At 42.7% G+C, this 230,686-nt stretch carries 221 protein-coding genes, 1 pseudogene and 1 other annotated feature (2 of these 223 running past the window's edge); of the genes and pseudogenes, 188 read left to right on the top strand and 34 right to left on the bottom strand.

Translation table 11 applies throughout. The features are described from left to right. The 7 genes from AC6IZR_RS08255 to AC6IZR_RS08225 all read left to right on the top strand — a co-directional run. Positions 1 to 89, top strand: partial view of a DUF438 domain-containing protein gene (locus AC6IZR_RS08255; RefSeq protein WP_497848423.1) — the end only. It extends 1,258 nt beyond the left edge of the window; 89 of the gene's 1,347 nt are visible here — the last part of the coding sequence; its start codon lies beyond the left edge, outside the window; its stop codon occupies positions 87 to 89. 2 nt (positions 90 to 91) lie between these two features. Then, the gene (locus AC6IZR_RS08250; protein WP_070594357.1) at positions 92 to 346 is read left to right on the top strand and encodes a DUF1912 family protein; all 255 of its coding nucleotides are present in this window, start codon (positions 92 to 94) and stop codon (positions 344 to 346) included. Positions 347 to 526: 180 nt separating this feature from the next. Continuing rightward, positions 527 to 874, top strand: a complete 348-nt coding sequence (locus tag AC6IZR_RS08245) for a helix-hairpin-helix domain-containing protein (RefSeq protein WP_061455275.1) — start codon at positions 527 to 529, stop codon at positions 872 to 874. 266 nt (positions 875 to 1,140) lie between these two features. Further along, entirely contained in the window at positions 1,141 to 1,719 is a 579-nt protein-coding gene (locus tag AC6IZR_RS08240; RefSeq protein ID WP_497848422.1) for a flavin reductase family protein, read from the top strand. After that, positions 1,706 to 2,266: a GNAT family N-acetyltransferase gene (locus AC6IZR_RS08235; RefSeq protein WP_497848421.1), complete on the top strand. Its 561-nt coding sequence runs from the start codon at positions 1,706 to 1,708 to the stop codon at positions 2,264 to 2,266. The genes AC6IZR_RS08240 and AC6IZR_RS08235 overlap by 14 nt, the downstream gene beginning before the upstream one ends. Then, positions 2,266 to 2,844 carry an AAA family ATPase gene (locus AC6IZR_RS08230; RefSeq protein ID WP_497848420.1) on the top strand — a complete coding sequence of 193 codons (579 nt, stop codon included), beginning with the start codon at positions 2,266 to 2,268 and terminating at the stop codon, positions 2,842 to 2,844. Before AC6IZR_RS08235 ends, AC6IZR_RS08230 begins: the two co-directional genes overlap by 1 nt. Next, positions 2,837 to 5,488, top strand: coding sequence for a valine--tRNA ligase (locus AC6IZR_RS08225; RefSeq protein ID WP_497848419.1), 2,652 nt, complete (start codon positions 2,837 to 2,839; stop codon positions 5,486 to 5,488). Before AC6IZR_RS08230 ends, AC6IZR_RS08225 begins: the two co-directional genes overlap by 8 nt. Before the next feature lie 72 nt (positions 5,489 to 5,560). Here AC6IZR_RS08225 and AC6IZR_RS08220 read toward each other — a convergent pair whose 3' ends face one another. Further along, a complete protein-coding gene (locus tag AC6IZR_RS08220) occupies positions 5,561 to 6,175 on the bottom strand; it encodes a TVP38/TMEM64 family protein (RefSeq protein WP_003011758.1) in 615 nt (204 codons plus the stop codon). 182 nt (positions 6,176 to 6,357) lie between these two features. Here AC6IZR_RS08220 and AC6IZR_RS08215 point away from each other — a divergent pair, with 182 nt between their 5' ends. The 10 genes from AC6IZR_RS08215 to AC6IZR_RS08170 all read left to right on the top strand — a co-directional run bounded on the left by AC6IZR_RS08215 (position 6,358) and on the right by AC6IZR_RS08170 (position 13,644). Then, entirely contained in the window at positions 6,358 to 6,885 is a 528-nt protein-coding gene (locus AC6IZR_RS08215) for a YqeG family HAD IIIA-type phosphatase (protein WP_497848947.1), read from the top strand. A gap of 2 nt (positions 6,886 to 6,887) precedes the next feature. Then, positions 6,888 to 7,994 (top strand): ribosome biogenesis GTPase YqeH, encoded by a 1,107-nt coding sequence (gene yqeH / locus AC6IZR_RS08210; RefSeq protein WP_049472983.1) that lies wholly within the window; start codon positions 6,888 to 6,890, stop codon positions 7,992 to 7,994. Between the two features lie 218 nt (positions 7,995 to 8,212). Next, on the top strand, positions 8,213 to 8,524 hold the full coding sequence (gene yhbY / locus AC6IZR_RS08205; protein ID WP_003005853.1) for a ribosome assembly RNA-binding protein YhbY: 312 nt from the start codon (positions 8,213 to 8,215) through the stop codon (positions 8,522 to 8,524). Positions 8,525 to 8,545: 21 nt separating this feature from the next. Next, positions 8,546 to 9,178, top strand: a complete 633-nt coding sequence (locus tag AC6IZR_RS08200) for a nicotinate-nucleotide adenylyltransferase (RefSeq protein WP_003012335.1) — start codon at positions 8,546 to 8,548, stop codon at positions 9,176 to 9,178. Beyond that, positions 9,175 to 9,771, top strand: a complete 597-nt coding sequence (gene yqeK / locus AC6IZR_RS08195) for a bis(5'-nucleosyl)-tetraphosphatase (symmetrical) YqeK (protein ID WP_049506414.1) — start codon at positions 9,175 to 9,177, stop codon at positions 9,769 to 9,771. Before AC6IZR_RS08200 ends, yqeK begins: the two co-directional genes overlap by 4 nt. After that, entirely contained in the window at positions 9,772 to 10,272 is a 501-nt protein-coding gene (locus AC6IZR_RS08190; RefSeq protein ID WP_070586384.1) for a cysteine hydrolase family protein, read from the top strand. It abuts the gene before it with no gap. Positions 10,273 to 10,286: 14 nt separating this feature from the next. Then, complete coding sequence (gene rsfS, locus AC6IZR_RS08185) at positions 10,287 to 10,640, top strand: ribosome silencing factor (RefSeq protein ID WP_049474402.1); 354 nt, start codon at positions 10,287 to 10,289, stop codon at positions 10,638 to 10,640. Positions 10,641 to 10,962: 322 nt separating this feature from the next. Further along, positions 10,963 to 11,703 carry a class I SAM-dependent DNA methyltransferase gene (locus tag AC6IZR_RS08180; RefSeq protein WP_277754530.1) on the top strand — a complete coding sequence of 247 codons (741 nt, stop codon included), beginning with the start codon at positions 10,963 to 10,965 and terminating at the stop codon, positions 11,701 to 11,703. Between the two features lie 6 nt (positions 11,704 to 11,709). Continuing rightward, positions 11,710 to 12,807 (top strand): nucleotidyltransferase, encoded by a 1,098-nt coding sequence (locus AC6IZR_RS08175; RefSeq protein WP_070586386.1) that lies wholly within the window; start codon positions 11,710 to 11,712, stop codon positions 12,805 to 12,807. Positions 12,808 to 12,927: 120 nt separating this feature from the next. Next, positions 12,928 to 13,644 carry a YebC/PmpR family DNA-binding transcriptional regulator gene (locus tag AC6IZR_RS08170; protein ID WP_003005873.1) on the top strand — a complete coding sequence of 239 codons (717 nt, stop codon included), beginning with the start codon at positions 12,928 to 12,930 and terminating at the stop codon, positions 13,642 to 13,644. Between the two features lie 52 nt (positions 13,645 to 13,696). Here the strand turns inward: AC6IZR_RS08170 and AC6IZR_RS08165 are convergent, their stop codons facing one another. Genes AC6IZR_RS08165 through AC6IZR_RS08150 form a run of 4 tightly spaced genes read right to left on the bottom strand, consistent with a single transcriptional unit; the run spans position 13,697 to position 16,464 of the window. Continuing rightward, complete coding sequence (locus AC6IZR_RS08165; RefSeq protein ID WP_070586387.1) at positions 13,697 to 14,023, bottom strand: DUF5960 family protein; 327 nt, start codon at positions 14,021 to 14,023, stop codon at positions 13,697 to 13,699. Then, positions 14,004 to 14,375: a hypothetical protein gene (locus AC6IZR_RS08160; protein WP_070586388.1), complete on the bottom strand. Its 372-nt coding sequence runs from the start codon at positions 14,373 to 14,375 to the stop codon at positions 14,004 to 14,006. The genes AC6IZR_RS08165 and AC6IZR_RS08160 overlap by 20 nt, the downstream gene beginning before the upstream one ends. Then, entirely contained in the window at positions 14,372 to 15,784 is a 1,413-nt protein-coding gene (locus AC6IZR_RS08155; RefSeq protein WP_480993228.1) for a Y-family DNA polymerase, read from the bottom strand. The genes AC6IZR_RS08160 and AC6IZR_RS08155 overlap by 4 nt, the downstream gene beginning before the upstream one ends. 2 nt (positions 15,785 to 15,786) lie before the next feature. Further along, the gene (locus AC6IZR_RS08150; RefSeq protein WP_070586390.1) at positions 15,787 to 16,464 is read right to left on the bottom strand and encodes a helix-turn-helix domain-containing protein; all 678 of its coding nucleotides are present in this window, start codon (positions 16,462 to 16,464) and stop codon (positions 15,787 to 15,789) included. Between the two features lie 159 nt (positions 16,465 to 16,623). Here AC6IZR_RS08150 and asnA point away from each other — a divergent pair, with 159 nt between their 5' ends. The 14 genes from asnA (at position 16,624) to trpB (ending at position 29,352) form a co-directional block, all read left to right on the top strand. Next, on the top strand, positions 16,624 to 17,616 hold the full coding sequence (gene asnA / locus AC6IZR_RS08145) for an aspartate--ammonia ligase (protein WP_003005888.1): 993 nt from the start codon (positions 16,624 to 16,626) through the stop codon (positions 17,614 to 17,616). A 96-nt stretch (positions 17,617 to 17,712) separates the two neighbouring features. Then, positions 17,713 to 18,252: a 16S rRNA (guanine(966)-N(2))-methyltransferase RsmD gene (rsmD, locus tag AC6IZR_RS08140; RefSeq protein WP_037607783.1), complete on the top strand. Its 540-nt coding sequence runs from the start codon at positions 17,713 to 17,715 to the stop codon at positions 18,250 to 18,252. Beyond that, entirely contained in the window at positions 18,242 to 18,730 is a 489-nt protein-coding gene (gene coaD / locus AC6IZR_RS08135; protein ID WP_070586391.1) for a pantetheine-phosphate adenylyltransferase, read from the top strand. Before rsmD ends, coaD begins: the two co-directional genes overlap by 11 nt. Next, positions 18,714 to 19,796, top strand: coding sequence for a SepM family pheromone-processing serine protease (locus AC6IZR_RS08130; protein WP_031575886.1), 1,083 nt, complete (start codon positions 18,714 to 18,716; stop codon positions 19,794 to 19,796). The genes coaD and AC6IZR_RS08130 overlap by 17 nt, the downstream gene beginning before the upstream one ends. Before the next feature lie 162 nt (positions 19,797 to 19,958). Further along, on the top strand, positions 19,959 to 20,669 hold the full coding sequence (gene ccdA2 / locus AC6IZR_RS08125) for a thiol-disulfide oxidoreductase-associated membrane protein CcdA2 (RefSeq protein WP_070586392.1): 711 nt from the start codon (positions 19,959 to 19,961) through the stop codon (positions 20,667 to 20,669). Between the two features lie 26 nt (positions 20,670 to 20,695). Continuing rightward, positions 20,696 to 21,019 (top strand): hypothetical protein, encoded by a 324-nt coding sequence (locus AC6IZR_RS08120; RefSeq protein ID WP_070586393.1) that lies wholly within the window; start codon positions 20,696 to 20,698, stop codon positions 21,017 to 21,019. A 56-nt stretch (positions 21,020 to 21,075) separates the two neighbouring features. Further along, complete coding sequence (locus tag AC6IZR_RS08115; RefSeq protein ID WP_497848946.1) at positions 21,076 to 21,636, top strand: redoxin family protein; 561 nt, start codon at positions 21,076 to 21,078, stop codon at positions 21,634 to 21,636. Positions 21,637 to 21,647: 11 nt separating this feature from the next. Then, complete coding sequence (gene msrB, locus AC6IZR_RS08110; RefSeq protein ID WP_497848418.1) at positions 21,648 to 22,769, top strand: peptide-methionine (R)-S-oxide reductase MsrB; 1,122 nt, start codon at positions 21,648 to 21,650, stop codon at positions 22,767 to 22,769. Positions 22,770 to 22,827: 58 nt separating this feature from the next. Continuing rightward, positions 22,828 to 23,562 (top strand): response regulator transcription factor, encoded by a 735-nt coding sequence (locus tag AC6IZR_RS08105; protein ID WP_223325774.1) that lies wholly within the window; start codon positions 22,828 to 22,830, stop codon positions 23,560 to 23,562. Then, positions 23,559 to 25,271 carry a cache domain-containing sensor histidine kinase gene (locus AC6IZR_RS08100; protein WP_497848417.1) on the top strand — a complete coding sequence of 571 codons (1,713 nt, stop codon included), beginning with the start codon at positions 23,559 to 23,561 and terminating at the stop codon, positions 25,269 to 25,271. Before AC6IZR_RS08105 ends, AC6IZR_RS08100 begins: the two co-directional genes overlap by 4 nt. Positions 25,272 to 25,555: 284 nt before the next feature. Next, the gene (locus AC6IZR_RS08095) at positions 25,556 to 26,131 is read left to right on the top strand and encodes a YutD family protein (protein WP_045759156.1); all 576 of its coding nucleotides are present in this window, start codon (positions 25,556 to 25,558) and stop codon (positions 26,129 to 26,131) included. A gap of 6 nt (positions 26,132 to 26,137) precedes the next feature. Continuing rightward, positions 26,138 to 27,226, top strand: coding sequence for a dual-specificity RNA methyltransferase RlmN (gene rlmN, locus AC6IZR_RS08090; protein ID WP_497848416.1), 1,089 nt, complete (start codon positions 26,138 to 26,140; stop codon positions 27,224 to 27,226). After that, complete coding sequence (locus AC6IZR_RS08085) at positions 27,213 to 27,740, top strand: VanZ family protein (protein WP_070586397.1); 528 nt, start codon at positions 27,213 to 27,215, stop codon at positions 27,738 to 27,740. Before rlmN ends, AC6IZR_RS08085 begins: the two co-directional genes overlap by 14 nt. A 67-nt stretch (positions 27,741 to 27,807) precedes the next feature. Continuing rightward, positions 27,808 to 28,043: a binding site (T-box leader), on the top strand. Between the two features lie 121 nt (positions 28,044 to 28,164). Beyond that, positions 28,165 to 29,352 (top strand): tryptophan synthase subunit beta, encoded by a 1,188-nt coding sequence (trpB, locus tag AC6IZR_RS08080; protein WP_342984172.1) that lies wholly within the window; start codon positions 28,165 to 28,167, stop codon positions 29,350 to 29,352. 7 nt (positions 29,353 to 29,359) lie between these two features. On the opposite strand, the gene AC6IZR_RS08075 is transcribed toward trpB, so the two are convergent. Beyond that, positions 29,360 to 30,019: a prepilin peptidase gene (locus tag AC6IZR_RS08075; protein ID WP_497848415.1), complete on the bottom strand. Its 660-nt coding sequence runs from the start codon at positions 30,017 to 30,019 to the stop codon at positions 29,360 to 29,362. 87 nt (positions 30,020 to 30,106) lie between these two features. On the opposite strand from AC6IZR_RS08075, the gene AC6IZR_RS08070 reads away from it, so the two are divergent. Both AC6IZR_RS08070 and AC6IZR_RS08065 read left to right on the top strand, forming a co-directional pair. Next, complete coding sequence (locus tag AC6IZR_RS08070; protein WP_003017930.1) at positions 30,107 to 30,325, top strand: YqgQ family protein; 219 nt, start codon at positions 30,107 to 30,109, stop codon at positions 30,323 to 30,325. Continuing rightward, entirely contained in the window at positions 30,325 to 30,708 is a 384-nt protein-coding gene (locus AC6IZR_RS08065; protein ID WP_070666476.1) for a rhodanese-like domain-containing protein, read from the top strand. The genes AC6IZR_RS08070 and AC6IZR_RS08065 overlap by 1 nt, the downstream gene beginning before the upstream one ends. A 43-nt stretch (positions 30,709 to 30,751) precedes the next feature. On the opposite strand, the gene AC6IZR_RS08060 is transcribed toward AC6IZR_RS08065, so the two are convergent. After that, the gene (locus AC6IZR_RS08060; RefSeq protein WP_497848414.1) at positions 30,752 to 31,477 is read right to left on the bottom strand and encodes a 16S rRNA pseudouridine(516) synthase; all 726 of its coding nucleotides are present in this window, start codon (positions 31,475 to 31,477) and stop codon (positions 30,752 to 30,754) included. A 178-nt stretch (positions 31,478 to 31,655) separates the two neighbouring features. Between AC6IZR_RS08060 and typA the strand changes: the two genes are divergently transcribed. The 14 genes from typA (at position 31,656) to AC6IZR_RS07990 (ending at position 47,061) form a co-directional block, all read left to right on the top strand. Next, positions 31,656 to 33,503: a translational GTPase TypA gene (typA, locus tag AC6IZR_RS08055; RefSeq protein ID WP_003017941.1), complete on the top strand. Its 1,848-nt coding sequence runs from the start codon at positions 31,656 to 31,658 to the stop codon at positions 33,501 to 33,503. A gap of 23 nt (positions 33,504 to 33,526) precedes the next feature. Further along, positions 33,527 to 33,781, top strand: a complete 255-nt coding sequence (locus AC6IZR_RS08050; protein ID WP_003017963.1) for a DUF3165 family protein — start codon at positions 33,527 to 33,529, stop codon at positions 33,779 to 33,781. A gap of 83 nt (positions 33,782 to 33,864) precedes the next feature. Beyond that, positions 33,865 to 35,214: a UDP-N-acetylmuramoyl-L-alanine--D-glutamate ligase gene (murD, locus tag AC6IZR_RS08045; protein WP_497848413.1), complete on the top strand. Its 1,350-nt coding sequence runs from the start codon at positions 33,865 to 33,867 to the stop codon at positions 35,212 to 35,214. A 1-nt stretch (position 35,215) separates the two neighbouring features. Further along, entirely contained in the window at positions 35,216 to 36,298 is a 1,083-nt protein-coding gene (locus AC6IZR_RS08040) for a UDP-N-acetylglucosamine--N-acetylmuramyl-(pentapeptide) pyrophosphoryl-undecaprenol N-acetylglucosamine transferase (RefSeq protein WP_301356217.1), read from the top strand. Then, entirely contained in the window at positions 36,282 to 37,508 is a 1,227-nt protein-coding gene (locus tag AC6IZR_RS08035; RefSeq protein ID WP_371507749.1) for a cell division protein FtsQ/DivIB, read from the top strand. The genes AC6IZR_RS08040 and AC6IZR_RS08035 overlap by 17 nt, the downstream gene beginning before the upstream one ends. Positions 37,509 to 37,650: 142 nt before the next feature. Beyond that, positions 37,651 to 39,039 carry a cell division protein FtsA gene (ftsA, locus tag AC6IZR_RS08030; RefSeq protein WP_003017956.1) on the top strand — a complete coding sequence of 463 codons (1,389 nt, stop codon included), beginning with the start codon at positions 37,651 to 37,653 and terminating at the stop codon, positions 39,037 to 39,039. A gap of 15 nt (positions 39,040 to 39,054) precedes the next feature. Continuing rightward, positions 39,055 to 40,320 carry a cell division protein FtsZ gene (gene ftsZ / locus AC6IZR_RS08025; protein ID WP_003005955.1) on the top strand — a complete coding sequence of 422 codons (1,266 nt, stop codon included), beginning with the start codon at positions 39,055 to 39,057 and terminating at the stop codon, positions 40,318 to 40,320. Positions 40,321 to 40,322: 2 nt separating this feature from the next. Beyond that, positions 40,323 to 40,991 (top strand): YggS family pyridoxal phosphate-dependent enzyme, encoded by a 669-nt coding sequence (locus AC6IZR_RS08020; RefSeq protein WP_070586406.1) that lies wholly within the window; start codon positions 40,323 to 40,325, stop codon positions 40,989 to 40,991. A gap of 9 nt (positions 40,992 to 41,000) precedes the next feature. Further along, entirely contained in the window at positions 41,001 to 41,630 is a 630-nt protein-coding gene (locus tag AC6IZR_RS08015; RefSeq protein ID WP_003005962.1) for a cell division protein SepF, read from the top strand. Between the two features lies 1 nt (position 41,631). After that, positions 41,632 to 41,895 carry a YggT family protein gene (locus AC6IZR_RS08010; RefSeq protein ID WP_003011858.1) on the top strand — a complete coding sequence of 88 codons (264 nt, stop codon included), beginning with the start codon at positions 41,632 to 41,634 and terminating at the stop codon, positions 41,893 to 41,895. A gap of 6 nt (positions 41,896 to 41,901) precedes the next feature. Beyond that, positions 41,902 to 42,693 carry a YlmH family RNA-binding protein gene (locus tag AC6IZR_RS08005; RefSeq protein ID WP_070586407.1) on the top strand — a complete coding sequence of 264 codons (792 nt, stop codon included), beginning with the start codon at positions 41,902 to 41,904 and terminating at the stop codon, positions 42,691 to 42,693. Positions 42,694 to 42,702: 9 nt separating this feature from the next. Continuing rightward, positions 42,703 to 43,521, top strand: coding sequence for a DivIVA domain-containing protein (locus tag AC6IZR_RS08000; RefSeq protein WP_462128586.1), 819 nt, complete (start codon positions 42,703 to 42,705; stop codon positions 43,519 to 43,521). A 252-nt stretch (positions 43,522 to 43,773) separates the two neighbouring features. Then, a complete protein-coding gene (gene ileS, locus AC6IZR_RS07995; RefSeq protein WP_070586409.1) occupies positions 43,774 to 46,566 on the top strand; it encodes an isoleucine--tRNA ligase in 2,793 nt (930 codons plus the stop codon). A gap of 60 nt (positions 46,567 to 46,626) precedes the next feature. Next, positions 46,627 to 47,061, top strand: coding sequence for a GNAT family N-acetyltransferase (locus AC6IZR_RS07990; RefSeq protein ID WP_070586410.1), 435 nt, complete (start codon positions 46,627 to 46,629; stop codon positions 47,059 to 47,061). An 80-nt stretch (positions 47,062 to 47,141) separates the two neighbouring features. Here the strand turns inward: AC6IZR_RS07990 and AC6IZR_RS07985 are convergent, their stop codons facing one another. From AC6IZR_RS07985 to AC6IZR_RS07975, 3 genes are all read right to left on the bottom strand, one after another. Next, complete coding sequence (locus AC6IZR_RS07985; RefSeq protein WP_021152773.1) at positions 47,142 to 47,444, bottom strand: DUF1827 family protein; 303 nt, start codon at positions 47,442 to 47,444, stop codon at positions 47,142 to 47,144. Between the two features lie 67 nt (positions 47,445 to 47,511). Beyond that, positions 47,512 to 47,961 carry an NUDIX hydrolase gene (locus tag AC6IZR_RS07980; protein ID WP_497848412.1) on the bottom strand — a complete coding sequence of 150 codons (450 nt, stop codon included), beginning with the start codon at positions 47,959 to 47,961 and terminating at the stop codon, positions 47,512 to 47,514. 264 nt (positions 47,962 to 48,225) lie between these two features. Next, positions 48,226 to 50,484, bottom strand: a complete 2,259-nt coding sequence (locus AC6IZR_RS07975; RefSeq protein ID WP_070586412.1) for an ATP-dependent Clp protease ATP-binding subunit — start codon at positions 50,482 to 50,484, stop codon at positions 48,226 to 48,228. Positions 50,485 to 50,732: 248 nt separating this feature from the next. Between AC6IZR_RS07975 and AC6IZR_RS07970 the strand changes: the two genes are divergently transcribed. The 5 genes from AC6IZR_RS07970 to AC6IZR_RS07950 all read left to right on the top strand — a co-directional run bounded on the left by AC6IZR_RS07970 (position 50,733) and on the right by AC6IZR_RS07950 (position 55,162). Continuing rightward, a complete protein-coding gene (locus AC6IZR_RS07970) occupies positions 50,733 to 50,963 on the top strand; it encodes a DUF1797 family protein (RefSeq protein ID WP_003005989.1) in 231 nt (76 codons plus the stop codon). 165 nt (positions 50,964 to 51,128) lie between these two features. Then, positions 51,129 to 51,983, top strand: a complete 855-nt coding sequence (locus tag AC6IZR_RS07965) for a bifunctional methylenetetrahydrofolate dehydrogenase/methenyltetrahydrofolate cyclohydrolase (protein ID WP_070586413.1) — start codon at positions 51,129 to 51,131, stop codon at positions 51,981 to 51,983. Positions 51,984 to 51,996: 13 nt separating this feature from the next. Then, positions 51,997 to 52,770, top strand: coding sequence for an HAD-IIB family hydrolase (locus tag AC6IZR_RS07960; RefSeq protein WP_497848411.1), 774 nt, complete (start codon positions 51,997 to 51,999; stop codon positions 52,768 to 52,770). A 52-nt stretch (positions 52,771 to 52,822) separates the two neighbouring features. Continuing rightward, on the top strand, positions 52,823 to 53,698 hold the full coding sequence (locus AC6IZR_RS07955; RefSeq protein ID WP_497848410.1) for an NAD(P)H-hydrate dehydratase: 876 nt from the start codon (positions 52,823 to 52,825) through the stop codon (positions 53,696 to 53,698). A 9-nt stretch (positions 53,699 to 53,707) separates the two neighbouring features. Further along, the gene (locus AC6IZR_RS07950; protein WP_497848409.1) at positions 53,708 to 55,162 is read left to right on the top strand and encodes a glycoside hydrolase family 32 protein; all 1,455 of its coding nucleotides are present in this window, start codon (positions 53,708 to 53,710) and stop codon (positions 55,160 to 55,162) included. Between the two features lie 57 nt (positions 55,163 to 55,219). On the opposite strand, the gene AC6IZR_RS07945 is transcribed toward AC6IZR_RS07950, so the two are convergent. Both AC6IZR_RS07945 and AC6IZR_RS07940 read right to left on the bottom strand, forming a co-directional pair. After that, entirely contained in the window at positions 55,220 to 56,494 is a 1,275-nt protein-coding gene (locus AC6IZR_RS07945) for a 2-hydroxycarboxylate transporter family protein (protein ID WP_373106252.1), read from the bottom strand. Positions 56,495 to 56,515: 21 nt separating this feature from the next. Further along, the gene (locus tag AC6IZR_RS07940) at positions 56,516 to 58,138 is read right to left on the bottom strand and encodes a malolactic enzyme (RefSeq protein WP_195311577.1); all 1,623 of its coding nucleotides are present in this window, start codon (positions 58,136 to 58,138) and stop codon (positions 56,516 to 56,518) included. A gap of 171 nt (positions 58,139 to 58,309) precedes the next feature. Here AC6IZR_RS07940 and AC6IZR_RS07935 point away from each other — a divergent pair, with 171 nt between their 5' ends. From AC6IZR_RS07935 to metG, 13 genes are all read left to right on the top strand, one after another. Then, positions 58,310 to 59,194, top strand: coding sequence for a LysR family transcriptional regulator (locus tag AC6IZR_RS07935; RefSeq protein ID WP_497848408.1), 885 nt, complete (start codon positions 58,310 to 58,312; stop codon positions 59,192 to 59,194). Positions 59,195 to 59,346: 152 nt separating this feature from the next. Beyond that, entirely contained in the window at positions 59,347 to 60,687 is a 1,341-nt protein-coding gene (gene xseA / locus AC6IZR_RS07930) for an exodeoxyribonuclease VII large subunit (RefSeq protein ID WP_373106254.1), read from the top strand. Next, the gene (locus AC6IZR_RS07925) at positions 60,665 to 60,877 is read left to right on the top strand and encodes an exodeoxyribonuclease VII small subunit (protein ID WP_003006013.1); all 213 of its coding nucleotides are present in this window, start codon (positions 60,665 to 60,667) and stop codon (positions 60,875 to 60,877) included. Before xseA ends, AC6IZR_RS07925 begins: the two co-directional genes overlap by 23 nt. Then, entirely contained in the window at positions 60,874 to 61,749 is an 876-nt protein-coding gene (locus tag AC6IZR_RS07920; RefSeq protein WP_497848407.1) for a polyprenyl synthetase family protein, read from the top strand. The genes AC6IZR_RS07925 and AC6IZR_RS07920 overlap by 4 nt, the downstream gene beginning before the upstream one ends. Further along, entirely contained in the window at positions 61,742 to 62,560 is an 819-nt protein-coding gene (locus AC6IZR_RS07915; RefSeq protein ID WP_497848406.1) for a TlyA family RNA methyltransferase, read from the top strand. Before AC6IZR_RS07920 ends, AC6IZR_RS07915 begins: the two co-directional genes overlap by 8 nt. Further along, complete coding sequence (locus AC6IZR_RS07910; RefSeq protein WP_003006022.1) at positions 62,550 to 62,984, top strand: arginine repressor; 435 nt, start codon at positions 62,550 to 62,552, stop codon at positions 62,982 to 62,984. Before AC6IZR_RS07915 ends, AC6IZR_RS07910 begins: the two co-directional genes overlap by 11 nt. A 6-nt stretch (positions 62,985 to 62,990) precedes the next feature. Beyond that, on the top strand, positions 62,991 to 64,649 hold the full coding sequence (recN, locus tag AC6IZR_RS07905; protein WP_049506966.1) for a DNA repair protein RecN: 1,659 nt from the start codon (positions 62,991 to 62,993) through the stop codon (positions 64,647 to 64,649). Between the two features lie 20 nt (positions 64,650 to 64,669). Then, positions 64,670 to 65,398, top strand: a complete 729-nt coding sequence (locus AC6IZR_RS07900; protein ID WP_497848405.1) for a metallophosphoesterase — start codon at positions 64,670 to 64,672, stop codon at positions 65,396 to 65,398. Positions 65,399 to 65,487: 89 nt separating this feature from the next. Continuing rightward, positions 65,488 to 66,321: a DegV family protein gene (locus AC6IZR_RS07895; protein WP_497848404.1), complete on the top strand. Its 834-nt coding sequence runs from the start codon at positions 65,488 to 65,490 to the stop codon at positions 66,319 to 66,321. A 110-nt stretch (positions 66,322 to 66,431) separates the two neighbouring features. Further along, entirely contained in the window at positions 66,432 to 66,707 is a 276-nt protein-coding gene (locus AC6IZR_RS07890; protein ID WP_003006038.1) for an HU family DNA-binding protein, read from the top strand. Between the two features lie 453 nt (positions 66,708 to 67,160). Then, complete coding sequence (locus AC6IZR_RS07885) at positions 67,161 to 67,607, top strand: Fur family transcriptional regulator (RefSeq protein ID WP_003006041.1); 447 nt, start codon at positions 67,161 to 67,163, stop codon at positions 67,605 to 67,607. Between the two features lie 144 nt (positions 67,608 to 67,751). Beyond that, positions 67,752 to 68,444, top strand: a complete 693-nt coding sequence (locus AC6IZR_RS07880) for a phosphoglycerate mutase (RefSeq protein ID WP_003012031.1) — start codon at positions 67,752 to 67,754, stop codon at positions 68,442 to 68,444. Positions 68,445 to 68,603: 159 nt separating this feature from the next. Further along, the gene (gene metG / locus AC6IZR_RS07875) at positions 68,604 to 70,595 is read left to right on the top strand and encodes a methionine--tRNA ligase (RefSeq protein ID WP_497848403.1); all 1,992 of its coding nucleotides are present in this window, start codon (positions 68,604 to 68,606) and stop codon (positions 70,593 to 70,595) included. 327 nt (positions 70,596 to 70,922) lie between these two features. Here the strand turns inward: metG and AC6IZR_RS07870 are convergent, their stop codons facing one another. Together AC6IZR_RS07870 and AC6IZR_RS07865 are read right to left on the bottom strand one after the other, a co-directional pair. Continuing rightward, positions 70,923 to 71,129, bottom strand: a complete 207-nt coding sequence (locus tag AC6IZR_RS07870; protein ID WP_003006064.1) for a helix-turn-helix domain-containing protein — start codon at positions 71,127 to 71,129, stop codon at positions 70,923 to 70,925. 10 nt (positions 71,130 to 71,139) lie between these two features. Then, complete coding sequence (locus AC6IZR_RS07865) at positions 71,140 to 71,661, bottom strand: DUF2975 domain-containing protein (RefSeq protein ID WP_049472929.1); 522 nt, start codon at positions 71,659 to 71,661, stop codon at positions 71,140 to 71,142. Between the two features lie 248 nt (positions 71,662 to 71,909). Here AC6IZR_RS07865 and AC6IZR_RS07860 point away from each other — a divergent pair, with 248 nt between their 5' ends. The 4 genes from AC6IZR_RS07860 to AC6IZR_RS07845 all read left to right on the top strand — a co-directional run bounded on the left by AC6IZR_RS07860 (position 71,910) and on the right by AC6IZR_RS07845 (position 78,699). After that, positions 71,910 to 73,172, top strand: a complete 1,263-nt coding sequence (locus AC6IZR_RS07860; RefSeq protein ID WP_497848402.1) for a DUF6287 domain-containing protein — start codon at positions 71,910 to 71,912, stop codon at positions 73,170 to 73,172. A 16-nt stretch (positions 73,173 to 73,188) separates the two neighbouring features. After that, positions 73,189 to 74,172, top strand: coding sequence for a Gfo/Idh/MocA family protein (locus AC6IZR_RS07855; RefSeq protein WP_497848401.1), 984 nt, complete (start codon positions 73,189 to 73,191; stop codon positions 74,170 to 74,172). A gap of 353 nt (positions 74,173 to 74,525) precedes the next feature. Continuing rightward, the gene (locus AC6IZR_RS07850; protein WP_497848400.1) at positions 74,526 to 75,461 is read left to right on the top strand and encodes a metal ABC transporter solute-binding protein, Zn/Mn family; all 936 of its coding nucleotides are present in this window, start codon (positions 74,526 to 74,528) and stop codon (positions 75,459 to 75,461) included. A gap of 7 nt (positions 75,462 to 75,468) precedes the next feature. Continuing rightward, positions 75,469 to 78,699, top strand: coding sequence for a pneumococcal-type histidine triad protein (locus AC6IZR_RS07845; protein ID WP_497848399.1), 3,231 nt, complete (start codon positions 75,469 to 75,471; stop codon positions 78,697 to 78,699). A gap of 232 nt (positions 78,700 to 78,931) precedes the next feature. Here the strand turns inward: AC6IZR_RS07845 and AC6IZR_RS07840 are convergent, their stop codons facing one another. Further along, positions 78,932 to 80,116: a DUF2974 domain-containing protein gene (locus tag AC6IZR_RS07840; RefSeq protein WP_497848398.1), complete on the bottom strand. Its 1,185-nt coding sequence runs from the start codon at positions 80,114 to 80,116 to the stop codon at positions 78,932 to 78,934. 169 nt (positions 80,117 to 80,285) lie between these two features. On the opposite strand from AC6IZR_RS07840, the gene AC6IZR_RS07835 reads away from it, so the two are divergent. The 5 genes from AC6IZR_RS07835 (at position 80,286) to AC6IZR_RS07815 (ending at position 84,933) form a co-directional block, all read left to right on the top strand. Further along, a complete protein-coding gene (locus AC6IZR_RS07835) occupies positions 80,286 to 80,963 on the top strand; it encodes a response regulator transcription factor (protein WP_004219907.1) in 678 nt (225 codons plus the stop codon). After that, positions 80,956 to 81,930, top strand: a complete 975-nt coding sequence (locus AC6IZR_RS07830; protein ID WP_201037331.1) for a sensor histidine kinase — start codon at positions 80,956 to 80,958, stop codon at positions 81,928 to 81,930. The genes AC6IZR_RS07835 and AC6IZR_RS07830 overlap by 8 nt, the downstream gene beginning before the upstream one ends. 114 nt (positions 81,931 to 82,044) lie before the next feature. Next, positions 82,045 to 82,173, top strand: coding sequence for a hypothetical protein (locus AC6IZR_RS07825; protein ID WP_260314290.1), 129 nt, complete (start codon positions 82,045 to 82,047; stop codon positions 82,171 to 82,173). 15 nt (positions 82,174 to 82,188) lie between these two features. Beyond that, positions 82,189 to 82,947, top strand: coding sequence for an ABC transporter ATP-binding protein (locus tag AC6IZR_RS07820; RefSeq protein ID WP_497848397.1), 759 nt, complete (start codon positions 82,189 to 82,191; stop codon positions 82,945 to 82,947). Then, positions 82,948 to 84,933 (top strand): FtsX-like permease family protein, encoded by a 1,986-nt coding sequence (locus AC6IZR_RS07815; RefSeq protein WP_371476252.1) that lies wholly within the window; start codon positions 82,948 to 82,950, stop codon positions 84,931 to 84,933. Between the two features lie 124 nt (positions 84,934 to 85,057). Here the strand turns inward: AC6IZR_RS07815 and AC6IZR_RS07810 are convergent, their stop codons facing one another. Continuing rightward, positions 85,058 to 85,321: a SemiSWEET family transporter gene (locus AC6IZR_RS07810; protein WP_003012241.1), complete on the bottom strand. Its 264-nt coding sequence runs from the start codon at positions 85,319 to 85,321 to the stop codon at positions 85,058 to 85,060. A gap of 288 nt (positions 85,322 to 85,609) precedes the next feature. Here AC6IZR_RS07810 and AC6IZR_RS07805 point away from each other — a divergent pair, with 288 nt between their 5' ends. From AC6IZR_RS07805 to AC6IZR_RS07745, 13 genes are all read left to right on the top strand, one after another. Continuing rightward, complete coding sequence (locus AC6IZR_RS07805) at positions 85,610 to 85,867, top strand: SemiSWEET family transporter (protein WP_003006102.1); 258 nt, start codon at positions 85,610 to 85,612, stop codon at positions 85,865 to 85,867. A 259-nt stretch (positions 85,868 to 86,126) separates the two neighbouring features. Further along, entirely contained in the window at positions 86,127 to 86,504 is a 378-nt protein-coding gene (locus AC6IZR_RS07800; protein WP_070589570.1) for a YbgA family protein, read from the top strand. Beyond that, positions 86,505 to 86,870 carry a TIGR02328 family protein gene (locus tag AC6IZR_RS07795; RefSeq protein WP_254741196.1) on the top strand — a complete coding sequence of 122 codons (366 nt, stop codon included), beginning with the start codon at positions 86,505 to 86,507 and terminating at the stop codon, positions 86,868 to 86,870. A 126-nt stretch (positions 86,871 to 86,996) separates the two neighbouring features. Next, positions 86,997 to 89,990 (top strand): type I restriction endonuclease subunit R, encoded by a 2,994-nt coding sequence (locus AC6IZR_RS07790; RefSeq protein WP_497848396.1) that lies wholly within the window; start codon positions 86,997 to 86,999, stop codon positions 89,988 to 89,990. Positions 89,991 to 90,386: 396 nt separating this feature from the next. Continuing rightward, positions 90,387 to 91,283: a DUF8370 family protein gene (locus AC6IZR_RS07785; protein ID WP_497848395.1), complete on the top strand. Its 897-nt coding sequence runs from the start codon at positions 90,387 to 90,389 to the stop codon at positions 91,281 to 91,283. A 129-nt stretch (positions 91,284 to 91,412) separates the two neighbouring features. Further along, complete coding sequence (locus AC6IZR_RS07780) at positions 91,413 to 92,648, top strand: restriction endonuclease subunit S (protein ID WP_497848394.1); 1,236 nt, start codon at positions 91,413 to 91,415, stop codon at positions 92,646 to 92,648. Positions 92,649 to 92,811: 163 nt separating this feature from the next. Then, on the top strand, positions 92,812 to 93,177 hold the full coding sequence (locus AC6IZR_RS07775; RefSeq protein ID WP_497848393.1) for a type II toxin-antitoxin system RelE/ParE family toxin: 366 nt from the start codon (positions 92,812 to 92,814) through the stop codon (positions 93,175 to 93,177). Then, positions 93,167 to 93,460: a helix-turn-helix domain-containing protein gene (locus tag AC6IZR_RS07770; protein ID WP_021144391.1), complete on the top strand. Its 294-nt coding sequence runs from the start codon at positions 93,167 to 93,169 to the stop codon at positions 93,458 to 93,460. Before AC6IZR_RS07775 ends, AC6IZR_RS07770 begins: the two co-directional genes overlap by 11 nt. Positions 93,461 to 93,481: 21 nt before the next feature. Next, positions 93,482 to 95,083, top strand: coding sequence for a type I restriction-modification system subunit M (locus AC6IZR_RS07765; RefSeq protein WP_497848392.1), 1,602 nt, complete (start codon positions 93,482 to 93,484; stop codon positions 95,081 to 95,083). 115 nt (positions 95,084 to 95,198) lie between these two features. After that, complete coding sequence (locus tag AC6IZR_RS07760) at positions 95,199 to 96,134, top strand: Rpn family recombination-promoting nuclease/putative transposase (protein ID WP_497848391.1); 936 nt, start codon at positions 95,199 to 95,201, stop codon at positions 96,132 to 96,134. Between the two features lie 153 nt (positions 96,135 to 96,287). Then, complete coding sequence (locus AC6IZR_RS07755; protein WP_485768900.1) at positions 96,288 to 97,211, top strand: L-lactate dehydrogenase; 924 nt, start codon at positions 96,288 to 96,290, stop codon at positions 97,209 to 97,211. A gap of 245 nt (positions 97,212 to 97,456) precedes the next feature. Continuing rightward, positions 97,457 to 98,443 (top strand): Rpn family recombination-promoting nuclease/putative transposase, encoded by a 987-nt coding sequence (locus AC6IZR_RS07750; protein ID WP_485768880.1) that lies wholly within the window; start codon positions 97,457 to 97,459, stop codon positions 98,441 to 98,443. Between the two features lie 303 nt (positions 98,444 to 98,746). Further along, positions 98,747 to 99,286 carry an NADPH-dependent FMN reductase gene (locus AC6IZR_RS07745; protein ID WP_004219679.1) on the top strand — a complete coding sequence of 180 codons (540 nt, stop codon included), beginning with the start codon at positions 98,747 to 98,749 and terminating at the stop codon, positions 99,284 to 99,286. 29 nt (positions 99,287 to 99,315) lie between these two features. Here the strand turns inward: AC6IZR_RS07745 and AC6IZR_RS07740 are convergent, their stop codons facing one another. Further along, positions 99,316 to 100,011 (bottom strand): VIT1/CCC1 transporter family protein, encoded by a 696-nt coding sequence (locus tag AC6IZR_RS07740; RefSeq protein ID WP_023917522.1) that lies wholly within the window; start codon positions 100,009 to 100,011, stop codon positions 99,316 to 99,318. A gap of 276 nt (positions 100,012 to 100,287) precedes the next feature. Further along, a complete protein-coding gene (locus tag AC6IZR_RS07735; RefSeq protein ID WP_201036849.1) occupies positions 100,288 to 101,682 on the bottom strand; it encodes an MFS transporter in 1,395 nt (464 codons plus the stop codon). Between the two features lie 322 nt (positions 101,683 to 102,004). Here AC6IZR_RS07735 and AC6IZR_RS07730 point away from each other — a divergent pair, with 322 nt between their 5' ends. The 6 genes from AC6IZR_RS07730 (at position 102,005) to AC6IZR_RS07705 (ending at position 109,067) form a co-directional block, all read left to right on the top strand. Further along, a complete protein-coding gene (locus AC6IZR_RS07730; RefSeq protein WP_070586456.1) occupies positions 102,005 to 103,297 on the top strand; it encodes a PTS transporter subunit EIIC in 1,293 nt (430 codons plus the stop codon). Further along, a complete protein-coding gene (locus AC6IZR_RS07725; protein ID WP_070586458.1) occupies positions 103,284 to 104,141 on the top strand; it encodes an alpha/beta hydrolase in 858 nt (285 codons plus the stop codon). Before AC6IZR_RS07730 ends, AC6IZR_RS07725 begins: the two co-directional genes overlap by 14 nt. 83 nt (positions 104,142 to 104,224) lie before the next feature. Continuing rightward, positions 104,225 to 105,343: a DUF4767 domain-containing protein gene (locus AC6IZR_RS07720; RefSeq protein WP_070586460.1), complete on the top strand. Its 1,119-nt coding sequence runs from the start codon at positions 104,225 to 104,227 to the stop codon at positions 105,341 to 105,343. Positions 105,344 to 105,556: 213 nt separating this feature from the next. Then, the gene (locus AC6IZR_RS07715) at positions 105,557 to 106,126 is read left to right on the top strand and encodes a hypothetical protein (RefSeq protein ID WP_003006147.1); all 570 of its coding nucleotides are present in this window, start codon (positions 105,557 to 105,559) and stop codon (positions 106,124 to 106,126) included. Positions 106,127 to 106,303: 177 nt separating this feature from the next. After that, positions 106,304 to 107,071 carry an ABC transporter ATP-binding protein gene (locus AC6IZR_RS07710; protein ID WP_070450405.1) on the top strand — a complete coding sequence of 256 codons (768 nt, stop codon included), beginning with the start codon at positions 106,304 to 106,306 and terminating at the stop codon, positions 107,069 to 107,071. After that, positions 107,064 to 109,067 (top strand): FtsX-like permease family protein, encoded by a 2,004-nt coding sequence (locus AC6IZR_RS07705; protein WP_049514854.1) that lies wholly within the window; start codon positions 107,064 to 107,066, stop codon positions 109,065 to 109,067. Before AC6IZR_RS07710 ends, AC6IZR_RS07705 begins: the two co-directional genes overlap by 8 nt. Before the next feature lie 99 nt (positions 109,068 to 109,166). Here the strand turns inward: AC6IZR_RS07705 and AC6IZR_RS07700 are convergent, their stop codons facing one another. After that, entirely contained in the window at positions 109,167 to 111,131 is a 1,965-nt protein-coding gene (locus AC6IZR_RS07700; protein WP_347111746.1) for a peptide ABC transporter substrate-binding protein, read from the bottom strand. Between the two features lie 262 nt (positions 111,132 to 111,393). Between AC6IZR_RS07700 and AC6IZR_RS07695 the strand changes: the two genes are divergently transcribed. The 17 genes from AC6IZR_RS07695 (at position 111,394) to AC6IZR_RS07615 (ending at position 127,174) form a co-directional block, all read left to right on the top strand. Continuing rightward, the gene (locus AC6IZR_RS07695; protein ID WP_003012258.1) at positions 111,394 to 111,723 is read left to right on the top strand and encodes a PadR family transcriptional regulator; all 330 of its coding nucleotides are present in this window, start codon (positions 111,394 to 111,396) and stop codon (positions 111,721 to 111,723) included. Then, entirely contained in the window at positions 111,717 to 112,517 is an 801-nt protein-coding gene (locus AC6IZR_RS07690) for a hypothetical protein (RefSeq protein ID WP_347111747.1), read from the top strand. The genes AC6IZR_RS07695 and AC6IZR_RS07690 overlap by 7 nt, the downstream gene beginning before the upstream one ends. Next, a complete protein-coding gene (locus tag AC6IZR_RS07685) occupies positions 112,514 to 113,344 on the top strand; it encodes a hypothetical protein (protein WP_485786187.1) in 831 nt (276 codons plus the stop codon). The genes AC6IZR_RS07690 and AC6IZR_RS07685 overlap by 4 nt, the downstream gene beginning before the upstream one ends. A gap of 282 nt (positions 113,345 to 113,626) precedes the next feature. After that, complete coding sequence (locus AC6IZR_RS07680; RefSeq protein WP_201036856.1) at positions 113,627 to 115,018, top strand: APC family permease; 1,392 nt, start codon at positions 113,627 to 113,629, stop codon at positions 115,016 to 115,018. A gap of 78 nt (positions 115,019 to 115,096) precedes the next feature. Beyond that, positions 115,097 to 116,448, top strand: a protein-coding gene (locus tag AC6IZR_RS07675) for an IS3 family transposase (RefSeq protein ID WP_152903631.1) whose coding sequence is annotated in 2 segments (ribosomal slippage) — positions 115,097 to 115,538 and positions 115,538 to 116,448 — 1,353 coding nt in all. Because the reading frame shifts where the segments join, the coding sequence is not laid out codon by codon here. Positions 116,449 to 116,564: 116 nt separating this feature from the next. Next, entirely contained in the window at positions 116,565 to 116,801 is a 237-nt protein-coding gene (locus AC6IZR_RS07670; protein ID WP_000141913.1) for a DUF2829 domain-containing protein, read from the top strand. Next, on the top strand, positions 116,794 to 117,492 hold the full coding sequence (locus AC6IZR_RS07665) for a 3-oxoacyl-ACP reductase (protein WP_373105303.1): 699 nt from the start codon (positions 116,794 to 116,796) through the stop codon (positions 117,490 to 117,492). The genes AC6IZR_RS07670 and AC6IZR_RS07665 overlap by 8 nt, the downstream gene beginning before the upstream one ends. 383 nt (positions 117,493 to 117,875) lie before the next feature. Beyond that, on the top strand, positions 117,876 to 118,535 hold the full coding sequence (locus AC6IZR_RS07660) for an ABC transporter ATP-binding protein (protein WP_049486387.1): 660 nt from the start codon (positions 117,876 to 117,878) through the stop codon (positions 118,533 to 118,535). 4 nt (positions 118,536 to 118,539) lie between these two features. Then, positions 118,540 to 119,742: an ABC transporter permease gene (locus tag AC6IZR_RS07655; protein ID WP_373105306.1), complete on the top strand. Its 1,203-nt coding sequence runs from the start codon at positions 118,540 to 118,542 to the stop codon at positions 119,740 to 119,742. Between the two features lie 99 nt (positions 119,743 to 119,841). Then, a complete protein-coding gene (locus tag AC6IZR_RS07650; protein ID WP_373105308.1) occupies positions 119,842 to 120,339 on the top strand; it encodes an NUDIX hydrolase in 498 nt (165 codons plus the stop codon). Continuing rightward, complete coding sequence (locus AC6IZR_RS07645) at positions 120,336 to 120,776, top strand: ASCH domain-containing protein (RefSeq protein WP_134974710.1); 441 nt, start codon at positions 120,336 to 120,338, stop codon at positions 120,774 to 120,776. Before AC6IZR_RS07650 ends, AC6IZR_RS07645 begins: the two co-directional genes overlap by 4 nt. Positions 120,777 to 121,155: 379 nt before the next feature. Beyond that, on the top strand, positions 121,156 to 122,535 hold the full coding sequence (glmU, locus tag AC6IZR_RS07640; protein WP_195915418.1) for a bifunctional UDP-N-acetylglucosamine diphosphorylase/glucosamine-1-phosphate N-acetyltransferase GlmU: 1,380 nt from the start codon (positions 121,156 to 121,158) through the stop codon (positions 122,533 to 122,535). 9 nt (positions 122,536 to 122,544) lie between these two features. Next, positions 122,545 to 123,090 (top strand): NUDIX hydrolase, encoded by a 546-nt coding sequence (locus AC6IZR_RS07635; RefSeq protein WP_003006238.1) that lies wholly within the window; start codon positions 122,545 to 122,547, stop codon positions 123,088 to 123,090. A gap of 11 nt (positions 123,091 to 123,101) precedes the next feature. Then, positions 123,102 to 123,437 carry a cell wall synthase accessory phosphoprotein MacP gene (gene macP / locus AC6IZR_RS07630; RefSeq protein ID WP_023917587.1) on the top strand — a complete coding sequence of 112 codons (336 nt, stop codon included), beginning with the start codon at positions 123,102 to 123,104 and terminating at the stop codon, positions 123,435 to 123,437. Positions 123,438 to 123,461: 24 nt separating this feature from the next. Then, the gene (locus tag AC6IZR_RS07625) at positions 123,462 to 124,154 is read left to right on the top strand and encodes a 5'-methylthioadenosine/adenosylhomocysteine nucleosidase (protein ID WP_373105311.1); all 693 of its coding nucleotides are present in this window, start codon (positions 123,462 to 123,464) and stop codon (positions 124,152 to 124,154) included. A gap of 162 nt (positions 124,155 to 124,316) precedes the next feature. Continuing rightward, a complete protein-coding gene (gene nth / locus AC6IZR_RS07620) occupies positions 124,317 to 124,940 on the top strand; it encodes an endonuclease III (RefSeq protein WP_003006251.1) in 624 nt (207 codons plus the stop codon). Positions 124,941 to 125,206: 266 nt separating this feature from the next. Continuing rightward, a complete protein-coding gene (locus tag AC6IZR_RS07615; protein WP_373105314.1) occupies positions 125,207 to 127,174 on the top strand; it encodes a peptide ABC transporter substrate-binding protein in 1,968 nt (655 codons plus the stop codon). A 191-nt stretch (positions 127,175 to 127,365) separates the two neighbouring features. On the opposite strand, the pseudogene AC6IZR_RS07610 reads toward AC6IZR_RS07615, so the two are convergent. Beyond that, positions 127,366 to 127,458 (bottom strand): annotated as a pseudogene (locus AC6IZR_RS07610) (bleomycin resistance protein); the annotation flags it as partial. Between the two features lie 107 nt (positions 127,459 to 127,565). On the opposite strand from AC6IZR_RS07610, the gene AC6IZR_RS07605 reads away from it, so the two are divergent. Next, positions 127,566 to 128,219, top strand: coding sequence for a hypothetical protein (locus AC6IZR_RS07605; protein ID WP_223325333.1), 654 nt, complete (start codon positions 127,566 to 127,568; stop codon positions 128,217 to 128,219). 84 nt (positions 128,220 to 128,303) lie between these two features. Here the strand turns inward: AC6IZR_RS07605 and AC6IZR_RS07600 are convergent, their stop codons facing one another. Together AC6IZR_RS07600 and AC6IZR_RS07595 are read right to left on the bottom strand one after the other, a co-directional pair. Continuing rightward, on the bottom strand, positions 128,304 to 128,690 hold the full coding sequence (locus AC6IZR_RS07600; protein WP_021152848.1) for a bleomycin resistance protein: 387 nt from the start codon (positions 128,688 to 128,690) through the stop codon (positions 128,304 to 128,306). Between the two features lie 11 nt (positions 128,691 to 128,701). Next, the gene (locus tag AC6IZR_RS07595; protein ID WP_155125152.1) at positions 128,702 to 129,529 is read right to left on the bottom strand and encodes an exodeoxyribonuclease III; all 828 of its coding nucleotides are present in this window, start codon (positions 129,527 to 129,529) and stop codon (positions 128,702 to 128,704) included. A 135-nt stretch (positions 129,530 to 129,664) separates the two neighbouring features. On the opposite strand from AC6IZR_RS07595, the gene AC6IZR_RS07590 reads away from it, so the two are divergent. The 17 genes from AC6IZR_RS07590 to AC6IZR_RS07510 all read left to right on the top strand — a co-directional run bounded on the left by AC6IZR_RS07590 (position 129,665) and on the right by AC6IZR_RS07510 (position 147,819). Next, positions 129,665 to 130,117: a DUF3290 family protein gene (locus tag AC6IZR_RS07590; RefSeq protein WP_023917599.1), complete on the top strand. Its 453-nt coding sequence runs from the start codon at positions 129,665 to 129,667 to the stop codon at positions 130,115 to 130,117. Beyond that, positions 130,114 to 130,746, top strand: coding sequence for a DUF421 domain-containing protein (locus AC6IZR_RS07585; protein ID WP_023917601.1), 633 nt, complete (start codon positions 130,114 to 130,116; stop codon positions 130,744 to 130,746). Before AC6IZR_RS07590 ends, AC6IZR_RS07585 begins: the two co-directional genes overlap by 4 nt. Before the next feature lie 140 nt (positions 130,747 to 130,886). After that, complete coding sequence (pbp2b, locus tag AC6IZR_RS07580; RefSeq protein WP_497848390.1) at positions 130,887 to 132,938, top strand: penicillin-binding protein PBP2B; 2,052 nt, start codon at positions 130,887 to 130,889, stop codon at positions 132,936 to 132,938. Positions 132,939 to 132,948: 10 nt separating this feature from the next. After that, complete coding sequence (recR, locus tag AC6IZR_RS07575; RefSeq protein WP_070845403.1) at positions 132,949 to 133,545, top strand: recombination mediator RecR; 597 nt, start codon at positions 132,949 to 132,951, stop codon at positions 133,543 to 133,545. Positions 133,546 to 133,621: 76 nt separating this feature from the next. After that, positions 133,622 to 134,668 (top strand): D-alanine--D-alanine ligase, encoded by a 1,047-nt coding sequence (locus AC6IZR_RS07570; protein ID WP_497848389.1) that lies wholly within the window; start codon positions 133,622 to 133,624, stop codon positions 134,666 to 134,668. Positions 134,669 to 134,941: 273 nt separating this feature from the next. Continuing rightward, positions 134,942 to 136,312 carry a UDP-N-acetylmuramoyl-tripeptide--D-alanyl-D-alanine ligase gene (locus AC6IZR_RS07565; RefSeq protein ID WP_485777054.1) on the top strand — a complete coding sequence of 457 codons (1,371 nt, stop codon included), beginning with the start codon at positions 134,942 to 134,944 and terminating at the stop codon, positions 136,310 to 136,312. After that, positions 136,302 to 136,913 carry an NUDIX hydrolase gene (locus AC6IZR_RS07560; protein ID WP_049483657.1) on the top strand — a complete coding sequence of 204 codons (612 nt, stop codon included), beginning with the start codon at positions 136,302 to 136,304 and terminating at the stop codon, positions 136,911 to 136,913. The genes AC6IZR_RS07565 and AC6IZR_RS07560 overlap by 11 nt, the downstream gene beginning before the upstream one ends. A 29-nt stretch (positions 136,914 to 136,942) precedes the next feature. Beyond that, complete coding sequence (locus AC6IZR_RS07555; RefSeq protein WP_497848388.1) at positions 136,943 to 137,644, top strand: YwaF family protein; 702 nt, start codon at positions 136,943 to 136,945, stop codon at positions 137,642 to 137,644. Between the two features lie 25 nt (positions 137,645 to 137,669). Then, the gene (locus AC6IZR_RS07550) at positions 137,670 to 138,359 is read left to right on the top strand and encodes a YwaF family protein (RefSeq protein ID WP_497848387.1); all 690 of its coding nucleotides are present in this window, start codon (positions 137,670 to 137,672) and stop codon (positions 138,357 to 138,359) included. Positions 138,360 to 138,371: 12 nt separating this feature from the next. Further along, the gene (locus tag AC6IZR_RS07545) at positions 138,372 to 139,052 is read left to right on the top strand and encodes a YwaF family protein (protein ID WP_497848386.1); all 681 of its coding nucleotides are present in this window, start codon (positions 138,372 to 138,374) and stop codon (positions 139,050 to 139,052) included. Positions 139,053 to 139,112: 60 nt separating this feature from the next. Then, the gene (locus AC6IZR_RS07540; protein ID WP_497848385.1) at positions 139,113 to 140,426 is read left to right on the top strand and encodes a DUF2207 domain-containing protein; all 1,314 of its coding nucleotides are present in this window, start codon (positions 139,113 to 139,115) and stop codon (positions 140,424 to 140,426) included. Then, positions 140,390 to 141,037, top strand: a complete 648-nt coding sequence (locus AC6IZR_RS07535; RefSeq protein WP_497848384.1) for a DUF2207 family protein — start codon at positions 140,390 to 140,392, stop codon at positions 141,035 to 141,037. The genes AC6IZR_RS07540 and AC6IZR_RS07535 overlap by 37 nt, the downstream gene beginning before the upstream one ends. 201 nt (positions 141,038 to 141,238) lie before the next feature. After that, entirely contained in the window at positions 141,239 to 142,786 is a 1,548-nt protein-coding gene (locus AC6IZR_RS07530; RefSeq protein ID WP_497848383.1) for a peptide chain release factor 3, read from the top strand. A 79-nt stretch (positions 142,787 to 142,865) separates the two neighbouring features. After that, the gene (locus AC6IZR_RS07525; RefSeq protein WP_003015210.1) at positions 142,866 to 143,246 is read left to right on the top strand and encodes a PH domain-containing protein; all 381 of its coding nucleotides are present in this window, start codon (positions 142,866 to 142,868) and stop codon (positions 143,244 to 143,246) included. A gap of 40 nt (positions 143,247 to 143,286) precedes the next feature. Continuing rightward, the gene (locus AC6IZR_RS07520; protein ID WP_070666301.1) at positions 143,287 to 144,195 is read left to right on the top strand and encodes a magnesium transporter CorA family protein; all 909 of its coding nucleotides are present in this window, start codon (positions 143,287 to 143,289) and stop codon (positions 144,193 to 144,195) included. Between the two features lie 804 nt (positions 144,196 to 144,999). Continuing rightward, positions 145,000 to 146,571 (top strand): degradosome RNA helicase CshA, encoded by a 1,572-nt coding sequence (gene cshA / locus AC6IZR_RS07515; RefSeq protein WP_155199423.1) that lies wholly within the window; start codon positions 145,000 to 145,002, stop codon positions 146,569 to 146,571. Between the two features lie 354 nt (positions 146,572 to 146,925). Next, the gene (locus tag AC6IZR_RS07510) at positions 146,926 to 147,819 is read left to right on the top strand and encodes an aldose 1-epimerase family protein (protein ID WP_155199424.1); all 894 of its coding nucleotides are present in this window, start codon (positions 146,926 to 146,928) and stop codon (positions 147,817 to 147,819) included. Between the two features lie 16 nt (positions 147,820 to 147,835). On the opposite strand, the gene AC6IZR_RS07505 is transcribed toward AC6IZR_RS07510, so the two are convergent. The 3 genes from AC6IZR_RS07505 to AC6IZR_RS07495 form a co-directional block, all read right to left on the bottom strand. Continuing rightward, on the bottom strand, positions 147,836 to 148,099 hold the full coding sequence (locus AC6IZR_RS07505) for a GIY-YIG nuclease family protein (protein WP_045759230.1): 264 nt from the start codon (positions 148,097 to 148,099) through the stop codon (positions 147,836 to 147,838). Next, the gene (locus tag AC6IZR_RS07500) at positions 148,089 to 148,835 is read right to left on the bottom strand and encodes a tRNA1(Val) (adenine(37)-N6)-methyltransferase (RefSeq protein ID WP_045759231.1); all 747 of its coding nucleotides are present in this window, start codon (positions 148,833 to 148,835) and stop codon (positions 148,089 to 148,091) included. The genes AC6IZR_RS07505 and AC6IZR_RS07500 overlap by 11 nt, the downstream gene beginning before the upstream one ends. Before the next feature lie 234 nt (positions 148,836 to 149,069). After that, entirely contained in the window at positions 149,070 to 151,409 is a 2,340-nt protein-coding gene (locus AC6IZR_RS07495) for a cation-translocating P-type ATPase (protein ID WP_497848382.1), read from the bottom strand. Between the two features lie 175 nt (positions 151,410 to 151,584). Here AC6IZR_RS07495 and AC6IZR_RS07490 point away from each other — a divergent pair, with 175 nt between their 5' ends. The 14 genes from AC6IZR_RS07490 to AC6IZR_RS07425 all read left to right on the top strand — a co-directional run bounded on the left by AC6IZR_RS07490 (position 151,585) and on the right by AC6IZR_RS07425 (position 168,007). Further along, the gene (locus tag AC6IZR_RS07490; RefSeq protein WP_497848381.1) at positions 151,585 to 152,331 is read left to right on the top strand and encodes a lysophospholipid acyltransferase family protein; all 747 of its coding nucleotides are present in this window, start codon (positions 151,585 to 151,587) and stop codon (positions 152,329 to 152,331) included. Positions 152,332 to 152,397: 66 nt separating this feature from the next. Beyond that, the gene (locus AC6IZR_RS07485) at positions 152,398 to 153,066 is read left to right on the top strand and encodes a helix-hairpin-helix domain-containing protein (protein WP_021152867.1); all 669 of its coding nucleotides are present in this window, start codon (positions 152,398 to 152,400) and stop codon (positions 153,064 to 153,066) included. Beyond that, positions 153,047 to 155,293 carry a DNA internalization-related competence protein ComEC/Rec2 gene (locus AC6IZR_RS07480; RefSeq protein WP_497848380.1) on the top strand — a complete coding sequence of 749 codons (2,247 nt, stop codon included), beginning with the start codon at positions 153,047 to 153,049 and terminating at the stop codon, positions 155,291 to 155,293. Before AC6IZR_RS07485 ends, AC6IZR_RS07480 begins: the two co-directional genes overlap by 20 nt. A 75-nt stretch (positions 155,294 to 155,368) precedes the next feature. After that, positions 155,369 to 155,971, top strand: coding sequence for a DUF805 domain-containing protein (locus tag AC6IZR_RS07475; protein ID WP_497848379.1), 603 nt, complete (start codon positions 155,369 to 155,371; stop codon positions 155,969 to 155,971). A gap of 23 nt (positions 155,972 to 155,994) precedes the next feature. After that, positions 155,995 to 157,029 (top strand): DNA polymerase III subunit delta, encoded by a 1,035-nt coding sequence (holA, locus tag AC6IZR_RS07470; protein ID WP_497848378.1) that lies wholly within the window; start codon positions 155,995 to 155,997, stop codon positions 157,027 to 157,029. An 88-nt stretch (positions 157,030 to 157,117) separates the two neighbouring features. Then, the gene (gene sodA / locus AC6IZR_RS07465) at positions 157,118 to 157,723 is read left to right on the top strand and encodes a superoxide dismutase SodA (RefSeq protein WP_497848376.1); all 606 of its coding nucleotides are present in this window, start codon (positions 157,118 to 157,120) and stop codon (positions 157,721 to 157,723) included. A gap of 210 nt (positions 157,724 to 157,933) precedes the next feature. After that, on the top strand, positions 157,934 to 159,406 hold the full coding sequence (locus AC6IZR_RS07460; RefSeq protein ID WP_480993164.1) for a helicase HerA-like domain-containing protein: 1,473 nt from the start codon (positions 157,934 to 157,936) through the stop codon (positions 159,404 to 159,406). A 98-nt stretch (positions 159,407 to 159,504) separates the two neighbouring features. After that, positions 159,505 to 160,572: a serine hydrolase gene (locus AC6IZR_RS07455; protein WP_497848375.1), complete on the top strand. Its 1,068-nt coding sequence runs from the start codon at positions 159,505 to 159,507 to the stop codon at positions 160,570 to 160,572. Between the two features lie 159 nt (positions 160,573 to 160,731). Further along, positions 160,732 to 161,421 carry a Crp/Fnr family transcriptional regulator gene (locus tag AC6IZR_RS07450; protein ID WP_041826265.1) on the top strand — a complete coding sequence of 230 codons (690 nt, stop codon included), beginning with the start codon at positions 160,732 to 160,734 and terminating at the stop codon, positions 161,419 to 161,421. Positions 161,422 to 161,658: 237 nt separating this feature from the next. Next, positions 161,659 to 162,888 (top strand): arginine deiminase, encoded by a 1,230-nt coding sequence (arcA, locus tag AC6IZR_RS07445; protein WP_003017680.1) that lies wholly within the window; start codon positions 161,659 to 161,661, stop codon positions 162,886 to 162,888. Positions 162,889 to 162,972: 84 nt separating this feature from the next. Next, on the top strand, positions 162,973 to 163,989 hold the full coding sequence (gene argF, locus AC6IZR_RS07440; protein WP_003006350.1) for an ornithine carbamoyltransferase: 1,017 nt from the start codon (positions 162,973 to 162,975) through the stop codon (positions 163,987 to 163,989). Between the two features lie 85 nt (positions 163,990 to 164,074). After that, positions 164,075 to 165,019 (top strand): carbamate kinase, encoded by a 945-nt coding sequence (gene arcC, locus AC6IZR_RS07435; protein ID WP_003011576.1) that lies wholly within the window; start codon positions 164,075 to 164,077, stop codon positions 165,017 to 165,019. A gap of 124 nt (positions 165,020 to 165,143) precedes the next feature. After that, positions 165,144 to 166,655, top strand: a complete 1,512-nt coding sequence (locus AC6IZR_RS07430) for a YfcC family protein (protein ID WP_156671696.1) — start codon at positions 165,144 to 165,146, stop codon at positions 166,653 to 166,655. A 17-nt stretch (positions 166,656 to 166,672) separates the two neighbouring features. Continuing rightward, positions 166,673 to 168,007, top strand: a complete 1,335-nt coding sequence (locus tag AC6IZR_RS07425; RefSeq protein ID WP_497848374.1) for a dipeptidase — start codon at positions 166,673 to 166,675, stop codon at positions 168,005 to 168,007. A 29-nt stretch (positions 168,008 to 168,036) separates the two neighbouring features. Here the strand turns inward: AC6IZR_RS07425 and AC6IZR_RS07420 are convergent, their stop codons facing one another. Continuing rightward, positions 168,037 to 168,507, bottom strand: a complete 471-nt coding sequence (locus AC6IZR_RS07420) for an arginine repressor (protein WP_009732532.1) — start codon at positions 168,505 to 168,507, stop codon at positions 168,037 to 168,039. 11 nt (positions 168,508 to 168,518) lie between these two features. Beyond that, entirely contained in the window at positions 168,519 to 169,547 is a 1,029-nt protein-coding gene (gene queA, locus AC6IZR_RS07415) for a tRNA preQ1(34) S-adenosylmethionine ribosyltransferase-isomerase QueA (RefSeq protein WP_003006367.1), read from the bottom strand. Between the two features lie 307 nt (positions 169,548 to 169,854). Here queA and AC6IZR_RS07410 point away from each other — a divergent pair, with 307 nt between their 5' ends. From AC6IZR_RS07410 to AC6IZR_RS07360, 11 genes are all read left to right on the top strand, one after another. After that, positions 169,855 to 170,562 carry a glucosamine-6-phosphate deaminase gene (locus tag AC6IZR_RS07410; protein WP_497848373.1) on the top strand — a complete coding sequence of 236 codons (708 nt, stop codon included), beginning with the start codon at positions 169,855 to 169,857 and terminating at the stop codon, positions 170,560 to 170,562. 188 nt (positions 170,563 to 170,750) lie between these two features. Next, a complete protein-coding gene (locus AC6IZR_RS07405; protein WP_497848372.1) occupies positions 170,751 to 172,097 on the top strand; it encodes a DUF1958 domain-containing protein in 1,347 nt (448 codons plus the stop codon). Between the two features lie 70 nt (positions 172,098 to 172,167). Next, positions 172,168 to 173,340, top strand: a complete 1,173-nt coding sequence (locus AC6IZR_RS07400) for an MFS transporter (protein ID WP_497848371.1) — start codon at positions 172,168 to 172,170, stop codon at positions 173,338 to 173,340. A 167-nt stretch (positions 173,341 to 173,507) separates the two neighbouring features. Continuing rightward, positions 173,508 to 174,083: a hypothetical protein gene (locus AC6IZR_RS07395; RefSeq protein ID WP_371494661.1), complete on the top strand. Its 576-nt coding sequence runs from the start codon at positions 173,508 to 173,510 to the stop codon at positions 174,081 to 174,083. A 73-nt stretch (positions 174,084 to 174,156) separates the two neighbouring features. Continuing rightward, on the top strand, positions 174,157 to 175,107 hold the full coding sequence (locus AC6IZR_RS07390; protein WP_371494659.1) for a competence protein CoiA family protein: 951 nt from the start codon (positions 174,157 to 174,159) through the stop codon (positions 175,105 to 175,107). A 72-nt stretch (positions 175,108 to 175,179) separates the two neighbouring features. After that, the gene (pepF, locus tag AC6IZR_RS07385) at positions 175,180 to 176,982 is read left to right on the top strand and encodes an oligoendopeptidase F (RefSeq protein ID WP_497848370.1); all 1,803 of its coding nucleotides are present in this window, start codon (positions 175,180 to 175,182) and stop codon (positions 176,980 to 176,982) included. Between the two features lies 1 nt (position 176,983). Then, complete coding sequence (locus AC6IZR_RS07380) at positions 176,984 to 177,703, top strand: O-methyltransferase (protein WP_497848369.1); 720 nt, start codon at positions 176,984 to 176,986, stop codon at positions 177,701 to 177,703. Positions 177,704 to 177,775: 72 nt separating this feature from the next. Beyond that, the gene (prsA, locus tag AC6IZR_RS07375) at positions 177,776 to 178,720 is read left to right on the top strand and encodes a peptidylprolyl isomerase PrsA (RefSeq protein WP_485787440.1); all 945 of its coding nucleotides are present in this window, start codon (positions 177,776 to 177,778) and stop codon (positions 178,718 to 178,720) included. 253 nt (positions 178,721 to 178,973) lie between these two features. Next, entirely contained in the window at positions 178,974 to 179,459 is a 486-nt protein-coding gene (locus tag AC6IZR_RS07370; protein WP_497848368.1) for an LURP-one-related/scramblase family protein, read from the top strand. 24 nt (positions 179,460 to 179,483) lie between these two features. Then, entirely contained in the window at positions 179,484 to 182,102 is a 2,619-nt protein-coding gene (gene alaS / locus AC6IZR_RS07365) for an alanine--tRNA ligase (protein WP_371494651.1), read from the top strand. A 224-nt stretch (positions 182,103 to 182,326) separates the two neighbouring features. Further along, positions 182,327 to 183,675 (top strand): IS3 family transposase gene (locus AC6IZR_RS07360; protein WP_497848367.1). Its coding sequence is split into 2 segments (ribosomal slippage): positions 182,327 to 182,759 and positions 182,759 to 183,675, totalling 1,350 coding nucleotides; the frame shifts between segments, so codons are not numbered across the junction. A gap of 122 nt (positions 183,676 to 183,797) precedes the next feature. Here the strand turns inward: AC6IZR_RS07360 and nrdF are convergent. The 3 genes from nrdF to nrdH all read right to left on the bottom strand — a co-directional run bounded on the left by nrdF (position 183,798) and on the right by nrdH (position 187,373). Beyond that, positions 183,798 to 184,757 (bottom strand): class 1b ribonucleoside-diphosphate reductase subunit beta, encoded by a 960-nt coding sequence (gene nrdF, locus AC6IZR_RS07355; RefSeq protein WP_037608336.1) that lies wholly within the window; start codon positions 184,755 to 184,757, stop codon positions 183,798 to 183,800. A gap of 123 nt (positions 184,758 to 184,880) precedes the next feature. Continuing rightward, positions 184,881 to 187,040, bottom strand: a complete 2,160-nt coding sequence (nrdE, locus tag AC6IZR_RS07350; protein ID WP_371494649.1) for a class 1b ribonucleoside-diphosphate reductase subunit alpha — start codon at positions 187,038 to 187,040, stop codon at positions 184,881 to 184,883. A 114-nt stretch (positions 187,041 to 187,154) separates the two neighbouring features. After that, positions 187,155 to 187,373 (bottom strand): glutaredoxin-like protein NrdH, encoded by a 219-nt coding sequence (nrdH, locus tag AC6IZR_RS07345; RefSeq protein ID WP_368403703.1) that lies wholly within the window; start codon positions 187,371 to 187,373, stop codon positions 187,155 to 187,157. A 476-nt stretch (positions 187,374 to 187,849) separates the two neighbouring features. Here nrdH and AC6IZR_RS07340 point away from each other — a divergent pair, with 476 nt between their 5' ends. The 24 genes from AC6IZR_RS07340 to AC6IZR_RS07225 all read left to right on the top strand — a co-directional run bounded on the left by AC6IZR_RS07340 (position 187,850) and on the right by AC6IZR_RS07225 (position 217,558). Next, complete coding sequence (locus AC6IZR_RS07340) at positions 187,850 to 188,113, top strand: phosphocarrier protein HPr (protein ID WP_003006411.1); 264 nt, start codon at positions 187,850 to 187,852, stop codon at positions 188,111 to 188,113. A 4-nt stretch (positions 188,114 to 188,117) separates the two neighbouring features. Beyond that, positions 188,118 to 189,851, top strand: a complete 1,734-nt coding sequence (ptsP, locus tag AC6IZR_RS07335; RefSeq protein ID WP_497848366.1) for a phosphoenolpyruvate--protein phosphotransferase — start codon at positions 188,118 to 188,120, stop codon at positions 189,849 to 189,851. 330 nt (positions 189,852 to 190,181) lie between these two features. Continuing rightward, positions 190,182 to 192,089: a 1,4-alpha-glucan branching protein GlgB gene (glgB, locus tag AC6IZR_RS07330; RefSeq protein ID WP_497848365.1), complete on the top strand. Its 1,908-nt coding sequence runs from the start codon at positions 190,182 to 190,184 to the stop codon at positions 192,087 to 192,089. A 50-nt stretch (positions 192,090 to 192,139) separates the two neighbouring features. Continuing rightward, a complete protein-coding gene (locus tag AC6IZR_RS07325) occupies positions 192,140 to 193,282 on the top strand; it encodes a glucose-1-phosphate adenylyltransferase (protein WP_014713084.1) in 1,143 nt (380 codons plus the stop codon). Next, positions 193,272 to 194,408 (top strand): glucose-1-phosphate adenylyltransferase subunit GlgD, encoded by a 1,137-nt coding sequence (gene glgD / locus AC6IZR_RS07320; RefSeq protein WP_023917696.1) that lies wholly within the window; start codon positions 193,272 to 193,274, stop codon positions 194,406 to 194,408. Before AC6IZR_RS07325 ends, glgD begins: the two co-directional genes overlap by 11 nt. Then, positions 194,408 to 195,835, top strand: coding sequence for a glycogen synthase GlgA (gene glgA / locus AC6IZR_RS07315; RefSeq protein WP_003006424.1), 1,428 nt, complete (start codon positions 194,408 to 194,410; stop codon positions 195,833 to 195,835). The genes glgD and glgA overlap by 1 nt, the downstream gene beginning before the upstream one ends. Before the next feature lie 233 nt (positions 195,836 to 196,068). Continuing rightward, a complete protein-coding gene (locus AC6IZR_RS07310) occupies positions 196,069 to 202,023 on the top strand; it encodes a ZmpA/ZmpB/ZmpC family metallo-endopeptidase (protein ID WP_497848364.1) in 5,955 nt (1,984 codons plus the stop codon). Positions 202,024 to 202,251: 228 nt separating this feature from the next. Further along, a complete protein-coding gene (locus AC6IZR_RS07305) occupies positions 202,252 to 202,452 on the top strand; it encodes a F0F1 ATP synthase subunit C (RefSeq protein ID WP_003006433.1) in 201 nt (66 codons plus the stop codon). Positions 202,453 to 202,485: 33 nt separating this feature from the next. Further along, the gene (gene atpB, locus AC6IZR_RS07300; protein WP_024055550.1) at positions 202,486 to 203,199 is read left to right on the top strand and encodes a F0F1 ATP synthase subunit A; all 714 of its coding nucleotides are present in this window, start codon (positions 202,486 to 202,488) and stop codon (positions 203,197 to 203,199) included. A gap of 19 nt (positions 203,200 to 203,218) precedes the next feature. Continuing rightward, positions 203,219 to 203,713, top strand: a complete 495-nt coding sequence (gene atpF / locus AC6IZR_RS07295; protein ID WP_004219970.1) for a F0F1 ATP synthase subunit B — start codon at positions 203,219 to 203,221, stop codon at positions 203,711 to 203,713. Next, positions 203,713 to 204,249, top strand: coding sequence for a F0F1 ATP synthase subunit delta (locus tag AC6IZR_RS07290; protein ID WP_024055549.1), 537 nt, complete (start codon positions 203,713 to 203,715; stop codon positions 204,247 to 204,249). The genes atpF and AC6IZR_RS07290 overlap by 1 nt, the downstream gene beginning before the upstream one ends. Before the next feature lie 15 nt (positions 204,250 to 204,264). Further along, positions 204,265 to 205,770: a F0F1 ATP synthase subunit alpha gene (gene atpA / locus AC6IZR_RS07285; protein WP_003006447.1), complete on the top strand. Its 1,506-nt coding sequence runs from the start codon at positions 204,265 to 204,267 to the stop codon at positions 205,768 to 205,770. Positions 205,771 to 205,785: 15 nt separating this feature from the next. Then, entirely contained in the window at positions 205,786 to 206,667 is an 882-nt protein-coding gene (locus AC6IZR_RS07280) for a F0F1 ATP synthase subunit gamma (protein WP_201036914.1), read from the top strand. Positions 206,668 to 206,752: 85 nt separating this feature from the next. Further along, positions 206,753 to 208,159: a F0F1 ATP synthase subunit beta gene (gene atpD / locus AC6IZR_RS07275; protein WP_003011794.1), complete on the top strand. Its 1,407-nt coding sequence runs from the start codon at positions 206,753 to 206,755 to the stop codon at positions 208,157 to 208,159. Between the two features lie 13 nt (positions 208,160 to 208,172). Continuing rightward, complete coding sequence (locus AC6IZR_RS07270; protein ID WP_003002471.1) at positions 208,173 to 208,592, top strand: F0F1 ATP synthase subunit epsilon; 420 nt, start codon at positions 208,173 to 208,175, stop codon at positions 208,590 to 208,592. 96 nt (positions 208,593 to 208,688) lie between these two features. Further along, positions 208,689 to 208,919: a DUF1146 family protein gene (locus AC6IZR_RS07265; protein WP_003006458.1), complete on the top strand. Its 231-nt coding sequence runs from the start codon at positions 208,689 to 208,691 to the stop codon at positions 208,917 to 208,919. Between the two features lie 66 nt (positions 208,920 to 208,985). After that, complete coding sequence (murA, locus tag AC6IZR_RS07260; protein WP_045759256.1) at positions 208,986 to 210,269, top strand: UDP-N-acetylglucosamine 1-carboxyvinyltransferase; 1,284 nt, start codon at positions 208,986 to 208,988, stop codon at positions 210,267 to 210,269. After that, on the top strand, positions 210,259 to 210,447 hold the full coding sequence (locus AC6IZR_RS07255; RefSeq protein ID WP_003006464.1) for a DNA-directed RNA polymerase subunit beta: 189 nt from the start codon (positions 210,259 to 210,261) through the stop codon (positions 210,445 to 210,447). Before murA ends, AC6IZR_RS07255 begins: the two co-directional genes overlap by 11 nt. 83 nt (positions 210,448 to 210,530) lie before the next feature. Continuing rightward, positions 210,531 to 211,370 carry a DNA/RNA non-specific endonuclease gene (locus tag AC6IZR_RS07250; RefSeq protein ID WP_497848363.1) on the top strand — a complete coding sequence of 280 codons (840 nt, stop codon included), beginning with the start codon at positions 210,531 to 210,533 and terminating at the stop codon, positions 211,368 to 211,370. A gap of 81 nt (positions 211,371 to 211,451) precedes the next feature. Then, entirely contained in the window at positions 211,452 to 212,174 is a 723-nt protein-coding gene (locus AC6IZR_RS07245) for a M57 family metalloprotease (RefSeq protein ID WP_118095714.1), read from the top strand. A gap of 104 nt (positions 212,175 to 212,278) precedes the next feature. Continuing rightward, positions 212,279 to 214,186, top strand: a complete 1,908-nt coding sequence (locus tag AC6IZR_RS07240) for an ABC-F family ATP-binding cassette domain-containing protein (protein WP_497848362.1) — start codon at positions 212,279 to 212,281, stop codon at positions 214,184 to 214,186. Next, on the top strand, positions 214,187 to 215,062 hold the full coding sequence (locus AC6IZR_RS07235; protein ID WP_023917710.1) for an XRE/MutR family transcriptional regulator: 876 nt from the start codon (positions 214,187 to 214,189) through the stop codon (positions 215,060 to 215,062). It abuts the gene before it with no gap. A gap of 21 nt (positions 215,063 to 215,083) precedes the next feature. Further along, positions 215,084 to 216,262, top strand: a complete 1,179-nt coding sequence (locus tag AC6IZR_RS07230; RefSeq protein ID WP_023917712.1) for an MFS transporter — start codon at positions 215,084 to 215,086, stop codon at positions 216,260 to 216,262. Positions 216,263 to 216,370: 108 nt separating this feature from the next. Continuing rightward, the gene (locus AC6IZR_RS07225) at positions 216,371 to 217,558 is read left to right on the top strand and encodes an MFS transporter (protein WP_003017733.1); all 1,188 of its coding nucleotides are present in this window, start codon (positions 216,371 to 216,373) and stop codon (positions 217,556 to 217,558) included. A gap of 23 nt (positions 217,559 to 217,581) precedes the next feature. On the opposite strand, the gene AC6IZR_RS07220 is transcribed toward AC6IZR_RS07225, so the two are convergent. From AC6IZR_RS07220 to murT, 3 genes are read right to left on the bottom strand one after another with little or no spacing between them, the layout of a single operon-like run. Then, the gene (locus AC6IZR_RS07220; RefSeq protein WP_118397074.1) at positions 217,582 to 217,866 is read right to left on the bottom strand and encodes a LapA family protein; all 285 of its coding nucleotides are present in this window, start codon (positions 217,864 to 217,866) and stop codon (positions 217,582 to 217,584) included. 10 nt (positions 217,867 to 217,876) lie between these two features. After that, on the bottom strand, positions 217,877 to 218,665 hold the full coding sequence (gene gatD / locus AC6IZR_RS07215; RefSeq protein ID WP_497848361.1) for a lipid II isoglutaminyl synthase subunit GatD: 789 nt from the start codon (positions 218,663 to 218,665) through the stop codon (positions 217,877 to 217,879). Next, entirely contained in the window at positions 218,665 to 220,008 is a 1,344-nt protein-coding gene (gene murT, locus AC6IZR_RS07210; protein WP_497848360.1) for a lipid II isoglutaminyl synthase subunit MurT, read from the bottom strand. The genes gatD and murT overlap by 1 nt, the downstream gene beginning before the upstream one ends. Positions 220,009 to 220,111: 103 nt before the next feature. Here murT and cdaA point away from each other — a divergent pair, with 103 nt between their 5' ends. The 11 genes from cdaA to whiA all read left to right on the top strand — a co-directional run bounded on the left by cdaA (position 220,112) and on the right by whiA (position 229,522). After that, on the top strand, positions 220,112 to 220,960 hold the full coding sequence (gene cdaA / locus AC6IZR_RS07205; RefSeq protein ID WP_049499304.1) for a diadenylate cyclase CdaA: 849 nt from the start codon (positions 220,112 to 220,114) through the stop codon (positions 220,958 to 220,960). Continuing rightward, positions 220,957 to 221,706 (top strand): CdaR family protein, encoded by a 750-nt coding sequence (locus AC6IZR_RS07200; protein WP_003017810.1) that lies wholly within the window; start codon positions 220,957 to 220,959, stop codon positions 221,704 to 221,706. The genes cdaA and AC6IZR_RS07200 overlap by 4 nt, the downstream gene beginning before the upstream one ends. A 23-nt stretch (positions 221,707 to 221,729) precedes the next feature. Further along, positions 221,730 to 223,079: a phosphoglucosamine mutase gene (gene glmM, locus AC6IZR_RS07195; protein WP_118095709.1), complete on the top strand. Its 1,350-nt coding sequence runs from the start codon at positions 221,730 to 221,732 to the stop codon at positions 223,077 to 223,079. A 47-nt stretch (positions 223,080 to 223,126) separates the two neighbouring features. Beyond that, entirely contained in the window at positions 223,127 to 224,452 is a 1,326-nt protein-coding gene (locus AC6IZR_RS07190) for an Ig-like domain-containing protein (protein ID WP_497848359.1), read from the top strand. Between the two features lie 117 nt (positions 224,453 to 224,569). Beyond that, the gene (locus AC6IZR_RS07185; protein WP_003011566.1) at positions 224,570 to 224,701 is read left to right on the top strand and encodes a DUF4044 domain-containing protein; all 132 of its coding nucleotides are present in this window, start codon (positions 224,570 to 224,572) and stop codon (positions 224,699 to 224,701) included. Positions 224,702 to 224,734: 33 nt separating this feature from the next. Continuing rightward, on the top strand, positions 224,735 to 226,048 hold the full coding sequence (obgE, locus tag AC6IZR_RS07180) for a GTPase ObgE (protein WP_023917726.1): 1,314 nt from the start codon (positions 224,735 to 224,737) through the stop codon (positions 226,046 to 226,048). A gap of 51 nt (positions 226,049 to 226,099) precedes the next feature. After that, positions 226,100 to 226,264 carry a hypothetical protein gene (locus tag AC6IZR_RS07175; protein ID WP_003006512.1) on the top strand — a complete coding sequence of 55 codons (165 nt, stop codon included), beginning with the start codon at positions 226,100 to 226,102 and terminating at the stop codon, positions 226,262 to 226,264. Between the two features lie 18 nt (positions 226,265 to 226,282). Then, positions 226,283 to 226,666 (top strand): RidA family protein, encoded by a 384-nt coding sequence (locus AC6IZR_RS07170; RefSeq protein WP_497848358.1) that lies wholly within the window; start codon positions 226,283 to 226,285, stop codon positions 226,664 to 226,666. A gap of 77 nt (positions 226,667 to 226,743) precedes the next feature. Continuing rightward, positions 226,744 to 227,634: an RNase adapter RapZ gene (gene rapZ, locus AC6IZR_RS07165; protein ID WP_009732574.1), complete on the top strand. Its 891-nt coding sequence runs from the start codon at positions 226,744 to 226,746 to the stop codon at positions 227,632 to 227,634. Further along, complete coding sequence (locus AC6IZR_RS07160) at positions 227,631 to 228,608, top strand: YvcK family protein (protein WP_497848357.1); 978 nt, start codon at positions 227,631 to 227,633, stop codon at positions 228,606 to 228,608. The genes rapZ and AC6IZR_RS07160 overlap by 4 nt, the downstream gene beginning before the upstream one ends. Further along, positions 228,605 to 229,522 (top strand): DNA-binding protein WhiA, encoded by a 918-nt coding sequence (gene whiA, locus AC6IZR_RS07155; RefSeq protein WP_497848356.1) that lies wholly within the window; start codon positions 228,605 to 228,607, stop codon positions 229,520 to 229,522. The genes AC6IZR_RS07160 and whiA overlap by 4 nt, the downstream gene beginning before the upstream one ends. A 299-nt stretch (positions 229,523 to 229,821) precedes the next feature. Here whiA and AC6IZR_RS07150 read toward each other — a convergent pair whose 3' ends face one another. Continuing rightward, positions 229,822 to 230,686, bottom strand: the 3' portion of a protein-coding gene (locus tag AC6IZR_RS07150; RefSeq protein ID WP_497848355.1) for an NAD(P)/FAD-dependent oxidoreductase. The gene runs 104 nt beyond the window's last position; 865 of the gene's 969 nt are visible here — the last part of the coding sequence; the start codon falls outside the window, past its right edge; its stop codon occupies positions 229,822 to 229,824.

Raw genomic sequence — 230,686 nt, 5'->3', positions numbered from 1 at the left:
CTGGAGACTTTCAAGGTGTCTTGGAATATGTTCAGGACATTCAACCTTATCGGGAGATCGATACGGATTTTTATAGAGGAATGGAGTAAAGATGAGTTACGAAACAGAGTTTATGAAGGAGTTTGAGGAGTGGATCAAGACCCAGGTCATGATCAATGAAATGGCTCTAGAAGAAAGTAAGAAGGTTTTTGATGAAGACCAGGATGAACGAGCTAAAATCGCGATGATTCGCTATGAAAGCCGTTTGGATGCTTATCAGTTCTTGCAAGGGAAGTTTGAAAATTTCCATGCTGGAAAAGGATTTCATGATTTACCAGATGGCCTCTTTGGTAAAAGAAAATATTAAAATGGTCTTATTGAAGGCGTTTTACTGGCTGGATTTATCTGAAAATTGAGCAATGACTTGATTTTTTAAGGGATTGTGATACAATAAAAAAGTTGAAATGACATCAACGGATTATTGAATGGAATTATGGTGATGAAACCTTGTTGCCTTAGGAATTGATCACTGAATTTAGGAGGAAAAATGGCAAAGAAGAACGTAAACCGTGCGAAACAATACAAACATCAAAATAGACATCTTTTGAAAAAAGCTGTCGCAACTGTAACTGCAGCTGTTAAAGAAGCACCTAAAAAAGTTGAGAAAGCTACAAAAGCAGTAGCGAAAGAAGTGAAACAAGTGGCTTCTTCAGTGGAAGAATTTGCTGCAAGTTTGGAAGGTGTGGCACTTGATCGTGCGCAAACATTCTATGATGAAGGTATTCGCTCTGTTGCGGACTTCGCAAACTGGACAGAGAAAGAGTTGTTGGCCCTTAAAGGAATCGGCCCAGCTACTATCAAAAAATTGCAAGAACTTGGTGTCAAGTTTAAATAATCGCTTTTGTGATTTCTTGCTATTTCCAGGAAAACTTGATAAAATGAACCTGTTAGAGGTGTTTTGAGTCCCACATTTTACAGAAAGTGGCGGTGCTGAGAAGTCCACAAATGTGTCAAAACTGGTAGCTAATGGATGAAAATGAAATATACAAAGTTGCGGGCGCTGCCCGAAATTGGGTGGTACCGCGGATAAACACATTCGTCCCTGTCATGTAGATGGCAGGGGCGATTTTTCTTTTCCACCCCTAGCCAAAGGAGCTTGTCATGAAACAATCTTTTAAAACCAGCAAACTCTATTATGGTTTTCCTATCTTCATCTTAGGGTATCAGGACCAGAACTTTGGGCATAATATCACGACCTGTAGCTCCTCTTATAGCCTGGGTGATTGGCTTGTCATCGGGGTTGGTGCTGAGGAAAATGCGGCTGACCAGATTAAGCATTATCGACAGTTTACTGTGAACATTCCTACTGAACATCTCATGCTTGAGATGGAGCAGGCTGGCTTTATCAGCCATCGGGAAAAGTTGAAACACCTGGGGCTTGACTACAAGATTTCTGAACGGACCCATGCACCGATTTTGGAGGCTTGTCCAGTCGTATTGGACTGTCAGGTAGATCGGATTATAGAGGAAGATGGTATCTGCCATATCTTTGCTAAGATTCTCGAGCGACTGGCTGATCGAGAGCTCTTAGATGACAAGGGGTATTTTAAAAATGATCGTTTTGCGCCGACTTACTTTATGGGGGACGGCCATCAGCGCGTTTATCGTTATCTAGATGACCGAGTCGATCCTATGGGAATCTTCATCAAGAAAGCGAGGAAGAAGGATGACAAGAACTGAATTGCCCGAACGAATCGAAACGGAGCGTCTCGTTTTACGAGTCCGTACAGTGGCGGATGCTGAGGATATCTATGCCTACGCTAGTCTCCCAGAGGTTTCTTATCCAGCGGGCTTTCCGCCCGTCAAGACCTTGGAAGATGAGATCTATTACCTAGAACATATCCTTCCAGAGCGCAATCAAAAGGATAATCTTCCAGATGGTTATGGCATTGTGGTCAAAGGAACCGATAACATCGTCGGCTCTGTTGATTTCAACCATCGCCACGAAGATGATGTACTTGAGATTGGCTATACCTTGCACCCCGATTATTGGGGACGAGGTTATGTACCAGAAGCAGCGCATGCTTTGATTGATTTAGCTTTTAAAGAACTGGGGCTTCATAAGATAGAATTGTCTTGCTTTGGCTACAATATCCAAAGTCAACGAGTTGCGGAAAAATTAGGATTTACCCTTGAAGCTCGTATCCGAGACCGCAAAGATGCTCAAGGTAACCGCTGTGACAGTCTGATATATGGATTGCTGAAGAGTGAGTGGGAGGTGGATTGATGCATGTTTTCATCATTGGAGCTCCAGCTTCAGGGAAAATGACCATTGGTCAGGAACTTTCGAAACTCACCGGTGCGACTCTCTTTTTCAACCATCAACCAATTGATTTCGCACTCGAAATCTATCAAGATTTTACAGAGGAAATGTGGGAATTTGTTCGTGGAATTAACTTTTCTTTTCTTGGAACAAGCGCCAGGAATCATCGGTCGGTGATTTTAACAGGCGTAATTGACTTTTCAAATCAATACCAGCTGATGTATTTGAAGAATATTCAAGATTTGTTAAATGAGTATCATCAAGAGATTCTTTTTGTTGAATTAGAAACGTCTCTTGAGGAGCGCTTACGTCGAAATCGGACGGAGAATCGGTTGAAGTATAAGCCCTTGAAACGGTATGTTGAGGTATCTGAAAGAGAGATTTTAGAGACTGATAAAATGAATCAACTTAATTCCCAAAAGCAACCGAGTGGTCTTCACCACTACCTTAAAATTGATAATACGAATATGTCCGCAGAAGAAGTTGCAAAGCAGATTCAAGAAAAAATAAAAACAATAGAGAAAGGACACACACATGTCTAAAGAACTTTCACCTAAATACAATCCAGCCGAGGTTGAGGCTGGTCGTTACCAAAAATGGCTTGACGAAGATGTTTTCAAGCCTTCAGGCGATAAAAAGGCGAAGCCTTATTCAATCGTTATTCCACCACCAAACGTAACTGGTAAACTTCACCTTGGTCACGCTTGGGATACAACTTTGCAAGATATCATTATCCGTCAAAAACGGATGCAAGGTTTCGATACACTTTGGCTTCCTGGTATGGACCATGCTGGTATTGCCACTCAAGCTAAAGTAGAAGCCCGTTTGGCTGAAGACGGCATCTCTCGTTATGACCTGGGGCGTGAGAAATTCCTCGATAAGGTTTGGGAATGGAAAGACGAGTATGCCACTACTATCAAGCAACAATGGGGTAAGATGGGGCTCTCTGTAGACTACTCTCGCGAACGTTTCACGCTTGACGAAGGGTTGTCAAAAGCCGTTCGTAAGGTCTTTGTAGAGCTCTACAAGAAGGGCTGGATTTACCGTGGTGAATTTATCATTAACTGGGATCCAAAAGCTCGTACAGCCCTTTCTGATATCGAGGTTATTCACAAGGATGTGGAAGGTGCCTTCTACCACATGAACTACATGTTGGAAGACGGTTCACGTGCCCTTGAAGTAGCAACAACACGTCCTGAGACTATGTTTGGGGATACTGCCGTAGCGGTTAACCCAAATGATGACCGTTATAAAGATTTGATTGGTAAAAATGTTATCTTGCCAATCTTGAACAAGCCAATCCCAATTGTTGGGGATGAACATGCAGACCCTGAATTCGGTACTGGTGTGGTGAAAATCACTCCTGCCCACGACCCGAATGACTTCTTGGTTGGTCAACGTCATAATCTTCCGCAAGTGAACGTTATGAACGATGATGGTACCATGAATGAATTGGCTGGTGAATTCAACGGCATGGACCGCTTTGAAGCTCGTAAGGCTGTTATCAAGAAGTTAGAAGAAATCGGTGCGCTTGTTAAGATTGAGAAGATGACCCACTCAGTTGGTCACTCAGAGCGTACTGGAGTTATGGTTGAGCCACGCTTGTCTACGCAATGGTTCGTGAAGATGGATCAATTGGCGAAAAATGCTATCGCCAACCAAGATACAGACGACAAAGTAGAATTCTACCCACCTCGTTTCAACGATACCTTCCTTCAATGGATGGAAAATGTCCACGATTGGGTTATTTCTCGTCAGCTCTGGTGGGGTCACCAAATCCCTGCCTGGTACAATACTGAGGGTGAAATGTATGTCGGTGAAGAAGCACCAGAAGGCGACGGATGGAAGCAAGATGAAGATGTCTTGGATACTTGGTTCAGTTCTGCCCTCTGGCCATTCTCAACTATGGGCTGGCCTGATGTCGACTCAGAAGACTTCAAACGTTACTTCCCAACGTCAACCTTGGTAACAGGGTACGACATCATCTTCTTCTGGGTGTCTCGTATGATCTTCCAATCATTGGAATTCACTGGACGCCAACCATTTAAGAATGTCCTTATCCACGGTCTCATTCGTGACGAGCAAGGACGTAAGATGTCTAAATCACTCGGTAACGGTATTGACCCAATGGATGTTATCGAGAAATATGGTGCCGATGCCCTTCGTTGGTTCCTTTCAAATGGTTCTGCACCAGGTCAAGACGTGCGTTTCTCTTATGAGAAAATGGATGCGTCTTGGAACTTCATTAACAAGATTTGGAACATTTCTCGCTATATCCTCATGAACAATGAAGGTTTGACCTTGGATGCGGCACGTGAAAATGTAGCTAAAGTGGCTGCTGGCCAAGCAGGTAACGTAACAGATCGTTGGATTCTCCACAACCTCAATGAAACGATCGGTAAGGTCACTGAAAACTTTGATAAGTTTGAATTTGGTGTAGCTGGTCACATCCTCTACAACTTCATTTGGGATGAGTTTGCGGATTGGTATGTTGAGTTGACTAAGGAAGTGCTTTACAGCGATAACGAGGACGAAAAAGTTATCACTCGTTCTGTCCTTCTTTACACTTTGGACCAAATCTTGCGTCTCCTTCACCCAATCATGCCATTCGTAACCGAAGAAATCTACGGCCAAATCTCTGAAGGAACAATCGTGACTGCGGAATACCCAGTAGTTCGTCCAGAATTTGAAAACGAAGAAGCTGCAGCTGGCGTTGAGGCTCTTAAAGACGTGATTCGCTCAGTACGTAACTCACGTGCAGAAGTGAACGTAGCACCAAGCAAACCAATCACTATCTTGATTAAGACAAGCGACAGCAAGCTTGATGCTTTCTTCAATGATAATGTCAACTACATCAAACGCTTCACAAACCCAGAACACTTGGAAATTGCAGCAGATGTAGCAGTACCTGACTTGGTTATGTCCAGCATCATCACAGGGGCAGAAATCTACTTGCCACTTGCTGACCTTCTTAATGTTGAAGAAGAATTGGCTCGTCTTGAAAAAGAATTAGCCAAATGGCAAAAAGAACTGGATATGGTTGGTAAGAAGCTCTCTAACGAACGCTTCGTAGCCAATGCCAAACCAGAAGTCGTCCAAAAAGAACGCGACAAACAAGCCGACTACCAAGCGAAGTACAACGCGACAGTCGCACGTATCGATGAGATGAAGAAACTCGTTAAATAAACACAGAAACACGGCGGTATGCCGTGTTTTTTTGTATGATTCTGTAAGAGAAAAAGTTTAAGTAATCTATTTTTAGACCATTTTCCAGAAATAATCGATGATATAGGTCAGGCCGTAGGTGTAGATGACGAGGGTGATAGGTTTGCAGAGAATAATAATGGTCATGTAGCGTTTGAAGGTCATATTGGTCAGACCTGCCAGCATACAGATGAAGTCAGCGGGACTAACCGGCCAGATCATCATGAAGATAAAGAAGCGATCGAACCGCTTGCCTTCATTGAGCCAGCCAATGTACTTGTCGTAAGTCTTCTGGCTGACCATGGATTGGACGAACTTAGGCCCGTACATTCTGGCTAGGTGGAAGATTATGGCACAGCCAATGACGATCCCGATGTAATTGTAAATGGTCCCGATAATATGACCATAGATGAAGACACCTGCTACAGATGTCAGGGCGCCGGGAATAATAGGGACCACTGTCTGAAGGATCTGAAGAAAGATAAAGAGAGGTGGTCCAAAAATACCTGCTTGCAAAATAAAGGCAGACAGAGTTTCCTTGGATTGAAGGATGCCAGAAAAGTAGGCCCAGATACAAAATGCCAAGGTCCCGAGGGCCCCAATGATAGACGACCAATTAATGATGCGCTGGAGAAGAGGAGAGACCTCTTTTAAGCTTGTTTGTTTCATAAAAAATTCCGAGTTCTTTTTCTTCTACTATATCATGTTTTTGGAACTTTGTAAGGATTTTGTCTATTTTTTGAGTAGTGAAAGCGACCTGATTGGAGTCTGTCGCTGTTTTAGTCGTGAAGCGGGTGCAAAATGGGCCTTTTTATGCTACAATGAAAGGAGTATAAAAAATGGAGAAAAACGTGTCAATCGAAAATTACAAACCAGATTTTGCGGTGGAAGCAGCTTATGATCTCACCGTTGCAGACTTGAAAAAACAGGGTATCAAGGCGGTCCTTGTGGATTTGGATAATACCTTGATTGCTTGGAATAATCCGGATGGAACTCCTGAGATGCGCCAGTGGTTGCATGACCTTCGTGATGGAGGGATTCGGGTTATTGTGGTGTCTAATAATAGTCCCAAACGGGTCAAGCGCGCTGTTGAGAAATTTGATATTGACTATGAAGCCTGGTCACTCAAGCCCTTTACTTTTGGGATTGATCGTGCCCTCAAACGTTTCCACTATGAGAAAAATGAAGTAGTCATGGTCGGGGATCAACTGATGACCGATATTCGGGCAGCCCATCGTGCAGGCATTCGTTCGATTTTGGTCAAGCCTTTGGTCGAGCATGACTCGATCAAGACGCAGATCAACCGGGCGCGTGAACGCCGGGTTATGAAGCAAATGGCCGAAAAATATGGTCAAATTGTATATAAAAAAGGAATTTAAAAATGGAAGAATTATTCTGTATTGGCTGTGGAGCCCCCATTCAGACAGAAAACAAAGAAGGGCTAGGCTATACTCCCCAATCAGCTCTTGAAAAGGGCTTGGAAACAGGCGAAGTCTATTGCCAACGCTGTTTCCGTCTGCGTCACTACAATGAAATCACAGATGTGCATCTGACAGATGATGATTTTCTAAAGCTCCTTCACGAGGTAGGAGATAGTGATGCACTCGTGGTCAATGTAGTGGATATTTTTGACTTTAATGGCTCCGTTATCCCTGGCCTACCACGCTTTGTAGCAGGAAATGATGTCCTCTTGGTCGGGAACAAAAAAGACATCTTGCCTAAGTCTGTCAAGGATAGCAAGGTGACCCATTGGTTGATGGAGCGGGCCCACGAAGAGGGGATGCGTCCTGTCGATGTGGTCCTCACCTCTGCTCAAAACAAGAGCGCGATCAAGGACTTGATGGAAAAGATTGAGCAGTACCGCAAGGGACGTGATGTCTATGTGGTGGGGGTGACTAACGTTGGGAAATCGACCCTCATCAATGCGATTATCCAAGAAATCACTGGGGATAAGGATATCATCACGACTTCTCGCTTCCCAGGAACGACACTGGACAAGATCGAAATTCCATTGGACGATGGATCCTACATCTACGATACACCAGGGATTATCCATCGTCACCAGATGGCTCATTACTTGACAGCAAAAAATCTCAAGTATGTCAGCCCTAAAAAGGAAATCAAGCCTAAGACTTATCAGCTCAATCCAGAGCAAACCCTCTTCTTGGGTGGTCTGGGACGCTTTGACTTTATCAAGGGAGAAAAGCAAGGTTTCACCGCCTTTTTTGACAACGAACTCAAGCTTCACCGAACTAAGCTCGAAGGAGCGACCGCCTTTTATGACAAGCATGTCGGTGGTCTATTAACACCCCCTAATAGCAAGGAAAAAGAAGAGTTCCCACCCTTGGTTTCTCATGAGTTTACCATCAAGGACAAGACAGACCTCGTCATCTCAGGACTCGGATGGATCCGCGTCAATGGAGAAGCCAAAGTAGCCGTCTGGGCACCAGAAGGCGTTGCCGTCGTTACCCGCAAAGCTATCATTTAAAAATTTGAAAGGAAATAGTTTCTTTATAGACTGGGCGAGTGCAACGAGCCTAGAAAGGATACTTTTCGCTGTGGTGAAAGCCTAAGTAGATATTTTACTACTTAGGCGCGGAAAATTTGAGACTTTAGGCTCAAATTTAAGTCATGGAACTCCGCTAGGAGGTCGCTGACGACCGCCACCACATCAGAAAAGTATCAAAAAAGAAACAATGAAAAAACATGACATTAACATCTAAACAACGGGCTTTCCTCAATAGCCAAGCCCACAGCCTCAAACCCATTATCCAAATAGGGAAAAATGGGCTCAATGACCAAATCAAAACCAGTGTGCGCCAAGCGCTTGATGCGCGCGAACTGATCAAGGTGACTCTTCTTCAAAATACGGATGAGAATATCCATGAAGTAGCAGAAATCTTGGAAGAGGAAATCGGTGTGGAAACTGTCCAAAAGATTGGTCGGATTCTCATCTTGTTCAAACAATCAAGCAAAAAAGAAAATCGTAAAATTTCAGCGAAGGTAAAAGAAATTTAGGACATCGAGGAGAGCAAACCTATGGCAATTGAACTATTGACTCCCTTTACCAAGGTAGAGTTAGAGCCAGAGATCAAAGACAAGAAACGCAAACAAGTTGGTATTTTGGGTGGAAATTTCAATCCGGTCCACAATGCCCATTTGGTCGTTGCGGATCAAGTGCGCCAACAATTAGGGTTAGATAAGGTGCTCTTGATGCCTGAGTATGAGCCGCCGCATGTCGATGCCAAGGGGACGATTGCAGAGCATCATCGCCTTAAGATGCTGGAATTAGCCATTGAAGGCATTGAAGGTCTGGAAATCGAGACGATCGAGCTCGAACGGAAAGGCATTTCCTATACCTATGACACCATGCTCTTGCTCAATGAACGCGATCCAGACACAGATTATTACTTCATTATTGGTGCAGATATGGTGGATTATTTACCAAAATGGCACCGCATCGATGAATTGGTGGAGATTGTACAATTTGTCGGGGTACAGCGACCACGCTATAAGGCAGGGACTTCTTATCCGGTGATCTGGGTGGATGTTCCTCTAATGGACATCTCCTCTAGTATGGTGCGTGATTTTGTGGCCAAAGGCCGGACGCCGAATTTTATGTTGCCAAAACCAGTCTTGGACTACATCAAGAAAGAAGGATTGTATCAATGACCTATGAAAACTATCTAGGCTTTTCTCGTGAGGTCTTGCTTGAAAAAATGCGCCAAATCCTGCCAGAAAAGCGGCTAACTCACTGTTTAGGAGTTGAGAAGGCTGCGCGTGACTTGGCCAAACGCTATGGGGCTGACGAAGAGCAGGCTGGCCTAGCAGGTTTGTTACATGACTACGCCAAGAAATTATCAGATCAGGAATTTCTGGACTTGATCGATCGCTATGAGCTGGATCCAGCATTAAAAAACTGGGGCAACAATGTCTGGCATGGGATGGTCGGGATTTACAAGATCCAAGAAGACCTCGGACTGACAGATCCAGCCATTCTTCGCAGTATTGAGATTCACACCGTGGGAAGTGGACAGATGTCGACCTTAGACAAGATTGTCTATGTGGCTGATTACATTGAGCACAACCGGACCTTTCCAGGGGTAGATCAAGCACGTGATATCGCCCAAGTCTCTTTGGATCGTGCCGTGGCCTATGAGACGGCTCGCACGGTCGAACACCTAGCCCACCAAGGATTGCCCATTTATCCCCAAACCCTTGAAACCTATAACGCCTTTGTGAAGTATTTGAAAGAGGAGCAGTGAGTGAAGACAGCTTTTATCATTATTGATGTACAAAATATCCTAGTGGAAACAGGTTTTGAGACAGAAAAGCTCTTAGAGAAGATCGCTTATTTGCAAGATCAGGCTAGAAAACAGCAGATTGAAATCATCTACATGCAGCATATTGAAACGCCAGAGGCTTTAACTTCGGAAGATTGGCAATTATCTCCTCTGTTGAAAAGACAAGAGAATGAAAAGGTATTTCAGAAGCGATACAATAGCATATTTAAAGAGACAGGATTAAAAGAGTACTTGGATCAACAAGGGATTGAACAACTGGTCCTGTGTGGTATGCAGACAGAATATTGTGTCGATACATCCGTCAAAGTGGGATTTGAATACGGCTACAAGCTGGTCATTCCAGAAGGAGCTGTCACAACCTTTGATGGAGAGGATATTCCGGCAGAAACGCTTAATGAATTTTATGAAAATATTTGGGCAGAACGTTTTGCGGATGTCTTAGATTACAAATCAATTTTTTAAGGAAAGAGGATTACATGAAAGAAAAAGAACTACTTGAACTAGTTGTCAAAGCAGCAGATGAAAAGCGTGCGGAAGACATTGTCGCTTTGGATGTTCAAAGCTTGACCAGCGTGACAGACTACTTTGTCATCACAAGCTCTATGAACAGCCGCCAATTGGAGGCTATTGCTGAAAATATTCGCGAGAAGGTCATTGAAGCTGGTGGGAATGCCAGCCACGTCGAAGGTGATTCAGCTGGAGGTTGGGTCCTTCTTGACTTAGGTGGTGTAGTGGTCCATGTCTTCTCAGAAGAAATGCGTGCCCACTATAACCTAGAAAAGCTATGGCACGAAGCAAGTGCTGTCGATCTTTCAGCAGCCTTAGCATAAGCAGGTAAACTCAGTTGGTAGCAACTGAGTTTTGTTGGTTAAATTGAAATTCTATGGAAAGAAAGGATGGGGCCTCGTGTTTGGTTAATTTGATAATTGAACACGAGCTAAAAGCTGTGAGAAAAAGAGTAACTTCCTTTGTATCTGACGATACGGCAGAAAGTCTCCTATTTTCTCTATGCTTTTAAGGCTCTTTGTATCTTAGAAAGGATTTGAACCCGTCCTGTAATCCTCGGAAAATAGATAGCTCTCCTTGGAGCTTAGCTCCATCGTCGTGCTCCTAATTTTCTATCGGATTACGGGCGGACTTGGTATCATGAATATGGCGACTTATGAAACGTTTGCGGCGGTCTACGATGCGGTCATGGATGACAGTCTGTATGATTTGTGGACGGATTTTTCCCTCCGCCATCTCCCAAAAACAAAAGATAAGAAAAAATTACTGGAATTGGCTTGTGGGACAGGGATTCAATCTGTTCGCTTTTCTCAAGCTGGGTTTGATGTGACAGGATTAGACCTGAGTGCTGACATGCTGAAAATTGCTGAAAAAAGAGCGGCTTCAGCTAAGCAGAAGATTGATTTTATCGAGGGCAATATGCTGGACCTGTCGCAAGCAGGCACTTATGATTTCGTGACTTGCTACTCGGATTCTATCTGCTACATGCAGGACGAGGTGGAAGTAGGAGACGTCTTTAAAGAAGTCTACAATGCCCTTAATGAAGATGGGGTCTTTATCTTTGATGTCCATTCGACCTACCAGACAGATGAGGTTTTCCCAGGCTATTCCTACCACGAAAATGCCGAAGACTTTGCCATGCTCTGGGATACCTATGAGGATGCGGCACCTCACTCGATCGTCCATGAGCTGACCTTCTTTGTCCAAGAAGAGGATGGCAGCTTTAGTCGCCACGATGAAGTTCATGAGGAACGCACTTATGAAGTTTTAACCTATGACATCTTATTGGAGCAGGCTGGCTTTAAATCTTTCAAATTGTATGCAGATTTTGAAGACAAAGAGCCAACAAAGACCAGCAAACGTTGGTTTTTTGTAGCACAGAAGTAGGAAAACATGACAGTTACAGGTATTATTGCAGAATTTAATCCCTTTCACAATGGTCACAAGTACCTGCTCAAACAGGCAGAAGGGCTGAAGATTGTTGCCATGTCTGGGAATTTTGTTCAACGTGGCGAACCTGCCATTGTAGACAAGTGGATTCGCACGCAGATGGCTTTGGAAAATGGAGCGGACCTGGTGGTCGAGCTCCCCTTTCTCGTGGCTGTTCAGTCGGCTGACCATTTTGCCAAGGGAGCGGTAGAAATCTTATCTCGCCTAGGAATCAACCAATTGACTTTTGGGACAGAAGAGGTCTTAGATTACCAAGCAATTGCGACTGTTTATTCGGAGAAAGAAACGGAAATGGAAGGTTTCCTGCGAAGTCTTTCAGACGATTTATCCTATCCACAAAAGACCCAAAAAATGTGGGAAACCTTTGCTGGAGTGGAGTTCACAGGAGATACTCCCAATCATATCCTGGGTTTGGCCTATGCCAAGGCTTGTGCTGGGAAGGGAATTGCGCTCAAGCCTATTCAACGCCAGGGAGCAGGCTACCATTCAGAAGAAAAAGAAGTGGCCTATGCTTCTGCGACTAGTCTACGCCTACACAAGGAAGATCAGGACTTTGTCGCTAGATTCATGCCCAATAGTCAACTCTTTCAGTCAGCTCCACAGGTATCTTGGGAGAATTTTGACCAACTGCTCCGTTATCAAATCCTAACCCATCCAGATCTGACACAGATTTTTCAGGTCAATGAAGAACTGGTCAATCGGCTAAAGGATGTGGTTCGAAGTGCTAGTTCTGTGGAAGACATGGTGGAGAAAGTCGCAACCAAGCGCTATACTAAGGCGCGAGTGCGCCGCATCTTGACCTACATCTTGGTAGGGGCAACGGAACAAGCCCTTCCCGACGCCATTCATGTCTTAGGTTTTTCCGCAAAGGGACAAGCTCATCTCAAAGGCTTGAAAAAATCAGTAGAAATCGTGACCCGAATTGGTAAGGAACCTTGGGATGCTTTGACCCAACAAGCGGATCAGGTGTATCAACTAGGCCATCCCCAACTGCCAGAACAGATCTGGGGCCGGGTGCCAGTGAGGGTGGAAGATAAATAAAGGGTGAATAGTCGAGCAACTCCAATTGGAAGGATACGCAAAAAACTCTTCCAAGTCTTGTGATTTGTGATATAATATAAAAGATTGAAAATAATTTGAAAAAATTTAAGGAGAATCCTCATGGGACGTAAATGGGCCAATATTGTTGCCAAGAAAACTGCCAAAGATGGTGCCAACTCAAAAGTATATGCTAAATTTGGTGTGGAGATCTATGTAGCTGCTAAAAAGGGTGAACCAGATCCAGAACTAAATACTGCTTTGAGATTCGTTATTGACCGTGCTAAACAAGCGCAAGTGCCAAAACACGTGATTGATAAAGCGATCGATAAGGCAAAAGGAAACACTGACGAAACCTTTACAGAAGGACGTTACGAAGGATTTGGACCAAATGGTTCGATGTTGATCGTTGATACTTTGACTTCAAACGTTAACCGTACAGCTGCCAATGTCCGTGCTGCTTTTGGTAAAAACGGTGGGAACATGGGAGCTTCAGGTTCTGTATCTTACCTCTTTGACAACAAAGGTGTTATCGTCTTTGCTGGTGATGATGCCGATGCCATCTTTGAGCTTTTGCTTGAAGCAGATGTTGATGTAGATGATGTCGAAGCAGAAGAAGGAACAATCACTGTTTACACTGCACCAACTGATCTTCACAAAGCGATCGTTGCTTTGCGTGAATCAGGTGTCGAAGAATTCCAAGTAACAGAATTGGAAATGATTCCTCAATCAGAAGTTGAGTTGTCAGGTGAAGATTTGGAAACATTTGAAAAACTTTACAGCGTTCTTGAAGACGACGAGGACGTACAAAAAATCTACACAAACGTAGATGGATTCTAATCACTCGTAAGGACTGTAGTGAATTCCATAAATCAAGAAAAAGGATAGCTTCTCAGATCAAGCTATCCTTTTTCTCTGTCTGATGAGGATCTATCTTTTGTAAGTGATGTCCTGTATAAGCGTAAATACGGGTCAGGGGTGATTGGGAGAGTGTGGAAACCTTAAAATAGAAATAATGGTCTCGATGATCCCGACTTTTGGTGTGGTGAAGACGAAAGTAGTTTCGCTGGCCTGCTGCCATAGAGTGGAGAATATCGTCTTCTAAAAAGACGAGCGGCGTAGAAGTAGCGGCCCACTCGTAAAAGTCCGTCTCAAATTGGTGGTAATTCTCCGAAAAATAATCAAATTGTAATTCGTGTTTAGTCTGAATAGGTTTCATACGGTGTTTCCTCAGATTCAATAAAAATGATAGAGTCTACGAGGAGACGGTGGTAGTGGCCGTCGCTTTTGAGAAGAACCTCAGAAGCAGATAAGGTGTGAATCGAACCTGTGTAGGTTGCAAATTGATTCCCCTCTAGAGTCGTAATCGAGATCGTCGTTTGTTGTTGAAAGGCCTGCTCCAGCAGCTGGATCTGCTCGGCAAGTGGAAGAACCGTGAGCTGACTGCGGTCAATTTCTTTTGTATGCAGGGCGGTTGTGTGCTCGGATAAAAAGAAGCCAGCCCATTTGGCCATGCCACGATCTTGAAATTCGCGGGCGGATTGATAAGGGAGATAAGAACGGTCGATCATGTTAATCCATCTAAGCCTCCTGCGGAATGTCCGCCTGTTAGTTTACTACGTGCAATGGCGCGTGAGTTTTCTAGTAATGAGGAGCCTTTCTGAAGAGAGGTAAAGCCAAATTGATCCCGAATGCGGTCAATGGTCTGCTGAAGTTTCTCCTCTTTTTCCAGGGTTACTGGGTCATCAAAGAGAGAAAAGAGTTGAAGAGACTCTTCGACAAGTTCTCCATAAAAAACGCCGATCTGCCGAATGGCGCCTCCTTCGTACTTGGAGCGAAAGAGCCGCAGAACCGTATCGGATAAAACCTTGGTGGATTGGGTAGGCTCAATCTTTTGCTGGCAGTGAATGGACGGAAGTCCCTCGATTTTGGAGTAGGAGGCATGAATGGAGACCAGTTGGGTCTTCTTTTTTTTCCGTCGCAAGCGAATAGCCACCTGTTCAGCCATCTCCCGAAACACCAGTTCAATGTCGGCTTGTAGATGGTAGTCATAGGGCAAGATTTGAGAGTTACCAATGCCTCGTGATTTCGGACGATAAGGCTTGTGGACATTGCTTTCATCAATACCATGAGCATGGAACCAAAGTTGCAGACCCATGACTCCGAATTCTTTCTTTAAGAGATCTGGGTGAGCTTGAGCCAGTTCGGCAATAGACGTGATCCCGATCTTTTGCAATCGCTTTTCAGTACGACGTCCAATGCCCCAAAAATCAGTAAGCTGGGGCAGTTTCCAGACCTTGCTTTCTACATCTTCATAAGACCAATTGGAGCGCATATTTCGGCAATGCTTGGCTTCATTGTCCAAGGCTAGCTTGGCAAGAAGGGGATTGGCATTGCTGAGGCCGATGGTAGAGTAGATTCCAGTTTCCTGCCAGATCCTTTTTTGGATCCTGGCAGAAAGGAGATCCAGTTTCTCCTTTCGAGAGAGGGAGGAATCTGGAATAAAATAATTTAAAGAAGAAGTCAGATCGATAAAGCCTTCGTCAATCGAGTAAGGGAAAATATCATCTGGTGCCGCAAATTCCTGAAAGACTTTTTGAATCTCCATATTGACCTGAATGTAGGCATTCATCCGTGGTGGCACAATCAGGGTCCTCTTAGCCCAGGATTCAATGGATGCAATAAAGACTGGATCTGTGGGCAATCCTTGCTTTTTAGCGGCGTAGCTATTAAATTTTCTGGTTTTGAGGTCAAAAGGTAGGTCGTAGCTACGGCTGACATTTTTCTTGCCGAAGACTTGTTTGAAAACGGGAGAGCTCGCCAAAATCAGGCCGGCTGAATTGTCGCTCCGACTCATGACGCAAAGGGAAGTCGTCAAGGGGTTGAGCCCCAGACGGACACATTCACAGCTAGCATAAAAACTTTTCATATCCACAAAAGCAATATCAGAATGAGGCTCACGTGAATAATCAAATAGCATATTTAAACCTCGAGTGGAAGAAAATGCCCGACTACAATGCCGACGATTTTGGGCTCGTCTTCATAGGGAGCAAATAAATCGTCGTAATCAGGGTTGATGGATTCTAAGCGCAAGCCCTCCGCTTCCCGATAGACTTTCTTGATGTAGGTTTTTCCATTCCAGATGAGGGCGTAGACAGCCCCATCATAGTCAAAGCCAGTCTGCTTCATGAGGGCAACAGAGCCATTGGGATAAAGAGGTTCCATCGAATCTCCGGATACCCAAGAAGCGAAATCGTGCTGGATCTCTTGATCAAAATAGACAGTTTCATAGTCCGTTTCGTTGTCATAAAAGGTGTGTCCTAAACCGGCTGCTAGTTCAATCGAAAGAACCTTATAAGCAGTCAAGGAAACAACTTTTTGCTGCTGTTCCAATAACTGGCTGGCCAACTGGTCGACTTTCTTTTGATGAGGTGGGGTTAATAAAGGGTAGGTGTAGAGTGCGGAGTCTTTGTTAATAAAGTAGTCCTCTTTAACGGAGAGGCGCTTGGCCAACCTCCTGAGATTTTTTTCGTGTGGCTCCGATAAGCCATTCTCCCAACTGGAGTAAGTCTTGCGAGAAATCTTGAGATCCTCGTAGACATCTGCTTGGGTCAAGCCTTTTTCCAGGCGTCTTTCTTTTAGTTTTTTTGCATCAAACATGTCGCTTCTCCTATGTAACGTTTTAAAAGTTACGTATAGTTTATCAAAAATGAATCCTTTTTGCAAGAGAAAAATTCAGTTGAAAACGAATGAAAAGACTTGATTTTGATTGAAAAAAGAGTATAATCATTTCTAAAATGTCTATAAATGAGGAACTATATGAAAAAAAGTTTTATCCACCAACAAAAAGAAATTTCGTTTGTTAAAACGACGTTTACGCAGTATTTAAAAGATAAATTGGACATCATTGAAGTCCAAGGACCGATTTTGAGCAAGGTCGGAGACGGGATGCAGGATAACCTTTCTGGGATTGAACATCCGGTATCTGTAAAGGTCCTTCAAATTCCTGATGAGACTTATGAAGTCGTGCATTCACTTGCAAAATGGAAACGCCATACCTTGGCACGTTTTGGTTTTGGCGAAGGAGAAGGTCTCTTTGTCCATATGAAGGCTCTTCGTCCAGATGAAGATTCGCTAGATGCCATCCACTCTGTTTATGTAGACCAATGGGACTGGGAAAAAGTCATCCCAAATGGTCAACGCAACATCGCCTACCTCAAGGAAACGGTTGAAAAAATCTACAAGGCGATTCGTTTAACAGAACTAGCAGTAGAGGCGCGCTATGATATTGAGTCAGTTCTTCCAAAACAAATTACCTTCGTTCACACAGAAGAATTGGTGGAACGCTACCCAGATTTAACTCCAAAAGAGCGTGAAAATGCCATTGCCAAAGAATTCGGAGCCGTTTTCTTGATCGGGATTGGTGGAGAGCTTGCAGATGGCAAACCACACGATGGACGTGCCCCTGACTATGATGACTGGACAACTGAGTCTGAAAATGGCTACAAGGGCTTGAATGGTGATATCCTCGTCTGGAATGACGTTCTAGGTTCAGCCTTTGAGTTGTCTTCAATGGGGATCCGTGTCGATGAAGATACGCTTCGCCGTCAAGTTGCGATTACAGGGGACGAGGATCGTCTCCAATTAGAGTGGCACAAGGCCTTGTTAAATGGTCTCTTCCCACTCACGATTGGTGGAGGGATTGGACAATCTCGTTTGGCTATGTTCTTACTTCGTAAGAAACATATCGGTGAAGTCCAAACCAGTGTCTGGCCTCAATCTGTCCGCGATGAATATGAAAATATCCTATAAGGAAAGAAAGAGTCGAGCAGAGTGCTCGGCTCTTTTAATTGTCGCTTGACCATATCAAATCGCAATTTTCTGATTTTTTTTGGTATAATGGTCCCTATGAAAATAGTATCTGGAACCTATGGGGGACGCCCCCTCAAAACACTTGAAGGAAAAACAACCAGGCCGACTTCTGATAAGGTCAGAGGGGCCATGTTCAATATGATTGGTCCTTACTTTGATGGTGGAAGAGTGCTGGATCTCTATGCTGGAAGCGGTGGGCTCTCTATCGAAGCAGTTTCTCGAGGCATGTCAGAGGCTGTTCTAGTAGAACGAGATCGTAGAGCGCAGGAGATTGTAGCAGCCAATATTGCCATGACCAAGGAAAAGGAACGATTTCAACTGCTAAAAATGGAGGCCAAGCAAGCCTTGGGGCTTCTAACGGGTACCTTTGATTTGGTGTTTTTGGATCCTCCTTATGCCAAGGAAGAGATTGTCCGCGACATCGAAACCTTGTGCGAGCGTCAACTCTTGTCAGAGGACATCATGATTGTGTGTGAAACCGATAAACACGTAGAACTTCCTGAGGAAATCGGACAAGTGGGAATCTGGAAAGAAAAAATCTATGGAATTAGTAAGGTAACAGTATATGTCAGATAGAAATGGATTGTTTACAGGATCGTTTGATCCGATTACCATTGGGCATGTGCAATTGATCGAGCGAGCTAGTCGCTTGTTTGACCGTGTCTATGTCGGAATTTTTTATAATCCGGAAAAAGTCGGACTCTTTTCCATTGAGCAGCGCGTGCGCATGGTGGAAGGGGCCTTGGCTCATTTGAAAAATGTTGAAATTGTGACGTCAACTCAAGAATTGGCTGTGACAGTGGCGCGCAATCTTGGCGTGGTGACCTTGATCCGGGGCTTGCGCAATGCACAGGATCTGGTATACGAAGCCAATATGGATTATTTTAATCACCAGTTGGCGCCTGAATTGGAGACTATTTATCTCTATGCCCAGCCTCCTTACCAGGCCATTAGTTCAACGCGTATTCGAGAGTTGCTGGCTTTTCAGCAGGATATCTCACCTTATGTCCCAGAGAGTGTAATGGAGGAAATCAAAGATGACACAAGCGAATAAACCAAGCTTGACCCCTAAAAAGAAAAAAGGCCGATTGAAAGAATACCGATGGCCGATTGCAGGCGTTCTCTTCTTGCTCCTCTTGCTAGCTGCTTTTGTGATTCGCCTTCCCTATTATATTGAAATGCCAGGAACGGCAGAAGACATTCGATCCGTCATGACAGTCGATGGAAAAATGGATACCAAATCAGGATCTTATGACTTTGTAACCGTAGCAGTGAAAGAAGCGACCCCGGCTGATTTGATCTATGCTTGGGCGACCCCTTTTACAGATATCTACTCTGCCAAGGATATGACAGGCGGTAGTTCGAGCCAAGAATTTACGCGGATTAACCAATTCTATATGGAAACCTCGCAAAATATGGCCATCTACCAAGGGTTAAAGACAGCTGGAAAAGAAACCCAGATGGACTTTCTTGGTGTTTATGTCATGCAGGTAGCAGATGACTCGACCTTTAAGGGAATCTTGAACATTGCGGATACCGTCACCGGTGTGAATGGCAAGACCTTTAAGAGTTCCAAAGAATTGATTGACTATGTCGGTTCTCAAAAAATTGGCGATCCCGTTTCAGTGACCTATATTGAGGATGGACAAACCAAGACCGCAGACGGAAAAATCATCAAATTGTCCAACGGGAAAAACGGAATCGGGATTAGCCTGATCGACCGGACTGAAGCCAAAGGCGATGTTCCTGTCCAGTTTGCGACTCAAGGAATTGGTGGACCAAGTGCCGGTATGATGTTTAGCCTAGCCATCTACACTCAAGTGGCTGATCCAGATCTTCGTCAGGGACGCCATATTGCAGGGACAGGAACTATTAACCAAGATGGAACGGTTGGTGATATCGGTGGGATTGACAAGAAAGTCGTCGCAGCCGATAAAGAAGGAGCAGAAATTTTCTTTGCCCCTAATAACCCTGTTTCCAAAGAAGAAAAGAAAGCCAATCCCAAGGCCAAATCAAACTATGAAACAGCTAAAGAAGCAGCGAAACAAATTCATTCGAAGATGAAAATTGTCCCCGTCAAGACCCTTCAAGACGCTATTGATTATTTGAAGAAGAAGTAGAAGTATCTTGCTAGATCAGTCTCGTACTTGAAAGTACGAGGTAGAGTTGGCAGATAGGAAGATTCACCTTCTAATCAAATTCAAGTTTTTGCTTATCAATCTCTCTATTTTTAGAGGGATTTTTTCTTTATACTGGTATCAGAAAGAAAGGGAGGTAGTGAAATGATTCAAACCAGTTTGTTTTCCATTTCAGTATTCTTAGCGGGAGTTCTATCCTTTTTCTCCCCATGTATTTTGCCACTGATGCCAGTCTATGTAGGGATTCTATTGGATTCTGAACGTGTGAAAACTGTTCGGATTTTTGGAAGAGATATTTCTTGGTATGGCTTGGTGAAAACTCTTTGTTTTATCGCAGGTCTATCAACTGTTTTCCTGATTCTAGGATACGGTGCAGGGGCCCTTGGGCAGGTGCTTTATGCTCCATGGTTTCGCTATCTGCTAGGAGGGATTGTGATCTTATTAGGGATTCACCAAATGGAAGTGATCAATCTGAGACAACTCCAAAAACAAAAGACCATCCAACTCAAAAAGAATCGGGAGCGCAATGAATTCTTCAATGCTTTTCTGATAGGGGTTACCTTCAGTTTTGGTTGGACCCCTTGTGTCGGACCAGTTTTGAGTTCTGTTCTAGCCATTGCCGCTTCTGGAGGAGATGGTGCTTTACAAGGTGCCTTCCTGATGCTGGTCTATACATTAGGGTTGGCGCTACCCTTCTTAGTCTTGGCCTTGGCTTCTAGCTGGGTTCTACAACATTTTGCTAAACTCAAGCCCCACATGGGAACCTTGAAAAAAATTGGTGGTGCCCTCATCATCTTGATGGGTATCTTGCTGATGCTTGGAAATCTTAATAGCCTCGCATCTTTGTTTCACTAATCTTAAAGGATTAAAGGAGAAAAATCATGAAAAAAATTCTTACACTAACCATTGCTACGCTTAGCCTCGTTACTTTAGCAGCTTGTTCTGGTCAAAAATCGGATTCAGATATGAAAAAAACGGACGATAGTAGTATGATGAAGAAGGACGATATGAAGAAGGATGATATGAAGGATTCATCCATGTCCGATGATAAAATGAAAAAAGAAGACATGAAAGATTCATCTATGATGTCTGACAGCAGTTCTGAAATGAAGGACGATATGAAAAAAGATGAGATGAAATCTAGCGATTCAGAAATGAAAGACGAAAAGAGTGGATCATCGGATATGAAATCAGACAAGGAATAAAAGAAGGGAGAGGTCATCTGAGGATGACTTTCTCCTTGTTTAAAGAGGTGATAATGATGAAAAAATTAGCTTTAGTAGCTGTAGGAATCTTGTGTACTGGACTTTTGGGGGCTTGTTCGAGTAAAGGAATGGCTACTTCCAATAAGGATATGGGCCAACAAACAGCCAAAGCTGGGGATAGGCAAACATCTGGCAAGAAAGTGAAGGAGTTTAGCCTGCAAGGAGTGGATGGCAAGACCTACCGCTTGTCTGATTACAAGGGAAAGAAAGTTTACCTCAAATTTTGGGCTTCCTGGTGCTCTATTTGCTTATCGACATTAGAGGATACCAATGAGTTAGCAAAAGAAGAGGCAGGTAAGGATTATGTGGTCTTATCCGTTGTAGCTCCAACTTTTAATGGCGAAAAATCAGCAGCAGATTTCAAAAACTGGTACCAGTCTTTGGATTACAAGGATTTCCCAGTCTTGCTGGATAGTAAAGGGGAGCTGCTAAAAGAGTATGGGATTCGGTCTTATCCATCGGCACTCTTTATCAATAGTGATGGGACTTTATCGAAAAGTCATATCGGCTATATGAATAAAGAGGATATCCTCAAGACCTTAGAGAACATGCAGTAAGGAGATAGACAATGGAAACAAAATGGAAAGTGTTTGCTATTCTTCTCATTGCCTTATTATCGATTGGTTTCTTTTTCTTTAGTAAGGGATCAAACGGAATGGATCAATCAGAAACAAGCACTGAGATGATTAAAAAAGCATCGATGAGTCAGACTCCAATAGCCAAAAAGGAAACAAAGGAAACGGTTGATCCAAAGGATCAGCGCGAAATTTATTTGGCTGGTGGTTGCTTCTGGGGTGTAGAGGAATATTTCTCCCGTGTTCCAGGTGTGATCGATGCTGTATCAGGCTACGCTAATGGAAAGGGAGAAACGACCAAGTATGAATTAGTCCCTCAAACAGGCCATGCCGAAACAGTTCACATCACTTACAATGTCAAGAAGGTATCTCTGAAAGAATTGCTCCTGCATTATTTCCGGATTATCGACCCAACGTCGAAGAATCGTCAAGGAAATGATCAAGGAACACAATACCGAACAGGTGTCTATTATGTCTCTCAAGAGGACCTTCCAACCATTAACCAAGTCTTTGAAGAGGTGGCAAAAAAATACGACAAACCGTTAGCAGTGGAAAAAGAGCCACTGACCAATTTCATCAAGGCTGAGGACTACCACCAGGATTATCTAAAGAAACATCCGAATGGGTACTGCCATATCGATGTCAATCAGGCTTCTTATCCTGTTATTGATGCTAGTCGCTACTCTAAGCCAAGCGATGAGGAAATCAAAAAGAAGTTATCTCCTGAAGAGTATGCGGTGACACAAAAAAATGATACCGAACGGGCCTTCTCCAATCGTTACTGGGATCAGTTTGATGCCGGTATTTATGTAGATGTCGTGACCGGTGAGCCGCTCTTTTCCTCTAAGGATAAATTTGATTCTGGTTGTGGTTGGCCAAGTTTCAGTCGGCCTATTAGTCCTGATGTGGCCATCTATAAGGAGGATAAGAGTTTCAATATGACTCGGACAGAAGTTCGGAGCCGTGTAGGAAATTCTCATCTGGGCCATGTTTTTACCGATGGTCCCAAGGAAAAAGGCGGCCTTCGCTATTGCATCAATAGTTTGTCTATTACCTTCATTCCCAAAGCAGAAATGAAAGAAAAGGGCTACGGTTATTTATTGGACTACGTCTGAGACATTTGGAACCATAATTTGCTATAATAAGTATAGCAAAGACAAGTAGGTGAAAGACATGTATGCGATCATGATTGTGGAAGATGAAGAGCTTATCCGGCAGGGACTGACTTCCTTAGTGGATTATGAACAGTTTGGAATGACCGTCATCAACCAGGCAGAAAATGGCCGTGAGGCCTGGGAGAAGTTTCAAGAGCAACCAGCCGACATCCTTCTAACTGATATCAATATGCCACAAATGAACGGCTTGGATCTGGCCCATCTCGTCAAGGAGAAGTCTCCGTCTTGTCATATCATTTTTTTGACGGGTTATGATGACTTTGAGTTTGCGAGGAAAGCCATCAAGTTAGGTGCAGATGATTATTTGCTGAAGCCTTTTTCAAAAGATGATATTGAAGAGATGTTAGCAAAGGTGAAGGGAAAACTCGATCAAGAGCGAAAAAAGGCGCAAGTCGAAGATTTGGTCAGTCATGGTTATTCGACAGACTTGGAAGAAGCCATTCATGCTCGTTTAGCAGACTCTCAGTTAACTCTAAAGGATCTGGCCTATCAACTTGGTTTCAGTGCCTCTTATCTAAGTGTATTGATCAAGAAAAAATTGGGACTCCCCTTCCAAGACTACCTCATCCAGGAGCGAATGAAGAAGGCTCAACTCTTGCTTCTCACGACAGATCTAAAGATTTATGAGATCGCCGATCAGGTTGGTTTTGAAGATATGAACTATTTTTCTCAACGCTTTAAGCAGGTGGTTGGGGTGACACCAAGGCAGTACAAAAAAGGAGAGCATGAATGAAACGATATCCCTTGCTGATTCAGCTGGTCCTCTACTTTTTTCTCTTCATTCTCCTACTTTTTGGTCTCATCGGTAGCCTTTACTATCAAACGAGTTCAGGGACGATCCGCCAGCTAACGGAACGGACGACAAGAAATAGTATCGATCAAAGCAGTCAGTTTATCACCTCTTATCTAAAAAAATTAAAGCAGACGACAACGGTGCTTAGCAAGGAACAGGCTGTTCGCCAATTTGCCCAAGACAAGAGTGCGGATCAAGAAACGGTTCAACACTTGATGCGAACGATGATAGAAACGGATCCGGACCTGGTCTCAGCGGTCTTGGTGACCAAGGATGGACGTCTGGTAGCGACAGATTCCAAAATCAGCATGCAGACTTCCTCAGATATGATGAATGAAAGTTGGTATCAAGAGGCGATTAAGGAAAGAGCCATGCCAGTTTTGACGCCAGCTCGAAAGGAATCCTTGACCTCGGAAAAAGAAAAATGGGTGGTTTCTATTACCCAAGAAGTGGTCGATCAGGCTGGTCAAAATCTCGGAGTAGTACGCTTGGATATTGGCTACGATAGCCTTCAGGCTTACTTGGATCACCTTCAACTAGGGAGACAAGGCTTTAGTTTTATCATTAATCAAAAGCATGAGTTTGTCTACCATCCTAAAAAGGCGGTCTATTCCTCCAGCCAAGAAATGCAGGCCATGCAGCCCTATATTGCTGTGACAGATGGCTATGCTAAAGGAGGACAGAATTTTATCTATCAGGTTCCGATTCCAGATAGCGATTGGACCTTGATTGGAGTGGCTTCACTTGAAGGACTTCAGATGCTGCAGTCGCAACTCCTGTACTCTTTCATTGGTCTAGGATTACTAGCTTTGATCATGTGTTTGATAGGGATCGGCTTTGTTCTGCGTTTGTGGATCAAACCCTTACAAGACCTTCAGACTATCATTTTGAGGATTGGAGCAGGAGATGCTCACGTGAGGGCTGCAGCCAAAGGATCTCCAGAATTGGTGGCCCTCGCTCAAGCTTTTAATGCCATGTTGGACCAAATCGATCACCTCATGCAACAGGTCAAGGAAGAGGAACAGAACGCACGGCGGTACGAGTTGCGGGCACTTTCTGCTCAGATAAATCCGCATTTCCTCTACAATACTTTGGATACGATTGTCTGGATGGCAGAGTTTAACGATAGTCGGCGCGTGGTCGACATCACCAAGTCTTTGGCCCAATATTTTCGACTGGCTCTCAACCAAGGCCAGGAACAAATCCTACTGAGAGATGAAATCGACCATGTCCGCCAGTATCTTTTCATTCAGAAGCAACGTTATGGTGAAAAGCTCAATTATGAAATTCTAGAAGATGAACGGTTGGTCGACTATCAGCTCCCCAAATTAGTGCTTCAACCCTTAGTGGAAAATGCGATTTACCATGGCATTAAAGAGATCGATCGGCCAGGTCTCATTCGAGTGACAACTGAAGTCAGTGGAGACTACGCCTGCGTATCGATTTTTGACAATGGACGAGGGTTTGATCGATCAGAATCAACAGACCAAACCCTTCTTCGTTTAGGAGGTGTTGGCTTGAAAAATGTGGACCAACGATTGCATCTTCAATTTGGCGAAGCCTATCATATGGAGATTGATTCTAAGGCCAATAGCTATACCAAAATTACTCTTTTTTTGCCACTTGCATCCGGCAATGAATATTCATAGAGGCTGGGACAAAAGTCCTAGCCTCTCAATTATTTTTGGATTGTCGAGCAAGACGCAGTGGTTGAGTGGGCTCTACTACGTTGATTTCATCAGCTTTTACAGCCCTACTCAACTGTGCGGAGGTGGGACGACGAAATCGAATTGTAACGAGTTACCGATTTCTATCCCACTCTCTTTTTGCTCTCAAAGGAATTTCAACTCTTTTCTAGTCAAATCTGACGCAAGTCATCAAATTTATGATAAAATAAAGTGTTACAGTAAATAGATTTTGATGAAGGAACACTATGCGAAAAGAGATTGACCCTGAATTATATAATTACAATAAATTTCCTGGACCTGTCTTTCATCAGGTAGGAGACCAAATCCGTTCAGAAAACCTCTCCTTTGAGCTCTTGAAAAATGAGAAGGAAGCTTTTGATGCGACTGTTTTTGGTCAGCGATTTTCTGAGATTTTAACCAAGTTTGATTACATTGTTGGTGATTGGAGCAATGAGCAGTTGCGCTTGCGTGGCTTCTATAAGGAAGAGCGCGATGTTGCAACGATGGATAAATTAAGTCGCTTAGACGATTATTTGTTAGAATATTGTAGCTATGGTTGTGCTTATTTTGTCCTTGAAAATAAGGAACCTCATCGTGCTTCTTTTGATAAGAAATCACCGGTCAAAAAAGCTCAATCAGAAGAAAGAGAACCTAAAAAGCGTTCGCGTAATCGCAAACAAAAAGATCGTTTCCAAAAACGAGAACGCGACAAGGGACAACCAGCCAAAAACTCGAAAAAAACAAGACCGTCTGCTGAGACTAAAAAGACAACGAAGACAGACAACAAACGTCATTTTGTGATTCGACAAAAAGAGGAGTAAGAAAGAATGAAACCATCCATTTATAGTTTAACACGCCAGGATATGATTGATTGGGCGGAAGAAAACGGCGAAAAGAAATTCCGTGCAGCACAAATCTGGGAATGGCTCTATCGCAAACGCGTCCAGTCCTTCGAAGAAATGACCAACCTTTCTAAGGACTTGATTGCGAAGTTGAATGATCAGTTTGTCGTCAACCCACTCAAGCAACGGATCGTGCAAGAGTCAGCAGACGGGACGGTCAAGTACCTCTTTGAATTGCCAGACGGCATGTTGATTGAAACCGTCTTGATGCGTCAGCACTACGGTTTATCTGTCTGTGTAACGACTCAAGTAGGATGCAATATTGGTTGTACCTTCTGTGCTTCTGGTTTGATCAAAAAACAACGCGATTTGAACAATGGGGAAATCGTGTCTCAAATCATGTTGGTGCAAAAATACTTTGACGAACGTGGCCAAGACGAACGGGTCAGCCATATCGTTGTCATGGGGATCGGAGAACCATTTGACAACTATAACAATGTCTTGAAATTTATCCGGACGGTCAACGATGACAAGGGATTAGCGATTGGTGCTCGTCATATTACCGTGTCAACTTCTGGTTTGGCTCATAAAATTCGTGACTTTGCAAATGAAGGTGTGCAGGTCAATTTGGCAGTGTCTCTTCATGCTCCCAACAATGACTTGCGCTCTAGCATCATGAAGATCAACCGCGCTTTCCCAATTGAAAAATTGTTTGCGGCGATTGAATACTATATTGAGACTACGAACCGTCGGGTGACCTTTGAGTACATCATGCTCAATGAAGTCAATGACGGGGTCGAGCAAGCCTTAGAGTTAGCAGAATTGCTCAAGAATATCAAGAAATTGTCTTATGTTAACTTGATTCCTTACAATCCTGTCAGTGAGCATGACCAATATAGCCGGAGTCCAAAAGAACGGGTCATGGCCTTCTATGATACCTTGAAAAAACAAGGTGTTAACTGTGTAGTGCGTCAAGAGCACGGTACAGATATTGATGCTGCCTGTGGCCAATTGCGTTCAAATACCATGAAACGGGACTGGGAGAAAGCGATTGTTGAACATGCGCAACCTTAAACAAGGGCTGATGGATCATACAGAACTAACAAAAAGAGGAAGAAGGCTGTTACGGAGTGGCAGCTTCTTCTATTTTATCCTCTTGTGTTTGATGTGTTTTTTGCCCCAACAGCCAGAGCCAGGTATGGAAACACCGGGTATTCAACATTTCGGTCGTATCGTCGTTCTGCTAGTTCCTCTTAATTCGGTGATGAATCTTGGCCAGATTACCAGTGTCCTCCAACTCATTAAGGTCATCCTCCAAAATATAGCCAATATCTTTTTGTTAAGCCCGCTGGTCTTTCAACTTCTCTGGCTATGGCCCTGGTTGAGGAGCCGCAAACGGGTCTTGTGCTTCGGCTTTGCGATGAGCTTGTGGATTGAATGCAGCCAAGTTCTGTTAGATCTCTTGTTTGATGCCAATCGTGTCTTTGAGCTAGATGATTTGTGGACCAATACCTTAGGAGCTTATCTGGCTTATTTAGGCTTTCAGTATTGCAGAGCACGATTGCTAGCAAAAAATGGGGAAATGTAAAATCCGAACATTTTAGTGTCTTTTTGAAATTTTTGTTGACAAAGTCAGAAGCGGGAGCTATAATAGTTTCAAGACATCAGAAAAGTAGAGATTTTTCTCACTTCCAGGGAGCTTGTGGTGATTGCGAACAAGCAGTGGTGAATCTTGAAATGGGCTGATGCGTTTATGATAATGAATTTGAAACAATAAAAATTCGGTGAGCACACCTTATCGTGCACCCTGTTGTTAGACAGGTCAGAGATGTAGGAGAAAGAATATCTTCCTACAATTGAGGTGGCACCGCGGTATCGAATCGTCCTCACACAGATTTTTCTGTGTGAGGTTTTTTGTATCTCAAAGGAACCCAGTGAGACTGCAGCTCAAAGGGCCCGCGAGAGAAAAAGATCATAAACAGGATTGAAGATATAGAAAAGAGGACACAATCATGACAGAAACAAAAGGCTATTTCGGACAATTTGGTGGATCTTTCGTACCAGAACCCATTCAAAACTTGCTCAATCAATTAGAGGAAACTTTTGAACAATATAAAAATGATCCAGAATTTATCGCAGAATATAAACATTATTTGAAAGACTATTCTGGACGGGAAACACCGCTCTACTTTGCGGAAAGTTTGACAGAGCATTTAGGTGGGGCAAAAATTTATTTGAAGCGCGAAGACTTGAATCACCTAGGTTCACATAAATTGAATAACGTTTTGGGGCAAATCCTCTTGGCTAAACGCATGGGCAAAACGCGCGTGATTGCTGAAACAGGAGCCGGTCAACACGGTGTAGCTACAGCAGCTGCGGCAGCTAAGTTCGGTATGGCCTGTGATGTCTACATGGGGGCAGAAGACGTGGAACGCCAACGCTTGAATGTCTTCCGCATGGAAATGATGGGGGCAACCGTCCATGCGGTTGAAACCGGGACTAAGACCTTGAAAGATGCCGTTGATGCGGCGTTTGGAGCATGGATGGCGGATCTGGATGCCTTTTACGTTTTGGGTTCTGCTGTTGGACCTCACCCTTACCCAACCATTGTGCATGAATTCCAAAAAGTAATCAGTGAAGAATCTAAACGTCAAATCTTGGAAAAAGAAGGCAGTTTGCCGGATTATGTGATTGCCTGTGTCGGTGGTGGCTCTAATGCCATTGGTGCCTTTTCTGAATATGTCGCAGAAGAGGAAGTCGGCTTGATTGGGGTAGAAGCAGCTGGACATGGCTTGGACACCGATCAACACGCAGCGACCATGACCAAAGGGACTATCGGTGTGGTTGATGGTATGAAGACCTATGCTGTCTTTGGCGAAGATGGAAAAGTAGCGCCAGTTTACTCGATCTCTGCTGGTTTGGACTACCCAGGGGTTGGCCCGGAGCATGCTTTCTTTAAAGATTCTGGTCGTGTCGAATATGTAGCAGCGACAGATGATGAAGCAGTAGAAGCCCTTCTTCTTCTCAGTAAGACAGAAGGAATTCTCCCAGCCATTGAAAGCTCACACGCGATTGCAGAAGCGGTTAAACGTGCTCCAAAACTGGATAAAGACAAGATCATCATCATCAACGTTTCCGGACGTGGGGACAAGGACGTAGCTGCCATCGCCGATTATCTAGAAGCGAAGGCTGCAAAATAAAAAGAATTTATCTGCAAAATATCGTATAAAGCAGTAAAGCGTGATAACTGAGAAAGAGACAGGGAACAAAGGGAATCCGGTCTCTTTCTTTTTTGAGAGCAAAGACGAGAATGCCTAAGATGGATGCGATCTGAATGAGAAAGAGGATCTTGGTAGAGGAAAAGGTTAGCGAGAAGGTAGCGAGTAAGAGGAAATCCCCCGCCCCCATTCCAATAAAGAAAAAGTGAGCTCCGATCGCAAGGAGTAAAAAGACCAGCATGAGGAGATTACTACCAGATAAAAAGAGGGCCAAGGCGTGGAGACAGCACCAGATGACCAAGGGGTATTCCATAAAGCGTAGGTCATAGATGGCTAAGACGGCAGCTCCCAGTAGTGTTAGAAGTTGAGGCAGAGAAAGGAAACCATTGGCGTAGGCTAAAAAGAGCAGGCCACTCCAGACCTCAAAAAGGCAGTACCAAAATGGATAGGTCTGATGACAATAGCGACAGCGAAAACGATGCAGGAGTTGTGAGAGAATGGGGATGAGATCCCAAACGCCAAGGACGTGCTGGCAGTGATCGCAATGACTGCGAGGAGCGAGAATGGATTGGTTTGGGAAACGATCGACAACTAGTCCCAAAAAAGAGGCGATACAAGTACCGATGGTAAAAAAATAAAAGTTGATCATACTTATTTATTCGTAAAGCAATCGAAAAATTTCATCATTTGCTTGAAAATCTTGTAAAGCCTTTCTAAATTTGATACAATAATGAACATGAAAAACCTGTATGATGTTCAACAATTTTTAAAACGTTTTGGAATCATCATTTACGTAGGGAAGCGCCTCTATGACATCGAATTGATGAAAATTGAGCTTCAACGTCTTTATGATGCAGGCCTGATGGAGCGGCTCGATTATTTAGAAGCCGATACCGTTTTAAGAAGAGAACACAAGCAAGAATTAGAATTTTTGAAAAAGAGTGAGGTAGAGTGATGGGAAATATCATTGTTTGGTTGGCTATTTTAGGAGTATTTGGATGGATGGCGTTTAATTATTTCCGCATCCGTAAAGCTGCTAAATTTGTGGATAATGCGACTTTTGAAGAGCTGATTCGTCAAGGGCAGTTGATTGACTTGCGAGAGCCAGCTGAGTTTCATGCCAAGCATATTTTAGGAGCGCGCAACATTCCTTCTACTCAGTTGAAGTTGAGTCTTGCAGCCTTGCGCAAAGATAAACCGATTTTGCTTTATGAAAATAGCCGTAGTTCGCGTGTAACCAATGCGGCTCTCTATCTTAAGAAACAGGGCTATACAGACATTTATGTCTTGTCTTATGGTCTTGATTCTTGGAATGGGAAAGTGAAAAAAGACGCTTAATAAAAAGAGCTCTAACTGCACAAAGTGTGTGGTTAGAGCTTTTTTATCTCGTTTTTTCAAGAAAATCTTTGACCCATGTGAGCTCCACCTCATTCAAAGGCCGACTTTCTCCAGGAGCTAACTGAGGATCCAAGGTGAAGGGACCAAAAGATAAGCGTTTTAAGGTCATTACTTTGACCCCAATGGCTAAAAACATCTTTTTCACTTGGTGGTATTTTCCTTCTGAGATTCGGACCTGGGCCTTGCTGTAGCTGGGGGTACTTTCTAGAATGGTCAAGGAAGCCGGCTTGCAGATAGGACCGTCTGTGAATGAAATCCCATTCTGAAATTGCTCGATGTGGGCTGCATAAAGCGGACCATTGACTTCTACCTCATAGACTTTCTCCACATGGTATTGAGGATGGAGCAATTGAAAGCCTAAGGGACCATTATCTGTGAGGAGGAGAAGACCACTGGTATCGCGATCGAGGCGACCAAGTGGATAGAGGTCTGGGTACTCTTGCTGGGGGTCCACTAGCTCGATCACCGTTAGATGGTGGGCGTCTCTTTTGGCGGTCACGGCTCCAATTGGTTTATGGAGCATGTAGTAGTGGTGACGCGGTTCTTGAATGATCCGTTCCCCGATTTGAATCTGTTGGAGTCCAGGGTCGATGTTTTGGGATAGCTTTTGAGCTGGTAGGTGATCGACCAAGATTTGCCTTCGGGCCAAAAGTTGTTTGATGTCTTTACGAGCGTAGTGATGGTCTGCCATCAATTGATCTAATCTCATGGGAGCCTCTTTTTCTGAAATTCTTATCATCAGTGTATCATGAAAAGAAAAGGAAATCGAGTCGGAGAAAAGAAATGAAGATGAAAACATTTACAACTAGCTGAACTGTGTTTTTTAGATAGGACTGTGGTATAATTGTTCAGTTAGAAATATTATTTAAAATTTTATAGAGGAAATCATGACAAAATTAAGAGAAGATATTCGTAACGTTGCGATCATTGCCCACGTTGACCATGGTAAAACAACCTTGGTAGACGAATTGTTGAAACAATCGCACACCTTGGATGAACGTAAAGAATTGCAAGAACGTGCAATGGACTCAAACGATCTTGAAAAAGAACGTGGGATTACTATTCTTGCTAAAAATACAGCCGTTGCTTATAACGGAACTCGAATCAATATCATGGACACACCAGGACACGCGGACTTTGGTGGAGAAGTGGAACGGATCATGAAAATGGTGGATGGGGTTGTATTGGTCGTAGATGCCTACGAAGGAACCATGCCTCAGACTCGTTTCGTATTGAAAAAAGCCTTGGAACAAGATCTTGTTCCGATCGTTGTAGTCAACAAAATCGATAAACCATCTGCTCGTCCAGAAGAAGTTGTAGATGAAGTTCTTGAACTGTTCATCGAATTAGGTGCGGATGATGACCAATTGGAATTCCCGGTTGTTTATGCATCAGCGATCAACGGAACCTCTTCACTTTCAGATGATCCAGCTGATCAAGAGCACACAATGGCACCGATCTTTGATACCATCATTGATCACATCCCAGCTCCAGTTGATAACTCAGATGAGCCCCTTCAATTCCAAGTATCCCTGCTTGATTACAACGACTTCGTTGGACGTATCGGTATCGGACGTGTCTTCCGTGGTACTGTAAAAGTTGGGGACCAAGTAACTCTTTCTAAATTGGATGGAACGACTAAGAACTTCCGTGTTACCAAACTCTTTGGTTTCTTTGGTTTGGAGCGTCGTGAGATTCAAGAAGCTAAAGCGGGTGACTTGATCGCTATCTCTGGTATGGAAGATATCTTCGTTGGAGAAACGATCACACCGACAGATGCAGTTGAAGCTCTTCCAATCCTTCACATCGATGAACCAACGCTTCAAATGACCTTCTTGGTTAACAACTCACCATTTGCTGGTCGCGAAGGAAAATGGGTAACTTCTCGTAAAGTCGAAGAACGCTTGCAAGCAGAATTGCAAACAGATGTCTCTCTTCGTGTTGACCCGACTGACTCACCTGATAAATGGACAGTTTCAGGACGTGGGGAATTGCACTTGTCTATCTTGATCGAAACCATGCGTCGTGAAGGATATGAATTGCAAGTATCTCGTCCAGAAGTTATCATCAAGGAAATTGATGGAGTCAAATGTGAACCATTTGAGCGCGTACAAATCGACACACCAGAAGAATATCAAGGATCTGTTATTCAAAGCCTTTCTGAACGTAAAGGTGAAATGTTGGATATGATCTCAACTGGTAACGGTCAAACTCGCTTGGTCTTCCTTGTTCCAGCGCGTGGTTTGATTGGATACTCAACAGAGTTCTTGTCAATGACACGTGGTTACGGAATTATGAACCACACCTTTGATCAATACTTACCAGTGATTCCAGGAGAAATCGGTGGACGCCACCGTGGTGCTCTTGTTTCAATCGATAACGGAAAAGCAACGACTTACTCCATCATGTCTATCGAGGAACGTGGTACGATCTTTGTCAACCCAGGTACAGAAGTTTACGAAGGAATGATCATCGGGGAAAACTCTCGTGAGAACGACTTGACCGTAAACATTACGAAAGCAAAACAAATGACCAACGTTCGTTCAGCTACCAAGGACCAAACAGCGGTCATCAAGACTCCTCGTATCTTGACCTTGGAAGAATCTCTTGAGTTCTTGAACGACGATGAGTACATGGAAGTAACACCTGAATCCATCCGTTTGCGTAAACAAATCTTGAACAAAGCAGAACGCGAAAAAGCAAATAAAAAGAAAAAATCAGCTGCTGCTGAATAATACTGAAAGAAAGGAGAAACAAAATGGTCTATTTTATCTTAGGGATTTTGATTCTCCTTTTTTATCTTTTTATGACACCAAAAAGCATCCGTGGCACGTTAGATAGTGTGGTATTGGTTATTTTGATCGTCTCGATTATCGTTCTCACTTGCCTTGCTATTTTTCAAATTTTTCAATTACCATCTGAATTTTTTGTCGGTGCCTTTCTCGCCTCTATTGGTTATCTAGCTTTAGTGGATATTTCAAAAATGACAACCAAACAGAAAAATAAACGATGACGTGATTTTTAAAGCCCTTTGGGCTTTTTAATTTTGCTAAAAAAAGGTAAAATAGAGAGTGATAAAAATGGAGCGAAGAAATCATGAAATTTGTGAAACAATTTGAAAATAAAAAGGTTCTTGTATTAGGTTTGGCTAAGTCAGGCGAGTCAGCTGCCCGTTTGTTGGATCGCTTAGGAGCGATTGTGACCGTCAATGATGGCAAACCTTTTGAAGAAAATCCAGCAGCACAAAGTTTACTGGAAGAAGGGATTAAAGTTGTGACAGGAGGCCACCCTCTGGAGTTGTTGGATGAAGACTTTGCGGTCATGGTCAAAAATCCAGGAATCCCTTATACGAATCCGATGGTCGAAAAAGCGCTTGAAAAGGGTATTCCAGTCCTTACTGAAGTAGAATTGGCTTATCTGATTTCGGATGCGCCAATTATTGGGATTACAGGATCAAACGGAAAAACGACGACGACAACCATGATCGGGGAAGTCTTGACGGCTGCTGGTCAAGGTGGTCTATTGTCTGGGAATATTGGTTTTCCAGCCAGTCAAGTCGCACAAACAGCGACAGAAAAGGAAGTTCTGGTCATGGAATTGTCTTCTTTCCAATTGATGGGAATTGAAGCCTTCCATCCAGAGATTGCAGTGATTACCAACCTCATGCCAACCCATATCGATTATCATGGTTCTTTTGAAAATTATGTAGCCGCTAAATGGAATCTTCAAAAGAATATGACAGAAAAAGATGTCATTGTATTGAACTTCAATCAAGACTTGGCTAAGGAACTCGCTACAAAAACCAAGGCAAGGGTCCTTCCATTTTCTACAATCGAAAAGGTGGACGGTGCTTATTTGGAAGATGGACTTCTCAAGTTTAAGGGAGAAGTTGTTATGCGAGCAGATGAACTGGGGGTTCCAGGTAGCCACAATGTAGAAAATGCCTTAGCAACGATTGCTGTTGCAAAAGTCCGGGGTGTGGAGAATGAGGTCATTAAAGAAACCTTGTCAGCCTTTGGGGGTGTAAAACACCGCCTTCAATATGTGGATGAAATTCAAGGTGTCAAATTCTATAATGATAGTAAATCGACCAATATTTTAGCAACACAAAAAGCTCTTTCTGGTTTTGATAACAACAAGGTGATTTTGATTGCAGGAGGGCTCGATCGTGGCAATGAATTCGATGAATTGGTGCCTCATATTACAGGTCTAAAGGAGATGGTGATTCTAGGGGAATCAGCTCCACGAGTGAAACGCGCAGCCGATAAAGCAGGCGTCCCTTATGTCGATGCGACAGATGTAGCAGATGCTACAAAGAAAGCCTTCGACTTGGCTAGCCCTGGAGATGTTGTGCTACTAAGTCCTGCCAATGCCAGCTGGGATATGTATCCGAATTTTGAAGTGCGTGGGGATGAATTCCTTGCTACAGTAAAAGGGTTGAAATAAGATGAAAAAAATAATGTTTACTGGTGGGGGAACCGTGGGACATGTGACCCTTAATCTCCTCTTGATTCCAAAATTTATCGAAGATGGATGGGAAGTCCATTATATTGGGGACAAAAAAGGAATCGAATACCAAGAGATCAAAAAGTCTGGATTAGAGGTACGATTCCATTCGATTGCAACAGGGAAATTGCGTCGCTATTTCTCTTTCCAAAATATGATGGATGTTTTCAAGGTAGCTTGGGGAACGCTCCAGTCCATTGCAATCCTGCTTCGTGTGCGCCCACAAGTCCTCTTCTCAAAAGGGGGATTTGTATCGGTGCCACCGGTGATCGCAGCCCGTCTCACTCGTGTACCTGTCTATATCCATGAGTCTGATCTTTCTATGGGATTGGCCAATAAAATTGCTTATAAATTCGCTACCAAGATGTACACGACCTTCGAGCAAGCTCATGGTTTGACAAAGAGTGCGCATATCGGTGCGGTGACCAAGGTCACAGATCCTGTTTCTCCAACTTCAGAAGTTTTAGAAGAAAAAACAAAAGGATTTCGAAAAGAGTTGCCGACCCTTTTATTTGTCGGAGGATCAGCAGGTGCGCGTGTCTTTAATGAATTTGTGACAGAGCATCAAGCAGAGCTCTTGCAACAATACAATATCATCAATTTGACAGGCGATTCAACATTGAATCAGGCTGAGGGTGGCTTGTATCGAGTAGATTATGTAACCGATCAGTATTTGCCCATGCTCCAGAAGGCCGATTTAGTGGTGACTAGAGGTGGGGCCAATACCTTGTTTGAACTCTTGGCCATGAATAAACTCCACCTGATTGTACCGCTAGGAAAAGAAGCCAGCCGTGGCGATCAGATTGAAAATGCCCAGTATTTTGTGGATAAAGGTTATGCAGAGCAATTGCAGGAAGATCAATTGACGCTCGAAACCTTTAATGAAACCATTCAAGAAATGTTGAAGCAAAGCCAAGTCTACCACCAAGCAATGGAAAAATCGACGGAACTCCTTTCACTAGACGATTTTTATGGCCTGCTTCAAAAAGATATCAGTAAGGGAAAAGATGACGGACGACAATAAAAAAACACCAACGGATGACAAAATTACAGAATTGTCAGCCTGGCAAAAAAGAAATAAAGAATATTTAGAAAAAAAAGCCTTAGAAAAAACGGAAGAGTCTAAAGCTGTGGAAACTGAAAGAGAAGAAGCAAAAGAAAACGAAGATCTTTCAGAAAAAGAAATAGCTTCTGTCTCAGAGGAAGAAACTGACGAAATAAAAGAGTCTGAAGAGGAAAATAAATCTGAAGTCGAAGAGGATCCAGAAACGGATGGGGAAAGTTCAGATGGAGAAAAATACGATCCAGCTATAGAGGAGCTAGATCATTTAGAGAAGCAAGTGAAAAAGCCTTCATTTTTTGAACGCTTGAAGACGAAAAAATCGAAGAAGGAACCGGCAGTGGCAAAACGTCATATCTATCGTGCCCTTCCTGTTTTAGGGATTAGCTCGTTGGTTGCACTTCTTTCTCTTTATTTCTTAAGTCCTTTATCTACACAAAAAGTGATTGAATTTTCTGGAAACAAAGTGGTTGATCAGCAACAATTGTATAAAAAAAGCCAGATCAAAGAAGAAGATTATACTCTGACGACCTTTATTCATAAGTCGATTTATGAACAGAATATGAAAGCAGCTAGCCCGTGGATCAAAGAAATACATATGAATTATCACTTTCCAGTGACCTTTAAGGTCAATGTGACAGAACATAAAGTGGTTGCTTATTATGTTACGGGAGAAGATCACTACCCAGTATTAGAAAATGGTGAGGTGGTTGAAATAGTCACTCCAACGTCTGAATTACCGTCTTCTTATATTAGTTTGAAGTTTTCAGATCGGGAATTGATTAGACAATTTGTAAAAGAAATGTCGTCCATTTCCTCTTCAATCACCAATGGTATTGTTTCTGTTGATTTGACACCTAGTAAGGTAACGAAGGATCTGGTGACTATTACCATGAAAAATGAAAATAAAATCTTGATTCCTATTTCGCAAATTAACCGAAAACTTTCTTACTACAAGGCTATCAGTAAACAATTGGATGATGCTTCAACTATTGATATGGAAGCAGGAATTTTCAGCTATAGCGAACAATCGATCGCGGATGCGAAAGAGCAGGCTGAAAAAGAGAAGGCCGAAAAGGAGAAAGCTGAAGCTTCCGAAAACCAAGGGGAACATTCTGAGGAATCAACGCAAGAGTCAAATACAGAGGGACAGAATCCTTCAGGAAATGACTAAAGCCCATAAATTATCTCAAATAATTAAAGAAAAAATGTCCATTTTAGGCTTCTTTGTGATATAATGAAGTTTGGATAGTTCTAACCAAAAGGGCTATAAATAGATGTAAAGTGAAAACAAATAAAGAGAGAGGACTGGTGTAATGGCTAGAGACGGCTTTTTTACAGGTTTAGATATCGGTACTAGTTCAATAAAAGTATTGGTGGCAGAACATGTCAACGGAGAAATGAATGTAATTGGAGTCAGCAATGCAAAAAGTGCTGGCGTCAAAGATGGAATTATAGTAGATATCGAAGCTGCTTCAACTGCAATTAAAAATGCAATCAGCCAAGCTGAAGAAAAAGCAGGGATTTCAATCAATCTAGTCAATGTTGGGTTGCCTGCAAACTTACTACAAATCGAAGCAACTCAAGGAATGATTCCAGTCACAAGCGATTCGAAAGAAATCACAGATGCAGATGTTGAAAATGTTGTCAAATCTGCACTCACAAAAAGTATGACACCGGATCGTGAGGTAATCACCTTCATTCCTGAAGAATTCACAGTAGATGGTTTCCAAGGAATTCGCGATCCACGTGGAATGATGGGAATCCGACTTGAAATGCGTGGACTTCTTTATACAGGGCCACGTACCATTTTGCACAATTTGCGTAAAACAGTTGAACGTGCAGGCTTACAAGTTGAAAACATCATTATTTCACCGCTTGCGATGATCAAAACAGTCTTGAACGAAGGTGAACGTGAATTCGGAGCAACAGTGATTGATCTGGGTGGTGGCCAAACAACAGTAGCATCTGTTCGTAGCCAAGAACTTCAATTTACAAATATTTACCAAGAAGGTGGCGATTACGTTACCAAAGATATTTCTAAGGTATTGAAGACTTCTCAAAAATTGGCGGAAGGCTTGAAGTTCAACTACGGTGAAGCCTATGTTCCATCTGCTGGAAACGAAGTATTCCATGTAGAAGTCATTGGTGAAGTAGAGCCAGTTGAAGTTACAGAAAAGTACTTAGCTGAAATCATTTCGGCACGTATCAAACACATTTTTGAGCAAATCAAACAAGATCTCGAGAGAAGACATTTATTGGATCTTCCTGGAGGTATTGTGATTATCGGTGGAGGTGCGATCCTTCCTGGTGTTGAAGAATTGGCTCAAGAAGTCTTTGGTGTAAATGTAAAATTATTTGTTCCAAATCAAATTGGAATTCGCAATCCAGCCTTTGCCCACGTGATTAGTTTGTCTGAATATGCAGGCAATTTGACAGATGTGGACATTCTTGCTCAGGCTGCTGTGCATGGAGACCAACGTCTTCGCCAGCAACCAATTCAATTTGATCGACCAGCTCAACCTCAAGCACAACCGCAACCTGCTATTCCAGCACAACCGGTAGTACCAGCTTACAATGCTGAAAAGATCGAATCTCCAGTAGCTGCACCAGAAATTCCTGCAGCGAATAGTGATAGCAATCAAGAACAAAAAGCTACATTCACAGACCGAATGAAAAATTTAATCGGTAATATGTTTGATTAAGGAGTGTAAGTATTTATGACATTTTCATTTGACACAGCAGCGGCACAAGGTGCAGTAATTAAAGTAATCGGTGTCGGTGGCGGTGGCGGTAACGCCATCAATCGTATGATTGACGAAGGCGTTGCCGGTGTAGAATTCATCGCAGCTAATACAGATGTTCAAGCACTTTCAAGTGCAAAAGCTGAAACAGTTATCCAATTGGGTCCAAAATTGACTCGTGGATTGGGTGCTGGAGGTCAACCTGAAGTTGGTCGTAAGGCAGCTGAAGAAAGCGAAGAAGTATTAACAGAAGCTTTGCAAGGTGCAGACATGGTCTTCATCACTGCAGGGATGGGTGGTGGATCTGGTACAGGTGCTGCACCAGTCATCGCTCGTATTGCCAAAGCTGTAGGTGCTTTGACAGTAGCAGTTGTCACTCGTCCATTCGGGTTTGAAGGTTCAAAACGTGGCAACTTCGCTATTGAAGGGATCAACGAACTTCGCGAACATGTAGATACATTGTTGATTATTTCTAATAACAACTTGCTTGAAATTGTAGACAAGAAGACACCGCTTCTTGAAGCTTTGAGTGAAGCAGATAACGTTCTTCGTCAAGGTGTTCAAGGGATCACTGACTTGATCACAAGTCCTGGATTGATCAACCTTGACTTTGCAGACGTGAAGACTGTTATGGAAAACAAAGGAAATGCCCTCATGGGTATTGGTGTTGGTAGCGGTGAAGAACGCGTTATCGAAGCGGCTCGTAAAGCCATTTACTCTCCACTTCTTGAAACTACAATTGATGGTGCAGAAGACGTGATCGTCAACGTAACAGGTGGTTTGGATATGACATTGATCGAAGCTGAAGAAGCTTCAGAAATTGTGAACCAAGCTGCAGGTCACGGAGTGAATATCTGGTTGGGTACATCTATTGATGAATCTCTTAAAGATGAAATCCGCGTGACGGTTGTTGCAACTGGTGTCCGTCAAGACAAGGTAGAACGCGTTAGCGGAATTGCTTCCTCACAACGTCCTTATAAAACAGGACCACGTGAACAACGCCCACAAGCTGCACCATTTGACCGTGAATTTGATTTGAAACAAGATGTTGAATTGCCAACAACTCCAAGTCGTCCAGCGGTAGAACCAAACCGTGGCTCAGCCTTTGGTGATTGGGATATTCGTCGTGAGAATATCGTTCGCCAAACTGAACCAACATCAACACATCAAGTTGATCGTTACGTAGATTCATCTTCAGATGATGATGAATTGGAAACACCACCATTCTTCCGGAATCGTTAATCATGAATCTGGTAGAGAATGCTGATCTTGTCCGGCAACAAGTAGAAACAGCAAGAAACAAAGCTAACCGTCAAGATCAAGTTAATGTGATAGCCGTCACCAAGTATGTGGATGTTGCCACAGCAGAAGCACTGGTGAAAACAGGTATCCAACATATTGGTGAAAATCGTGTCGATAAATTCCTAGAAAAGTATCAAGCTCTAAAAGAGTATGACCTCACTTGGCACTTGATTGGGAGCCTACAACGGCGGAAAGTAAAAGACGTGATCAATCTCGTCGATTACTTTCATGCCTTGGATTCGGTGAAGCTGGCTCAAGAAATTCAAAAGCGAGCAGAACACCCGATCAAGTGTTTCCTCCAAGTGAACATTTCTGGTGAAGAAAGTAAGCATGGATTTGCACCCGATGAACTGGATGATGTTTTAGCGGAAATTGCACAGCTGGACAAAATTGAAATTGTTGGTTTAATGACGATGGCTCCTTTTGAGGCTAGTCAAGAAGAGTTGCAGGATATTTTTTCAAAAACTCACCAACTTCAGAAACAACTAGAAAAGAAACAATTAAAAAATATGCCTTTTTCAGAACTAAGTATGGGTATGAGTCGTGACTTTGAAGTAGCCATTGCGAACGGAGCGACTTATGTAAGAATTGGGACATCATTTTTTAAATAGGAAAGAACTATGTCATTAAAAGATAAATTTAACAACTTTATTGACTACTTCACAGAAGACGGTGAAGAAGTAGAAGTTCGCGAGGCAAAAGCAGCTGGGGCGGAAACACAACCAGTTCCACAGCCACAGCCGACTCCTCAAGTGACTTCTCCACGTCCACAGATTAGTCAAAGAGAACCAGTAAAACCAAAACCGACTCCTGTCGCACCTGTTACGACTCCAGTGTCTACAGCGGCAGTGAAGGAACCTGTTTCAACAACGAAAAATACATCTGAAAATATTACTCGCTTGCATGAACGTCAACGTGAATTGGCTGCTAATCGTGCGAATACAGATGAAAAGATTACCATTGATGTACGCTATCCCCGCAAATACGAGGAAGCGACTGAAATTGTTGATCTATTACTATCTAATGAGAGTATCTTGATTGACTTCCAATATATGACTGAAGTACAAGCACGTCGTTGTTTAGATTATTTGGATGGGGCTCGTTATGTTTTAGCAGGAAATCTTCGTCGTGTTGCAAGTACCATGTACTTGTTGACTCCAATTAATGTAGTCGTTAACATTGAAGATATCCGCCTTCCAAATGATGTGGAAGTGACAGAATTTGACTATGATATGAAACGTAATCGTTAAGATGGTTATCTTTCAATACTTATCCAATATCATTCAAATCTATTCCATCATTCTTGTCATCTATGCCTTACTATCTTGGTTCCCTGGGGCACCTCAGAGTACTCTTGGACAAATGGTTCACCGCCTAGTTGAACCATTTTTGAGCCTTTTTAGAAAGTTACCATTGCAGTTTGGGGGCTTGGATTTTACAGTTCTAGTAGCACTTTTGGTCTTGAACTTGATGAATCAGTTATTAGCCCGCTTGTTCCTACTTTTGATTGGATAGAATACGATGGGACAGACAGAGATTTATCAACATTTCAATCGCGAAGATCACGAATTCATTGATCGTTGTATTGAATTGTCTGAAAGAGTGGTGGAACGCTATTCTGTTGAGGTGACGGGTTTTTTAAACCCTCATCAGGTCACTATTTTACGAAATGTCGCGGCAAGCTACCAATTACAGGTCTTTGCTTCCAGTGATGAGCAGAAAATGGAGTATGCCAAGGTTATCGTTGCTCCGGATTATTACCAATTAGATCCAAGTGACTTTGATCTGGCCCTATTGGAAATGGTCTATGCTTCAAAATTTCATCACTTGACTCATTCCCAGGTACTGGGGACCATTGTTCACCAATTAGGTGTGGAGCGCAAGTCCTTTGGAGATATTCTGACAAGTGATGGAAAGATCCAAGTATTTGTTGAACAGCGTTTTGTTCACTATTTCATGGATCACATCCAGAAAATTTCTCGGGTACCTGTTAAGCTGAGGGAAGTTCCTCTCTCTGAACAAATGATCATAGAGGAAGAAAGCCAGCACCGAGATATTCTCGTGTCGAGTTTTCGGTTAGACAAGGTGATTGCTGGAACCTTCAAGCTTTCGCGCTCACAAGCTAGTCAGTTGATTAGTTCTGGTCTAGTGAAAGTTAACTATGCGACTACTTCCAATGTTAGCTATGCTGTAGGTCTGAATGATTTAGTCAGTGTCCGACGCTTTGGGCGTCTTAAAATTGTTTCTGAAAATGGTATTTCAAAGAGTGGAAAATATAAAGTAACTGTTGAAATACTCTTAAGTAAAAAATGAGGAGGAGTTATGGCTCTTACTGCTTTAGAAATTAAAGATAAAACTTTTGGCGTTAAATTTAGAGGGTATGATGCGAACGAAGTAGAAGAATTTCTAGATATCGTTGTTCGCGATTATGAAGATCTTGTTCGTTTAAATCATGATCAAGAAGCAAAAATTCAAGCTCTTGAAGAACGCTTAAACTATTTTGATGAAATGAAAGATTCATTGAGTCAATCTGTTTTGATTGCACAAGATACTGCGGAACGTGTCAAACAAGCCGCTAACGAACGTTCTGAAAATATTGTTCGTCAAGCTGAACAAGATGCACAGCACTTAGTGGATGAAGCAAAACAAAAAGCAAATGAAATCCTTCGTCATGCAACGGATAATGCCAAGAAAGTTGCAGTTGAAACGGAAGAATTGAAAAACAAGACACGTGTCTTCCATCAACGTTTGAAATCAACCATCGAAAGCCAATTGAGCATTATCGATACGCCTGAATGGGATGAAATTCTTCGTCCAACTGCTATGTATATTCAGACAAGTGATGAAGCTTTCCGTGAAATTGTGGAAAAAGCTTTGGGTGAATCAGTGCACCATCATCCAGAAAATGAGAATATCGATTTGACTCGTCAATTCTCTCCAGCTGAAATCGAAGAATTGCAAAAACGCATCGAAGCAGCTAATTTAGAATTGGGTGCAACACAAGCGTTTGAAGGTTTGAATGAAAAAGTTCAATCCGCTTTAGAAGAAGCAGAGCACGCTCGTCATGAAAATGAGGCGGTTGTTGAGGAACCGGTTCAACCAGAAGACGAAACGAATCGTGAATCTGTCAATATTTTATAATTTTGTAAAAACAGGTCCATTAATGATAGGTCTAGCGAGCAGATGATGGTGGAAGGTCTGCACTCCCTCTTAATGGATGATCCTTTTACAGTATTCGTTCTGAACCCTTGAGTAAGAACGGACGTTTCCCTCGTTACGGGATGAGAGGAGAAGGTCGCTTGCGACTTCTCGAACAAAGGTGGTACCACGAGCAATCGTCCTTTTTAGGATGCTCGTGTTTTTTTATAGCTTTTAAATCAATAAGGAGACATAATGAAACTCAAAGAAACATTGAATCTTGGAAAAACAGCTTTTCCAATGCGGGCTGGGCTTCCAACGAAAGAACCTGTTTGGCAAAAAGAATGGGAAGATGCAAAATTGTATCAACGCCGTCAAGAGTTGAATGAAGGGAAACCGCATTTTACCCTTCATGATGGCCCTCCGTATGCCAACGGAAATATTCACGTGGGACATGCCATGAACAAGATCTCAAAAGATATCATTGTTCGTTCCAAATCTATGTCAGGATTTTACGCCCCTTATATTCCAGGTTGGGATACCCATGGTTTGCCAATTGAGCAAGTCTTGGCTAAACAAGGTGTGAAACGTAAAGAAATGGACTTAGTTGAGTACCTGAAACTCTGTCGTGAATATGCGCTTTCTCAAGTAGATAAACAACGCGAAGACTTTAAACGCTTAGGTGTTTCAGGTGATTGGGACCATCCTTATGTAACCTTGACGCCTGACTATGAAGCAGCACAAATCCGCGTCTTTGGTGAAATGGCCAATAAAGGCTATATCTACCGTGGAGCTAAGCCAGTTTACTGGTCTTGGTCTTCTGAATCAGCCCTTGCTGAAGCAGAAATTGAATACCATGATTTGGTTTCAACTTCCCTTTACTATGCGAACAAAGTTAAAGATGGTAAGGGTGTCCTAGATACAGACACTTACATCGTTGTCTGGACAACAACTCCATTTACGGTTACAGCTTCTCGTGGATTGACGGTGGGTGCAGAGTTTGATTATGTCGTAGTAAAACCTGCTGGATCTGACCGCAAGTACGTCGTAGCCTCTGAACTCTTACCAAGTCTTTCTGAAAAATTCGGTTGGGAAAATGCTGAAGTCCTTGCGACTTACCAAGGGAAAGAATTGAACCATATCGTGACAGAACATCCATGGGATCCGGAAGTGGATGAATTGGTGATCCTTGGTGAGCATGTAACCCTTGATTCAGGTACTGGTATCGTCCATACTGCTCCTGGTTTTGGTGAGGATGACTACAATGTAGGGATTGCCAATGGCCTCGAAGTTGCTGTTACTGTTAATGAACGCGGAATCATGATGGAGAATGCTGGTCCTGACTTTGCAGGTCAGTTCTATGACAAGGTTGTTCCAACGGTTATCGAAAAACTTGGAGATTTGCTCCTTGCTCAAGAAGAAATCTCTCACTCTTACCCATTTGACTGGCGTACGAAAAAACCAATCATCTGGCGTGCCGTGCCACAGTGGTTCGCTTCTGTATCAAAATTCCGTCAAGATATCTTGGACGAAATTGAAAAAGTGAAATTCCACTCAGAATGGGGGAAAGTGCGTCTTTATAACATGATTCGTGACCGTGGTGACTGGGTCATCTCTCGTCAGCGTGCCTGGGGTGTGCCCCTTCCAATCTTCTATGCAGAAGACGGAACACCAATCATGACAGCTGAAACCATCGAACATGTAGCGCAACTCTTTGAAGAACATGGTTCCATCATCTGGTGGCAACGTGAAGCGAAAGACCTCTTGCCAGAAGGATTTACGCATCCTGGTTCACCAAATGGCGAATTTACAAAAGAAACAGATATCATGGACGTCTGGTTTGACTCAGGTTCATCATGGAATGGGGTTGTAGTTAACCGTCCAGAACTCAAATATCCAGCTGATCTTTACCTGGAAGGTTCAGACCAATACCGTGGTTGGTTCAACTCATCTCTTATCACTTCTGTGGCGAACCATGGTGTAGCGCCTTATAAACAAATCTTGTCTCAAGGTTTCGCCTTGGATGGTAAAGGTGAGAAGATGTCTAAATCTCTTGGAAATACCATCGCTCCAAGTGATGTTGAAAAGCAATTTGGTGCTGAAATCTTGCGTCTCTGGGTAACCAGTGTAGACTCAAGTAATGACGTGCGTATCTCAATGGATATCTTGAGCCAAGTGTCTGAGACTTACCGTAAGATCCGTAACACGCTTCGTTTCTTGATTGCCAATACATCTGACTTTAACCCAGCTGAGGATGCAGTTGCTTATGACGAGCTTCGTTCAGTGGACAAGTACATGACCATTCGCTTTAACCAGCTTGTCAAGACCATCCGTGACGCTTATGAAAACTTTGAGTTCTTGACGATCTACAAGGCACTTGTTAACTTTATTAACGTTGATTTGTCTGCCTTCTACCTGGATTTTGCCAAGGATGTTGTTTACATCGAAGGAGCGAAATCCCTCGAACGCCGTCAAATGCAAACAGTTTTCTATGATATCCTTGTGAAAATCACGAAACTCTTGACGCCAATTCTTCCTCACACTGCTGAAGAAATCTGGTCCTATCTTGAGTTTGAAGCAGAAGACTTCGTTCAATTGTCAGAATTGCCAGAAGCAGAAACGTTTGCCAACCAAGAAGAAATCTTGGATACTTGGTCAGCCTTCATGAACTTCCGTGGTCAAGCTCAAAAAGCCTTGGAAGAAGCGCGGAATGAAAAAGTGATTGGTAAATCACTTGAAGCTCATTTGACGGTTTATCCAAATGAAGTTGTGAAAACACTTCTTGGAGCTGTTGATAGCAATGTTGCTCAACTCTTGATTGTTTCCGAGTTGACCATCGCAGAAGGACCAGCTCCAGAAGGTGCAGTGACCTTTGAAGATGTCGCCTTTACGGTTGAACGTGCAGCTGGTGAAGTTTGTGATCGTTGCCGTCGCATCGATCCAACAACGGCTGAACGCCACTACCACGCAACCATCTGTGATCACTGTGCAAGCATCGTCGAAGAGAACTTTGCAGACGCAGTCGCAGAAGGATTTGAAGCAAAATAATAAGACGTGAAAAATCGCAGGGAGAGGGTCTCCTTGCGACTTTTCAATAAAGAGGAAGTTATGTGGTACCAGAAAGAATTTAAGGAACTAGAACTGAAAGAGTTTTACGAGATCGTTCAGCTGCGATTAGAGACCTTTGTCGTGGAACAAACTAGGATCTACAATGATCTCGATGATGTTGATTATCGATCTATCCACCTTTTTCATCAAAATAGGGAAGGACGTGTGGATGCCTATGCTCGCATATTCGAAACGGGGCTGACGATTCATTTTGGCCGAGTGGCTGTTGCCAAAGGCAGTCGTGGTCAAGGACTAGGAAAGGCTATGGTAGAGCAAATTTTGAACCTGTGTGAACAGAGATTTCCTGGACGGACCATTGAAATTGAGGCTCAAGAGCAGGTGGTCGGCTTGTATGAAAAGTTAGGTTTTCAAACGGTGAGCGAACCCTTTATCTTGGCTTCTACCCCTCACGTAAAAATGATCTATCAGAAATAAAGAATCCTTTCATCTCATGATTGAGGTGAAAGGATTTTTTTGGAAAAAGATACCAAAGAAAAAAGCAAGGCAAATTGGCCTTACTTAGTAATTGGAAAGGAAATTTCAATTAGTTTATCGGAGTAGAGGGTTTTAATAGCGGATTGGTCAATGTTTTGAAGATCAATCTTACGTTTTAAAAAGAACTCACGAATTAATTCTACTTCAGTTTCACGAATAGCACGGTGTTTGTTACTGATCAATAATTCATAGTGGGTTGGGGCTTGTGTAAAAACAACATCAGTATTGCCCGCGGAATAAACCTCGACAAGCAAGGCGTCAGTGCTGGCAAGTTGGCTCTTGACCAGTGCAGCATGACTATTGGTGGTATTAATGAGCTTCATATGAGTTCCTCCTGACCTCTATCTTCATTTATTATAGCACTTTTTTTTATTTTGTGAAAGAAGTCCTTTAGTTTTTATGGGCAATTTTCCACTGTTCAATGCCCCATTTATGACTGCCTCGTTTGAGTTTTTCGATCGCTGCCTCTACTGGGAACCAAGCAAGATTGTTAAAATCTTCCAGTGGTTTTTGAGTTTCTGTGTAGTCGACGACTTCATAAATATAGGCAGGATTGTAGTAGTAGGTATCCCGGTGGCTAGAATAAAAATACTCGTCTGCTTGGCCATAGTATCGCCCTAAAATAGCAGTAAAGCCTAATTCTTCGATCAGTTCCCGTTTCAGAGCTTGCAGGTGATCTTCACCCGCCTCGATTTCCCCGCCAGGTAAGAACCAAGCTCCATTTGGAGCTTGAACGAGGATGATCTGATCCTGGTCCTTATTGGGAATAACAGCGTAGACACCATAGCGGTTCACATACGCAACATCTTGTTTCTTTTCACCAAAACTTGGAATGGTCATGGTTTTCTCTTTTCTTACTTTTTCATCATTATATCATATTTTTTAGCAAAAATCTGGAGGGAAAAAAGAAAGAGAGTGGGACAGAAATCGGTAATTCGTTAGAATTCGATTTCGTCGTCCCACCTCCGCACAGTTGAGTAGGGCTGTAAAAGCTGATGAAATCAGCGTAGTAGAGCCCACTCAACCACTGCGTCTTGCTCGACAATCCAAAAATAATTGAGAGGCTAGGACTTCTGTCCCACTCTCTGAATGTACATTTACTGATTATGATTCTGAATTCTTTTCGGCCGTCTTGTGAACAGCTTTGATGCTAATATTCCCATTGCTGGTCATGACGGCTTTGAGTTGTTTCTCACTTGGATGTTCCAGGTAATAATCGGTAATGGCATCTTCGATATGGTCTTGGATGGTACGACGGAGTGGGCGGGCCCCCATTTTTGGATCGTAACCCAGATCGACCAATTTTTCTTTGACCTTCTCTGTTACATCCAGATGAATCTCATTCTGTGCGAGACGTTGATTGACTTCATCGAGCATAAGGGTAACGATTTGGAGAAGGTTTTCTTTTGATAGAGGTTGGAATTCAATGATGCCATCAAAACGGTTCATGAATTCAGGGCTAAAGAAATTCCCGAGTTCTCCCAGTACAGAGTTGGTTCGACCTTCGCGAGCAGCTCCAAAACCAACATTGGCCTCAGCTTTGCCGGTTCCAGCATTAGAGGTCATGATGATAATGGTATCTTTAAAGCTGACGGTACGGCCTTGACCATCTGTCAAACGGCCATCATCTAAAACTTGCAAGAACATGTGCATGACATCTGGATGGGCTTTTTCCACTTCATCCAACAACACGAGGGAGTATGGATTGCGACGAACCTTTTCCGTTAGTTGTCCAGCTTCATCGTAGCCAACATAGCCCGGAGGAGCTCCGACTAGTTTCGCTACGCTATGTTTTTCCATGTATTCGCTCATATCAAAGCGGATCATATTGTCTGCAGAGCCAAAGAGCTCGATCGCCAATTGTTTAGACAATTCGGTCTTTCCGACACCGGTAGGTCCGACAAAGAGGAAGCTTCCGATCGGACGGTTAGGTGATCCTAGGCCAACACGATTGCGTCGAATGGCTTTCGCAATTTTATCCACTGCATCATCTTGACCGATCACATGGGTTTTCAAATCAGAAGCCAGATTGATCAATTGAGATTGTTCTTTTTCTTTCAAATCACCAACAGGAATATTGGTCTTTTGTTCAACGATGTGTTCAATAGTTTTTTCACTGATGACAGGGGTCTCCTGATCAGTGACATGTTGACCTTGCATTTCCTTGTATTTCGCGATTTGGTCACGGAAGTAGGCTGCTTTTTCAAAGTCTTCTTCGCGGGTTGCTTGAGCTTTGAGGTTTTCCGCTTCAATCAAGCGCTGGTCGATCACTTTTGGATCCACAAAGTTTAGGGTCAGGTTCATCTTAGACCCCGCTTCATCCAACAAATCAATGGCCTTGTCTGGCAGGAAGCGATCTTGGATGTAGCGGTTTGACAGAATAGCTGCCGCTTCGATGGCCCCGTCTGTATAGTGGACGTGGTGGTAGTCTTCGTATTTTTTCTGGATGCCCTTGAGGATGGTGATGGTTTCTTCAACCGTTGGTTCATCGACCTTAACGGGCTGCATCCGACGTTCCAAGGCCGCATCTTTTTCAATGATACGGTATTCATTGAGGGTAGTAGCCCCGACTAATTGGAGTTCTCCTCGCGCTAAGGCTGGTTTGAGGATATTTCCAGCGTCCATATTGCCCTCACCAGCTGATCCTGCGCCAACAATTTCATGGATTTCGTCGATGAACAGAATAACATCTTCGCGTTGACGAATTTCATCCATTAATTTTTGCATGCGTTCTTCGAATTGACCACGGATGCCTGTGCCCTGAACGAGGCTCACGACGTCTAGGCGGATGACTTCTTTTCCTTGCAATTTATGTGGAACGTCGCCATCAACGATTTTTTGAGCCAGGCCTTCCACAACGGCAGTCTTTCCGACACCAGGTTCTCCGATCAGAACCGGATTGTTCTTGGTTCGACGGTTGAGAATTTCGATGACACGGATAATCTCTTCGTCACGGCCAATGACAGGGTCAATATCCCCTTTGCGGGCAATTTCTGTGACATTGATGCCGAACTCTTCTAACAGCCCTTTTGGCTTTTGAGGGCGTGCTTGACGAGGGTCTTGACCACCACCACGGTTATTGTTTTGGCCGTAGCCGCCACCTCCATAACTGCCTCCGGATTGAGTTGGAGGGGTTTGAGGTTCTTGCGGACTTTGGAAGTTTCCAAGGTTATTGAAGAAATCTTCAAAAGGATCTCCAGTGAGTTGGCTCCGTTGGGTCATGCCCTTCAAGAAGCTGTTATTTGGGTCTGTTTTCATAATTTTATAGCAATTTTGACAGAGGTCTACTTGCTGCTGACGTCCATTTACATTTGTATATAAATGGATGGTTGATTCATTTATTTTACAATTTTGACAAAGCATATACATACCTCACAGTAGGTTTTTGATGGTTTTCCATCAAGAGACGAGCCTATTTTCAAAAGGTCAAAAATAGTCAAAGATTTATAGTTTCATTATATCAGTATTCTAGAAGTTTGCAAGAATTTGCTACGGAATGTCGCTAAGGAGTGAAGAAGAGAGTAAATCAATGGAAAAATGTGAATTTTTATTGGAAGAGCTTTCTCTTTTATGATAAAATAGGAGAGTAGAAAGTAAAGAGGAGAAATAAAATGGAATCACATTTAGTACGGATTATTAACCGTTTGGAGACGATGACAAAAGACGGTGGAAACTTGAAACGTAATTTTGAACGTGACGGTGTTGTTGTCGCTGAAGTAGCCTACAACCACAATGAAGAAGAAGGTTCAACCTTTACACTTCGTGATGTTGAAGCGCGTGAAACCTATACATTTGATAGCATTGATTTAATTGCAATGGAAATTTATGAATTGCTTTACTAAGCAGCTGTGTGGATGAGTTTGGGGTGGTCTCAAGCTCATTTTTTGTCCATCTGGCTATAGTTTTCGTCTATAAGAAATTCTAATTAGGAACAGTTAGGTTTGAGAGTTGAAATCTGCTATAATAGAGAGGACTATTTTCATTACTTGACTAGAAAGAGAATTGACATGACGACAATCATTGATGGGAAGGCGCTCGCTACAAAATTACAGGGTGAGATTGCGAAGAAAACAGCACGATTAAAAGAAGAGACAGGAGTTGTGCCTGGCCTCGTTGTCATCGTGGTAGGAGATAATCCAGCTAGCAAAATCTATGTAAGAAATAAAGAGCGTTCTGCTATTGCGGCAGGCTTTCGGAGTGAAGTGAGACGACTTCCTGAAAGCATCAGCCAAGCTGAATTATTAGAAGTGATCGAACACTACAATCAAGATCCCCTTTGGCATGGGATTTTAGTGCAGTTGCCACTGCCTAAGCATATCGATGCGGATGCAGTCCTTTTAGCCATTGATCCGACAAAAGATGTGGATGGCTTTCATCCATTGAATATGGGACGTTTGTGGGCTGGAAATCCCCTCATGGTGCCTTCAACTCCCGCTGGGATCATGGAGATGTTCAAAGAGTACGGGATTGATCTAGAAGGGAAGCGAGCAGTCGTAATTGGTCGTTCCAATATTGTTGGAAAACCAATGGCGCAGTTGCTCCTTGCTAAAAATGCGACAGTAACCTTGACCCATTCCCGGACCCATCATCTGCCTAAAATTGCTAGAAGAGCAGATATCTTGGTTGTTGCGATCGGTCGTGCGAAATTTGTAACAGCAGACTTCGTGAAAGAAGGCGCCGTCGTTATTGACGTCGGAATGAATCGCGATGAGAATGGCAAATTGTGTGGGGATGTCGATTTTGACTCTGTTGCACCTTTGGCCAGTCATATTACCCCGGTACCAGGAGGGGTTGGTCCTATGACCGTCACCATGCTGATGGAGCAGACCTACGAAGCAGCTGTTCGTGCCTTAAAAAAATGAAAGTGTGAACAAGATGAAGTTTGTATTTGATTTAGATGGAACCCTGTCATTCGATGGTGTCACAATCGATGATGAAATCAAACAGGTCTTATTGAGAGCAGAAGAATTTGGCCATGAAGTTGCCTTTGCTTCTGCACGTTCTTACCGGGACTGCTTGGGTCTTTTAGGGGATCCATTGAGTCAGCAACTCGTGATTGGTTTAAATGGTGGATTGGCCTATCGTCAGGGGCAATTGGTATATGAGGAACAATTGGACAAGGATGTGTATCGGGAAGTCCTTGGCTTTTGCCGCCATTACAATCTACCATTTTTTGTGGATGATACCTTTGATTATAGCGGACAGATTTTGGAAAAGATTCCTTTTGTTGCTAATGTAGATCCCCTCAAGAAAGCCCAATATCGTTCATTAGAGGAGCTGACAGATCCGATTAAGGTCGTGATCTATATGGGTGGCCATGAGGAGCTCGTGGATGAGATTATCGAGCGGATCGAAAAGACAGATAAGGCCCATATCCGCTATCATGCGCATGAAAAATGCATCTATCTCAATCCAGCAGACACGCATAAAGCGATAACAGTAGAAGAACTCTGCGGAGAAAATTTCGTGGCTTTTGGTAATGATCAAAACGATATTGAACTCTTTGAAAAAGCTATTTATGCCGTTCAAATTGGCGATTTTCCATCCCTTCGGCCTTACGCTGATGATCAATTAGTGGCCAAGCAAAATCATCCACAAGCTGTTGCTGCTAAGATCTTGCAAGTCTTCGCAGAATTTAGAGGAAAATAAAAGAAGGAGGGGGAGTCGTGGCTTCTCCTTTTTCGCAAGAAATGAGGAAGATATGAAAAGAGTTCAGAAAGAAGAGATCCAGCGCGTCATTGTGAAGCGCCCAATGACGTCATATAAAGGAGATTTTGGTCGTCTGCTCCTGATTGGAGGAACCTATCCCTATGGGGGAGCCATCATTATGGCAGCGATCGCTGCGGTTCATAGTGGAGCGGGCTTGGTCACTGTTGCAACAGATCCTGACAATCTGACGGCCCTTCATAGCCATCTTCCTGAAGCCATGGGCTTTGATCTAGCGGATCATGAACTCCTTTGTGAGCAAGTGCAAAAAGCTAGCGTGATTTTAGTAGGGCCGGGCTTAAAGGAATCTAATGAAAACCAAGGAGTCTTACAAACGATTTTTGAGCAGGTCTCTAGGCATCAGGTTCTGATTTTAGATGGAGGTGCTATTAGTCTTTTTGCGACCTCTCAGTTTGACTTGCCAGAAGCTCAGTTAGTCTTTACCCCTCATCAAAAAGAATGGGAAAAACTATCGGGACTTGATCTAGCAAGCCAGACAGAAGAAAAGAGCCAAAGAGCAGTACAGAACTTTCCTGAAGGGACTGTCATAGTAGAAAAGGGGCCTCACACACGAATTTGGACAAGTGGGAAGGAAGAGGGCTATCAGCTAGATGTTGGTGGTCCTTACCAAGCAACAGGTGGCATGGGAGATACCTTGGCAGGGATGATCGCGGGGTTTGCAGGTCAATTTCCACAGGTTGGACTCTATGAGCGCGTGGCAGTCGCGACCTACCTTCATTCAGCTATTGCTGAAGACTTGAGCAAGGAGGCTTATGTGGTTTTACCGACAACCATCAGCAAAGAAATTCCCAAATGGATGAAGAAGTGGAGTGACAAAAATCAGGCAACCAGCACTGAAAATAGGAAATAGGTGAAAAGTATGAAGGAAAGCATTCGGAAAGCAAATCAGTATATCGATGAAAACAGGGAGAAGGTTGATCAGCAATATAGAGGGGCATTTCATTTGCTACCTCCAATTGGCTGGATGAACGATCCTAATGGTTTTGTTTATTTCCGTGGAGAATACCATTTGTTTTACCAATTCTATCCCTATGATAGTGTTTGGGGGGCCATGCATTGGGGGCATGCCAAATCAAAAGATCTTCTCCATTGGGAAGAACTGCCAGTAGCATTAGCGCCAAGTGAAAGCTATGATAAGGATGGCTGCTTCTCGGGTAGTGCTATCGTGAAAGACGACAAGCTCTACTTGCTGTATACAGGTCATGTAGACGATGAGGAAAAGCGCGAAGAAACTCAGTGTCTTGCGGTGTCGACGGATGGCATTACCTTTGAAAAAATCCCCACTAATCCAGTGATTCATGTGCAGCATATTGATGGTATCGCAGATATTGCTGATTTTCGTGATCCCAAAGTCTTTGAATACCAAGGAAGCTATTATACTGTAGTTGCTTCCAAAACAGTAGATGATCGAGGGCAAATTCTCTTGTTTGCGTCAAGTAATCTAGAGGACTGGAGCTTTAAATCAGTCTTACTGGAAGGTGAAAAAGGGCAAGGTATCATGTGGGAATGTCCGGATTTCTTCCTCTTAGATGGTAAATGGGTCTTGATTCTGTCTCCCATTGAAATGGAAAGACAGCAAGAAAAATACTGGAATTTAAATTCGACTGTTGCCTTTATCGGTGACATGAATTGGGAAACGGGTCAGTTTGTTGTCGATTCATATGATGAAATTGATGGTGGCTTGGACTTCTATGCTCCTCAAACTTGTCAAGGACCAAATGGCGAACGATACATGGTTGCTTGGATGCAAATGTGGCAACGTTCCATCCCTAGTCATGACTTAGGTCATGGTTGGGCAGGAAGCATGACGGTTCCTAGAAAATTATGTTTGAGAGACGGAAGATTGGTTCAGGAATTACCTGAGTCTGTGAAAGATCACTTCCTTGTAGAGAATGCGCCAGAAACCATTGCAAAGGGCAATCAAATCACGATCCCAGCTAGAGGGAAACAAACCTTGTTTGAGATAGGTGCTAAATCAGGTCGCTCCTTTATCCTAAGCTATGGGAATGAATCTGATGCTGATAGTACCTTGCAATTGATTTACGATGCCTCCAATAAACGCTTTAGCTTGAGTCGAGATCAATTTGGACACCTCATTTCTGGAAAAGAAAGCCCAGAAATTCAATCAAGATGGATTCAGTTGGATGGTGAAAAGGATCATCATTTCTCGATTCTTCGAGATACCAACTCAATTGAAGTATTCGTGGATGGTAAAACTCTATCAATGACCTTTTATGAAACGACTGAGAATCCTGTCTATACCTTCAAAGCAGATGAAGGGGTCGGTTTAGTTGTAAAAACATATCAAAAATAGGTATATAAAAATCTCCTAAAGAACAAAAAGACAAGTCGCAGGACTTGTCTTTTTGTTTTAGGATAGGACGGAAGCGAGGAGTCCTCCGAGAATGAGGATGATAGCCCCGCTCAGTCGGTTGGCCATTTGGGCGAAGGCGATCATTTCCATACGATCAGATGCAGAGAGCACGGCGATATTTCCGGTTCCTCCCATAGAGTTATTGATCATACCAGATCCGATAGCAGTCTCAACAGGATACAATCCAACCAATTTTCCGATCAAGGCAGATGCAAGCCCCATAGCTACTACAGAAGTCAAGCTAAGGAGAATGAACTGCCAAGTCATCGCTTTCGCAAGAGTTGTAAGGTCAATCAAGGAAAGACCGATCCCAGCTAGGACTGCATGGGTGAGATTGGTCATAATGACTTGGTTAAACATGACCACACAGTTTTCCAAAGGTTTTGGAACAGCATTGAATGCTTTTAGGATAAACACAATGATAATCATGAAGGCATAGCTGTGAATTTTTGGAACAAAGGCATTGCAGATGACCCCAAGAAGAAAAATACTAAAGGCAAACATCATACCAACCCCGATTTGGGTTGGATCAAGTATGAGCTTTTCTTTCTTCAATTCATCTTTATTGACAGGAATCAAGACGCCGTGACCATTGTAGGGGCTGTCTGCAAAGACCTTAACAATCATCACCGCTCCGATAATGGCAAGGATATTACCCAGTGTGGTAGCCGGTGCCAATTGAGAGAAGATGGCTGCTTGGCTTCCATGGAGATTGGCAGCATAGATCTTCGAAAGAGGCAGGATTCCAGCTCCCATGCCCCCTACCATTTGAGGGAAGGATACATAAAGGATCGAGTGTCCAAATCCTTGCCCCAAAAGAGTTCCAACGATTCCAACAGAGAGAGCACCAATGGCCATGGTGACCAAGGAAACAGGAATAAAACGAGCAGAAGCTTTCACCAAGAGATTGCGATTCATCCCTAGAATAGCTCCACAAATCAAGGCTGCGATATAAAAATCAAGAAAGCCAAATGAATCTCCCAAGAAGCCCTTGGTGGCTGTGATAATGTTTGCTGGAATAACATGAAAGGTCGCTAGAAGAGTAGCTCCTAGTAGGGTGAAAACGGATCCTCCACCTAGGTAAGAATTCATGATTGGAAGTTTCTCACCGATAAAGTAGAGTAGGTGCCCCATGACGACCAAAAGGAGGGTTAATCCAAGCATATTGAGTGGGAGTTTCCCCATAGCAATCGTCACCGCGAGAACGATGACGATGAATGCATATAGAGGGAGACTGACACCGGAAATTTTGATTTCATTCAATTTTTTCATGGTTGTTCAGTCAGCTCCTTATTAGTATTTAGGATACCATTTAAGATCACGTACAGCTTTTGCCATATCTGTTTCTTTGGCTTGTGCAAGACCTTGTTCTTGGGCTTTCTTAGCAACAGCTTCTGCCACCTTGATAGACACATCAGCCACATATTGGAATGGTGGAAGGACTGGCGCACCTGGTTGGCCTGGATTGACAATACCTGACAATGAATGAGCAGCTGCCCCAATCATTTCATCTGTCAACAATTTGGCTTCAGATGCCAACATACCAAGACCAAGACCTGGGTAGATCAAAGCGTTATTGGCTTGACCGATTTCGTAGTCCACACCTTTGTAGCTGATGGTTCCTGAAGGGACACCGGTAGCGACAAAGGCTTTACCGTCTGACCATTCGATGACTTGTTGGGCTGTTGCTTCCAATTTTTTGGTTGGGTTAGAAATTGGGAAGATAACTGGGCGTTCAGTGTTTTCACACATGGCTTCAACGACTTCTTTAGTGAAGGCACCTGGGTTTGTAGAAGTTCCGACCAAGATCGTTGGTTTTACGGTTTTGATCACTTCAAGAAGGTTGGTCATATCGCCTTTACCTTCGAAGTCAGAACGTTTCTTAGCAAATGGTTTTTGAGCTGGCGTCAAATCTTCCATATCATCAAACAAAAGACCTTGTTTATCGATCATGAAGAAACGTTTGTAAGCTTCTTCTGGAGAAAGACCTTCTGCAACCATTTCAGCGTGAACACGGTCTGCGATACCAGCACCAGCAGAACCACCACCATAGCAAAGGTAAACTTGGTCTGTCAATTTTTCGCCAGTGATATCCATAGCTCCAAAGATACCGCCCAAGACAACAATACCAGTACCTTGAATATCATCGTTGAAAGTTGGAATTTCTGTCTTGTAACGGTTCAAGATATCAGCTGCATTTGAACGACCGAAGTCTTCCCAGTGAAGGTACAATTTAGGGAAAAGTTTTCCAGCTGTTTGAACAAATTGATCGATAAAGGCATCGTACTTTTCACCACGAACACGTTCATGACGGTTTCCAAGATACATTGGATTGTTCAACAATTCTTCACGGTTGGTACCAGCATCGATGACAAGAGGCATAACGCAAGCTGGATCAATTCCGGCTGCAGCCGTGTAGACCATGAGTTTTCCTACAGAAATGTCAACCCCTTGGACACCCCAGTCACCAATACCAAGGATTCCTTCTGCATCAGTTGCAACGATCAAGCGGATATCGCGATCGCCAGCCGCATTTTTCAATGTTTCTTCGATATTTTCTGGGTGGTTAATATCAAGGTAAGCTGCATATTGTGGGTCTACAAAGAGTTCAGAATATTGTTCAATGGTGTCTGCGATCACTGGATCATAGACGATTGGGTTGAACTCAACGATGTGTTGGTTAAAGAGGTAGTAGAAAAGAGTACGGTTTGTATTGAAAATTTCCATCAAGAAAAGACGTTTTTCAAGGTCTGATGGTTTGCGCAAGAAATGTTGGTAAGCTTGTTCAGCTTGTTCTTCGATGCTTTGAACATATGGAGGAAGAAGACCAATTAGTCCAAGTTCTTTACGTTCTTCCATTGTGAAAGCAGTTCCTTTATTAAGGAATGGATTGTTTAAAATTTCATGTGATTTCATTGCGAAATACTCCTCATAAATAATTTATCTGTAAGATTTTTCTCACGCAAGCCATTATAGTCTTCTGTGTTTCTTATAGTCAACTTCCCTTATCCTTATAAAAAAATTTTATAAGTAAGGCTTTTGTGTTAGAATGAAGGAAATGGAAATTGTAGAAATAGAGGGATGCAGATGAATATCCGGGACTTGGAATATTTTTATCAACTGTCGAAGCTAAAGTCTTATACGGACGTGGCGCATTATTTTCAAGTAAGTCAACCAACTGTGACCTATGCCATCAAGCGATTAGAGGACCACTATGGGTGCCAGTTGGTAGAAAAATCGTCTTCTAATCGTGTTTTGCACCTGACTCAGACGGGGAAGGTCCTAGCCAATCACGCGCGAGAGATTTTAATCGAAATCGAAAAGACGGAAAAAGCCGTTGAACGAAGTAAAAAGAATCTGTTGCGCATTGGGCTACCGCCCTTGATCACCAGTGATATCATGAAAAAATTTGGTACGCATGATGAAGAGCTTGAGATTTTTCGTCAATCGCAATTGGTGCAATTAGGTTCCAGGGATTTGATGCGATTGTTGGTGCGTGGTGATTTAGATTTTAGTCTATTGGGAAGCTTAGAGCCTATCTCGCACGCGCATTTGACCAGTCAGCTCTTATATAAGAAAGAATTTTTTGTGATTGTTTCGAAAGATCATCCACTAGCAGATCGCAAAGAAATTTCTTTTAAGGAGGTCTTAGAGGAGACCTTCATTTTGTTGGATGAACACCATGTGCACATGACTGCTTTTAAACGCTTGAATGCTCGCTTTGACGACTTGGCACAGTCTACTGTTGTCTTGACTGATTCCAACTTGGTTTTGAGTTTCATCGAAGAAAATTTAGGGATTGGCCTCATGACCGATCTGACTCTTTTTCCAGAATATCCAAATCTTGTCAAAATTCCGCTGGTTGAAGAGGAAAAAACAGTCTTCTATATTAGTTATGCCTACCCAAATGAAGGGGAACCCCAAGCACTTCTTAGCTCCTTTATTGAACGATTAGAGAAGTGTGAAAAATAGGGAAGCTGGTTTAAAATAGACCAGTAGAAAGTGACTTGAATAAAATGAGGCTTGGAGAGAAAGGAAATTCATGATTTCGCTTTGTCTGCCAGCCTTTTTTGGTGTTTTTTGGTATAATTAAACTTGATCATATTCTGTAGAAAGGAGTTCCTATGTCCAACTATTTATCCGTATCCAGTCTGACCAAATACCTCAAGTTAAAATTTGATAAGGACCCCTATTTGGAGCGGGTCTATTTGACAGGTCAGGTCTCGAATTTTCGGAAGCGTCCCAATCACCAGTATTTCTCTCTAAAGGATGAAAAGGCTGTGATTCAGGCGACTGTTTGGGCTGGGATCTATAAGAGTTTTGGCTTTGAGCTAGAAGAAGGCATGAAGATCAACGTCATTGGACGGATTCAGCTTTATGAACCAAGTGGGAGTTATTCCATTGTCATCGAAAAGGCGGAGCCAGATGGGGTAGGGGCCTTAGCCATCCAATTTGAGCAACTCAAGAAAAAGTTGACCGAAGAAGGGCTTTTTCAGGATCGGTGGAAGCAAGCTCTACCGCAATTCCCAAGAAAGATCGGGGTGGTCACTAGTCAAAGTGGGGCCGTGATTCGCGATATTATCACAACGGTGAGCCGTCGTTTTCCTGGTGTGGACATCGTGCTCTACCCGACCAAGGTCCAGGGAGAAGGCGCTGCAAGTGAGGTGGTTGCTAATATCCAGAAAGCCAATGCTCGGACGGACCTAGATGTCTTGATCATCGGTCGTGGGGGTGGTTCGATTGAAGACCTCTGGGCCTTTAATGAAGAGCCAGTTGTGCGGGCTATTTTTGAGTCTAGAATTCCCATTATTTCCAGTGTGGGACATGAGACAGACACGACTCTAGCAGATTTTGTAGCGGACCGACGAGCCGCTACTCCGACGGCAGCAGCTGAATTAGCCACTCCGGTGACGAAATTAGATCTCTTGTCGCATTTACAAAAGCAGGAGAATCGCATGGCAACAGCCATGTCCAATCGTTTGGCCTATAATCGAGAACGTTTGGCCAAATTAAGTCAATCGGTTATTTTTAGACAGCCTGAAAGACTCTATGATGGCTACCTGCAAAAGATTGACCAGTTGCAATTGCGCTTGAAACAAGGGATGCGGGATGCTTATGGACAAGGGGCCAATCAGCTACAAGGTCTGCGTCATCGCTTAGAAGCTATGTCTCCATTGCATCGTATCGAGCGTTATCAAGACCGTGTTCTCCAAGATAAGAGGATCTTAACCAGTCGAATGGAACAAGTCCTAAAAGAGCAAAAGGTCAAGGTGCAAGGTTTATCAGAAGCCCTCTTGATGCTGGATACCAGTCGGATTATTGCGCGTGGCTATGCCATGGTCAAGCAAGACGATCAAGTCTTGGATTCGGTTGCGAAAGTAAAAGAAGGAGACCCGCTGTCCCTCATCATGAGAGATGGCCAGTTAGAAGTAGAGGTAAAACATGTCGAAAGAAAAGAAATTTGAAGAAAATTTAGCAGATTTGGAAGCCATCGTCCAAAAATTGGAGAGTGGTGATGTGGCTCTTGAAGAAGCGATTACAGAATTCCAAAAAGGAATGAAGTTGTCAAAAGAATTGCAAGATACCTTGGATCAAGCAGAGAAAACCTTGGTCAAGGTCATGCAAGCAGATGGTACTGAAGCGGATCTAGCATGAGACAAGAAGAAAAAAGAAATAGAGTAGAGCAAGCGATTCGCTCTTTTTATGAGGAAAAATCCATCGCCCCCCATTTAGTGGACTCGGTCCTTTATTCGATCCAGGCAGGTGGAAAACGTCTGCGCCCAATGCTTCTTCTAGAATTGTTAGAAGCCTTCGGACAGGAGTTGACAGAGGCTCATTTTCAGGTGGCAGGGGCTTTGGAGATGATCCACACAGGGAGCCTTATTCATGATGATCTACCGGCCATGGACAATGACGATTACCGTCGGGGCCAATTGACCAACCACAAGAAATTTGGAGAAGACTTGGCGATTTTAGCAGGAGATGCACTTTTCCTCGATCCCTTTGGAATGATAGCCGCGAGTGACCTTTCAGATGCGGTCAAGGTCTCTTTGATCCTTGAGTTATCAGATGCTTCCGGTAGTCGCGGAATGGTAGCTGGCCAAGTCCTTGATATGGAAGGGGAGCACAAACAGCTCACACTAGCAGAGTTGCAGACCATCCATGCTAATAAGACAGGACGACTCCTTGCCTATCCATTCATCGCAGCAACCTCGATTTTAGAATTGCCAGCAGACATTGGTCAGCTCTTGGAAACAATCGGGAAAAAATTAGGGCTGGCTTTTCAAGTACGGGATGATATTTTGGATTTGGTCGCTGATTTTGAAGCTCTAGGTAAGACTCCTCAAAAGGACTTAGTGGCAGAAAAATCGACCTATCCAGCCCTCTTGGGATTGGAAGAATCAAAAGCTTTGCTTACAAGCGAATTAGACGTTTGCGAGGACTTGTTGGATCAGATTACAGCTGCTTGCGACTTTGATCCGCAAGCAATCAAGAAATTAATAGAAGGATTACGAATAGATGGCTAAGGAAAGAGTGGATGTATTAGCCTATAAACAAGGCCTATTTGATACCCGCGAACAAGCCAAAAGAGGGGTGATGGCAGGCCTTGTCGTTGCCGTTATCAATGGTGAGCGCTTTGATAAACCGGGTGAAAAAATTGATGAAGCGACCGAGTTGAAATTAAAGGGTGAAAAGCTCAAGTATGTCAGCCGCGGCGGACTCAAATTAGAAAAAGCCTTGAACCAATTTGGCTTAACTGTGGAGAATAAAATTGCGATTGATATTGGAGCTTCTACAGGTGGCTTTACAGATGTCATGTTGCAAAATGGAGCCAGCCAGGTCTTTTCGGTGGATGTCGGGACCAATCAGTTGGCCTGGAAATTGCGCAATGATCCTCGGGTAGTCTCTATGGAACAGTTCAATTTCCGCTATGCCCAACCAGATGATTTTGAAGCGACACCGAGCTTTGCGAGTATCGATGTCAGCTTTATTTCCTTGGACTTGATTCTGCCAGCTCTTCATCGGATTTTGGCAGAAAATGGACAAGTGGTTGCGCTAGTTAAACCTCAGTTTGAGGCAGGACGCGAGCAGATCGGAAAAAATGGGATCATTAAGGATCCTAAGATTCATTTAGCCGTTCTTGAAAAGGTCGCTGCATTTGCAGGGACACATGGCTTTGCGGTAATGGGAGTGGCTTATTCCCCTATCCAAGGAGGCCATGGCAACATCGAATTTTTGATGTATCTAGAAAAAAAAGAAGAGAAAACAAAGCCAACTACAGAGCAACTGGAGGCTGTTGTGGAGCTGGCACACAAGGAATTTAAACATGAAGAGTAAGAATATCAGATTAGAAAAAATTCGTCGTTTCATTCGCGATCATGAAGTGGGGACGCAAGAAGAGATCGTCGAACATTTGAAAGAAGAAGGCATCTCAGCAACCCAAGCGACGGTGTCACGGGATATCAAAGAATTGGGCATCGTAAAACGCCCTCTGAAAGACATGACCTATGTCTATGAATTGCCACGTAAGCACCACCAAGGGATCGGGATGATCGAAAGCAATATTTTGTCTCATCGTCGCATGGGAGAATATGTCAATTTCACCATGGTTCCAGGGACAGCGCCTTTAGTCAAACGTCGCTTGCGGGAGATTTATAAGGAGCATATCTTTAGTATTGTTGCAGATGATGATACGATCTTACTGATCGCCTATTCAGCTCCAGAAGCAGAGAATATCCTCAAATCAATCTTTGGGTGGTAAGAGCCTATGCTATTAGAAATTTCGATTAAGAACTTTGCCATTATCGAAGAGATTTCCTTAAATTTTGAAAAGGGAATGACGGTACTGACAGGGGAAACAGGTGCAGGGAAATCCATCATTATCGATGCCATGAACATGATGCTGGGAAGCCGTGCAACGACGGATGTCATTCGACACGGAGCCCCAAAAGCGGAAATCGAAGGGCTCTTCACCGTTGAGAGCAATCGCCACCTGACAGCTCTCTTTGAAGAGCAAGGACTAGAGTGGACCGATGAATTGATCATTCGTCGAGAGATCCTGCAAAATGGACGAAGTGTCAGCCGGATCAATGGTCAGATGGTGAATTTATCTGTCTTAAAGGCAGTCGGTCAACATTTGGTGGATATCCATGGCCAGCATGATCAGGAAGAACTCATGCGGCCCCAATTGCATATCGCTATGCTGGATGAATTTGGGGATGCAGCCTTTTTCCAAACCAAAGATGCTTATCGTCAAACCTTTGAAGATTACAAACGTCTGCGCAAACAAGTAGTGGAACTTCAGCGCAACCAGCAGGAAAACAAGGCCCGTATTGAGATGTTGGAGTTTCAAATTGCAGAGATTGAGGCAGCTGCCTTGGAAGTGGATGAGGACCTGCGTCTGGAGCAAGAACGCCAACGCCTGCTCAACCACAAGATGATTGCAGATACCCTAACCAACGCCTATACTATGCTGGATGCAGAAGAGTTTTCGAGCCTCTCCAATGTTCGCTCAGCCATGAATGATCTGGAAAGCATTGAAGAATATGATCCCAGCTACAAAGAGCTCTCAAGCCAGCTATCTGAAACCTTCTATGCCCTTGAGGATATTACCAAGCGCTTAGAAGATGTGGTAGATGGTCTGGAGTTTGATGGCAATCGCCTCATGCAGGTGGAATCGCGTTTAGATTTGATCCACTCCATCACGCGCAAGTATGGTGGCCAAGTCAAGGACGTCTTGGAATACCTGGCGCAAATCACCAAAGAATATAGTCTCCTCACCGGCAGTGACCTCTCGTCTGAAGACTTGGAAAAAGAACTCAAACGTTTGGAAAAGAGTTTGGTCACCTTGGCTCAAGACTTGAGTGATCAGCGGCATGCTTTGGCCCAAGCTTTGGAAAATGAAATCCAGCAAGAATTGGCAGACCTCTACATGGACAAGGCGCGTTTTCAAGTGCGTTTTAGTAAGGCTAAGTTTAATCGTGAGGGAAATGAAGCTGTCGAATTTTACATTTCGACCAACCCAGGTGAGGACTTTAAACCCCTTGTCAAGGTAGCATCCGGCGGAGAATTGTCACGTTTGATGTTGGCCATTAAGTCGGCTTTTTCTCGAAAAGAAGGAAAAACCAGTATCGTCTTTGACGAGGTGGATACAGGAGTCTCTGGGCGCGTGGCCCAAGCTATCGCAGCGAAAATTCATAAGATTGGTCAAAATGGCCAGGTGCTTGCTATTTCTCACCTGCCTCAAGTCATCGCTGCAGCAGATTATCAATTCTATATTGAGAAAATCAGTGATGAACACTCAACTGTATCTACTGTGCGTTTGCTCAATAGAGAAGAACGAATCGAAGAAATTGCCAAGATGCTGGCAGGAGAGGATCTAACGGAAGCTGCCCGTCAACAAGCAGAGCAACTTCTCAAGCGTTAAGAGAAAGAAGGTTTGAAACAATGTCAACATACTTTGTAGTCGGAGATATTCACGGAAAAGCACAAATGCTAGAAGAGCTCATGACAGAGTGGGATGGAAAAGCCCAATTGGTCTTTTTAGGAGATTTGATAGATCGAGGCGAAAACAGCAAACGATCGATTGAAATCGTAAAAGACTACGTAGACCACCACGGAGCTGTTTGCCTTTCCGGGAATCACGAGTACATGTTTTTAGCCTGGTTGGACAATCCAGAAGAGCGTTATGATCACTACCGAAGAAATGGTGGCGATACGACCATCAACTCTCTGTTAGGCCGGCCACTCGATGCTCCTGTAGATGGCATTGCGGATGCGCAAGCAGTAGAGAGTACCGTCCCTGACTTGGTGGCCTTCATCCGCAGTCTGCCCTTTGACTATGAGACAGAAACCTATTATTTTGTCCATGCTGGTGTGGATCTAACCCTTGAAAATTGGCGAGAAACCAGTGATTACCAAAAAGTCTGGATCCGAAAACCATTCCATGAAGCGGAGAATCATACAGGCAAATGGATCGTCTTTGGCCATACACCGGTCTATGGACTGCTTAATGAGCCGGTCGGTACTGAAAATCTTTGGATTTCAGAGCAGAAGATGGGCGTTGATGGAGGCGCAGTCTATGGTGGAGTCCTCCATGGATTGCTCTTGGATGATCAAGGCATCGTCCATGACCATGTCCTTCACAATACAGGTTTTTCTGCTACAGACGACTGAGGGAGCAGGAATGGTTATCTTTCACTGCAAAACCCCGTGTTTTTTGATATAATGAAAGCAAAACATTCTTAGGAAGAGTATAGAAATATATGGCAAATATTAAAATAGTTACAGACTCATCTATTACAATTGAGCCTGAAGTGGTTAAAGAATATGGCATCACCATTGTGCCACTTTCTGTTATGGTAGATGGAGTCCTTTATTCTGACAGTGAGTTGGGTGAAGGGGACTTCTTGCGCTTAATGCAGTCTAGTAAAAATCTTCCAAAGACCAGCCAACCACCTGTTGGAGTCTTTGCGGAGATTTATGAAAACCTAGCAGCAGACGGAGATCATATTGTTTCGATTCATATGTCCCATGCCTTGTCAGGAACAGTAGAGGCAGCTCGCCAAGGGGCAACCTTGTCAGGAGCAGAAGTAACTGTGATTGATAGTGGCTTTACAGACCAAGCCATGAAGTTTCAAGTGGTTGAGGCAGCTAAGTTGGCTAAAGAAGGAGCAGATCTAGACACTATTTTAGCTCGTATCGAAGAAGTCAAAGAAAAAACTGAATTGTACATTGGCGTATCTACCTTGGAAAATCTAGTTAAAGGTGGTCGGATTGGTCGTGTTACCGGACTTTTGAGCTCGCTTCTTAACATCCGTGTGGTGATGGAAATGAAGGACCATCAATTAGAACCAATCGTCAAGGGACGTGGAAACAAGACCTTTAAGAAATGGTTGGATGAATTGGTAGAGAAACTTTCCCATAGTAAGGTGGCTGAGATCGGGATTTCTTACGCAGGGACACCAGAATGGGCTAATGAAATGAAGGCTCAGTTGCAATCGCTCGTTGAAAAAGCAATCCCAGTTCTCGAAACTGGATCGATTATTCAAACCCATACAGGTGAGAATGCATTTGCAGTTTTGGTGCGCTACGAATAAGCTGAATAAATGTTTGAAAAAACAGGTTTAGTACTTGACCTAAAGGCTTTTTTTAGATATTATAATACTGTTAAGGCGTAAAGCCTAAAAAAATTTGGAGGATTTGTTAAATGGCTAACAAACAAGATTTGATCGCAAAAGTGGCAGAAGCTACAGAATTGACTAAAAAAGATTCAGCAGCAGCTGTTGATGCTGTATTCGCAGCAGTTTCAGAATACCTTTCAAAAGGTGAAAAAGTTCAATTGATCGGTTTCGGTAACTTCGAAGTTCGTGAACGTGCAGCTCGTAAAGGTCGCAACCCACAAACTGGTAAAGAAATCAAAATCGCAGCTTCTAAAGTTCCAGCATTCAAAGCTGGTAAAGCTCTTAAAGAAGCAGTTAAATAATTGCATTTTGAAAAGCCATCCTAGATTTCTAGGGTGGTTTTTTTGTTGGACAGCTCTATAGGATAAGGGTATAATAGGAAAAAAGAAAGAGAGAAAAGACCATGAGATTCATTTTAGGCCTCTTTGCCTTGTTGTTTATCCGACCTATTTTGTTTCTATTGAAAGGGCTGTGGCTTGTACTGGAATTTTGCTTTATGATACTCGTGGTCAAAATGATCCTAGGAACCGTGCGCTGGATGACCAGTTGGATCGGTTGAGAGTAGATGAATCTATTTCAGGCTCGTGAATCAATGTCCCCTGGACATAAACTCGCTTTTCCATTTTAGGCTCGTGAAAAAAATGTCCACTGGACATTTTTTTTAATTAAAAGCATTCTAAATAGTGATTTATTTTGAAACATGATATAATAAGGGTAACGAATCGATTAAATCATATTGGAAAGGGGGGATCATAGTGAACGCATTGCATCGTCATGAAGAAGAGCGCGTGGAAGAAGTCTTGCAAAATTTACGTGCCAAGGGCATTCGGATTACCGATACCCGCAGAGCAGTTCTTTCCTATTTAGTGGCGAGTCATGAACATCCAAGCGCTGAGAAGATCTATCGTGATTTATTGCCTCAGTTTCCAAGCATGAGTCTAGCAACTGTCTACAACAATATCAAGGTTTTAATTGATGAGGGGGTTGTCTCTGAGATCAAGGTTCGCAATGATACCACGACCTATTTTGATTTCATGGGGCATGACCATTTGAATGTGGTGTGTGAAAAATGTGGCCGTATCGCAGATGTGGACATCGAAGTACCAGATCTTCGCGAAGAAGCAGCGAGTCAAAGTGGTTACCAGATCACCAAGACCCAGATGACGGTCTATGGTATTTGCCCCGACTGTCAGAAAAATTAATGTGAGAGAAACCAGAGCCGTCAGGCTCTTTTTTGTGAGAAATTGCACTTTTCTATGGTCGCCACTAGATTTTTCACTGAAAATCTAGTAGAATAGAATAGATAAACGGGGGAAACCTCGGAGAATAAAAAGGAGATCCATCTAATGGTAAAATTGGTTTTTGCTCGCCACGGTGAGTCTGAATGGAACAAAGCTAACCTTTTCACTGGTTGGGCTGATGTTGATTTGTCTGAAAAAGGTACACAACAAGCGATCGACGCTGGTAAATTGATCAAAGAAGCTGGTATCGAATTTGACCAAGCTTACACTTCAGTATTGAAACGTGCGATCAAAACTACTAACTTGGCTCTTGAAGCTTCTGACCAATTGTGGGTTCCAGTTGAAAAATCATGGCGCTTGAACGAACGTCACTACGGTGGTTTGACTGGTAAAAACAAAGCAGAAGCTGCTGAACAATTTGGTGATGAACAAGTTCACATCTGGCGTCGTTCTTACGATGTATTGCCTCCTGCAATGGACCGTGATGATGAACACTCAGCACACACTGACCGTCGTTATGCTTCACTTGACGATTCAGTGATTCCAGATGCTGAAAACTTGAAAGTTACTTTGGAACGTGCCCTTCCATTCTGGGAAGATAAAATCGCTCCAGCTCTTAAAGACGGTAAAAACGTATTCGTAGGAGCACACGGTAACTCAATCCGTGCTCTTGTTAAACACATCAAACAATTGTCAGATGACGAAATCATGGATGTGGAAATCCCTAACTTCCCACCATTGGTATTCGAATTTGACGAAAAATTGAACGTTGTAAAAGAATACTATCTTGGTAAGTAAGATAACATAATTTGTTATCCATAAAAAAAGCTGACTTCGGTCAGCTTTTTTGCTTGTCTTCCTTAGATCCTAGCTGGTTTTGGGTTTTCAGGGTCTCCTAAAAATGTTATAATAGAGTGTTACTAAATTGGGTTCCATTAGCCCTGAAAGGAAAAGAAAATGACAAAATCATTCTACATCACAACCCCTATCTATTACCCATCTGGTAAATTGCATATTGGTTCAGCTTATACAACGATCGCCTGTGACGTTTTGGCGCGTTACAAACGCATGATGAACTACGATGTCTTCTACCTGACTGGTCTCGATGAGCACGGTCAAAAGATCCAGCAAAAAGCAGAAGAAGCTGGGATTACGCCACAAGCTTACGTAGATGGGATGGCCGTTGGAGTGAAAGAACTCTGGCAATTACTTGATATCTCATATGATAAATTCATCCGTACGACAGACGACTACCATGAAAAAGTAGTGGCTCAGGTCTTTGAACGCTTGCTTGCGCAAGACGACATCTACCTGGGTGAGTACTCTGGCTGGTATTCAGTCTCTGATGAAGAGTTCTTTACAGAAAGCCAATTGGCTGAGGTATTCCGTGATGAGAATGGCAAGGTCATCGGTGGGGTAGCCCCATCAGGCCACGAAGTAGAATGGGTCTCCGAAGAATCTTACTTCCTTCGCCTCAGCAAATACCAAGACCGTTTGGTTGAATTTTTCAAATCCCAACCTGATTTCATCACGCCAGACGGCCGTCTCAATGAAATGTTGAAAAACTTCATCGAGCCAGGTTTGGAAGATTTGGCGGTATCTCGGACAACCTTTACTTGGGGAGTTCCAGTTCCATCTAATCCAAAACACGTGGTCTATGTATGGATTGATGCCCTTCTCAACTACGTGACAGCTCTTGGTTATGGTCAAGAAGATCATGAAAACTTTGATAAGTTCTGGAACGGAACCGTCTTCCACATGGTCGGAAAAGACATCCTTCGTTTCCACTCCATCTACTGGCCAATCCTTCTTATGATGTTGGATATCAAATTACCAGAACGCTTGATTGCCCATGGTTGGTTTGTCATGAAAGACGGCAAGATGTCTAAGTCTAAAGGGAATGTCATCTACCCAGAAATGTTGGTGGAACGATTCGGCTTGGATCCACTTCGTTACTACCTCATGCGTAGTTTGCCAGTTGGTTCTGATGGGACTTTCACACCAGAAGACTACGTGGCTCGCATCAACTATGAATTGGCTAATGACCTTGGAAACCTCCTCAACCGGACGGTAGCCATGATCAATAAATACTTTGGTGGCCAAGTTCCAGCTTATGTCGAAAATGTCACTGCATTTGATGCTGATTTGGCTAAGGTGGTTAAAGAAAACATCGCTGAATACCACAAGCAAATGAATGCAGTTGATTACCCACGCGCTTTGGAAGCCGTATGGAACATCATCTCTCGGACCAACAAATACATTGATGAGACAGCTCCTTGGGTCCTCGCTAAAGAAGATGGCGACAAGGAACACTTGGCAGCAGTCATGGCTCACTTGGCAGCTAGCCTTCGTGTCGTGGCTCACTTGATCCAACCATTCATGATGAACACCTCAAATGCCATCATGGAACAACTTGGCTTGGGCTTGGACTTCGATCTTGAAAACTTGACCCTAGCAGGCTTCCCTGAAAATGTCACAGTGGTTGCCAAAGGAACTCCAATCTTCCCACGTCTCGACATGGAAGAAGAAATTGCCTACATCCAATCTCAAATGACTGCTGGAAAACCACAAGAAAAAGAATGGATTCCAGAAGAAGTGGAACTCAAGTCTGAAAAAGATGAGATCAAATTTGAAGATTTTGACAAGGTTGAAATCCGTGTAGCAGAAGTCAAAGAAGTGGAACGTGTCGAAGGATCAGATAAATTGCTTCGCTTCCGCCTAGATGCAGGAGATGGCGAAGACCGTCAAATCCTCTCTGGTATCGCGAAATTCTATCCAAATGAACAAGAATTGGTCGGCAAGAAACTCCAAATCGTGGCCAACCTCAAACCACGGAAGATGATGAAGAAATATGTCAGCCAAGGTATGATCCTTTCCGCAGAACACGGAGATCAATTAACAGTCTTAACTGTTGATCCATCTGTACCAAATGGAAGCATCATCGGCTAAACGATAGACAAAGAAAAAATCATCTAAAAAACTTTCCTTAGGTGAGTACGGACGTCAGCGAACTTCGAAGAAGTTCCATGACTTAGTTTTGGACCCTAGGTTCCAAAACTCCCGAGTGCTAGAAACAATTGTGTTTCTAGCACTTTTCTCACGGCGGAAAGTTTCAGTAGATGATTGAATAATTCTTACGAATAAATTTTTTAATTTTTATAGAATTTATTTGATTTGTAAGGAAGAGCAGATTGTCTATGCTCTCAAGCACTCCCGCGGGAGTGCTTTTCTTGTGTCGATAAGGAAAGTCTCCAATTACATTTCTTAATACATGTCCTATTCATCTGGCCGGTATTCCAGGATATCTCCTGGCTGGCAGTCGAGTTCTTTGCAAATGGCTTCAAGGGTGGTGAAGCGGATAGCTTTGGCCTTACCGGTTTTGAGAATGGAGAGGTTAGCTGTCGTGATGCCGATTTTATCGGCTAGCTCATTGGATTTCATTTTCCGCTTGGCCAGCATGACATCTAGATTGACGATAATCATGGCACCCTCCTTAAATGGTTAGCTCATTTTCTTCAGCAATCTCAATACCTCTCTCTAAAATCTTGCCAGAGACCCAGACGATTGGAACGGCAAGGAGAAGCCCTGTGTTAAAGGTAAATTGGAAAGTGAAGGGAAGGAGATAAGCATTTCCACTGGTTTCAAGTGTGCCAGACATAAAGGACAAGACCAAGAGAATCTTCCAAGCTCGGTTGCAAAGATCAATGTTGGAGTGAGAAAAGATCTTTTCTTGGTAGAGATTTTGGAGGAAGCTGCGAATGGTGATGAGAAGGTAAATATAGATAGCGCTTGAGGCTAGTGGGAAGAGCAACTGCCAGAGAGGTTGCGGATGTTTGGGGAAGAGCTGGATGCCATTCACATCAAAGGACAAGCGTCCAGTTTGAATGAGATCTTTAAACACTCCCATCCGTGAAAGCAGGTGGACGACCAGTGCAGCCAGGGTCATAAAGCCACAGAAGTAAATGAAAGCCGTTAAGACTTCAATGACATTTTTTAAGGTTTTTGAGTTTTTCATCGCAAGCCTCCTTGAAGTTTATTTATTTTTCACTTATAGTATACTCCTTATAAAAAATTAGTCAATAAAAAAGTATCGAAAAACGATAAAAAAATAATGATAAACAAAATATTATTTTTGAGAAACAGGTATTTTCTACTCAAACTAGTCAGTTCAAACCTGGGAAACCACTACATAGAGGGGAATTTTACTATACTTTCGATTTAGGGTATACTAGTGTAAAGATCTTATTCCATGGAGGTAGTAAAATGAATCTTAAGTGGAAGAAAAAATACCTGGGGCCGATTTTGGGGCTGGTCGGAGCAGCTGTTCTGATCGGAGGAGTCTATCTCTACTCTAGTTCCAACATCCAACCAGACCATCAAAAGGAATTTAAGCAGACCAGCAAGAAGGTCACCAAGCCAAAGGAAAAAGCTATTGACTTGAGTGGTGACTATGTCTCTAATGAACGGGATGAAGCCAAAATCGAGAAAAAGGGCAAGGCCTGGAAGATCGATTACCAAACGGCTGACGGCAAGGTATCCGCTGAATTTAGTACGGATTGGAAGGTCGAAGGGTCTAATAAAGTTTCGACAGGCAAGATGAAAAAGTCCGATGGCAATACAGACTTTACAGTCACTGTTCGTGTCTTCAAATACAAGACAGACAAGAAACCTTTGATTACGGTCACCATGTCTGATAAAAATCCTGACCACGAGATGGTTTTTGCCAATCGGGAGGATTTTTTTAAATCGACAGATCCAAATGATGTCGTCCTTGATGGCAATCTCTCACCGTTTGAAGGTGCTTATTCCAATGATACCTATGAAAAGGAAATCGCAGATTCCGGTTTTAAACTTTATGGCTATACTCCAGAAGAGTATTACCAAAACAAGACCAATGCCTTTCCAAGTATTGTAAATGGGGAGACTGGCTGGACTTTCTGGAGCGGAGGCACTCGGGCAAGTTACCTGCTCAATAAAGAAAAAGAGCCTAAGAAGCGAAAAGGCTATTATGAAGTTTATTTCACTGGGGCCAATGCGACTGCGATCCAAGGGCAAGAGCAAACCTTGTACTTGATCCCAGCGGGTGTGACAGGTCCTGACGGAGTAGCTTCCCAAGAACGTCGGATTCTCTTTGGCGACGTGGCCTACCGTGATTACCATCTAGAGTGGTGGAAAGCTTATCCGCAACCGAAAAAAGAGAAAGACTTGGATATTGCGGCCATTAACGGAGGCGACTTCTCAAGCTTAGCTGGAACCTGGCGCAATGGCAAGGGAGCTGAAATCGTCATCCAAGCAGACGGAAAAGTTAAGGGTCAAGGCAGCCTCAAGGCTGTTGCGGACTCGGATAAGAAGAGCAAGATCCCTTATGTTGAGATGAAGATGGGTGAGACTGGTGCTGCGATTGGACTTCTGAAAATTGGTTTCCAAAATCCAGATGGAGACCAGTCTGATACCAGCAAGCCACGTCTAGTGGTCACTCAATCTGCAGGCAACTACCCGGCTGATCAATATTTCTACCGTCAATAAAAAAGGAGATTAAACCATGGGGCATTACATCAACTATAAGTGGGCTAGTCTTGGAACAGGCGTCATTGCCAATGAATTGGCGCAAGCCCTTGAAGCGCTTGGTGGGAAACTCTATTCCGTTGCCAATCGTACTTATGACAAGGGGCTAGCCTTCGCTGAGAAATACGGGATCGAAAAGGTTTATAAAGAGATTGACCAAGTCTTTGAGGATCCTGAAGTGGATATCATCTATATCTCAACGCCTCACAATACTCATATCCAGTATCTTCGTAAGGCCCTCGCAACTGGCAAACACGTGCTCTGTGAAAAGTCCATCACTCTCAACAGTGAGGAATTGGCAGAAGCGATAAAGCTTGCTGAAGAAAACCATGTCAAACCGGCAGAAGCTATGACCATTTTCCATATGCCTATTTATCGGAAACTCTCTGAAATTGTGGCAAGTGGCAAGCTGGGGCCTCTCAAGGTCATCCAGATGAACTTCGGTTCCTATAAAGAATACGACATGACCAACCGCTTTTTCAATCGCAATCTGGCAGGTGGGGCTCTACTGGATATCGGTGTCTACGCTTTGTCTTTCGTGCGTTGGTTTATGACCTCACAGCCGACAGAGATGGTTTCACAGGTTAAATTAGCTCCGACTGGTGTTGATGAACAAGCGGGTATTCTCCTTACGAATCGTGAAGGGGAAATGGCGACGGTGACGCTGAGTCTTCACGCCAAACAACCGAAACGTGGGACAATCGCTTATGACAAGGGCTATATCGAACTCTACGAATACCCGCGTGGGCAAAAAGCGGTTATCACCTATACGGAAGATGGTTCACAAGAAGTGATCGAAGCAGGAGAAACCGCTAAAGCCCTCCAGTATGAGGTCCTCGATATGGAAGCAGCTGTTGCAGGAGAGGATGATCATACCTACCTCAATTACAGTCGCGATGTCATGGACCTCATGACTCAACTCCGCAAAGACTGGGGCTTGGTTTACCCAGAAGAAGAATAAGGTTGGGAAAGAGGCTGGGGACAAAAGTCCTAGCCTCTCAATTATTTTTGGATTGTCGAGCAAGACGCAGTGGTTGAGTGGGCTCTACTACGCTGATTTCATCAGCTTTTACAGCCCTACTCAACTGTGCGGAGGTGGGACGACGAAATCGAATTCTAACGAATTACCGATTTCTGTCCCACTCTCTTTTTTAATGCAAGGAAGGCTTGTGGAGTCTAGGAAACTGTTAGTTTCTAGCATTAAAAGGAAAAAAATGTAAAAAAGGCTTGACAAAGCAAATGATTAGCAGTATCATTAACTAGTTAATTAACTAATTAATGAACTGGTTAATAAAAATAAAAAAGAGGTGAAGGATGAATAGGAGAAGAATGAAGGTTCTGGGACTTTTGTTTCTCGGTTTCTTTCTGCTGACAGCTTGTGGAAGTCAAGGAAATGCGGGCAAGCACCCTTCTAAAAAAGGTCTTAAAATTGTCACGAGTTTTTATCCTATTTATGCCCTGGTCAAGGAAATCTCTGGCGATCAAAATGACATCTGGATGGTTCAGTCAGGTGCAGGGATCCATGATTATGAACCCTCAACCAAGGAAGTGGCCCAGATCTATGATGCGGATGTATTTGTCTATCATTCTCAGACTCTGGAATCTTGGGCCGGTCGCTTAGATCCTAACCTACAAGGTTCCAAATTGCGAGTGATCGAAGGTAGCCAAGGAATGACCCTTGATAAGGTGGCTGGATTAGAGGATGTTGAGGCTGGTCAGGGAAAAGAAGCCAAGCACTTGTATGATCCGCATACTTGGTTGGATCCTGTAAAAATCGCAGAGGAAGGAAAGATCATCGCCCAGCGCTTGGGAGAGATCGATCCAAAGAACAAGGAGCGCTATCAGGCCAATGCTCAAAAGCTTGAAAAGCGCTGTGAGGACCTGGTAGCCCACTACCAGCCTCTCTTTGACAAGGCCAAGCAAAAGACTTTTGTGACCCAACATACAGCCTTTTCTTATCTGGCCAAACGCTTTGGTCTCAATCAGTTAGGGATTGCAGGGATTTCCCCAGAGCAAGAACCGACTGCTCGGCAATTGGCCGAGATCCAGCAGTTTGTCAAAGACTACAAGGTGAAAACGATCTTTGTGGAAAAGCACACGTCGTCAAAAGTGGCAGATAGTATCGCCAAGGCAACAGGGGCGCGTGTCAAGGTCCTGGATCCACTGGAAGCCGATCCACAAAACGATAAGGATCTATTAGAAAATTTAGAAGAAAATATGGCGACTTTGGCCAAGGAATTAGAGGAGTAAATCAAGAATGAAGAAAAAGGGAACGATTGGATTGGTAGCGACCTTGGGGCTAGGACTCTGTGCCTATGCGCTCAGTCAGCAACCACAAGTCAAGGAAGAGAAAAAGAATCAGATTCAGTATTTGCAAGCGGACAAGAAATCGTCATCGTCTGCCACCAGCAAAAAGGAAGACAGCATCGAAGCGGTCAATGCCAAGGAAAAGACCCAGGCAGAGCAGATTGTCATCAAGATTACAGATGAAGGCTTTGTCACTTCTCATGGGGATCATTTTCATTACTACAGCGGCAAGGTCCCATTTGATGCCATCTTTAGTGAAGAGTTGATTTTGCGGGATCCAACTTATCAGCTGCAAGAAGCGGATATCGTGAGCAAGGTCAAGGATGGCTATATTATCAAACGCGCTGGGAAATACAATCTCTACTTAAAGGATGCCCAACATACGGTTAATGTGCGCTCAATCGAAGAGATCGCTCAACAGCAAAAAGGAGGCGCTAAAGAAGAAGGAGAGGCGGGATCGGTGCAAGCGAGCTCCTCGCACAAGGCAGGCAAGACCCGTGACTTCCGTCAACCTAGTCAAGCGCTGAAAGAAGGAAAGACTCTTGAGATGCTGACGGCTAAGAACCATACAGGTGGTGGCTACCGTACGGACGATGGTTATGTCTTTAGCCCTGGAGATGTCATTTCAGATACAGGGGATGGCTTTATTGTGCCCCATGGTGGCCATTTCCATTATATTCCAAAGAGTGCCTTATCCGCTGGCGAGTTAGCAGCAGCACTTTCGGTATTAGGCGGTCAAGCCGGCCATCAGGCTGGAAGTTCACACCTAGCTGGAGCAAGTACAGAGCAAGGAACTCCGGATCAAGCCTCTCCAAGCCTTGGGAAGCAAGCGAGCAACCAGCCGTCATCCAGTCCAAGCAATACACAGACAACCCCAACGACTTCTAAACCAGCTACTTCCATACCGAGTCCGACCCTGACCAACTTGATCGAAGAATTGCAGAAAGCCCCGTTGTCTTCTCGTCATGTGGAATCTGATGGTTCTGTCTTTGATCCAAGTAAGATTACCAAGTGGACCGATCAAGGGATTGTCTACCCTCATGGGGATCATTTCCACTTTATCCCATACAGCTCCCTATCTCCTTTAGAGCGTGAGTTGGCGCGGCAATTCCAATTGCTTCGTGCTCAAGGAACTGGTAGTTCAATAGAAGTAAGTCCAAGCTTGCCTTCAAATCCAAGCACAAGACCAGTTGAACATGAGCATGATCATGAGCATGGCGACAGTCACGAGCACGAAGAGGAGCACGATCATGGTTTCCACGCAGACAAGGTCATCAGCAAGGATGAGGAAGGCTATATGGTCGCTCATGGCAACCATGCCCATTATTTCTATAGAAAGGACCTTTCTCCTCAAGAGATTGCAGCAGCAGAGGCAACTCTAGCTGGTAAGAAAGAAGAGGACAAGGGTCAGCCCCTGACAGATGATGTTGCGACCTATTCTCGTGATGCCTCAGATGAGGAAAAGATCCAGTACATCAGTAAGACCTATGGTGTCCCTCGTGAGGCCATTAAGATTTCCAATGGTTTCTTTGTCTTTAACAATCCAGACCAAGAATACGATCCGACCCACATCCATCCTTATGCCGTTCGGAAGGAACATGTCCGTATCCCACTTGAAACTGGCAATCCTGAACTAGACTTTATCAATGAACTCTATGCAACAGCGCTTCGTTCAGGGATTTCTCCTTATAGCCTTCAGATTGAAAATGGTCAGTTTGTCATCCCGCATGGCGATCATAACCACTACATCAAGGTGCGCTCAGCAGGTCTAGCAGACTACTTAGCCCACCGTCTTCCAACCATCCAATCGCCTTATAAAAAAGGAGACTTGGACAAAAAAGCAGTAGAGGACAAGGTCAACCAGCTCTTAGCAGAAAGTCGCAGTCTCTATGCTTCTGATCCATTGCAGCAACGACGGATTGAGCTGATCTTGGGCCACTTCTTGGAAAACGTCAAGAGTTTCCCAAGCAACTCGACGGAAGGCTACCTAGCCAGTCTCAAACAGGTTGATGCGCAGTACATTCATGCGACTCAAGCGGTCAAACCAAAGGAAGAGACAGCCCTAGATCGTCGTTACCAAGAGTTGCTGGAACAAGTGCGCTTGCTAGATATAGAAGCCTTCCAATTGAAGAAGGAAGAGTTGGTCTCTCAACTGCAGGAAGCCTATGCTGCCAAGGACAGCAAGCGTCTAGAGCAGGAAGGGAAGCTATTAGAAGCTGTTCAGGAGATGCAAGATCGGACGGGTGTGACCTCGGTCGACTACCTCAAGTATTTCTACCAAAGCTTGAGTGATGCGCGCTTGACACCAGAACTCCGCACTAAGGTAGCAGATCTAGCCTTGAAGCTCTACCGAGCTCAAGCCTTTGAAGAAGCCTGGGATTCCAAGTCTCACTTTATGGAACTCTACCAAACCAAGCAAGCTATTGACCAGCTCTTCTCCCAAGAAAAAGGCCAAACCTATCCTATTGAAAAAACAGTTTTGGATCAAAAAGGAAGTCAAGCCCCATCCTACAACTTAGCGGTTTATGATTTCCTCAAAGGCTTGTATGGAGAGTTGGATAAGGCGACAGAAGCCCGTCAACAGAACAAGATTTTGACAGCTCTCTTAGAGCAAATCCAGTCGCTCTTGCCACAAGTCGAAGACCAAGGCAAACGAACTGCACTTGAAGCAGGCTTGGCTCAACTTGGAAATGAATCGGATCCAGACAAGGCTATTTCAAGTGGGGAAGCACTTCTACGCGAAATCAGTGATAGCATTGAAAAGCAAAAACAAAAGCAAACGGAAGAGCCTCAAATTGGGGATGTCGCTCTTTATCAACAGCTCTATAACCAGTTGATGGCCTTGCACCAACAATTGCAGGACAAGGGAGCTAGTGATGCTGTATTTGATCGCTTGGAAGCTCTCTTTGACCAATTGGCTAATCCAAAGAGTGATAAAGCAGCCTTACTACAGGCCATCCAAGCCTTCCAGGCAGAGTTGGCAGCTGCGCCATCTGCAGGCGAAGTGAGCAAACCAGTTACCCCAACTGAAACGCCTGTCCCTACAGAAACTCCGGTAGAAAAAGAAGCAGCAGCTTCAGAAGGAAGCAAGCCTGCCACAACTGAGACAGAAACAGAGCCTGCAAGCACAGCTGTAACAGAAGCAAGCACGCCAGATGCTCCATCTCCTCAGAACCAATAGAAAAGAGAGTGGGACAGAAATCGGTAATTCGTTAGAATTCGATTTCGTCGTCCCACCTCCGCACAGTTGAGTAGGGCTGTAAAAGCTGATGAAATCAGCGTAGTAGAGCCCACTCAACCACTGCGTCTTGCTCGACAATCCAAAAATAATTGAGAGGCTAGGACTTTTGTCCCAGCCTCTTTTTGCGTTTTAGTGAATAGAAGAAGTGGTCTCTTTTTTCAGTAGTTGAGCCTCACTCCTTGTGCTCCAGGAGCAGTGGCGAGGTGGAATCGACTGCTTTTTTTCGCTTGAAAAATGCGGCCATTTGAACCAGGATGCGGGGGACCGTCTGCCATTTTTTCCAGGATTGAAAGCGGGTATCGATGAGCTGCTTGGCCAAGCGTTCCAGCATTTCCCGCTCGGTTGGATCCAAATCCTGGGCATTTTGGAGGATTTCCTTGGCCTTAGCTAGCTGCTTGAGATCGGTTAGATCATTGATGGAAGTGATGCCGGCATCCAGAAAAATGCCAAAAAAGGTGTCAAAAAACTTCTTGCGCTCGTCTGCCGATGTTTCGCGAACCCATTGCTTCAAGGTCAGGTCGGTCTGCTGGCTATCGGGACTGGTTTCAGAAACGGTCACAAAGCTGTAGTCCTTGATTTCCCAAGTAAAGGCGTCGTGCTGGGCAAAGCCACCAAAGGCGCGACTCTTGACAATGGTTGTCGGTTCTGGTACTTCCAACATCATGCCAACGATGGATCCCTGAGGGACAAAGCGCCGAATGTTTGGGGACGTGCGTTGGTAGCCTTCTGTTTCGATAATGGCCTTGTTGAGGCCAGGAGCATCGTAGCTGTAGATCGCGTCGACCCGTTCAAATAAGGAATCAGGTAGATACGAGCAGGCATAGGTTGCGAGATTTCCCCCTTTGGAGTGACCGGCTACTAAGAAACGTCCTTTCGGAAATTCCTTCATGACATGTTGCAGGTAGCTGGCTGCGCGCTTCTGAGCTGGTACATGGTCCATATAGGTCATGTGGAAGTCTTCCTTCCAGCCGATCAAGGTGTCATCCGTTCCTCTGAAAACGACCAAATACGTATCCAGACTAAGCCGATAGGTCATGGCCGCAAACTGTTTTTGCACATCGGGATCGTATTCATCGACATAGTTGAGGAGTTTGATGTTCTTAAAGCGCTTTGAAGTAGCCAACTCATCGACTAATTGCAGGTGCTGGTTACTCACGATAAAATCGGTAGTCCGATCGATGAGTTCCATCGCATCAGACAGGCGCACTGGAATTCCTGTTGTATCTCCTTGAGGCACAATGTGTCCAAAGGGCAGATAGGTCAGCTCTGTCAATGCGAGGACATCCAGCTCCTTGAATGGGCGGTCATATATAGAATCGTAGGTCACTTCTTTTAGGTAATCAAAAATAGTTGACATCTGTGCCTCCCGTGTCTTATTTCTTTCAGTATAGCACAAAAATGGATGTAGAAAAAGCGACTCCCATCAAGAAAGTAGGCCCCAGCTCTTCTTTCCCTCTGAAACAGCCTTTTTCTCTGCTTCTTAATCTGTTATAATAGGAAGAAGAAAAAAAGAAGGAAAGAAAGCCATGCATAAAATTCTCTTAGTCGAAGACGATGACATTATCCGCCAACAGGTCAAACAATTATTGGAACAATGGGGCTATGAAGTGGTCGCAGTCGAGGATTTTATGGATGTCCTCGGGATCTTTGTCGAAAGTGACCCCCACTTGATTCTCATGGATATTGGCCTGCCTCTCTACAATGGTTACCACTGGTGCCAGGAAATTCGCAAGGTTTCAAAGGTTCCGATCATGTTTCTTTCTTCACGGGATCAAGCCATGGATATTGTCATGGCTATCAATATGGGTGGAGACGACTTTGTCACCAAGCCCTTTGATCAAAATGTCCTCCTTGCCAAGGTTCAAGGGCTCTTACGCCGCTCCTACGAATTTGGGACAGATCAAAATCTGCTGGAGCACCGGGGAGCCATCCTCAATCTCAAGTCCACGGACTTGGTGTATGAAGGGGAAGTCATCAAGCTGACCAAGAATGAATTTCAGATCCTGCGCGTCTTGTTTGAGCATGCAGGCAGTATCGTGGCGCGCGATGACATGATGAAGGAGCTCTGGAATAGCGACTTCTTTATTGATGACAATACCTTGTCTGTCAATGTGGCCCGCCTTCGTAAGAAATTAGAAGAGGCTGGCTTGTCAAACTTCATCGAAACCAAGAAAGGCATCGGTTACGGGTTGACCCATGAATAAATTTGGAACGATCTTCTGGCAGTATGTGGTATCCCGCAGGCGCCTACTCTATCTATTGGTCATCTTTTTGATCGTCGATTGGGTCTTTGCCTATCTCTTTCCAGAGACGGGGACGGTTTTCCTCTATGCGACCCTAGTGCTAGGCTTTTTTGCCTTCTGTGTCTTGATCTGGGATTTCGCCATGACCTTTCGGGACTACCGCAAAGCCGCACTTTATGAGGAAGTTGAGGTTGCTTCGCCTCTGGAACACCTCCTTTATGAAAAATACACGGAAGAACAGCAGGCGCGCTTAGAGGAAGGGAAGATAGCCCAGGCCAAGTTCAATGACCTGATGGATTACTATACCCTCTGGGTTCACCAGATTAAGACGCCCATTGCGGCTAGTCAGCTCTTGGTGCAAGATGTCGAGACGCCCATTGTCAAGCAGCAGATGGAGCAGGAGCTTTTTAAGATTGACTCCTATGCCAATCTGGTTTTGCAGTATCTGCGACTGGAGAGTTTTCATGATGATCTAGTCTTAAAGCGCGTGTCGGTAGAAGACTTGGTCAAAGAAGTAGTCCGCAAGTATGCCCTCTTTTTTATCCAAAAGAATTTGACAGTGGATCTGCATGATTTGGAGCAGGAGGTCATCACCGATCGCAAGTGGCTCCTGGTCATCATCGAGCAGCTCTTATCTAATAGCCTCAAGTACACCAGCACAGGGGGAATTGAAATCTATTTTAAAGACCAGACTCTCTATATAAAAGATAGCGGGATTGGGATCAAAAATAGCGATGTCCTCCGCGTCTTTGAGCGGGGCTTCTCCGGCTACAATGGCCACCTGACCCAGCAATCTTCAGGGCTGGGGCTCTATCTATCTAAGAAAATCGCAGAGCAATTGGGCCACAGGATCACCCTCCATTCAGAGGTCGGCCAAGGCACGACCGTTGCCATTCGCTTTGAAGAGAAGAAGTTGGTCATGGATTAATTTTCCCCATCTTACAAAAATGTAAGAAATAAAGGTCAAAATGAAAGGTTAGGTTATGGTAGCCGCCTTTTATTTTTTATACAATAGTCTCATCAAATGAAGGAGGTCAAGAAAATGAAACTCTTGAAATGGATGAAACAACCCAAAAAGACTGAGAAACCAAATAACCAAACCGATCTGGAAAAGACGGAATTTGGTCTCCAAGTCCTGCAACAAACCCAAGAATTTTTCTTGATCTACTAGTAAAAGGAGAAAAGTATGTCATTACTAGATGTTCAACATATCAAAAAGATCTACAAAACCCGCTTTCAAGGAACGCAGGTTGAAGCCTTAAAGGATATCCACTTCACCGTGGAAAAGGGTGAGTACGTGGCTATCATGGGGGAATCAGGATCCGGGAAATCGACCCTTCTCAATATCCTAGCCATGCTGGACCAGCCGACCGAAGGACGGGTCTACCTCAATGGCACCGATACCTCCACCATCAAGAACAAGGATGCGTCGAGCTTCCGTCGGGAAAAACTAGGCTTTGTCTTTCAAGACTTCAACCTGCTCGATACCTTGTCTGTCAAGGATAATATCCTCTTGCCACTGGTCCTTTCTCGCAGACCGATCAAGGAAATGATGAGCGAGGTCGATAGCGTGAGTCGGGAGTTGGGCATTCACCAACTTCTTGAAAAATACCCTTACGAAATCTCTGGTGGGCAAAAACAACGGGTAGCCGTAGCACGGGCTATCATCACCTCGCCAGAAATCCTTCTTGCCGATGAGCCAACAGGGGCGCTGGATTCCAAGTCTTCAGCTGCTTTGCTGGATGTCTTTGAAGATATCAATACCATGGGCCAAACCATTCTCATGGTGACCCACTCAACCGCAGCGGCAGCGCGTGCCAAGCGCGTGCTCTTCATCAAGGACGGGATTCTTTACAACCAGATCTTCCGCGGGGAAAAAACGGAGCGTCAGATGTTCCAAGAAATCTCGGATACTCTGACGATCATGGCAAGTGAGGTGGAGTAGATGTTTCGATTAACCACTAAATTAGCTTGCTCCAATCTGATTAAGAACCGCAAGCTCTATTATCCCTTTGCGATTGCGGTCATTCTCGCAGTGACCATCGCTTACCTCTTTGACTCCCTGACCTTTAATCCCCGTATTTCCGAGCTTCGAGGGGGCTCTTCCATAGTGTTCACTCTCAGCTTGGGGTTCTTCGTGGTCAATGCCGCAGGAGCTATCATCGTGCTCTATGCCAATAGCTTCGTCATGAAAAATCGCTCCAAGGAGCTGGGGATCTACAGCATGCTAGGCCTTGAAAAACGCCATCTCATCAGCATGATCTTCAAGGAACTCTTGCTTTTTGGCTTTCTAACCATCTCAGCCGGTGTCTTGATTGGAGCCCTCTTTGACAAGCTGATCTTCGCCTTTCTCTTGAAACTCATGAAGATGAAGGTCCAGCTAGTATCTACCTTCCAACCTGGGATTGTTATCTTGGTCTTTGTCACCTTTGGTCTCATCTTTGGACTTTTGATTCTTCTCAATGCTTGGCGCATTCTCCGTTTGAATGCCTTGCAGTTGACGCGTGAGAAGGCCAGTGGAGAAAAGAAAGCTCGCTTCCTGTGGCCCCAAACCATTCTTGGATTAGCAGCTCTCGGTTGTGGCTACTACCTAGCTTTGTCTGTCAAAGACCCCATCATTGCGCTTGTGACCTTCTTTCTAGCCGTTATCCTGGTCATGATTGGGACCTACCTGCTATTTAATGCTGGGATCACCGTCTTCTTGCATCTGCTTAAGAAAAAGAAGAACTACTATTACCAGCCCAACAATATGATCTCGGTCTCTAATCTCATCTATCGTATGAAGAAAAATGCAGTGGGGCTTGCGACCATTGCCATCCTCTCGACCATGGTGCTTGTGACCATCTCTGCAGCAACCAACATCTATGTCGGTAGCGAAATGGTCAAGAAAATCATGGCGCCTCATGATTTCTCTGTCCAAGGAAAAGGGGTCGATCTGGAGCAGATCAATCAGAAATTTGATGAATTTGCCTCTGAGCATCATCTCGAGATCAAGAATCGCGACCTGATGACCTATGCCAACTTTGGGGTTAAATCACAAAAGGGCACGGACTTCACGGTATATCCAGCTGATGAACGCAGCGTCACTCCTAAAACCGTCTTTATGGTCTTTGATGTAGCTAGTTATGAACACATGACAGGCGAACACGTCGATCTGACTGGCAACCAAGTCATCCTCTTTGCCCATAACAAGGATCTTAAAGGGCAAAAGCAGTTCACTATCAACGGGCAAGACTTCCAAGTCAAGGAAGAAGTGAGCAAGGATTTTATCACCGATCATGTGCCCAATCAGTTTAACATGCTGACGGAGGATTTCAATTACTTGATCGTGCCAGACCTTTCAGCATTTGTCGCCCAGTTTCCAAATCTTGCCATTAATACCAATATCTACGGTGGCTTCAATGTCAATGTTGATGAAGACCAGCAGCTCAAGCTAGCAGCCAGCTATGACAAGATGATCGATGAATTGAGTAGCCAACAGGCCCAAGGAACATTTATCTATGGAGGTAACCGAGCCAATGATGTGGTAGAGTTGAATAGCCTCTTTGGTGGCATCTTCTTTATCGGGATTTTCTTGTCATTGATCTTTATGGTCGGAACCGTCATCGTCATTTACTACAAGCAAATCTCAGAAGGCTATGAAGACCGTGACCGCTTCGTCATCCTCCAACAGGTAGGGCTCGATGAACACGAGGTCAAACGGACCATCAACCGTCAAGTGCGGACTGTCTTCTTCCTCCCTCTCATCTTTGCCTTTATCCACCTGGCCTTTGCCTATCATATGATCCGACTCATTCTCAAAGTCCTCGGTGTCATCAATAGTGGCCAGGTCCTCGTCGTGACCCTCAGCGTTTGTGGTGTCTTTCTTATCACCTACCTGATCGTCTTTTGGATCACCTCTCGGAGCTATCGTAAGATTGTGCAGATTTAGGAAAAGAGAAGCTCGCTTATAGCGGGCTTTTTCTTGTAAAGTCCGATCGCTATTGTCAATTGGTGTTCAAAGGGATACACAAAAAAGACTGAACCAGTCGAGTTCAGTCTTTGATCGATTTCTATTAAAGTGATGTAAGGAAAGTCAATCCCCCTAGGATGACACCTGCTGAATTTGGAATGATCAAAATCCAGTCTTTTTTAGGTTCCTTTGTCCAACCATAAATGACCCAGATCAAGCAAGAAATAGCAGCTGACAAGGGTTGGAAAGGTTGGGCCTTATTTCCCTGTAAATTAGCAATAATTTGTGGGATGTAGGCAATGAAAACGATAATCCCAATAAAGGCACCGATCGAGCCAACGATTTGGTTGATTTTTTGTTTATTCATAAAATTTTACCTCTGTGTATCAAAATAGCATAAGTAGGAAGAAAATGCAATTAATTTGCATGCTATGCAAGATGAAAATGATTACATTCGCACAAAATTAGACAATGTGTCAAAAAAATGGCAACTAGAGAGAAGACTCTCTCGAAAAGAAATCCATCTTCCTGCAAAATCACAAGATTGTGACACTTTACAGTTCGGTAACATTTGAAAAAAAGACTTGAATTTGTAAAGGACAAAAGGTAGAATAGTGCATACTTTAAAAAAAGAAAAGGAAATGGTAGTTTCAAAATGAATGAAAAACAAATGAAAATTCTTGGTTGGGTTGCGACCTTTATGTCTGTTATGATGTATGTGTCTTACTTCCCACAAATCATGGATAACCTCGCAGGTCACAAAGGGAACTTTGTTCAACCCCTTGTCGCAGCCATCAACTGTAGCCTTTGGGTTTACTACGGACTCTTCAAAAAAGAACGCGATATTCCACTTGCTGCAGCCAATGCACCAGGGATCATCTTTGGTTTGATCACAGCCATCACAGCCTTGTAATCAATGAAAGAGAGAGTAGGACAGAAATCGGTAATTCGTTAGAATTCGATTTCGTCGTCCCACCTCTGCACAGTTGAGTAAGGCTATAAAAGCTGATGAAATCAGCGTAGTAGAGCCCGCTCAACCACTGCGTCTTGCTCTACAATTCAAAAACAATTAAGAGGCCAGGACTTTTGTCCCAGCCTTTTTTTGATGGAATGAATCATTTCCATGGTATAATGGGAGGACTATTCATAGAGAAGATCAAAAGGAGACAAAAGTGGAGCAAAAACATCACTGTCAAGTCCTATGGGCGAAAAATAAATACCTGGTGCTCAGTCGTTCGAGTAATATCTACAAGGAAATCCGGGAATACCTCAAGCGAGACCAGGTGGAGGTCAGCCACGTCGAGGACCTAATCCAGCAAGCGCTAGCCCTGCCGGAAAATCGTGGCCAAGTCTCCAATGCCTTTCAGCATATTTGGGGCTATTTCAAAAAGCAGGCGACTGCAGAGGAAAAGGCGGACTTTATGTTGCTACTTGAGAAATACCAGCATGGCCAAGCTAGCCAAGAGGATCTCATCAAAGGGATCCAGACGCTCCTTGAGCGCTACCCGAATCGCTACTTGCAAGACTCGACACTACTAGGAGGTCAATAGATGAGACTGTGGCACCAAGATTTGATTACTAAACTCCCTCGTCCCCAGCTCCTCGGCCAACACCGGGAATGCTGCGCCCTTCGAGGCAATGGCTGGGGCAAGAAGCACGCGACAGTCAACTATGTCTTTGATTACTCGCCTTATCGTCTCTATGCCTATCACCGCCTGATCATGGAGGAGATGATCGCTCGTGGCTACAAGGTCAGCCCAGAATGGTGGGAGCCGACCTACCGAGGCAAGACCTGCCCAGCCTACCCAGAACTGGAAGAAGAAGCCTTGAGCACCCCTATCTATCCCGAACACCAGACTACTTACCTTAAAGAATGCCTGGACAATCTAGCAGAAAAAGGGATTCAATTAGACTAAGAAAAAACGGACCAGAATAGGTTCGTTTTTTTGTGCCAATTCCCAACAAAATGCTTTGAAAGCGTTAATTTCTTTCCCAAACATGCTATAATAATAGGAGATTATGTACAGGTAAAGGATAGACGGATGAAGGCAGTAGCAACTCCAGAACTTGAGATTGAAAGACAGTTGATCCAGCAGTTGACTTCAGGAGAAAGTCAGTGGACCTATCGCGAGGATCTCAAGAATGAAGATCAGTTGTGGGACAATTTCTTTGATAAGCTGGCGCAAAACAATGTCGCCGTGCTGGCGGACCATCCTTTGACCGATCAAGAAAAGCGCCAGATCAAGAACCAGCTCAACTTTATCAGCTATTATGAAGCGGCCAAGTGGCTTGCTGGTGAAAATGGCATCGCCAAGGTTGAAGTTCAACGTGAGGATGCCAGTCTAGGGACCATCCGCTTAGCAGTCATCTGGCGGGACAATATCGCAGCTGGGAAGTCGAGCTATGAAGTGGTCAACCAAGTCGAACGCGACAAGGCCTATCCGCTAGACCAAGATCGACGGCTCGATACGACCCTTCTGATCAATGGCCTGCCTCTCATCCATATCGAACTCAAGAGCCCACGAATGGCCTTTCTAGATGCCTTTCACCAGATCAAGAAGTACGACCGTGAAGGTAAGTTCCGGGGCATTTACTCGAGCTTGCAGATGTTTGTCGTGACCAATAAAGTCGATACACGCTATATCGCTGCAGCCCGTGAAAGCAAGCTAAATAAGCAATTCCTGACCAAGTGGGTGGACAAGGACAACCAGACTATGATCGATCTCAACATCTTTGCGCATGAGGTCCTCTCTATCCCTCGGGCCCACCAAATGGTCATGCAGTACTCGGTCATCGACGATAGCAAGAAAGCCCTCATCCTCCTGCGTCCATACCAGATCCATGCCATCGAGGCAGTGCAGGAAGCCTCTCGTCGTCAAGAGTCGGGCTATATCTGGCATACGACCGGATCAGGCAAGACCCTGACATCTTACAAGGTAGCGCGCAATCTCTTGCAGATTCCTGCTATCCAAAAGACCATCTTTGTCGTCGACCGAAGAGACCTGGACCAGCAGACGACTTCGTCCTTCCTCTCTTATGCGGCCAATGATGTCATCGACATCGACGAGACGGACAATACCCATGAGTTGGTCAAGCGCCTAGGGGGCAATGACAAGCGCGTGGTGGTCACGACCATTCAGAAAATCACGACCATGATGCGCAAGTTCGAAGAAGGAAAGTACCAGCGGGATGCTGGGAAGATCAAGGACCTGCGCGTGGCCTTTGTCGTTGATGAGTGCCACCGGGCAGTCACTCCACAGACGCAAAAGGAGATCAAGGCCTACTTCAAGAACTCTCTCTGGTACGGCTTTACAGGGACTCCAATCTTCAAGGAAAACAAACGCAAACAAGTGGGAGACCTGGCTCAGACCACCCACCAACAATATGGCGATCGCCTACATGAATACACGGTCAAGGAAGCCATCCATGATGGAGCGGTTCTAGGCTTTAAGGTAGACTACCGTAATACCATCATCTCAGATCTACTAGAAGAAGAAATCCCAGACCAGGCTTATGAGGACAAGGAGCACATGCTAGAAGTCCTGGATGCCATCCTCAATAAGAGTCAGCAACAGCTCAATATCCCAAAAGGGGTCGGAAAGAGCTATGAAGCTATCTTGACAGTCAAGTCTATCCCACGAGCACAGGCCTATTATAATCTGCTCAAGAGCATTCTCGCTGGCAAGGAGCGGGTCAAAGTTTCCGAGCGGGTCATACGCCATTTGCCAGATTTTCCAAAGTTTACCATCACCTACTCGGTGTCTGAAAATGAGGAAGAATCCATTGGCTACCAAGACCACATGAAGCAGGTCATGGAGGACTACAACCAAGAGTTTGGCACGCATTTTAGCCTAGCGGATCTGCGGGGCTTTAACACCGATGTCAACAATCGCCTGGCTAGAAAGCAGGACAAGTATCTCTACCGCAATGAACAGTTGGATCTGGTCATCGTGGTAGATCGTCTCTTGACCGGTTTTGATGCACCTTGTCTTTCTACGCTCTTTATCGATCGCAAGCCTATGCGCCCACAGGACTTGATCCAGGCCTTCAGCCGGACCAATCGGATCTTTGATGACAAGAAGCACTTCGGCCATATCATCACCTTCCAGCGACCTCAAGCCTTTAAGGAAGCCGTCGACAATGCCCTCAAGCTCTACTCCAATGGGGGAGAAAATGAAGTCCTGGCACCAAGCTGGGAAGAAGAGAAGCGCAACTTCTTAAAAGCCTGGGCAGAGTTTAAAGGCCAAGTCACAGACTTCGAAGAAGAAGGAGTCGCCCTCGAGCAGGCCCCAACAGCCCTGCTCCGTAAGGTCGCCAAAGCCTATCAGGTCTTTGACAAGTACCAAGCCTCGATCCGCGTATACTCAGAGTACGATAAGGAAGAGATCTATCGAGAAACAGGCATCAGCGATAGCCAGCTCGAAGCCTATCTGGGCCTCTATCAAAATATCCTGGCGGAGATCAAGAGCAGGGATCCAGAAGTGGACAGCCAAGATGAGCTGGACATCCACTATGAACTGGAGTCTGTCCAAGTCGATGAGATCAACTATGCCTATATCCTGATGCTGATCCAGAGTATGATCCAGCAGGAGGAAAATGAGGAGCAGACCCTGAGTGACAAGGATATCGCAACCGTGGATAGCTATATCGAGAGCCTGAACCGGACCAATCCAAGCCTAGCAGAGATCATCCAAAACCTCTGGACCCAGGTCCAAGAAGAGCCTGAACGCTACCGAGGACAAGCCATCACCGGAGTCTTGGACCAGATGATCGAATCCATCATCGATAGCCATATCGTAAGCTTCGCCAAAAACTGGTATATAGGAGCCGACGAACTCCGCTACTATATCCAACACTACCGCAAAGGCGCCAAAAAACAAGCCGGTGAAAGCCAGCTGACCAAGAGTCAACGCTACAAAGACTACAAGGCAGAAGTAGCAGATGCCCTCAACCCACTCAGCTACAAAAAACAAATCAAAGAAGCCTATACCCAACTGATCGAAGAGGTCATTGAACCACTGAGAGTGGGGAGGTAGGGGGTAAAGAAAGTATCTATATAAAATCCAAAATCTCCCCTAGAATGACTGTTCTAGGGGAGATTTTAGGTTTTACATTAAGAAATTAAATACACTACATATAGATTATGATAGGAATATGAACCTAAAAAGGCAATAAACAACTATATATTGTGTTTTGTAAATTTATTTTAAATAAATACCACAAGATATTGATTTTTATTTTTTGTATGCTATAATTTTAAATGTAGAAAAAAAGACGTCAGTTACCGCTGACGACTTGACAGGATTAGAATTTTTCGCTAGTTCAGGAAAGCACTATTCAAAAACTCCACATCTAGTGTATCATTTATTTGATAGATTGTAAATCTAAGTGAAAATTTCTAACCTACATTCTACAAATTTTATTGAAAGTGGGTGATCGGTATACGATTATCAAAGTATTTAAATAGAGAACACATACAAATTGGATTAGACTTTTTAGATGTTGATACAAATGAAGATGTTATGTTATTTGTAGATCCGTTGTTATTACCAGACAATTTTAAAAAGATTGTTGATGATTTTATTAAGCAGTCTTATGAAATTTATTGTGAAGGGAATAAGAAAGATTCATTTAATTTGTTTTCACATTCGAAAGAATGCAATGCAACGCATTTAGGATATTCTTCAAATAACTCAAAAGGGAAAGGTGTCTCAATGCAGATGCTTGACCAATTTTTTAGTTATGTAAAATCATCTATTATAGCTGTCCAAGAGAAAGCATTAACTTCAGTAGCTATGCCTTTATTTATTAAGAGATTTTCTGAAGATAGAATGTCAGATTTGATTGTCAGTTTGTTGAAGAAAGAACTTATTGTTTTTTCACTAGAACAAGCTAGATTACACGGGCTTCAAATTAGTAGTGATACAAAAACTTTTGAATATTGGGATCATAAGAATCATGAATGGGCAAAGTTTGAGAGTCTTTATGTGTTGGATCCAGAGGAAAATAAAAAAGACAGATTATTGATTTTGGTTCCCAAAACAATGGTTAGTAAGAGATATATTATATCTCCAGCAAGATATGTTTCTAATATCTTTAGTCGATTACAGCTATTACCGATGTATCAGGATGCAAAAGGGAAACCATACTCTAAAAAAACTCTGAGAGAACTTGAAATCAATAAACCGTACAATGAAGATAAACAGAAGAACTATATTCTAGATTCAACAACTTCTTCTCCAGAGTATTTTATAGATTACATGGAGCATTCAGAAAAATATAAAGACAATAAATCATTGCTTGATGACGAGTTAATTAGTCTTTTATAACTTCCTAAAAAATTGAGTAGTGCTAATTAGAGAAGAGGTATTTTCTTCTCTTTTTTTTTGTTATTAGCATTCATATATATTTTTCATGATATAATATTAAAAAATGATGAATGAGGTAAAGAAAAGAGTTTGAAAGCTATACTACCTAAAATAAAATTCAAAAATTTTCATGAAAAATGGAATAGAAAAGCATTACAAAATATTGCTCCTTTACGTGGAGGATTTGCTTTTAAAAGTGAAAAATTTCAAAATGTTGGAATTCCAATTGTTAGAATCTCAAATATTGGATTTGATGGGACTGTTGGAGGTGAATTTGAATATTATTCAAAACTAAGTCCGGATGAGAAATTTGTACTTAAAGGACGTTCACTTCTATTAGCTATGTCAGGTGCTACAACAGGGAAAATAGCTATGTTAGATTCTGAGGAAGAATATTATCAAAATCAACGGGTAGGTTATTTCCAAAATAATGGGGCAGTAGACTATGATTTTCTCTCTTCTGTTCTGCAGACGAAAGCATTTACTAACCAACTAAACGCTGTATTAGTAGCAGGTGCACAACCAAATATATCTTCCAAAGAAATTAATTCCTTTGAATTTTGTATTTCAGAATCAATAGAAGAACAATCCGCCATAGGTTCCCTCTTCCGCACCCTCGACGACCTTCTAGCTAGCTACAAGGACAATCTTGCTAACTACCAATCTCTCAAGGCGACCATGCTCTCCAAGATGTTTCCCAAAGCTGGACAGACCGTTCCTGATATTCGTTTGGATGGATTTGAAGGTGAGTGGGAGAATCTAAGATTAGGTGACTGTGCAATAATTAAAGGAAGGTTAGGTTGGAAAAGTCTAAAACAAGAGGAATATACTGAAGTTGGACCAAGTATGATTGCTGGTAAACATATAAAAAATGGGGTAATTGATTGGGGAGAAGTCGACCATATACCACAGTGGAGATATGATGAATCTCCAGACATTATGTTAGAGGAAGGAGATATCATTTTCTCAAAAGACGGCTCTCTTGGAAATCCAGCTTTAGTTTCAAATTTGAAAGGGGAGGCGACGATTAATTCAACAATGATGTTAGTACGGTTGGATAAGGAAGTTTCTTCTCAGTTTTTCTATCAGATTTTGACAAGTTCTGTATTTCAAAAATTAATTTATCTAAAGGTATCAGGTAGTAGCATACCTCATCTTTTCCAAGCAGATATGCAAGATTTTAAATTTTATGCACCTAGCATTGAAGAACAACAAGCCATCGGCTCTTATTTCTCAAACCTCGATAGCCTCATCAACTCTTACCAAGAAAAAATTTCTCAGCTCGAAACACTCAAAAAGAAACTCTTACAAGATATGTTTATCTAACCTTCAAAAATTCCCCTTATCAGCAACCATAAGCACATCATTTTTCGAATAGTATAAGTGAGCCTCTTTGATCTTTCAAAGTGTGCTCCTTAGTATTTAATAACTTAAAAGTATTTACTTTTAATAACTTTAGAGTTATAATAAATTCGAAAGAGGTTGCTTTGTGCACGCTATTTATTTTTATAAGGACAAACAAGGGAATCAACCGGTCTTAGACTACATGAGGGAGCTGGCTTGTCGCGATAACAAGGACAGCCGGATCAAACTAAACAAGCTCAACGACTACATCGAGCTTTTGAGTCAGCATGGAACACGTGCTGGCCAACCCTACATCAAGCATCTGGATGCAGAGATCTGGGAGTTGAGACCCTTGCGGGATCGGATTTTATTCGTGGCTTGGCTGGATGGGAGCTTTGTCTTACTGCATCATTTTGTCAAAAAGACGCAAAAGACACCCAGACGAGAGATTGAGAAAGCCAAGCGGGAATTGCAAGATTTGAAGGAAAGAGGGCTAAGAGATGAAGAATAGTGCCATCGGCAGCAATTGGAAAGATGTGAGAGCAGAGCTCTTTACCAAGGAAGAAATCCTGGAAAGTGATCTGCGGGTCGCGATTATGACAGAGCTGATCGAAGCTCGGCATGAAAAGGGCATTAGCCAAAAGAAACTAGAAGAACTCAGTGGGGTCAGTCAACCGGTCATCGCTCGGATGGAGACAGGAAAGACCAGTCCTCAATTGGACACGGTCTTGAAAGTCTTAGCCAGTCTGGGCAAGACCCTCGCCGTCGTTCCACTGGAACAAGAAAAGGTCTAAAAGAAATCAGAAAGAATTACTATGGAAACAACACAAACCTCCCAGTCGCTCTACCAAGCCCTGTGGAACTCAGCGGATGTGCTTCGCTCTAAGATGGATGCCAATGACTATAAGTCTTACCTTTTGGGGATGATCTTTTACAAGTACCTCTCAGATAAGTTGCTCTTCTTCGTGGCAGAGACCATGGAGGAGGAGACAGAGAGTCTGGATGAAGCCTTAGCGCTTTACCGATCCTACTATGAGGATCCAGACTCTCAAGAGGACTTGACCGCCGTCATCACCGATGAGCTCAACTATGTCATCAAGCCAGACTTGACCTTTACGGCCTTGGTAGACCGGGTCAATGAAGGGACCTTCCAGCTGGAAGATCTGGCTCAGGGTTTCCGAGACATCGAGCAAAGTGATGACCTCTATGAAAACCTCTTTGAGGACATTGATCTCTACTCTAAGAAGCTAGGGGCCACTCCTCAAAAGCAAAACCAGCTAGTGGCTACTGTTATGAAAGAGCTGGCAGTGCTGGATGTGGCAGGTCATGCAGGTGATATGCTTGGGGATGCTTACGAGTACTTGATTGGTCAGTTTGCGACTGACTCGGGTAAGAAGGCAGGTGAGTTCTATACACCCCAGCCTGTAGCCAAGCTCATGACCCAGATCGCCTTTTTAGGGCGTGAAGATGAGCAGGGCTTTACCCTCTACGATGCCACCATGGGATCAGGCTCCCTCTTGCTCAACGCCAAGAAGTATTCTCACCAGCCTCAAACCGTCCAGTACTTTGGTCAGGAGCTCAATACCTCTACCTATAACCTGGCTCGGATGAACATGATCCTACACGGGGTTCCGGTGGAAAACCAGTTCTTGCACAATGCCGATACACTGGACGAAGACTGGCCGACCCAGGAGCCAACCAACTTTGATGGGGTTCTTATGAACCCACCCTACTCAGCTAAGTGGTCTGCAAGCTCTGGCTTCCTCCAAGATCCTCGCTTCTCCCCATTTGGTAAGCTGGCGCCTCAGTCCAAGGCGGACTTTGCCTTCCTCTTGCACGGTTATTACCACCTCAAGCAGGACAAGGGTGTCATGGCTATCGTCCTTCCTCACGGGGTCCTTTTCCGTGGCAATGCTGAAGGAACCATTCGCAAGGCCTTGCTGGAAGAAGGGGCCATTGATACGGTGATCGGTCTTCCTGCCAATATCTTCTTCAATACTAGCATCCCAACGACAGTCATCATTCTCAAGAAGAACCGGACCAATCGGGACGTTTACTTTATCGATGCTTCTAAGGAATTTGACAAGGGCAAGAACCAGAATATCATGACGGATGCCCATATCGAGAAGATCCTTAAGGCCTATAAGAGCAGAGAGGACATGGATAAATTTGCCCATCTGGCTAGCTTTGAGGAGATCGTCGAGAATGACTACAACCTCAATATCCCACGCTATGTGGACACCTTTGAGGAAGAAGAAGTAGAGCCACTGACAGAGATCGTGGCTAAGATTAACCAAACCAATGCGACGATTGAAACCCAGACAGCTTCTCTTCTAGACATGCTCAGCCAGCTTCATGGAACGACTCCAGAAGCCGATGCCGAACTCAAGAAATTTGTCCAAGAGTTTAAGGGCTAGGGTGTGAGAAGATAGGGATTAGGTAAAGGGTACTTTATTCGCTATTTCCCAAATTTTTTTCGAATTATAGAAGTAGAGGGACCTTCCCTCTATTTTTTATCGAAAAGGAGCAGGGATGCAGAAAAGACACGCGCATGTATCGCCGACTTTGGACATCATGGACAAGAAGATTTTTAGTTTGCCGGAGGTGACGGCAGCATTTATTCGAGATATTTTGGAGCTGGATGTAGCGGACGCTCAGATTGTGGAAGGAAGCCAGCCCCACAGCATGGCCTATGAGGAGGATGACTTGTTATCCACTGCGGTGGATGTGAGAGCCAAGCTCCATGACGGGACCGAGGTGATCATCGAGATCCAGATTCGCAAGCAGCGATATTTCTTGAATCGGTTCCATTACTATTTGGCCAATCAGCTGGTGGAGAATGTACAAAAACTACGCCAGCGAGGTCAGACACATAAGATGTACGAGCAGATGGAGCCAGTCTATGGGATTGCGATTTTGGAGAAGTCGCTCTTGCTAGACGAAGAGGGCGCCATCAATAAATACTGGCTGACCAATAGCCGGTCCGGCAAGCAACTTAAGGCCTATTATAAAAATGGCAAGTACCAAAATCTTCTGCAGGTTGCCTTTTTAGAGCTAGACAAGTATAATAAAGATGAGAACCTGACAGATGCAGGCAGACAGTGGTTGGAGTTTTTTGGGAATCTTCCCTTTACAAAAGCTCCCAGTCAGGCCGTTGTCCACGCAGATTCATTATTAGATTCATCTAGCTGGACCAAGGAGGAGAAGACCATGATAGACGAGCGGATTCGTATTCAAGAAAATTATGATATGACCCTGGAGACGGCTATAGACGAAGCGCGCGAAGAAGGTCTAGTACAAGGTCTGGAACAAGGTTTAGAACAAGGCTTGGAACAAGGCCTGGAACAAGGTCGTAATGAAGAACGTCTGCAGTTAATCCGCAAAATGGTCTCACGAGGAATGACACCTGATCTTATCTCAGAGATGACAGGTTTATCGCTTGAAGAGATTGAGAATCTTCTTTCCTGAGTCGTTAAAAGAGGCAGCGCCTCTTTTCTTTTTGAAAAAAACTTGAAAATTTTCCCATTTTTTCAATCCGCCTTTCTAGAATTGTGGTAGAATAGAGTCAACAAAGAGCTATCCTCACCAACAGTGTGATCGATACTAGAAAAGAGGATTCTGATGACAAGAAAAATTGGTATTATTGGTTTGGGGCATGTGGGTGCGACCTTGGCCCACAGCATGATTTTGAAACACACCTGTGATCACTTGGTATTGATTGATACCAATGAGAAAAAGGTCAAGGCAGATGCCTTGGATTTCTGTGATACAGTTGCCAATACGGGGTATCCGGTGCATATCACGGTCAATGACTACGCGGCTTTAAAAGATGCGGATGTCGTGGTGTCGACTCTTGGAAATATCGAGTTGCAGGCTAATAACACTGATGACCGTTTTGCGGAGCTTCCCTTTACCAGTAAGCAAGTGGCGCAAGTAGCGCGTGATTTGAAGGCTTCTGGCTTTAGTGGGGTCTTATTGGTAGTGACCAATCCAGTTGATGCCGTTACTCAACTCTATCAACAATATACCGGCCTTCCAAAAGAACAGGTGATTGGGACAGGGACCTTGCTGGATACAGCTCGGATGAAGCGTGCAGTTGCGGATCGTTTGCAGGTTTCTCCTGCTAGTGTATCAGGCTACAACCTCGGTGAGCATGGGAATTCTCAATTTGTCGCTTGGAGTCAGGTCCGTGTTAAGGGACATGCTATTACCGATCTCTTCTCTCAAGAAGAGCTTGACGCCATCAACTACGAGTCCTTACGCGGTGGCCACACAGTTTTCTTTGGCAAATTCTATACCAATTTTGGGATTGCAGCAGCAGCCCAACGCCTGGCAGAAGCTGTGATCAATGATAGTCACGAGGAGATGCCAGTGTCTAACTATCGTCCAGAATATGGAACCTATCTTGGCTACCCAGCGATCGTGGGTCGAAAAGGAATTCTTGAACGATTGGATTTGCATTTGACAGAAGAAGAAAAAGAAAAATTGCTCCATTCAGCCGAAACTATCAAAGAAAATACACGAAAAGGATTGGAGCATGCATAAAAACAAGAGGCTGGGACAAAAGTCCTAGCCTCTCAATTATTTTTGGATTGTCGAGCAAGACGCAGTGGTTGAGTGGGCTCTACTACGCTGATTTCATCAGCTTTTACAGCCCTACTCAACTGTGCGGGGGTGGGAAGACGAACTCTTTTTTACTAGTCGGAGTTCTTTCCCACTCCCTTTTTTCTGCAATTTTTTCGAATGGTATAAGTGAGGGGATTCCCTATACGAAATCATCGGAGGTTGCTATGAAGAAACGACACGAGTATGTATCGCCCACCTTGGATTTGATGGCAAAAAAGATTTTTAGTCTGCCAGATGTGACAGCCAAATTCATCCGCGAAGTATTGGATCTGCCAGTAGAGTCCGTTGAGATTTTAGAAGGAGACCAGATCCATGAGCAGGGGTTTTTAGGAGATCTTCCTTTTGAAACATCTGTTGATGTGAGAGCAAGACTAGATAGTGGGCTTGAAGTCATCATTGAGATTCAAGTTTTGAAGCAAGAGTATTTCTTGAATCGTTTTCACTATTATTTAGCCAATCAACTGGTAGAAAATGTCCAACGCAAGCGAAAGAAAGGGGCGACCCATTCTATGTACCAGGAGCTGGAGCCGGTCTATGGGATCGCTATCCTGGAGAGAAGTATTTTTCCTCATTTAGATTCACCCGTCAATGTCTATGAAATGCGCCATACAGTAGACGGGACACCTCTTTATAGCTCTCGAAAGGATGGAGTAGCGCACAATATGTTAAAGGTTGCCTTTTTAGAGTTGGATAAGTATAATGAAAGTAGAGATACGGAGTTGAACGCTCACTGGAGACAATGGCTTGAATTTTTTGGCAATCGCCCATTCAGTCATCAACCAGATCAAGTGATCGAGCAGGCAGAATCACTCCTGATCCCATCAAATTGGACAAGGGAGGAAAAAGAAATGATTGATGAACGGATTCGTATCAGAGAAAATTGGGAAATGAGCATGGATACCTTTCGGAAAGAACAACTGGAAGCCGGTTTTCAGAAAGGGTTGAAAAGAGGTCTCGAACAAGGTCTCGAACAGGGATTGGAACAAGGCAGACAAGAAGGCATGGAGCTGGGAGTTCAAGCTGTTCAGCAGTCTCTGATTCAAAAACTATCTTTGAAGGGGATGAGTATCGAGATGATTGCTGAAATGACGGATTTATCCAGCGAATCCATCAAAAAAATGTTGGCTACTGATTCGTCTAACGAGGAGTAGTAGAGAGAACAGAATTTTGGGATTGAGAATTACCTTGCTGATAAAAAAGCAGTTCTAAAATGGATTGTAAAGATCTCTGGGAGTCGTTTTTCTTGGATGTTGTTCCTCTACAGATTTATACGGTTGTGATTTATTGAAGGTTGGAGACTTTTGTCCAACCTTTTTTCTCATTCTTCTTGGCCCATCCTTAGTGAAATGGAATAAAAGTTTAAAATGTCCGAGTTGTAATCCTTGACATTACATTATGATCCTGTATAATAGCTATTGTAACAAAAAATATTACAACAGAAAGAGGAAACAACTATGAAAAACATTTTATTTATCGTCGGATCCCTTCGTCAAGGATCTTTTAACCACCAAATGGCTAAGAAAGCAGAAAGTCTTCTGGAAGGAAAAGCAACGGTGACTTACTTGGACTACAAGGACATTCCAATGATGAACCAAGATTTGGAAACACCAACTCTGCCTGCTGTGCAGGCAGCGCGTGATGCGGTTCTTGCTGCGGATGCCATCTGGATCTTCTCGCCAGTCTATAACTTTGCTATTCCAGGTGTAGTGAAAAACCTGATCGACTGGCTTAGCCGTGCCCTTGACCTGTCAGAAACTCGTGGTCCATCTGCCCTTCAAGATAAGATCGTAACGGTTTCTTCAGTAGCCAATGCCGGACACGAACCAATGTTTGCGGCATACCAAGCGCTTTTGCCATTCGTTCGAACTCAAGTAGTTGGAGAGTTCACTGGAACAACCGTAAACCCAGAAGCCTGGGGAACAGGTGAATTAATCTTGACGGACGAAGCAGTGGAAGGACTGAAAAAACAAGCACAAGATCTATTAGAAGCATAAGAAAAAGCTGAGACAGAAGTCTCAGCTTTTTAGATACTAAAGAGTTGTCCGAAGAAGTAAGTCACACCCATGGTGAGAAGTCCAATGATGAGGTTGCGAAGCATGGCTGGCTTGGTTGGTGCTTTTCCCAGTTTTGCACTGGTATAGCCAGTGAAGATCAAGGATAGTCCAACAACGAAGACGGTCACCGGAATGCGATAGGCAGTTGGAAAGAGAATGATAGAGAGCATTGGAGGAAGGGAACCAACCGAAAAAGCAAGAAAGCTAGATGCAGCAGCATGCCAAGGATTGGTAAATTCTTCGTATTCAATGCCGTATTTCTCTTCAACCAGGGCTTTGAGGGGATGTTTTAGAAAGGCCCGTTCTGTCAAAATCTTTGCGGAAGTTTCGCATTCTCCATTTTGAAGATAAGCGTGGTAGAGAGATTCTCTCGCTAACTTTGGATCGCGATCCAACAAGGCTTGTTCGCGGTTAACAGCGGCTTCTTCCGTATCTTTTTGTGTGGAAACAGAGACATACTCACCTCCCGCCATCGAAAAGGCACCTGCCAGAATCGCCGATAAGCCAGAAAGGAAAATGATCCAGATGTTTGGTGTGGCACTGGCCACCCCAATTACCACCCCAGCAATAGAAATAATCCCATCATTGGCCCCGAGAACCGCGGCTCTCAAGATATTCAATCGATCGCTAAATGATTCATCTACTCCATGTTTCATTTCAGTCATACAATGTCTCCTTTATCTTATTTAGAATGATTATAAATAAAATACAAAAAGAAAGCAAGGATTTTAACTCAAATGATAAAAGTTCGACAATTTAATGAAATTTAAGTTATAATCTTTGGCATTGCAAGCAAAAAAGAAAGAATAGGGCATACGCCTATTCTAGCAAGGTTTATTTAGCGGAAGTGACTTTACCTTTGAGGATACTGATGGCATTGTCACACGGGTCAGAAAAGGATAACAAAAAAACAGCAAATTGCTGTTTTCTGATGAGAAAAATTAATTCGTATCTTGTTCTTTCCCAACAACCCAAAATAAGAGAAGGAGTTGGAAGATGCCCAAGGCAAATAAGACCATAAAACCGTTGCGACTTCCTTTAGCAGTGGCTTGAGTAAAGTCCATCTTTTGATTAGCTTGGCTCATGGCAACAATCAGCGAAGCCAGGGTTGTTCCGACAGCGCCTGCAAATTGTTGCAGGGTGTTAAAGATCGCGTTCGCATCGGGTTGCTCTTCCAGAGAGAGTTGTTTTTGTCCGTTGGTCATGATATTGCCAAAGGCAAGCCCCATACCGGTCATGAAGATCATGTAAAAGATGAGAATCAAGCCATTTGTCAGCTTCAGAGCAAAAAGGGTGAAGTGGAAATGGGCTAGAAGGATTAAAGCAGCTCCAAGGAGAATCGGTTTGCGAGCGCCCAACTTATCTAGAATGAGACCGGAGAAAGGAGCAAAACCTGCTCCAATGATGGCTCCTGGAAGTAGCATCAAGGCTGCAAGAGTGGTGCTCGAGTGGTTGACCAATTGGACATAATTGGGCAATAGGAAACTCATGGCCAGAGAGCCTAATTGGAAAGTGAAAAAGGCAAGAACATGGCCAGTAAGGAGAGGGTTCTTTAAGATGGCAAGGTTGATAATGGGAGTATCCAAGCGATTAGACCGCCAGACTAAGAGAACCAGTCCCAAGAACCCAATCACCAGCCAACCAAGGACAGAAAAACTAAAGAAAGCATGATCAGAAAGACCGTGAATCCCTAAAATCAAGCCTAAAAATGAAGCAATAATAGCGAGAAGGCTCATGATATCAAGGGTTTCTCGTTTGACTGTACTGATTTGTTCAATGGAGCGAAGTCCTGCAACTAGCGAAGCTAGAAGGATCGGGAATTGAACCAAAAAGATGGACCGCCAACCGAAGTTGGCCGTCAAGAGACCACCGACAGTAGGCCCAATGGCGGGAGCGATAGCTGTAATCAGGGTCCCCACTCCCATCATGAGACCGATCTTGCGTTTTGGGACCTGCTCTAAAATGATATTAAACATCAGAGGAAGGGCAAAACCAACCCCCATTCCTTGAACCAATCGTCCCAGGACCACAAAGCCAAAACTTGGAGCAAGGAAGTCGATAAGAACACCTAAAACAGAGAGAAGATTTCCAACTAAAAAGATGGACTTCATTTTAAAAGAGCGTTTGAGATAAGCAGACAAGGGGACCACACAGGCAACCACTAGAAGATAGATGGTCGTAACCCACTGGACGGTTGCAGTATTGATTTCAAATTCCTTCATCAATATTGGGAAGGTGATATTCATAGCGGTTTCCCCAGCCACCCCGCAAAAGGAAAGGATCCCTGTTGCAAAAATAGCATACAGGACCTTGGCTGAAATTTTTTCTTGTGACATGGACGTCTGATTCCTCCTAAATCTTTCTATAATGTTGTAAAAATGGTCTGAAAATCCATCCTATCTCTCTCATTTCCCATCAATTCCAATTGCTATGAGCATAGCAGGGCTGACGTTAACATGATTCATCGTTTTGTTAGCTAACAAATAGTATAGAGGAAATGAAGACCCCTGTCAAAGAGTTTTTGAAAAGTTTTGAAAATTTTAACAGCATTCTCAACTGATGACGTCTCTACAAACGAAAGGAAAGGCTCGCCAGTATGGTATAATAAGAAGAAAGTAAGCAACGTGAATAAGTCAATCAACTCGAACAGGAGGCCCTATGACCAAGTATTTAGTCCAGAAGTTTTTCTGGTTACGAGAAAAAAGTTTGATTCAAATTTCCCAGAAGACCCTGGTTTCCTTATTTCCTTTTTTCCTATTTTCAGGGATCATTCGGGTGATCGCTCTATCAGTCTTTTCCGATCGAGGCTATATCCATCAGCTCTTTTCGATGGATAGCTGGTTGCCGTGGGATCAAGCTATTAGTCAAGTCCTTATCAATTTTTCCAACTTTCTAGGAGGTCTAGCTGGGCCTTTAGCGACTTACTTCGCTGGAAAATACACAGCTGGGCACTATGGTAGAAGTACAGGGACAGCTGGAGTGACAGCTCTTTTGGTCAGTCTAATAGTGGGGTCTCAGGAATTGTTGGTGGGACCGCTCCATGACGGGCAACTGACGCGTATCAACTTACCCGCGACGACCAATATCGTCTTAGCGATTTTTTTAGGCTATCTAATTGGGCAGATCTTTCGTCTATCCAAGGCCAGTGATGACCAGATTGTAGACAAGGATTTCATCTATCAACCCAAGACGGTGCGTCCCATTTTCTTGTCCTTAGTTCTAGGGGTCAGCCTCAATCTTCTTTTGGTTCTTGGAAATCAATTTAATATTTTTCAGACTATCCGACAGTTCTTGGCTTCTCTAACGGTAAGCAGTCATCATCTCTTGTCCACCTTTAGCATGGGTCTTTTTAGTAGCCTATCTGCTTGGTTTGGTAATAGTCAAGCCTTTGCCTTGAATTCTATCGCGGATGATAACTTTGCTTTGGAAAATCTCACCTACGCTGTGACGCATCATACAACGACAGGTATTCCTTATCCCTATACCTTGACCAATTTGTATCGGAGTTTTGGTCTGGTGGCAGGTGTTGGAGCTGTCCTATCGCTTTTGGTGGCGATCTTGCTGGTTTCACGAAGTCAAAAGGACAAGAAAGTTAGTCTCCTCAGCATTTTTCCAAGTCTCTTTAACAATGGGGCTTCATTCATGGTAGGGATACCGGTCCTTCTCAATCTACTTTATGTGATTCCTTTCTTATTGATCCCTTTGGCGAATATGGCGATAGCAGCTGTAGCTTTGTGCTTCAAACTGATGCCGGCAGCTGTCTATCCAGTGCCAGACGGGACTCCTAGCCTTCTCTATGCCTTTATTGGGACAGGAGGAAGTCTGAGGGCTTTAGCTGTAAGTATACTTTGTTTTGCCGTCGATGTGCTCCTTTATCTACCATTTGTCCGCATGGGAAATCGTATCCGAAAAGATTTAAAAGTGAAAGGAGAAAGCGATGAAGCCATCTAAAAAAACAGCAATCGTCCTTACTTTGGTCAGTCTTTTCTTGATCGCTTTAGCCATTCCTTCTTATAGCTGGACTCGGACCAATGTTTCAAGAATCGAGAAATTTTATAATTCAAAATTGTCTCCCATCATCATGATCCCGGGAAGCTCAGCGACAGAGAACCGCTTTGATGGCTTGGTGACCAAGCTCAACCAAGACCGCCAAGGAACCAAACACAGCCTGCTCAAGGTCAAAGTTTGGAATGATGGGCATATCACCTATAGTGGAAGTATTGATGCCAAGGACAATGAGCCAGTAATTGTGGTTGGTTTTGAAAACAACAAAGATGGCTATAGCAACATTAAAAAGCAAGCTAAACTATTTAATCAAGCCTTCGAAGCCCTTCAAGAAAAATATAATTTTAATAATTTTAAGGGCTTGGGTCATTCCAACGGTGGCTTGATTTATACAGCCTTTATTGAAAATTACCTGGGGGATTACGATGTGGATCTCAAGACCCTCATGACCATCGGAACTCCCTACAATTTCACGGAGACCAATATCAAAAATAAATCTGAGATGTTAGCTGACTTTATCAAGGGAAAAGAAGCTATCCCCACAACCCTTCATATGTATTCAGTAGCAGGGACCATCACCTATGATTCAGATGAGTTGGTCCCAGATGCCAGTGTTTCTGCTGGGAAATATATCTACCAAAACCAAGCAGCTAGCTATACGGAGATTACGGTGACGGGGGAAGATGCCCAGCACTCGGACCTTCCAACCAATGATGAGGTGGTTGCCTTGGTGAAAGAGCATATTGAAAGTCAAACGGATCGTCGAGCCAAACCGAATAAAATAAACTAAGTGTGAAGAAGGGATTCCTTCCTCACCTTTTTTTTAGTATAATAAAGTTTAGTATGAAAATAAGGGAGATTATAGGAAATAAGATGAAAAGAAAAAAATGGGTGCAGTTAGGAATAGTGGCTTCGAGTATGGTCATGTTAACAGGATGTTACCAAAGATACCAACGTCAGTCCAGTCCCAAAAAAGAGGCTGCAACAAGCCAGACTTCAGCAAAGAAACAAGCGAAAAAAACAGATAACAAACAATTATATCAGTCTGTTTTTTCAGACTACCAAAAGATTTTTGCCACTTCAAAAGATTTAGATGCTATTTCCAAATTGAATGATGCATTAGCTAAAGAAGATCGGATGATCAATAGCTGGGTGATCGAGACCGTGATCAATCAGCCAGATGCCGTTCGCTATGCCTTTAAGGACTTAAATAACGATGGGGTAGATGAGATGATCATCGCCAATCAGCAGACCGATGGAAACTACTTTGTGACGGGAGTCTACTATCTCAAGAACCAAAAACCGACTCTGCTAGCTGAAGGTTTCGTCGCTGGACACGGTGGAGCGCGCAATGCGACGACCCTCTATCAGGGAGGAGAAGTCTTAGAAGTCAGCTGGATGTCAGGAACTGGCCGTGGGGTAGCTGTGCTTTCACGGATAGAAAAGACGCCTCAAGCTGCGACCAAAGTCCAGGAAGAAGAAGTTCAAGTACCTGGTTCAGATCTGAATAGCCTCTTTGGAAAATCGGATGAGAATAAACTGGATCTCAAGGCTTTTGACTGGCAAACTTTTGACAGCGCACCATCAGCGGGAAATAGCCAAAGCCAGGAAAAAACGCCTTGGAATGCTGAAAAATCAGCAAAATTAGCAGAATTTATGAAGACCTGGGGCGAAAAGATGGGCCAACCCAACTATCAAAAAGGCATCGCTGGCGGTGATGTAGGACCAGACAACCTCTATACTCTAGAGGAAAATAGCAAGATGGATGCCATTTATACAGATACTGGTCAGGGAAATGCAAAATACCGCATCGTGGAACGCTATAGCAATTGGGACAAGTATCCAGATGTGCATAGTTATTTCTTTGCCATTACAGATACAGGAGAAGGCATTGTCTTTCATTCTCCAACGACCAATGGTGGAAAAATGTATCTAAAACCAACGGATAACAAGGAACTTCAAGAAGAATTTACACAGTTGCTTCATCAATAAAAAGAAGAATAAACCAGAAAAAGACTGTTTTTCTGGTTTTGTTTATTCAAATAATGAATAAAAATACAATAAAAGAAATAATTTTTAGGATATAAAATATGTTAAAAACTAGTGATAATTAGCGGTGCATAAGTATTTGAAAACAGAAAATGTTTGACAATTAAAGGAAAATCATTTAAAATATATTCATTCTTTATTTATAGGAGAAAAAATATGAAAAAACTTCTTACAGCCGGTGTGGCTCTCTTGTCAGTTGCAACGTTAGCAGCTTGTTCTGGTAAAACTGCTTCAGAATCATCAAGCAAAGATGCAAAAGCTTCTTCTAGCAAAGTAGAAAAATCATCTACTTCAGAAAGCAAATCAAGCAGTTCATCAAAATCATCTAAATCAGCAACCTCTTCTGTTAAAATTCCAGAAATTGTCTTGTTGACTGATGAAGAAATCGATAACGCCAAAACAATTGGTGATATGAAAACTCTTTATAGTAAATTAGTGGATAACTATAAAAAATATGCTCAAGATCTTGGCGATCAAATTCCAGAATCACATAGATCTATATATACTCAACAAGTAGAGCCAGCTCTCAAGACATTGGACGAATCAAAAACTCAATTTGATACGGCGCTTTCAACTGGTGGTTCAGATGATACAGTTGTTCCTGAACAAGGACGTACTGCTTTTGCACAACAATTGAAATCTGGACGTGACACTATGAAACAAGCTCTTGAAAGTGCATATAAGATGATTTCACCTTATATCTCTTCATCTTCATCAGCTGAATAATTCATTAATGAAAATAGGTTAGGACCTCAAGTCCTAGCCTATTTTTGCTTTCTTACAAAAATGTAAGAAATAAAGGGGAAAATGTAAGGTTATGTTATGGTGAAAACGTTTCAGTTTTAGTACAATAGACTTGTAAAAAACGATTGAAGCTTTTATCGAGCTAGAAAGGAATGGACCATGACCCTACTAGACGTTCAACATATCAAAAAAATCTACAAAACCCGCTTTCAAGGAACGCAGGTTGAAGCCTTAAAGGATATCCATTTTACCGTTGAGAAGGGCGAATACGTCGCTATCATGGGGGAATCAGGATCCGGGAAATCGACCCTCCTCAACATCTTGGCCATGCTGGACCAGCCGACGGAAGGACGGGTCTACCTAAATAGCATAGATACCTCCACCATCAAGAACAAGGATGCGTCCAGCTTCCGTCGGGAAAAACTAGGCTTCGTCTTTCAAGATTTCAACCTGCTCGACACCTTGTCTGTCAAGGACAATATCCTCTTGCCATTGGTCCTCTCTCGCAGACCAGTCAAGGAAATGATGAGCAAGGTCGACACTGTCAGCCGGGAGTTGGGCATTCACCAGCTCTTAGAAAAATACCCTTACGAAATCTCTGGTGGTCAAAAGCAACGGGTGGCCGTAGCGCGGGCCATCATCACCTCACCAGAAATCCTCCTGGCTGATGAGCCAACAGGGGCGCTGGATTCTAAGTCTTCAGCTGCTTTGCTGGACGTCTTTGAAGATATCAATAACATGGGCCAAACCATTCTCATGGTAACCCACTCAACCGCAGCGGCAGCTCGGGCCAAGCGCGTGCTCTTTATCAAGGATGGGATTCTCTATAACCAGATCTTCCGCGGAGAAAAGACAGAGCGTCAGATGTTCCAAGAAATTTCAGATACCTTGACGGTCATGGCGGGAAAGGAGGATCATGATGTTTAAATTAACGAGTAAATTAGCTCTTTCCAACCTCAAACAAAATCGTAAGCTCTATTACCCTTTCGCTATAGCCGTTATTTTAACGACCATGATCCTCTATAGCTTTATCGCCCTGGCAACGACCCCTCACTTAGAGGCTTCTTACGGAGGACGAACGGCGAGATATGTCCTTGGTTTTGGTTGTTTCGTCGTCCAGCTGGTCGTCATCATTTTAGTGGCTTATGCCAATGGCTATGTCATGAAAAATCGTTCCAAAGAACTGGGACTCTACAGTGTTCTGGGGATGGAGAAGAAGCACCTCCTCGTCATGACCTTATGGGAATTGCTTATCTTCTATATCCTCACAGTTGGCGCGGGACTGGGTTTGGGACTCTTATTTGATCCCTTGATTTTTGCCTTACTCCTAAAATGTATGGGTCTACCAGTCGTCATTCAATCAACCTTCCAGATAGGGGCTGTTCTTAACACTTTACTTGGGTTAGCCTTAGCTTTTGGCCTCATTCTCTTGTTGAATTCTTTACGCCTTTTGCGCTACAGTTCCCTCCACCTCATGCAACAAAAGAAAGCAGGAGAGAAGAAGGGAAGATTCTTGCTGGTCCAAACTCTGTTAGGTCTAGGTCTCTTAGGAATTGCTTTCTATTTGGCGCTCACTGTTGAGCGTCCAGTTGCGGCCGTCCAAAGATTCTTTATTGCTGTCATCTTGGTCATTCTGGCGACTTATCTCTTATTCAACGCAGGATCGATTACCTTCTTAAGAATTCTTAAAGGTCGGAAACCCTACTATTACAAGCCGGAGAATTTTATCTCTGTTTCCAACTTAATAGCTCGGATGCGAAAAAATGCAGCGGGTCTTGCGACCATTAGTATTCTTTCCACCATGGTCTTGGTCACCTTAACCGGGTCGCTCAATCTCTTTATTGGAGGGCAGAATTACCTAGATACTATGTACCCTTCGGACTACAATTTTAGTGTGGGACATATGCCTTCAGATGCTGAAACAGAACCGGTTATTGAGGAGGTTCAAGCTATTATTCAGAAAACAGCCGATGCGACACATCTGTCAGATTATCAGGTGGCACAGACAACATACTGGTCGGCTGAAATTCGAAAGATTGATGGAAGGATCTTAGAGGTGTATGACCAGTCCGATCAAGAAACTGGTCAGGAATTGAAGACAGAAGGAGTAGTCTACTTTTTTGATCAGGCGACTTATGAGCAACTGACCGGTCAAAAAGTTGAGCTTGGGGAAAATGAAATCCTAGCCTATGGGTATCAATATCCTGGAAGATTAGACGCGCAATTAGAAATCAATGGGAAGACCTTTACGATTAAAGAAAAACTAGACTCCAATTTTATCCAAGGAAAACTCCCTCAAGCCGACCTGTTTCAACACCAAATGGGCTTGTATCTTGTCCTCCCTGACTTGAACCAACTGGGACTAAAAATTGATAAAAATTTGGAATTCTCTATTAGTGCTAAAAATAAAGAAAACCAAGATTTTATAGCTGGAATGGCCAAAGAGCTTAATTCGACAGACAAAATGAGTCAATATGGTGCGACTTTGTTTGGTGGGGTTGATCGATACAGCATGGAGAAGGAGTGGCGTGAATCAGCAGGGACAATCCTCTTTATTGGGATTTTCCTATCGGTGATCTTTCTATTGTCTACGGTACTCGTCATTTACTACAAGCAGATTTCAGAGGGCTATGAGGACCGGGATAATTTTGTGATCTTGCAACAAGTAGGGTTGGACCAAAAGCAAACGGCCACCACCATTCGCAAACAGATTCTCACTGTCTTTTTCCTTCCTTTATTCTTCTCCTTCCTCTACCTAGGAGTGGCCTACAAGATGATTGCAAAGATCGTTGCCCTCTTAGGAGCAACCAATGCGGGCTTGGTCCTTCAAACGACTCTTTCTATCTGCGCTGTCTTTTTCATCTCCTATATTCTCGTCTTTCTTCTGACTTCTAGAAGTTATCGGAAGATTGTCGTGCGATAGCGTTCGAGTCTATAAAAGATTAGAAATAAGATGAAAAATACAACATTTTGTTAGCACAAAAAACACCGAGGATTATATCCCCGGTGTTTTCTTTCGTGATTATTTCACGTGTTTTGCAAGTTCTTCTTGCGCTTTTTTGTTTGATTCTTCTTTTTCTTTCAACCAATTCTTATAAGCTTTTTCGTAGTCAGCAGTTGTGACTGTCTTATCTTGAAGTTTTTGGTATTTGAAGAAGGTTGATTCACCTTTAATACCAATAGCAGAATTTGGTGCAGAGAATGGTGTTACCTTCGTGATAGATGGAACGCCACCCTTAGAGTAGATTGGAAGAACAATTGCGTTTTCTGTCAACCAAGCTTGGGCATCAGCATATTTTTCATAACGCGCATTGGTATCCAATTTTTCAGCATTGGCAGCATCTAGCAATTCTTTGTATTGATTCAAACCAATTTTCTCGATGAGCGCTTGGTCTTTCTTAGGATCAAGTCCCATACCAGTCAAGGTTGAACCATCTGTTGGGTTCAAGATATTCAAGTAAGTAGATGGGTCTTGGAAGTCAGGCCCCCAACCAGTGATATCCATGTCAAAGTCTTTTTGATCTGGTGATTGGGCGAAGTAAGTCGCGTTGTCTGCATCATCTGTAGACAATTTTTGAACATCGATCACGACATTGTCTTTACCAAGAGCTGTTTCAATAGAGCTCTTCATAGAGTCTGCTTGTTGGACAAGAGTGCTAGAAGATTGGTCTACAACATAGTCGATATGGATTGGGAATTGAACACCTTGTGATTGCAATTCAGATTTAGCTTTTGCAAGTTCTGCTTTGGCTTTGTCCGCATTATGCAAGCTGTCTTGAGCATCAGCAAAGCTCACACCTTTCCACTCATCTCCTGTTGCGGCAAGTTTTTCTTCAACGAGCGTACCGAAGTCTTTCCCGTCTGCTTGCACAAATGTAGGTGGAACTAGAAGTGTACGAAGAGTTCTTGATGCTCCCTCTTTACCATTAGCTTGTGCACTGTATGAAGTTCTATCCAAAGCGAAGTTCAAGGCTTGACGGAAGTTTTTGTTTTGAAGAGCTGTCTTAGTGCTGTTCTTTTGTTCGTCAGAAGTCTTCTTCGTATGACCGTAGTTTTGACGGTTGACGTTGAAGTAAGCGTAGTAGACAGTAGAATCTTGTTGAGAATAAACGATGTTATCCTTGAATTTCTTCTGAATTGTGCTGTAAGTTGAGCTTGTTGGGAAGAGACGAGCAGAAGTTAAGTTACCGTCTGAGAAGTTACGAGCAAGATAGTCTTGGTCTGATCCATCGAAGTAAGTCAATTTAACCGTATCGATGTGAACATTTTTCTTGTCGTAGTAATCAGGGTTTTTATCCAATTCGATTTGTGATTTTGAAGTGAATGATTTCAAAATGTATGGACCATTGTAGAGGATACCATTTGGTTTCACGCTACCAAAGTCTTTCCCAGCTGATTCCAAGAATTTTGCATTAACTGGCATCATAGTAGCAGTCGTTAATTTAGAATTCCAGAAAGATTCTGGTTGGTTCAAAGTGTATTGAAGAGTGTGATCATCAACAGCTTTTACCCCAACGGTTGAGAAGTCTTTGGTTTTCCCGTTTACATAGTCATCCAAGCCTTTGACTGAGTTTTGAACCAAGTAAAGAGCATCTGATTTTTTATCTGCTACGTATTTTAGAGATGTCACGAAATCTTTTGCAGTAACGTCAGCGTATTCATTTCCTTCTGAATCATACCACTTCGCATCTTTTCGAAGCTTGTAAGTATAAGTCAGACCGTCTTTTGAAACAGACCAGTCTTCAGCAAGAGCAGGCACTAGGTTACCGTATTGGTCGTTTTCAAACAAACCATCGACCAAGTTGGTAGTAATGTCGCTTGTAGTTGCACGGTTTGAAGTCAAATAGTTCAAGGTATCAGGGTCAGAACTATACACGTAGTTGTAGGTTGTCCCTTTTGATGCATTAGAAGATGAGCCACATGCAGCAAGGAAAAGCGTTGAAGCCGCGGCGACACCTGCTAAAAGAGCAAGCTTCGATTTTTTCATATTCGTGTCTCCTTTTGAATAATTTAAATTATTATACTCCAATCAATCTACAAAATAAAGTGTTTTTTGAACTTTTTTTGTATATTTACACACCCGTATACACTGAAAGCCCTGATTTTAAGGGATTTTTAAGGAATAAAAAATTTTTTTGAAATAAGTTACTATTTTGCTTTACATACTAGTTGAGAAAGAGTATACTGATAGTGAAATAGCTAGTATGCAAAACAAACTAGTGGAAAATGTGAAGAAAGAGGTGAGAAGGATGAAAGAGTCCCAATTACTAAAGGGAGTCTTAGAGGGCTGTGTGCTGGAGATTATTTCCAAAAAGGCCATCTATGGCTATGAATTGATCCAAAGTCTCAAAGAGATGGGATTTGATAAGATTGTCGCCGGGACCATTTATCCCCTGCTTCAAAAATTAGAAAAACAAGGGGTTATTCATGGGGAAATGAGGCCGTCTCCAGATGGTCCTGATCGTAAGTATTTTTCACTCAGTGATGCTGGAAGAGAGCGCTTAGAGGAATTTTGGGACCAGTGGCAGGAGCTAGTCACAAAAGTAGAACGTATCAAGAAGGAGGGAGAAGAATGGTAGAAAGTTATACCGAAAAAATGTCAGATGAATTGATTCATCTAAACAAAGAGGATCAAGCCTATGTGAAAAAAATGGTGGCCTATATTGGGGCCAAGTCCTATTTTTATGATGATGAAGCGCTCGGTGAACAACTCTACAATATGGTTTGCGATCTGAAAGTTGCTGAAAAAGAAGGCATACGGGCGGTGGATTATTTTGGAAAGGATCCACGGGCGATGGTGGATCAAGTTCTTTCAGACTTGCCTAAACGTTCTTTAGGATCTTATGTGGGACTCGTCTTCCTACTTGGAGTGATCTTAGTTGGCATGCGTTATTTAATGGATTTTACCTGGATGACACCACTGAAAATCGAACCCTTGACCTATGTTGTCATTCTCCTCAATTTCTTGGTGTTCAGCCAGTTCATCACGTGGCTTTGGTCCAAACAGAGCTATGGTGAAATGAAGTGGTCGTGGGCTATGTTTATCAGTGTGATCAGCCTGATGGTGTTTCTGAACATCGTACGACTATTTTCGATCTATTTTGGCCACATTGGGGGTCTCTTCTTATCAGATGGTTGGGCGATTGTTCTCGCTGTCCTAGTCCTACTTGGGTTTACGGTCATGGCTGTTAGAAGCAGGAGTCGTTTGATGTCGAGTCTACTAGTCCTGGGTCTGACTTTCCTAGTTACTGGATGCTGGATGCGTCTTGTGAATCAGGAAACTGCTCATTTAATAGGCTGGTTACTTCCTCTCATGGGACTAGTCCTGACCCTTGTTGTATTTTGTCTCCAAAGAAAGAAGGAAGAAGCATGAAATCAGCAATGTATTTTGAAGAAACGCAGGCCTTGATGCAAACCTTTAGCCAAGAGGACCAAGCTTATTTCCAAGATCTCTGGGATTATTTCAATCTTGCAGGTTTCTTATATGAGGAGAAAGCCTTAAGAGAGCAGGTCTATAATTTAGCGGTAGATTTTTCACAAGCAAGCGGAGATGGCCTCACGGCAAAGGATTATTTTGGCCTTGATCCGAAGGGAATGGCAGACCAAATCATCGAAAATATGCCCAAAGAATCGACTCGCTCTGTTCTAAAATATGGGGCTATCTTTTCAGGTATTGTGATTTTTTATCGCCTCTTAAGTGATTTTGCTTCCCAAGCGGTCCTTGTGCTCAAGCCGCTAGTCTATTTAACCGACATCATTTTGGGACTGCTAGCTGTTGGGATCATCTTCTATCTCCTTCGTCGCTTCATTTTTGTGGAAGAAAAAGCGAAAAAAGCAATTTATGTAGCATTTGTTCTGGTATTAGGGATCTATTTTTTCAGTGAAATTGTGGGAGTTCGCTTCTTGCCAGCTATTGCTTGGTTAGCGGTCCCTAGTCCTTGGGATGCTCTTCTCATGACAGGGGCTAGCGGAGCTCTCATCCTTTGGCAATGGAAAGAAGAGTTTGGACGAGCTTTCATCTTTCCTATCATCGCCTTTTTAGTGGTTGGATTCTTACATCGCTGGACCTTGGCACAAGGAGTTCAGAATCTTGGTATGACAGCTCTTCTGCCCACAGTGATCATCGTCTTTGGGCTAGTTATTTATTATTGGTTTACGATTCGTGCTTTGAAAAAGAATAGGACGGAAAGTGATAAATAGAAAGAAAAGGGGCTGGGATAAAAGTCCTAGCCTCTCAATTGTTTTTGGATTGTCGAGCAAGACGCAGTGGTTGAGTGCTCAAAGCACTGCTTTGAGGTGGTAGATAGGACTTGCTAAGCAAGTTTCCTAAGTAGTTGTTCGCTTTTCAAGTTCCAAAGATGCCCTACTCAACTGTGCGGAGGTGGGACGACGAAATCGAATTCTGACGAATTACCGATTTCTGTCCCACTCTCTTTCTTGTCCAAGTATGATAGAATAAACTCATTAGATGGGAGAATATGCATGAATCTATTTCGAAAAAAGGGACTTGGGCAAGTACACCCGGGTCTAAATCGCCATTTACGATTGTGGGATTTGATTATTTTAGGAATTGGTGCCATGGTGGGGACGGGGATCTTCACGATTACGGGAACTGCAGCAGCGAATTTAGCTGGGCCAGCCTTGATCATTTCGATTGTGATTGCGGCTTTTTGCGTCGGCTTATCTGCCCTTTTCTTTGCTGAATTTGCGTCTCGCATCCCTTCAACTGGTGGGGCCTATAGTTACCTCTATGCCATCTTTGGAGAGTTTCCAGCCTGGATTGCCGGTTGGTTGACTGTGATGGAATTTATGACAGCCGTATCAGGGGTGGCTTCAGGTTGGGCTGCTTATTTCAAGGGTTTGTTGGCCAATCTTGGCTGGAGCCTGCCGACGGCTTTAAACGGGACTTTTGATCCAGCTAAGGGAACTTATGTGGATCTCTTGCCTATTTTGGTCATGGTCCTCGTCACTGCCTTAGTCCTTATGAATGCAAAAGCGGTCTTACGTTTTAATTCCTTGCTGGTCTTACTCAAGTTTTCCGCTCTTGCCTTGTTTATTCTTGTTGGGATTTTTCACCTAAATCCTGCCAACTGGGCAAACTTTGCCCCTTATGGATTTGGCGAAATCTATGGTGGTCAAACAGGGATTATGTCTGGAGCTTCGCTCATGTTCTTTGCCTTTCTTGGTTTTGAGTCCATTTCAATGGCGGTCGATGAAATCAAGGAACCACAAAAGAACGTTCCTCGTGGCATTGTCCTTAGTCTTTTGATCACAACTGTTCTTTATATTTTGGTTACCTTAGTTTTGACTGGTATGGTTCCTTTTAAGAACTTAAATGTAGAAGACGCGGTTGCCTTTGCCCTCCGTCAGGTCGGAGCTGGCTGGGCTGGAAATTATGTATCGCTGGTAGCGATTTTGACCCTGATTACCGTCTGCATTTCGATGACCTTTGCCCTTTCACGGATGATTTACAGTTTGGCGCGGGATGGTCTCTTACCAAAAGCTATGAAACAGCTCGATCCAAAAACCAGAATTCCCAAAAATGCAACACTAGTAGCTGGATCGATGGCTGCCATTGCTGGTGGAGTCTTTCCACTTGCAAGTATCGCTTCCTTCTTAAATATCTGTACCTTGGCTTACCTGGTTATGTTGGCCCTTGCCCTCTTGAAATTGCGCAAGGAACACGGGGCTCCTGGACCTGGTGAATTTAAAACACCCTTAGTTCCAGTTTTGCCAATCCTATCGATTGTGGTCTGTCTGTCCTTTATGACCCAGTATTCCCTATCGACCTGGCTGGCCTTCGGAGTTGCTCTCCTGATCGGGGTCGGAATTTATTTTGGTTATGGGTATCGCCATTCAGAAGAAAATCAATAAAACATAAAAGCTAGAGTAGAAGTGAACTGCACCCCAAAAGTTAGACAGAAAAAATCTAACTTTTGGGGTGTTTTTATTATGAAATTGACTTATAAAGATAAAGTTCAGATCTATGAACTTAGAAAACAAGGATATAGCTTAGAGCAACTTTCAAATAAATTTGGGATAAACAATTCTAATCTTAGGTACATGATTAAATTGATTGATTGTTATGGAATAGAGTTCGTCAAAAAAGGAAAAAATCGTTACTACTCTCCTGAATTAAAACAAGAAATGATTGATAAAGTTCTACATGAAAACTGGTCTCAAGATAGAGTTTCTCTCGAATATGCTCTCCCAAATCGTGGTATGCTTCCAAATTGGATGGCACAATACAAGAAAAACGGGTATACTATTGTTGAGAAAACAAGAGGGAGAGTACCTAAAATGGGACGTAAACGTAAGAAAACTTGGGAAGAAATGACAGAACTAGAGCGGCTCCAAGAAGAGAATGAACGCTTACGTACCGAGGTGGCTTACTTAAAAAAGTTAAAAGAGCTAGAAGTCAGGGACGAAGCCTTACAACTAGAAAGGCAGAGACAATTAGAGAAATGGCTTCAGGAGGATTTCGACTAGATTTACTTCTTGAAGCGGCTCGTTTACCTCGCTCAACTTACTACTATCAGTTGAAGCAACTGGATAGGTTTGACAAAGATAAAGATCTTAAAGCTGAAATTCAATCTATTTTTACTGAGCACAAAGGAAATTATGGCTTTCGCCGAATGACTCTTGAATTGAGAAATCGTGGTTATGTGGTCAATCACAAAAGAGTTCAACGCCTGATGAAGGTCCTTGGTTTAAGTGCTCGAATTCGTCGTAAACGGAAGTATTCTTCATACCAAGGAGAGATTGGAAAGAAAGCAGCCAACCTTATTCAACGCCAATTTGAAGCATCCAAACCAATGGAAAAGTGCTACACAGATGTGACAGAATTTACCATTCCAGCAAGCAGTCAAAAACTCTATTTATCGCCGGTTTTAGATGGCTTTAATAGCGAAATTATCGCCTATAATCTTTCGACTTCACCAAATTTAGAACAAGTGAAATCTATGTTAGACCAGGCCTTCAGTGAGGATCATTACACAAATACTATTCTCCATAGTGACCAAGGATGGCAGTATCAACATCAGTATTATCATCATTTTTTAGAGGATAAAGGAATCCAACCGTCCATGTCACGTAAAGGAAACAGCCCAGATAATGGCATGATGGAGTCCTTCTTTGGCATTCTTAAGTCTGAGATGTTTTACGGTTATGAGAAGACATTTCACTCACTTGAGCAATTGGAGCAAGCTATTGTAGACTATATTGATTATTACAACAACAAACGAATTAAGGTAAAACTAAAAGGACTCAGTCCTGTGCAATACAGAACTAAATCCTTTGGATAAATTAATTGTCTAACTTTTTGGGGTCAATACAAAGAACTCTGGCTTTTTGTATAGGGGAAGCTCTTTTTTTGGTATAATAAAGGGAGAAAGTTAACTAGATAACAAAGGAGAACATCATGACATTTGAAGAGATTTTACCAGGCTTAAAGGCTAAGAAAAAATATGTACGTACAGGCTGGGGTGGAGCAGAAAACTACGTCCAATTGTTTGATACCATTGAGCAAAATGGGGTGGCTCTAGAAGTGACGCCTTATTTCCTCATCAACGTGTCTGGTGAGGGTGAAGGTTTCTCCATGTGGAGTCCAACCCCTTGTGATGTCTTAGCGACAGATTGGGTGGAAGTCCATGACTAAAAGTGTCTTGATTACAGGCGTGAGTTCCGGGATTGGTCTGGCTCAAGCTCGCCTCTTTCTAGAAAAGGGCTACCAGGTTTATGGGGTGGACCAGGGAGCGGATCCCCAGTTAGCAGGTGCTTTCCATTTCTTGCAACGGGACTTAACTCTTGATTTGATGCCGATTTTTGACTGGTGCCCTGAGGTAGAGGTCTTGTGCAATACAGCCGGAGTTTTGGATGATTACAAGCCGCTTCTGGAGCAAAGCGCTCAGGAGACTCAGGAGATTTTTGAGATCAACTATGTGACCCCGGTGGAGCTGACACGGTATTATCTGACTCAAATGTTGAAGAAGAAGCAAGGGATCATCATCAATATGTGCTCCATTGCTTCTAGCCTGGCAGGAGGAGGCGGCCACGCCTATACCTCGTCCAAACATGCTCTAGCGGGCTTTACCAAGCAGTTGGCGCTTGATTATGCAGAAGCTGGAATTCAGGTCTTTGGCATCGCGCCAGGGGCTGTCAAAACAGGTATGACCGCAGCGGACTTTGAACCAGGTGGATTGGCTGACTGGGTAGCCAGTGAGACACCCATCAAGCGCTGGATTGAGCCAGAGGAAGTGGCAGAAGTCAGCCTCTTTTTGGCTAGCGGGAAGGCGTCTGCCATGCAAGGGCAAATCCTGACCATTGATGGTGGATGGAGTTTGAAGTAGGGAAATGAAAAAGCAGGAGCTAAAATCTTGCTAAGAAATGTAATTGTTTTTTCCTTACTGAAAGAGTATCAAATCTAGGTGGACAATTGAGTTAGGACAGTGGTGAGACAGGTATTTACCTCTATGCTAAAGAAGATCTTACTGAATGAAATTAAACCTACCAGAGTGGTCAAGATGAATCAGATTTCTTTATGATTGGTCACGATGGAGATCTAGCCTATTTCACCAAAAAAATACAGGGATAATAACAATTATGAAGATAACTGAGGGTAAGTTCAGAAGAACTTTTTGAATGGGCTCTACCTGAAACCTTAAGAGATTGTTTTAGAAGAAACGAATAGTACAATTGATTTGCTAAGTTATTGTGGAATGAAGGTGAAATCATGATTAAATTAGTGAATGTTACTAAATGTTTTAGTGATGGATCGAATGTCAGATACATTTTCAAAAATTGTAATTTTGAATTTAAAAAAGGTAGCACGACTGCAATAGTTGGCCGTTCTGGATTAGGAAAAACTACTCTTGTTAAATTAATATTAGGGATTACCAGTTTAAATGAGGGGGATATCTTAGTCTGTGGTAGTTCCATTTTAGATATGAAAAATTTGAGTAAGGTAAGGCGTAGGAATATTGGCTGTGTCTTCCAAAACTTTAATTTGATTTCAGGTTTCACGGTGAAAGAGAATATTCTACTTCCAAGATATTTTTTTGAAAATGGAGAGAATAACATTAACGAAATTTGTAACACTCTAGGTCTTTCAAAGGAAATGTTAAGTAAGAGTATTGATAAGATTAGTGGAGGTGAAAAACAAAGAGTTGCTTTGGCAAGAGCTCTTATTAATAATCCAGAAATATTGATAGCAGATGAACCTACTGGTAATTTAGACGCTGCTAACGAACAAAATATAATAGAATTGTTGAAGCGGATCAATGAGGAGTTAGGTATCACGATTATAACAGTAACTCATAGTGATAAGGTGGCGAATAGTATGCAGTCTATTTGCACAGTTGTTGATGGCAAAATTGAGTACGTAAGGAGATGATAAAATGAATCATTCCATATTATTCATTGCTAAAAGAGATTTAGAAGTTAACAAACGAAGATATAGATTAGTTCGACTGTCGATAGCGATCTCTGTTTTGCTAATTGTTTTAGTGATGCTCATTTCTAATTCTTTCTATAATAAAATGATTAATGAAATGACTGTAGCAAATAAAAATGTTGTTACTGTTGCCTTTGGTAATAAAGAAAATTCTCTGAATTATAAAGCTTTGCCTTTATTTTCTAGTGATGATATTGATCGAGTTAAAAAAATAGATGAAGTAAAAAATATTACAGGTGTGAAACTACTATTTACGGATGATATCAAATTCCAAAATGGTAAGACATCGGTTTCCAATACTATCCATTGTCTAGAAGAAAAGTATTTAAAAAACCTGAATATTAGAATTGCTGAAGGGAAATTTCCAGAGAAGGACAATGAAATATTAATCGGAGATTCCGTACACAAGGCTACATCAATGAATGTCGGAGATACGGTGACTATTAAGATTGATAATCATTATGAAAAGTTTGTAATTTCTGGCATTATAGACAAGCAAGAAGCGCAGTTATTTTCTACCTTGCCAACAGAAATAAATCAAATGATGGCAATAAATGTAAAAAGTAGTAGCGTTTCATCAAATAAGTATTACTATCTGAATGCTACTGTAAAAAATGGAACCGATTTAAATGAAGTAGCAAACAAGATCGAAAAGACTGTTTTAAAAAATGAAAATTTGAAACAATCTTTATCAGGAACAGGATTAGATGTTGTTGTAGCAACACAACAGGATGTTATCAATATGCTATCCAGATGGTTTTCCTACATCGACCTTTTTATCCTCTTAATCATAGTTCTTATCTCTATTGTAGCGATTATTAATATCATCAATATTCTTGCCATTACCATTCAGGAGAATCATAAACAGATCGCAACTTTTAAAATCATCGGTGCATCTGATCGACAGATAAAAAGAATATATTTATTTGAAAGCTTCATGATGGGAGTACTAGGTACAAGCGCGGGATTGGTGATAGGAATTGCTATTTCTTATTTGATCATCTTTTTGAGTGGATTACCACTAGATATTGAACTTACCAGATTGTTGTTCCCGGTATTAATAGGGATACTCACTTCAGTTTTTGCAGGATTATTGGTATCTAGAAAAATTACTAAAATTGATATTGAAAAGGTATTAAATCAATAGAGAAGAAATGATTAGGGTCAATAAGAGATGGTGTTGCAAAAAGAATAGCTATACTGGTTTCACTATCGACTGAGCTTTGAATGAAAGTAGGAGGATTTGATGGAAATCAAAAATCACTTTGGCGTCTACGGAGTCTGTCTTCAAGAAGGGAAACTGCTCTGCATTGAAAAAACTAGAGGCCCCTATCAACATCGTTTTGATCTACCGGGTGGTAGTCAGGAACTCGGTGAGGGGTTGACAGAAACCCTCAAGAGGGAAGTTCTGGAAGAGACAGGATATTCTCTTAGCAGTTATTCAAATCCTAGAATTTACGATGTGATGGTTCAAGAAGAAGGGCAAGACTTCGCCGTACACCATATCATGGCCTTTTATGATATCGTACTCGATTTCGAGAGCTCTCAACAATCCCTTCCTCAGGAGGTTCTTGATGGGACTAATGATTCAGCAAATGTAGTTTGGTTGAATGTGGAAGACATTACTGCCGACAATGCTTCTCCTTTAGTATTGAAGGTGAAGGCAGAGTTAGGAGGATTTCCAGAATTAGAACTGACAAGCTATAGAAATTGGAAGGTAAAAGAAAAAAAGGAGAACCTATGACACCTCAAGAAATGTGGAATGCCTACAAGCAAATCAATCCCTCTATTGGAGATGAGATAGATGCCTGGGCCTTTGGAGTGGACCCAGACCTTTTAGCGGAACTGGTCTTTAAAGGCGAAAAAACAGCAACCGCCTCAGCTTATGACCTCTACGCAGTAGAGGACGAACCCCTTCCACAAGAAGGGACCTTTGATGTCATTTTAGACAGTCAAGATCAGGCTGTCTGCATTGTCGAAGTCACGAAGGTTTCCGTTCAGCCTTTTCATCAAGTGTCAGCCGATCATGCCTATAAGGAAGGTGAAGGAGACAAATCTCTAGCTTATTGGCGTCAGGTTCATGAAGACTTTTTCAAAGACTGCTTAGGAGAAGCGGGACTGACTTTTACACCTGACAGCAAGGTGGTTTTAGAAGAATTTCGCAAGGTTTATCCATTATAGAACACTCTTTTCTTTTAGAAAATCAGAAAAGAGAATAACTGTTTTCTATTAAAAAATACCTAGTGATTGTGTCAAGCTAAAAATACTGCCCAGTTCTTAGAACTATTAAAAGATTTTTTGAGACTTTCCGCTGTGAGAAAAGCGCTTGAAACCTAAAAGTTTCAAGCGCTCGGGAGTTTTGAAACTTTAGGTTCAAAACTAAATCATGGAACTTCGAAGAAGTTCGCTGATGTCCGTACTCACCCAAGGAAAGTCTCAACGAAGATTTGATCTTAATCTGACTCTCCTTCTAGGAGAGTTTTTTGGTTTGGGTCTTATTTTCCAAAAGGGCTAAAAAATGGTATAATGTAAGCGATATTGTACAGAAAAGAGAAATGTTATGCCAAATTATGCCATTATTTTAGCAGCGGGGAAAGGTACCCGTATGAAATCAGATCTGCCTAAGGTTCTTCACAAGGTTGCTGGGATCTCTATGTTGGAACATGTTTTCCGTAGTGTTGGAGCCATCTCACCTGAGAAGACGGTAACGGTTGTGGGCCACAAGGCGGAATTGGTGGAGCAAGTCCTAGCTGGACAAACAGAGTTTGTTAAGCAAACCGAACAATTGGGAACTGGTCATGCGGTTATGATGGCAGAGCCAGTCTTGGAAGGTCTTGAAGGCCATACTCTTGTCATCGCAGGGGATACTCCTTTGATTACAGGTGAAAGCCTCAAACACTTGATCGACTTTCATATCAACCACAAGAATGTAGCAACGATTTTGACAGCCGAAGCAGCCAATCCATTTGGCTATGGTCGGATTGTTCGTAATGACAATGCGGAAGTGCTTCGAATTGTTGAGCAAAAAGATGCGACAGATTTCGAAAAACAAATTAAAGAAATCAATACAGGGACTTATGTCTTTGACAATGCGCGCCTCTTTGAAGCGTTGAAAAATATCAACACTAACAATGCCCAAGGCGAATACTATATCACGGACGTGATTGGTATTTTCCGAGAAGCAGGTGAAAAAGTCGGGGCCTATACGCTCAAAGACTTTGATGAAAGTCTCGGGGTTAACGACCGCGTGGCCCTTGCAACAGCAGAAGGCATCATGCGTCGTCGCATTAACCAAGCCCACATGGTTAATGGGGTGAGCTTTGTCAATCCAGATGCGGCCTATATCGATGTCGATGTTGAGATCGCACCAGAAGTGCAAATCGAAGCCAATGTTACCCTAAAAGGTCACACAAAAATTGGGGCTGAGACAGTTTTAACTAATGGTACCTATATCGTTGACAGTGAAATTGGGGCAGGTGCTGTCATCACTAACTCTATGATTGAAGAGAGCACGGTAGCCGATGGCGTAACGGTAGGACCATATGCTCATATTCGCCCAGGTTCTAGCCTCGCCAAAGATGTCCATATTGGAAACTTTGTCGAAGTCAAAGGTTCGTCTATTGGCGAAAATACCAAAGCTGGTCATTTGACCTATATTGGAAACTGTGAAGTTGGTAGCAACGTCAACTTTGGTGCAGGAACCATCACAGTGAATTATGATGGCCAACATAAGTTTAAAACGACGATTGGAAACAATGTCTTTGTCGGATCCAATTCGACGATTATTGCGCCAGTTGAATTAGGCGACAATTCCTTAGTCGGTGCTGGATCAACCATTACCAAGGATGTACCAGCTGATGCGATTGCGATTGGTCGTGGCCGTCAAGTGAATAAAGAAGAGTATGCCCTTCGCTTGCCACACCATCCTAAAAATAAATAGGAGATTCTCATGCAATTTGAAGAAAAAACCATTGAGCGCAAGGAGATTTATCAGGGGCCGATTTTCCAAGTGGTCACTGATCAAGTAGAACTACCCGCTGGAAAAGGCCAAGCGCAGCGTGATTTAATCTTCCATAACGGAGCAGTAGCGGTTTTGCCGATCACAGAAGATGGGAAAACGATCTTGGTCAAGCAGTACCGCAAGGCGATTGAAAGGACTTCGGTGGAGATTCCAGCAGGGAAGTTAGAAAAGGGAGAAAATGCAGACCCTAAAGCGGCTGCTCTGCGCGAATTGGAAGAAGAAATTGGCTACACAGCGGATCTAGAGTTGTTGTATGATTTTTATTCAGCCATTGGATTTTGTAATGAGCGGATCAAACTTTATGGTGCGACCAACTTGAAAAAGGTGGAAAATCCACGTCCACAAGATGCGGATGAGACCTTAGAGTTATTAGAAGTGACCTTGAAGGAAGCCAAAGATTTGATCCAAACTGGCGAAATCTGTGATGCTAAGACCATCATGGCTATCCAATATTGGGACTTAATCAATAAATAGAGGAGGATCCGATGGGAAAACCTTTATTAACCGATGAAATGATTGAACGAGCAAGGCGAGGTGAGGACATCACCGGTCCTAATATGGTCGATGCTGAAGAAACGAAGATTATTCGGACAGACCACAGAGGATTTGGCTACGAACGTCCTATGAGAGAGAGTCGTATGGAGCGTCCACAGGAGAGCTATTCTCAGGATACTGTGCAGATCCAAGTGGAGCCCACAGTGACCAAGAGTCGTCGCATTGAAGAACGCAAACAAAGTGTGGTCCAATCCAAACTCAATAAGATTTTGTTCTGGATCATTGTGCTCCTCATTGCCTTGATCATTGCTATTTGGCGTCTATAGGGTCGTCACAAGGAGAGAAATGACATGAAAATTGGAATTATCGCAGCCATGCCCCAGGAGTTGAAGATCTTGGTTGAAGCCCTTGAAAATGGGGAAAAGCATCTGCGTCTTGGAAAAGTCTACTATACAGGATCAATTGGACGCCATGAGGTCGTTTTGGTTGAAAGTGGTATCGGAAAAGTCATGTCTGCTATGAGTGTAGCAGTCTTGTCCAATGATTTCAAAGTGGAAGCCATTATCAATACGGGTTCTGCAGGTGCCGTTGCACCGGGAATGGCCGTTGGGGATATCGTCCTTGCGGACAAATTGGCCTATCATGATGTGGATGTGACTGCCTTTGGTTATAAGTATGGTCAAATGGCAGGTCAACCACTTTACTTTGAATCCAGTCGCTATTTCGTATCAGAAATGAAAAAAGTTCTGGAAGAAGAGGCTGCGACCACACATGTGGGCTTGATTACAACAGGAGATAGCTTTATCGCGAGTGAAGAAAAAGTCGCAGCGATTCGGGAGCATTTCCCAGAAGTCTTGGCAGTTGAGATGGAAGGGGCAGCCGTTGCCCAAGCCGCACACGCAGCTGGACGTCCTTTCATGGTCATTCGAGCTATGAGTGATACGGCAGATCACGCAGCCAATATCTCTTTTGATGAATTTATCGTAGAGGCTGGCGAACGCTCTGCTCGAACCCTGATTACCTTCTTAAAGAGATTGGTGTAAAATAAACAATAGAGCCAAGGAATATCTTATGATAGAAGTGGGACGAAGAATGAAGTTCGATTCAATTTCATTTCCAGTCCCTCTTCTTTTTTTGAAGCTGATTTTTTTAGAAATAGGGTGTTTTCATGCTATAATAAAGTCTAGTAATGTAAAGGAGAAATTATGGTTTTATCAAAGAAACGGGCACGCCATGTGATTGAAGAAATTATTGCTCTCTTTCCAGATGCTAAGCCAAGTTTGGATTTTCGCAACCATTTTGAATTACTAGTAGCAGTCATGCTCTCAGCTCAGACGACAGACGCGGCTGTTAACAAAGCGACACCAGGTTTGTTTGCGGCTTTTCCAACCCCACAAGCCATGGCAGCAGCCAGTGAAGCCGATATCGCCAAGCATATTTCTAAATTAGGTCTCTATCGAAATAAGGCCAAATTTCTCAAAAAATGTGCCCAACAATTGCTGGATAACTTTGATGGGCAAGTGCCTCAGACTCGTGAAGAGTTAGAAAGTCTAGCAGGAGTAGGACGCAAGACGGCCAATGTGGTCATGAGTGTAGGTTTTGGTATTCCAGCTTTTGCTGTCGATACCCATGTGGAGCGGATCTGCAAGCACCATGATATTGTAAAGAAATCAGCGACGCCATTAGAAGTTGAAAAGCGGGTTATGGATGTTCTGCCAAAGAGCGAATGGCTAGCTGCCCATCAAGCCATGATTTATTTTGGACGGGCTATCTGCCACCCCAAAAATCCTGAATGTGACCAGTATCCTCAACTCTATCATTTTGATTAGGAATCAGTTCCTCTGCTCGAAAGAGCAGAGGTTCTTTTTTGTAATGAAACGTATATTTATAAAAAGGATTGAAAGGTGATATCTTTGTTGGATCTGGTGGTAGGTGCCTAGATTCGCCTATCCGGCTTCTTTGAGATCGATTTCAAGATGCTTTTTCTTTATATCTTATTATATTCATTCAGAAAAAACGAACTTTTTTAAAATAAATTTGGTTTTTTTTAAGAAATAGTGTATAATGGTAGAAAATCTAACATAAGGAGATAGTGATGAAAGCAAAAAAACTGTTAGCTCTTGCAGGAGTTTCTGTTGCAGGTGCCTTTCTTTTAGCAGCATGTGGCGGTGGTAGTAGCAATCAAGCAACCTACTCATTCGTCTATTCAGCAGATCCAAATACCTTGGATTACATCGCTGCAACTCGTACAACGACTTCAGATGTCACAAGTAACCTTGTGGATGGTCTTCTTGAAAACGACCGATACGGAAACTTTGTGCCAAGTCTAGCAGAAGATTGGACTGTCTCTGAAGATGGATTAACCTATACTTACAAACTTCGTAAGGATGCCAAATGGTATACGAGTGAAGGGGAAGAATATGGTGCTGTAACGGCTCAAGACTTTGTTACAGGGATCAAACACGCGGTTGAGTCTAAATCAGAAGGTCTCTTCTTGATTCAAAATTCGATCAAAGGTTTGGATGCCTACGTAAAAGGGGAAACCAAAGACTTTAACACCGTTGGAGTCAAAGCCTTAGACGACCACACCATCCAATATACTTTGGTTCGTCCAGAAAGCTTCTGGAACTCAAAAACAACCTCAGGTGTTCTTTTCCCAGTCAATGCGGATTTCTTGAAATCTCAAGGGAAAGATTTTGGTTCTTTGAAACCTAGCAGCATCTTATACAATGGTCCATATTACTTGAAATCTTTGACTTCGAAATCTGAGATTGAATTGGTCAAGAACAAAGACTATTACGATGCGAAAAATGTTCATATCGACAATGTCAAATTGACCTTTAATGATGGATCAAACCCAGATTCTATCATTAAGAACTTTGAAAAAGGTCAATATTCCTTTGCATCTGTTATGCCAAACAGCTCGACTTATAAGAGTGTCAAGAAAAACTTTGGCGACAACATTGTCTACGGTTTGCAATTGGGAACATCCTACTATCTTGGATTCAACTTGGACCGTCAAAAGTATGACCATACAGCCAAAACAACGGATGAACAAAAAGCTTCTACCAAGAAAGCAATCTTGAGCAAGGACTTCCGTCAAGCAGTGAACTTTGCCTTTGACCGCAAATCTTATGCGGCACAAGTATCTGGATCTGATGCGGCTGAAAATACCCTTCGTAGCACCTTGGTACCACCAACTTATGTCCAAGTCAATGGAGAAGATTTTGGTAAGGTCGTTGAAAAACAATTGGTTACCTATGGGGATCAATGGAAGGGTGTGAGCCTGGCCGATGGTCAAACTAGCCTTTACAACCCAGAAAAAGCCAAAGCTTCATTTGCGAAAGCCAAAGCTGAATTGCAAAAACAAGGCGTTCAATTCCCAATTCATTTGGACTACATTGTCAGCCAAGTGGACAACAGCATGGTCCAACAAGCTAGCTCCTTCAAACAATCTGTAGAGTCAGCGCTTGGTGCAGACAATGTCGTTGTAGACCTTCAAAAGGTTTCGGATGATGATTTCCAAAATATCACCTACTTCAGCGATACTGCTGCTGCGAGAGATTACGATATCTCAGGCGGTGGTTGGGCTCCTGACTACCAAGACCCATCGACTTACCTCGAAAGTATCAGCCCAGTAAATGGTTCTGTCTTCTACTATCTTGGTATTGATGCAGGTTCAAATAATCCAGCCATTGCAACAGTTGGTTTGGATCAATACGCTAACATGTTGAAAGACGCCGATGCTGAATTGTTGGATCAAGCTAAACGCTATGAAAAATATGCAGCAGCGCAAGCATGGTTGACAGATAGCTCGATTACGCTTCCAACTGTTTCAAATGGTGGTGCTCCAATGCTTCAACGGACCGTACCATACAGCCGTGCTGCTTCATGGGTTGGTACAAAAGGAACAGGAACCTTCTACAAATACCTTGAAATGTCCAAAGATGTTGTCACCACAAAAGACTTTAACAAGGCCAAAGAAGAATGGTTGAAGAAAAAAGCAGAATCCAATAAAAAAGCTCAAGAAGATCTCAAAGATCACATTGAGAAGAAAAAATAAAAAAATCAATCATTGGTCTATCAATGAAGATAAAAAAGTCGGAGCCGTCATGTAAGGGCTCCGGTTTTTTTATGTCTCGAAAGTCAGTCTGTCTCATTCTTTAAGATGAAAGATAAATAAATCACCCGCTATTGAACTGTACTCACAAAAATATATTTTTGGGTATGGCTCATAGACGGGTGATGATCATTCTATTCACTAAATCTTAAAAAATAGCCATCTGGATCTAAAACTGCAAATTCATGAGGATAGATATACTGTTCACCAACACGAAATTTTCTTTTGTTATACCCTATGCTTTTTAGTGAAGGCGTTTCCTGTTTTAATTTAAATAAACTATAAAAAATGATATAATACATGTGAGTCAACCACTTTAAGGAGAACAATCCTGATGAAAAACAAAATAATATTAAGCTCTGTAACGCTTCTATCTGCATTTATACTAGCAGCATGCGGAAATAGAGAAAAGAAAACAAACGAAACTACAGCAGCACCAACAACTGAAGTCACTAAAGAAACTACGGATGCACCAACGACAACAACTCAAACAACAACTCCTGGGTCTTCTTCTGGGGCAAAAGAAATATCCCTTGCAGATACTCAACGTATCGGAAATGAAAAATATGGTTATATCAATATCCCTAAAGATTGGGTCGTACGCACTACTCGAAGTAGCAAAGCGCTCGAATATTTATCACCAGACAAAAACAATGCGTTAATAATGGATTCAAACACTAAAGATACTGTTAAACTTGGCCCCAACGAAACCTTTGACGCAGAGTTACTTGCGAACCGTTTATATAGCTCATTCGGAAAACACAAAAATCGAACTAGTATAGAAGGTGTAAAAGCTATATTTGCCGGTGGGGACGCTTTCTTAATAAAAGTAACAGTTAAAGATGGGAGTACTTTATACGTATGGGTATTCCAAAAAGGAGATAAAGTATACACAATCATAATCCAAGGTTCAGAAGATATGATTAAATCCTTAAGACCTGTTCTCGAGCAATCTTGGGGCCTAGATCCGAATACTCCGGGGAAATAATCCTTAAAAAACTAAAAGAGACTAATCAATGTGATTAGTCTCTTTCTTTTTTTGTTTCTTTTTCTACTCTAGTGATCTATTTTCTTATTCACTAAATCTTAAAAAATAGCCATCTGGATCCAGAATTGCAAATTCATGAGGATAGATATAATGGTCGTCAACACGAAATTTTCTTTTAATTAATGGGCGATGAATAGGATAGTTGGCTTCTAACAATTTCTGATAGAGCCTAGGGACATCCTCTATACCAAAGGAGATGTTAATTCCTTGGCCAAATGGGTAGGTTAGTTCAGCTAATTCTTCAACTGTCCCCTCCTCTAGCATGAGCTGGCAATCTTCAAGAGACAGGAAGAGAAATTTTTCTTCTGGGCGCTCGTATTCGATGGTGAAACCGAGCAAATCACAGTAGAAGGAACGGGACTGTTCTATATTCGAAACCATAAACTCGGGAATTACTGCATTGTAGTTCATAAAGAAAATCCTTATAATTCAATTTCCAAGACAATCGGTGTGTGGTCTTGGCGTGCGCCTGAGTCAATCATGTCTGATTTAGTAACCTTATCTGCAATGCGGTTTGAGGTTAACCAATAGTCGATTCTCCAGCCTGTATTGTTGATTTTTGAAGTCTTGCTACGTTGTGCCCACCAAGTGTAGCGTTCTGGGACATCACCATGGACATGGCGGAAGGTATCTGTAAATCCTTTGGCCAAAAGATTTGTAAATCCTTCGCGTTCTTCGTCTGTGAATCCTGGCGAACGGCGGTTACTGGCTGGGTTAGCAAGGTCGATTTCCTTGTGGGCAACGTTGTAGTCACCGGTTGCAAGGACAGGTTTTTCCTTGTCTAATTCAGCCAAATATTCAGCATATTTGACATCCCATACTTGACGTTCTTCTAAACGTTTGAGACCATCACCAGCGTTAGGTGTGTATACCTGAGTAACGAAAAATTTATCAAATTCCAAGGTAATGATCCGACCTTCCAAGTCCATGGTCGAAGGGGCTCCGATCTCTGGGAAAGTCACAACGGGTGTGAGCTCTTTTTTATAGAGGAACATGGTTCCAGCGTAGCCTTTACGAGCCGGTTCTTGAGAAGAGCGCCAGGTGTTTTCGTAGCCAGGGAAGAGCTCCTCAAGGATTTCGAGGTGTTTTTTAGTAGGACCTTTGGCGGATAACTTGGTTTCTTGAATGGCAATGATATCCGCATCCTCAGCAACCAAGGTTTGGAGGACTTCTTGAGAGAGTTTGGCGCGTGCTGAATCACTAGTTAATGCAGCATTAAGCGAGTCGATATTCCATGAAATGAGTTTCATTGTATTTCCTTTTCTTGACATGATAGATAACTTTATTATAACAAAAAATATATTTTTTTCTGATTAGAATGCCTTGAATTCTCTCCTGAAATACATTATAATAGCTTGAATTCATTTGGAGAAAGGGAGTTCATTATGAAATTTTACTCTTATGATTATGTATTGAGTCAGATCAGTCAGCAAAATTGGGTGACCATTGGGATCTCTGGTTTGCTCATTCTACTGACTGGTTTTTTTGCGGTGAAAGCCTATCGGGATAAGCAAGATAGCAAATTCCGTGAATTATCCATTATCTCGATTTTGACTCTGGTTGCAGTGGTCTTGATCGGCATCAGCAGTTTCCAAAATAGCCAAAGTAATAATGACCAATTTCAACGGTCTCTGCATTTTATTGAGGTCATCTCAAAGGAGTTGGATGTCAAAAAAGAAGACGTCTATGTCAATACTTCAGCAGCCACAGATGGGGCGATCCTGAAGGTTGGAGAGGTTTATTACCGAGCTATCGCAGGATCTGACCCAGATAGCTACCTATTAGAAAAGATGGATCTGTATAAAACAGACGTGGAACTTGTGGAGGTGAACAAATGATAGTAAATTTTTTAAACATCTTGATTAAATTAGCTTTGGGCTTGATTTCCTTGGTATTTGTCATCAATGTGACCGGGAAAGGAAACTTAGCACCAAATTCTGCAGTAGACCAGATACAGAACTTTGTTCTTGGGGGCATTATTGGTGGGGTCATCTACAATAGCTCCATTACCATTCTTCAATACATTGTGATTCTCTTAATGTGGACTATTTTGATCTTGCTCTTAAAATGGCTCAATACCAATGTTCGTTTTATGAAGCACTTGATTGATGGAAAACCAACTGTCATCATTAAAAATGGGAAACTGGATCCGGAAGCGTGTCGTTCCAAAGGACTTTTTGCTTCAGATGTTGCTTTGAAACTACGTGGACAAGGGATTTTTCAATTAAAAGATGTGAAGCGCGCTGTTATTGAACAAAATGGTCAATTGATCGTTGTCCGTGCGGGGGATGAGAATCCTAAATACCCGATTATTACGGATGGAGTGATTCAGCTTGAAATTTTGGAAACAATTGGAAAAAGTGAAGAGTGGTTGTTGGCTGAATTGGAAAAAGAAGGCTATGATAATGTTTTGGATATTTTCATTGCGGAGTATGACAAAGGAAAAATCAATGTTGTGACCTATTAAAAGAAGAGATTGGACGAGCCTGTCCAATCTTTTTTCTTTATAAAATTCCAGGAAAGGCCTCTTCCTTTTCTTGAGATACTCTGGGAAAAATAGTAAAATGGAAGGTAAGTGTTCATTAGAAAAGAAGGATAGAAAATTTCATGAAGAAGAAAATACGGAAGTTTGAGAATCATTCGATTACACGCAGACTCTACCTGCTGTTTAGTTTGATTTGCCTTCTTTTTTTGGTGCTGATTGCCCGACTTGGCTATATGCAGATCACTCACCAAGCCTACTATACGGATAAATTGGCAAAAGCTACGAAAAAGACGGTCAAACAAGGAAGTGTGCGAGGGCAAATCTATGATGCTTCTGGTAAGCCCTTGGTGGAAAATGTGGGAAAACAAGTCCTGACCTTTACGCGCGATCGTAAAATGACGGCACAAGAAATGCGAGAGACAGCTGGGAAACTCCTGCAGTATGTCGACGTAGAAAATCCTCAAGTGACTGAACGACAAGAAGTGGATTACTATCTAGCTAATACCAAGGTCTACCAAGAGGTCGTGGAACACCTACCTGAGAAAAAGAAATTTGATACCGATGGCAACCGCCTGCCGGAAGCCAAGATTTATCAAGCGGCAGTGGATAGTATCGACCCTTCAAAACTCGGCTATACAGATGATGAGAAAAAGATTATTTATCTCTATAGCCAGATGAATGCGGTAGAGAATTTTGCGACGGGGATTATTTCGACGCAAGTACTAGGAGCTGAACAGATTGCGACCATCGCTGCGGACAGTCAGGACCTTCCGGGAATTGCCATCACGACTAGCTGGGACCGCAAGGTTTTGGACACTCCTTTAGCTTCTATTATTGGAAACGTATCGACCGAGCAGGCGGGGCTTCCAGCAGAAGAGGTTGAGGACTATGTCAAAAAAGGTTATGCTCTCAATGACCGGGTTGGTACCTCTTATTTGGAGAAAGAATACGAAAATGTCCTTCAAGGAAAACGCAGTGAAAAAGAAATTCTCCTAGATAAAAATGGCAACATGGAGAAAGTGGTTGACGTTTCAAAAGGGGCCAAAGGAGAAAACCTCAAGCTCTCGATTGATTTGGATTTCCAAAAAGGAGTGGAAGATATCCTTCGCTCCGCCTTTAGCGCAGAGTTGCAAGCTGGAAATGCGACCTACTCCGAAGGTGTCTATGCCGTAGCTCTGGAGCCCGATACAGGGAAGGTCCTTGCCATGGCAGGGATTAAACACCAGGCTGGTAGTCAAGATCTATCAGCAGATGCATTGGGAACAGTGACCAACGTCTTCGTTCCAGGATCCGTGGTCAAAGGAGCGACCTTGACTTCGGGATGGGAAAATGGAGCCATTTCTGGGAATCAGGTGCTGACCGATCAGCCCATTGTTTTTGCAGGATCAGCTCCTATCAATTCTTGGTTTACCCAATACGGTAGTCGTTCCATCAATGCGGTGGAAGCATTGGAATACTCTTCCAATACCTATATGGTCCAAATTGCCCTTAAGATGATGGGGCAACCTTACACCCCAAACATGACCTTACAAGTGGATCAGGTTGAACCGGCTATGAAAAAACTGCGCTCTACTTTTGCAGAGTATGGTCTTGGGACATCAACGGGGATTGACCTTCCCAATGAATCGACCGGTTTTATTCCAAAAGACTACACAGTCGGTAATTATTTGACCAATGCCTTTGGTCAGTTTGACAACTATACGCCTATGCAATTGGCCCAGTATGCGGCAACGGTAGCGAATGATGGGAAGAGGGTGAGTCCTCATGTCGTCGAAGGCATCTATGACAATAATGATCAAGGGGGCCTTGGTCAGTTGAAAAAAGCGATCGAAACTAAAGAGCTCAATCAGGTGCATATCTCAGCGGAGGACATGGCTTTGATCAAGCAAGGGTTCTACCAAGTTGCAAATGGTACGAGTGGGTTAACGACAGGAAAGACCGTGGGTCGAGGTGCTAGTGTGCCCATTAGTGCAAAGACAGGTACAGCTGAAACCACAGTCGATGGAGGCAAACAAGCCATTAATACCAATGTGGTGGCTTATGCACCATCAAACAATCCAAAGATTGCAGTAGCAGTGGTTTTTCCACATAATACCAATCTACAAGCGACGGTCAGTCATTCCATTACGCGTGACATTATTAATTTATACAATCAGAAACACCCCATGAATTAGAAAGGAAATTATGCTTTATCCAGCACCTATTGCAAAATTAATTGACAGCTATTCGAAGTTGCCAGGAATTGGGATCAAAACAGCGACTCGTCTGGCTTTTTACACCATTGGTATGTCAGATGATGATGTGAATGAATTTGCCAAAAACTTACTCAATGCCAAGCGTGAGCTGGGGTATTGCAGTATTTGTGGCAATTTAACCGATGAAGAAACCTGCGAGATTTGTCGAGATGAAACGCGGGATCCATCCCTCATTCTGGTTGTAGAAGATAGCCGGGATGTATCTGCTATGGAAAATATCCAGGAATACCATGGTCGCTATCATGTCTTGCATGGCTTGATCTCGCCCATGAATGGCGTGGGACCCGATGACATCAATCTCAAGACTTTGATTGGTCGCTTGATGGATGGAACAGTCACAGAGGTCATTGTTGCGACCAATGCGACAGCAGACGGGGAAGCGACATCTATGTATATCTCGCGCGTGCTCAAACCTGCAGGGATCAAAGTAACCCGTTTGGCACGTGGTCTGGCAGTTGGAGCCGATATCGAGTATGCGGACGAAGTGACCTTGCTTCGTGCGATCGAAAATCGGACAGAATTATAAGAGAAGTTCTTTCGAAAGGGCTATCATTGTGGTATACTATCAAGTAAGAAATCAAGGGAACAATTAGGGAGAAACTATGAGTAAACAAGACTTAATCCTGTTGTATGGTGGACGTAGTGCAGAACGTGAAGTATCTGTTCTTTCAGCAGAAAGCGTGATGCGCGCGATTGATTACCAAGCATTTTCGGTTCAAACCTACTTTATTACGCAGTCAGGAGATTTCATCCAGACGCAAGCTTTTGAAGAGAAACCAGCGGATGATGAGAAATTGATGACCAATGAGACAGTGGACTGGTCTAAAAAAGTGGCACCATATGCGATTTACAAGGAAGGAGCAGTAGTCTTTCCAGTTCTTCATGGACCAATGGGAGAAGATGGTTCCATTCAAGGATTCTTAGAAGTCTTGAAAATGCCTTATGTCGGCTGTGGTATCCTAGCTTCCAGTGTGGCCATGGACAAGATTACCACCAAACGGGTTTTGGAATCTGCAGGGATTCCACAAGTTCCTTATGTAGCTGTAGTGGAAGGCGATGACATTGATGAGAAAATTGCTGCAATTGAAGCCACTCTCTCTTATCCTGTCTTTACCAAACCATCCAATATGGGTTCTAGCGTAGGAATTTCAAAATCTGAAAACCAAACAGAGCTTCGGGCTGCTCTCGAATTGGCCTTCAAGTACGATAGCCGTGTCTTGGTAGAACAAGGAGTCAATGCGCGTGAGATCGAAGTTGGACTTCTTGGAAACTATGATGTGAAGAGCACCTTGCCAGGTGAAGTTGTGAAAGATGTGGCCTTCTATGATTATGATGCCAAATACATCGACAATAAAATTACCATGGCTATTCCGGCTCAATTGGACCCTGAGGTTGTGAAAATCATGAGGACCAACGCAGAAAAAGCCTTTCGTGCGATCGGTGGTCTAGGTTTAGCGCGTTGTGATTTCTTCTATACCGATAAAGGAGAGATCTTCTTAAACGAACTCAATACTATGCCTGGATTTACCCAATGGTCTATGTATCCTCTGCTTTGGGACAATATGGGACTCAACTATACAGATTTGATCACCAAGTTAGTAGAGCTTGGAAAAGAAGTCTTCCAAAAACACGAAGCGCATTTGTTGTAAGAAAAGAGAGAGTGGGACAGAAATCGGTAATTCGTTAGAATTCGATTTCGTCGTCCCACCTCCGCACAGTTGAGTAGGGCTGTAAAAGCTGATGAAATCAGTGTAGTAGAGCCCACTCAACCACTGGTCTTGCTCGACAATCCTAAAACAATCAAGAGGCTAGGACTTCTGTCCCAGCCACTTTTTTTGTGGTCTAGAATATGGTATAATGAGAAGAATTTGATAGGAGCGTCCAAATTTTTGAAGACGCTACGGAGAACTGAGGAGTTGGATATGAATCTCACATTACATGAAGTTGCTCATCTAGTACATGCAAAAAATGATATCAGCCAATTTGAAGATGTGGCCCTCGTCAAGCCGGAATTTGACAGTCGTTTGATTGGGCCTGGAGACCTGTTTGTTCCTTTAAAGGGAGCGCGTGATGGTCATGACTTTATTGAGACTGCTTTTGAAAATGGAGCCGTAGCCACTTTTTCAGAGAAAGTGATCGAAGGCCACCCTTATATTTTGGTGGAAGATGTGCTGAGCGCTTTTCAAACACTTGCTGCAGCCTATCTTCAAAAGACAAAAGTAGATGTTTTTGCAGTGACGGGGTCAAATGGTAAAACCACCACAAAAGATATGTTGGCACAGCTATTGTCCACCACCTACCTGACCTATAAAACACAAGGAAACTATAATAACGAAATTGGTCTTCCTTATACGGTTTTGCATATGCCAGAAGGGACGGACAAACTCGTCCTTGAAATGGGGCAAGACCATCTAGGAGATATCCATCTCTTGTCAGAACTGGCGCATCCAAAAGCTGCTATTGTCACCTTGATTGGAGAAGCCCATTTGGAATTCTTTAAAGATCGAAGTGAGATCGCAAAAGGAAAACTCCAGATTGCGGATGGCATGCCAGAAGGTGGCCTTCTGGTGGTTCCAGCTGATCCGATCGTGAATGCCTACCTCCCTGAAAAACAAAAAGTGGTTCGCTTTGGGCCAGATGAGGAGATTTTTATTACCGAGTTAATCGAACGAAAGGACAGCCTAACCTTCCGAGCGAATTTCTTAGAAGAAGCGATTGATCTTCCGGTAACAGGAAAATACAATGCGACCAATGCTATGATCGCAGCTTATGTTGCCCTGCAAGAAGGAGTGAGTGAGGCTGCGATTCGTGATAGTTTTGAAACCTTGCAATTAACACGCAACCGGACAGAATGGAAGAAAGCAGGTAATGGGGCGGATATCCTATCCGATGTCTACAATGCTAACCCAACGGCTATGCGCCTAATCTTAGAAACTTTCTCGACTATTCCTGCTAATCCAAATGGCCGAAAATTAGCCGTCCTGGCAGATATGAAAGAACTAGGGGAGCAATCTATTGATCTGCACAACCAAATGATTCTTAGTCTCTCGCCGGATGTTTTGGATACGGTTATTTTCTATGGCCAAGACATTGCGGGATTGGCTCAGTTAGCGAGTCAGATGTTCCCACTCGGACATGTCTATTATTTCAAGAAGACAGCTGAGGAAGATCAGTTTGAGGACATGGTCAAACAAGTCAAGGAAAGCTTGAAAGAGCAAGACCAAATCCTTATCAAGGGAAGCAATTCCATGAATTTGGCAAAATTAGTAGAGGAATTGGAGAATGGTAAGTAATAATGTACTGAAGGACATTCAGCGCTTGATTTCAATCACCAATACAGGCTTAGCGTTCTCAAAAGATCCATTTGATCAAGAGCGCTACCAGGATATTCGTGAAATTTTACAGGATCTTGTGAGAGAAACGACTGATCTGAATTCACAAGAATTATCGGATTTGTTTCGACCGACAGACCATTACGACACTCCCTTGATTGATGTAAGGGCCTGGATTGTCAAAGATGACAAACTTTGTTTAGTGAAAGGTCAGGGAGAAGAGACCTGGGCTTTGCCGGGTGGTTTTGGTGAGGTTGGCTATTCTCCTAAAGAAAATATTTTAAAGGAAATCCAAGAAGAAACGGGCTATGTAGCACGTGTCAATCGCTTGTTGGCAGTATTTGATACCAATCGCTACCAATTGCAAAGCCGCCAATATGTGAAATTGGTATTTGAATGTGAATTGCTGGATGGAAGTTTTCAACAGAATCAGGAAATTTCCGATCTTGCATTTTTTGAGAGAGAGAAAATGCCTGCTCTTTCTACCAAGCGCAATACAGAAGAACAATTGAACTTCCTTTGGGAGGTTTATGATGGGAAACGAGATTTGTATTGTGATTAAAAACGATTTATAAATTAAAGGGATATAAAATGACACTTTGGGATTTATTGTTTACGAACCAAAAATCAGCACCGCCTGAGTTTGGACTCTGGTACTTTTTCCTACCAGTTTCCTTGTTGGTGGTTGGCTACTTTTCTATCAAATATGCGCAGTCAAAAAGCTACCAGCGCTTTTGGTACTGGGCACAATTGATTCAAGTCTTGACCATCAATGCTTGGTATATTCTCGCCCACATGCCTTTGACAGATAATTTGCCTTTTTATCATTGTCGCTTGGCCATGCTTGCAATCCTCTTTGCCCCGAGAGGAACCTATATCAAGCAATATTTTGCTCTCTTGGGAGTTTTGGGATCGATTGCGGCCTTGGTTTATCCGGCCTTTGACCCCTTCCCATTCCCCCATATTACTGTGCTCAATCTGATTTTTAGTCACTGGGCCTTGTTTGCCAATAGTTTGATTTACCTGCAAGATTTTTATCAGTCGGAAAAGCAAGACAGCCTACGAATTGTTAAGATCACCTTTGGCATGAATGCCGTCATCTTTTTGGTCAACCTTTTGACCAGTGGAGATTACGGCTTCTTACGACGTCCACCAATCATTGGAGACCAGGGTGCTCTTTTGAACTACCTCTTGGTCAGCATTGTGATGGTAGCTGGTATTTGCTTGGTCAACCAACGCTATAAATACAAATACAAGATGGTCGAAGAGAATATAGTTTCGCGTTCAGAATAAAAAGAGCAGATAAGGGAAAGAAATCATGACACTTTGGGACTTATTTTTCACCAGTCAACCAACGGCCCCTCCTCAATTGGGGGTCTGGTATTTCTTATTGCCGACTTCATTGGTGGTAGTGGGAGTTCTGTCCATTCGATTTGCTCATTCTAAAGGCTATCAAAACTTTTGGTATTGGGGGCAGTTGATCCAGTTGCTCATTATCAACTCTTGGTATCTAGCTGCTCGCTTGCCTCTTTCAGAGAGTCTTCCCTTCTATCATAGTCGGATGGCCATGTGGATCATTCTGTTTGCTCCTAGGGGAAGATTCAAGCAATATTTTGCTCTGGTAGGAGTCTTTGGCTCTATCATGGCTTTGGTTCATCCTGTTTTTTATCCCTATCCTTTTCCTCACGTATCCTCGATCAACAATGTCTTTGGTCACTGGGCCCTCTTGGCCAATTGCTTGATCTATCTGGTCCAATCCTACCAGGTGGAAGAAAGGGATGCCTGGAAAATCTGTCAGATGACTTTTGGGGTTAATGCTTTTATTCAGCTTGCGAATCTTGTAACAGGTGGAAATTACGGCTTTATGCGTCGTCCTCCTGTACTTGGTAATCATGGACTTGTGTTCAATTATTTGATTGTGACGATCCTGATGACAGGGACCCTTATCCTGATCAATGCAATCGTTAAGTCCAGTAAGAAAAGAAAAAGAACATCTGAATCCGTTTAATAAGGAGATCCTATGCATCATTTTTTTACAACTGAATCCACTGCACCACCTGTTATACCGCTCCTCTGGTATGGGGTCATGGTTCTTTTAATCCTAATGGCAGTTTGGGCTTCATTACGTTACTATCAAAATGAACAATTTCGGAAGATCTTTCGAAACTTACAAATATTTCAATTGATCTGTCTATATATCTGGTATTTTGCTTTTCAACTTCCCTGGTCCAATAGTTTACCCTTGTACCATTGCCGTTTGGCCATGTTTGCTGTCTTGCTCTTGCCAGACAGATGGAAGAGCAAGCAGTTCTTTGCCTTGATGGGAGTCAGTGGGGCGATCTTTGCCTTGGGTTATCCGGTCTTTGATCCCTATACCTTCCCTCATATTACGAGCTTTTCTTTTCTCTTAGGGCATTACTGTCTCTTGGTTAATTCCTTGATTTATCTCTTGAGATTCTATGATTCGAGTCTCTTAAAAAATCGAGAGATTGTTCTTTATACTTTCGTCTTGGATTTATTCCTTGTGGGAGTCAACCAAGTCACTGGAGGCAATTATGGACTCATGGCGCGACCACCAATTATCAAAGGGGATAGTCTCTTGGTGAATTATGTCGTGGTTTCCAGCATCCTAGCAGCAGCCTTGCTTCTCTTTAATGTATTTTTCAGTCGCAGACCTGTTAGAAAAAGAGTCAGTCGATAAAAAGTTGAAGGAGGTTGAGACAATCAGTCTCAACCTTCTTTTAGTTAATAGGAGTTTGAAATGAAGAGGTTTTTACTAGTCATTTGTATCTTGTGTGGCTTATTTTGCACAGTTAGTCCGGCTCAGGCAGAGGATAACGTTCAGTATTCGATTGAGTCCTATGTAGGACACCTCCATTTGCAGGAAGATAGCCAGGCAACATTCACTCAAGAGATTACCTATGATTTTCATACGGGCTACAATGGTCAGTATGTAACTTTAGGGAGTGCAGATCCCCTTCCTAAAGGATTTAAAATCCATGAAAATCCTCAAGTTGAAGCTTATGTGGACGGGGAAAAACGAGATATTCGTGTAGAAGAATCGGATCTCGGAGATGGTCGTCTTTTAAAAATCTACAATTCGAGGATTGTTGGAGGCAAAGTTACCATCAAGGTTGTATGGAAGATTGATCATATTCTAGACCTGTATTCCGATATAGCGGAGCTCAATTGGTTCCCTCTTTCAGATGGGGATGAGGATATTGCGAAATTAGATTTTTATGTGGATGGTTTGGATGCCAAGCAGGGAGAATTGTATGCTCATACCGGTTATTTTAACCCACCAGCCCAGATTGACCGGACTGCGACTGGCTATCATATTCAGTTACGGAACTTCCCAAAGAATGGAAAATTGGAACTCCACGCATACTGGCCCATGACAGAAGCTCTGCGTCGAGGCCAATCTAATAAGATAAAAAAAGAAAATGGAAAAGATAAATTCCTAAAAAAAGAGAGATCCATTCAACAAAAAACATTCATCTACAAGACACTGTTTCTCAAAGTCGTGCCAATTGTATCGATTCTTTTATTTGTCCTAGCTTTTATTCCATGGATTCGCTATATGATCAGTACCAGAAATCGTCGGATTGCAAAAGGAGTAAGATTATACGAACCACCACAGAATTTACCACCATTAGTTCTAGCTAAGGCGCTGTATCAACTTGATTTTGAACAGATGGTGATATTTAGAGAGAAAGGTCAATTAAAATTTAACCATCTCATTCAAGCAACAATGTTAGATCTCATTGACCGAGGAAATCTTCGTTTGACTAGGGATGAAAACGGGGAAAGGTTGACCTGTCTTCACCATGAAGGATTGGCTGATTTTGAATTGAAGTTTATTGACATAATCTTTGATCAAGAAACGGAAATCAATATCAGCGAGGTATTCTCAAAATATAAAATTAATCAAGTAGCTCTAAAAAAAGATTTTCGGGCTGCTAAAACAGAGGCGCAACGAGATCGCATTCGAAAGGTCGGAAGTGATGTTCAATCGCTTTTAAAAAAGATGCCCAGCAATTGTCAAAAGGTGTTGACAAGGAGATTGCGAAATTAGGATTGCCGTCTTATTTTAGAGACTTAACTGAGAAAGAAGAAGCTTTTTCAAAAACAGGCTGTGCCTTACACTTTTGGCTCTTACTGATCTTATTTGTGAGTATGTGTTTCTTAACATTTGGATTTGGTTCACACCTATCTTCATTCTATTTTTGGATCATTTTATTTTTGGTTTTGTTATTCATTCCATTTTATATTGTTGTGAAAATCCGCGAAGATCATCTACAATCCTTAGAGAACTTGGATTCGCAATTCCAATGGATGGCCTTTCGAAATATGATCGAAAGTATTCCAAATTTCAATCAAGCGGAACTTGAAAGTGTTGTCCTATGGAATCGTATCTTAGTCTATGCAACTCTGTATGGTCAAGCTAAAAAAGTGAGCCAGGTACTCCAAAATCATCAGATTTCCTTACCATATGAAGACTGGGATGCTCTTGTTTGGCTAACATCCTCTTCAAATACCTTTCTAGATGGCTCTACTTTAATGGGCTATGCAGATAATTCCTATAGTGTTGCAAACTTCTCTATTAACTCTTCAGATGGCAGTGGTGGCTTTGACGGCGGTGGTTTCTCTGGAGGAGGAGGTGGTGGAGGATTTGGCGCCTTCTAATAGTACTTGTTATTTAATGAAGTCTGGGATGTAGAACCATTGTAGTTCTCACTCAGGCTTTTTAATTTGTAACTATACTGACGATTGAAAAAAGCCTCTATTTCCGCTATAATAGATTAGTTAAGGTAAAAGGAGAGAACCAATGTAGAAGGATCTTACTTACTAAAAAATACGTTTTAAAAAATAACTGAGGAAGAAAGAATGACAATAACTGACGAAATTAAAAAACGCCGTACCTTTGCCATCATCTCCCACCCGGATGCTGGTAAAACGACGATTACAGAGCAGTTGCTCTACTTTGGGGGTGAGATTCGGGAAGCCGGTACGGTAAAAGGAAAGAAAACAGGAAACTTTGCTAAATCTGACTGGATGGATATCGAGAAACAACGTGGGATTTCGGTAACTTCATCTGTCATGCAGTTTGACTATGATGGAAAACGGGTCAATATCCTAGATACCCCAGGGCACGAGGACTTTTCAGAAGATACTTACCGGACCTTGATGGCGGTGGACGCGGCGGTTATGGTCGTAGACTCTGCCAAAGGGATCGAGGCCCAAACCAAGAAATTGTTTGAGGTTGTGAAACACCGTGGTATTCCAGTCTTTACCTTTATGAATAAGCTGGACCGTGACGGACGTGAGCCACTGGACCTCTTGCAAGAATTGGAAGAAGTCTTGGGTATCGCAAGTTACCCAATGAACTGGCCGATCGGGATGGGGAAAGCCTTTGAGGGTCTTTACGACCTCTATAACCAACGCTTGGAACTCTACAAAGGGGATGAACGCTTTGCCAGTCTAGAAGATGGAGACAAGCTTTTTGCCAACAATCCATTCTATGAGCAGGTGAAAGACGATATCGAACTTTTGCAAGAAGCTGGAAATGAATTCTCAGAAGAAGCCATCCTTGCGGGTGAATTAACACCAGTTTTCTTTGGTTCAGCTTTGACCAACTTCGGAGTACAGACTTTCTTGGAAACCTTCTTGAAATTTGCCCCAGAACCACACGGCCACAAGAAGACTGATGGAGAAATGGTCGATCCTTATGACAAGGATTTCTCAGGCTTTGTCTTTAAAATCCAAGCAAACATGGATCCTCGTCACCGTGACCGGATTGCCTTTGTGCGGATCGTATCGGGTGAATTTGAGCGTGGGATGAGTGTCAACTTGCCTCGTACTGGTAAGGGCGCTAAGCTATCAAATGTCACCCAGTTTATGGCCGAAAGCCGTGAGAATGTCAGCAATGCCGTAGCAGGAGACATCATCGGGGTCTACGATACAGGGACTTATCAGGTTGGAGATACGCTGACAGTTGGTAAAAACAAGTTCGAATTTGAACCACTGCCAACCTTTACGCCTGAAATTTTCATGAAGGTATCTGCCAAGAACGTCATGAAGCAAAAATCCTTCCACAAAGGGATTGAGCAATTGGTGCAAGAAGGAGCCATCCAGCTTTATACCAACTACCAAACAGGTGAATACATGTTGGGTGCTGTCGGGCAACTTCAGTTTGAAGTCTTTAAACACCGCATGGAAAATGAATACAATGCCGAAGTGGTCATGAGCCCAATGGGTAAAAAGACTGTTCGCTGGATCAAACCAGAAGACTTAGATGAGCGCATGTCTTCAAGCCGAAATATCTTGGCCAAGGATCGCTTTGACCAGCCAGTCTTCCTCTTTGAAAATGACTTTGCCCTCCGTTGGTTTGCGGACAAGTATCCTGACGTTGAGTTGGAAGAAAAGATGGGATAAGGAACGTTTTCAAAACCGATCCATAACAATAGAATAAGAAGACGAAAATCTACCCGTTTTCGCTTATAAAGGAGAAACTATGGGATTACTAAGTGGTTTGATGGGCAATGCCTCTCAAAAGAATGTTGATAAAGTAGAAAGAGATCTGGAAGATATCTTGGTGCCGGGAGAGCAAGTCACACTTGCTTTTAGCTTGATTCGTGATTTAATCGTCTTTACAGAGTTTCGTTTGATCTTGGTGGATAAGCAAGGAGTAACAGGAAAGAAAACTTCCTACAAATCCCTTCCTTATCGCTCCATCTCTCGATTTTCAGTAGAAACTTCCGGTCATTTTGATTTGGATGCTGAATTAAAAATCTGGGTCTCTTCAGCAGTGGAACCTTCAGAAGTTTTACAATTCAAGAGTGACAACAGTGTCATTGAAATCCAGCAAGCATTAGCCAGTGCGGTCTTTAAATAAAAAATCATGTTGATAGAGAACAGTTGAGAAAGGAGACGGAATGTTTATCGATAAACAATTGGGTCAAGATCGGAAATGGATCAATATCGACTCGGATTTGATTGCTGAAAATTCATATCTTTATAAAAAATACGATATTGACAAAGAAACCATTGAGTACGCGATGGATAAGAACGAACGTGCCCATATGGATTACAATCGAGAAAACGGAACGATCACCTTTATCTACAATGTATTGGATTTAGAAAAGGACAAGGAATACTACGAAACCATCCCCATGACCTTTATCGTTCAAGATACGCGACTCGTGACCATCAGTAACCAGGACAATGCCTATATCATTGAACAAATGGTTCGTTATTTGGAAAGCCATGAGGAGCTGTCGATCTATAAGTTGCTTTTTGCAGGTCTTGAAATGATCAGTAATGCTTATTATCCGATTATTGATCGCTTAGATAAGCACAAAGATGAACTCAATCGTTTGCTTCGAAAGACAACGACGACAAAGAATCTTTATGCCCTGTCTGACCTTGAGACCGGTATGGTGTATCTGGTCGCGGCAGCCAAGCAAAATCGGATGTTGCTAGAACATATCAAAGCACATGTCATTTATCGCAGGATGAATGATGTTGAAAAAGAGCAGTTTGATGATGCCATGATCGAAGCGCGTCAGTTGGTTTCAATGACCGAGTTGATTTCCAATGTCTTACAGCAGTTGTCTGGATCATACAACAATATCCTAAACAACAACTTGAATGACAACTTGACAACCCTAACCATCTTTGAAGCCTTGTTGGCGGTCTTAGCCGTTATCACCGGTTTCTTCGGAATGAATATCCCTCTTCCTATGACAGAGGATCCCAATGCTTGGATCTATGTATCCCTATGTAGCTTTATATTATGGCTCATTTTGGCAAAGGTCATGCGTTGGATTGTGAAAAAAAGATAAAAAAAAGAGGCTTGGAGAAATCCGAGCCTCTTCGTATCTAGAATAATCTGAGAAATAGGAACCATCTAGACACCTGCCCTCCTCTCCAAAGAAGGGGCAGTGTGAATAGTTCATCGACTGTACAAAATCTTCTTGGAAATAGTAGGAGTAGATTTAATAGTACTGAGTGGTTCTAAATAAATCAGAACTTAGAATAAATCGTTGAATCAGATAAAATGATCCTATTTCTTTATACAGAAATATTTTAGATACTAACTGTATTATACATATTTATTTGTAAAAACGCAAGATAAGAGTTACCAAAAAATAAAAGTTTTCCGATTTTTTTATACTCCAATGATGAAGTATATGAAATGGTCGCAAGAAGAAAACCAGTCCTGGCTAGGATTTGCGTCACTTTTCTGATTTCAAGCGATCCAGGATTTTTTCCTAAAAAATAAAATTAATCTCCTTTGACTATCATTTGCCTCTTCATTATGTTATACTAGATAAGTTGCAAACTTGTATGAGAGAAATGGTGGGGAGACTGAACAGATGGAAGGCTTCTGTTCGAAAGAAGACTCCCGCAAATAGGATCATGTTGCCTATTTGTTTGAAAAAACGATTCTAGTCAACAACATCCGTTAGTACGCAAAACATTTTTCTCTAAAGAAAATGTAGTCTTAAACAGACGGACTAGTTTTTCTTTAGATGAGTCTTGCGACAGGTAACCGGGAAGATGACTTCCTATGCAATCAGTGCGTATTCGCATTGAAAGAAGTTTGATAAAGTGGCTTCGCACCACTTTTTAGAAAGAAGAAAGAATTGAAATTCAATGAATTTAACTTATCTGCTGAATTATTAGCAGAAATCGAAAAAGCTGGCTTTGTAGAAGCAAGCCCGATCCAAGAACAAACCATTCCTTTGGCTCTTGAAGGAAAAGATGTCATCGGTCAAGCGCAAACAGGGACTGGTAAAACAGCTGCTTTCGGTCTTCCAACGTTGGAGAAGATTGATGTCGATAACACAGTGATCCAAGCCCTTGTCATTGCCCCAACGCGTGAATTGGCAGTTCAAAGTCAGGAAGAATTGTTCCGCTTCGGACGCAGTAAGGGTGTTAAAGTTCGCTCTGTCTATGGTGGATCAAGCATTGAAAAGCAAATTAAAGCTTTGAAGTCAGGCGCTCACATCGTTGTGGGAACACCTGGACGCTTGCTAGATTTGATCAAGCGCAAGGCCTTGAAACTCGATCATATTGAAACCTTGATCCTGGATGAAGCAGATGAAATGCTCAACATGGGCTTCTTGGAAGATATCGAAGCCATCATTAGCCGTGTCCCAGAAACACGCCAAACCTTGCTCTTTTCAGCAACGATGCCAGAAGCTATCAAACGTATCGGTGTTCAGTTTATGAAAGAGCCAGAACACGTTAAGATTGCGGCCAAAGAATTGACCACCGATTTGGTCGATCAATACTATATTCGTGTCAAAGAAGGTGAAAAATTTGATACCATGACTCGATTGATGGATGTCGAACAGCCTGAACTTGCCATCGTCTTTGGTCGGACCAAACGCCGGGTTGATGAATTGACTCGTGGCTTGAAGATTCGTGGTTTCCGTGCAGAAGGAATTCACGGAGATTTGGATCAAAACAAGCGTCTCCGAGTCCTTCGTGACTTTAAAAATGGGAACTTGGACGTCTTGGTAGCAACAGACGTTGCGGCACGTGGCTTGGATATTTCAGGTGTGACCCATGTCTACAACTACGATATTCCACAAGATCCAGAAAGCTATGTTCACCGGATCGGACGGACAGGTCGTGCTGGGAAAACAGGGCAATCCATTACCTTTGTATCGCCAAATGAAATGGGCTATTTGCAAATCATTGAGAACTTGACCAAAAAGCGGATGAAGGGAATGAAACCTGCAACAGCAGAAGAAGCCTTCCAAGCGAAAAAACAAGTAGCACTGAAGAAAATTGAGCGAGATTTTGAAGATGAAAAAATCCGGACCAACTTTGAGAAGTTTGGCAAGGATGCTCGCAAATTGGCTGCAGCATTCACTCCTGAAGAATTGGCTATGTATATTTTGAGCTTGACCGTTCAAGATCCAGACAGCCTTCCAGAAGTTGAAATTGCGCGTGAAAAACCATTGCCGTTTAAACCATCCGGTGGTGGCTTTGGTGGAAAAGGAAAAGGTGGCCGTGGAAATGGCCGTCGTGGAGACCAACGCCGTGACCGAAATCGCAGAGATGACCGTGAAGGTGGACGCCGTGATTTCAAACGCAAGTCCAATAAAAATAGCCGAGACTTTGAAGGCAAAGGCAACAAACGTCCTCATCGTACTTCCAATGAAAAGAAAAATGGATTTGTCATCCGCAATAAAGGGGATAAATAAGTCCGAAGGAACGGTCTATTGCTAGACCGTTTTTTTATATGAAAAATAAAAAATACAAGGGTTAACCAGCTGTTAACCCTTGTATATTTATAAGGAGACCTAAATGATAACTGACTCTTTTAGAAAAAATGTATCATGATAAGGAGCATCCAAAAAAGTCAGACAACAGAAAGAATGGATTCCTAAAATGGGATATTTCTGTTAACATATTAAGTCTACAATTATTTCCAAGCCTTGTCAAGGATTTTTTCTTATTTTTTTAAAATTTTTGACTAGAAAAATAAAAATTGACAATCTCTTCTAAAAGGTTATAATGAATATAATAACTATACTAATTAAAAAGAGGTGTCGCCCATGGTGATTGCATTAAAAAATGATGATCTAGAAGTACAATTTAAGACATTTGGTGGGGAATTGAGCTCCATTCGAAGTAAGGAAGGCATAGAATATCTCTGGCAGGGGGATCCAGAGTATTGGTCAGGACAAGCGCCGGTTCTGTTTCCGATTTGCGGGAGTGTTCGTAATGGCCAAGTACAGTATCATCTAAAAGATGGAGTGAAGACAGGCCAGCTTCCAAGACACGGCCTCATTCGCAAGAGAGAGTTTGAACTCAAAGAACAAACAGACCATCGTCTTGTCTTTGAAATCACCTCTAACGACGAGAGCTTACAAAATTATCCCTACCATTTTCGAGTGGAAATCGATTATGAATTGAAAGGGAAAGAGATCACCATCACGTATCGCGTGCAAAATTTAGAGTCAGATCAAGTCATGCCTTATTTCATTGGAGGGCATCCAGCCTTTCGTTGTCCCCTTTTAGCAGATGAAGACTATGAAGACTACGAGTTGATTTTTGAAAAAGAAGAAAGCTGTAGCGTTCCTCTCTTGTTCACAGAAACCGGTTTGGTTGATCGCCTGCAGCGGACGCCATTTTTAGACCATAGCCGTAGCCTACCTTTGCGCCATGAACTGTTTGAAAAAGACGCCATTATTTTAGATCAGTTAGCCTCTAAATCTGTGCAGCTCCTCTCGAAAAAATCTGGTAAAGGTTTGGAATTTGCCTTTGCAGATTTTGAGAATCTCGTCCTTTGGTCTACCAATAACAAGGGGCCTTTCATTGCCTTGGAGCCTTGGACGGGTATTTCCACATCTGCAGAAGAGGGCGATTTCTTCGAAGATAAAAAAGGTGTGATCCAGTTGGCTCCTCAAGAAACACGGAGTCACCAGTACCGTATCACCATTTTGTAAATGAAAAACCGTTGGACTATGGAGTCCGACGGTTCTTTTTGATATAGTTTAGCTTTGCTTGGCGCGATTTCTTTTTAAAGAGAGACTCGGCAGACATAGCAGAGGGTTTATCTGGATAGGATTCTTGGTAAAGAAGTTTAACGGGGAGGCGAGCCCGTGTGTATTTGGCGCCTTTTCCAGCATTGTGAGTCTTTAGGCGTTTTTCGACATCTGTGGTGTAGCCAGTGTAGAGGGAGCCATCCGCACACTCTAGGACATACATGTAAGCCTTAGTTTCCATAGTAGATCTCATGAATCTCGTCTGTATAGCTGCCGTCTTCATTGTGAATAAAGAGGGGAGGCAGAATTTTTAAACCATCCAGTGAGCCATCTTTGATCGCCTCAATCAATAACATATTCGCCTCTTTGGTCACTTTGGGATAGACAAACTGGATCCGCTTAGGTGCAAGATTGTAACGCTTCATGGTTTCGATGATATCTAAAAAGCGATCTGGACGATGGACCATCGCTAAGCGACCATTTGATTTGAGAACTCGCTGGGCCACATGGCAAATCTCATCTAAATTGGTGGTAATTTCATGCCGAGCTAAGAGGTAGTGTTCACTCTCATTGAGATTGGAATGCTCATCTACCTTGAAATAAGGAGGATTGCAGAGGATAATATCCACCTTACTCCCCCCGATATGTTGAGGCAAATGCTTGAGGTCATCGGTGATCATGGACATTTGCTGGTTCAAGCCATTGAGATCAATGGAGCGGGTTGCCATATCCGCTAGACGTTCCTGTATTTCGACACCAATGATCTGGGACTCTGTACGAGTACTCGCAAAAAGTCCCACGGCCCCATTTCCAGCGCAGAGATCTACGATCAAGCCCCGCTTGGGCAATTTTGGAAAGCGCGAGAGCAGGACGCTATCCACGGAGTAACTAAAGACTTCCCGATTTTGTATGATTTTCACATCACTTGAAAAGAGTTGATTGACGCGCTCGCCGTCTTTTAATTCGATATCTGTCATGGCTCTATTATAGCATGAAAAGAAGCTTGGGGAAAGATCGATAAAACATAAAAAGAGGCTGGAACAAAAGTCCTAGCCTCTCAATTATTTTTGGATTGTCGATCAAGACGCAGTGGTTGAGTGGGCTCTACTACGCTGATTTCATCAGCTTTTACAGCCCTACTCAACTGTGCGGAGGTGGGACGACGAAATCGAATTCTAACGAATTACCGATTTCTGTCCCACTCTCTTTTTTTAATCAAATTCATATTTTTGGAGAATCGTAGTGAGGATAAAGACTCCTGTAAAGATAGCCATCAATGCCAGATAAACTGGGAAAGTAGTGGTTGTAAGGAGTGAAATCTCGATCAAGTTTTTTAGCACGACCGCAGATGCGTAGAATCCTACTACAGAGAAGAGGATGAGGAGGGCCCGCCAGATATTTAGTGGCAGGCAAGCACGGATAACGGATAGGAAACCGATGGATCCAAGTAAGTAGTAGGATACAGTAGACATATCGGCTGCAGACCAACCATGGCTTGCTCCCCAAAGGCGAATAAACAAGACACTAAAGACGACCATCAAGGCGCTTGGTAAGGCTAACAGAAGGGAACGTCTCAAGAAGTGTTTTTCAACCGGTTTGATATTGCGTTCAAAGGTCAACACAAATGGTGGGAATCCTTCGACGAATTGGTCGATCAGGGTGATTTGAATAGGAATGAAAGGGAAAATCAGCAAATAGTTGACGTTAAAGAAGAGAGCACTTGCAATACAGATGATAGCCAAGAGGAAGGAATAGATCGTTTTGATAAAGAAGATTGGAGCGATTCGTCCAATGTTATTCACCACACGACGGCCTTCAAAAAGAATTTCTGGAACGTCATTAAAGTCAGAGTTCAAAAGAACAATATTGGCAATTTGACGGGTTGCTGGATCTCCCTCGGCCATCACGATGGAGCAGTCTGCTTCGCGAAGAGCAAGGATATCATTGACCCCATCTCCTGTCATAGCAGTCGTCCGACCAGCTGCTTTCAAGGTTTGGATAAGCAGTTTTTTCTGGTGAGGAGACACACGCCCAAAGATAGCTGTTTCTTCTGCTTGATCCACTAATTGATCATCAGAAATTTTTGAACAATCGATGTAGTTTTCATAATTTTTGAAGCCAGCTTGTTGAGCGATATAAGAGACCGTCACAGGGTTGTCACCGGAGATGATTTTGAGATCCACTCCTTGAGAGCGCAAATACTCAAGAGTATCTGAAGCCCCTTCACGAATGGGGTCTGTAATCTCAATAACCGCAATCCCTTCAAGATTTTCAGGCAGTTTCAATTCCTGCATGCTGATCAGTTCTGAACTGTGAGCCAAGACGAGCACGCGCGATCCACGAGCTTGTGCTTCGACGACAGGAGCTGGATTTTCTTGAAGGAGCATTTCAGGAGCACCGAGAAAGACGGTTCCAAGGTTGGATAGGTGCATGGCTCCCCATTTCCGATCACTTGAGAAAGGAATAATGTTTTCCGCAGTATAAGCATGCTCCAACTCCCCATAAGCCTTGCGAATAGCTTGAGCAGTAGGATTGGTGTCCTCGCTATTTTGCATGTAAGCTGAAAGGATAACTTTGATGGTTTCCTCAGAAAAATGATCAGATAAGCTATGGAGAGCTTCGACTGTCATCTTCCCTTGAGTGATGGTACCGGTCTTATCAAGACACAAGGTATCCACACGCGCCAAGGTTTCTACTGAGTACATTTCTTGGACAAGAACCTTGCGCATACCGAGCTTAATAACCGCTGTCAAAAGAGACGTAACTGTTAGTAAAGCGATCCCCTTTGGCAACATTCCCAAGAGAGCTGTGGAAGAATTCACGACAGCATCCTTGATTGGCAGCATCTTGATCAACAGTGCTTCAAAGAAGAGGGCAAGGCCAAATGGGATGATAATTTTACCAGTGAAGCTAGAAATTTTCGCTAAGTTATAAAGAATACGCGAATTGATAGGCTTCAAGGTTTTAGCTTCCATCATCAGTTTGTTGGCATAGTTGTTTGCTCCAACCCGCTTGACACGGGCATAGACTTGACCACTGGCAATATAACTACCAGAAAGAAGTTCATCACCAACTTCTTTTAAGACCAGATCACTCTCACCAGTCAGCATAGCCTCATTAGCTTCTGCAATACCGGACATGACTTCAGCATCACTAGGGATCTGCTCACCTGAAGACAGAAGCATTAAATCACCCAGAACAAGCTTTTCTGGTGGAATTGCATCTTTTTCCCCGTCTCGAATGACAGTCACTAGCTCTCGACTCATGAGGTTGAGCTTATCAATCATCCGCTTGGCGCGCATCTCGGTCATGATTCCTGTAATGGCATTGAAGCAAATGACTGCAAAAAAGATCATATTGCTCCAGGCCTGTACAGCAGCCAAGGCCACAGCAATCACAAAGTTTAAGGTATTAAACAAGGTGAAGACGTTGCGCTTGATGATTTGCCAGGTGCTGGTACTTGTATTCGTTGTAAAATCATTGGTTTGTCCGCGATCCATTTTCTTGCGGACTTCACTGAGGGACAAGCCCTTTAAATCAATAGTTTCCATAGACAATATGATATCATTTTTTTGAGAAAAAGACTATCTAGAATCGGTCCGCTGAGACAATTTTTATCTAAAAAAGGTTTGCGGTCAAAATCAGGATACGGTATAATAAGAAAGAACCTTTTACAGGATGGAATATCTTGTAGAGAAACGAATGAAATGGATTTGAGGAACAACTATGTTTTATACCTATTTACGTGGCCTTGTTGCCTTTATTCTGTGGGTTTTAAATGGGAATGCCCATTACCATCATAAGGACAATATTCCAGATCGAAAAGAGAACTACATCTTGGTATCCCCTCACCGAACTTGGTGGGATCCAGTCTATATGGCCTTTGCAACCAAGCCAAAGCAATTTATCTTTATGGCGAAAAAAGAACTCTTTACCAATCGTATTTTTGGCTGGTGGATTCGCATGTGTGGGGCTTTTCCAATCGACCGTGAAAATCCGGGAGCAGAAGCCATTAAGTATCCTGTCAATATGCTGAAAAAGAGCAACCGTTCTTTGATTATGTTCCCAAGTGGAAGTCGTCATTCTCAAGACGTCAAAGGCGGTGTTGCCATCATTGCCAAAATGGCGAAGGTCCGTATCATGCCAGTGACTTATACTGGTCCAAGAGACTTGAAAGGGTTGTCAACGGGTGAACGCATTGATATGAACTTTGGACATCCCATTGATATTTCGGATATTAAAAAGATGAATGACGAAGGAGTGGCAGAAGTTGCCCGCCGTATCCAGGAGGAATTTGATCGCTTGGATGCGGAAGCACAAGCGATCAACACCCCAACAAAACCGTTTATCTTGATTCGTTTGTTAAAAATCCTTTTGATTCCCCTTGTCTTAGTCGTGGCCATCTTGACCTTGCTCTTTAGTTACCTAGCCAGCTTTGTATGGGATCCAGACAAACATCGGAAAAACAAGTAAAAAAACTGAGAGTTTTTCTCAGTTTTTTTTATTTTTACGAATAATAAAAGTGAGAGGAGGTTTCTTATGAAGGATATCATCGAAAAAATCAAAGAATATAAGCTCTTTTTAGCACTTACAGCTATCGGACTCTTACTTGGAGGATATTTCCTTTTCCATCGACCTCAGTCAAATGCATCCACTATACCGGATCTTTATCAGGCTTCTAGTTCAACTTCGAGCAAAGAAAAGATATCTGCTTCTAGTTCAAGAGAAGAAAAGCCAGCTGCTTCAGTGTCTGATGCGCCCGAAATCATTACGGTCGATGTCAAAGGGGCTGTTAAACAACCAGGTGTCTATGAGTTACGCTCTGATAGCAGAGTTCACGATGCCATTCATAAGGCGGGTGGAATGACTGCGGAAGCCAATAGCCAATCGGTCAACTTGGCGCAAAAGCTCTCTGATGAAGCAGTGATTTATGTTGCTAAAGAAGGGGAGGATGTTCCAGCACTTGGAAGTTCAGAAAGTTCTGCAACTTCGTCAGCGCCAGCAGAAAAAACAGGCAAGGTCCATTTAAATCGAGCGACCGAATCAGAGCTCCAAACCGTATCAGGCATTGGCCAGAAACGTGCCCAGGATATTATCGCCTATCGCGAAGCAAATGGTCCTTTTCGATCAGTGGATGATCTAAAAAATGTTTCAGGAATCGGAGAGAAAACACTGGAGAAACTAAGAGATGCTTTCACGGTGGATTAAAAACCTTCCTTTTTCGCTTGTCCATCTCGCCTTTTTGCTTCTATGGCTGTATTTTAGTATCTATCAACCATCTTGGCTTTCGATCAGCGGTCTAGTAGTAGTGGGAGTTTTAGCGGTTCATCACTATAAAGGGAAGCGCTCAAGTTTGCTATGTCTTGGTTTAGCAACACTTTGTTTTGCGGTCTTCTTTGTCTTTCAGCGACTACAGGATCATCCAGTACAAGTAGAAAGTCAGCCCCCACGCCACTTACTCCTGATTCCAGATACCATCAAGATCAACGGGGACGCCCTGTCTTTTCGTGCTAAAAATCAGGGAAGGACCTATCAAGTTTTCTATACTTTAAAATCAGAAAAAGAAAAACAGCAGTGGCAAAGTCAAACCCACTTGCTGGAGTTGACATATAAAGGTGTTATAGAAGAACCAGAAGGGCAGCGAAATTTTAGAGGTTTTGACTATCGAGCTTATTTGAAGACTCAGGGAATATATCACCAAATTAGAATTGAAACGATCCAATCTGCGCTTCCCATCCAAACGTGGAATGTTTTCGATTGGCTATCTCAATGGAGGCGCCAAGCCATTGTTTGGAGCAAGGAGCACTTTCCACATCCAATGAACCAGTATATGACCGGCCTTCTTTTTGGTTATTTAGATACGGATTTTGAGGAGATGGATCAGCTTTACACGAGTTTGGGAATTATTCATTTATTCGCCTTATCTGGGATGCAGGTTGGCTTTTTCATCAATGGGATCCGAAAAGCTCTCTTACGTCTAGGAATCTTGCAAGAGACAGTCGATATCTGGATGCTTCCAATTTCTTTGGTCTATGCTGGCTTGACAGGTTTTTCTGTTTCAGTGGTTCGTAGTCTCTTACAAAAAATCCTCTCTCAAAAGGGCATCCGAGGGATGGAAAATATGGCGATGACCTTGATGCTCTTAATGATTCTCATGCCCAAGTTTCTCCTGACAGCTGGAGGCGTCTTGAGTTGTGCCTATGCCTTTATTTTGACCTTGGTAGATACTAATTCTTATTCAGGAATTAAAAAGGTGCTAGTGGAAAGTTTCTGGATTAGTCTGGGGATCTTGCCCCTTTTGACCTATTATTTTAGTGTCTTTCAACCATGGTCACTCCCTTTAACCTTCCTCTTTTCTTTCTTGTTTGATCTTGTTCTCCTTCCAGGGTTAACAGTGCTATTTATCTTATCGATTCTAAAGCCGCTTACGATTTTTAATAGTTTCTTTCTACTCATAGAGGAGTGTATTCGTTGGATCTCAAAGCTCACGTCGGTACCGTTGGTATTTGGTCAACCGACCGGATTAGCTCTGATCGTCCTCTTACTTCTTTTAGGGACCTTATATGATCTTCGAAAGCAAAAAAAATTTCGTTTTCTGTTCATCGGTATGATTCTACTCATCTTTTGTTGGACCAAGCATCCTTTAGAAAATGAGATCACCATGGTGGATATCGGTCAAGGAGACAGTATCTTTTTACGCGATTGGAAAGGAAGGACCATTTTGATTGATGTCGGAGGACGCGTCACTTTTAAAAGTGGAGACAAGTGGCAAGAGCGCAGTCAATCTGCCAACGCGGATAAAACCTTGATTCCCTATCTCAAGAGTCGAGGTGTTGGAAAACTCGATGCTTTGGTCTTGACCCATACAGATCAGGACCATATGGGCGATATGGTAGAGGTTGCCAGACAAATCCCGGTTAAAAAAGTGTATGTCAGTTCAGGCAGTCTAACCAGTTCCAAATTTCAAGATAAATTGAAACAGCTTCATAGCCCAGTTAAAGTAGTCCAGAGAGGGGATCAACTTCCTATTTTTGATCATCATCTCGAAGTATTATCTCCTGATGAAGTGGGGGATGGCAAAAATAATGATTCGATTGTCCTCTATGGGCAGTTTTATCAGAAACGGTTTTTGTTTACAGGTGATCTGGAAGAAGCTGGGGAGAAAAAACTATTGGGAAACTATCCCCAATTACAAGTGGATGTTTTGAAAGTAGGCCACCACGGATCGAAAGGTTCCTCTAGTGATGTATTCTTGGATCAGCTACATCCTCAATTGGCCTTAATCTCCGTTGGAAAGAAAAATCGCTACCAGCATCCTCATAAAGAATTGCTTGATCGTTTAGAGGAACGATCCATTTCTTACCTTCGTACCGATGAAAGAGGAGCGATTCGCTTGATTGGGTGGGATCATTGGAGGGTAGAAACGGTCCGCTAGAGATAAGGAGAGGTTTGCTTTCTATGCTGAAAATTGCTATTATAGAAGGTGAAATCAATGTAAAGGTAGAATCGTATGAACGCATTTAAGCAATTTTGGATACAGTATGCAGATTTTTCAAGTAAGACCAGTCGAGCCCATTTTTGGCTAGCTTTTTTCTGGAATTTCCTGATTTCTTTGCCTCTTTGGGTTTTTTACATCGTGACTTCTTTATCCCATCAAAATGCTCAAGAAATACTCAATTTTTCAACTGTTCATTCTAAAACAGGTCTATGGGCACTCGCTTTCTTAGCATTCTTTTACTTCCTCATTTTGGTACCCAGTCAAGCCATTTGTGTGCGTCGCTTGCGGGATGCTGGGGTCCATTGGTCTTGGATCTTTTTGAACCTTGGTCCGGTTTTACTCTATTTGTTGACGGGGCTAGATATTTTCCTGTTTCTTTGGGTGATTACAGTTATTTCTCTCCTGATTCTCATGATGCTTCCAGGAAAAAATACCTTCCCACAACCAGTAGAAACTCCTATGGGAGTAACTTCTGAACCACAGGTCACCGCGACAGGGGGGAGCTTTGGAGGCAACTCGTTTGAGCAAATTCCTAATTTTGTAGGAGCACCTGATTTGTCCGATGAAAAACCACCATTGGAACAAAAAATGGCTGCTGAATACGAAATCCACTAAACGGATAAAGATAAGAGAGTTTCATGCAAGCAATTACCGACACTAAACATCTGACGGTTCAAACTCTGCCTTCTATTCTTGTCTTGACAGGCGAGGATGTAGGTCAATTTGAATGGTTAAAAAAAGACATTTTAAAAAAAATAGGCTATGATCCCTCAGATTTGAATTATTCTTATTTTGATATGAAGGAAGCCTCTTATGCTGAGGTAGAGCTGGATTTGGTCAGTCTTCCTTTTTTTGAAGATGAAAAAATCGTGATTTTGGATCACTTATTGGATCTGACCACTGCCAAGAAACGCAATTTAACCGATGAAGATCTGAAGCAATTTGAAAACTATCTGGAAAATCCTTCTGAATCGACCCGTTTGGTGATATTTGCAGAAGGAAAATTAGATAGTAAGCGTCGCTTGGTCAAACTCCTAAAACGGGATGCCCAAATCATTGAAGCGACCACTCCTAAAGAGCAAGATTTAAAGCGTTATTTTGCAAGTCAGGCCCAAGAATTGGGCTTACACTTTGTGGGCGATTCCTTGGACCAGCTACTCTTAAAATCTGGCTATGATTTTGGAGAGTTACAGAAGAATCTCGCTCTGTTGCAGGCTTATAAAGAAGATGGTCAGATTACCCTCGAAGATATCAAGGAGGTTGTTCCAAAGTCCTTGCAAGATAATATTTTTGATCTGACACAGATGATTCTCAAACGCCAAATCGATCAAGTCCGGAATTTGGTTAAGGATCTCCGCTTACAAGGAGAAGATGAAATAAAATTGATCGCTATTTTGTTGGGGCAATTCCGAATGTTTTCTCAAGTTAAAATTTTCTCAGAAGAAGGCCAAACTGAAAGCCAAATTGTAGCGAGCTTGTCGGAGTTGTCAGGACGCAAGGTCAATCCTTACCAGGTGAAGTTTGCCTTACGGGATAGCCGCAGACTTTCCCTATCTTTTTTGAAGCAAGCTATGATGACCTTCATCGAGACGGATTATGCGATTAAAAGTGGAACATATGAAAAAGACTACTTATTTGATTTGACCTTGTTGAAAGTAGCTAATAGCGTCTAACGATGAATGAAATCGCAAGCAGATTAGTTGAATAATTTAGCTGTTTGCGTTATCATCAAGTCAGTAATAAAGAAAAGAGGACCATAAAATGGCTATCATTTTACCAGAATTACCATATGCTTATGATGCATTGGAACCTTATATCGATGAAGAAACCATGCATTTGCACCATGATAAACACCATCAAACATATGTAAACAATGTGAATGCAGCTCTTGAAAAACATCCTGAAATTGGAGAAGACCTTGAAAGCTTGTTAGCTGATGTTGAATCCATTCCAGCTGACATTCGCCAAGCTGTGATCAACAATGGTGGTGGTCATTTGAACCACGCTCTTTTCTGGGAATTGATGACTCCAGAACAAACAGCTCCTTCAGCAGAACTTGCTGCAGCGATTGATGCTACATTTGGTTCATTTGAAGACTTCAAAGCAGCCTTCACAGCAGCAGCAACGACACGTTTTGGTTCTGGCTGGGCATGGTTGGTTGTCAACAAAGAAGACAAACTCGAAGTGACTTCAACAGCAAACCAAGATACACCAATCTCTGAAGGTAAAACACCAATCCTTGGTTTGGATGTTTGGGAACATGCTTACTACGTGAAATACCGTAACGTACGCCCTGACTACATCAAAGCTTTCTTCTCAGTGATCAACTGGAATAAAGTGAATGAATTGTTTGCAGCAGCAAAATAATAAAATGAAGGAATCTATAAGAGCAAGTATTGGCTCTTATAGATTTTTTTATGTGCATCCGAAAAATTGGAGTATAATTTCTTGCGTTTGGTCAGGAAAATGATACACTAGTAGGAGTGTGTCTTACTTGTCTGAAGCCTGGTTTGAAGGGCCTAGGCAAGGAAAAGATAAACCTTAAAATGAAAACTGAAACATTCAGGGAGAAATGAAATGACTAGTATTACCATTACTAAAGGAGCCGTTGAGACGCCTATCTATTTGCGGATGTTAAATCGTCATGGCTTGATTGCAGGTGCAACAGGAACAGGAAAAACGGTTACGCTCAAAGTTCTAACAGAAAAATTAAGCAAAGAAGGCATTCCGGTCTTTCTAGCCGATATCAAGGGAGATTTATCTGGCTTAGCTAAAGCAGGGCAATGGACACCAAAACTGGAAGAACGCTACAAGCTTCTTGGGATCACAGATCCGTTTGAGCCACAAGCCTTCCCTGTTCGATTGTGGGATGTCTTTGGTCAAGCTGGTCATCCTGTTCGGGCAACGGTCGAAGGGATGGGGTCATTGCTTCTTTCTCGTCTGCTTGATTTGAATGAAACCCAATCAGGAATTCTCGCAATTGTCTTTAAAGTGGCCCAAGAGAAAGATTGGCCCTTGCTTGATTTGAAGGACCTGCAAAGCCTTTTAAAGGAAGTCTATGAACATAGTTCAGAGTATTCGGCTCAATATGGCAATATCACCAAACAATCTGTCGGAGCGATCCAAAGAAGTCTCTTGGTTCTTGAAGAAGAAGGAGCAGACCAATTTTTCGGAGAACCCGCACTTGATTTAAATGACTTCATGCAACTAGATGCTTCTGGTCGTGGTTATATCAATATTCTTTCAGCTACAAAGCTCTTTCATTCACCAAAATTGTACTCAACCTTTTTGATTTGGATGCTGTCTCGTCTCTTTGAAACACTTCCAGAGGTTGGGGATCCTGAAAAGCCAAAACTAGTCTTCTTCTTTGATGAAGCGCATCTCCTCTTTAAGGATGCAAGCAAGCTCTTTCTTGAGAAGGTCGAGCAAGTGGTACGCCTGATTCGTTCTAAGGGTGTAGGGATTTACTTTATTACCCAAAATCCTCAAGATCTTCCAGAATCTGTTTTGGCACAGCTTGGAAATCGTGTTCAGCATGCACTTCGAGCTTATACACCAAAAGAAATGAAGGCGATTAAGGTTGCTGCCCAAAGTTTTCGTCCGAATCCAGATTTTGATACAGAAACAGTGATCACAGAGTTAGGGACAGGGGAAGCCTTAGTTTCTTTCCTCAATGAAAAGGGACAGCCTAGTGTGGTTGAGCGTGCTTATATTCTCTCTCCTCAATCGAGTTTCGACCTCTTAAATGAGAGTGAACAATTGGCCTTGATCACAACATCGCCTTTCCATCAAAAGTATGCGACGACGATTGATCGAGAATCTGCCTATGAAAAATTAGCAGCTAAAGCAAGCAAGGAAGCACAAGAAAAAGAGCAAAAAGAAGCAGAAAAGGAAGAGGCTACAGCAGATAAGGCGGCTCAAAAACGTAGTCCAGGTCGTCCAAGAAAATCTAGTCTTGAAAAGGCAAAAGATTCCTTCTTGAGTTCCTTATTCCGGACGATTGCGCGTGAGATTGCTAAGCTAATTATGGGCTCCTTTAAACGGAAATAACCCGTTTATGAAAAGAAAAAAACTTTTTAAAAAGAAACCGTTTTCTCTTTCTGATAATTCTTGTTATTTTCAGTAGAATCTTTTATAATTAATCTCGTATGAAAAAATATTTTAATCTACGCTCGATCATGATTGCGGTCAGTATTTTATTGTGCTTAGTGGGAACAAGCGCACTGGGCTACTTGCATGCTACGCAACCAACAGCATCAGCAATTGAAAAAAAAGCAAAGAAAACAAAAGAAGCAAAAGAACAAGATATAGAAAAGTCTACCCCTGAAACGAAAAAACCACGTGTCAAATCTCCTGAAGCTAAGCAAGCAGTAGTAGATGCAGACATGGAAACGATGAGCGCTTATGGCCTTGTCTATGATTATGCTAATAAAGGCTTGGTAGAGGTTGTTCAGGATTTCCTAGCGGAAAGTGGAATTGATCCGTCACAAGTTGCCTTCACGTATCGTAATGCCATTACAGGAGAGCAGTTTGCGATGAATGATCTTCAACCAATGACTGCAGGAAGTACCTACAAGTTGCCGTTGAATATGTTGGTGGTAGATGAGGTTGCAAAAGGCAAACTGAATTTAACAGATCGGTTTGATATTACCAATACCTACTATGAATATGTCGGTGAGCATGACAATTACGTCGCAGCCTTTGATGGAGCCATGTCTATCCCTGATATGCAACGCTATTCATTGGTTTACTCTGAAAATACCCCAGCTTATGCCTTAGCAGATCGATTGGGTGGCATGGAGCAAGCGCGGAAGCTATTCAGTCGCTATGGTCAATCCCGTTCACCAGAAGTAAAGACCTTTAGCGATGAAAATAAAACGACAACAGATTACTATATCCATGTTTTGGAATATCTTTGGAATCATCAAGAAAAATATGCAGATTTGTTGGAATTGATTGGGGAGTCTTTCCCAGGTGAGTACTATAAGAAATTCTTACCGGATTTGGTCATTCAACAAAAACCAGGCTATGTTGCTGAAGCTTTGAATGTGGACGCTATTGTGCGTGAATCTACTCCGTACCTGATCGCCATTTATACCGCAGGTCTTGGAGGAACGACTCCAGAAAGTTCTGAGATCAGTGGTGTCGGTCTGTATCAATTGGGTCAATTGGCTTATGTTATCAATGAATGGCATCGAGTTAATATGAATGAATAATCGACAAAAGGTCTGAGGGTTGTTCAGGCCTTTTATTCTATTAAAGTAGGATGAAATTCACTTGTTGTTTTGAATTACTTTTCTGTTCTAAAGAGACTTCTTTCCCTTTTCTATAAAAAGTATGTTATACTAATAATAGTAATAAGAGGAAGTATAGACATGATTACAAAGGAAGATTACCAGTTGCTTCGCTTGCATCCTGCATTTTCTGCGTTGCCAGTGGAGCTTTTTGATAAATTAGCTGTTGAAATTCATGCCAGGGATATCCCTAAGGGACAAATTTTATTTTTTGCAGGAGATAGACGGGATCGCATATTCCTTCTAGTGGAGGGCTTTGTTCGCATTGAGCAATTTGATTCTTCTGACCAATTCTCCTATATGGATTACATTAAGAAAGGGTCCTTGTTTCCTTATGGTGGAATGTTCCAGGACGAACGCTACCACTATACAGCCAGTGCTGTAACGGATTTACGCTGTTTTGTAATTCCCGTCAATCTTTATGAGATGTCTGCTCAAGAAAGCAAGGAGCAATTGCTCTTCATTACGAGAAAGCTTTCGTCGATTCTAGAATTTCAAGAGTTGCGTCTACGTAATGTTGTGACAGCCAGTGCTAGTGATCGCGTGGTTCAGTCTTTGGCCATATTATGCAAGGACTATGAAAGCCTTGGAAATCAACTTCCATTTCCGATTAGTATGAAGGAAATGGCCAAATTAGCGGCAACAACTCGAGAAACAGTCAATCAAGTTTTAAAGAAACTCATCGATTCTCGTAAGATTCAGTATGAAAGAAAACAACTAACTTTTCTAGATACAGCCTACTTTTTAAAGAGCTTTGAAGAGATCAACTAATTTGTTGATCTTTTTTTATATTTTACAAAAAAATATATATTCACAAAAATAATATAAAAGACAAAATATTCAAAGAAAACGCTTCATATTGACTAAAATATAGATAACATTCAAAAAAACACAAAATTCTTTGCATTCAAAAAGTAGAATCCTTCGTGAAAGCGGTAACAATAAAGGATATAATAACAATTGTAATAAAGCTTGTGAACAAGCTCAAAGAAAAAAGGAGGATGACAGATGTCAACTAAACCAATTCATGTTTTCTCTGAAATTGGAAAACTGAAAAAAGTAATGTTGCACCGTCCAGGTAAAGAGTTGGAAAACTTGATGCCTGACTATCTAGAGCGTCTTCTTTTTGATGATATTCCATTCTTGGAAGATGCTCAAAAAGAACACGACAATTTTGCTCAAGCGCTTCGTAACGAAGGAATCGAAGTACTTTATCTTGAAAAATTGGCAGCTGAGTCATTGACTACTCCAGAAATTCGCGAACAATTCATCGAAGAATATCTTGATGAAGCAAACATTCGTGGTCGCCAAACTAAAAACGCTATTCGCGAAATCCTTCGTGGTATTGAAGACAACCAAGAATTGGTTGAAAAAACAATGGCTGGTTTCCAAAAAGCTGAGCTTCCAGAAATTCCAGAAGCTGATAAAGGCTTGACAGACCTTGTTGAATCTGACTACCCATTTGCGATTGATCCAATGCCAAACTTGTACTTCACACGTGACCCATTTGCTACAATTGGGAATGCAGTATCATTGAACCACATGTATGCTGATACACGTAACCGTGAAACTTTGTATGGTAAATACATCTTCAAATATCACCCAGTATATGGTGGTAATGTAGATTTGGTATACAACCGTGAAGAAGATACTCGTATCGAAGGTGGGGACGAATTGGTCCTTTCTAAAGATGTCTTGGCAGTTGGTATCTCACAACGTACAGATGCTGCATCAATCGAAAAATTGTTGGTAAACATCTTCAAGAAGAACGTTGGCTTCAAGAAAGTATTGGCCTTCGAATTTGCAAACAACCGTAAATTCATGCACTTGGATACAGTATTCACAATGGTGGACTACGATAAATTCACAATCCACCCAGAAATTCAAGGAAACCTTCGCGTCTTCTCTGTAACATATGAAAATGAAGCATTGAAGATTGTTGAAGAAAAAGGTGATTTGGCTGAATTGCTTGCTGAAAACCTTGGTGTAGAAAAAGTTACATTGATCCCTTGTGGTGATGGCAATGTGGTTGCAGCTGCTCGTGAACAATGGAACGACGGATCAAATACTCTTACAATCGCACCTGGTGTGGTAGTTGTATACGATCGTAACACAGTCACAAACAAGAAATTAGAAGAATACGGACTTCGTTTGATTAAGATCCGCGGAAGTGAATTGGTTCGCGGTCGTGGTGGACCTCGTTGTATGTCAATGCCATTTGAACGTGAAGAAATCTAATAGAGAAGACCGAGAGCTGGTCTTTGAGGATCAGCTCTTTCTTCTTACTGATCAATACTAGAAAGAAAATAGGAGACAAATAGAATGACAAATTCAGTGTTCCAAGGACGTAGCTTTTTGGCAGAAAAAGACTTTACACGTGCTGAGTTAGAATACCTTATCGGACTTTCAGCTCACTTGAAAGACCTTAAAAAACGCAACATTGAACACCACTATCTTGCAGGTAAAAACATTGCGCTTTTGTTTGAAAAAACTTCAACTCGTACTCGTGCAGCCTTCACTACTGCAGCCATCGACCTTGGTGCTCACCCAGAATACCTTGGTGCAAACGACATCCAACTTGGTAAAAAAGAATCTACAGAAGATACTGCTAAAGTTCTTGGACGTATGTTTGACGGTATTGAATTCCGTGGTTTCAGCCAACGTATGGTTGAAGAATTGGCTGAATTCTCAGGTGTTCCAGTATGGAATGGTTTGACTGACGAATGGCACCCAACTCAAATGCTTGCAGACTACTTGACAGTTCAAGAAAACTTTGGACGTTTGGAAGGTTTGACACTTGTATACTGTGGTGATGGACGTAACAACGTTGCAAACAGCCTTCTTGTAACAGGTGCTATCCTTGGTGTGAACGTACACATCTTCTCACCAAAAGAACTCTTCCCAGAAAAAGAAATCGTTGAGTTGGCAGAAGGATTTGCAAAAGAAAGTGGCGCTCATATCTTGATCACTGAAGATGCCGACGAAGCAGTGAAAGGTGCAGACGTACTTTACACTGATGTTTGGGTATCAATGGGTGAAGAAGACAAATTTGCAGAACGTGTTGCCCTTTTGAAACCTTACCAAGTAAACATGGATTTGATTAAGAAAGCTGATAACGAAGACTTGATCTTCTTGCACTGCTTACCAGCCTTCCACGATACAAATACTGTTTACGGTAAAGATGTTGCTGAAAAATTCGGCGTAGAAGAAATGGAAGTTACTGACGAAGTGTTCCGTAGCAAATATGCTCGTCACTTTGACCAAGCTGAAAACCGTATGCACACAATCAAAGCGGTTATGGCAGCTACTCTTGGTAACTTGTACATTCCAAAAGTTTAAGACTTTATAACCGTATACCAACAGCTATAGGGGCTGGACTGCTAGCTTTAGTCCTGCCCCTATTTTTTATAGAAGGGGAAAACTTATGTCAAGAAAAATCGTCGTTGCTTTGGGAGGAAATGCTATTCTCTCATCTGATCCTTCTGCACAAGCTCAACAAGAAGCACTTGTAGAAACAGCAAAACACTTAGTCAAATTAATCAAAAACGGGGATGACTTGATCATCACTCACGGAAATGGTCCTCAAGTAGGAAACCTTTTGCTCCAACACTTGGCAGCAAACTCTGAAAAGAACCCTGCTTTCCCACTTGATTCATTAGTTGCTATGACCGAAGGAAGCATTGGCTACTGGCTTCAAAATGCTCTTCAAAATGCTCTTCTTGAAGAAGGAATTGAAAAAGATGTGGCTTCTGTTGTGACACAAGTCGTTGTTGATAAGAACGACCCAGCTTTTGTCAATCTCAGCAAACCAATCGGTCCATTCTACTCAGAAGAAGAAGCAAAAGCAGAAGCTGAAAAATCTGGAGCAACTTTCAAAGAAGATGCTGGTCGTGGCTGGCGTAAAGTTGTTGCTTCACCAAAACCAGTGGATATCAAAGAAATCAATACCATCCGTACTTTGTTGAACGACGGTCAAGTCGTTGTGGCAGCCGGTGGTGGCGGTATCCCAGTTGTGAAAGAAGCAGATGGTAGCCTATCTGGTGTTGAAGCTGTCATCGATAAAGACTTCGCATCTCAACGTTTGGCTGAATTAGTAGAAGCAGACCTCTTCATCGTCTTGACTGGTGTCGATTATGTCTTTGTGAACTACAATAAACCAGACCAAGCAAAATTGGAACATGTTAATGTGGCTCAATTGGAAGAATATATCAAACAAGACCAATTTGCACCAGGAAGCATGCTTCCTAAAGTGGAAGCTGCCATTGCCTTCGTCAATGGTCGCCCAGAAGGAAAAGCAGTTATTACATCACTTGAAAACCTGGGAGCTTTGATTGAGTCTGAAAGTGGAACAATCATCCAAAAAGACTAATGAAAAATTAGGAAAAAACTAGTATTTTAAAGCTTATTGTGATAGAATAAGTCTATAGGTAAGCGTTTTACAAGAGACTCTTGTAAAACATCACTCACACTTTGTTGCGTTAGGAGGAAGACAAATGAGTGAAAAAACAAAAAAAGGATTTAAGATGCCTTCATCTTTTTCCGTATTGTTAATTATCATTGCTATTATGGCAGTGTTAACTTGGATTATTCCAGCTGGTCAATACAAGGTTGACGATGCAGGTGCTATCATTGCAGGTAGTTATGAATCTGTAAAAGCACATCCTCAAGGGATTTGGGATGTCTTGATGGCCCCAATCAATGCCATGCTTGGTAAAGCACCAACTAGTGCAGCGATTGACGTAGCCTTCTTCATCTTGATGGTCGGTGGTTTCCTTGGAGTTGTGAACGAAACAGGTACCCTTGATGTAGGGATTGCTTCAATCGTTCGTAAATACAAAGGCCGCGAAAAAATGTTGATCTTGATCTTGATGCCATTGTTTGCCCTTGGTGGGACAACTTATGGTATGGGTGAAGAAACCATGGCCTTCTATCCACTTCTCGTACCAGTTATGATGTCTGTTGGCTTTGACAGCTTGACAGGGGTTGCGATTGTACTTCTAGGTTCTCAAATCGGATGTTTGGCTTCTACATTGAATCCATTTGCAACGGTTATTGCATCTGATACAGCTGGTATCTCAAGTGCATCAGGATTGTTGCTCCGTGTGATTTTCTGGGTAGTCATGACTGCTCTTAGTACCTACTATGTATACCGTTATGCAGACAAGGTTCAAAAGGATCCTAAAGCATCCTTGACTTATGCAACTCGTGAAGAAGATTTGAAACACTTCAACGTAGAAAGTGGTGAAGAAATTCCTTCACAAATGAACAAGAAACAAAAACGTGTCTTGCTCGTCTTCATCTCAACATTCGTTATCATGGTTGCTGGATTTATCCCATTCAAAGATTTGGGTATTACATTCTTTGACAACTTTAACGAATCTCTCCATAAAATTCCAGTACTTGGTCAATTGATCGGTAACACAGATGCTCTTGGTACATGGTACTTCCCTCAAACAGCTATGCTCTTTGCCTTCATGGGAATCCTTGTGGGTATCATTTATGGCTTGAAAGAAGATAAAATCATTTCATCCTTCATGAATGGTGCAGCTGACCTCTTGAGTGTTGCGTTTATCGTAGCAGTAGCACGTGGTATCCAAGTCATTATGAACGATGGTATGATCACTGCGACAATCCTTCACTGGGGTGAAGAAGGACTTAAAGGTCTTTCATCTCAATTGTTCATTGTCTTGACTTACATTTTCTACTTGCCAATGTCATTCTTGATCCCATCATCATCTGGACTTGCTAGCGCGACAATGGGGATCATGGCACCTCTTGGTAAATTCGTCAACGTACCAGGTAGCTTGATTGTCACAGCTTACCAATCTGCATCTGGTGTCTTGAATTTGATCGCACCAACTTCAGGTATCGTAATGGGAGCTCTTGCTCTTGGACGTGTTGAAATCAGTACATGGTGGAAATTCATGGGTAAATTGGTTGTAGCGATTGTTGTGATCACCATTGCCCTTCTTCTACTCGGAACTGTAGTTCCATTCTTGCAATAGAATAAAGTAGGTGTTTCATGAAAAAAAGAATTAAGGACGATGTGAAAGAGCAGTTTTTAAACTCGCTTCAAACCATCATTTCTTATCCTTCTGTATTAAATGAAGGGGAAAATGGAACACCGTTTGGACAAGCTATCCAAGATGTCCTAGAAAAAACCTTAGAGCTTGCTCGAGAATTAGGTTTTCAAACATATATAGATCCTGAAGGATACTATGGATATGCAGAGATCGGTCAGGGGGAAGAACTCCTGGCCGTTCTTTGTCACTTGGATGTTGTTCCAGCCGGTGATTTACAAGATTGGCAAACGCCACCTTTTGAAGCGACCATTGTCGGTGATTATCTAGTAGGTCGTGGTGTGCAGGATGATAAGGGACCGTCTCTTGCTGCCCTCTACGCAGTTAAGAGTTTGATGGATGATGGCATCCAGTTTACCAAACGAATCCGCTTTATCTTTGGGACGGATGAAGAAACCTTGTGGCGCTGTATGAACCGCTACAACCAAATCGAAGAGCAAGCAGATCTTGGATTTGCACCGGATTCCTCTTTCCCCTTAACCTATGCTGAAAAAGGCTTATTACAAGTGAAATTGCATGGCCCAGGTTGGGATGATCTTCCCTTACAGGCTGGTCAGGCCCTCAATGTTGTTCCAGACAAGGCGACCTATGCTGGTCATCGTTTGGAAGAGTTGCTTCCTGTTTTGGATCAAAGTGGGGTTCAGTATAGCCAAACAGAAAATTCTGTAACGGTTTTGGGTATTTCCAAGCACTCTAAAGATGCAGCCGAAGGAGTCAATGCCATAGTCGGTTTAGCGGAAAGTCTGTCCCTCATCCAACCCCATCCAGCTTTGCTCTTTATCGCAGATGCAGTTGGTGAGGATGCAACGGGAGAAGCGCTATTTGGCCCTATTTCAGATGAACCAAGTGGGGATCTTTCCTTCAATCTTGCGACCCTTGTGATCGATCAAGAACAATCGGAAATCGGAATTGATATTCGGATCCCCGTCTTAGCAGACAAGGATGCCTTGGTAGCTCGTTTGCAAGAAATTGCGGCCAGCTATCAGTTGGAATATGAAGAGTTTGATTATTTAGCTCCTTTATATGTTCCTTTGGATAGTCCTTTAGTCAGCTCTTTGATGGCCGTCTATCAGGAAGAAACTGGTGATAAGACGCCAGCTATGTCTTCTGGTGGTGCGACATTTGCGCGGACCATGGAAAATTGTGTCGCTTTTGGGGCTCTTTTCCCAGGTGCAGAACAGACTGAGCACCAAGCAAATGAACGTGCAAAAATTGAAGATCTCTACGCTGCGATGGAAATCTATCGAGAAGCCATTCAGCGCCTAGCGACAAAATAAAAAGTTTGGAAACTAAGTTTCCAAACTTTTTATTTGCTAAAGAAGAAGGGTGGGGTGAATTCTTTTAATTTTTCAAAGCAATCCAAAGCTCCTTGGTTGTCTTCACAGATGACCAAGCAGACATCGTCCCCACAGATAGTAGCTACAATTTGATCCAGTTCCAGTGCATCTAAGATAGCTCCAAAGGATTGGGCAAGCCCTGGAAGAGTTTTTACAACGACCTGGTTTTGAACGGGCCGCAACATGACTAAGGCATCTTCCATATACATCCGCAGGCGCTTTTCCCAACGGGAAGGAGCGATGGTGTTCATGGCATAGTAGGAACTATCCCCCTCGTTAATTTTCACTAGATTCAAGGATTTAACATCCCGTGAAAGGGTGGATTGGGTCACGAGAACCCCATTGGCTTCAAGGGCTTCTTGGAGTTCTTGTTGGGTATGAATCCTACGCTCAGAAATAATAGAGCGGATCAAGCGGTGGCGGCTTTCAATTTTATTCATGAGAGACTCCTTTACTTGATGAACATAGCATCCCCAAAGCTGAAGAAGCGGTACCGTTCCTGAATAGCATGGTGGTATGCTTCTAAGGTTAATTCACGGCCAGCAAAGGCAGAAACCAACATGACTAAAGTTGATTTTGGAAGGTGGAAGTTGGTCGAAAAGGCATCGACGACTTTCCATTCATAACCCGGTTTAATGAAAATATTGGTCCAGCCAGAATCAGCTTGGATGTCTCCATCAAATTTGTTGCCAATCGTTTCAAGAGTTCGGATAGAAGTCGTTCCGACGGCTACGATGCGTTTCCCTGCAGCTTTTACCTGACGAAGGGTAGCAGCGGCCTCTTCAGAAAGTTGGTAGAATTCAGAGTGCATCTCATGGTCTTCAAGATTGTCCACAGATACTGGACGGAAGGTTCCTAGGCCCACATGAAGGGTCAAATAGACCAGGTGAACCCCTTTTGCTTCAATTTTTTGGAGCAATTCTTGGGTGAAATGAAGACCTGCCGTCGGAGCTGCAGCAGAACCATTTTCTTTGGCGTAAACGGTTTGGTAACGCTCGCGGTCAGCCAGTTTTTCATGGATATAGGGAGGAAGTGGCATTTCACCAAGGCTTTCCAAAACTTCTAAAAAGATCCCTTGGTAGTGGAAGCGAACGATACGGCCTCCGTGCTCTAATTCTTCCTCAACGGTTGCGGTCAAACGACCATCTCCGAAGCTGACTGTGGCCCCTACCTTTAAGCGTTTTGCAGGTTTTGCCAAGACTTCCCAACAGTCATCTTGCGTATTTTTAAGGAGAAGGAATTCGACGTGACCACCTGTTTCTGGTTTGACTCCATGAAGGCGGGCTGGTAGAACGCGCGTATTGTTCATGACAAGAGCATCTCCTGGCTCCAATTCATCCAAAATTGCATCAAAATGACGGTCTTGGAATTGCCCTGTTTTTCGATCGAGGATCAAGAGTTTAGAGGCATCTCGTTTTTCAAGAGGGGTTTGGGCAATCAGTTCTTCAGGCAAATCAAAGTCAAAATCGTTGGTATTCATTTGCGCTCCTTTTATAATAAATTTGTGAGTAGATAGATGGTAGTCCCGACCGCTAAGATCATCAGGCAGATTCCCATCAAAAAGATCAGGACCTTGAGAATCTTTCTCTGATGAATCAAGAAAGATAAGAGAAAGACAAGGAGTCCGATCAAAAAAATGATGAATAATAGTGATACAATCATACCTTTCATTATATCACGAATCGACTTGAAAATGAAAAAAATGCCAGAAAAAGATAGCGGTTTCACTTGACAAAAATTGGTCTATACCATATAATAAAAGCATAGAGAAATAGGAGGTCTATCCAATGAACATTATTGAAGTAAAGGACCAAATTGAGGGTGGAAAAGTTGCCTTTGATATATTGAAAGAAACCTTAAAGGAAGGTGCTCAAACCTTAGGTCTTGCGACTGGAAGCAGTCCCCTTGAGTTTTATAAACAAATTCGTGAAAGTGATTTGGATCTGTCTACTCTAATCAGTGTGAACTTAGATGAATACGTAGGGTTGACGGGAGATGATCCTCAATCTTATCGGTATTTCATGGAGAAAAATCTCTTTGATGCCAAACCGTTCAAAGAAAGCTATCTCCCATCAGGTGTAGAAGAATCTGCCGATCAAGAAGTGATCCGTTATAACAAAATACTCGAAGACCATCCAGTGGATCTTCAAATCTTGGGAATCGGACGCAATGGGCATATCGGTTTTAATGAGCCAGGGACATCCTTTGATAGTCAGACCCACTTAGTTCAGTTGGATGACTCTACCATTGAGGCCAATTCTCGTTTCTTTGATAAGATCGAAGATGTACCAACCCAAGCCATTTCGATGGGGATTGCCAATATCTTAGCTGCGAAATCAATTGTCTTGTTTGCTTATGGGGAATCAAAAGCCCAAGCAATCAAAGGTACAGTAGAGGGTGAAAGGACAGAAAAAGTGCCAGCTAGTGCCCTTCAAGGACATCCAAATGTGACCATTATTGCGGATAAGGAAGCCTTGAGCTTGTTAAGTCGATAAAAAACAGGACCTATCGCCGATTTATTCGGGCCAGATAGGTTTTTTTCTGCTTCAAAATATGGTACAATACAAGTAATTATCTGCTGGGATTAGCTCTTTTCATCTACTGGGAGACAAGAGGAAAGGGCATGAGGGCTAGAAGCTTATTTTAGCCTCCAGCTGATTAGTCTGTTATAAAGGAAAAGTTTATGATAAAAAAATATTTGATCCATATTTGCCTCCTTCTGAGTCTCTTATGCCAGCCAATTCTAGCGAGTGCGGATGAATTGGTGGATATGGCGCAAAAGATGTATCCAAATGACAATGTCCAAGCCATTAACCGTCCGCATTCTTCGCTCATTATTGATGGAAATACAGGAAATGTTCTTTGGAAAGACAATATCGATGAAGTCAGAGATCCTGCCAGTATGAGTAAGCTCATGACGCTCTATCTCTTGTTTGAAGATATGGCAAATGGCAAGATCAGTAAGGATACAGTGATCAAGGCGACCGCTTCAGACCAAGCGATCGGAAAGATCTATGAGATCTCCAACAATAATATTGTTGCTGGAGTAGACTATACCATTCCTGAGTTGATTACCATGACAGTGGTTCCATCCTCAAATGTATCGACCCTCATGTTGGCCAATCTCATGTCCAACAATGATCCAGATGCCTTTATCGAGCGCATGAATGCCAAGGCTAAGGAATTGGGGATGACTAATACAGTCTGGAATAACCCGAGCGGGGCGGCTATCTCCACCTTGCAAGGCTACTATCAGGTCAACAATTATCCAAATGATGCGGCCAACCAGACAACTGCGCGTGATTTAGGGATTCTGGTCTATCATTTTATTAATCAATACCCAGATATTTTAAACTATACCAATCAAGCACAAGTCACGGTCAAAAAAGGAACTCCGTATGAGGAAACCTTTGATACCTACAATTATTCATTGCCAGGAGCCAAGTATGCTTTGAAAGGTGTGGATGGTTTAAAAACTGGATCAAGCCCTCGTGGAGCTTTCAACTATATCGCGACCATCAAACGGGGCAATCAGCGCTTAATTGCTGTCATTATGGGCGTAGGAGATTGGGCAGACCAAGATGGGGAATATTACCGTCACCCGTTTGGCAATGCCTTGATCGAAAAAGCCTATAAAGATTTTGGCTATAAAAAATTGCTAGATGCAGGTGTCCAGAAGATTGACGGCAAGACCTATACACTTGAAAAACCCTTCTATGCAACGGTCAAAAAAGGTGCTAAAGAACCGACCCTTGCGGTAAAAGATGGCTATCTGACAGTAGATAATGATCTCTACACCTTGTCTGAAGGTATCCGAGATGATATGAAGGTGGAAGAAGGAGCCAAGCCAGAGCTTGTCAAAGAAGCAGCAAGTGGGAAAAAGACAACGGCTAAGCCCATCAAATGGCTTTCGTTGGATCATTTCCTGATTTTGATTCCAATTCTCATTCTGGTCATTATTCTATCGATTGAAAAACAAAGTCGCGATCGACGCAAAAAAGATGCCCAAAGGCGCTATAATAAAGAATAAAATAAAACCTAACTGATTGTCAGTTGGGTTTTGTCATTGTTCTATTCAGATACTTTTAGAAAGGACTTATATGAAAAGATTCCGAAATTCTTATGCAGCTTATATGCTTCTCTATACTTTCTATTTTATGTCCACCTCTCTCTTTACGACACTGATTTCCGTCTATTTGATGGGAAAACATTATAATGCCAGTCAAGTGTCTACTGTAGTTTCTGTAGCCTTTTTCTTATCCATGCTCGCCCAACCCTTCTTCGGTTATATCAATGAGCGATTTGGGATCATTAAAATGACGTCCCTCAGTCTGAGCTTGATCATTGGAGGAGTCTTAGGTTTTCTTTGGGCTCCCAATCTCTTTTGGTTAACATTCTTTTACGGATTCGTACTAGTCTGTCTGAATGGGACAGCCCCTATGATGGAAGTTTTTGCAACGCAAAGCCCATACGCTTTTGGGAAGATTCGGGTATGGGGTACTATTGGTTATTCGGTGGGTGTCCAGATAGCTGGCTGGGTATACCATCAATTTACCCCCCAAGCAGTTTATTATACCGTTTTGATCACCATTGTATTGAGTCTCTTCTGCCTAAGTGCGGTTCGAATGAAGAAAAAAGAGACAGTCGTGGAAAAGGAAAAACACCCTGTTTCTATTCGTCCTCTTCTTCACAATGGACCTTATCTCTTCTTTATTGTGTTGATTGGGTTGGCTTCAGGGGTTGGTAATATTGGTCATACCTATATCCCTGAACTGCTCATGGCTAGTGGACTTCCTGTTCATATAGCCTCAACAGTTGTGGCTATCTCGGTTGTAGTAGAAGCCCCCTTGATCTTTTTCTCTGACCGGTTTATGGATCGTTGGCCACTACGAGTATTAATCGCTCTTCCGATTGTCCTTTTGTGTACCCAGTATGTCATCTATGCCCTTCCGAGCCCAGTCTTCTTAAAAGTCTTAGTGACACTATTGTCCAAACATACGACAGGGATGGTGTTGATTATGGTCTCCTTACGGTTTATCGCCCAACAGGTAGAGAAAAAAGATTTGGTTCTCGCTATGGCCATTGTACAAGGAGCACGCTACCTAGGGACAATTCTTTTACAACCAGTGGCTGGCTACTTTATTGAACACGGTGGCTACTCACTCATGAGTCTATTCTTAGCTGGAGTAGTAGGAATCGTTTTTGTGATGAGCTTTGTCTTAAAAATGCCCCAAGGGAAGGCTCACGGCCTTTTTGGTGGCAATGTGGAATAAATAATTTGTTACGATTTTATGACTAACTATCCAAAAGTTGGACAGAATCACTGATTTCAAAGGATTCAGTCCAATTTTTTTGCTATTATCAAGAACTAGTGATTAATTTGACAATCAAAGTATTCGATGATAGAATGAGGTAAAATAAATATAAAGGAGACCATTTTATGAAAAAAATGATCTTATCGACAGCTGCTCTTTTGACGATTGTTTCACTTGCTGCTTGTTCAAACAAACAAGACACAAAGAAGGAAACTTCAAACAGTCAATCAACGACTAAAGTGACGAGCAAATCTGCCAACACTTCAAAAAGTAAGGATACTTCAACAGATTCAGAAGATACTTCATCTTCTACACTCTTAACAGATGCAGAAATCAGTAAAGCAAAAACAGTTGGAGACTTCAAAAAGTTGTTTGCAAAATTAATGGATCAATCTGTTTCACTTACCGAAGAAGCAGGTAAGTCTGTGACAGGTCCTGCAAAAGAGCAATACGATGCAACTGTTAGCGCTTTGAAGCAAGGATTAGAAAACCAAAAAGATATCTTTAATGAAAGCTTGGAAAGCATCGGTTCAGATAGCACAGTCGTTCCTAAAGAAGACCGTGAAGCTTTGATCGAAAGCTTGAAAGATGCTCGAGACGAGTTGGAAAGTACTCGTAAAGAAATGAAAGATATGCAGAAAGAATTGAGTAAATCACCTGTTGCAGATGACGACAGTGATGATTCAGATTCTGAAGAATAAAAGGAAGAAAAGGTTGGAATTTCCAGCCTTTTTCTTATTTTTTTTCGAATGATATAGATGAGGAGGTGGGGATATGTTTATTGCCATGGATAAAAATCAAAAGCGGTGGAACTGTATGGAAGAGATCCCAGCTGTGACCGAAGGACCATTCTATTGCTTAGTCTGTCACAGTCCTGTGCGTCTTAAAAATGGTACGGTCCTACGGGCTCATTTTGCCCATGTGGAATTACAGCATTGTCCTTATCATCAAGAAGCTGAGAGTTTTGAACATCTGGAATTGAAAGCCAGTCTTTATGACTGGGCCTCTAAGGAGTCTCATACAGAAGTAGAAAGTTATTTAGCAGATTTTCAACAAATTGCCGATCTTTTGGTAGTAGATAAGAATTTAGCTTTGGAAGTGCAATGTAGCTCCTTATCTTTAGAGCGCTTGAAGGAGAGAAGCGATGCTTATCGATCCCACGGTTATCAGGTCTATTGGTTACTTGGTAAAAAGTTATGGCTTAAGGAAAGACTGACAAAGCTGCAGGCTGGTTTTCTATATTTTAGTCAGAATCGAGGGTTTCATCTTTGGGAATTGGATCTGACAAAAAAAGAGCTACGTCTGCAATACCTCATCCATGAGGATTTACGAGGGCGATTGCATTATCAAACAGAAATTTTCCCTTTTGGTCAAAGGTCCTTACTGGAAGTCTTGCGTACCCCTTATCTTTCGCAACCCATGCAGCAAATGGCAGTCGAGCTCGATCGGACATTTTTAACGTATATACAGCAGCAACTCTTTTATCGTCACCCAAAGTGGCTGAAACTTCAGGAAGAACTCTATTTGCAGGGACACCATCTGATGGAACTGGGGCTGGATTTCTTTTATCCTCTTTGTCGTCCGATCCTTTCACAGAATTTGCTTCAAATTGAAGAGGATATAGAAGATTACTACCAGCAATTTATGAGCTATTATCAGTCGCAAGGGATCCAACCTGTTCAGATCCTCTATCCCCCACGTTTTTATACTCAGCAGAAAAGCTAACTTTATAAGATAGAAATCCTCCCGAAATGTTCATTTTTGTGCTAAAATAGAACCATTGGAGGATTAATCGAAATGGTAAAACAACGTAATGAAATTGATGAAAAATACCAATGGGATTTGTCGACTATTTTTGCGACAGATCAAGCTTGGGAAGAAGAAGCAGCCAGCTTAGCTGCAGATATTAAAGCAGCAAGCCACTATGCTGGCCATTTGTTGGATTCAGCGCAAACGCTTTTGGAGACAACCAATGCTTATTTGGAATTGAGCCGTCGCTTAGAAAAGGTCTATGTCTATGCTCATATGAAAAATGACCAAGATACACGAGTGGCTAAATACCAAGAATACCAATCAAAAGGGATGTCTCTTTATAGCTTGTTAGGCGAAACTTTTGCCTTCTATGAGCCTGAGTTCATGGCCATTACGGATGAGCAGTACAAAGCTTTTGTGAGTGAGGTTCCAGACTTGGAACAATATGGTCATTATTTTGATCGTTTGCTAGAGAAAAAAGAACATGTCTTGTCCCAAAAAGAGGAAGAATTACTTGCAGGAGCTGGTGAGATCTTTGCTGCTGGTGGGGAAACATTTGAAATTTTGGACAATGCAGATATTGTTTTTCCAACTGTGCATGATGACAAGGGTGAAGAAGTTCAATTAACCCATGGAAACTATATTTCTTTGGTAGAGTCAAAAGATCGTGCCGTTCGTAAAGAAGCTTATGAAGGTCTCTACAAGGTCTATGAACAGTACCAACATACCTATGCAAAAACCTTGCAAACCAATGTAAAAGTTCACAACTTCAATGCCAAAGTTCGCAAATTCTCATCTGCCCGTGAAGCAGCCCTTTCTGATAACTTTGTACCAGAAAGTGTTTATGATAGCTTGGTAGCAGCTGTGAACAAACACTTGCCACTTTTGCAACGTTATGTGCAATTGCGCTCAAAAATTCTAGGAATCTCAGACTTGAAGATGTACGATATGTATACGCCATTATCCGATACAGACTACAAGTTTACTTATGAAGAATCATTGGCCAAAGCAGAAGAAGTCTTGGCTGTTTTGGGTGAGGATTATCTTTCTCGTGTGAAACGTGCCTTCAGCGAACGGTGGATCGATGTGAATGTCAACCAAGGAAAACGCTCAGGTGCCTATTCAGGTGGTTCTTATGATACCAATGCCTTCATGTTGTTGAACTGGCAAGATACATTGGATAACCTCTTCACCTTGGTGCATGAGACAGGTCACAGTATGCATTCTAGCTATACCCGTGAAACTCAGCCGTATGTTTATGGAGACTACTCTATTTTCCTTGCTGAAATTGCCTCTACAACCAATGAAAATATCTTGACAGAACGTCTCCTAGAAGAAGTAGAAGACGATGCAACTCGTTTTGCTATTTTGAATCACTTCTTGGATGGCTTCCGTGGAACCGTCTTCCGTCAAACTCAGTTTGCCGAATTTGAGCATGCTATCCATAAAGCAGACCAAGAAGGTACCGTTTTGACTAGTGAATTCTTGAACAACCTCTATGCAGAACTCAATGAGAAATACTACGGTCTTTCAAAAGAAGACAACCCTGAAATCCAATATGAATGGGCTCGTATTCCTCACTTCTACTATAACTACTACGTTTTCCAATATTCAACAGGTTTTGCAGCAGCTTCAGCTCTAGCTGAAAAAATCGTTCATGGAACCCAAGAAGATCGTGACAAATATATCGACTACTTGAAGGCTGGAAACTCTGATTATCCACTAAATGTCATCCGCAAAGCAGGTGTGGATATGGAAAAAGAAGACTATTTGGACGCAGCCTTTGCAGTCTTTGAACGTCGTTTGAATGAATTTGAAGCCCTAGTAGAAAAATTAGGACTCGCATAAAATGGTAGAGTCTTATAGTAAAAATGCCAACCACAATATGCGTCGGCCAGTCGTTAAAGACGAGATCGTTGACTTTATGCGGACCCGTCAAAAGCCGGTAGCTGGTGCCCTGAAGGAATTAGAAGCATTCGCCCGCAAGGAAAATATTCCCATCATCCCGCATGAAACGGTAGCATACTTTAGACTACTCTTGCAAGCTTTACAACCAAAGAAAATCCTTGAAATTGGGACAGCAATTGGTTTTTCAGCTCTCTTAATGGCTGAACATGCTCCCAATGCACAAATTACCACTATTGATCGGAATGAAGAAATGATTGGTTTTGCTAAGGAAAATCTGGCTAAATACGATCAGAGAAAGCAAATCACCTTGCTTGAAGGAGATGCTGTAGATGTCTTACAGGATTTAACAGAGACCTATGACTTTGTCTTTATGGACTCAGCCAAGTCTAAATACATTGTCTTTTTGCCACGGATCCTCGAACTCTTAGAAGTTGGAGGAATTGTGGTACTGGATGATATTTTCCAAGGGGGAGATGTTGCCAAAGACATCATGGAAGTGCGTCGTGGGCAACGAACCATTTACCGGGGGCTTCAAAATCTCTTTAATGCAACTCTCAGTCATCCAGATTTGACCGCTAGTTTGGTGCCACTTGGAGATGGTATTTTGATGATTCGTAAGAATGCAGAGACGGTAACCTTGCCAGATCCTAGCTCTTTTTAGGTAAATTTAAGGTATTCTCTCTAATTTGTGGTAAAATAGAAGAAGTTTAAAAAGGAACGGAGAATAATTTTCATGAAGAAAAAACTTGTAGCAGGTGCTGTGACCTTGCTATCAGTCGTAACGCTAGCAGCATGTGCCAATGGCACAAACAAAGACGTCGTGACCATGAAAGGGGACACGATTACAGTTTCTGATTTCTATGATGAAATCAAAACAAACCAAGGTGCTCAACAAGTTCTTTTCCAAATGACCATCAATAAAGTCTTTGAAAAAGAATATGGATCAAAAGTTTCTGATAAAGAAGTCGATAAAGAATTGGCTAAACAAAAGAAACAATTGGGGAACCAATTCGATGCTTACTTGGCGCAACAAGGCTTGACGGAAGAAACAGCGAAGAAACAAATCCGTAGCAATATGTTGTTGGAATATGCAGTTAATCAAGCTGCTAAGAAAGATATCAAAGAGTCAGACTACAAGGCGGCTTTTGAATCTTACACACCAGAAGTAACAGCACAAATTATTAAGTTGGATTCTGAAGATAAAGCAAAAGAAGTGTTGGAAGCTGCTAAAGCTGAAGGTGCAGACTTTGCCCAAATCGCCAAAGACAATTCGACAGATACTGCTACAAAAGACAAAGGTGGCGAAGTTAAGTTCGATTCAGGAACAGCGGATATTCCATCTCAAGTCAAAGAAGCTGCCTTTAAGTTGGATGAAAATGGAATTTCAGATGTCATCACAGTTTCAGCAGGTCAAAACTATTCTGCTAGCTACTATATTGTCAAATTGAACAAGAAGACAGAAAAAGGTTCTGACTGGAAGAAATACGAAAAACGTCTGAAAGAGATCATTGTTGACGGTCGTAAGCAAGATACTAACTACATCCGTAGCATTATTGCAAAAGCGATGACCAATGCCAATATCAAGGTCAAAGATGACGCCTTCAAATCAACATTCAACCAATATTTGCAAAATATCGGTGTTGAAACAAGCGGTAGCAGCTCATCATCTAAAAAATAGTTGACGGTTCCTTTTGGAACTTGTATAATGAAATAGTTGAGAATAAATCATTGTTACTCGGAATCAGAGAAGTGGCGGGGGTGCGAGCCATGGAAGAGAAATGATTTTGCTACTCGGCTGAGACAATTGCATACAAAATGAAGAATGACAAGTTCATTGAATGAAGGTGGTACCGCGGTTTTTCGCCCTTCGTTTAGTGGCTTGTCTTTTGTTTGTGAATCGTTCTCTGAAGCTTTTCAAAGGAGATCAAAAGATGAGAACCTATCAAGTGAAACAAAAATTTCGATTGGGTGGCGAACGCTTCGATATCAAAGATGAGTTAGGAAATGTCGAATACCAGGTTGAGGGATCCTTTCTTAAGATTCCCAAGACTTTTACCATTTATGATAAGAATGGAGAAAAAGTTAGCCATATCACCAAAAAAACAATCAGCCTTCTTCCAAAATTTGAGGTTGAGTTGGTGAATGGGGACCGCTTTTATATCCATAAAAAGCTGACGCTCTTCAGAGACAAATACGAAATCGAAGATTTGGGGCTTCGGGTGCAGGGAAATATCTGGGACCTGGAATTCAAATTGTTCGATGATCGGGATCAAATCGTCGCTGAGATTAGCAAAGAACTCTTTCATCTCACCTCGACCTATCAAGTATCGGTCTATGAGGACGAGTACGCGGATTTAGTCATCTCGCTTTGTGTCGCCATCGATTACGTCGAAATGTTGGAAACTGGCGCCAATTAGTTAAATAAGAATTAGGAGAAAAACATGAAACAATTATCTAGTGCACAAGTCCGCCAAATGTGGCTTGATTTCTGGGCAAGCAAAGGCCACTCAGTAGAACCATCTGTTAGCTTGGTTCCTGTAAACGACCCAACCCTTTTGTGGATTAACTCAGGGGTTGCCACTCTTAAGAAATACTTTGATGGGACCATCAAACCTGAAAACCCACGGATTACCAATGCTCAAAAGGCTATTCGTACCAATGATATTGAAAACGTAGGGAAGACAGCGCGTCACCATACTATGTTTGAAATGTTGGGGAACTTCTCCATCGGGGATTACTTCCGTGATGAAGCCATTACTTGGGCTTATGAGCTTTTGACAAGTCCTGAATGGTTCGACTTCCCCAAAGACAAACTTTACATGACCTATTATCCAGATGATAAGGATTCATACAACCGTTGGATCGCTGTTGGTGTGGATCCAAGTCACTTGATTCCAATCGAAGACAACTTCTGGGAAATTGGTGCGGGACCTTCTGGACCAGATACTGAAATCTTCTTTGACCGTGGTGAAGCTTTTGACCCTGAAAATATTGGCCTTCGCTTGCTTGCAGAAGATATCGAAAACGACCGTTACATCGAAATCTGGAACATTGTCTTGTCACAATTTAACGCAGACCCTGCTGTTCCTCGTAGCGAATATAAGGAATTGCCTCACAAGAACATTGATACGGGCGCTGGTTTAGAGCGTTTGGTAGCCGTTATCCAAGGAGCGAAGACCAACTTTGAAACAGACCTCTTCATGCCGATTATCCGTGAAGTTGAAAAGATGTCTGGTAAAACCTATGATCCAGATGGAGACAACATGAGCTTCAAGGTGATTGCAGACCACATCCGTTCGCTTTCATTTGCGATTGGGGATGGGGCTCTTCCTGGTAATGAAGGTCGTGGTTACGTTCTTCGTCGTCTCCTCCGTCGTGCTTCTATGCATGGTCAAAAATTGGGGATCGAAGGAACCTTCTTGTATAAATTGGTTCCAACCGTTGGGAAGATCATGGAAAGCTACTACCCAGAAGTACTTGAAAAACAAGAGTTCATTGAAAAAATCATCAAGAGTGAAGAAGAATCTTTTGCTCGTACCTTGAACTCTGGTCAACACTTTGCCCAAACCATCGTTGAAGACTTGAAAGAAAAAGGCCAAACGGTTATCGCTGGTCAAGATGTCTTCAAACTCTATGATACATACGGATTCCCAGTAGAATTGACAGAAGAAATTGCCGAAGAAGCTGGAATGACAGTCGACCGTGAAGGCTTTGAAGCAGCAATGAAGGAACAACAAGAACGTGCGCGTGCATCAGCTGTTAAAGGCGGATCTATGGGAATGCAAAATGAAACCCTTCAAAACATCACAGTTGAAAGTGTCTTTAACTATAATGCCAGTCAATTGCCTTCTAAGTTGGTAGCTATCGTAGCGGACAATGCTGAAGTAGAAGCTGTTTCAGAAGGAACTGCATCACTGATCTTTGCAGAAACACCTTTCTACGCTGAAATGGGTGGACAAGTAGCTGACCACGGTCAAATCTTGGATGCGGCAGGAAATGTCGTAGCGACTGTAACAGACGTTCAAAAAGCACCAAATGGACAAGCACTCCATACTGTTGAAGTCCTTGCTCCTCTTGCCTTGAACCAAGAATACACCTTGGCCATTGATACGAATCGTCGTCACCGTGTTATGAAGAACCACACAGCAACTCACTTGCTCCATGCGGCTCTTCACAATATTCTTGGTAACCACGCAACCCAAGCAGGATCTCTCAATGAAGTAGAATTCCTTCGCTTTGACTTTACTCACTTCCAAGCCGTAACTCCTGAAGAATTACGCGCTATTGAGCAACAAGTCAATGAGAAGATCTGGGAAGCAATCGCAGTAGAAACAATTGAAACAGATATCGATACTGCTAAAGAAATGGGAGCCATGGCCCTCTTTGGTGAGAAATACGGTAAAGAAGTCCGTGTTGTCACCATCGGTGACTACTCAGTGGAACTCTGTGGTGGTACCCATGTAGGCAATACTTCTGAAATCGGTCTCTTCAAGATTGTCAAAGAAGAAGGGATCGGATCAGGAACTCGTCGTATCTTGGCAGTGACTGGTAAGGAAGCCTTCGAAGCTTATCGTGATCAAGAAGATGCTCTGAAAGCAGTCGCAGCAACCTTAAAAGCCCCTCAACTCAAAGAAGTCCCTCACAAGGTGGAAGGCCTTCAAGAGCAACTCCGTCAATTGCAAAAAGAAAATGCAGAATTGAAGGAAAAAGCAGCGGCTGCAGCAGCAGGTGATGTCTTCAAGAATGTTCAAGAAGCAAATGGTCACAGCTTTATCGCAAGCCAAGTTTCTGTATCAGATGCAGGTGCCCTTCGTACCTTCGCGGATAACTGGAAACAAAAAGACTACTCTGATGTGCTTGTCCTTGTCGCAGCCATCGGTGACAAAGTGAATGTCCTTGTAGCCAGCAAGACAAAAGAGGTCCATGCAGGTAATGTCATTAAAGAATTGGCTCCAATCGTCGATGGACGTGGTGGTGGTAAACCAGACATGGCCATGGCAGGAGGAAGCAACCAAGCGAAAATCCAAGAATTGTTGGATGCAGTAGCAGGTAAATTGTAATAATAGGAGAGAGTGGGACAGAAATCGGACATTCGTTAGAATTCGATTTCGTCGTCCCACCTCCGCACAGTTGAGTAGGCTGTAAAAGCTGATGAAATCAGCGTAGTAGAGCCCACTCAACCACTGCGTCTTGCTCGACAATCCAACAACAAAAAGAGACTAGGACTTTTGAACTGCACCCCAAAAGTTAGACAGAAAAAATCTAACTTTTGGGGTGTTTTATAATGAAATTAACTTATGAAGATAAAGTTCAGGTCTATGAACTTAGAAAACAAGGGCGAAGCTTCAAAGAGCTTTCAAATATATTTGGGATAAAAATTCCCAATCTTCAGTACATGATTAAATTGATGGATCGTTACGGTATAGAGTTTGTTAAAAAGGGGAGGAATCGTTATTATTCTCCTAAATTAAAACGAGAAATCATTGATAAAGTTCTGATTGAAGGTCGTTCACAAATAAGGGTGTCTCTAGATTATGCTCTTCCAAGTGTTGGAATGTTGCCTAATTGGATAGCACAATATAAGAAAAACGGGTATACTATTGTTGAGAAAACAAGAGGGAGACCGCCTAAAATGGGACGTAAACCAAAGAAAAAACCTGAAGAGATGACAGAGTTAGAACGTCTTCAAGCAGAAAATGAGTACCTGAGAGCGGAGAATGCTATTCTAAAAAAGTTGAGAGAACTCCGATTGAGGGACGAAAAGAAGCAAGAAGAAAAACAGAAATTGTTCAAGGATTGGTAACAGAGTTTCCTTTAGATATTCTTCTAAACATTATCAAACTTGCTCGTTCAGCCTATTATTACCACTTAAAGCAACTGAATCAAGTAGATAAAGATCAAGCTATCAAAGTGGAAATACAAGCCATTTATGATGAACATAAGGGAAATTACGGCTATCGTAGAGTTACTCTTGAATTAAGGAATCGTGGTTTTGTAGTGAATCATAAGAAGGTTCAACGTCTGATGAAGGTCCTTGGTTTAAGTGCACGTATTCGTCGTAAACGGAAGTATTCTTCATACCAAGGAGAGATTGGAAAGAAAGCAGATAACCTTATTCAACGCCAATTTGAAGCATCCAAACCAATGGAAAAGTGCTACACAGATGTGACAGAGTTTGCCATTCCGGCGAGCAGTCAAAAACTCTACTTATCACCAGTTTTAGATGGCTTTAATAGCGAAATTATCGCCTATAATCTTTCTACTTCGCCCAACTTAGCACAAGTGAAATTAATGTTGGAACAAGCCTTCACAGAGGAGCATTATAAAAATACAATTCTCCATAGTGACCAGGGCTGGCAATACCAACACGATTCTTATCATCGATTCCTAGAGAGTAAGGGAATTCAAGCATCCATGTCACGTAAGGGTAATAGTCCAGACAATGGTATGATGGAGTCCTTCTTTGGCATTCTTAAGTCTGAGATGTTTTATGGTTATGAGAAGACGTTTCACTCACTTAAGCAATTGGAACAAGCTATTGTAGACTATATTGATTACTACAACAACAAACGCATTAAGGTAAAACTAAAAGGACTCAGTCCTGTGCAATACAGAACTAAATCCTTTGGATAAATTAATTGTCTAACTTTTTGGGGTCAGTACATTTTGTCCCAGCCTCTTTTTTCAAATAAGAAGGGGATCCAATCAGAAAAAATTGCAACAAAAAAACCTTTCCGTCTGGAAAGGTTTTTGTCTTATAGTCCGTAGTTGTAATCGTCATCCTGCATGGCTTCTACTTCACCGAGGAGGTATCCATTTCCGACTTGAGAGAAGAAGTCGTGGTTGGATGTTCCGGTTGAGATTCCGTTCATGACGATTGGGTTGACATCATCTGCTGAGTCAGGGAAGAGCGGATCTTGTCCCAGGTTCATGAGGGCTTTATTAGCGTTGTAACGAAGGAAAGTCTTGACTTCCTCTGTCCAGCCAACACCGTCATAGAGGCTCTCTGTATAGCCTTCTTCGTTTTCATAGAGGGTGTAGAGTAAGTCATACATCCATTCTTTGAGTTTTTCTTGTTCGTCTTCTGGTAATTCGTTAAATCCGAGTTGGAACTTGTAGCCGATATAGGTTCCGTGAACTGATTCGTCCCGAATGATCAACTTGATGATCTCAGCCACGTTGGCCAACTTGTTGTTTCCAAGATAGTAGAGCGGTGTGAAGAAACCAGAGTAGAAGAGGAAGGTTTCAAGGAAGACGCTGGCTACTTTCTTTTCAAGAGGAGTCCCATTGAGGTAGATTTCATTGATGATTTCTGCCTTCTTTTGAAGGAAAGGATTGGTATTGGTCCATTCGAAAATCTCTTCGATTTCTGACTTGGTATTCAAGGTCGAAAAGATAGAAGAGTAAGACTTAGCGTGGACAGATTCCATAAATTGGATGTTGTTAAAGACGGCTTCTTCATGAGGCGTACGAATATCTGCGCGAAGAGCTTGCACACCCGTTTCAGACTGCATGGTATCCAAGAGCGTCAATCCACCAAAGACTTTACCAACTAGGTCTTTTTCTTTATTAGACAACTTTCTCCAGTCATCCAAGTCGTTTGACAAAGGAATACGTGTATCCAACCAAAATTGTTCGGTTAGCTTTTCCCAAGTAGATTTATCGATGACATCCTCGATGGCATTCCAGTTAATGGCTTTGTAGTAAGTTTCCATTTGAAATCTCTTTCTTTTTCTAATTCATTCGATCATACAATCATTATTATTTTAACACAATTGTTAGAATACCGCACAAAAAGTCGGCGAACCGACTTTTTGGTAGCAATGGATCTGAGTGTCTTAGATGACACAGCTTTCACATTGGTTGGCACCAACTTCTCCACCATCATCTGTAAAGGTACGGACATAGTAGATAGACTTGATACCCTTGTTAAAGGCGTAGTTACGAAGGATAGATAAGTCACGAGTGGTTTGTTTGTTTTCAGTTTTCCATTCGTAAAGACCTTTTGGAATGTCACTGCGCATAAAGAGGGTCAGTGAAAGACCTTGGTCTACGTGCTCAGTTGCAGCCGCATAAACATCAATCACCTTACGCATATCCATGTCGTAGGCAGAAGTGTAGTATGGAATGGTATCTGTTGACAATCCAGCTGCAGGGTAGTAGATCTTCCCGATTTTCTTCTCTTGGCGTTCTTCAATCCGTTGTGTGATTGGGTGGATAGAAGCAGATACGTCATTGATGTAGCTGATAGAACCATTTGGTGCAACAGCCAAGCGATTTTGGTGGTAAAGACCATCTGCTTGAACCTTCGCACGCAATTCTGCCCAGTCTTCTGCACTAGGGATGAAGATATCTTTAAAGAGTTCTTTGACGCGATCAGATTTTGGTACAAATTCTCCAGTCGTGTACTTATCAAAGTAGCTACCGTTGGCATAGTCTGATTTTTCAAAGTTGTGGAAGGTAATGCCTCGTTCACGTGCGATATTGTTTGATTCTACGAGAGTCCAGTAGTTCATGAGCATGAAGTAGATACTCGTAAACTCAACAGATTCAGGTGATCCATATTCAATCAATTGTTGGGCAAGGTAGCTATGAAGTCCCATGGCTCCAAGACCAAAGGTATGCGCAAGGCTATTTCCGTGGTCGATAGTAGGAACAGCGACGATATGAGAACTATCAGTGACGAAGGTCAAGGCACGGACCATGGCACGAATAGAACGTCCAAAATCAGGTGAAGTCATCATGTTAACCACGTTGGTGGAACCAAGGTTACAGGAGACGTCTGTTCCCATTTGGACAAATTCTTGGGCATCGTTGATCAAGCTTGGTTCTTGAACCTGGAGGATCTCTGAACACAAGTTACTCATGATGATTTTCCCATCAACTGGGTTTGCCCGGTTAGCAGTATCGATGTTGACTACATAAGGGTAGCCAGATTCTTGTTGCAATTTAGAAATTTCAGTTTCCAAATCACGTGCCTTGATTTTTGTCTTACGGATATTTGGATTAGCGACTAACTCATCGTATTTTTCAGTGATGTCGATGTAGTTGAATGGTACTCCGTATTCACGCTCAACAGAGTATGGGCTGAAGAGGTACATTTCTTCATTTTTACGCGCTAACTCATAGAATTTGTCTGGTACGACGACTCCAAGTGAGAGGGTCTTAACCCGAACTTTTTCATCGGCGTTTTCTTTCTTAGTAGAAAGGAAGGCAATGATGTCTGGGTGGAAGACGTTCAAGTAAACCACACCAGCCCCTTGGCGTTGTCCCAATTGGTTCGAGTAAGAGAAGCTATCTTCGAAGAGTTTCATAACAGGAACGACCCCAGAAGCGGCTCCTTCGTAGCCCTTGATTGGTGCTCCAGCTTCACGAAGGTTGCTGAGGGAGATCCCAACCCCACCACCGATACGTGAAAGTTGAAGGGCAGAGTTGATAGAACGTCCAATCGCATTCATGTCATCGGTTACTTGGATCAAGAAACAAGAAACCAATTCGCCGCGACGGGCACGACCAGCGTTTAAGAAAGAAGGAGTAGCTGGTTGGTAACGTTGGTGGATAATTTCGTTTGCGATGTCTCGCGCGATAGCTTCATTTCCATCTGCAAAGTAGAGAGCATTGAAGAGGACACGGTCTTCCATGCTTTCAAGGTAGTATTCTCCATCATTTGTTTTCAAAGCGTATTGGTTATAGAATTTGTAGGCCGCCATGAAGGACTTGAATTGGAAGTTTTGGTCTTTGATAAATTGGGCCAATTCCTCTAAAAATTCAGGACGGTATTTCTCGATAAAAGCTCTCTCAATGTAATTGTGCTCGAGAAGGTACTGAATCTTGTCTGTAATCGAGTCAAAGGCTTTAGTATTTGGTACAACATTTTCTTTAAAGAACGCATCCAAAGCTTCTTTATCTTTATGAAGCATGATTTGGCCGTTTACTGGACGGTTGATTTCATTGTTAAGACGAAAATACGTCACATCTTCAAGAGATTTTAATCCCATAATAATCCTTTTCTAGTTCAAAAAAATGAAGAGGAGAAGTCCTCTCTTTCCAAGTAAAAAGTCTAGTGTTAGGTTGCTAACGCTAGACCCTATTTAAGCAAAATACTGTGTTTATTATGAAAGTTTCTTCAACTTAGCTGGTTGAAAACCAGAAAATACTTCATCCGGTGTTTGAATAACTGGAGCAGCATTGAAGCCAAGGTTTTTAACATGTTCTACAAATTCTGGCTGTTCATCTAAGTTAATTTCGCGATATTCTACTTGATTGCTATCAAGAAAGCGTTTGGTCATTTTGCACTGAACACAATTATTTTTTGAATAAATGGTTACCATTTCTTTTTCGTTCTCCTATCGAAATATAAATCTGTAAACAGTATAAACAAAATCCAGCAACTTGTCAACCAAATAAAACTAAATATTGTGCAAAGATATGAAATGGGGTTTTTAAAACACAATATATTGTGGTGGACGGAAATTGAGAAATTCCAAGAAATGGGATAGGAATAGGCTTTAAAGCATCTTTAATTAGTTATAATTTTTTGGTGAATCAATATCCTGTGGTTCAGTTGCTTCTTTTTATTTGAAAGCGGAGGAAAATGTTACTTATAATATAGTAGAAAATTGAAAAGATATTTTCTCCGTTCTTCAGTAGCTTCTTAGAATGTATCTAAATTGGGATTTTTCGCAGTCTTTTTCTGTAAGTCAGTGATAAAAATCTTGAAAAAAATTTCAAAAGATGATATAATACCAAATTGTAAGGGTTATCAAAAGGTAACTCAAAAACTATTTTTTAAAAGGAGAGTCCAATTATGGCTTCTAAAGATTTCCACATCGTGGCAGAAACAGGTATCCACGCACGTCCAGCAACTTTGTTGGTTCAAACTGCTAGCAAATTTGCATCAGACATCACTCTTGAATACAAAGGTAAATCAGTTAACTTGAAATCAATCATGGGTGTTATGAGCCTTGGTGTTGGTCAAGGTGCTGACGTTGTAATTTCTGCTGAAGGTGCTGATGCTGATGATGCGATCGCAGCTATCTCAGAAACAATGACTAAAGAAGGATTGGCTTAAAAATATGACAAAAATGCTAAAAGGAATTGCAGCATCTGACGGTGTTGCCGTTGCTAAGGCATATTTGCTCATTCAACCAGACTTATCATTTGAGACTGTTTCAGTCGAAGATACAAGTGCAGAAGAAGCTCGTTTGGATGCAGCTCTTGAAGCTTCACAAAACGAGCTTTCTCTTATTCGGGAGAATGCAGTAGCAAGCCTTGGTGAAGAAGCAGCGCAAGTTTTTGATGCGCATATGATGGTTCTCGCTGACCCTGAAATGATTGGTCAGATCAAAGAAACGATTCGTACGAAAAAAATCAATGCAGAGGCTGGCTTGAAAGAAGTCACTGACATGTTCATTGCAATCTTTGAAGGAATGGAAGACAATCCTTACATGCAAGAACGTGCAGCAGACATTCGCGACGTTACCAAACGTGTCCTTGCCAACTTGCTTGGTAAGAAATTGCCAAACCCTGCTTCTATCAATGAAGAAGCAATCGTGGTGGCGCATGACTTGACACCATCTGATACAGCTCAGTTGAACAAAAAGTACGTAAAAGCCTTTGTTACTAACATCGGTGGACGTACAAGTCACTCAGCTATCATGGCGCGTACACTTGAAATCGCAGCCGTTCTTGGAACAAATAACATCACAGAACTTGTCAAAGATGGTGATGTTTTGGCTGTTTCAGGTATTACTGGTGAAGTGGTGATCAACCCAACTGAGGAACAAATCGCAGCCTTCAAAGCGGCTGGTGAAGCTTACGCTAAACAAAAAGCTGAATGGGCTCTCCTTAAAGATGCTCAAACAGTTACTGCTGATGGAAAACATTTCGAATTGGCTGCTAACATCGGTACACCTAAAGATGTTGAAGGTGTAAATGATAATGGTGCAGAAGCTGTTGGTCTCTATCGTACAGAATTCTTGTATATGGATTCTCAAGACTTCCCAACTGAAGATGACCAATATGAAGCTTACAAAGCAGTTCTTGAAGGTATGAACGGTAAACCTGTTGTCGTTCGTACAATGGATATCGGTGGGGATAAAGAACTCCCTTACTTCGATCTTCCTAAAGAAATGAACCCATTCTTGGGTTACCGTGCTTTGCGTATTTCTATCTCTGAAACTGGTAATCAAATGTTCCGTACACAATTGCGTGCTTTGCTTCGTGCATCTGTTCACGGTAAATTGCGGATCATGTTCCCAATGGTTGCTTTGTTGACGGAGTTCCGTACGGCTAAAGGTATTCTTGAAGAAGAAAAAGCTAAATTGCTTGCTGAAGGTGTTTCCGTTGCAGACGATATCCAAGTAGGGATCATGATTGAAATCCCAGCTGCTGCAATGCTTGCTGACCAATTTGCTAAGGAAGTTGATTTCTTCTCAATTGGTACAAACGACTTGATCCAATACACAATGGCTGCTGACCGTATGAACGAACAAGTTTCATACCTTTACCAACCATATAACCCATCTATCCTTCGTTTGATCAACAACGTGATCAAAGCGGCTCACGCTGAAGGCAAATGGGCTGGTATGTGTGGTGAAATGGCCGGTGACCAAACTGCCGTTCCACTTCTTGTCGGAATGGGCTTGGATGAGTTCTCTATGTCAGCTACATCTGTCCTTCGTACACGTAGCTTGATGAAGAAACTCGACACAGCTAAAATGGAAGAATACGCTAACCGTGCTCTTACTGAATGTTCAACAATGGAAGAAGTTCTTGAACTTTCAAAAGAATATGTGAACGTAGACTAAAAATTCAACAAGACTAAGACAAATCTGTCTTAGTCTTTTTTTACATTGTTCATAAAAATGTTCATTTTATTCGTAATAAACTAGTTAGTAATAAAAATAGTGGTTTAAATGTTCGGTTTTTTCTTTAATTTTCCTCGTATATATAGTATAATCGTAAGTAAGATTAGGAGGAAAGCGAAGGAATGAAGTAAAAGGTTCGGAAAAGAAAATGAAAGAACTTTTCCTGATAAATTTACATGATTTTCCTGGAATCAACTTGAAAATTAAGTGATTTTATAGTAAAATAAAAACAATTAGAAAACGCTTTCAAAAAATAAAAGAGGTGAGTATATGGATAGAAGCACAGACTTATGGACATTTGGAAGAGGGGATAATTTCCAGCTTCAAGAGTATTTAGGTGCTCACAAGGAAACAAGGGGAGAACAAGAAGGATATGCTTTCCGTGTTTGGGCTCCCAATGCTCAGGCAGTTGATCTGATTGGTGACTTTACTGATTGGGAAGCACGGAAAATTCCAATGGTCCGTAATGAAGGAGGCGTCTGGGAAGTTTTCTGTTCAGATGCAAAAGAGGGAGATATATACAAATATTTGGTGACACGAAATAATGGTCATCAGGTTCAAAAAATTGATCCTCTAGCGTTATGGATGGAAAAACGACCCAATACAGGGTCTATCATTAAGACCATTCCGGAAAAGAACTGGAAAGACGGTCTTTGGAGAGCACGCCGTAAAAAATTTGGTTTTAAGGAACGACCTGTTAATATCTATGAGGTTCACGCAGGATCATGGAAACGAAATGATGATTATAGTTCCTATACTTTCAAACAACTAAAAGAAGAACTCATCCCTTATTTGGTTGAGATGAACTACACCCACGTAGAATTTATGCCAGTGATGGCCCATCCATTGGGATTGAGCTGGGGGTATCAGCTCATGGGCTATTTTGCCCTCGAGCAGACTTATGGTAGCCCAGAAGAATTTCAAGATTTCGTGGAAGAATGTCACCTCAACAATATCGGAGTGATCGTGGATTGGGTGCCTGGCCATTTCATCATTAATGATGATGCTTTGGCATATTATGATGGAACACCAACTTTTGAGTATCAGGATGAACATCGGGCCCATAACTATGGTTGGGGAGCTTTGAACTTCGATTTAGGAAAGAATCAAGTACAGTCTTTCTTGATTTCTAGTTTAAAATTTTGGATTGAAACCTATCATTTAGATGGAATTCGGGTCGATGCTGTGAGCAATATGCTCTATCTTGACTACGATAGTGGTCCATGGACACCAAATATTGATGGTGGAAACCTCAACTACGAAGGCGTTCATTTCCTTAGACGTTTGAATGCGATTATCAAGAACGAACACCCAGATGTCATGATGATTGCAGAAGAAAGTTCTGCTGGTCAAAAGATCACGGGTCCTGAAGAAGAAGGTGGACTTGGCTTTGACTATAAATGGAATATGGGTTGGATGAATGATATCCTTCGATTCTATGAAGAAGATCCCGTCTACCGGAAATTTGACTTTAACCTGGTAACTTTTAGTTTCATGTATGCATTTTCTGAAAACTTCTTACTACCATTTTCACACGATGAAGTGGTGCATGGTAAGAAGAGTTTGATGCATAAGATGTGGGGAGATCGTTACAATCAATTTGCTGGACTCCGTAACCTCTTGACCTATCAGATTTGCCATCCAGGTAAGAAATTACTCTTTATGGGTTCAGAATTTGGTCAATTTTTGGAATGGAAGTCAGAAGAGCAACTGGAATGGGGCAATCTAGAGGATGAAATGAATGCTAAGATGCGTCGTTTCACTTCTCAGCTCAATCATTTCTACAAAGAACACAAGGAATTGTGGGAGATTGATGATAGCTTTGATGGCTTAGAGATTATTGATGCAGATAACCGGGATCAGAGCGTCTTGTCTATGGTTCGGAAAAATCGTAAAGGCGATCTTCTGGTGTGTGTTTTCAATATGGCACCAGTGGAACGCAAGGACTTTACGATTGGTGTGCCTGTATCAGCGGTCTATGAAGAAATTTGGAATACAGAATTAGAAGAATGGGGAGGTGTCTGGAAAGAGCACAATCCGACAGTTCAGTCTCAAGATGGACTGTGGAAGGATTATGAACAAACTTTGACCTTTACTTTGCCGGCTTTAGGGGCTAGTATTTGGAAGGTAAAACGCAAGGTGCGTAAGACAAAATCTAAAACATCAGATAAGAAATGACGATCGGTTGACTCTATGGGAGTCCAAGCTTTAAAAAGAGGAAGTAGTCAATGAAGAATGAAATGCTCGCTTTAATTCTTGCCGGTGGGCAAGGAACACGTCTTGGAAAATTAACCAAAAACATCGCAAAACCTGCGGTTCAATTTGGTGGGCGCTATCGGATTATCGATTTTGCGCTATCAAACTGCGCCAACTCAGGAATTCACAATGTTGGTGTGATTACACAGTACCAGCCACTTGCCCTTAACAGCCATATTGGGAATGGTTCCAGCTGGGGCTTGGATGGAATCAATACGGGTGTGTCTATTCTCCAACCTTATTCAGCTAGTGAAGGAAATCGTTGGTTTGAAGGAACTAGCCATGCCATCCTCCAAAACATCGACTATATCGACAGCATCAATCCGGAATATGTCTTGATATTATCTGGGGACCACATCTATAAGATGGATTACGATGATATGCTTCAAGCGCACAAGGATAATAATGCAAGCTTAACTGTTGCCGTCCTAGATGTACCTTTGAAGGAAGCAAGCCGTTTTGGAATCATGAATACAGATGCCAATAATCGGATTGTCGAATTTGAAGAAAAACCAGCTGAACCAAAATCTACCAAGGCTTCCATGGGGATTTACATCTTTGACTGGGCTCGTCTCCGCAATATGTTGGTTGCTGCTGAAAAGAGTGATATCGATATGTCAGACTTCGGTAAAAATGTCATTCCAACTTATCTAGAATCAGGCGAAAGTGTTTATGCTTATGAATTCAATGGTTATTGGAAAGACGTTGGTACGATTGAGTCTCTTTGGGAAGCCAATATGGAATATATCGATCCAAATAATGCCTTGGATAGTCGCGATCGTCACTGGAAAATCTATTCACGCAACCTCATTTCTCCACCGAACTTCTTTGGGGAACATGGCCACGTCGAAGATTCTCTTGTCGTAGACGGTTGTTCGGTAGACGGTACAGTCAAACACTCCATCTTATCAACAGAAGCTCAAGTTCGTGAAGGAGCAGTTGTCGAAGATGCTGTCGTGATGAGCAATGCCATTATCGGTAAAGGAGCTGTCGTGAAACGCGCGATTATCGGAGAAGGCGCAGTCATTGCAGAAGGTGTCGTGATTGATGGAACAGAGGAAGTACAAGTTGTCGGTTACAATGAAAAAGTGGGGGTAGCAACAGATGAAGATTGATAAATATTCAGCCATTTTAGGAAATACAGTTGGGTATCATGATATGTCCACTTTGACCAGCCATCGTCCGGTAGCATCCCTACCGTTTGATGGGAAATACCGCTTAATCGACTTCCCATTGTCTAGTCTTGCAAATGCTGGTATTCGTAGTGTTTTTGGGATTTTCCAACAAGAAAATATTAGTTCGGTCTTTGACCATATTCGTTCAGGTCGTGAGTGGGGCTTGTCTACTTTATTGAGCCACTATTACCTCGGAATCTATAATACTCCAGTTGAAAATACAACGGTAGGACCAGAATACTACCAACAATTATTAACCTATTTGAAACGGTCTGGTTCTAATCAAACAGTTGCTTTGAACTGTGATGTATTAATGAATATTGACCTCAATCAGATTTTCCACCTTCATAATACCATTGATCGTCCGATTACAGTGGTTTATAAAAAGTTGCATCTGCAAAACATTTCTGAAGTGAATGCTGTCTTGGAAATTGATGAAACAGACCATGTTACAGAGCAAAAACTTTTTGATGGTCAGAATCCTGATGAAGTCTACAATATGTCAACAGATGTCTTTATTGTAGATACTCCTTGGTTGATTGAAAAAATTGAAGAAGAAGCCAAGAAAGAATACCCACAAAAATTGCGCTATATCTTGCGTGATTTGGCGGTGGAATACAATGCTTTTGCCTTTGAATATACAGGTTACTTAGCCAATATTCATTCAGTTGAATCATACTACCATGCAAACTTGGATATGTTGGAAAACCAAAAATTCATGAAGCTCTTTTCACCAAACCAAAAGGTGTATACGAAAGTGAAGAATGAAGAACCAACGTATTATTCCAAGACTTCACATATTAAAACGTCTCAATTTGCTTCGGGTAGTATTGTAGAAGGAACCGTTGAACGTTCCATTGTTTCACGTCGGGTACGCCTTTATGAAGGTTCAGAAGTACGCAGTAGCCTTCTCTTCCCTGGTGTTGTGATTCATGAAAATGCAATCGTCGAACATGCCATTCTGGATAAGGGTGTTGAAGTGGCTGCTGGTGTGACGATTCGTGGGACAGAAGAAGCACCTGTCGTGGTTAAAAAAGGAACGATTGTTACAGAGGATATTGTCTAATGAAACTATTATTTGTTGCAGCTGAAGGAGCACCGTTTTCTAAAACAGGTGGTTTGGGAGACGTTATTGGCGCTCTTCCTAAATCCTTAGCGAAAAGTGGTCATGATGTGCGCGTGATCCTCCCTTACTATGATATGGTAGAGGCTAAGTTTGGAGATCAAATCGAAGATGTCTTGCATTTTGAGACCAAGGTTGGCTGGAGAAGTCAATATGTTGGTGTGAAACGCATTGTGCGCGATGGAGTCACCTTTTACTTTATTGATAACCAACATTATTTCTTTAGAGGTCATGTGTATGGTGACTTCGATGATGGCGAACGCTTTGCCTTCTTCCAGCTCGCGGCCTTAGAAACGATGGAACGAGTTGACTTCATTCCAGATGTTCTTCATGCCCATGATTACCATACGGCGATGATTCCTTTCTTGCTGAAGGAAAAATACCGTTGGATTCAAGCTTATCATGGAATTAAGACAGTATTGACCATCCATAATTTGGAATTCCAAGGTCAGTTCGACCCAGGAATGTTGTGGGATCTTTTCGGAGTTGGATTTGAACGCTATGCAGATGGAACACTTCGATGGAATGATTGCCTGAACTGGATGAAAGCCGGCATTCTATATGCTGACCGTGTGACAACTGTTTCTCCTAGCTATGCGCATGAGATTATGACTGCTGAATATGGTTGTGGCTTGGATCAGATCCTTCGGATGGAGTCTGGCAAGGTGACCGGAATTGTTAACGGGATTGATGCAGATCTGTATAATCCTGAAACGGATCCACTCTTGACGTATCACTTCAGTCTCTCAGATCTTTCAGGTAAAGCAGCTAGTAAACGAGCTCTTCAAGAACGTGTCGGTCTACCTGTTCGCGATGATGTTCCTTTGTTTGGGATCGTCTCTCGTTTGACACGTCAAAAAGGCTTTGACGTGGTGGTAGAAGAGTTGCATCAACTCTTGCAAAAGGATATTCAGATTGTCTTGCTCGGTACAGGAGATCCTGGATTTGAAAATGCCTTTGCTTGGTTTGGTCAAGCCTACCCAGATAAACTTTCAGCGAATATCACATTTGATGTCCAATTGGCCCAAGAAATCTATGCAGCGTCGGATGTCTTCTTGATGCCAAGCCGTTTTGAACCGTGTGGTCTTTCTCAAATGATGGCCATGCGTTATGGAACCCTTCCTTTAGTGCATGAAGTCGGCGGACTTCGAGATACGGTCCAACCGTATAATGCTGTTGATGGAAGTGGAACAGGCTTTAGTTTCAATAATTTGTCTGGCTATTGGTTTAACTGGGCAGTTGATGAAGCCTTGGCTGTCTACTACAATGACAAACAGGCTTGGTATGGTCTCCAAGAGCAAGCTATGACGCGTGACTTCTCATGGGATACGGCTAGTCAACGATACAATGATTTGTACCAATCCTTATAAATAGATCTATAATACAAACGCCTTTCGAGGCGTTTTTTGTGTTGCTTTCTTCCTATAAAGAAAACGGTTTATTTTTTTGAGTTTTAGAGCTTGCTAAAATAGAAGAAAAAAGATAAGATAGGTAAAGGTAAAAAATCCCGGGAAGGTTCTTATTTCTGGAAAGGATCCCATCCTCTCTAAAAATAATCAGGTCCCTGCTCGAGGGTTAAATATTACTATATAGGAATTTTAGGATGAAAAAAGCGAAACAAACGTTTGAAAAAATGACCAAATATTCGATTCGGAAATTAACTGTCGGTGTTGGTCCGGTGGCCATTGGAGCCTTTTTATTAGGAGGAAGCTTGTTAGGAGCTCGTCCTGTCCAAGCTGATCAGATGACTCTACCTGCTCATGTTCACTTAGGATATGTGACAGAAGAAGAGCTGACTGCTGAAGAAAAAGCACAGGTGATTCATGCAATCCCTGAAGAGTATCAAAATGAAGATACTTTCTATCTCGTCTATAAGAAGAAGGAAGCAATTCAGTCGGTTCTTCCTCAAACAGGAAGTCAGGAAGTCGCCCTTTTTGGGCTAAGTCTAGCCACAGCTTCCTTTGCGGTCCTCTTACTCTCTAAAAAGCACCGGAAGAAGGTCATGGGCGTCCTTTTGATTGGAGCCATGGGACAAAGTCTTCTACTTCCAGTTGAAGTCGCAGCCCTACAAAATCAAGTTTTGCGCGCCTATAATCAGGATCTTGCGATCGCATCGAGCAAAGATCTTGCAAATGGCGTGATTCAAATTGACGGTTATGACTATATTGGTTATCTGCGCTACCCGTCAGTCCAAAAGACGAGCTTACGAGAGCCAAAGGCTATGCAGGAAACGAAACCTTCTGTAGAAGGAACGATCAAAACAAGTACAGGTATTCCACAAGTGGAAGCACAAGCTCGTGTGACCCCAGAAGTCTCTCCAGCCTTTCCTCAAGTTGAAAAACCAAGCCTGGAAGTCTCTACTGAGCCTGTGCCATTTGAAACTGTCAAACAAGCTGATCCTACATTACCTAAAGGGCAAACCAAGGTGCTGACTGCTGGTCAAAATGGGGAGCGGACCCTATTGACAGAAGTGAGTGTGGTAGATGGACAAGAAGTTCGCAGAGTCGTTGAAAGCAAGGTCACTAAAGAACCAGTTTCACAAATTCTTGCTGTTGGGACAAAAGAAGATGCCCAACCAACCCCTCAACCCAATCCTTCTCCAGTTGTAACGGCTAAGGGGACACAAGAAGAAGGTCATGTCGGTGAAGCTCCTGTTCAACCGGAGAAGCCAACCTATACAGGTGTGGTGGAAGATAAAGGAACACAGGAAGAAGGCCATATCGGCGAAGCTCCTGTTCAACCAGAGAACCCAGCCTATACAGGTGTGGTGGAAGCTAAGGGAACACAGGAAGAAGGCCATGTCGGCGAAGCTCCTGTTCAACCGGAGAACCCAACCTATACAGGTGTAGTAGAATCCAAGGGAACACAGGAAGAAGGCCATGTCGGCGAAGCCCCTGTTCAACCAGAGAACCCAGCCTATACAGGTGTGGTGGAAGCTAAAGGGACACAAGAAGAAGGCCATGTCGGCGAAGCCCCTATTCAACCGGAGAACCCAACCTATCAAGTAACGGAAGGGACGGTAACAGAGACAGAAACGGTAATCCTTCCATATGAAACAGAGTATGTAACGGACGCCAATCGTTACACCGATGAAGAAAGCCTCCTTCAGAAAGGCGAGGCTGGTAGCCAGGAGATTCGTCGAGTTTATAAGACGGTCAATGGTGAGAAGATTGGCGAGCCTCTCAGTACGACCACTGAAACGGTAAAAGCTCCTGTGACAGAAAAAATTAGTCGTGGGACTAAGGCGATTGAAGGCCAAACAGAGGATGTTTCGTTTGAAGAAATTCCATTTAAGACGGTAACCGAACAAGATGTTACCTTGCTAAAAGGAACCGAAAGGGTTTCTCAAGTCGGTAAAAATGGGAAGAAAAAAATCACCAAGGTCTATAAGACCATTAAAGGTGTCAAAACAACGGATGCTCCTACAATTTCTGAAGAAGTAGTAGAACAAGCCCAAGATCAGATCATTCAACAAGGGACCAAAGAACTTGATAAGCCTACCTTAACTTTGACCCAGGTCGATAAGGAAGAATTGAAGCGCAGTGCTAAAGCTACTTATCATTTGGATAAACCAGACGGTGTGACCATCAAGTCCATCCAGGCTGTATTGAAGAAGGGTGATCAAGTGGTGAAAACCCTGACCCTTTCAGAGACGGACTTGGCAGCTGCTTTAGCGGACTTGGACTACTACAAGGATTATACGCTCGCAACGACCATGGTGTATGACCGTGGAAATGGGGATGAAGAAGAAGTTCTCAAGGAAAAACCACTGAGAATTGATCTTAAAAAAGTTGAAATCAAAAACATCAAGGAAACCAGTCTGATTAGCGTGGATGACCAAGGTCTTGAGACCGATAGCAGCCTCTTGTCTGAAACACCATCAGATGTGAAGCCTTACTACTTAAAGGTCACTACCTATGATAATAAGGTTACAAAACTAGCCGTTGATAAAATTGAAGAAGTAACGGTAGATGGCGTGACCCTCTACAAAGTAACAGCCAAAGCTCCTGATCTCATTCAACGGACTGCGGACAACCAGTTTAGTGAGGACTATGTCCACTATATTGCAAAACCCAAAGCTCATGAAGGGGATGTCTACTACAATTTCAACGAACTTGTAAAAGCTATGCAAGCCAATCCGACTGGTACCTTTAAACTGGGTAGCAATATGAATGCGGCTAATGTCCAGCCAGTAGGGAAATCCTATGTGACCAATGCCTTCAAGGGAATTTTGGAAAGTACGAATGGAAATAAATTTGCCATCCATAACATTACAAGACCATTATTTGGGAACATCGAAGGTGGCTCGGTTAAGAATCTCTTGCTTGAAAATGTCAATATTGACCTACCTGGGACAGATCGAGTAGCCCCAATAGCAGGTGTTATCAAAAATAATGCAACTGTCGAGAATGTTAAAGTAACAGGAAGTGTTGTTGGGAACAATGACGTAGCAGGGATCGTCAATAAAATTGATGGCAGTGGGAAAGTAAGTAATGTCGCCTTTATCGGGAAACTGCACGCTGCTGGGAACAAAGGTGGCTATCTAGCGGGTGTTGTTGGTGAGAACTGGAAGGGTGTCGTAGAAAAAGCTTACGTTGATGCTGAAATCACTGGGAATAAAGCCAAAGCTGCAGGTTTGGCTTATTCCTCTCAAAATGGTGGAAATAACCACACAGTAGGTAAAGAAGGGGTTCTCAGAAATTCAGTTGCTAAAGGTTCAATTGAACTGAAAGAAGCTGTTCAATCTGGTGGGTTACTGGGGACCAACTGGGCCTTGGGTGCTATTGAAGACAACATCACCATGATGAAAGTCAAAACTGGTGAGATGGTCTTCGGACACTCGGATATCGACGCAGATGATTATTTCACCTATTCAAGAACCAAGCGCAATTACAGTGTGGAAGGCGTGAGTGAAGGGAAGAAAACCTTTAACAACTCCCGTAAAATCCCTAGCATCTCGCTGGCAGAAGCTGAGCAGAAGATTGAAGCAATGGGAATCACTGCTGATAAATTCACCAGCAGGAAACCAATTGAAGATACGCTCAATCACCTTGTTAGCAAAGACGATCAATACAAGGCTATCACTGCTTACGATGCGACTCGTGAGCTAGCTTACCGCAATATTGCTAAATTGCAACCATTCTACAACAAAGAATGGATTGTCGACCAAGGGAATAAATTGGCTGCAACGAGTCCTCTCTTGACCAAGGAAGTCTTGTCTGTGACTGCTATGAAGGGCAATGATTTTGTTACTGAACTAGCTGATGCTGATCACATCCTGATCCATTATGCCGATAAGACAAAAGATATCTTTAGCATTTCACCGAAAGAGTCTAAAGTCAAACAAGTCAAAGAGTACAGTGTGGCGGAGCTCGGTGAAGTGGTCTATACGCCAAATATGGTGGACAAAGACCGGAGCGATCTCATTGGTGCGATCGTTGAAAAATTAAGCCCTGTCGAATTACAATCAGATCCAATCTACACACATCTTGGTCGAACAGGTCCTAACAAAGTCAATGCCATTAAGAACCTTTACCTTGAAGAAAGCTTCCAAGCAGTCAAGGATAATCTGACTCACTTTGTCAAACAACTAGTTGAAAACCAAGATCATCAATTAAATACAGATGAGGCTGCCAAACGGGCCCTTATCAAGAAAGTTGATGACAACAAGGCCGCTGTTCTTCTTGGTTTGTCATACCTCAATCGCTATTATGGAGTGAAGTTCGATGATGTCAATCTCAAACAGCTCATGTTGTTCAAGCCAGATTTCTATGGGAAGAATGTTGATGTCTTAGACCGCTTGATTGAAATTGGTTCAAAAGAAGACTACATCAAAGGGACTCGTACCCACGATGCCTTCCGAGAAGTCGTGGCTAAATCGACTCTTTCTGGGAACCTAAATGACTTCTTGAAGTACAATATGGAGCTCTTCACAAAAGAGACAGACTTGAATGATTGGTTCATTAAAGCAACCAAAGACAATGTCTATATTGTGGAGCCTGAGACGACCAATCCAGCTTTCGCATCTGCTAAGCATAGAGCCTATGAGGGCTTAAACAATGATGTTCACGGTAAAATGATCTTGCCACTCTTGAACTTAAAAGATGCCCATATGTTCTTGATTTCAACATACAATACCATGGCTTATAGTTCCTTCGAGAAATATGGTAAGAACACGGAAGCAGAGCGGAATGCCTTCAAAGCGGAAATTGACAAGGTGGCGAAAGGGCAACAAAATTATCTCGATTTCTGGTCACGTCTAGCAACGGATAAGGTTCGCAATCAACTCTTGAAGAGCAATAATATGGTGCCGACCCCTGTCCTTGATAACCAAAACTACAAGGGCATTAGTACAGACCGTTACGGCCATACCAACAGTGGCAAAGATGTCGCTCCAATCCGTGAATTGTATGGTCCAACCGATCGTTACCATGCGACAGATTGGCGCATGGGAGCTGTGGCGCGAATTTACGGAAACCCATATAAAGACGACTCTGTTTTCTTCATGGTGACCGATATGATCAGTGACTTTGGGGTCTCTGCCTTTACCCACGAAACAACGCACGTCAATGACCGCATGGTATACTTAGGTGGTTGGAGACACCGAGAAGGAACCGATATCGAAGCCTTTGCCCAAGGCATGTTACAAACGCCATCCGTATCCAATCCAAATGGGGAATACAAGGCCTTAGGTATCAACATGGCCTATGAACGTCCAAATGATGGGAACCAATGGTACAATACCAATCCAAATGATTTGAAGTCACGTGACGAAATTGATCGGTATATGAAAGGCTATAACGACACCCTCATGCTTCTGGATTACCTAGAAGGAGAAGCTGTCCTCAACAAAGGCAGTCAAGACTTGAACAATGCATGGTTCAAGAAGGTTGATAAACAATACCGAGGGGCTAACACCAAGAATCAATTTGATAAGGTACGTCCTTTGAGCGATGAGGAAAAAGCGATCACCTTACATTCAGTAGATGATCTCATCACCAACAACTTCATGACCAATCGTAGTCCTGGAAATGGAGTCTATAATCCATCTGACTTTGGCTCCGCCTATGTGACGGTACCGATGATGACAGGGATCTATGGTGGAAACACCAGTGAAGGGGCTCCTGGAGCCATGTCCTTCAAACACAATACCTTCAGACTCTGGGGTTACTATGGCTATGAAAAAGGCTTCTTAGGCTATGCTTCAAACAAGTATAAACAAGAATCCAAACAAGCAGGTCATGCGACTCTAGGGGATGATTACATCATTCAAAAGATTTCTGATGGGAAATTCAGTACACTTGAAGACTGGAAGAAAGCCTACTTCAATGAAGTGGTAACCAGTGCCAAAAATGGACTTCAGGCTATTGAAGTGGATGGGACTACTTATAGCTCTTATGAGGACTTAAAACAAGCCTTTGCAACTGCGGTTGAAAAAGATCAGGCCAGTTTGAAGAATGGTTCTGTCAAATTTGACAATACCCTTGCCTTGAAAGAAAAAATCTTTAAGAAATTACTGCAACAAACAGACAGTTTCAAAACGTCTATCTTTAAATAATCGAATTCTCTCATCTGCTGAGCAGGTGAGAGTTTTTTAGAAGAAAAAATGAATAGAGGTGGACAAAGCGACTAAAAATTAAAAGAAATCAATCGTAGATAGGAAAAATTATCATATTAAAAAAATAACGTAATTTCACTAAAACGCTTACTTTTATAGGAAATATTTGACTATTATATCTTTTAGGAGTAAACTAAGGAGGTAAAATTTATAAAAGGAGAATTCATCATGAATTTAACATTTTTAGGTCTTTGTTTAGCCTGTTTTGGTGTATCACTGGCAGAAGGTTTGATGATGAGTAGCTTATTGAAATCTGCGTCTCGTCAACCAGAAATTATCGGTCAATTGCGTAGCCTCTTGATTCTTGGTGTTGCCTTTGTCGAAGGTACTTTCTTCGTAACCTTGGTTATGGCCTTTATTATCAAATAGACGCTTCTATTTTAGAAAAGGAGGTGTCAAACCTTGGAAGAAAGTATCAATCCAACGATTACTCTTGGACCTGTATCTTTTAATTTGACCCTACTTGCTATGACCCTGATTTCTGTTTTCGCCGTTTTTGGCTTCATTTATTGGGCCAGTCGAAAAATGTCGATCCGACCAAAAGGCAAACAAAATGTGCTGGAATACGCATATGACTTTGTCGTAGGCTTTACAAAAGGAAATATTGGGGAACATTACATAAAGGACTATTCCTTGTTCTTGTTTGTTCTTTTCCTCTTTCTTTTAGTAGCCAATAACATTGGATTGATGGCTAAAATCGAAACGACCAATGGTTACAATTTGTGGACATCACCAACCGCTAACCTGGGTTATGACTTTGCCTTTTCATTTTTGATCACCTTAATCGCCCATGTAGAAGGAATTCGCAGACGTGGTGTGAAGGAATATTTAAAGGCTTTTGTGACACCCGGATTTATGACCCCCATGAATATTTTGGAAGAATTAACGAACTTTGCCTCCTTGGCACTTCGGATCTTCGGAAATATCTTTGCGGGTGAGGTACTAGCAAGCTTGCTTGTGACTTTGTCGCATCAAGCTGTTTATTGGTATCCATTTGCCTTTATTGGAAGCATGGCGTGGACAGCGTTTTCGATTTTCATTTCATGTATCCAAGCCTATGTGTTTACCATGTTGTCATCAATTTATATTGGTAAGAAAATTAATGGTGAAGAGTAAGTAGAGGAGGAGTAGAAGAATGCATGTATCAATGAGTGAAATTATTGGTAACTTTATTCTCATTGCTGGTTCCTTCCTATTATTAATCTTTTTAATAAAGAAATTTGCATGGAACAATATCAATGGAATTTTAGAAGCGCGTGCCAAAAAGATTACAGATGATATTGATGGAGCAGAATCAGCTCGTCAAAAAGCTGAGGAACTAGCAAGTAAACGTGAAGAAGAGTTGGCAGGTAGCCGCAAAGAAGCTGCGTCTATCGTCGAAAATGCAAAGGAAACTGCAGAAAAGAATAAATCTCAGATCCTTTCAGAAGCCACTCAAGAAGCAGTACGTTTGAAAGAAAAAGCGCAACAAGAAATTGCGCATAACAAAGAAGAAGCATTGAACAGTATCAAAGGTGATGTGGCAGATCTCACTGTCAATCTTGCCAGCAAATTGTTGAGCCAACAGCTGGATGCTGAAGGTCAACGCCAACTGATCGATCGCTATCTTGATGAATTAGGAGAAGCCTAATGGACAAAAAGCAACTGATGGTGATTGAGAAATATACCCAGCCTTTTGTTCAATTGGTCTTTGAAAAAGGAGAACAAGACCTAGTCTTTGAAAAATTGACTCAAATCAAGGGTATTTTTGAAGAGACTGGACTTGCTAACTTCTTAGCTCATATCGGTGTAGAGGATGAAGAGAAAGCAAAAAGTCTCAGACTTTTTCAACCCTCGGATTCACAATTACTCGACCATTTGATTGAAGTGGTTATTCTCAATCATCGTGAAGCCTTATTTTATGACATTGTAACGATTTGTTTGGATCAGATTCAACTGTTGAGCAACGCTTTTGTCGTCACTGTTACGACGGTTGCTGGTTTGGATCCTGTTCAAGAGCAAAAGCTAATCCCCATTATCGAAAGAAAATTTGGGATTCAAGTTCGCTCGATCCAACAAAAGATCGATCCAGATTTAATTGGTGGCTTTGTCGTGACAGCCAATCATAAAACGTTGGATACCAGTCTCAAACACCAATTGCAAGTTATAAAATCTAAATTGAAATAGAAAGTGGTGTGAATTTTGGCGATTAACGCACAAGAAATCAGCGCTTTAATTAAGCAACAAATTGAAAATTTCAAGCCAAACTTTGACGTCACTGAGACAGGTGTTGTAACCTACATTGGTGACGGGATTGCCCGTGCTCATGGTCTTGAAAATGCCATGAGTGGTGAGTTGTTGATCTTTGAAAATGGCTCATACGGGATGGCCCAAAACTTAGAGACAACGGATGTCGGTATCATCATCTTGGGTGATTTCACGGATATTCGTGAAGGAGACTCTGTCCGTCGTACAGGTAAAATCATGGAAGTCCCTGCAGGGGATGCCTTGATTGGTCGGGTTGTCAACCCACTTGGCCAACCAGTAGATGGTTTGGGTGAGATTGTGACAGATAAATTCCGTCCAGTTGAAACACCAGCTCCTGGTGTTATGCAACGGAAATCTGTCTCAGAACCCCTACAAACTGGTTTGAAAGCCATTGATGCCCTCGTTCCAATCGGACGTGGCCAACGGGAATTGATTATCGGGGACCGTCAAACAGGGAAAACTTCGATTGCCATCGATACCATCTTGAACCAAAAGGGTCAAGACATGATCTGTATCTATGTGGCGATTGGTCAAAAAGAATCAACAGTTCGTACGCAAGTAGAAACTCTTCGTAAATACGGAGCCATGGATTATACGATTGTGGTAACCGCTTCGGCTTCCCAACCGTCTCCATTGCTCTACTTGGCACCTTATGCCGGGGTTGCCATGGCAGAAGAGTTCATGTATAACGGTAAACACGTTTTGATCGTCTATGATGATTTGTCAAAACAAGCCGTAGCCTACCGTGAATTGTCCCTTCTTCTTCGTCGTCCACCAGGACGTGAAGCCTTCCCAGGGGATGTCTTCTATCTCCACAGCCGTTTGTTGGAACGTTCAGCTAAAGTTTCAGATGAATTGGGTGGTGGCTCTATTACAGCTCTTCCAATCATTGAAACCCAAGCAGGAGATATTTCTGCTTATATCGCAACCAACGTGATTTCGATCACAGATGGACAAATCTTCTTGCAAGATAGTTTGTTCAATGCTGGTATTCGTCCGGCCATTGATGCAGGTTCTTCTGTATCCCGTGTAGGGGGAGCTGCCCAAATCAAGGCTATGAAGAAAGTTGCGGGTACTCTTCGTATCGACCTCGCTTCATACCGTGAATTGGAAGCCTTCACGAAATTTGGTAGTGACTTGGATGCTGCGACTCAAGCGAAATTGAACCGTGGTCGCCGAACAGTTGAAGTCTTGAAACAACCTGTTCATGAACCATTGACAGTTGAAAAACAAGTCGTGATCTTGTATGCCTTGACTCATGGTTTCTTAGATAGTGTTCCAGTAGACGATATTCTTCGTTTCCAAGAAGAGTTGTTTGATTACTTTGAAGCACATTATAACCAAATCTTTGAGACGATTCGTTCGACACATGATCTTCCAGCAGAAGAAGAACTGGATGCAGCCCTTACAGAATTTGTCAACCAGTCAAATTTCAAATAGAAATAGGAGTGGAAGATGGCAGTTTCATTAAATGATATAAAAAATAAAATTGCATCCACTAAAAATACCAGTCAAATTACCAATGCTATGCAGATGGTGTCTGCTGCTAAACTCGGGAAATCTGAGCAAGCAGCCAAGGATTTTCAGGTTTATGCCGCTAAGGTACGTAAGTTACTAACAGACTTGCTCCATGGACATGAAACAGAAAATGCCAAATCCCATCCTATGTTGGTGAGTCGGCCGGTAAATAAGACAGCTTATATCGTGATTACATCTGATCGTGGTTTGGTCGGAGGCTACAATGCCTCCATCCTTAAAACTATGATGGAAATGAAGGCAGAATACCATCCAACTGGAGATGACTTTGAAGTGATCTGTATTGGAAGTGTCGGTGCGGATTTCTTCCGTGCCCGTGGGATTCAGCCGGTTTATGAATTGCGTGGTTTGCCTGATCAACCTAGCTTTAAGGAAGTTCGTACGATCATTTCGAAAACAGTCCAAATGTATCAGGAAGGCTTGTTTGATGAGTTGTACGTCTGTTACAACCATCACGTCAACAGTTTGACTAGTCAAATGCGGGTAGAACAGATGCTTCCGATTATTGATTTGGACCCCAATGAAGCAGATGAGGATTATGTATTGAATCTAGAATTGGAATCTAGTCGAGATGCCATTTTGGATCAATTGCTCCCTCAATTTGCTGAAAGCATGATCTATGGTGCCATTATTGATGCTAAAACAGCTGAAAATGCTGCGGGGATGATGGCCATGCAAACTGCAACAGACAATGCCAAGAAAGTCATTGATGAATTAACGATTCAATACAACCGTGCTCGTCAAGCAGCGATTACACAAGAAATTACCGAAATCGTTGCAGGTGCTAGCGCCCTTGAATAGTTGTCGGATACAATTTTTTATACAAAAACGGATGCTCTAAAGAGAACTTTTGAGCAGTAGAAATTACTTAGAATAGGAGAATGACATGAGTTTAGGCAAAATTTCTCAGGTCGTAGGTCCCGTCGTAGACGTTGCCTTTTCCGTTGGAGATAAACTTCCTGAGATCAATAATGCGCTTGTAGTCTATAAAAATGACCAACAAAAATCAAAAGTCGTTCTTGAAGTAGCTTTGGAACTTGGTGATGGGGTCGTACGGACCATCGCCATGGAATCAACTGATGGTTTAACACGTGGAATGGAAGTCTTGGACACAGGTCGTCCAATCTCTGTTCCAGTCGGAAAAGAAACCTTGGGACGTGTCTTCAATGTTCTTGGAGATACCATTGACTTGGATCAACCTTTTCCTGAGGATGCTCCTCGTGACTCCATCCACAAAAAAGCTCCATCCTTTGACGAGCTCTCTACTTCAGAAGAAATTCTTGAAACAGGGATCAAGGTTATTGACCTCTTAGCCCCTTATTTGAAAGGTGGGAAGGTCGGACTCTTCGGCGGTGCCGGAGTTGGGAAGACCGTCTTGATTCAAGAATTAATCCATAATATTGCCCAAGAACACGGTGGGATTTCTGTATTTACCGGTGTTGGGGAACGGACACGTGAAGGGAATGACCTTTACTGGGAAATGAAAGAATCTGGCGTTATTGAAAAAACAGCCATGGTCTTTGGACAAATGAATGAGCCACCTGGAGCACGGATGCGTGTTGCTTTGACTGGTTTGACCATTGCGGAATACTTCCGTGATGTCGAAGGTCAGGACGTTCTCTTGTTTATCGACAATATCTTCCGTTTCACCCAAGCCGGATCTGAAGTATCAGCCCTTTTGGGACGGATGCCATCAGCCGTTGGTTACCAACCTACTTTGGCAACTGAAATGGGGCAATTGCAAGAACGGATTACGTCAACGAAGAAAGGTTCTGTTACATCCATCCAAGCCATCTATGTGCCAGCCGATGACTATACAGACCCAGCGCCAGCAACCGCCTTTGCCCACTTGGATTCAACCACCAACTTGGAACGTAAGTTGGTACAATTGGGGATCTACCCTGCGGTGGACCCATTGGCATCAAGCTCACGTGCCCTTTCTCCAGAAATCGTAGGAGAAGAACACTATGCAGTCGCTTCTGAGGTCAAACGCGTCCTTCAACGTTACCATGAATTGCAAGATATCATTGCTATCTTGGGGATGGATGAATTGTCTGACGAAGAAAAGACCTTGGTTGCTCGTGCTCGCCGGATCCAATTCTTCTTGTCACAAAACTTCAACGTTGCAGAACAATTTACAGGTCAACCTGGTTCTTATGTCCCAGTTGGAGAAACTGTTCGTGGCTTTAAAGAAATTTTGGATGGGAAATATGACCATCTTCCTGAAGATGCCTTCCGTGGTGTTGGATCGATCGAAGATGTGATCGCCAAAGCTGAAAAAATGGGATTCTAAGAAGAGGTGAAAGATGAGTCAAATGAACGTCCAAATCGTTACACCGGATGGACTGGTTTATGATCATCATGCCGCATTTGTATCTGTCAAGACAATTGATGGTGAATTAGGGATTTTACCTCATCATATCAATACCATTGCGGTTTTGGCTGTAGACCAAGTAAAGGTTCGTCGTGTCGACGATGACAAACATATTGATTGGATTGCAGTCAATGGGGGGATTATCGAAGTAGCTGATAATGTCATTACCATTGTTGCCGATTCTGCCGAACGTGCTCGAGATATCGACATTAGTCGTGCAGAGCGTGCCAAACTGCGAGCTGAAAAAGCGATTGAAGAAGCCAAAGATCAGCATTCGGTTGATATGGAACGTCGTGCTAAAATTGCTCTTCAACGCGCCATTAACCGGATTAATGTCGGAAATCGTTTATAAGATATTCAAATAAGGTGGAGGTTTTGTCCTCACCTTATTTTTGTTGGGAGAGAATCAAAAGAAGAAAGTACGGACCAAATATGGTATAATAGCTGTATGATTCAAATGATTTTTAATCTTTCAAGCCATCTATTGTTTATCTTTTTTGCCTATTACCTATTGATGAACCTGGTTCAATGGGAAAAGTTTTTAAAAGTAAGTGCTGAAAATGCGGTTAAAATCCGTTTTTTGATCTTGATGATCAGTGTTGGAATAGGCTATCTAGCCAGCTCATTTTTTATCAGTGTCTATGAGATGAGTCGGCAGATTTTTATTGGCCAATTCTAGCCACATTTTATAAAAAATATGGTATGATAGAAAGCGTGACTTTAAGAAATTGGAGAACAATCCCGTATGGAAAAAATAATCGTTAATGGTGGTCATAATCGACTGGTTGGAACCGTCAAAATCGAAGGAGCCAAAAATGCTGTCCTTCCTCTTCTTGCTGCAACAGTTCTAGCAAGCGAGGGCGTGACAACCTTGAAAAATGTACCTGTTTTATCAGATGTCTTTACAATGAACAATGTTGTTCGTGGGTTGAATGCACAAGTAACCTTCAATGAAGAAGATAATACGGTTGTCGTAGATGCGCGAGAGAAATTGTCTGAGGAAGCGCCTTATAAATATGTGAGCAAGATGCGGGCTTCTATCGTTGTCTTGGGTCCTGTCTTGGCACGCAATGGCCATGCCAAAGTTTCCATGCCTGGTGGCTGTACGATCGGTAGTCGTCCGATTGACCTCCACTTGAAAGGTCTGGAAGCTATGGGCGCTGAAATTACCCAAACAGCCGGCTATATTGAAGCAAAAGCAGATCGTCTCAAGGGAGCACACATCTATATGGACTTCCCATCAGTAGGGGCGACACAAAATATTATGATGGCGGCAACCTTGGCTGATGGAGTCACTGTGATTGAAAATGCAGCTCGGGAACCTGAAATTGTTGACCTAGCTCTCTTGCTGAATAAAATGGGAGCTAATGTTAAGGGGGCAGGAACTGAGACTTTGACTATTGTTGGTGTGGAGAGCTTGCACGGGGCAAACCACAATGTTGTGCAAGACCGCATCGAGGCCGGAACCTTTATGATTGGGGCAGCCATGACTGGTGGAGATGTCTTGATCGAAGATGCCATTTGGGAACACAACCGTCCGCTTCTATCTAAGATGCAGGAGATGGGTGTTACGGTAACCGAAGAAGAAAATGGAATTCGAATTCAGTCGGATATCAGTAAGCTCCGTCCAGTGACCGTTAAAACTCTTCCCTACCCAGGATTCCCAACCGATATGCAGGCTCAATTCACAGCCTTGATGGCCATGGCTAAAGGTGAGTCTACCATGATTGAAACGGTCTTTGAGAATCGCTTCCAGCATTTGGAAGAAATGCGTCGGATGGGCGTTCACTCGGATATTATGCGGGATACAGCTCGTATCGTTGGAGGGGAAAGCTTCCAAGGTGCAGAGGTTATGTCGACCGATTTACGAGCAAGTGCAACCTTGGTCTTGATGGGCTTGGTAGCAGAAGGAGAGACGAAAGTCAGCAAATTAAGTCACTTAGATCGTGGTTATTATCAATTCCATGAGAAATTGGTGGCGCTAGGTGCAGACGTGAAACGTGTAGAGGAAGAAGACGATGAAAACTAATCTTCGCTATGTTGGAAAACAGCTAGGGATTGTCCTCCTGTTGGCTGTGATTGGAATCATCATTTTTGCAGTTGGTTTGGTCATTGGTTATGGAGTGATTGGAGATGGAAAAAATCCATGGTCCATTCTCTCTCCGGACACTTGGTCAGAGATCATTGGAAAGCTAACAGGCAAATAAGCTTTTAACTAAAATTGAGTAAAAAGGAGAGCAGCGAATCGAGTCAATGACCCATCTAGCGCTGCTCTTTTTTGGAGAGAGGTATGACAAAACAAGTATTCACAAAACGAACCAAACAAACCCTCGCAGGTTTTGTGGTGGCAACGGCCCTAGCTATCGGGGGCTATTATTTTAATCAACCGACGGTAAAAGAAGCGACGGATCAGGTTGTTTCGGTGGTGACTAGTAGCCAACAAGAAACACCTAGTAAAGAGTTAGCTAGCTCTGTATTAACGAAATCTGCCCGTTCACAATTAGGGAATGACTTGGAATGGAACGGCGCAGGAGCCTTTGTAGTTAAGGGAAATCGCACAGATCTGGATGCCAGCGTGGCTAGTCAACCCTATGCGGATAACAAGACAAAAGAAGTCAATGGAAAGATCGTACCGACCGTTGCGAACGCTATTATGACCAAGGCGACTCGCCAGTACAGAGATCGAGATGCAACAGGAAGTGGCCTAACCGATTGGAAACCAGCAGGTTGGCATCAGGTCCATCATCTGTCAGGTGAGTATGACCATGCTGTGGATCGGGGCCACCTATTGGGCTATGCCTTGATCGGTAATCTCAAAGGCTTTGATGCCTCAACGAGCAATCCCAAAAATATCGCTGTACAAACGGCTTGGTCCAATCAAGCCAATGACCCTCATTCCACTGGTCAAAACTACTACGAGACCCTGGTGCGAAAAGCACTGGATAAGAACAAGCGGATCCGCTATCGGGTGACCTTGATCTACAACCAGCCGAAAGATTTGATTCCATTAGGATCACAGATCGAAGCCAAATCGAGTGATGGGACCCTTGAGTTCAATGTCTTTGTTCCCAATGTTCAAAGTGGGATTAGCCTGGATTACCAGACAGGAAAAGTAACCGTCCATCAATAAGCCAGAAAGCATGGCTATTTAAGTTATTTTTAAGAATGGGGTGTTACAATTGCATACCTTCTTTAAGAGAAAGGAGAATGTATGAGAACCATTTTTCGATTTTTCAGAGGAATCCTTCGCATGGCTTGGAGTCTTTTTTGGGGATTTTTCTGGACCATTGCCATCAGTTTTCTCGTCCTAGTGGGGATCATCTATTTTACAGATTCTCCTAGTTCTGGTATGGATGGAGTTGGGCGAGCTGCCCAAAAGGTTGTTTATCAAGTCGGCAATTTATTTGGAGATCAGGGTTTTGCATCGCGCTTTGGGATGACGTCTAGCTCACAGACCACGCAGACGGACAATCATGAGCATAGCGGTGCTCGCTGGGAAAAAGCGGAAGCCACGGTCTACCTGGATCCCAATATCAGTCAAACTTTTGTAAAAGCTTATCGGGATGCTATTGAGGCTTGGAACCAAACAGGAGCCTTTACCTTCAAGTTGGTTACAAATGAAAAAGAGGCTAATGTGGTCTTGACGGAAATGGATAACGCATCGGTTTCTGCTGCAGGAGAGACTGCATCTCAGACTAACCTTTTAACCAACCGATTCACCCACATCACAGTGCGTCTCAATCGCCATTATCTTTTAAATTATGTCTATAACTATAGTTATGATCGGATTGTCAATACAGCTGAGCATGAGCTAGGCCATGCCATTGGGCTGGACCACACTGATGGAGAATCGGTCATGCAACCAGCTGGCTCCTTCTACAGTATCCAAGATACAGATGTGGAAGCAGTCCGGCAATTGTACAAAGAAGAATAAGTTTTAAAATACTTTCTAAAAGTTCTGAGCCTCAAGGGGCTCAGGATTTTTTTGATGGCTCGTCTTTCCTTGTTTAATCTGGAAAAAGATAGTAAAATAGGGACATGATTATTTTACAAGCCAACAAAATTGAACGCTCTTTTGCAGGGGAGGTTCTTTTTGATAATATCAGCCTGCAAGTGGATGAACGGGACCGGATTGCCCTGGTTGGAAAGAACGGAGCCGGTAAGTCAACACTCTTAAAAATCTTGGTGGGGGAAGAAGAACCAACTTCAGGTGAAATCAATAAAAAGCGGGATCTTTCTCTCTCCTATCTGGCCCAGGATAGTCGATTTGAGTCGTCCAATACCATCTACGATGAGATGCTCCATGTCTTTGAAGACCTCCGTAAAACGGAGAAAACTTTGCGGCAGATGGAGCTTGAGATGGGTGAAAAAACTGGGGCTGACCTAGAAAAACTCATGCAGGACTATGACCGTCTATCGGAAGAATTCCGTCAGGCAGGTGGCTTCACCTATGAAGCAGATATCCGCGCGATTTTAAACGGCTTCAAGTTCGATGAGTCCATGTGGCAGATGAAGATTGAAGAGCTGTCTGGTGGGCAAAATACCCGTCTAGCTCTGGCCAAGATGCTCTTAGAAAAACCAAATCTCTTGGTACTGGACGAGCCAACCAACCACTTGGATATTGAGACCATCGCCTGGTTGGAAAATTACTTGGTTAATTATAGCGGAGCTCTTCTCATTGTCAGCCACGACCGGTATTTCCTAGACAAGGTCGCCACCATTACACTGGACTTGACCAAGCATTCCTTGGATCGCTATGTCGGCAATTACTCCAGCTTTGTCGAGCAAAAAGAACAAAAATTGCTGACCGAAGCCAAAAACTACGAGAAGCAACAAAAAGAAATAGCAGCTCTGGAAGACTTTGTTAATCGCAATTTGGTGCGGGCTTCGACTACCAAGCAGGCTCAGTCTCGGCGTAAGCAGTTGGAAAAAATGGAGCGTCTAGACAAGCCGGAAGCTGGGACCAAGTCTGCCCATATGACCTTCCATTCCGATAAGACATCTGGAAATGTCGTCCTGACAGTAGAAGAGGCAGCCGTCGGCTATGACGATCAAATCCTCTCAGAGCCTATTAATTTGGATATCCGCAAGATGAATGCAGTCGCCATTGTGGGACCAAATGGGATCGGGAAATCTACTCTTATCAAGTCCATCGTCGGGCAGATTCCTTTTATCAAGGGTGAAGCTCGTTTTGGAGCCAATGTCGAGGTGGGCTACTATGACCAGACCCAAAGTAAACTAACGCCTCACAACAGTGTCTTGGATGAGCTCTGGAATGATTTTAAACTGACGCCAGAAGTGGAAATTCGCAATCGCCTGGGAGCCTTTCTTTTCTCTGGGGATGATGTCAAGAAAACCGTCGGCATGCTGTCGGGTGGAGAGCGGGCCCGCTTGCTTCTAGCTAAGCTGTCCATGGAAAATAACAATTTTTTGATTCTCGACGAGCCGACCAACCACTTGGACATCGATAGTAAGGAAGTGCTAGAAAATGCCTTGATTGATTTTGACGGCACCCTGCTCTTTGTCAGCCACGACCGTTACTTTATCAATCGGGTGGCCACACAAGTTTTGGAACTGTCAGAAGAGGGCTCAACTCTTTACCTAGGCGACTATGACTATTATCTGGAGAAAAAAGCTGAGTTAGAAGCCCTTGCTGCAGCGCAAGCAGAAGCTATGCCTGTTTCTTCGACCGAAGAAGTCACCAGCAATGATTATCACTTGCAGAAACAAAACCAGAAGGAACTCCGTAAAATCACCCGTCGCATTGAGCAATTGGAAGCAGAGATGGAAGAGCTGGATCAAAAAATCCAAGCCATCACCGAAACCATGCATAGCACCAACGATGCAGCTGACTTGGTACAACTCCAGAGCGAGCTGGACCAACTAACTGTCCAGCAGGAAGCGGTTATGGAAGAGTGGGCAGAACTGTCAGAGCAGGTGGAATAGATGGAAGATCTTGGAAAAGTTTTTCGTGAATTTCGAATCAGTAAGAATTACTCGTTAAAAGAAGCTGCAGGAGAGGCCTGCTCGACCTCCCAATTATCCCGTTTTGAATTGGGGGAGTCGGATTTGGCTGCTTCGCGCTTCTTTGACATTTTGGACAATATCCATGTGACGATTGAGAATTTTATGGATAAGGCCAGAAATTTTCAACACCATGAGCATGTCGCTTTGATGGCTCAGATTATTCCGCTTTACTACTCAAATGATATTGCAGGTTTTCAAAAGCTTCAAGAAGAGGAACTTGAAAAAGCCAAACATTCCACCAATCCTCTCTATTTTGAGCTGAACTGGATCCTGCTACAAGGCCTGATTTGCCAGAGAGATGCTAGTTATACCATGAAGCAGCGTGATCTAAACAAGGTGGCGGATTACCTCTTTCAAACGGAAGAGTGGACCATGTATGAATTGATCCTCTTTGGCAATCTCTACAGCTTTTATGAGGTGGACTATGTCACACGGCTTGGGAGAGAAGTGATGGAGCGTGAAGATTTCTACAAAGAAATTGGTCGCCATCGAAAACTGGTCTTGATTCTGGCTCTGAATTGCTACCAACATTGTTTAGAACACTGTTCTTTTGAAAACGCCAGCTATTTTGAAGCCTATGTAGAAAAGATTATCGGGAAGAGCATCAAGCTCTACGAACGCAATGTCTTTCATTATCTTAAGGGATTTTCTCTGTATCAGAAGGGGCAAACTGAAGAAGGCCGGCAGCAAATGCAGGAAGCCATGCATATTTTTGACGTGCTAGGACTGCCGGAGCAGGTGGCCTATTATCAAGAACACTTTTATAAATTTGTAAAAAATGAATGTTCTAAATAGGACAGTGATAAAGGAGATTTTATGAACCGACATGCGGTCCAATTAATTAGTCGTGGAGCTATTAACAAAATTGGAAATATGCTCTATGACTATGGAAATAGTGTCTGGCTGGCTTCGATGGGGACTATAGGAAAGACGGTATTAGGGATCTATCAAATTTCTGAGTTAGTGACAGGGATTCTCGTGAATCCTTTTGGAGGAGTGATTTCAGACCGTTTTTCTCGTCGCAAGATTTTGATGACGACCGACCTGGTTTGTGGACTCCTTTGTTTGGCGATTTCTTTTATCACAAATGATAGCTTGATGATTGCGGCTCTTATTTTTGCCAATATTGTTCAGGCCATTGCCTTTGGTTTTTCTCGACCTGCCAATAAAGCCATTATTACCGAGGTAGTAGAGAAAGACGAGATTGTGACCTATAACGCCCACTTGGAGTTAGTCTTACAGGTTGTTAGTGTCTGTTCACCTGTTTTTTCTTTCCTAGTTCTACAATTTGCCAGTCTTCATATGACCCTCTTATTAGATGCACTGACCTTTTTCATTGCTTTTGTCCTAGTGGCTTTCCTTCCGAAAGAAGAAGCTAAGGTTCAAGAGAGGAAACAGTTTACCGGGAAAGATATTTTTTCTGATATCAAGGATGGGTTAGACTATATCTGGCATCAGAAAGAGATTTTCTTTCTCTTATTAGTGGCTTCTAGCGTCAATTTCTTTTTTGCGGCTTTTGAGTTTTTACTTCCCTTCTCGAATCGTCTATACGGGGTTAAAGGAGCTTATGCGACTATTTTAACGCTGGGAGCTATTGGATCTATTCTAGGAGCGCTTGTTGCTAATAAAATGAAATCAAGTATGAAAATTCTCCTGTTTTTACTGATCATGGCAGGGGTCGGAGTGTTCATAATGGGCTTGCCCCTTCCGCCTTATCTTTCCTTTTCAGGAAATCTGGTCTGTGAATTTTTTGTGACCATTTTCGACATCCACGTTTTTACCCAAGTACAAACCAAGGTGGAAGATGATTATCTGGGGAGAGTCTTGAGCACAATTTATACCTTGGCTGTTCTCTTTATGCCCATCGCCAAAGGGTTGATGACTTGGTTGCCAAGCGTCCGTATGGAAACATTTCTCTTGATTGGAGCTGGGATTATTCTCTTTTCACTCTTGGCTCAGCTAGTAGCTAAGCAGCTTCAATCAAAAGAACAGTAGGGATCCTTTGATAAATTTGTAAACCATTATTTTTCCCAAATAGGGGACAAAATGAAAACCTCTTTCATGAACTGATACAATAGTTTCAGAAAATGAAGGAGGTTTTTTATGAATCGACATGCTATCCAGCTGATTGCTCGTGGGGCAATCAATAGAATGGGGAATATGCTCTATGACTATGGGAACAGTGTTTGGCTGGCCTCGATAGGGACGGTAGGAAAGACAGTGTTGGGGATCTATCAGATTTCTGAACTCGTCACCTCCATTCTAGTCAATCCATTTGGTGGCGTGATCTCAGACCGGTTTTCACGTCGCAAGATTTTGATGACAACCGACTTGGTTTGTGGTCTCCTTTGTTTGGGCATTTCTTTTATCCGGAACGATCGTTGGATGATTGCAGCCCTGATTTTTGCCAATATTGTCCAGGCCATTGCCTTTGCTTTTTCTCGTACGGCCAATAAAGCCATTATCACAGAAGTTGTAGACAAGGACGAGATTGTGACCTATAATGCCCGCTTGGAGTTGATCTTACAAGTGGTCGGTGTTAGTTCTCCTGTGTTCTCTTTCCTTGTTTTACAATTTGCCAGTCTCCATGCAACCCTCTTACTGGATGCACTGACCTTTTTCATCGCCTTTGTTCTGGTCGCTTTCCTTCCGAAAGAAGAAGCCAAAGTTCAAGAGAAGAAAAAATTTACAGGAAAAGATATTTTTTCTGATATTAAGGATGGGTTACACTACATCTGGCATCAAAAAGAAATTTTCTTTCTCTTATTAGTAGCTTCCAGCGTCAATTTCTTTTTTGCAGCTTTTGAATTTTTACTTCCCTTTTCCAATCGCCTTTACGGGGTCAAAGGAGCCTATGCGACCATCTTAACCTTGGGCGCTATCGGCTCTATCATCGGAGCCTTGATCGCCAATAAATTTAAATCAAGCATGGAGATGCTTCTCTTCTTATTGATTTTAACAGGAGTAGGAGTCTTCATGATGGGCTTGCCCCTTCCGCATCTTCTTTCCTTTTCTGGAAATTTAGTTTGTGAACTCTTTATGACGATTTTTAATATCCACTTTTTTACCCAAGTGCAAACCAAGGTGGAAGGAGACTATCTGGGCAGGGTCTTAAGCACGATTTTTACCCTAGCCATTCTCTTTATGCCGGTAGCTAAAGGTTTGATGACCTGGTTACCAAGTGTTCGAGTAGAATCCTTTCTCCTGATAGGAGCTGGCGTCATTCTCTTTTCACTCCTAGCTCAAGTAGTCGCCAAGAAATTACAAGCAAAAGAAGGTACATCAGCATGAAAAAAGCACCGATCGGTGCTTTTTTAGTTGTTTTCTTTTTCTTCTGTCTTGATTTCTTTCTTTTCTTCTTCCAGTTGCTTTTGAGTGCTCTTGAGTTCTTTTTTTAGGGAGAAGCCCTTTGAAAAATTAACCAAGGTCATGACGAATGCACCCAAGAGGACACAGAGCAATATCAGAATGATCAAGGGTAATTTAAATTGAACCAAGAGGAAATTTACGGTGACCGTTTGCATATTTGCAAGGGAAATACCAGCAATCAATAAGATGGAAAGTAATAAAGCAATGTAGTGTAGATTTTTTTTATTCATCATCATCTCCTTATTGTTCAGTCGGAGCCTTGCTTTTCACATCAGCGTATTCTTCCGGCTGCTCTAGGCTTAGAATTTCCTCATAAGCCGGTAGGGAAAGGTCTTTGCCATATTTATTTTTTAGGGCAGTGCTCACTAGGCGATAGGCCAAATTGGCATTTCGGGACAAGATAGGACCGTGGAAGTAGCTGCCAAAGACGTTCTTATAATGAACCCCTTCGCACCCATCTTCTTTGTTGTTCCCATTTCCATAGACGACCTTGCCCAGTGGTTTTTCATACTCTGCCAAGAAGGTCCGACCTTGGTGGTTCTCAAAACCATAATAGGTTTCGTTAAATTCTTCGTTATGGATTTTGATATCACCGATATAGCGGTTGTTGACTTGGTTGAGCGTATAGTGGCCCATAATACCAAGTCCCTCAATACGTTTGCCAGAAGCTTCAATGTAGTATTGGCCTAGAAGCTGAAAGCCACCACAAATAGCAAGGACGACGCCATCGTCATGAATGAAGCGTTCGAGGTCTTCTTTTTTATCTGGTAGGTCCTCAGATACAATGGTCTGCTCGTAGTCTTGCCCGCCACCGAAAAAGGCGATATCGTAGGCATCAGGGTCGAACCGGTCTTTGAGAGAGACGATATCAACAGTGACATGGGCTCCAAGCTTTTCCGCAACGTACTTGAGCATGAGGATATTCCCATTGTCCCCATAAGTATTCATTAAGTTGCCATAGAGATGGGCAATGCGCAGGCTGTAGGGATACTGTGCCTGATCAGAAGATTCTAGGGAAGTATAAGTCATTAGTGCATCTCCTTTTCAATCAGGTGTTCTTGGGCCAAGAGTTCACGGAATTCTAGCATGGCTGTATAGGTAGCTAAAATGTAAGCATGAGGGGTTTCCTGTTGCTGGATACGTTGGAAGACCTCTTTTAATTCAGCCATTTCTGTGATCTTTTCTGCGGGATAGCCAGTGACCCGAAGTCGCCGAGCAATCTCAGAGTGGCGCACCCCGCCAGCATTGATCTCTGGAATGTCCATCTGGGTGATTTGCTCAAAGTCCGCATCCCAAATCCAGCTCGTATCGATTCCGTCTGCATAGTTGGCGTTGAGGAGAACCGACAAGCTGAAGGGATAAGGGGCTAGTTTGATCATTTCAATGGCTTGGGTCGCACCAACCGGATTTTTAATCAGGACCAAGGTACAATCCTTATCCCCAATCTTAAAGGTTTCCTGGCGACCAAAGACAGCGCGACTGCGATCAAATCCTTGCTTAATGACTTCAGGTTGTACTCCAAAGAATCCAGCAACAGAGACAGCCGCTAAGGCATTGTAGATGTTGTAAAGACCACCGATATTGATGTGGTAATCTTGCCCTTGTATCCGGAAGTTGGAAGACCGCTGGGTTAAAGAGAGGAGGTCCGATACGGCATAGGTCAGTGGTGGCCGGTGGAAACCACAGTGCTCACAGATATAATCTCCCAGGTTAGCATAGGTATTGAGCTTGTACTTGAGGATGTTGTGGCAATGCGGGCACAGGATTCCTTCCGTATTGTAATGGGCTAGTTGTGGCTCTGATTTTTCTGTATCAAATCCATAATATTGGATCGGATTGGATAAGGTCTGACTATTAAAGAGCGGACTATCTCCATTTAACAGAACCGTCGCAGTTGGGACCTTGTGAATGGCATCCAAAATCATTTGGTAGGTCGTATAGATCTCTCCATAGCGGTCCATCTGGTCTCGGAAAATATTGGTGACCACAAAAAGGCTCGGCTGGATATAATCACAAATACGAGAGAGGCTGGCCTCGTCAATTTCAAGTACCGCGATCGGTCGATTTGATTTCGAATGGTTGGCCCGTAAGAAGGTCGTTGTAATCCCAGAGATCATATTGGCCCCGCTTGGATTGGTTAAAATCGGTCCAAAAGCTTCTTGGAGAATACCTACGGTTAGTGCAGTGGTCAGAGTTTTTCCGTTTGTCCCTGTAATCACAACAATCTCATAGTTTTTGGCCAGTTGACTGAGAATATCTTTATCAAATTTGAGGGCTACTTTACCTGGTAGGGTTGATCCCCGCCCCATTTTTTCTAGAATAGAGCCGGAAAGCTTTCCTGCCAGAAGGCCCAAGGTTGTATTTATCTTCATAAATCATATTTTATCATAAAAAGCATCAGAAGGTTACAGAAAAATCTGTTGAAACATGTTATAATAAGGTGATGTCTTTTAGAGAAGTGGTAGGTATGAGAATATGAATATTCAACAGTTTACAAATCCACAATTTTGGACCAGTTTGTTCCCGAATTGGTGGAGTATTATTATCAATATCATTGATATTGCCCTGGTGGCTTGGTTGTTGTATTTTTTGATCAAGGCCATCGTAGGGACTAAGATCATGATTTTGGTTCGTGGAGTTATTATCTTTTTCTTGGTGCAGTTTTTAGCCAATTTCTTAGGGCTCACGACTATTTCATGGCTGATCAATCAAGTGATTACTTATGGGGTTATCGCCCTGGTTGTGATTTTCTCCCCTGAGATTCGGATTGGTTTAGAGCGTCTGGGTCGGGCGACAGAATTCTTTACGACGAGTGAAGTCAGTCAGGAAGAGAAGATGGTGCAGGCCTATGTTAAGGCAGTGGCTTATATGAGCCCACGTAAGATTGGTGCCTTGGTAGCTATTCAAGGAGCTAGAACCCTTCAGGAATATATTTCCACAGGGATTCCTCTAGATGCAGATATTTCAGGAGAATTGCTGATTAATATCTTCATTCCTAATACCCCCTTGCATGATGGAGCCGTCATTGTCCGCAATGACAAAATCGCTGTTTCTTGTGCTTATCTACCCTTGACTGAAAACACTGAAATTTCAAAAGAGTTTGGAACGCGTCACCGTGCAGCCATTGGCTTGTCTGAAGTCTCTGATGCTTTTACATTTGTGGTATCAGAAGAAACGGGTGGCATCTCTGTGACCTACAACGGAACCTTCCGTCATGATTTAACTTTAGAAGAGTTTGAGACGGAATTGAGAGCCTTCTTGGTTCCTGAAGAGAATAAAACGAGTAGTTGGAAAGAGCGTCTATTTGGGAGGGTGACAAAATGAGATCGAAAAAAGAATTTCTTTATGTTTTCGCCTCCGTCTTATTGTCCTTTATCTTATTTATCAATGCGTCTTCCTTTAATTTTCAAAATAATAGTAGCGCAAGACAAGTGAGTTCAGAGACCTATACCAATACCTTGACCAATATTCCAATTGATGCCAAGTACAATGACAAGACATATTTTGTCAGTGGTCTAACATCAGAGGTAACGGTCTTTCTGAAAGGTTCAAATCGGGTTGCCCTTGCTAGTGAGATGCAACCGGGCACTCGGAAGTTTCGAGTGGTGGCTGATCTTCGTAAGGCCAAGGAAGGTACCGTCGAAGTTCCTTTGATTGTAGAAGATCTTCCAGCCGGTTTGACAGCAACTGTAGAGCCTCAGAAAGTTTCAGTAAAAATCGGGAAGAAAGCGAAAAAATCATTTGCTGTCAGGGCTACGATCCCGGACAATCAAATTGTGGATGGGATAACAGTAACGGATATTTCTCTTGAAACCACCAAGGTAGAAGTGACCAGTGATCAAGAAACCTTAAGTCGCATTGATCATGTCGAAGCTGTCTTTCCATCCAGTGAGATCATTAGTGGAAATTATAGCGGAACCATTTCCTTAAATGCAGTGGATGCCCAAGGAAATGTTCTACCAGGTCTGGTCAAGCCGAGTGAAACACGGATTAAAGTGACCACAAAGAGTAGCTCGTCTACGTCAAGCTCTAGCAGTTCGTCGTCGACCTCTTCCAGTTCAAGTAATTAGAAAGTAAAAAAAGGTAATTAAGAATGGGTAAATATTTTGGAACGGACGGTGTCCGCGGAGAAGCAAATGTAGAATTAACGCCAGAATTGGCCTTTAAATTAGGCCGTTTCGGTGGCTATGTGTTGAGCCAACATGAAGAAGAAACGCCCTTGGTATTTGTTGGACGTGATACGCGTATTTCTGGTGAAATGCTGGAGCATGCCTTAATTGCCGGCCTCTTATCTGTTGGAATTCGTGTCTACAAGTTGGGTGTGATTGCAACACCAGGTGTCGCTTATTTGGTTCGTACGGAAAAAGCCAGCGCCGGAGTTATGATTTCTGCTAGCCACAATCCAGCCTTGGATAATGGCATCAAATTCTTTGGTGGTGATGGCTTCAAATTGGATGATGATCGCGAACTTGAAATTGAAGCCTTACTTGATGCGGCTGAAGATACGCTTCCACGTCCAAGTGCCCAAGGTTTAGGAACGGTCATGGAATATCCAGAAGGCTTGCGTAAGTATCAAGAATTCCTTGTATCGACAGGCGTTCAACTCGAGGGCATGCACGTAGTCTTAGATACAGCAAATGGTGCAGCCTCTACTAGTGCCCGTCAAATCTTTGCAGATTTGGGAGCTCAATTGACTGTCATCGGTGAAAACCCAGATGGTTTGAACATCAATGATGGGGTTGGTTCTACTCACCCAGAGCATTTGCAAGAGAAAGTCAAAGAAGTAGGTGCAGCGATTGGTCTTGCCTTTGACGGAGACAGCGATCGCTTGATTGCTGTTGATGAAAATGGAGAAATCGTTGACGGAGATAAGATCATGTACATCATCGGTTCTTATCTTTCAAGCAAGGGCTTGCTCGAAAAAAATACGATCGTCACAACCGTCATGTCCAATCTCGGCTTCCACAAGGCATTAGATGCGAAGGGAATTCAAAAAGAAATCACAGCTGTTGGAGATCGTTATGTGGTCGAAGAAATGCGCAAGTCAGGATACAATCTTGGTGGTGAACAATCTGGTCACGTAGTCATCATGGATTACAACACAACAGGTGATGGTCAATTAACAGGCGTTCAATTGACAAAAATCATGCAAGAAACCGGCAAGAAATTATCTGAATTGGCTACTGAAGTAACCATTTATCCACAAAAACTGGTCAATATCCGGGTTGAAAATAGCATGAAAGACAAGGCGATGGAAGTGCCTGCTATTCGTGAAATCATTGAAAAAATGGAAGCGGAAATGGCAGGAAATGGCCGCATCCTCGTGCGTCCAAGTGGAACTGAACCTCTCCTTCGTGTGATGGCAGAAGCACCAACCCATGAAGAAGTAGACTACTATGTGGATACCATTGCTGCAGTTGTTCAAGCAGAAATCGGACTTTAACCTTGTAAAAAACATGGCTCGCAAATAGGCGAGCAGAGGAGGTATATATGAAACAGGTTCGTCAAATTGTATGGGCACTTGCCTTAGTGCTAACGATTCTATTCACAGCTGGTTTGACTAAAACAATACATGCTGCAGAAGTCTCATCATATACACAGACAGCACGTCTAACGAAAGACGGTAACACGCTAACAAATGGGAGCAAGGTGTTGACGAATGAAAAATTGTCAGCAAGCATTTATTTAGCATTTCCAGATTCGCAAACTATTCAAGCTGGTGATACCTTAACTCTTGGTTTGCCAAAAGAATTAGCCCTCTACACAGCATTGGAATTCAATGTTCTTGAGGAAGGTCAATCAAATGGTCAGACGGTGGGGAAAGCTGTCGTTGATACAGCTAAGAAAACAGTGACCGTTACCTTTAATGATTATTTCGCATCTCATTCACTCAACAAACGAGTTGCTCTTCATTTTGATGTAAAAGTCGATTCAGAAGTAGTTACAAAAACATCTCCAATCCAATTTAAACTAGGAAATACAGATTTTTCCTTGAATTATGAAAAAACAGCTGGGGAAGCTGGGGACTATGAAATGAAATACGGCTATCAAGATAAGTCTGATCCAACCATAATCAAATGGCGGATTCTCTTAAATGCCCGTCAAGATATGCTGCGAGGAATGGTCATTAAAGACCAATTCGGAGATGGTTTAACATTGGTTGAAGGGAGCTTACGTGCGGTTCGCTATGCTCCTGTAGAAGGTGGGATCAAGAACGAAGCTCAGATCTTGAGTCTCCCAGTTCTAGATAACTTTACTAAAAAAGCTGTTTTCGATAAGAATGCAGATGGAAAGATCACTGGTTTTACAATTGAATTTGGTGATAATTACAATTGGCCAATGTATATTGAATATTCTACAAAAGTAGCTCCTGGAACGAAAGTCGGTGATATTGTCCATAATACACTAACATGGACGGCAACCAATTTCCCAGCACCTCGTACCTTGACCCGTGAGGTGAGATTGGAATCAGGAACCGGAGAGGGATTAGGTGAGAAAGATCAAACGCCACCGACACCTAGCTCAACCTCCTCATCAAGTTCTAGTTCTTCATCAAGCTCATCATCTTCAACGAGTTCTAGTTCTTCATCAAGTTCATCATCTTCAACGAGTTCTGGTTCTACATCGAACTCAACATCCACATCAAGTTCTTCATTGAAATCATCTTCATCTTCTGTTAAAGAAGAAACTCCAAAACCTGGTCAGAAAAAAGTTCTTCCAAGTACAGGTGAAAAGATGACACCGGTGGTTCTTGTCATGGGTGTCTTCCTAGCAATTCTATCAGTTGGCGTTTTACGTGTAAGAAAAGATTCCTAAATCTATTCATAAAAGATCAGACATCTGTCTGGTCTTTTTGTGTAGGCTTGATTTGAAAAATCCCCTATTTCGTGGTAAAATAGGGCTAATGAATTTATAGTAATCGAGGTATTAGAAGTGGCTTTTGGAGATAACGGAAAACGTAAAAAAACACCATTTGAAATGATCACGATGGTGGTCATTGTGATTATGTTGATTGTAACGGTTGGTGCAATCTTTGCAACCGCAATTGGTGCTCTTTCTTATTAAGACGCACACAGAAATAAAGGAAATCATCTATTTATGAGTATGTTTTTAGATACAGCCAAGATTAAGGTCAAGGCTGGAAATGGCGGCGATGGCATGGTGGCCTTTCGCCGTGAAAAATATGTCCCTAATGGCGGACCTTGGGGTGGTGATGGAGGCCGTGGTGGCAATGTCATCTTCGTAGTAGACGAAGGCTTGCGCACCTTGATGGACTTCCGTTATAACCGGCATTTCAAAGCCCAAAATGGGGAAAAAGGAATGACCAAAGGGATGCACGGACGGGGAGCAGAAGATCTCTATGTACGAGTCCCTCAAGGAACGACTGTCCGAGATGCTGAGACTGGCAAGGTCATTACAGACCTAGTTGAAAATGGACAAGAGTACATTGTCGCCCACGGTGGCCGTGGAGGACGTGGAAATATTCGTTTTGCCACTCCTAAGAATCCAGCCCCAGAGATTTCTGAGAATGGGGAACCTGGTCAGGAACGCGAACTTGAATTAGAACTCAAGGTCTTGGCAGACGTTGGTTTGGTTGGCTTCCCTTCTGTTGGGAAATCTACCCTTCTCAGTGTGATCACTTCAGCCAAACCAAAGATTGGAGCTTATCATTTTACAACCATCGTGCCAAACTTGGGCATGGTTCGGACACCGTCAGGTGAATCCTTTGCTGTCGCAGACCTTCCTGGATTGATTGAAGGAGCTAGCCAAGGTGTCGGACTCGGAACCCAGTTCCTTCGTCACATAGAGCGCACCCGGGTTATCTTGCATGTTATTGATATGTCAGCCAGTGAAGGACGCGATCCTTACGAAGATTATGTTCAAATCAATAAAGAACTTGAAACCTATAATCTTCGTTTGATGGAGCGGCCTCAGATTATCGTGGCAAATAAGATGGATATGCCAGAGAGCCAAGAAAACTTGAAAGAGTTCAAGAAGAAATTGGCAGCCAATTACGATGAGTTTGATGAACTGCCACAGATCTTCCCGATCTCTAGTTTGGCGCATCAAGGTTTGGACAATTTGTTAGAAGCAACGGCAGAATTGTTAGACAAAACGCCAGAATTCCTCTTGTATTCAGAAGATGAAATGGCCCAAGAAGAAGTCTACTATGGCTTTGATGAAGACCAGCCAGCCTTTGACATCAGTCGGGATGACGATGCTGCTTGGGTCTTGTCTGGTGAAAAACTTGAAAAACTCTTTAATATGACGAATTTCGATCGTGATGAAGCGGTCATGAAATTTGCTCGTCAATTGCGTGGCATGGGTGTTGATGAAGCCCTTCGTGCGCGTGGGGCAAAAGATGGCGATATCGTCCGGATCGGTAAATTTGAATTTGAGTTTGTAGATTAGGATAGATCCCGAGCGGATCAAGGATTCCAAATAAGAAGTGAGGCTTTTTCAGTGGGAGATAAACCAATATCTTTTCGAGATGAAAATGGAAATTTTGTTTCAGCAGCCGATGTTTGGAATGCTGAAAAACTAGAAGAACTCTTTAATACGCTAAATCCTAAGCGCAAATTGCGTTTACAAAGGGAAAAATTAGCAAAAGAAAACCAGCAGAAGTAAATAGACTTGGAGAATACTATGGCAAAAACAATTCATACAGATAAAGCACCCGCAGCAATTGGACCTTATGTTCAAGGGAAAATTGTAGGCAATCTTCTCTTTGCAAGCGGACAAGTTCCCTTGTCACCTGAAACAGGAGAAATCGTTGGCGAAACCATCCAAGAACAAACAGAGCAGGTCTTAAAGAATATTGGGGCTATTTTGGAAGAGGCTGGGACAGACTTTGACCACGTGGTGAAAACCACTTGTTTCTTAAGTGATATGAATGACTTTGTACCTTTTAATGAGGTCTATAAAACAGTCTTTACTACAGAGTTTCCAGCTCGGTCTGCTGTTGAAGTAGCACGCCTGCCACGTGATGTGAAGGTTGAAATTGAAGTTATTGCGGAAATCAAGGCCTAATAACTATTCAAAGACAAAAAGACAGAGTGGAGAGCAGGAAACTGTAGGCCACTCTGTTTTATTTATGGGAGGAGAAAATGACAGAAAGTAAGATTCAACTGGTCATGGTAACAGGGATGAGCGGTGCTGGAAAGACCGTTGCCATCCAATCGTTTGAGGATTTGGGTTACTTTACCATCGATAATATGCCACCGGCGCTCTTGCTGAAATTTATTGAGCTCATGCGCCACAGCCCAGATAACAATAAATTAGCCGTTGTTGTGGACATGCGGAGCCGTTCTTTTTTCAATGAAATTCGCACCATTTTGGATGAATTGGACAACCAAGAAGACCTCGATTTCAAGGTCTTGTTCTTGGATGCTACGGACAGTGAGTTGGTAGCACGATACAAGGAAACTCGTCGTAGTCACCCACTAGCGGCAGATGGCCGTGTCTTAGATGGGATTACCCTAGAGCGCGAACTCTTATCACCATTAAAAAATATCAGTCAAAATGTGGTGGATACGACTGAGTTGACGCCTCGTAATCTGAGAAAAACGATCGCAGAACAATTTGCCAGTCAAGATAATCAGCCAGATTTTCGGGTTGAGGTCATGTCATTTGGGTTTAAATATGGCCTTCCGATCGATGCTGACCTTGTCTTTGACGTGCGTTTTCTTCCAAATCCCTACTACAAATTGGAGCTTCGGAATTTAACCGGTCAAGATCCAGCAGTTTATGATTATGTCATGGATCACCCTGAATCAGAGGACTTTTACCGTCATCTCCATGACTTGATCGTACCTATTTTACCGTCTTATAAACGGGAAGGTAAATCCGTTCTCACCATCGCTATGGGCTGTACCGGTGGGCAACACCGTTCAGTAGCCTTTGCAGAGCGCTTAGCGCATGATTTAGAAAAAAATTGGCAGGTCAATTGCAGTCATAGAGACAAGGACAGACGGAAAGAAACGGTGAATCGCTCATGAGAAAACCTAAAGTAACCGTTATTGGAGGAGGAACAGGGATTTCTGTTATCCTCGATAGTCTGAGAAAGAAACCGGTCGATATCACTGCCATTGTAACCGTTGCAGATGATGGCGGGAGTTCAGGTGAATTGCGGAGGAACATCCAAAAATTGACACCACCTGGGGATCTTCGAAATGTGCTGGTTGCCATGTCAGATATGCCTCGTTTTTATGAAAAGGTCTTTCAATACCGCTTTGCTGACGATGATGGCCCTTTGGCCGGACACCCTTTGGGAAACTTGATCATTGCAGGGATTTCAGAGATGCAAGGCTCGACCTATAATGCCATGCAGTTGTTAACCAAGTTCTTTCATACGACCGGCAAGATCTATCCTTCCAGTGATAGTCCCTTGACCCTTCATGCCGTCTTTCAAGATGGAAAAGAAGTGGTAGGAGAAAGCCACATTGCTAACTACACCGGCATGATTGATCATGTCTATGTGACCAATACCTTTGATCAAGAGCGTCCAAAAGCTAGTAAGAAAGTGGTGGAAGCTATTCTTGAAAGTGATATGGTCGTCTTAGGTCCTGGTTCGCTCTTTACCTCGATCCTTCCTAATTTGATGATCGATGAGATTGGGAAAGCCATCCTTGAAACCAAGGCTCAGGTAGCCTATGTTTGTAACATCATGACCCAAAGAGGAGAAACCGAGCATTTCACAGATAGTGATCACGTTGCCGTTCTCCATAAACATTTGGGAGAGAAGTTCATCGATACCGTCCTTGTCAATATCAATCAGGTTCCCGCAGCTTACATGAACAGTAACAAATTTGATGAATACTTGGTGCAGGTAGAGCACGATTTTAAGGGGCTACACTCACAAGTTCCTCAAGTGATTTCTTCCGATTTCTTGAAGTTGGTCAATGGAGGAGCCTTTCATGATGGTGAAAAAGTGGTCGAAGAGCTGATGCAGATCGTGCAGGTGAGAAAATGAGTTTTACGGTTCGTGTAAAAGAAGAATTATTGTCTCTCAAGCGATTTGAAAAGAGTGAATTGGCTGCCATTATCAAGATGTCTGGAAGTCTTGGGATTTCAATGGGGGGCTTGACGCTCTCGGTAACAACAGAAAATGCCAAGATTGCCCGCCATATCTATGAATTGTTGCATCATTTCTACGGGGCTAAATCGGATATTCGCCACCACCAAAAAACCAATTTGAAAAAAAATCGTGTCTATACAGTATTCTTGGATGAAAAGGTGGAAGAGATTCTAGCTGACTTGCATTTGGCAGATGCCTTTTTTGGGATTGAGACAGGCATTGATGCCAGTGTTTTAGAAGATGAAGTAGCCAGTCGTGCTTATCTCCGGGGAGCTTTTCTGTCGAGTGGTTCCATCAAGGATCCTGAAAAAGGAAAGTACCAGTTGGAAATTCATTCTGTTTATACAGACCACGCAGAAGGAATTGCCCTTCTTATGCAAGGATTTTTACTAGATGCGAAAACCATCGAGCGGAAAAAAGGAGTGGTGACTTATCTGCAACGAGCAGAAGATATTATTGATTTTCTCATTGTAGTAGAGGCCATGCAAGCCATGCAGGAATTTGAGTCCATCAAGGTTATGAGAGAGACGCGCAATGACCTCAATCGGGCCAATAATGCTGAGATGGCCAATATCCAGCGCACAGTCACTGCTAGCATGAAAACCATTAATAATATTAGTAAAATTGTGGATACGGTCGGTCTAGGAAGTTTACCAAGTGACCTGCAAGAAGTTGCCTATATCCGGATGAATCATCCAGATTATTCCATCCAGCAGATCGCAGATAGCTTGCAACAACCTATTTCAAAAAGCGGTGTCAATCACCGCTTGCGTAAGATCAATAAAATCGCAGACGATCTAGACAAATAAAAAAGGCCAAAGGCCTTTTTTAGATTGAAGAAACTACTTTAAAGTAAAATAAGTTAATCGATTCTAAAAGTAAGTAAAAATGAGTTCCTATTTTTAGAATGAATCAAGAAAATACAAAAACTTTCCGCTGTGAGAAAAGTGCCTGAAACAATATGTTTCAGGCACTCGGAATTATTGAGCCCTTGGGCTCAATAATTAGTCATGGAACTTCTACGAAGTTCGCTGACGTCCGTACTCACTTAAGGAAAGTTTTTTTAAAAGACTTTATCCTCATTATGAAAGGCCAAAGGCCTTTTTTATTATAAACTGGTTGAATGCGTTGGTTGGACTTTCTTATCTGGATAGATATAGTTGATGGCATTGTTTACGGCTGTTGGAGCTTCCCCCAGACCTGTAGCGATGAGATCAATCTTTCCTTCGTAGAAGCAGCAGTCTCCACAGGCATAAATTCCAGGAAGGCTGGTTTCTTGTTTTTGGTTCACCTTGATTTTATGGCGTTGCAATTCTACACCCCATTCTTTCAAGTTTCCGATTGAAGATTTAAAGCCATAGTTGACAAATACGTGATCAATCGGGATGAGTTCGGTTTCATCGGCTTTAACTTTTGTGATTTCAAGATGAGTGGCATAACCATTTTCGCCAATCAAGCGACTAGGAACAAATGGTGTTTTGATGCTGACAGAAGATTGTTTGAGTTCTTCTACGCTATGTTCCAAGGCACGGAAGTTGTCCCGACGGTGAACAATTGTAGTTGGAGCAATCTTGTCAAAAGCAAGAGCCCAGTCCACAGCAGAGTCCCCACCACCAAGGACGGTCACCTGCTGTCCTTCATATTGTTGGATGTTTGAAACATGGTAGTGGACGTTATCAAAGTTTTCAGCTCCCTCGATATCAAGAGCGCGTGGCTTAAAGGCACCGCCACCCATGGCAATGATGACTGCTTTAGATTGATGAACCTGGCGAGAAGTAGTGATCGTGAAGAGGTCACCCTCTTTTTGAATATCCTCTACAGTTTCATTGAGGAAGATCGGCGTATCGAATCGTTTGACTTGCTCGATCAAGCGGTTGCTCAATTCTTCACCTGTTAAATTGGTAAATCCGGGTACATCGAGGATACTCTTTTCTGGATAGAGAATGGCAGGTTGCCCTCCAAGTTGAGGTAAG

This window comes from Streptococcus mobilis (assembly GCF_059727625.1).
Note: the sequence above shows the minus strand (reverse complement) of the source record. Positions and strands in the feature narration are given on the sequence as shown.

Coding starts and splice junctions, on each gene's coding strand:
- AC6IZR_RS08250 (WP_070594357.1), top strand. CDS start 92: ATGAGTTACGAAACAGAGTTTATGAAGGAGTTTGAGGAGTGGATCAAG.
- AC6IZR_RS08245 (WP_061455275.1), top strand. CDS start 527: ATGGCAAAGAAGAACGTAAACCGTGCGAAACAATACAAACATCAAAAT.
- AC6IZR_RS08240 (WP_497848422.1), top strand. CDS start 1,141: ATGAAACAATCTTTTAAAACCAGCAAACTCTATTATGGTTTTCCTATC.
- AC6IZR_RS08235 (WP_497848421.1), top strand. CDS start 1,706: ATGACAAGAACTGAATTGCCCGAACGAATCGAAACGGAGCGTCTCGTT.
- AC6IZR_RS08230 (WP_497848420.1), top strand. CDS start 2,266: ATGCATGTTTTCATCATTGGAGCTCCAGCTTCAGGGAAAATGACCATT.
- AC6IZR_RS08225 (WP_497848419.1), top strand. CDS start 2,837: ATGTCTAAAGAACTTTCACCTAAATACAATCCAGCCGAGGTTGAGGCT.
- AC6IZR_RS08220 (WP_003011758.1), bottom strand. CDS start 6,175: ATGAAACAAACAAGCTTAAAAGAGGTCTCTCCTCTTCTCCAGCGCATC.
- yqeH (WP_049472983.1), top strand. CDS start 6,888: ATGGAAGAATTATTCTGTATTGGCTGTGGAGCCCCCATTCAGACAGAA.
- yhbY (WP_003005853.1), top strand. CDS start 8,213: ATGACATTAACATCTAAACAACGGGCTTTCCTCAATAGCCAAGCCCAC.
- AC6IZR_RS08200 (WP_003012335.1), top strand. CDS start 8,546: ATGGCAATTGAACTATTGACTCCCTTTACCAAGGTAGAGTTAGAGCCA.
- yqeK (WP_049506414.1), top strand. CDS start 9,175: ATGACCTATGAAAACTATCTAGGCTTTTCTCGTGAGGTCTTGCTTGAA.
- rsfS (WP_049474402.1), top strand. CDS start 10,287: ATGAAAGAAAAAGAACTACTTGAACTAGTTGTCAAAGCAGCAGATGAA.
- AC6IZR_RS08180 (WP_277754530.1), top strand. CDS start 10,963: ATGGCGACTTATGAAACGTTTGCGGCGGTCTACGATGCGGTCATGGAT.
- AC6IZR_RS08175 (WP_070586386.1), top strand. CDS start 11,710: ATGACAGTTACAGGTATTATTGCAGAATTTAATCCCTTTCACAATGGT.
- AC6IZR_RS08170 (WP_003005873.1), top strand. CDS start 12,928: ATGGGACGTAAATGGGCCAATATTGTTGCCAAGAAAACTGCCAAAGAT.
- AC6IZR_RS08165 (WP_070586387.1), bottom strand. CDS start 14,023: ATGAAACCTATTCAGACTAAACACGAATTACAATTTGATTATTTTTCG.
- AC6IZR_RS08160 (WP_070586388.1), bottom strand. CDS start 14,375: ATGATCGACCGTTCTTATCTCCCTTATCAATCCGCCCGCGAATTTCAA.
- AC6IZR_RS08155 (WP_480993228.1), bottom strand. CDS start 15,784: ATGCTATTTGATTATTCACGTGAGCCTCATTCTGATATTGCTTTTGTG.
- AC6IZR_RS08150 (WP_070586390.1), bottom strand. CDS start 16,464: ATGTTTGATGCAAAAAAACTAAAAGAAAGACGCCTGGAAAAAGGCTTG.
- asnA (WP_003005888.1), top strand. CDS start 16,624: ATGAAAAAAAGTTTTATCCACCAACAAAAAGAAATTTCGTTTGTTAAA.
- rsmD (WP_037607783.1), top strand. CDS start 17,713: ATGAAAATAGTATCTGGAACCTATGGGGGACGCCCCCTCAAAACACTT.
- coaD (WP_070586391.1), top strand. CDS start 18,242: ATGTCAGATAGAAATGGATTGTTTACAGGATCGTTTGATCCGATTACC.
- AC6IZR_RS08130 (WP_031575886.1), top strand. CDS start 18,714: ATGACACAAGCGAATAAACCAAGCTTGACCCCTAAAAAGAAAAAAGGC.
- ccdA2 (WP_070586392.1), top strand. CDS start 19,959: ATGATTCAAACCAGTTTGTTTTCCATTTCAGTATTCTTAGCGGGAGTT.
- AC6IZR_RS08120 (WP_070586393.1), top strand. CDS start 20,696: ATGAAAAAAATTCTTACACTAACCATTGCTACGCTTAGCCTCGTTACT.
- AC6IZR_RS08115 (WP_497848946.1), top strand. CDS start 21,076: ATGAAAAAATTAGCTTTAGTAGCTGTAGGAATCTTGTGTACTGGACTT.
- msrB (WP_497848418.1), top strand. CDS start 21,648: ATGGAAACAAAATGGAAAGTGTTTGCTATTCTTCTCATTGCCTTATTA.
- AC6IZR_RS08105 (WP_223325774.1), top strand. CDS start 22,828: ATGTATGCGATCATGATTGTGGAAGATGAAGAGCTTATCCGGCAGGGA.
- AC6IZR_RS08100 (WP_497848417.1), top strand. CDS start 23,559: ATGAAACGATATCCCTTGCTGATTCAGCTGGTCCTCTACTTTTTTCTC.
- AC6IZR_RS08095 (WP_045759156.1), top strand. CDS start 25,556: ATGCGAAAAGAGATTGACCCTGAATTATATAATTACAATAAATTTCCT.
- rlmN (WP_497848416.1), top strand. CDS start 26,138: ATGAAACCATCCATTTATAGTTTAACACGCCAGGATATGATTGATTGG.
- AC6IZR_RS08085 (WP_070586397.1), top strand. CDS start 27,213: ATGCGCAACCTTAAACAAGGGCTGATGGATCATACAGAACTAACAAAA.
- trpB (WP_342984172.1), top strand. CDS start 28,165: ATGACAGAAACAAAAGGCTATTTCGGACAATTTGGTGGATCTTTCGTA.
- AC6IZR_RS08075 (WP_497848415.1), bottom strand. CDS start 30,019: ATGATCAACTTTTATTTTTTTACCATCGGTACTTGTATCGCCTCTTTT.
- AC6IZR_RS08070 (WP_003017930.1), top strand. CDS start 30,107: ATGAAAAACCTGTATGATGTTCAACAATTTTTAAAACGTTTTGGAATC.
- AC6IZR_RS08065 (WP_070666476.1), top strand. CDS start 30,325: ATGGGAAATATCATTGTTTGGTTGGCTATTTTAGGAGTATTTGGATGG.
- AC6IZR_RS08060 (WP_497848414.1), bottom strand. CDS start 31,477: ATGAGATTAGATCAATTGATGGCAGACCATCACTACGCTCGTAAAGAC.
- typA (WP_003017941.1), top strand. CDS start 31,656: ATGACAAAATTAAGAGAAGATATTCGTAACGTTGCGATCATTGCCCAC.
- AC6IZR_RS08050 (WP_003017963.1), top strand. CDS start 33,527: ATGGTCTATTTTATCTTAGGGATTTTGATTCTCCTTTTTTATCTTTTT.
- murD (WP_497848413.1), top strand. CDS start 33,865: ATGAAATTTGTGAAACAATTTGAAAATAAAAAGGTTCTTGTATTAGGT.
- AC6IZR_RS08040 (WP_301356217.1), top strand. CDS start 35,216: ATGAAAAAAATAATGTTTACTGGTGGGGGAACCGTGGGACATGTGACC.
- AC6IZR_RS08035 (WP_371507749.1), top strand. CDS start 36,282: ATGACGGACGACAATAAAAAAACACCAACGGATGACAAAATTACAGAA.
- ftsA (WP_003017956.1), top strand. CDS start 37,651: ATGGCTAGAGACGGCTTTTTTACAGGTTTAGATATCGGTACTAGTTCA.
- ftsZ (WP_003005955.1), top strand. CDS start 39,055: ATGACATTTTCATTTGACACAGCAGCGGCACAAGGTGCAGTAATTAAA.
- AC6IZR_RS08020 (WP_070586406.1), top strand. CDS start 40,323: ATGAATCTGGTAGAGAATGCTGATCTTGTCCGGCAACAAGTAGAAACA.
- AC6IZR_RS08015 (WP_003005962.1), top strand. CDS start 41,001: ATGTCATTAAAAGATAAATTTAACAACTTTATTGACTACTTCACAGAA.
- AC6IZR_RS08010 (WP_003011858.1), top strand. CDS start 41,632: ATGGTTATCTTTCAATACTTATCCAATATCATTCAAATCTATTCCATC.
- AC6IZR_RS08005 (WP_070586407.1), top strand. CDS start 41,902: ATGGGACAGACAGAGATTTATCAACATTTCAATCGCGAAGATCACGAA.
- AC6IZR_RS08000 (WP_462128586.1), top strand. CDS start 42,703: ATGGCTCTTACTGCTTTAGAAATTAAAGATAAAACTTTTGGCGTTAAA.
- ileS (WP_070586409.1), top strand. CDS start 43,774: ATGAAACTCAAAGAAACATTGAATCTTGGAAAAACAGCTTTTCCAATG.
- AC6IZR_RS07990 (WP_070586410.1), top strand. CDS start 46,627: ATGTGGTACCAGAAAGAATTTAAGGAACTAGAACTGAAAGAGTTTTAC.
- AC6IZR_RS07985 (WP_021152773.1), bottom strand. CDS start 47,444: ATGAAGCTCATTAATACCACCAATAGTCATGCTGCACTGGTCAAGAGC.
- AC6IZR_RS07980 (WP_497848412.1), bottom strand. CDS start 47,961: ATGACCATTCCAAGTTTTGGTGAAAAGAAACAAGATGTTGCGTATGTG.
- AC6IZR_RS07975 (WP_070586412.1), bottom strand. CDS start 50,484: ATGCTTTGTCAAAATTGTAAAATAAATGAATCAACCATCCATTTATAT.
- AC6IZR_RS07970 (WP_003005989.1), top strand. CDS start 50,733: ATGGAATCACATTTAGTACGGATTATTAACCGTTTGGAGACGATGACA.
- AC6IZR_RS07965 (WP_070586413.1), top strand. CDS start 51,129: ATGACGACAATCATTGATGGGAAGGCGCTCGCTACAAAATTACAGGGT.
- AC6IZR_RS07960 (WP_497848411.1), top strand. CDS start 51,997: ATGAAGTTTGTATTTGATTTAGATGGAACCCTGTCATTCGATGGTGTC.
- AC6IZR_RS07955 (WP_497848410.1), top strand. CDS start 52,823: ATGAAAAGAGTTCAGAAAGAAGAGATCCAGCGCGTCATTGTGAAGCGC.
- AC6IZR_RS07950 (WP_497848409.1), top strand. CDS start 53,708: ATGAAGGAAAGCATTCGGAAAGCAAATCAGTATATCGATGAAAACAGG.
- AC6IZR_RS07945 (WP_373106252.1), bottom strand. CDS start 56,494: ATGAAAAAATTGAATGAAATCAAAATTTCCGGTGTCAGTCTCCCTCTA.
- AC6IZR_RS07940 (WP_195311577.1), bottom strand. CDS start 58,138: ATGAAATCACATGAAATTTTAAACAATCCATTCCTTAATAAAGGAACT.
- AC6IZR_RS07935 (WP_497848408.1), top strand. CDS start 58,310: ATGAATATCCGGGACTTGGAATATTTTTATCAACTGTCGAAGCTAAAG.
- xseA (WP_373106254.1), top strand. CDS start 59,347: ATGTCCAACTATTTATCCGTATCCAGTCTGACCAAATACCTCAAGTTA.
- AC6IZR_RS07925 (WP_003006013.1), top strand. CDS start 60,665: ATGTCGAAAGAAAAGAAATTTGAAGAAAATTTAGCAGATTTGGAAGCC.
- AC6IZR_RS07920 (WP_497848407.1), top strand. CDS start 60,874: ATGAGACAAGAAGAAAAAAGAAATAGAGTAGAGCAAGCGATTCGCTCT.
- AC6IZR_RS07915 (WP_497848406.1), top strand. CDS start 61,742: ATGGCTAAGGAAAGAGTGGATGTATTAGCCTATAAACAAGGCCTATTT.
- AC6IZR_RS07910 (WP_003006022.1), top strand. CDS start 62,550: ATGAAGAGTAAGAATATCAGATTAGAAAAAATTCGTCGTTTCATTCGC.
- recN (WP_049506966.1), top strand. CDS start 62,991: ATGCTATTAGAAATTTCGATTAAGAACTTTGCCATTATCGAAGAGATT.
- AC6IZR_RS07900 (WP_497848405.1), top strand. CDS start 64,670: ATGTCAACATACTTTGTAGTCGGAGATATTCACGGAAAAGCACAAATG.
- AC6IZR_RS07895 (WP_497848404.1), top strand. CDS start 65,488: ATGGCAAATATTAAAATAGTTACAGACTCATCTATTACAATTGAGCCT.
- AC6IZR_RS07890 (WP_003006038.1), top strand. CDS start 66,432: ATGGCTAACAAACAAGATTTGATCGCAAAAGTGGCAGAAGCTACAGAA.
- AC6IZR_RS07880 (WP_003012031.1), top strand. CDS start 67,752: ATGGTAAAATTGGTTTTTGCTCGCCACGGTGAGTCTGAATGGAACAAA.
- metG (WP_497848403.1), top strand. CDS start 68,604: ATGACAAAATCATTCTACATCACAACCCCTATCTATTACCCATCTGGT.
- AC6IZR_RS07870 (WP_003006064.1), bottom strand. CDS start 71,129: ATGATTATCGTCAATCTAGATGTCATGCTGGCCAAGCGGAAAATGAAA.
- AC6IZR_RS07865 (WP_049472929.1), bottom strand. CDS start 71,661: ATGAAAAACTCAAAAACCTTAAAAAATGTCATTGAAGTCTTAACGGCT.
- AC6IZR_RS07860 (WP_497848402.1), top strand. CDS start 71,910: ATGAATCTTAAGTGGAAGAAAAAATACCTGGGGCCGATTTTGGGGCTG.
- AC6IZR_RS07855 (WP_497848401.1), top strand. CDS start 73,189: ATGGGGCATTACATCAACTATAAGTGGGCTAGTCTTGGAACAGGCGTC.
- AC6IZR_RS07850 (WP_497848400.1), top strand. CDS start 74,526: ATGAATAGGAGAAGAATGAAGGTTCTGGGACTTTTGTTTCTCGGTTTC.
- AC6IZR_RS07845 (WP_497848399.1), top strand. CDS start 75,469: ATGAAGAAAAAGGGAACGATTGGATTGGTAGCGACCTTGGGGCTAGGA.
- AC6IZR_RS07840 (WP_497848398.1), bottom strand. CDS start 80,116: ATGTCAACTATTTTTGATTACCTAAAAGAAGTGACCTACGATTCTATA.
- AC6IZR_RS07835 (WP_004219907.1), top strand. CDS start 80,286: ATGCATAAAATTCTCTTAGTCGAAGACGATGACATTATCCGCCAACAG.
- AC6IZR_RS07830 (WP_201037331.1), top strand. CDS start 80,956: ATGAATAAATTTGGAACGATCTTCTGGCAGTATGTGGTATCCCGCAGG.
- AC6IZR_RS07825 (WP_260314290.1), top strand. CDS start 82,045: ATGAAACTCTTGAAATGGATGAAACAACCCAAAAAGACTGAGAAACCA.
- AC6IZR_RS07820 (WP_497848397.1), top strand. CDS start 82,189: ATGTCATTACTAGATGTTCAACATATCAAAAAGATCTACAAAACCCGC.
- AC6IZR_RS07815 (WP_371476252.1), top strand. CDS start 82,948: ATGTTTCGATTAACCACTAAATTAGCTTGCTCCAATCTGATTAAGAAC.
- AC6IZR_RS07810 (WP_003012241.1), bottom strand. CDS start 85,321: ATGAATAAACAAAAAATCAACCAAATCGTTGGCTCGATCGGTGCCTTT.
- AC6IZR_RS07805 (WP_003006102.1), top strand. CDS start 85,610: ATGAATGAAAAACAAATGAAAATTCTTGGTTGGGTTGCGACCTTTATG.
- AC6IZR_RS07795 (WP_254741196.1), top strand. CDS start 86,505: ATGAGACTGTGGCACCAAGATTTGATTACTAAACTCCCTCGTCCCCAG.
- AC6IZR_RS07790 (WP_497848396.1), top strand. CDS start 86,997: ATGAAGGCAGTAGCAACTCCAGAACTTGAGATTGAAAGACAGTTGATC.
- AC6IZR_RS07770 (WP_021144391.1), top strand. CDS start 93,167: ATGAAGAATAGTGCCATCGGCAGCAATTGGAAAGATGTGAGAGCAGAG.
- AC6IZR_RS07765 (WP_497848392.1), top strand. CDS start 93,482: ATGGAAACAACACAAACCTCCCAGTCGCTCTACCAAGCCCTGTGGAAC.
- AC6IZR_RS07760 (WP_497848391.1), top strand. CDS start 95,199: ATGCAGAAAAGACACGCGCATGTATCGCCGACTTTGGACATCATGGAC.
- AC6IZR_RS07755 (WP_485768900.1), top strand. CDS start 96,288: ATGACAAGAAAAATTGGTATTATTGGTTTGGGGCATGTGGGTGCGACC.
- AC6IZR_RS07750 (WP_485768880.1), top strand. CDS start 97,457: ATGAAGAAACGACACGAGTATGTATCGCCCACCTTGGATTTGATGGCA.
- AC6IZR_RS07745 (WP_004219679.1), top strand. CDS start 98,747: ATGAAAAACATTTTATTTATCGTCGGATCCCTTCGTCAAGGATCTTTT.
- AC6IZR_RS07740 (WP_023917522.1), bottom strand. CDS start 100,011: ATGACTGAAATGAAACATGGAGTAGATGAATCATTTAGCGATCGATTG.
- AC6IZR_RS07735 (WP_201036849.1), bottom strand. CDS start 101,682: ATGTCACAAGAAAAAATTTCAGCCAAGGTCCTGTATGCTATTTTTGCA.
- AC6IZR_RS07730 (WP_070586456.1), top strand. CDS start 102,005: ATGACCAAGTATTTAGTCCAGAAGTTTTTCTGGTTACGAGAAAAAAGT.
- AC6IZR_RS07725 (WP_070586458.1), top strand. CDS start 103,284: ATGAAGCCATCTAAAAAAACAGCAATCGTCCTTACTTTGGTCAGTCTT.
- AC6IZR_RS07720 (WP_070586460.1), top strand. CDS start 104,225: ATGAAAAGAAAAAAATGGGTGCAGTTAGGAATAGTGGCTTCGAGTATG.
- AC6IZR_RS07715 (WP_003006147.1), top strand. CDS start 105,557: ATGAAAAAACTTCTTACAGCCGGTGTGGCTCTCTTGTCAGTTGCAACG.
- AC6IZR_RS07710 (WP_070450405.1), top strand. CDS start 106,304: ATGACCCTACTAGACGTTCAACATATCAAAAAAATCTACAAAACCCGC.
- AC6IZR_RS07705 (WP_049514854.1), top strand. CDS start 107,064: ATGTTTAAATTAACGAGTAAATTAGCTCTTTCCAACCTCAAACAAAAT.
- AC6IZR_RS07700 (WP_347111746.1), bottom strand. CDS start 111,131: ATGAAAAAATCGAAGCTTGCTCTTTTAGCAGGTGTCGCCGCGGCTTCA.
- AC6IZR_RS07695 (WP_003012258.1), top strand. CDS start 111,394: ATGAAAGAGTCCCAATTACTAAAGGGAGTCTTAGAGGGCTGTGTGCTG.
- AC6IZR_RS07690 (WP_347111747.1), top strand. CDS start 111,717: ATGGTAGAAAGTTATACCGAAAAAATGTCAGATGAATTGATTCATCTA.
- AC6IZR_RS07685 (WP_485786187.1), top strand. CDS start 112,514: ATGAAATCAGCAATGTATTTTGAAGAAACGCAGGCCTTGATGCAAACC.
- AC6IZR_RS07680 (WP_201036856.1), top strand. CDS start 113,627: ATGAATCTATTTCGAAAAAAGGGACTTGGGCAAGTACACCCGGGTCTA.
- AC6IZR_RS07670 (WP_000141913.1), top strand. CDS start 116,565: ATGACATTTGAAGAGATTTTACCAGGCTTAAAGGCTAAGAAAAAATAT.
- AC6IZR_RS07665 (WP_373105303.1), top strand. CDS start 116,794: ATGACTAAAAGTGTCTTGATTACAGGCGTGAGTTCCGGGATTGGTCTG.
- AC6IZR_RS07660 (WP_049486387.1), top strand. CDS start 117,876: ATGATTAAATTAGTGAATGTTACTAAATGTTTTAGTGATGGATCGAAT.
- AC6IZR_RS07655 (WP_373105306.1), top strand. CDS start 118,540: ATGAATCATTCCATATTATTCATTGCTAAAAGAGATTTAGAAGTTAAC.
- AC6IZR_RS07650 (WP_373105308.1), top strand. CDS start 119,842: ATGGAAATCAAAAATCACTTTGGCGTCTACGGAGTCTGTCTTCAAGAA.
- AC6IZR_RS07645 (WP_134974710.1), top strand. CDS start 120,336: ATGACACCTCAAGAAATGTGGAATGCCTACAAGCAAATCAATCCCTCT.
- glmU (WP_195915418.1), top strand. CDS start 121,156: ATGCCAAATTATGCCATTATTTTAGCAGCGGGGAAAGGTACCCGTATG.
- AC6IZR_RS07635 (WP_003006238.1), top strand. CDS start 122,545: ATGCAATTTGAAGAAAAAACCATTGAGCGCAAGGAGATTTATCAGGGG.
- macP (WP_023917587.1), top strand. CDS start 123,102: ATGGGAAAACCTTTATTAACCGATGAAATGATTGAACGAGCAAGGCGA.
- AC6IZR_RS07625 (WP_373105311.1), top strand. CDS start 123,462: ATGAAAATTGGAATTATCGCAGCCATGCCCCAGGAGTTGAAGATCTTG.
- nth (WP_003006251.1), top strand. CDS start 124,317: ATGGTTTTATCAAAGAAACGGGCACGCCATGTGATTGAAGAAATTATT.
- AC6IZR_RS07615 (WP_373105314.1), top strand. CDS start 125,207: ATGAAAGCAAAAAAACTGTTAGCTCTTGCAGGAGTTTCTGTTGCAGGT.
- AC6IZR_RS07605 (WP_223325333.1), top strand. CDS start 127,566: ATGAAAAACAAAATAATATTAAGCTCTGTAACGCTTCTATCTGCATTT.
- AC6IZR_RS07600 (WP_021152848.1), bottom strand. CDS start 128,690: ATGAACTACAATGCAGTAATTCCCGAGTTTATGGTTTCGAATATAGAA.
- AC6IZR_RS07595 (WP_155125152.1), bottom strand. CDS start 129,529: ATGAAACTCATTTCATGGAATATCGACTCGCTTAATGCTGCATTAACT.
- AC6IZR_RS07590 (WP_023917599.1), top strand. CDS start 129,665: ATGAAATTTTACTCTTATGATTATGTATTGAGTCAGATCAGTCAGCAA.
- AC6IZR_RS07585 (WP_023917601.1), top strand. CDS start 130,114: ATGATAGTAAATTTTTTAAACATCTTGATTAAATTAGCTTTGGGCTTG.
- pbp2b (WP_497848390.1), top strand. CDS start 130,887: ATGAAGAAGAAAATACGGAAGTTTGAGAATCATTCGATTACACGCAGA.
- recR (WP_070845403.1), top strand. CDS start 132,949: ATGCTTTATCCAGCACCTATTGCAAAATTAATTGACAGCTATTCGAAG.
- AC6IZR_RS07570 (WP_497848389.1), top strand. CDS start 133,622: ATGAGTAAACAAGACTTAATCCTGTTGTATGGTGGACGTAGTGCAGAA.
- AC6IZR_RS07565 (WP_485777054.1), top strand. CDS start 134,942: ATGAATCTCACATTACATGAAGTTGCTCATCTAGTACATGCAAAAAAT.
- AC6IZR_RS07560 (WP_049483657.1), top strand. CDS start 136,302: ATGGTAAGTAATAATGTACTGAAGGACATTCAGCGCTTGATTTCAATC.
- AC6IZR_RS07555 (WP_497848388.1), top strand. CDS start 136,943: ATGACACTTTGGGATTTATTGTTTACGAACCAAAAATCAGCACCGCCT.
- AC6IZR_RS07550 (WP_497848387.1), top strand. CDS start 137,670: ATGACACTTTGGGACTTATTTTTCACCAGTCAACCAACGGCCCCTCCT.
- AC6IZR_RS07545 (WP_497848386.1), top strand. CDS start 138,372: ATGCATCATTTTTTTACAACTGAATCCACTGCACCACCTGTTATACCG.
- AC6IZR_RS07540 (WP_497848385.1), top strand. CDS start 139,113: ATGAAGAGGTTTTTACTAGTCATTTGTATCTTGTGTGGCTTATTTTGC.
- AC6IZR_RS07530 (WP_497848383.1), top strand. CDS start 141,239: ATGACAATAACTGACGAAATTAAAAAACGCCGTACCTTTGCCATCATC.
- AC6IZR_RS07525 (WP_003015210.1), top strand. CDS start 142,866: ATGGGATTACTAAGTGGTTTGATGGGCAATGCCTCTCAAAAGAATGTT.
- AC6IZR_RS07520 (WP_070666301.1), top strand. CDS start 143,287: ATGTTTATCGATAAACAATTGGGTCAAGATCGGAAATGGATCAATATC.
- AC6IZR_RS07510 (WP_155199424.1), top strand. CDS start 146,926: ATGGTGATTGCATTAAAAAATGATGATCTAGAAGTACAATTTAAGACA.
- AC6IZR_RS07505 (WP_045759230.1), bottom strand. CDS start 148,099: ATGGAAACTAAGGCTTACATGTATGTCCTAGAGTGTGCGGATGGCTCC.
- AC6IZR_RS07500 (WP_045759231.1), bottom strand. CDS start 148,835: ATGACAGATATCGAATTAAAAGACGGCGAGCGCGTCAATCAACTCTTT.
- AC6IZR_RS07495 (WP_497848382.1), bottom strand. CDS start 151,409: ATGGAAACTATTGATTTAAAGGGCTTGTCCCTCAGTGAAGTCCGCAAG.
- AC6IZR_RS07490 (WP_497848381.1), top strand. CDS start 151,585: ATGTTTTATACCTATTTACGTGGCCTTGTTGCCTTTATTCTGTGGGTT.
- AC6IZR_RS07485 (WP_021152867.1), top strand. CDS start 152,398: ATGAAGGATATCATCGAAAAAATCAAAGAATATAAGCTCTTTTTAGCA.
- AC6IZR_RS07480 (WP_497848380.1), top strand. CDS start 153,047: ATGCTTTCACGGTGGATTAAAAACCTTCCTTTTTCGCTTGTCCATCTC.
- AC6IZR_RS07475 (WP_497848379.1), top strand. CDS start 155,369: ATGAACGCATTTAAGCAATTTTGGATACAGTATGCAGATTTTTCAAGT.
- holA (WP_497848378.1), top strand. CDS start 155,995: ATGCAAGCAATTACCGACACTAAACATCTGACGGTTCAAACTCTGCCT.
- sodA (WP_497848376.1), top strand. CDS start 157,118: ATGGCTATCATTTTACCAGAATTACCATATGCTTATGATGCATTGGAA.
- AC6IZR_RS07460 (WP_480993164.1), top strand. CDS start 157,934: ATGACTAGTATTACCATTACTAAAGGAGCCGTTGAGACGCCTATCTAT.
- AC6IZR_RS07455 (WP_497848375.1), top strand. CDS start 159,505: ATGAAAAAATATTTTAATCTACGCTCGATCATGATTGCGGTCAGTATT.
- AC6IZR_RS07450 (WP_041826265.1), top strand. CDS start 160,732: ATGATTACAAAGGAAGATTACCAGTTGCTTCGCTTGCATCCTGCATTT.
- arcA (WP_003017680.1), top strand. CDS start 161,659: ATGTCAACTAAACCAATTCATGTTTTCTCTGAAATTGGAAAACTGAAA.
- argF (WP_003006350.1), top strand. CDS start 162,973: ATGACAAATTCAGTGTTCCAAGGACGTAGCTTTTTGGCAGAAAAAGAC.
- arcC (WP_003011576.1), top strand. CDS start 164,075: ATGTCAAGAAAAATCGTCGTTGCTTTGGGAGGAAATGCTATTCTCTCA.
- AC6IZR_RS07430 (WP_156671696.1), top strand. CDS start 165,144: ATGAGTGAAAAAACAAAAAAAGGATTTAAGATGCCTTCATCTTTTTCC.
- AC6IZR_RS07425 (WP_497848374.1), top strand. CDS start 166,673: ATGAAAAAAAGAATTAAGGACGATGTGAAAGAGCAGTTTTTAAACTCG.
- AC6IZR_RS07420 (WP_009732532.1), bottom strand. CDS start 168,507: ATGAATAAAATTGAAAGCCGCCACCGCTTGATCCGCTCTATTATTTCT.
- queA (WP_003006367.1), bottom strand. CDS start 169,547: ATGAATACCAACGATTTTGACTTTGATTTGCCTGAAGAACTGATTGCC.
- AC6IZR_RS07410 (WP_497848373.1), top strand. CDS start 169,855: ATGAACATTATTGAAGTAAAGGACCAAATTGAGGGTGGAAAAGTTGCC.
- AC6IZR_RS07405 (WP_497848372.1), top strand. CDS start 170,751: ATGATAAAAAAATATTTGATCCATATTTGCCTCCTTCTGAGTCTCTTA.
- AC6IZR_RS07400 (WP_497848371.1), top strand. CDS start 172,168: ATGAAAAGATTCCGAAATTCTTATGCAGCTTATATGCTTCTCTATACT.
- AC6IZR_RS07395 (WP_371494661.1), top strand. CDS start 173,508: ATGAAAAAAATGATCTTATCGACAGCTGCTCTTTTGACGATTGTTTCA.
- AC6IZR_RS07390 (WP_371494659.1), top strand. CDS start 174,157: ATGTTTATTGCCATGGATAAAAATCAAAAGCGGTGGAACTGTATGGAA.
- pepF (WP_497848370.1), top strand. CDS start 175,180: ATGGTAAAACAACGTAATGAAATTGATGAAAAATACCAATGGGATTTG.
- AC6IZR_RS07380 (WP_497848369.1), top strand. CDS start 176,984: ATGGTAGAGTCTTATAGTAAAAATGCCAACCACAATATGCGTCGGCCA.
- prsA (WP_485787440.1), top strand. CDS start 177,776: ATGAAGAAAAAACTTGTAGCAGGTGCTGTGACCTTGCTATCAGTCGTA.
- AC6IZR_RS07370 (WP_497848368.1), top strand. CDS start 178,974: ATGAGAACCTATCAAGTGAAACAAAAATTTCGATTGGGTGGCGAACGC.
- alaS (WP_371494651.1), top strand. CDS start 179,484: ATGAAACAATTATCTAGTGCACAAGTCCGCCAAATGTGGCTTGATTTC.
- nrdF (WP_037608336.1), bottom strand. CDS start 184,757: ATGGAAACTTACTACAAAGCCATTAACTGGAATGCCATCGAGGATGTC.
- nrdE (WP_371494649.1), bottom strand. CDS start 187,040: ATGGGATTAAAATCTCTTGAAGATGTGACGTATTTTCGTCTTAACAAT.
- nrdH (WP_368403703.1), bottom strand. CDS start 187,373: ATGGTAACCATTTATTCAAAAAATAATTGTGTTCAGTGCAAAATGACC.
- AC6IZR_RS07340 (WP_003006411.1), top strand. CDS start 187,850: ATGGCTTCTAAAGATTTCCACATCGTGGCAGAAACAGGTATCCACGCA.
- ptsP (WP_497848366.1), top strand. CDS start 188,118: ATGACAAAAATGCTAAAAGGAATTGCAGCATCTGACGGTGTTGCCGTT.
- glgB (WP_497848365.1), top strand. CDS start 190,182: ATGGATAGAAGCACAGACTTATGGACATTTGGAAGAGGGGATAATTTC.
- AC6IZR_RS07325 (WP_014713084.1), top strand. CDS start 192,140: ATGAAGAATGAAATGCTCGCTTTAATTCTTGCCGGTGGGCAAGGAACA.
- glgD (WP_023917696.1), top strand. CDS start 193,272: ATGAAGATTGATAAATATTCAGCCATTTTAGGAAATACAGTTGGGTAT.
- glgA (WP_003006424.1), top strand. CDS start 194,408: ATGAAACTATTATTTGTTGCAGCTGAAGGAGCACCGTTTTCTAAAACA.
- AC6IZR_RS07310 (WP_497848364.1), top strand. CDS start 196,069: ATGAAAAAAGCGAAACAAACGTTTGAAAAAATGACCAAATATTCGATT.
- AC6IZR_RS07305 (WP_003006433.1), top strand. CDS start 202,252: ATGAATTTAACATTTTTAGGTCTTTGTTTAGCCTGTTTTGGTGTATCA.
- atpF (WP_004219970.1), top strand. CDS start 203,219: ATGCATGTATCAATGAGTGAAATTATTGGTAACTTTATTCTCATTGCT.
- AC6IZR_RS07290 (WP_024055549.1), top strand. CDS start 203,713: ATGGACAAAAAGCAACTGATGGTGATTGAGAAATATACCCAGCCTTTT.
- AC6IZR_RS07280 (WP_201036914.1), top strand. CDS start 205,786: ATGGCAGTTTCATTAAATGATATAAAAAATAAAATTGCATCCACTAAA.
- atpD (WP_003011794.1), top strand. CDS start 206,753: ATGAGTTTAGGCAAAATTTCTCAGGTCGTAGGTCCCGTCGTAGACGTT.
- AC6IZR_RS07270 (WP_003002471.1), top strand. CDS start 208,173: ATGAGTCAAATGAACGTCCAAATCGTTACACCGGATGGACTGGTTTAT.
- AC6IZR_RS07265 (WP_003006458.1), top strand. CDS start 208,689: ATGATTCAAATGATTTTTAATCTTTCAAGCCATCTATTGTTTATCTTT.
- murA (WP_045759256.1), top strand. CDS start 208,986: ATGGAAAAAATAATCGTTAATGGTGGTCATAATCGACTGGTTGGAACC.
- AC6IZR_RS07255 (WP_003006464.1), top strand. CDS start 210,259: ATGAAAACTAATCTTCGCTATGTTGGAAAACAGCTAGGGATTGTCCTC.
- AC6IZR_RS07250 (WP_497848363.1), top strand. CDS start 210,531: ATGACAAAACAAGTATTCACAAAACGAACCAAACAAACCCTCGCAGGT.
- AC6IZR_RS07245 (WP_118095714.1), top strand. CDS start 211,452: ATGAGAACCATTTTTCGATTTTTCAGAGGAATCCTTCGCATGGCTTGG.
- AC6IZR_RS07240 (WP_497848362.1), top strand. CDS start 212,279: ATGATTATTTTACAAGCCAACAAAATTGAACGCTCTTTTGCAGGGGAG.
- AC6IZR_RS07235 (WP_023917710.1), top strand. CDS start 214,187: ATGGAAGATCTTGGAAAAGTTTTTCGTGAATTTCGAATCAGTAAGAAT.
- AC6IZR_RS07230 (WP_023917712.1), top strand. CDS start 215,084: ATGAACCGACATGCGGTCCAATTAATTAGTCGTGGAGCTATTAACAAA.
- AC6IZR_RS07225 (WP_003017733.1), top strand. CDS start 216,371: ATGAATCGACATGCTATCCAGCTGATTGCTCGTGGGGCAATCAATAGA.
- AC6IZR_RS07220 (WP_118397074.1), bottom strand. CDS start 217,866: ATGAATAAAAAAAATCTACACTACATTGCTTTATTACTTTCCATCTTA.
- gatD (WP_497848361.1), bottom strand. CDS start 218,665: ATGACTTATACTTCCCTAGAATCTTCTGATCAGGCACAGTATCCCTAC.
- murT (WP_497848360.1), bottom strand. CDS start 220,008: ATGAAGATAAATACAACCTTGGGCCTTCTGGCAGGAAAGCTTTCCGGC.
- cdaA (WP_049499304.1), top strand. CDS start 220,112: ATGAATATTCAACAGTTTACAAATCCACAATTTTGGACCAGTTTGTTC.
- AC6IZR_RS07200 (WP_003017810.1), top strand. CDS start 220,957: ATGAGATCGAAAAAAGAATTTCTTTATGTTTTCGCCTCCGTCTTATTG.
- glmM (WP_118095709.1), top strand. CDS start 221,730: ATGGGTAAATATTTTGGAACGGACGGTGTCCGCGGAGAAGCAAATGTA.
- AC6IZR_RS07190 (WP_497848359.1), top strand. CDS start 223,127: ATGAAACAGGTTCGTCAAATTGTATGGGCACTTGCCTTAGTGCTAACG.
- obgE (WP_023917726.1), top strand. CDS start 224,735: ATGAGTATGTTTTTAGATACAGCCAAGATTAAGGTCAAGGCTGGAAAT.
- AC6IZR_RS07170 (WP_497848358.1), top strand. CDS start 226,283: ATGGCAAAAACAATTCATACAGATAAAGCACCCGCAGCAATTGGACCT.
- rapZ (WP_009732574.1), top strand. CDS start 226,744: ATGACAGAAAGTAAGATTCAACTGGTCATGGTAACAGGGATGAGCGGT.
- AC6IZR_RS07160 (WP_497848357.1), top strand. CDS start 227,631: ATGAGAAAACCTAAAGTAACCGTTATTGGAGGAGGAACAGGGATTTCT.
- whiA (WP_497848356.1), top strand. CDS start 228,605: ATGAGTTTTACGGTTCGTGTAAAAGAAGAATTATTGTCTCTCAAGCGA.